The organism is Pseudolysinimonas yzui (assembly GCF_014653215.1).
Lineage (GTDB): Bacteria > Actinomycetota > Actinomycetes > Actinomycetales > Microbacteriaceae > Pseudolysinimonas_A > Pseudolysinimonas_A yzui.
This window is the reverse complement of record NZ_BNAI01000004.1, coordinates 1-217658: the sequence shown is the minus strand read 5'-3', so window position 1 is coordinate 217658 and position 217658 is coordinate 1. Positions and strand designations below refer to the sequence as shown.

Annotated in this window: 218 protein-coding genes, 1 tRNA gene, 3 pseudogenes and 1 riboswitch; of the genes and pseudogenes, 159 read left to right on the top strand and 63 right to left on the bottom strand. The window is 69.3% G+C overall.

Features of this window, described 5'->3' with window-relative positions; genetic code table 11:
- Nucleotides 1–151 precede the first annotated feature (151 nt).
- Nucleotides 152–694 (top strand): NUDIX hydrolase family protein, encoded by a 543-nt coding sequence (locus tag IE173_RS11410; RefSeq protein WP_191283614.1) that lies wholly within the window; start codon nucleotides 152–154, stop codon nucleotides 692–694.
- A gap of 209 nt (nucleotides 695–903) precedes the next feature.
- The gene (locus IE173_RS11405) at nucleotides 904–9285 is read left to right on the top strand and encodes a DUF5979 domain-containing protein (RefSeq protein WP_191283613.1); all 8382 of its coding nucleotides are present in this window, start codon (nucleotides 904–906) and stop codon (nucleotides 9283–9285) included.
- A 61-nt stretch (nucleotides 9286–9346) separates the two neighbouring features.
- Here the strand turns inward: IE173_RS11405 and IE173_RS11400 are convergent, their stop codons facing one another.
- Nucleotides 9347–9832, bottom strand: a complete 486-nt coding sequence (locus IE173_RS11400; protein WP_191283612.1) for an SRPBCC family protein — start codon at nucleotides 9830–9832, stop codon at nucleotides 9347–9349.
- A 57-nt stretch (nucleotides 9833–9889) separates the two neighbouring features.
- Here IE173_RS11400 and IE173_RS11395 point away from each other — a divergent pair, with 57 nt between their 5' ends.
- Nucleotides 9890–10336, top strand: coding sequence for an EVE domain-containing protein (locus IE173_RS11395; RefSeq protein ID WP_191283611.1), 447 nt, complete (start codon nucleotides 9890–9892; stop codon nucleotides 10334–10336).
- A complete protein-coding gene (locus IE173_RS11390; protein WP_191283610.1) occupies nucleotides 10333–10782 on the top strand; it encodes a hypothetical protein in 450 nt (149 codons plus the stop codon). Before IE173_RS11395 ends, IE173_RS11390 begins: the two co-directional genes overlap by 4 nt.
- On the opposite strand, the gene IE173_RS11385 is transcribed toward IE173_RS11390, so the two are convergent.
- Genes IE173_RS11385 through IE173_RS11370 form a run of 4 tightly spaced genes read right to left on the bottom strand, consistent with a single transcriptional unit; the run spans nucleotide 10760 to nucleotide 13809 of the window.
- Nucleotides 10760–11329 carry a CGNR zinc finger domain-containing protein gene (locus IE173_RS11385; protein WP_229842060.1) on the bottom strand — a complete coding sequence of 190 codons (570 nt, stop codon included), beginning with the start codon at nucleotides 11327–11329 and terminating at the stop codon, nucleotides 10760–10762. The two genes, IE173_RS11390 and IE173_RS11385, sit on opposite strands and share 23 nt — an antisense overlap.
- On the bottom strand, nucleotides 11330–11830 hold the full coding sequence (locus tag IE173_RS11380; protein WP_191283609.1) for a SprT-like domain-containing protein: 501 nt from the start codon (nucleotides 11828–11830) through the stop codon (nucleotides 11330–11332).
- A 2-nt stretch (nucleotides 11831–11832) separates the two neighbouring features.
- Nucleotides 11833–12936 carry a PQQ-dependent sugar dehydrogenase gene (locus IE173_RS11375; protein WP_191283608.1) on the bottom strand — a complete coding sequence of 368 codons (1104 nt, stop codon included), beginning with the start codon at nucleotides 12934–12936 and terminating at the stop codon, nucleotides 11833–11835.
- A 9-nt stretch (nucleotides 12937–12945) separates the two neighbouring features.
- On the bottom strand, nucleotides 12946–13809 hold the full coding sequence (locus IE173_RS11370) for a spermidine synthase (RefSeq protein ID WP_229842064.1): 864 nt from the start codon (nucleotides 13807–13809) through the stop codon (nucleotides 12946–12948).
- Nucleotides 13810–14077: 268 nt separating this feature from the next.
- On the opposite strand from IE173_RS11370, the gene rpoB reads away from it, so the two are divergent.
- From rpoB to IE173_RS11135, 47 genes are all read left to right on the top strand, one after another.
- Nucleotides 14078–17566: a DNA-directed RNA polymerase subunit beta gene (rpoB, locus tag IE173_RS11365; RefSeq protein WP_191283606.1), complete on the top strand. Its 3489-nt coding sequence runs from the start codon at nucleotides 14078–14080 to the stop codon at nucleotides 17564–17566.
- Nucleotides 17567–17611: 45 nt separating this feature from the next.
- Nucleotides 17612–21493, top strand: a complete 3882-nt coding sequence (locus IE173_RS11360) for a DNA-directed RNA polymerase subunit beta' (protein ID WP_191283605.1) — start codon at nucleotides 17612–17614, stop codon at nucleotides 21491–21493.
- 95 nt (nucleotides 21494–21588) lie between these two features.
- Entirely contained in the window at nucleotides 21589–22299 is a 711-nt protein-coding gene (locus IE173_RS11355) for an MFS transporter (RefSeq protein ID WP_191283604.1), read from the top strand.
- Nucleotides 22274–22681, top strand: coding sequence for a hypothetical protein (locus tag IE173_RS11350; protein ID WP_191283603.1), 408 nt, complete (start codon nucleotides 22274–22276; stop codon nucleotides 22679–22681). The genes IE173_RS11355 and IE173_RS11350 overlap by 26 nt, the downstream gene beginning before the upstream one ends.
- Before the next feature lie 132 nt (nucleotides 22682–22813).
- Nucleotides 22814–24484, top strand: coding sequence for a GspE/PulE family protein (locus tag IE173_RS11345; protein ID WP_191283602.1), 1671 nt, complete (start codon nucleotides 22814–22816; stop codon nucleotides 24482–24484).
- Nucleotides 24485–24527: 43 nt separating this feature from the next.
- On the top strand, nucleotides 24528–26072 hold the full coding sequence (locus tag IE173_RS11340) for a type IV pilus twitching motility protein PilT (protein WP_308433098.1): 1545 nt from the start codon (nucleotides 24528–24530) through the stop codon (nucleotides 26070–26072).
- A complete protein-coding gene (locus IE173_RS11335; RefSeq protein ID WP_191283601.1) occupies nucleotides 26072–27301 on the top strand; it encodes a type II secretion system F family protein in 1230 nt (409 codons plus the stop codon). The genes IE173_RS11340 and IE173_RS11335 overlap by 1 nt, the downstream gene beginning before the upstream one ends.
- A gap of 149 nt (nucleotides 27302–27450) precedes the next feature.
- Nucleotides 27451–27876, top strand: coding sequence for a type IV pilin protein (locus tag IE173_RS15625; RefSeq protein WP_191283600.1), 426 nt, complete (start codon nucleotides 27451–27453; stop codon nucleotides 27874–27876).
- 85 nt (nucleotides 27877–27961) lie between these two features.
- Nucleotides 27962–28375, top strand: a complete 414-nt coding sequence (locus IE173_RS11325) for a type IV pilus modification PilV family protein (RefSeq protein WP_191283599.1) — start codon at nucleotides 27962–27964, stop codon at nucleotides 28373–28375.
- Between the two features lie 8 nt (nucleotides 28376–28383).
- On the top strand, nucleotides 28384–28962 hold the full coding sequence (locus tag IE173_RS11320; protein ID WP_191283598.1) for a prepilin-type N-terminal cleavage/methylation domain-containing protein: 579 nt from the start codon (nucleotides 28384–28386) through the stop codon (nucleotides 28960–28962).
- On the top strand, nucleotides 28953–30779 hold the full coding sequence (locus IE173_RS11315) for a bactofilin family protein (RefSeq protein WP_191283597.1): 1827 nt from the start codon (nucleotides 28953–28955) through the stop codon (nucleotides 30777–30779). Before IE173_RS11320 ends, IE173_RS11315 begins: the two co-directional genes overlap by 10 nt.
- Nucleotides 30779–31585: a prepilin peptidase gene (locus IE173_RS11310; protein WP_191283596.1), complete on the top strand. Its 807-nt coding sequence runs from the start codon at nucleotides 30779–30781 to the stop codon at nucleotides 31583–31585. The genes IE173_RS11315 and IE173_RS11310 overlap by 1 nt, the downstream gene beginning before the upstream one ends.
- A gap of 45 nt (nucleotides 31586–31630) precedes the next feature.
- Complete coding sequence (gene pilM / locus IE173_RS11305; RefSeq protein WP_191283595.1) at nucleotides 31631–32683, top strand: type IV pilus assembly protein PilM; 1053 nt, start codon at nucleotides 31631–31633, stop codon at nucleotides 32681–32683.
- Nucleotides 32680–33447, top strand: coding sequence for a hypothetical protein (locus tag IE173_RS11300; protein WP_191283594.1), 768 nt, complete (start codon nucleotides 32680–32682; stop codon nucleotides 33445–33447). The genes pilM and IE173_RS11300 overlap by 4 nt, the downstream gene beginning before the upstream one ends.
- On the top strand, nucleotides 33447–34247 hold the full coding sequence (locus IE173_RS11295) for a hypothetical protein (RefSeq protein WP_191283630.1): 801 nt from the start codon (nucleotides 33447–33449) through the stop codon (nucleotides 34245–34247). The genes IE173_RS11300 and IE173_RS11295 overlap by 1 nt, the downstream gene beginning before the upstream one ends.
- Before the next feature lie 223 nt (nucleotides 34248–34470).
- On the top strand, nucleotides 34471–34842 hold the full coding sequence (rpsL, locus tag IE173_RS11290; protein ID WP_191283593.1) for a 30S ribosomal protein S12: 372 nt from the start codon (nucleotides 34471–34473) through the stop codon (nucleotides 34840–34842).
- Nucleotides 34842–35312 (top strand): 30S ribosomal protein S7, encoded by a 471-nt coding sequence (rpsG, locus tag IE173_RS11285; RefSeq protein WP_191283592.1) that lies wholly within the window; start codon nucleotides 34842–34844, stop codon nucleotides 35310–35312. The genes rpsL and rpsG overlap by 1 nt, the downstream gene beginning before the upstream one ends.
- Nucleotides 35313–35383: 71 nt before the next feature.
- Entirely contained in the window at nucleotides 35384–37498 is a 2115-nt protein-coding gene (gene fusA / locus IE173_RS11280; RefSeq protein ID WP_191283591.1) for an elongation factor G, read from the top strand.
- Between the two features lie 125 nt (nucleotides 37499–37623).
- Nucleotides 37624–38817: an elongation factor Tu gene (gene tuf / locus IE173_RS11275; protein ID WP_191283590.1), complete on the top strand. Its 1194-nt coding sequence runs from the start codon at nucleotides 37624–37626 to the stop codon at nucleotides 38815–38817.
- A gap of 66 nt (nucleotides 38818–38883) precedes the next feature.
- Nucleotides 38884–39837 (top strand): 1-phosphofructokinase family hexose kinase, encoded by a 954-nt coding sequence (locus tag IE173_RS11270; RefSeq protein ID WP_191283589.1) that lies wholly within the window; start codon nucleotides 38884–38886, stop codon nucleotides 39835–39837.
- A 59-nt stretch (nucleotides 39838–39896) separates the two neighbouring features.
- Entirely contained in the window at nucleotides 39897–40322 is a 426-nt protein-coding gene (locus IE173_RS11265) for a hypothetical protein (RefSeq protein WP_191283588.1), read from the top strand.
- A gap of 26 nt (nucleotides 40323–40348) precedes the next feature.
- Nucleotides 40349–40621 carry a hypothetical protein gene (locus IE173_RS11260; protein WP_191283587.1) on the top strand — a complete coding sequence of 91 codons (273 nt, stop codon included), beginning with the start codon at nucleotides 40349–40351 and terminating at the stop codon, nucleotides 40619–40621.
- Nucleotides 40622–40663: 42 nt separating this feature from the next.
- Complete coding sequence (locus IE173_RS11255; protein WP_191283586.1) at nucleotides 40664–41113, top strand: hypothetical protein; 450 nt, start codon at nucleotides 40664–40666, stop codon at nucleotides 41111–41113.
- 191 nt (nucleotides 41114–41304) lie between these two features.
- Nucleotides 41305–42228, top strand: a complete 924-nt coding sequence (locus IE173_RS11250; RefSeq protein ID WP_191283585.1) for a hypothetical protein — start codon at nucleotides 41305–41307, stop codon at nucleotides 42226–42228.
- A 326-nt stretch (nucleotides 42229–42554) separates the two neighbouring features.
- Nucleotides 42555–42863 (top strand): 30S ribosomal protein S10, encoded by a 309-nt coding sequence (gene rpsJ, locus IE173_RS11245; RefSeq protein WP_191283584.1) that lies wholly within the window; start codon nucleotides 42555–42557, stop codon nucleotides 42861–42863.
- Between the two features lie 44 nt (nucleotides 42864–42907).
- Nucleotides 42908–43555 carry a 50S ribosomal protein L3 gene (gene rplC, locus IE173_RS11240; RefSeq protein ID WP_191283583.1) on the top strand — a complete coding sequence of 216 codons (648 nt, stop codon included), beginning with the start codon at nucleotides 42908–42910 and terminating at the stop codon, nucleotides 43553–43555.
- A 2-nt stretch (nucleotides 43556–43557) separates the two neighbouring features.
- Nucleotides 43558–44214 carry a 50S ribosomal protein L4 gene (rplD, locus tag IE173_RS11235; protein WP_191283582.1) on the top strand — a complete coding sequence of 219 codons (657 nt, stop codon included), beginning with the start codon at nucleotides 43558–43560 and terminating at the stop codon, nucleotides 44212–44214.
- Nucleotides 44211–44510 carry a 50S ribosomal protein L23 gene (gene rplW / locus IE173_RS11230; RefSeq protein ID WP_191283581.1) on the top strand — a complete coding sequence of 100 codons (300 nt, stop codon included), beginning with the start codon at nucleotides 44211–44213 and terminating at the stop codon, nucleotides 44508–44510. Before rplD ends, rplW begins: the two co-directional genes overlap by 4 nt.
- Nucleotides 44511–44527: 17 nt before the next feature.
- Complete coding sequence (gene rplB, locus IE173_RS11225) at nucleotides 44528–45370, top strand: 50S ribosomal protein L2 (RefSeq protein ID WP_191283580.1); 843 nt, start codon at nucleotides 44528–44530, stop codon at nucleotides 45368–45370.
- A 6-nt stretch (nucleotides 45371–45376) separates the two neighbouring features.
- Nucleotides 45377–45658, top strand: a complete 282-nt coding sequence (gene rpsS, locus IE173_RS11220) for a 30S ribosomal protein S19 (RefSeq protein WP_130283793.1) — start codon at nucleotides 45377–45379, stop codon at nucleotides 45656–45658.
- On the top strand, nucleotides 45658–46080 hold the full coding sequence (rplV, locus tag IE173_RS11215; protein ID WP_191283579.1) for a 50S ribosomal protein L22: 423 nt from the start codon (nucleotides 45658–45660) through the stop codon (nucleotides 46078–46080). The genes rpsS and rplV overlap by 1 nt, the downstream gene beginning before the upstream one ends.
- Complete coding sequence (rpsC, locus tag IE173_RS11210) at nucleotides 46080–46838, top strand: 30S ribosomal protein S3 (protein WP_191283578.1); 759 nt, start codon at nucleotides 46080–46082, stop codon at nucleotides 46836–46838. Before rplV ends, rpsC begins: the two co-directional genes overlap by 1 nt.
- A gap of 2 nt (nucleotides 46839–46840) precedes the next feature.
- Nucleotides 46841–47260 carry a 50S ribosomal protein L16 gene (rplP, locus tag IE173_RS11205; RefSeq protein WP_191283577.1) on the top strand — a complete coding sequence of 140 codons (420 nt, stop codon included), beginning with the start codon at nucleotides 46841–46843 and terminating at the stop codon, nucleotides 47258–47260.
- The gene (rpmC, locus tag IE173_RS11200; RefSeq protein WP_191283576.1) at nucleotides 47260–47586 is read left to right on the top strand and encodes a 50S ribosomal protein L29; all 327 of its coding nucleotides are present in this window, start codon (nucleotides 47260–47262) and stop codon (nucleotides 47584–47586) included. Before rplP ends, rpmC begins: the two co-directional genes overlap by 1 nt.
- Nucleotides 47586–47945 (top strand): 30S ribosomal protein S17, encoded by a 360-nt coding sequence (gene rpsQ / locus IE173_RS11195; RefSeq protein ID WP_191283575.1) that lies wholly within the window; start codon nucleotides 47586–47588, stop codon nucleotides 47943–47945. Before rpmC ends, rpsQ begins: the two co-directional genes overlap by 1 nt.
- 3 nt (nucleotides 47946–47948) lie before the next feature.
- On the top strand, nucleotides 47949–48317 hold the full coding sequence (gene rplN / locus IE173_RS11190; RefSeq protein ID WP_191283574.1) for a 50S ribosomal protein L14: 369 nt from the start codon (nucleotides 47949–47951) through the stop codon (nucleotides 48315–48317).
- A gap of 3 nt (nucleotides 48318–48320) precedes the next feature.
- On the top strand, nucleotides 48321–48662 hold the full coding sequence (gene rplX / locus IE173_RS11185; RefSeq protein WP_191283573.1) for a 50S ribosomal protein L24: 342 nt from the start codon (nucleotides 48321–48323) through the stop codon (nucleotides 48660–48662).
- Nucleotides 48662–49252: a 50S ribosomal protein L5 gene (gene rplE / locus IE173_RS11180; protein ID WP_191283572.1), complete on the top strand. Its 591-nt coding sequence runs from the start codon at nucleotides 48662–48664 to the stop codon at nucleotides 49250–49252. Before rplX ends, rplE begins: the two co-directional genes overlap by 1 nt.
- A gap of 73 nt (nucleotides 49253–49325) precedes the next feature.
- Nucleotides 49326–49727, top strand: coding sequence for a 30S ribosomal protein S8 (gene rpsH, locus IE173_RS11175; RefSeq protein ID WP_191283571.1), 402 nt, complete (start codon nucleotides 49326–49328; stop codon nucleotides 49725–49727).
- A gap of 7 nt (nucleotides 49728–49734) precedes the next feature.
- Nucleotides 49735–50271: a 50S ribosomal protein L6 gene (gene rplF, locus IE173_RS11170; RefSeq protein WP_191283570.1), complete on the top strand. Its 537-nt coding sequence runs from the start codon at nucleotides 49735–49737 to the stop codon at nucleotides 50269–50271.
- A complete protein-coding gene (rplR, locus tag IE173_RS11165) occupies nucleotides 50271–50630 on the top strand; it encodes a 50S ribosomal protein L18 (RefSeq protein WP_191283569.1) in 360 nt (119 codons plus the stop codon). The genes rplF and rplR overlap by 1 nt, the downstream gene beginning before the upstream one ends.
- Entirely contained in the window at nucleotides 50627–51400 is a 774-nt protein-coding gene (gene rpsE / locus IE173_RS11160; protein ID WP_191283568.1) for a 30S ribosomal protein S5, read from the top strand. Before rplR ends, rpsE begins: the two co-directional genes overlap by 4 nt.
- Nucleotides 51400–51585, top strand: coding sequence for a 50S ribosomal protein L30 (rpmD, locus tag IE173_RS11155; RefSeq protein WP_191283567.1), 186 nt, complete (start codon nucleotides 51400–51402; stop codon nucleotides 51583–51585). Before rpsE ends, rpmD begins: the two co-directional genes overlap by 1 nt.
- A complete protein-coding gene (rplO, locus tag IE173_RS11150; protein ID WP_191283566.1) occupies nucleotides 51585–52310 on the top strand; it encodes a 50S ribosomal protein L15 in 726 nt (241 codons plus the stop codon). Before rpmD ends, rplO begins: the two co-directional genes overlap by 1 nt.
- 99 nt (nucleotides 52311–52409) lie before the next feature.
- On the top strand, nucleotides 52410–53735 hold the full coding sequence (gene secY, locus IE173_RS11145) for a preprotein translocase subunit SecY (protein ID WP_191283565.1): 1326 nt from the start codon (nucleotides 52410–52412) through the stop codon (nucleotides 53733–53735).
- Nucleotides 53732–54319 carry an adenylate kinase gene (locus IE173_RS11140; protein ID WP_191283564.1) on the top strand — a complete coding sequence of 196 codons (588 nt, stop codon included), beginning with the start codon at nucleotides 53732–53734 and terminating at the stop codon, nucleotides 54317–54319. Before secY ends, IE173_RS11140 begins: the two co-directional genes overlap by 4 nt.
- Before the next feature lie 132 nt (nucleotides 54320–54451).
- Nucleotides 54452–54880 (top strand): hypothetical protein, encoded by a 429-nt coding sequence (locus IE173_RS11135; RefSeq protein ID WP_191283563.1) that lies wholly within the window; start codon nucleotides 54452–54454, stop codon nucleotides 54878–54880.
- Between the two features lie 95 nt (nucleotides 54881–54975).
- Here the strand turns inward: IE173_RS11135 and IE173_RS11130 are convergent, their stop codons facing one another.
- Nucleotides 54976–56856 carry a BglG family transcription antiterminator gene (locus IE173_RS11130; RefSeq protein ID WP_191283562.1) on the bottom strand — a complete coding sequence of 627 codons (1881 nt, stop codon included), beginning with the start codon at nucleotides 56854–56856 and terminating at the stop codon, nucleotides 54976–54978.
- Between the two features lie 145 nt (nucleotides 56857–57001).
- Here IE173_RS11130 and IE173_RS11125 point away from each other — a divergent pair, with 145 nt between their 5' ends.
- The 14 genes and pseudogenes from IE173_RS11125 (at nucleotide 57002) to IE173_RS11065 (ending at nucleotide 66834) form a co-directional block, all read left to right on the top strand.
- Nucleotides 57002–57331, top strand: coding sequence for a PTS sugar transporter subunit IIB (locus tag IE173_RS11125; protein ID WP_191283561.1), 330 nt, complete (start codon nucleotides 57002–57004; stop codon nucleotides 57329–57331).
- The gene (locus tag IE173_RS11120) at nucleotides 57324–57587 is read left to right on the top strand and encodes an HPr family phosphocarrier protein (RefSeq protein ID WP_191283560.1); all 264 of its coding nucleotides are present in this window, start codon (nucleotides 57324–57326) and stop codon (nucleotides 57585–57587) included. Before IE173_RS11125 ends, IE173_RS11120 begins: the two co-directional genes overlap by 8 nt.
- A gap of 56 nt (nucleotides 57588–57643) precedes the next feature.
- Nucleotides 57644–57775: pseudogene (locus IE173_RS15705) on the top strand (hypothetical protein); the annotation flags it as partial.
- 53 nt (nucleotides 57776–57828) lie between these two features.
- Nucleotides 57829–59367 (top strand): annotated as a pseudogene (ptsP, locus tag IE173_RS11110) (phosphoenolpyruvate--protein phosphotransferase); the annotation flags it as partial.
- A gap of 50 nt (nucleotides 59368–59417) precedes the next feature.
- Nucleotides 59418–60881, top strand: coding sequence for a PTS mannitol transporter subunit IICB (locus IE173_RS11105; protein ID WP_229842059.1), 1464 nt, complete (start codon nucleotides 59418–59420; stop codon nucleotides 60879–60881).
- Nucleotides 60882–60971: 90 nt separating this feature from the next.
- The gene (locus IE173_RS15500; RefSeq protein ID WP_229842058.1) at nucleotides 60972–61403 is read left to right on the top strand and encodes a PTS sugar transporter subunit IIA; all 432 of its coding nucleotides are present in this window, start codon (nucleotides 60972–60974) and stop codon (nucleotides 61401–61403) included.
- Entirely contained in the window at nucleotides 61400–62542 is a 1143-nt protein-coding gene (locus tag IE173_RS11100; RefSeq protein WP_191283559.1) for a mannitol-1-phosphate 5-dehydrogenase, read from the top strand. The genes IE173_RS15500 and IE173_RS11100 overlap by 4 nt, the downstream gene beginning before the upstream one ends.
- Nucleotides 62543–62739: 197 nt before the next feature.
- Nucleotides 62740–62961, top strand: coding sequence for a translation initiation factor IF-1 (gene infA / locus IE173_RS11095; RefSeq protein ID WP_191283558.1), 222 nt, complete (start codon nucleotides 62740–62742; stop codon nucleotides 62959–62961).
- Between the two features lie 65 nt (nucleotides 62962–63026).
- Nucleotides 63027–63143 (top strand): 50S ribosomal protein L36, encoded by a 117-nt coding sequence (rpmJ, locus tag IE173_RS11090; protein WP_055821300.1) that lies wholly within the window; start codon nucleotides 63027–63029, stop codon nucleotides 63141–63143.
- Between the two features lie 149 nt (nucleotides 63144–63292).
- Nucleotides 63293–63673 carry a 30S ribosomal protein S13 gene (gene rpsM / locus IE173_RS11085; protein ID WP_191283557.1) on the top strand — a complete coding sequence of 127 codons (381 nt, stop codon included), beginning with the start codon at nucleotides 63293–63295 and terminating at the stop codon, nucleotides 63671–63673.
- Nucleotides 63673–64074, top strand: a complete 402-nt coding sequence (gene rpsK / locus IE173_RS11080; RefSeq protein ID WP_191283556.1) for a 30S ribosomal protein S11 — start codon at nucleotides 63673–63675, stop codon at nucleotides 64072–64074. Before rpsM ends, rpsK begins: the two co-directional genes overlap by 1 nt.
- 107 nt (nucleotides 64075–64181) lie before the next feature.
- Entirely contained in the window at nucleotides 64182–65174 is a 993-nt protein-coding gene (locus tag IE173_RS11075; protein ID WP_191283555.1) for a DNA-directed RNA polymerase subunit alpha, read from the top strand.
- Nucleotides 65175–65216: 42 nt separating this feature from the next.
- Nucleotides 65217–65810 (top strand): 50S ribosomal protein L17, encoded by a 594-nt coding sequence (gene rplQ, locus IE173_RS11070; RefSeq protein WP_191283554.1) that lies wholly within the window; start codon nucleotides 65217–65219, stop codon nucleotides 65808–65810.
- Nucleotides 65811–65817: 7 nt separating this feature from the next.
- On the top strand, nucleotides 65818–66834 hold the full coding sequence (locus IE173_RS11065; RefSeq protein ID WP_191283553.1) for a GNAT family N-acetyltransferase: 1017 nt from the start codon (nucleotides 65818–65820) through the stop codon (nucleotides 66832–66834).
- Between the two features lie 10 nt (nucleotides 66835–66844).
- Here IE173_RS11065 and IE173_RS11060 read toward each other — a convergent pair whose 3' ends face one another.
- A complete protein-coding gene (locus tag IE173_RS11060; protein ID WP_191283552.1) occupies nucleotides 66845–68734 on the bottom strand; it encodes an acyltransferase family protein in 1890 nt (629 codons plus the stop codon).
- A 65-nt stretch (nucleotides 68735–68799) separates the two neighbouring features.
- Between IE173_RS11060 and truA the strand changes: the two genes are divergently transcribed.
- The 7 genes from truA (at nucleotide 68800) to IE173_RS11025 (ending at nucleotide 74081) form a co-directional block, all read left to right on the top strand.
- A complete protein-coding gene (gene truA / locus IE173_RS11055; protein WP_229842057.1) occupies nucleotides 68800–69687 on the top strand; it encodes a tRNA pseudouridine(38-40) synthase TruA in 888 nt (295 codons plus the stop codon).
- Between the two features lie 126 nt (nucleotides 69688–69813).
- Nucleotides 69814–70260 carry a 50S ribosomal protein L13 gene (gene rplM / locus IE173_RS11050; RefSeq protein ID WP_191283550.1) on the top strand — a complete coding sequence of 149 codons (447 nt, stop codon included), beginning with the start codon at nucleotides 69814–69816 and terminating at the stop codon, nucleotides 70258–70260.
- Nucleotides 70261–70271: 11 nt separating this feature from the next.
- Nucleotides 70272–70763 (top strand): 30S ribosomal protein S9, encoded by a 492-nt coding sequence (gene rpsI, locus IE173_RS11045; protein ID WP_191283549.1) that lies wholly within the window; start codon nucleotides 70272–70274, stop codon nucleotides 70761–70763.
- Between the two features lie 19 nt (nucleotides 70764–70782).
- Nucleotides 70783–72150 carry a phosphoglucosamine mutase gene (gene glmM, locus IE173_RS11040; protein ID WP_191283548.1) on the top strand — a complete coding sequence of 456 codons (1368 nt, stop codon included), beginning with the start codon at nucleotides 70783–70785 and terminating at the stop codon, nucleotides 72148–72150.
- A gap of 26 nt (nucleotides 72151–72176) precedes the next feature.
- Nucleotides 72177–72704 (top strand): hypothetical protein, encoded by a 528-nt coding sequence (locus IE173_RS11035; RefSeq protein WP_191283547.1) that lies wholly within the window; start codon nucleotides 72177–72179, stop codon nucleotides 72702–72704.
- Between the two features lie 7 nt (nucleotides 72705–72711).
- Entirely contained in the window at nucleotides 72712–73638 is a 927-nt protein-coding gene (locus IE173_RS11030; protein ID WP_191283546.1) for a hypothetical protein, read from the top strand.
- Between the two features lie 2 nt (nucleotides 73639–73640).
- On the top strand, nucleotides 73641–74081 hold the full coding sequence (locus IE173_RS11025; RefSeq protein ID WP_191283545.1) for a nitroreductase family deazaflavin-dependent oxidoreductase: 441 nt from the start codon (nucleotides 73641–73643) through the stop codon (nucleotides 74079–74081).
- On the opposite strand, the gene coaA is transcribed toward IE173_RS11025, so the two are convergent.
- Entirely contained in the window at nucleotides 74078–75022 is a 945-nt protein-coding gene (gene coaA, locus IE173_RS11020) for a type I pantothenate kinase (protein WP_191283544.1), read from the bottom strand. The genes IE173_RS11025 and coaA overlap by 4 nt on opposite strands.
- 30 nt (nucleotides 75023–75052) lie before the next feature.
- Between coaA and glmS the strand changes: the two genes are divergently transcribed.
- Genes glmS through IE173_RS10980 form a run of 8 tightly spaced genes read left to right on the top strand, consistent with a single transcriptional unit; the run spans nucleotide 75053 to nucleotide 81402 of the window.
- Nucleotides 75053–76903, top strand: a complete 1851-nt coding sequence (glmS, locus tag IE173_RS11015; protein WP_191283543.1) for a glutamine--fructose-6-phosphate transaminase (isomerizing) — start codon at nucleotides 75053–75055, stop codon at nucleotides 76901–76903.
- A gap of 19 nt (nucleotides 76904–76922) precedes the next feature.
- Nucleotides 76923–77306: a holo-ACP synthase gene (locus IE173_RS11010; RefSeq protein ID WP_191283542.1), complete on the top strand. Its 384-nt coding sequence runs from the start codon at nucleotides 76923–76925 to the stop codon at nucleotides 77304–77306.
- On the top strand, nucleotides 77306–78409 hold the full coding sequence (gene alr / locus IE173_RS11005; RefSeq protein WP_191283627.1) for an alanine racemase: 1104 nt from the start codon (nucleotides 77306–77308) through the stop codon (nucleotides 78407–78409). The genes IE173_RS11010 and alr overlap by 1 nt, the downstream gene beginning before the upstream one ends.
- Entirely contained in the window at nucleotides 78406–78870 is a 465-nt protein-coding gene (gene tsaE / locus IE173_RS11000) for a tRNA (adenosine(37)-N6)-threonylcarbamoyltransferase complex ATPase subunit type 1 TsaE (protein WP_191283541.1), read from the top strand. Before alr ends, tsaE begins: the two co-directional genes overlap by 4 nt.
- Nucleotides 78871–78880: 10 nt before the next feature.
- On the top strand, nucleotides 78881–79471 hold the full coding sequence (tsaB, locus tag IE173_RS10995) for a tRNA (adenosine(37)-N6)-threonylcarbamoyltransferase complex dimerization subunit type 1 TsaB (protein WP_191283540.1): 591 nt from the start codon (nucleotides 78881–78883) through the stop codon (nucleotides 79469–79471).
- Nucleotides 79468–79944: a ribosomal protein S18-alanine N-acetyltransferase gene (rimI, locus tag IE173_RS10990; RefSeq protein ID WP_191283539.1), complete on the top strand. Its 477-nt coding sequence runs from the start codon at nucleotides 79468–79470 to the stop codon at nucleotides 79942–79944. Before tsaB ends, rimI begins: the two co-directional genes overlap by 4 nt.
- A complete protein-coding gene (gene tsaD / locus IE173_RS10985; RefSeq protein ID WP_191283538.1) occupies nucleotides 79941–80990 on the top strand; it encodes a tRNA (adenosine(37)-N6)-threonylcarbamoyltransferase complex transferase subunit TsaD in 1050 nt (349 codons plus the stop codon). The genes rimI and tsaD overlap by 4 nt, the downstream gene beginning before the upstream one ends.
- A 4-nt stretch (nucleotides 80991–80994) precedes the next feature.
- Nucleotides 80995–81402 (top strand): DUF4190 domain-containing protein, encoded by a 408-nt coding sequence (locus IE173_RS10980; RefSeq protein WP_191283537.1) that lies wholly within the window; start codon nucleotides 80995–80997, stop codon nucleotides 81400–81402.
- 15 nt (nucleotides 81403–81417) lie between these two features.
- On the opposite strand, the gene IE173_RS10975 is transcribed toward IE173_RS10980, so the two are convergent.
- The gene (locus tag IE173_RS10975; protein WP_191283536.1) at nucleotides 81418–82593 is read right to left on the bottom strand and encodes a THUMP-like domain-containing protein; all 1176 of its coding nucleotides are present in this window, start codon (nucleotides 82591–82593) and stop codon (nucleotides 81418–81420) included.
- A 143-nt stretch (nucleotides 82594–82736) separates the two neighbouring features.
- Between IE173_RS10975 and groES the strand changes: the two genes are divergently transcribed.
- The 5 genes from groES (at nucleotide 82737) to IE173_RS10950 (ending at nucleotide 87531) form a co-directional block, all read left to right on the top strand.
- Nucleotides 82737–83030 (top strand): co-chaperone GroES, encoded by a 294-nt coding sequence (groES, locus tag IE173_RS10970; RefSeq protein WP_191283535.1) that lies wholly within the window; start codon nucleotides 82737–82739, stop codon nucleotides 83028–83030.
- Between the two features lie 76 nt (nucleotides 83031–83106).
- A complete protein-coding gene (gene rarD / locus IE173_RS10965) occupies nucleotides 83107–84033 on the top strand; it encodes an EamA family transporter RarD (RefSeq protein WP_191283534.1) in 927 nt (308 codons plus the stop codon).
- A 45-nt stretch (nucleotides 84034–84078) separates the two neighbouring features.
- Nucleotides 84079–84741: a hypothetical protein gene (locus IE173_RS10960; RefSeq protein WP_191283533.1), complete on the top strand. Its 663-nt coding sequence runs from the start codon at nucleotides 84079–84081 to the stop codon at nucleotides 84739–84741.
- Nucleotides 84742–84838: 97 nt separating this feature from the next.
- Entirely contained in the window at nucleotides 84839–86095 is a 1257-nt protein-coding gene (locus IE173_RS10955) for an ABC transporter substrate-binding protein (RefSeq protein WP_191283532.1), read from the top strand.
- Nucleotides 86096–86253: 158 nt separating this feature from the next.
- Nucleotides 86254–87531, top strand: coding sequence for an ABC transporter substrate-binding protein (locus IE173_RS10950; protein WP_191283531.1), 1278 nt, complete (start codon nucleotides 86254–86256; stop codon nucleotides 87529–87531).
- A gap of 70 nt (nucleotides 87532–87601) precedes the next feature.
- Here the strand turns inward: IE173_RS10950 and IE173_RS10945 are convergent, their stop codons facing one another.
- Genes IE173_RS10945 through IE173_RS10930 form a run of 4 tightly spaced genes read right to left on the bottom strand, consistent with a single transcriptional unit; the run spans nucleotide 87602 to nucleotide 91619 of the window.
- Nucleotides 87602–88339 (bottom strand): ABC transporter ATP-binding protein, encoded by a 738-nt coding sequence (locus IE173_RS10945; RefSeq protein WP_191283530.1) that lies wholly within the window; start codon nucleotides 88337–88339, stop codon nucleotides 87602–87604.
- Nucleotides 88336–89313 carry an ABC transporter ATP-binding protein gene (locus IE173_RS10940; RefSeq protein WP_191283529.1) on the bottom strand — a complete coding sequence of 326 codons (978 nt, stop codon included), beginning with the start codon at nucleotides 89311–89313 and terminating at the stop codon, nucleotides 88336–88338. Before IE173_RS10940 ends, IE173_RS10945 begins: the two co-directional genes overlap by 4 nt.
- Nucleotides 89303–90283, bottom strand: coding sequence for a branched-chain amino acid ABC transporter permease (locus tag IE173_RS10935; RefSeq protein ID WP_191283528.1), 981 nt, complete (start codon nucleotides 90281–90283; stop codon nucleotides 89303–89305). Before IE173_RS10935 ends, IE173_RS10940 begins: the two co-directional genes overlap by 11 nt.
- 4 nt (nucleotides 90284–90287) lie before the next feature.
- Nucleotides 90288–91619: a branched-chain amino acid ABC transporter permease gene (locus tag IE173_RS10930; protein WP_373298472.1), complete on the bottom strand. Its 1332-nt coding sequence runs from the start codon at nucleotides 91617–91619 to the stop codon at nucleotides 90288–90290.
- Nucleotides 91620–91841: 222 nt separating this feature from the next.
- On the opposite strand from IE173_RS10930, the gene guaB reads away from it, so the two are divergent.
- From guaB to guaA, 10 genes are all read left to right on the top strand, one after another.
- Entirely contained in the window at nucleotides 91842–93344 is a 1503-nt protein-coding gene (gene guaB / locus IE173_RS10925; RefSeq protein WP_191283527.1) for an IMP dehydrogenase, read from the top strand.
- A gap of 103 nt (nucleotides 93345–93447) precedes the next feature.
- Nucleotides 93448–93849, top strand: a complete 402-nt coding sequence (locus tag IE173_RS10920) for a DUF805 domain-containing protein (RefSeq protein WP_229842055.1) — start codon at nucleotides 93448–93450, stop codon at nucleotides 93847–93849.
- Nucleotides 93849–94052 (top strand): hypothetical protein, encoded by a 204-nt coding sequence (locus tag IE173_RS10915; RefSeq protein WP_191283526.1) that lies wholly within the window; start codon nucleotides 93849–93851, stop codon nucleotides 94050–94052. The genes IE173_RS10920 and IE173_RS10915 overlap by 1 nt, the downstream gene beginning before the upstream one ends.
- A gap of 49 nt (nucleotides 94053–94101) precedes the next feature.
- The gene (locus IE173_RS10910; protein WP_191283525.1) at nucleotides 94102–95223 is read left to right on the top strand and encodes a GuaB3 family IMP dehydrogenase-related protein; all 1122 of its coding nucleotides are present in this window, start codon (nucleotides 94102–94104) and stop codon (nucleotides 95221–95223) included.
- A gap of 2 nt (nucleotides 95224–95225) precedes the next feature.
- A complete protein-coding gene (locus IE173_RS10905) occupies nucleotides 95226–96947 on the top strand; it encodes a glycerol-3-phosphate dehydrogenase/oxidase (RefSeq protein WP_191283524.1) in 1722 nt (573 codons plus the stop codon).
- A gap of 23 nt (nucleotides 96948–96970) precedes the next feature.
- Nucleotides 96971–97501, top strand: a complete 531-nt coding sequence (locus IE173_RS10900; protein ID WP_191283523.1) for a cation:proton antiporter regulatory subunit — start codon at nucleotides 96971–96973, stop codon at nucleotides 97499–97501.
- Between the two features lies 1 nt (nucleotide 97502).
- A complete protein-coding gene (locus IE173_RS10895; protein WP_191283522.1) occupies nucleotides 97503–98870 on the top strand; it encodes a cation:proton antiporter in 1368 nt (455 codons plus the stop codon).
- A complete protein-coding gene (locus IE173_RS10890) occupies nucleotides 98867–99616 on the top strand; it encodes an SURF1 family cytochrome oxidase biogenesis protein (RefSeq protein WP_229842054.1) in 750 nt (249 codons plus the stop codon). Before IE173_RS10895 ends, IE173_RS10890 begins: the two co-directional genes overlap by 4 nt.
- Before the next feature lie 9 nt (nucleotides 99617–99625).
- On the top strand, nucleotides 99626–100057 hold the full coding sequence (locus IE173_RS10885) for a DUF3817 domain-containing protein (protein WP_191283521.1): 432 nt from the start codon (nucleotides 99626–99628) through the stop codon (nucleotides 100055–100057).
- Entirely contained in the window at nucleotides 100054–101631 is a 1578-nt protein-coding gene (gene guaA / locus IE173_RS10880; RefSeq protein WP_191283520.1) for a glutamine-hydrolyzing GMP synthase, read from the top strand. Before IE173_RS10885 ends, guaA begins: the two co-directional genes overlap by 4 nt.
- A gap of 6 nt (nucleotides 101632–101637) precedes the next feature.
- Here the strand turns inward: guaA and IE173_RS10875 are convergent, their stop codons facing one another.
- The 4 genes from IE173_RS10875 to IE173_RS10860 form a co-directional block, all read right to left on the bottom strand.
- A complete protein-coding gene (locus tag IE173_RS10875) occupies nucleotides 101638–103185 on the bottom strand; it encodes an MSCRAMM family protein (RefSeq protein ID WP_191283519.1) in 1548 nt (515 codons plus the stop codon).
- 263 nt (nucleotides 103186–103448) lie between these two features.
- Nucleotides 103449–104270, bottom strand: coding sequence for a Bax inhibitor-1/YccA family protein (locus IE173_RS10870; protein ID WP_191283518.1), 822 nt, complete (start codon nucleotides 104268–104270; stop codon nucleotides 103449–103451).
- Between the two features lie 9 nt (nucleotides 104271–104279).
- The gene (locus IE173_RS10865; RefSeq protein WP_191283517.1) at nucleotides 104280–104876 is read right to left on the bottom strand and encodes a hypothetical protein; all 597 of its coding nucleotides are present in this window, start codon (nucleotides 104874–104876) and stop codon (nucleotides 104280–104282) included.
- Complete coding sequence (locus tag IE173_RS10860) at nucleotides 104869–105213, bottom strand: DUF4190 domain-containing protein (protein WP_191283516.1); 345 nt, start codon at nucleotides 105211–105213, stop codon at nucleotides 104869–104871. The genes IE173_RS10865 and IE173_RS10860 overlap by 8 nt, the downstream gene beginning before the upstream one ends.
- A gap of 25 nt (nucleotides 105214–105238) precedes the next feature.
- Between IE173_RS10860 and IE173_RS10855 the strand changes: the two genes are divergently transcribed.
- Together IE173_RS10855 and IE173_RS10850 are read left to right on the top strand one after the other, a co-directional pair.
- Entirely contained in the window at nucleotides 105239–106234 is a 996-nt protein-coding gene (locus IE173_RS10855; protein ID WP_191283515.1) for a glycerophosphodiester phosphodiesterase family protein, read from the top strand.
- Between the two features lie 12 nt (nucleotides 106235–106246).
- Nucleotides 106247–108595: an ATP-dependent helicase gene (locus IE173_RS10850; protein WP_191283514.1), complete on the top strand. Its 2349-nt coding sequence runs from the start codon at nucleotides 106247–106249 to the stop codon at nucleotides 108593–108595.
- A gap of 64 nt (nucleotides 108596–108659) precedes the next feature.
- Here IE173_RS10850 and IE173_RS10845 read toward each other — a convergent pair whose 3' ends face one another.
- The 3 genes from IE173_RS10845 to IE173_RS10835 are packed head-to-tail and all read right to left on the bottom strand — an operon-like array spanning nucleotide 108660 to nucleotide 111851.
- Complete coding sequence (locus tag IE173_RS10845; RefSeq protein WP_191283513.1) at nucleotides 108660–109886, bottom strand: MFS transporter; 1227 nt, start codon at nucleotides 109884–109886, stop codon at nucleotides 108660–108662.
- A complete protein-coding gene (locus IE173_RS10840; RefSeq protein ID WP_191283512.1) occupies nucleotides 109883–110776 on the bottom strand; it encodes an NAD(+)/NADH kinase in 894 nt (297 codons plus the stop codon). Before IE173_RS10840 ends, IE173_RS10845 begins: the two co-directional genes overlap by 4 nt.
- Nucleotides 110777–110789: 13 nt before the next feature.
- Nucleotides 110790–111851 carry an SPFH domain-containing protein gene (locus tag IE173_RS10835; protein WP_191283511.1) on the bottom strand — a complete coding sequence of 354 codons (1062 nt, stop codon included), beginning with the start codon at nucleotides 111849–111851 and terminating at the stop codon, nucleotides 110790–110792.
- A 105-nt stretch (nucleotides 111852–111956) separates the two neighbouring features.
- On the opposite strand from IE173_RS10835, the gene IE173_RS10830 reads away from it, so the two are divergent.
- A complete protein-coding gene (locus tag IE173_RS10830) occupies nucleotides 111957–112487 on the top strand; it encodes a hypothetical protein (protein WP_191283510.1) in 531 nt (176 codons plus the stop codon).
- A gap of 58 nt (nucleotides 112488–112545) precedes the next feature.
- Here IE173_RS10830 and IE173_RS10825 read toward each other — a convergent pair whose 3' ends face one another.
- Nucleotides 112546–113535 carry an aldo/keto reductase gene (locus IE173_RS10825; protein ID WP_191283509.1) on the bottom strand — a complete coding sequence of 330 codons (990 nt, stop codon included), beginning with the start codon at nucleotides 113533–113535 and terminating at the stop codon, nucleotides 112546–112548.
- Nucleotides 113536–113714: 179 nt separating this feature from the next.
- Here IE173_RS10825 and IE173_RS10820 point away from each other — a divergent pair, with 179 nt between their 5' ends.
- The 3 genes from IE173_RS10820 to IE173_RS10810 are packed head-to-tail and all read left to right on the top strand — an operon-like array spanning nucleotide 113715 to nucleotide 115583.
- Nucleotides 113715–114839 carry a PP2C family protein-serine/threonine phosphatase gene (locus tag IE173_RS10820; RefSeq protein WP_191283508.1) on the top strand — a complete coding sequence of 375 codons (1125 nt, stop codon included), beginning with the start codon at nucleotides 113715–113717 and terminating at the stop codon, nucleotides 114837–114839.
- Nucleotides 114839–115174, top strand: coding sequence for an STAS domain-containing protein (locus IE173_RS10815; RefSeq protein ID WP_229842053.1), 336 nt, complete (start codon nucleotides 114839–114841; stop codon nucleotides 115172–115174). Before IE173_RS10820 ends, IE173_RS10815 begins: the two co-directional genes overlap by 1 nt.
- Before the next feature lie 22 nt (nucleotides 115175–115196).
- Nucleotides 115197–115583 carry an ATP-binding protein gene (locus IE173_RS10810; protein WP_191283507.1) on the top strand — a complete coding sequence of 129 codons (387 nt, stop codon included), beginning with the start codon at nucleotides 115197–115199 and terminating at the stop codon, nucleotides 115581–115583.
- Here the strand turns inward: IE173_RS10810 and IE173_RS10805 are convergent.
- Entirely contained in the window at nucleotides 115561–116313 is a 753-nt protein-coding gene (locus tag IE173_RS10805; RefSeq protein ID WP_191283506.1) for an oxygenase MpaB family protein, read from the bottom strand. The two genes, IE173_RS10810 and IE173_RS10805, sit on opposite strands and share 23 nt — an antisense overlap.
- A 128-nt stretch (nucleotides 116314–116441) precedes the next feature.
- On the opposite strand from IE173_RS10805, the gene sucC reads away from it, so the two are divergent.
- Both sucC and sucD read left to right on the top strand, forming a co-directional pair.
- Nucleotides 116442–117608, top strand: a complete 1167-nt coding sequence (sucC, locus tag IE173_RS10800) for an ADP-forming succinate--CoA ligase subunit beta (RefSeq protein WP_191283505.1) — start codon at nucleotides 116442–116444, stop codon at nucleotides 117606–117608.
- A 10-nt stretch (nucleotides 117609–117618) separates the two neighbouring features.
- The gene (gene sucD, locus IE173_RS10795; protein ID WP_191283504.1) at nucleotides 117619–118506 is read left to right on the top strand and encodes a succinate--CoA ligase subunit alpha; all 888 of its coding nucleotides are present in this window, start codon (nucleotides 117619–117621) and stop codon (nucleotides 118504–118506) included.
- Nucleotides 118507–118511: 5 nt separating this feature from the next.
- On the opposite strand, the gene IE173_RS10790 is transcribed toward sucD, so the two are convergent.
- Nucleotides 118512–119291, bottom strand: a complete 780-nt coding sequence (locus tag IE173_RS10790) for an IclR family transcriptional regulator (RefSeq protein ID WP_191283503.1) — start codon at nucleotides 119289–119291, stop codon at nucleotides 118512–118514.
- Nucleotides 119292–119475: 184 nt separating this feature from the next.
- On the opposite strand from IE173_RS10790, the gene IE173_RS10785 reads away from it, so the two are divergent.
- The 12 genes and pseudogenes from IE173_RS10785 (at nucleotide 119476) to IE173_RS10735 (ending at nucleotide 133523) form a co-directional block, all read left to right on the top strand.
- Nucleotides 119476–120219, top strand: a complete 744-nt coding sequence (locus IE173_RS10785) for an MIP/aquaporin family protein (RefSeq protein ID WP_191283502.1) — start codon at nucleotides 119476–119478, stop codon at nucleotides 120217–120219.
- Nucleotides 120216–121214: a dihydroxyacetone kinase subunit DhaK gene (gene dhaK, locus IE173_RS10780; protein WP_191283500.1), complete on the top strand. Its 999-nt coding sequence runs from the start codon at nucleotides 120216–120218 to the stop codon at nucleotides 121212–121214. Before IE173_RS10785 ends, dhaK begins: the two co-directional genes overlap by 4 nt.
- 32 nt (nucleotides 121215–121246) lie before the next feature.
- Complete coding sequence (dhaL, locus tag IE173_RS10775) at nucleotides 121247–121888, top strand: dihydroxyacetone kinase subunit DhaL (RefSeq protein ID WP_191283498.1); 642 nt, start codon at nucleotides 121247–121249, stop codon at nucleotides 121886–121888.
- Nucleotides 121785–122573 (top strand): annotated as a pseudogene (locus IE173_RS15685) (PTS sugar transporter subunit IIA domain-containing protein); the annotation flags it as partial. The gene dhaL and the pseudogene IE173_RS15685, both read left to right, overlap by 104 nt.
- Before the next feature lie 87 nt (nucleotides 122574–122660).
- On the top strand, nucleotides 122661–124313 hold the full coding sequence (gene ptsP / locus IE173_RS10770; protein WP_373298471.1) for a phosphoenolpyruvate--protein phosphotransferase: 1653 nt from the start codon (nucleotides 122661–122663) through the stop codon (nucleotides 124311–124313).
- A 26-nt stretch (nucleotides 124314–124339) separates the two neighbouring features.
- Complete coding sequence (locus IE173_RS10765; protein WP_191283495.1) at nucleotides 124340–125893, top strand: alpha/beta hydrolase; 1554 nt, start codon at nucleotides 124340–124342, stop codon at nucleotides 125891–125893.
- Nucleotides 125894–125916: 23 nt separating this feature from the next.
- A complete protein-coding gene (locus tag IE173_RS10760; RefSeq protein ID WP_191283494.1) occupies nucleotides 125917–127134 on the top strand; it encodes a cell division protein PerM in 1218 nt (405 codons plus the stop codon).
- Nucleotides 127135–127143: 9 nt separating this feature from the next.
- On the top strand, nucleotides 127144–127728 hold the full coding sequence (purN, locus tag IE173_RS10755) for a phosphoribosylglycinamide formyltransferase (RefSeq protein ID WP_191283493.1): 585 nt from the start codon (nucleotides 127144–127146) through the stop codon (nucleotides 127726–127728).
- Nucleotides 127725–129311, top strand: coding sequence for a bifunctional phosphoribosylaminoimidazolecarboxamide formyltransferase/IMP cyclohydrolase (gene purH / locus IE173_RS10750; protein ID WP_191283492.1), 1587 nt, complete (start codon nucleotides 127725–127727; stop codon nucleotides 129309–129311). Before purN ends, purH begins: the two co-directional genes overlap by 4 nt.
- A 91-nt stretch (nucleotides 129312–129402) precedes the next feature.
- On the top strand, nucleotides 129403–131217 hold the full coding sequence (locus IE173_RS10745) for an ABC transporter ATP-binding protein (RefSeq protein ID WP_191283491.1): 1815 nt from the start codon (nucleotides 129403–129405) through the stop codon (nucleotides 131215–131217).
- Nucleotides 131214–133019 (top strand): ABC transporter ATP-binding protein, encoded by a 1806-nt coding sequence (locus tag IE173_RS10740; RefSeq protein ID WP_191283490.1) that lies wholly within the window; start codon nucleotides 131214–131216, stop codon nucleotides 133017–133019. Before IE173_RS10745 ends, IE173_RS10740 begins: the two co-directional genes overlap by 4 nt.
- Before the next feature lie 27 nt (nucleotides 133020–133046).
- Complete coding sequence (locus tag IE173_RS10735; RefSeq protein ID WP_191283489.1) at nucleotides 133047–133523, top strand: VOC family protein; 477 nt, start codon at nucleotides 133047–133049, stop codon at nucleotides 133521–133523.
- 16 nt (nucleotides 133524–133539) lie between these two features.
- Here the strand turns inward: IE173_RS10735 and IE173_RS10730 are convergent, their stop codons facing one another.
- Entirely contained in the window at nucleotides 133540–133854 is a 315-nt protein-coding gene (locus IE173_RS10730) for an MGMT family protein (protein ID WP_191283488.1), read from the bottom strand.
- Complete coding sequence (locus tag IE173_RS10725) at nucleotides 133851–134303, bottom strand: GNAT family N-acetyltransferase (RefSeq protein ID WP_191283487.1); 453 nt, start codon at nucleotides 134301–134303, stop codon at nucleotides 133851–133853. The genes IE173_RS10730 and IE173_RS10725 overlap by 4 nt, the downstream gene beginning before the upstream one ends.
- A 63-nt stretch (nucleotides 134304–134366) precedes the next feature.
- Here IE173_RS10725 and IE173_RS10720 point away from each other — a divergent pair, with 63 nt between their 5' ends.
- Nucleotides 134367–135641, top strand: a complete 1275-nt coding sequence (locus IE173_RS10720; protein ID WP_191283486.1) for an NADP-dependent isocitrate dehydrogenase — start codon at nucleotides 134367–134369, stop codon at nucleotides 135639–135641.
- Here the strand turns inward: IE173_RS10720 and sufU are convergent.
- The 8 genes from sufU to IE173_RS10680 all read right to left on the bottom strand — a co-directional run bounded on the left by sufU (nucleotide 135638) and on the right by IE173_RS10680 (nucleotide 142080).
- Nucleotides 135638–136075, bottom strand: coding sequence for a Fe-S cluster assembly sulfur transfer protein SufU (sufU, locus tag IE173_RS10715; RefSeq protein ID WP_191283485.1), 438 nt, complete (start codon nucleotides 136073–136075; stop codon nucleotides 135638–135640). The genes IE173_RS10720 and sufU overlap by 4 nt on opposite strands.
- A complete protein-coding gene (locus tag IE173_RS10710; RefSeq protein WP_191283484.1) occupies nucleotides 136072–137373 on the bottom strand; it encodes an aminotransferase class V-fold PLP-dependent enzyme in 1302 nt (433 codons plus the stop codon). The genes sufU and IE173_RS10710 overlap by 4 nt, the downstream gene beginning before the upstream one ends.
- A gap of 1 nt (nucleotide 137374) precedes the next feature.
- Complete coding sequence (locus IE173_RS10705; RefSeq protein ID WP_191283483.1) at nucleotides 137375–138055, bottom strand: NUDIX domain-containing protein; 681 nt, start codon at nucleotides 138053–138055, stop codon at nucleotides 137375–137377.
- Between the two features lie 80 nt (nucleotides 138056–138135).
- Nucleotides 138136–138567 (bottom strand): Hsp20/alpha crystallin family protein, encoded by a 432-nt coding sequence (locus tag IE173_RS10700; RefSeq protein ID WP_191283482.1) that lies wholly within the window; start codon nucleotides 138565–138567, stop codon nucleotides 138136–138138.
- 129 nt (nucleotides 138568–138696) lie between these two features.
- A complete protein-coding gene (locus IE173_RS10695; RefSeq protein WP_191283481.1) occupies nucleotides 138697–140217 on the bottom strand; it encodes an FAD-dependent oxidoreductase in 1521 nt (506 codons plus the stop codon).
- A complete protein-coding gene (locus tag IE173_RS10690; protein WP_191283480.1) occupies nucleotides 140214–141086 on the bottom strand; it encodes an FAD:protein FMN transferase in 873 nt (290 codons plus the stop codon). Before IE173_RS10690 ends, IE173_RS10695 begins: the two co-directional genes overlap by 4 nt.
- A 21-nt stretch (nucleotides 141087–141107) precedes the next feature.
- Nucleotides 141108–141548, bottom strand: a complete 441-nt coding sequence (locus tag IE173_RS10685) for a hypothetical protein (protein ID WP_191283479.1) — start codon at nucleotides 141546–141548, stop codon at nucleotides 141108–141110.
- Between the two features lie 4 nt (nucleotides 141549–141552).
- Nucleotides 141553–142080 carry a DUF2867 domain-containing protein gene (locus IE173_RS10680; RefSeq protein ID WP_229842052.1) on the bottom strand — a complete coding sequence of 176 codons (528 nt, stop codon included), beginning with the start codon at nucleotides 142078–142080 and terminating at the stop codon, nucleotides 141553–141555.
- A gap of 53 nt (nucleotides 142081–142133) precedes the next feature.
- On the opposite strand from IE173_RS10680, the gene IE173_RS10675 reads away from it, so the two are divergent.
- The 8 genes from IE173_RS10675 (at nucleotide 142134) to IE173_RS10640 (ending at nucleotide 150180) form a co-directional block, all read left to right on the top strand.
- Nucleotides 142134–142682, top strand: coding sequence for a TetR/AcrR family transcriptional regulator (locus tag IE173_RS10675; RefSeq protein WP_191283477.1), 549 nt, complete (start codon nucleotides 142134–142136; stop codon nucleotides 142680–142682).
- 85 nt (nucleotides 142683–142767) lie between these two features.
- On the top strand, nucleotides 142768–143889 hold the full coding sequence (locus IE173_RS10670; RefSeq protein ID WP_191283476.1) for an ROK family transcriptional regulator: 1122 nt from the start codon (nucleotides 142768–142770) through the stop codon (nucleotides 143887–143889).
- 64 nt (nucleotides 143890–143953) lie between these two features.
- Complete coding sequence (locus tag IE173_RS10665; protein ID WP_191283475.1) at nucleotides 143954–145207, top strand: extracellular solute-binding protein; 1254 nt, start codon at nucleotides 143954–143956, stop codon at nucleotides 145205–145207.
- A 103-nt stretch (nucleotides 145208–145310) separates the two neighbouring features.
- Entirely contained in the window at nucleotides 145311–146222 is a 912-nt protein-coding gene (locus tag IE173_RS10660; protein ID WP_191283474.1) for a carbohydrate ABC transporter permease, read from the top strand.
- Nucleotides 146219–147088, top strand: a complete 870-nt coding sequence (locus tag IE173_RS10655; protein ID WP_229842051.1) for a carbohydrate ABC transporter permease — start codon at nucleotides 146219–146221, stop codon at nucleotides 147086–147088. The genes IE173_RS10660 and IE173_RS10655 overlap by 4 nt, the downstream gene beginning before the upstream one ends.
- Nucleotides 147085–148503, top strand: a complete 1419-nt coding sequence (locus IE173_RS10650) for a glycoside hydrolase family 3 protein (protein ID WP_191283473.1) — start codon at nucleotides 147085–147087, stop codon at nucleotides 148501–148503. The genes IE173_RS10655 and IE173_RS10650 overlap by 4 nt, the downstream gene beginning before the upstream one ends.
- Nucleotides 148500–149408: an ROK family protein gene (locus IE173_RS10645; protein WP_191283472.1), complete on the top strand. Its 909-nt coding sequence runs from the start codon at nucleotides 148500–148502 to the stop codon at nucleotides 149406–149408. Before IE173_RS10650 ends, IE173_RS10645 begins: the two co-directional genes overlap by 4 nt.
- A gap of 1 nt (nucleotide 149409) precedes the next feature.
- Nucleotides 149410–150180 carry a glucosamine-6-phosphate deaminase gene (locus tag IE173_RS10640; protein ID WP_191283471.1) on the top strand — a complete coding sequence of 257 codons (771 nt, stop codon included), beginning with the start codon at nucleotides 149410–149412 and terminating at the stop codon, nucleotides 150178–150180.
- On the opposite strand, the gene nagA is transcribed toward IE173_RS10640, so the two are convergent.
- Nucleotides 150177–151304: an N-acetylglucosamine-6-phosphate deacetylase gene (gene nagA, locus IE173_RS10635; RefSeq protein WP_191283470.1), complete on the bottom strand. Its 1128-nt coding sequence runs from the start codon at nucleotides 151302–151304 to the stop codon at nucleotides 150177–150179. The two genes, IE173_RS10640 and nagA, sit on opposite strands and share 4 nt — an antisense overlap.
- Before the next feature lie 115 nt (nucleotides 151305–151419).
- Here nagA and IE173_RS10630 point away from each other — a divergent pair, with 115 nt between their 5' ends.
- The 3 genes from IE173_RS10630 to IE173_RS10620 all read left to right on the top strand — a co-directional run bounded on the left by IE173_RS10630 (nucleotide 151420) and on the right by IE173_RS10620 (nucleotide 154915).
- Entirely contained in the window at nucleotides 151420–152640 is a 1221-nt protein-coding gene (locus tag IE173_RS10630; RefSeq protein WP_191283469.1) for an MFS transporter, read from the top strand.
- A riboswitch (ZMP/ZTP riboswitch) is annotated at nucleotides 152638–152724 on the top strand. Its footprint overlaps the gene before it by 3 nt.
- A 26-nt stretch (nucleotides 152725–152750) precedes the next feature.
- Nucleotides 152751–154037 carry a serine hydroxymethyltransferase gene (gene glyA, locus IE173_RS10625; RefSeq protein ID WP_191283468.1) on the top strand — a complete coding sequence of 429 codons (1287 nt, stop codon included), beginning with the start codon at nucleotides 152751–152753 and terminating at the stop codon, nucleotides 154035–154037.
- A complete protein-coding gene (locus IE173_RS10620; protein ID WP_191283467.1) occupies nucleotides 154034–154915 on the top strand; it encodes a bifunctional methylenetetrahydrofolate dehydrogenase/methenyltetrahydrofolate cyclohydrolase in 882 nt (293 codons plus the stop codon). Before glyA ends, IE173_RS10620 begins: the two co-directional genes overlap by 4 nt.
- A gap of 102 nt (nucleotides 154916–155017) precedes the next feature.
- On the opposite strand, the gene galK is transcribed toward IE173_RS10620, so the two are convergent.
- Nucleotides 155018–156181: a galactokinase gene (galK, locus tag IE173_RS10615; RefSeq protein ID WP_191283466.1), complete on the bottom strand. Its 1164-nt coding sequence runs from the start codon at nucleotides 156179–156181 to the stop codon at nucleotides 155018–155020.
- Nucleotides 156178–157302, bottom strand: a complete 1125-nt coding sequence (gene galT / locus IE173_RS10610; RefSeq protein WP_191283465.1) for a galactose-1-phosphate uridylyltransferase — start codon at nucleotides 157300–157302, stop codon at nucleotides 156178–156180. Before galT ends, galK begins: the two co-directional genes overlap by 4 nt.
- Nucleotides 157303–157352: 50 nt before the next feature.
- On the opposite strand from galT, the gene IE173_RS10605 reads away from it, so the two are divergent.
- The 3 genes from IE173_RS10605 to IE173_RS10595 are packed head-to-tail and all read left to right on the top strand — an operon-like array spanning nucleotide 157353 to nucleotide 160148.
- Complete coding sequence (locus IE173_RS10605; protein ID WP_191283464.1) at nucleotides 157353–158123, top strand: DeoR/GlpR family DNA-binding transcription regulator; 771 nt, start codon at nucleotides 157353–157355, stop codon at nucleotides 158121–158123.
- 10 nt (nucleotides 158124–158133) lie between these two features.
- Nucleotides 158134–159075: an aldose 1-epimerase family protein gene (locus IE173_RS10600; protein ID WP_229842050.1), complete on the top strand. Its 942-nt coding sequence runs from the start codon at nucleotides 158134–158136 to the stop codon at nucleotides 159073–159075.
- A complete protein-coding gene (locus tag IE173_RS10595; RefSeq protein WP_191283462.1) occupies nucleotides 159075–160148 on the top strand; it encodes a VIT1/CCC1 transporter family protein in 1074 nt (357 codons plus the stop codon). The genes IE173_RS10600 and IE173_RS10595 overlap by 1 nt, the downstream gene beginning before the upstream one ends.
- A 234-nt stretch (nucleotides 160149–160382) precedes the next feature.
- Here the strand turns inward: IE173_RS10595 and IE173_RS10590 are convergent.
- Both IE173_RS10590 and IE173_RS10585 read right to left on the bottom strand, forming a co-directional pair.
- Nucleotides 160383–160455, bottom strand: a tRNA-Lys gene (locus IE173_RS10590).
- Nucleotides 160446–160775, bottom strand: a complete 330-nt coding sequence (locus IE173_RS10585) for a DUF6907 domain-containing protein (RefSeq protein WP_373298468.1) — start codon at nucleotides 160773–160775, stop codon at nucleotides 160446–160448. The genes IE173_RS10590 and IE173_RS10585 overlap by 10 nt, the downstream gene beginning before the upstream one ends.
- A 48-nt stretch (nucleotides 160776–160823) precedes the next feature.
- Here IE173_RS10585 and IE173_RS10580 point away from each other — a divergent pair, with 48 nt between their 5' ends.
- Nucleotides 160824–161471 (top strand): DNA-directed RNA polymerase subunit beta, encoded by a 648-nt coding sequence (locus tag IE173_RS10580; RefSeq protein ID WP_191283460.1) that lies wholly within the window; start codon nucleotides 160824–160826, stop codon nucleotides 161469–161471.
- Between the two features lie 107 nt (nucleotides 161472–161578).
- Here the strand turns inward: IE173_RS10580 and IE173_RS10575 are convergent, their stop codons facing one another.
- A complete protein-coding gene (locus IE173_RS10575) occupies nucleotides 161579–162088 on the bottom strand; it encodes a hypothetical protein (RefSeq protein WP_191283459.1) in 510 nt (169 codons plus the stop codon).
- A 58-nt stretch (nucleotides 162089–162146) separates the two neighbouring features.
- On the bottom strand, nucleotides 162147–162779 hold the full coding sequence (locus IE173_RS10570; RefSeq protein WP_308433099.1) for a fasciclin domain-containing protein: 633 nt from the start codon (nucleotides 162777–162779) through the stop codon (nucleotides 162147–162149).
- Nucleotides 162780–162923: 144 nt separating this feature from the next.
- Here IE173_RS10570 and IE173_RS10565 point away from each other — a divergent pair, with 144 nt between their 5' ends.
- From IE173_RS10565 to IE173_RS10555, 3 genes are all read left to right on the top strand, one after another.
- On the top strand, nucleotides 162924–164648 hold the full coding sequence (locus tag IE173_RS10565) for a cytochrome c biogenesis protein DipZ (RefSeq protein ID WP_191283458.1): 1725 nt from the start codon (nucleotides 162924–162926) through the stop codon (nucleotides 164646–164648).
- A gap of 209 nt (nucleotides 164649–164857) precedes the next feature.
- Nucleotides 164858–165442, top strand: a complete 585-nt coding sequence (sigK, locus tag IE173_RS10560; RefSeq protein WP_191283620.1) for an ECF RNA polymerase sigma factor SigK — start codon at nucleotides 164858–164860, stop codon at nucleotides 165440–165442.
- A complete protein-coding gene (locus IE173_RS10555; protein ID WP_191283457.1) occupies nucleotides 165439–166140 on the top strand; it encodes an anti-sigma factor in 702 nt (233 codons plus the stop codon). The genes sigK and IE173_RS10555 overlap by 4 nt, the downstream gene beginning before the upstream one ends.
- 91 nt (nucleotides 166141–166231) lie before the next feature.
- Here IE173_RS10555 and pstB read toward each other — a convergent pair whose 3' ends face one another.
- The 7 genes from pstB to IE173_RS10520 all read right to left on the bottom strand — a co-directional run bounded on the left by pstB (nucleotide 166232) and on the right by IE173_RS10520 (nucleotide 174305).
- Nucleotides 166232–167011, bottom strand: coding sequence for a phosphate ABC transporter ATP-binding protein PstB (gene pstB / locus IE173_RS10550; protein ID WP_191283456.1), 780 nt, complete (start codon nucleotides 167009–167011; stop codon nucleotides 166232–166234).
- A gap of 28 nt (nucleotides 167012–167039) precedes the next feature.
- The gene (gene pstA / locus IE173_RS10545) at nucleotides 167040–168122 is read right to left on the bottom strand and encodes a phosphate ABC transporter permease PstA (protein WP_191283455.1); all 1083 of its coding nucleotides are present in this window, start codon (nucleotides 168120–168122) and stop codon (nucleotides 167040–167042) included.
- Nucleotides 168122–169057, bottom strand: coding sequence for a phosphate ABC transporter permease subunit PstC (gene pstC, locus IE173_RS10540; protein ID WP_191283454.1), 936 nt, complete (start codon nucleotides 169055–169057; stop codon nucleotides 168122–168124). Before pstC ends, pstA begins: the two co-directional genes overlap by 1 nt.
- A gap of 121 nt (nucleotides 169058–169178) precedes the next feature.
- Nucleotides 169179–170261, bottom strand: a complete 1083-nt coding sequence (locus IE173_RS10535) for a phosphate ABC transporter substrate-binding protein PstS (RefSeq protein WP_191283453.1) — start codon at nucleotides 170259–170261, stop codon at nucleotides 169179–169181.
- A gap of 159 nt (nucleotides 170262–170420) precedes the next feature.
- Nucleotides 170421–171383, bottom strand: coding sequence for an NUDIX hydrolase (locus IE173_RS10530; RefSeq protein ID WP_229842049.1), 963 nt, complete (start codon nucleotides 171381–171383; stop codon nucleotides 170421–170423).
- A complete protein-coding gene (locus IE173_RS10525; protein ID WP_191283452.1) occupies nucleotides 171380–173548 on the bottom strand; it encodes an RNA degradosome polyphosphate kinase in 2169 nt (722 codons plus the stop codon). Before IE173_RS10525 ends, IE173_RS10530 begins: the two co-directional genes overlap by 4 nt.
- Before the next feature lie 73 nt (nucleotides 173549–173621).
- The gene (locus IE173_RS10520) at nucleotides 173622–174305 is read right to left on the bottom strand and encodes a winged helix-turn-helix domain-containing protein (RefSeq protein ID WP_191283451.1); all 684 of its coding nucleotides are present in this window, start codon (nucleotides 174303–174305) and stop codon (nucleotides 173622–173624) included.
- A 55-nt stretch (nucleotides 174306–174360) separates the two neighbouring features.
- Between IE173_RS10520 and IE173_RS10515 the strand changes: the two genes are divergently transcribed.
- The 4 genes from IE173_RS10515 (at nucleotide 174361) to IE173_RS10500 (ending at nucleotide 177522) form a co-directional block, all read left to right on the top strand.
- The gene (locus IE173_RS10515) at nucleotides 174361–174642 is read left to right on the top strand and encodes a hypothetical protein (RefSeq protein ID WP_191283450.1); all 282 of its coding nucleotides are present in this window, start codon (nucleotides 174361–174363) and stop codon (nucleotides 174640–174642) included.
- A 123-nt stretch (nucleotides 174643–174765) separates the two neighbouring features.
- A complete protein-coding gene (locus IE173_RS10510; protein WP_191283449.1) occupies nucleotides 174766–175371 on the top strand; it encodes a nitrobindin family protein in 606 nt (201 codons plus the stop codon).
- The gene (ygfZ, locus tag IE173_RS10505; protein WP_191283448.1) at nucleotides 175361–176416 is read left to right on the top strand and encodes a CAF17-like 4Fe-4S cluster assembly/insertion protein YgfZ; all 1056 of its coding nucleotides are present in this window, start codon (nucleotides 175361–175363) and stop codon (nucleotides 176414–176416) included. Before IE173_RS10510 ends, ygfZ begins: the two co-directional genes overlap by 11 nt.
- Complete coding sequence (locus IE173_RS10500) at nucleotides 176413–177522, top strand: FUSC family protein (RefSeq protein WP_191283447.1); 1110 nt, start codon at nucleotides 176413–176415, stop codon at nucleotides 177520–177522. Before ygfZ ends, IE173_RS10500 begins: the two co-directional genes overlap by 4 nt.
- On the opposite strand, the gene IE173_RS10495 is transcribed toward IE173_RS10500, so the two are convergent.
- Nucleotides 177519–178313 (bottom strand): class I SAM-dependent methyltransferase, encoded by a 795-nt coding sequence (locus IE173_RS10495; protein WP_191283446.1) that lies wholly within the window; start codon nucleotides 178311–178313, stop codon nucleotides 177519–177521. The two genes, IE173_RS10500 and IE173_RS10495, sit on opposite strands and share 4 nt — an antisense overlap.
- Nucleotides 178314–178345: 32 nt before the next feature.
- Here IE173_RS10495 and IE173_RS10490 point away from each other — a divergent pair, with 32 nt between their 5' ends.
- Nucleotides 178346–179089 carry a phosphoglyceromutase gene (locus IE173_RS10490; protein WP_191283445.1) on the top strand — a complete coding sequence of 248 codons (744 nt, stop codon included), beginning with the start codon at nucleotides 178346–178348 and terminating at the stop codon, nucleotides 179087–179089.
- Nucleotides 179090–179102: 13 nt separating this feature from the next.
- Here IE173_RS10490 and phoU read toward each other — a convergent pair whose 3' ends face one another.
- On the bottom strand, nucleotides 179103–179756 hold the full coding sequence (phoU, locus tag IE173_RS10485) for a phosphate signaling complex protein PhoU (RefSeq protein ID WP_191283444.1): 654 nt from the start codon (nucleotides 179754–179756) through the stop codon (nucleotides 179103–179105).
- Nucleotides 179757–179925: 169 nt separating this feature from the next.
- Between phoU and IE173_RS10480 the strand changes: the two genes are divergently transcribed.
- Nucleotides 179926–181086, top strand: a complete 1161-nt coding sequence (locus IE173_RS10480) for a sensor histidine kinase (RefSeq protein WP_191283443.1) — start codon at nucleotides 179926–179928, stop codon at nucleotides 181084–181086.
- Nucleotides 181083–181763 carry a response regulator transcription factor gene (locus tag IE173_RS10475; protein ID WP_191283442.1) on the top strand — a complete coding sequence of 227 codons (681 nt, stop codon included), beginning with the start codon at nucleotides 181083–181085 and terminating at the stop codon, nucleotides 181761–181763. The genes IE173_RS10480 and IE173_RS10475 overlap by 4 nt, the downstream gene beginning before the upstream one ends.
- Before the next feature lie 9 nt (nucleotides 181764–181772).
- Here IE173_RS10475 and IE173_RS10470 read toward each other — a convergent pair whose 3' ends face one another.
- The gene (locus IE173_RS10470) at nucleotides 181773–182300 is read right to left on the bottom strand and encodes a DNA modification methylase (protein WP_191283441.1); all 528 of its coding nucleotides are present in this window, start codon (nucleotides 182298–182300) and stop codon (nucleotides 181773–181775) included.
- Between the two features lie 131 nt (nucleotides 182301–182431).
- On the opposite strand from IE173_RS10470, the gene IE173_RS10465 reads away from it, so the two are divergent.
- Together IE173_RS10465 and ispD are read left to right on the top strand one after the other, a co-directional pair.
- On the top strand, nucleotides 182432–182914 hold the full coding sequence (locus IE173_RS10465; protein WP_191283440.1) for a CarD family transcriptional regulator: 483 nt from the start codon (nucleotides 182432–182434) through the stop codon (nucleotides 182912–182914).
- A 13-nt stretch (nucleotides 182915–182927) separates the two neighbouring features.
- The gene (ispD, locus tag IE173_RS10460) at nucleotides 182928–184091 is read left to right on the top strand and encodes a 2-C-methyl-D-erythritol 4-phosphate cytidylyltransferase (RefSeq protein ID WP_191283439.1); all 1164 of its coding nucleotides are present in this window, start codon (nucleotides 182928–182930) and stop codon (nucleotides 184089–184091) included.
- A gap of 23 nt (nucleotides 184092–184114) precedes the next feature.
- On the opposite strand, the gene IE173_RS10455 is transcribed toward ispD, so the two are convergent.
- Nucleotides 184115–184591 (bottom strand): GNAT family N-acetyltransferase, encoded by a 477-nt coding sequence (locus IE173_RS10455; RefSeq protein WP_373298467.1) that lies wholly within the window; start codon nucleotides 184589–184591, stop codon nucleotides 184115–184117.
- A 36-nt stretch (nucleotides 184592–184627) separates the two neighbouring features.
- Here IE173_RS10455 and cysS point away from each other — a divergent pair, with 36 nt between their 5' ends.
- The gene (gene cysS, locus IE173_RS10450) at nucleotides 184628–186040 is read left to right on the top strand and encodes a cysteine--tRNA ligase (protein ID WP_191283438.1); all 1413 of its coding nucleotides are present in this window, start codon (nucleotides 184628–184630) and stop codon (nucleotides 186038–186040) included.
- A complete protein-coding gene (rlmB, locus tag IE173_RS10445; protein WP_191283437.1) occupies nucleotides 186040–187035 on the top strand; it encodes a 23S rRNA (guanosine(2251)-2'-O)-methyltransferase RlmB in 996 nt (331 codons plus the stop codon). Before cysS ends, rlmB begins: the two co-directional genes overlap by 1 nt.
- Here the strand turns inward: rlmB and IE173_RS10440 are convergent.
- Nucleotides 187032–188060: a ketopantoate reductase family protein gene (locus tag IE173_RS10440; RefSeq protein ID WP_191283436.1), complete on the bottom strand. Its 1029-nt coding sequence runs from the start codon at nucleotides 188058–188060 to the stop codon at nucleotides 187032–187034. The genes rlmB and IE173_RS10440 overlap by 4 nt on opposite strands.
- Nucleotides 188061–188105: 45 nt before the next feature.
- Nucleotides 188106–189155, bottom strand: coding sequence for a ketopantoate reductase family protein (locus IE173_RS10435; RefSeq protein WP_191283435.1), 1050 nt, complete (start codon nucleotides 189153–189155; stop codon nucleotides 188106–188108).
- Nucleotides 189156–189287: 132 nt separating this feature from the next.
- Here IE173_RS10435 and IE173_RS10430 point away from each other — a divergent pair, with 132 nt between their 5' ends.
- The 8 genes from IE173_RS10430 to IE173_RS10395 all read left to right on the top strand — a co-directional run bounded on the left by IE173_RS10430 (nucleotide 189288) and on the right by IE173_RS10395 (nucleotide 199851).
- Nucleotides 189288–190754: an amidohydrolase family protein gene (locus IE173_RS10430; RefSeq protein ID WP_191283434.1), complete on the top strand. Its 1467-nt coding sequence runs from the start codon at nucleotides 189288–189290 to the stop codon at nucleotides 190752–190754.
- Nucleotides 190751–191062: a Dabb family protein gene (locus tag IE173_RS10425; RefSeq protein ID WP_191283433.1), complete on the top strand. Its 312-nt coding sequence runs from the start codon at nucleotides 190751–190753 to the stop codon at nucleotides 191060–191062. Before IE173_RS10430 ends, IE173_RS10425 begins: the two co-directional genes overlap by 4 nt.
- A complete protein-coding gene (locus IE173_RS10420; protein WP_191283432.1) occupies nucleotides 191059–192126 on the top strand; it encodes a zinc-dependent alcohol dehydrogenase in 1068 nt (355 codons plus the stop codon). The genes IE173_RS10425 and IE173_RS10420 overlap by 4 nt, the downstream gene beginning before the upstream one ends.
- Entirely contained in the window at nucleotides 192123–193556 is a 1434-nt protein-coding gene (locus tag IE173_RS10415; protein WP_191283431.1) for an amidohydrolase family protein, read from the top strand. The genes IE173_RS10420 and IE173_RS10415 overlap by 4 nt, the downstream gene beginning before the upstream one ends.
- A gap of 145 nt (nucleotides 193557–193701) precedes the next feature.
- A complete protein-coding gene (locus IE173_RS10410) occupies nucleotides 193702–195084 on the top strand; it encodes an amidohydrolase family protein (RefSeq protein ID WP_191283430.1) in 1383 nt (460 codons plus the stop codon).
- Nucleotides 195057–196145, top strand: a complete 1089-nt coding sequence (locus IE173_RS10405; RefSeq protein ID WP_191283429.1) for an ABC transporter permease — start codon at nucleotides 195057–195059, stop codon at nucleotides 196143–196145. Before IE173_RS10410 ends, IE173_RS10405 begins: the two co-directional genes overlap by 28 nt.
- The gene (locus IE173_RS10400; protein ID WP_191283427.1) at nucleotides 196142–197323 is read left to right on the top strand and encodes a substrate-binding domain-containing protein; all 1182 of its coding nucleotides are present in this window, start codon (nucleotides 196142–196144) and stop codon (nucleotides 197321–197323) included. Before IE173_RS10405 ends, IE173_RS10400 begins: the two co-directional genes overlap by 4 nt.
- A gap of 47 nt (nucleotides 197324–197370) precedes the next feature.
- Nucleotides 197371–199851 carry an ATP-binding cassette domain-containing protein gene (locus IE173_RS10395; protein WP_191283426.1) on the top strand — a complete coding sequence of 827 codons (2481 nt, stop codon included), beginning with the start codon at nucleotides 197371–197373 and terminating at the stop codon, nucleotides 199849–199851.
- 14 nt (nucleotides 199852–199865) lie between these two features.
- Here IE173_RS10395 and IE173_RS10390 read toward each other — a convergent pair whose 3' ends face one another.
- Nucleotides 199866–200579, bottom strand: coding sequence for a helix-turn-helix domain-containing protein (locus tag IE173_RS10390; protein ID WP_191283425.1), 714 nt, complete (start codon nucleotides 200577–200579; stop codon nucleotides 199866–199868).
- Between the two features lie 140 nt (nucleotides 200580–200719).
- Between IE173_RS10390 and IE173_RS10385 the strand changes: the two genes are divergently transcribed.
- Together IE173_RS10385 and IE173_RS10380 are read left to right on the top strand one after the other, a co-directional pair.
- A complete protein-coding gene (locus tag IE173_RS10385) occupies nucleotides 200720–202108 on the top strand; it encodes a M24 family metallopeptidase (RefSeq protein WP_191283424.1) in 1389 nt (462 codons plus the stop codon).
- Between the two features lie 35 nt (nucleotides 202109–202143).
- Complete coding sequence (locus IE173_RS10380) at nucleotides 202144–202851, top strand: SDR family NAD(P)-dependent oxidoreductase (protein WP_191283423.1); 708 nt, start codon at nucleotides 202144–202146, stop codon at nucleotides 202849–202851.
- Nucleotides 202852–202866: 15 nt separating this feature from the next.
- Here the strand turns inward: IE173_RS10380 and IE173_RS10375 are convergent, their stop codons facing one another.
- Genes IE173_RS10375 through IE173_RS10360 form a run of 4 tightly spaced genes read right to left on the bottom strand, consistent with a single transcriptional unit; the run spans nucleotide 202867 to nucleotide 206333 of the window.
- Complete coding sequence (locus IE173_RS10375) at nucleotides 202867–203763, bottom strand: NAD(P)-dependent oxidoreductase (protein WP_229842048.1); 897 nt, start codon at nucleotides 203761–203763, stop codon at nucleotides 202867–202869.
- Complete coding sequence (locus tag IE173_RS10370; protein WP_191283422.1) at nucleotides 203760–205136, bottom strand: NADP-dependent succinic semialdehyde dehydrogenase; 1377 nt, start codon at nucleotides 205134–205136, stop codon at nucleotides 203760–203762. The genes IE173_RS10375 and IE173_RS10370 overlap by 4 nt, the downstream gene beginning before the upstream one ends.
- Nucleotides 205102–205809, bottom strand: a complete 708-nt coding sequence (locus IE173_RS10365; RefSeq protein ID WP_191283421.1) for a GntR family transcriptional regulator — start codon at nucleotides 205807–205809, stop codon at nucleotides 205102–205104. Before IE173_RS10365 ends, IE173_RS10370 begins: the two co-directional genes overlap by 35 nt.
- A complete protein-coding gene (locus IE173_RS10360; RefSeq protein ID WP_191283420.1) occupies nucleotides 205806–206333 on the bottom strand; it encodes a VOC family protein in 528 nt (175 codons plus the stop codon). Before IE173_RS10360 ends, IE173_RS10365 begins: the two co-directional genes overlap by 4 nt.
- 93 nt (nucleotides 206334–206426) lie before the next feature.
- On the opposite strand from IE173_RS10360, the gene IE173_RS10355 reads away from it, so the two are divergent.
- Nucleotides 206427–208643: an alpha-ketoacid dehydrogenase subunit alpha/beta gene (locus IE173_RS10355; RefSeq protein WP_191283419.1), complete on the top strand. Its 2217-nt coding sequence runs from the start codon at nucleotides 206427–206429 to the stop codon at nucleotides 208641–208643.
- Nucleotides 208643–209935: a dihydrolipoamide acetyltransferase family protein gene (locus IE173_RS10350; protein ID WP_191283418.1), complete on the top strand. Its 1293-nt coding sequence runs from the start codon at nucleotides 208643–208645 to the stop codon at nucleotides 209933–209935. Before IE173_RS10355 ends, IE173_RS10350 begins: the two co-directional genes overlap by 1 nt.
- 9 nt (nucleotides 209936–209944) lie before the next feature.
- Here IE173_RS10350 and IE173_RS10345 read toward each other — a convergent pair whose 3' ends face one another.
- A complete protein-coding gene (locus IE173_RS10345; protein WP_191283417.1) occupies nucleotides 209945–212173 on the bottom strand; it encodes an MMPL family transporter in 2229 nt (742 codons plus the stop codon).
- 231 nt (nucleotides 212174–212404) lie between these two features.
- On the opposite strand from IE173_RS10345, the gene IE173_RS10340 reads away from it, so the two are divergent.
- Nucleotides 212405–213064 (top strand): class I SAM-dependent methyltransferase, encoded by a 660-nt coding sequence (locus IE173_RS10340; protein ID WP_191283416.1) that lies wholly within the window; start codon nucleotides 212405–212407, stop codon nucleotides 213062–213064.
- A gap of 9 nt (nucleotides 213065–213073) precedes the next feature.
- On the opposite strand, the gene IE173_RS10335 is transcribed toward IE173_RS10340, so the two are convergent.
- The 4 genes from IE173_RS10335 to IE173_RS10320 form a co-directional block, all read right to left on the bottom strand.
- Nucleotides 213074–213877 carry a phosphotransferase family protein gene (locus IE173_RS10335; RefSeq protein ID WP_191283415.1) on the bottom strand — a complete coding sequence of 268 codons (804 nt, stop codon included), beginning with the start codon at nucleotides 213875–213877 and terminating at the stop codon, nucleotides 213074–213076.
- Nucleotides 213877–214506: a class I SAM-dependent methyltransferase gene (locus tag IE173_RS10330; protein WP_191283414.1), complete on the bottom strand. Its 630-nt coding sequence runs from the start codon at nucleotides 214504–214506 to the stop codon at nucleotides 213877–213879. The genes IE173_RS10335 and IE173_RS10330 overlap by 1 nt, the downstream gene beginning before the upstream one ends.
- Before the next feature lie 31 nt (nucleotides 214507–214537).
- On the bottom strand, nucleotides 214538–215155 hold the full coding sequence (locus tag IE173_RS10325; protein WP_229842046.1) for a TetR/AcrR family transcriptional regulator: 618 nt from the start codon (nucleotides 215153–215155) through the stop codon (nucleotides 214538–214540).
- Nucleotides 215156–215216: 61 nt separating this feature from the next.
- Entirely contained in the window at nucleotides 215217–216503 is a 1287-nt protein-coding gene (locus tag IE173_RS10320) for a DUF4032 domain-containing protein (protein WP_191283413.1), read from the bottom strand.
- A gap of 31 nt (nucleotides 216504–216534) precedes the next feature.
- On the opposite strand from IE173_RS10320, the gene IE173_RS10315 reads away from it, so the two are divergent.
- On the top strand, nucleotides 216535–217476 hold the full coding sequence (locus tag IE173_RS10315; RefSeq protein ID WP_229842045.1) for an acyl-CoA thioesterase: 942 nt from the start codon (nucleotides 216535–216537) through the stop codon (nucleotides 217474–217476).
- Nucleotides 217477–217658 lie beyond the last annotated feature (182 nt).

Genomic DNA, 217658 nt, shown 5'->3' with positions numbered 1-217658 from the left:
TCCATCACACCGGGCGTCGGCAAAACGCATGCTCGCCAGCCCGAAGGCGGCACCCACGCTAAGAGCCAGACACCCAGTGATCAGGAGCCAACCACCGCAACGCGGCAATGTCACCCTGACACTGACCCCACGGTAGGTGACAATGGGGAGCATGAGCTCCGTGGGCACTCCCGACCCGAACTCCTCCTGGCTGTCCGACGAGGAGTTGGCCGAGGCGCGGCGCCGCATTCCGCTGTTGTACGTGGAGGCGGTTCCGGTGCGGGTCGACGGGATGGGGGTGGTCACCAGCGTCGGGCTGCTGCTGCGCGCCAACCCGCAGGGCGCGATCACGCGCACCGTCGTCTCGGGCCGGGTCATGTTCGGCGAGACGATTCGGGATGCGCTCTTCCGTCACCTCGAGAAGGACCTCGGGCCGATCGCGTTCCCGCAGCTGCCGGCGAGCCCGCTGCCGTTCCAGGTCGCGGAGTACTTCCCGATCCCGGGGCTCAGCCCGTTCCACGACGAGCGGCAGCACGCCGTGTCGCTCGCCTACGTCGTGCCGGTCACCGGCACCTGCGAGCCGCGGCAGGATGCCCTCGAACTGTCGTGGATGACCCCGACCGAGGCATCCTCTCCGCAGATCCACGCCGAGATGGAGGGGGGCCGCGGCACCCTGCTGCGGGCCGCCCTCGCCTCGGTGGGCGTGCTCGCCTGATCCCCGGCGCCACCCCCGGGGTACACCTGAGCGGGTTGCGACCCCGGACGGCCACCCAACGGGGGACAGGGCTCACCCCCGTCCGAGTCGCGCCCCAACTGGGCCGATGACACCCCCGCGCGCGCCCCCTAGCGTGGCCCCGCGGCGACCCGAAGCCGCGGACGTAGGGACACGTCCGCCCGGGCTCCGCTGAGTCGGGGGGATTCAACGTGACGTCATGGGGTCAGAGTGCGCGACGTGCCGCGTCGCGGGTCGCGCTGGTCGCGGCACTCGGCGGGCTGTTCGGCGGAGTGTTCGCCGCCGCCCCTGCGTTCGCCGCCGAGGACTCCGGAGAACTGCTCATCACCAAGACCGTGGCGGATGACACGCTCGGCCCGGGCGACACCCTCGTCTACACGATCACCGTCAACTGCCTCAGCTTCGACTGCGCCGACGCGCAACTCGTCGACGCATTGCCCGCGCAGTTCGACGACCTGACGCTCAACCCGAGCGTCATCGTCACCTCACCTCCCGGCGGCACGGCGACCCACGCCTGGTCGGGACGCACCCTCACCGTCGACTTCGCGCACACCGGCGGGCCGGGCATCGCGGCCGGTGACGGCTACTCCGTGCAGGTGCGCCTCGGCGTGCCCGCGTCGCTGTCGCCCGACTGGGAGTGGAACGGCGTCTCGGTCGAGAACACCGCCACCGTGTCGGCGTCCAACGCGGCGACCGTGTCGGCCTCCGACTCCGCGACGGTCACCATCCCGTATGTCGTCGCGACGACCACCGGCGCGGCCTGGTCTCCGCCGTCCACCCAGTTCAAGGTCGGCGAAGCCTCGACCCTGACGCTGCGCACCCGCAACACGTCCAACGCGCTCGCCGAGACGCTGACGCTCGCCCTGCCGACCGACCCGTCGGCCGCGAGCAACCTGTTCCAGCGCGTCGACTTCGTGAGCTTCGGCACCGTCGTGTTCCCGCAGGGGGCCGACGAGGTGCGCGTCGACGCCTACGACGGCACGGTCTGGATCGACGGCGCCTTCGCGGCCACCCCCGCTCTGCCCGGCGGGATCGCCGCGGCCGACGTGCGCGGGCTGCGGATCACCTTCCGCTCCTCGCTCGGAGCGCAACTCGTCGCCGGTGGAACGCAGGGCACGATCGTCGTCAACCTGGCTCAGCGCGGCACCGTGCGCGACGGCGGAGCATCGCTCGTCGCCGGCGCGACCGTCACCGCCGCACTCAGCGGCACCGTGGCGGTGCCCGGTCACGGCACGAGCACCGCGACGGGATCGGCGACCTACACGGTCGCGGGGCTCGACTCGATCGTCTACGGCACCCTCTCGTTCACCAGCTCGCGCGTCGCGGCCGGCACCTCGACCGCCGCCGTCATCACCGGGCGCAACGACTCCAACGGGCCGCTGCAGAGTTTCACGATCACCCAGCCGGAGGGGTTCCTCAGCGAGCACCTCACCTTCGCCGGATTCCGGTCGAGCGGATCGGCGTGGCCGACCGGTGCGACCCAGGCCGTCATCACCTGGTTCGCGGTGGATGACGACGGCGACCCGGCTCCCGCGCCGGTGACCCTGTCGACCCCGGGTTCGGCGTTCCCGAACCCGGCGCTCGCCGCAGGCCAGCGCATCACCGGATTCTCGATCGAGTTCACCGGGTCGATCCCGACGTCGGCGACCGCAGGGGCCGCCTTCGACATCGATGTGGCCGAGGATGCCGTGGCCGTCTCGCCCGGTTCCGCCGACTTCGTCAACACGGCGCGGATCGACGGCAGCAACGACGCCGGTGCCGCGACGCCGCGCACCCCGAGTGCGACGCTCACGGTGCTCTACCCGCAGGTCGGCGTCTCCCTCACCAAGACGATCACCCCGTCGGCGGCGGTTCCGGCCGGCGGCCGTTCGGTGGTGCAGCTCCGTGGCACCACCTCGAGCGACTCGGGATACGTCAGCCCGTCGGAGATCGTGCTCACCGACGTGGCTGTCGGCGGCGCCACCGACTACTGGAGCGCCTTCGACGTCGTCGCCATCGCGCCGACCCAGGTGCCGGCCGGCTCCACCCTGGAGGTCTACTCGACCGCCGACGGCACGACGTGGAGCCTCGTCGACTCCGTCACCGCATCCGGCGCGGCGCAGTACTTCCAGGTGGCGCTCGCCGACCCGACGACGATCGTCGGCATCCGTTTCGTCTTCACCGACGCCGACGGCGGGTTCTCGCAGGGCACGACGGTGCAGGGCAACATCGCCTTCGTCGCCCGCGGGGTGCTGCGTGGCACGAGCGACCCGACCGCGTCGGGCGTCGTCGTCTCGGAGTACCTCAACACGGCGACCGTGGTCGCCACCGGTGACGTCACGCTGCCGGGCACGAGCGACCGGGTCACCGCCGACGCCTCGGCGACCGCCGTCGGGCGGGTCAAAGACCTCGCCGGCTCGGGCGGTACGGGTCTGATGTTCGACAAGACGTGGGTCGAGGTCGCGGGAGGCGCGACCGTCTCGACCCAGTCGCGGCTGCAACGCACGGTGCGCCTGCAATGGGGCACCGAGGTGAGCGGCTACGACGAGGCGGTACTCGCCGATCCGGCTGACCCCAGCCGGCCGGTCGGGGAGACCGTCTTCCAGGCTTTCGATCTGGTGCGCATCCCGGCCATCAGCTCGACGATCGACCCGCTCATCGCGTATGACCGCATCGCGGACATCGAGATCTATACCGCGGCCGACGGCTGGGTGTCGATCTACAGCTCCGCGTGTGCGCCCGTCTCGCGCTGTGAGGGCGGCTTCCTCGGCTACACCCTCACCACCCAGCAGCGGCAGGATGCCCTCGGCGTCCGCGTGACCTTCGCGGAGTACGCCGCCGCGCGCACCGGCGACCCGCTCGCCCCGCCCGTCGGGTCGGGCGTCGCGAGCGGACCCGACACCCGGCGCTTCGACCTGATCTTCGAGCTGCGCAACCGCGTGCGGGACGCGAGCGCGATGACCGACCCGACCGACCCGTGGGTGACGGCCGATCGCACCTACAACACCGTCGAACTCGGCGAGGTGCACAACACCGCGACGCTGCACCTGGATGCCGTGAGCGGCTCGAGCGGCGACACCATCCTGTTGCTCGACCCGACCCCCGATCTCGGGCTCAGCAAGACCGTGAAGACCACGAGCGGGTCGGTCATCTCCACGCCGATCGCGATCCCGTACCCGGGCGACGTGGCCGCGTCGGGCTATCCGAACGTGCGCTTCGAGATGGTCGCGAGCAACGACTCCGTCTCGCGCGCCTGGCACCTGCGGGTCACCGACCAGATGCCGTGCACGACCGCGACGGTCGGCGACTGCGTGCACGCGACGACCGGCGGTACCGACGGCTGGACGGTCAACCCGTACACCGGCGCGACCTACGACCCGGCGACCAACCCGTTCGAGTACTTCACGATCCGCGACATCGACGTGGTGCTGAGCGCCAACTCCGGCATCGACCCCGCCGTCTCGACCGTCATCCTCTGGAAGGCCGACGGCACGACCCAGTCGATGTCGCTGACCGCCGCGCTCGCCCTCACCTCGACGGCGCTCGCCGACGTGGTCGGGGTGAGCGCCCTCTACTCCGGCACGTCGACGGCCGACGGCGGATCGATCGTGAGCGGCGCCACCGCGACGCTGCGACTCGACACCCGGTTGCGGCAGTACCTGCGCTCGCAGCCGACGACCCTGGTCGGGCCGGCGACGGTCGTGAACTCGGCCTTCGCGCAGGTCTGGGACGGCGTGCTCGACGACTCCGGCGCCGCGGCCTACGACTCGCGCAGCGCATCGGTCAGCCTCGTCGACGCGAGCCTGTCGATCGACGTCGGCAAGTCGTACTCGCAGTCGAGCATCCTCGAGAAGGATCGCGCGACCGACGTCACGGTGACGCTGACGGCCAACCAGGCGACCTCGACCGCGTCGACCACAGAAGTCGTCGTCGAAGACCTCGACGCCGACTTCTGGGACACCTTCGAGCTGCGCTCCTTCACGAGCGCGACCCTGCCCTCGGGTGCCAACCGGGTGCGCGTCGACGTGCAGCTCGGCGGCTCCAGCACCTGGACGCTCGGCACCGCCGTCGCCGGCAGCCCCGCCCTGCCTGCGGGCATCACCACCTCGCAGGTGACGGCGCTGCGCGTCGTGTTCGTCAAGGCCGACGGCTCGCTGTTCTCGACCACCGCTCCGGCTGCGGGCTGGAGCACGACCATCCGCTTCGTGGTGCGCCTGCGCGCCGCACATCTCGATGACGGGGCGGCGATCGCCTTCCCCAGCACCGTCACGAACACCGCTACCGCCTCGGCGACGCACCCGTGGCTCGGGGTGCGCACCGACAGCTATGACCGCTCGATCACCCTCGACCCGGGAACCTTCCGCGTCGATGTCGAGAAGCGCACGCCCGAGAAGGAGACGCCCGCCGGCATCACGCTCGACTGGTCGCTCGTCGTCACCAACACCGGCACCGGCTACCTCGACAACCCGACGGTGCTCGACCAGTTGCCGGTCGACGCGAGCCTGCCCACCGGCGGCCCGCTCTTGTTCGACCCGACGAGTGAGATCACCTACTCGACGAGCGCGGGCGGCATCCTGCCGACCACGGGCGTGACGGTCGTCTACGACGACGTCGCCCGCACCCTGTCGTTCGCCTGGCCCGACGGTTCGCGCCTCGCGCCGAACGAGGAGTACACGATCGTCGTGCCCCTGCAGGTCGCGCCGGGCCTGGCCGCCACCTACGGCGATGTCGTCAACCGGATGACCTTCTCGAGCGACCGCGTGCTGTCGGCGTGCACCAACACCTCGGGCAACGGCGAGGGCGTCACCTCGGTCGGAGCTTCGGGCTGCCGCACGAGCAACGACCTGCGCACCATCGCCGCCTCGGCGATCAGCTCGTTCAAGGGCGTCAAGGGGGATGTCGACGAACTCGGCGTCTCGACGACCGGCGCGGTCAACGTGACCAACGCCGCGACCGCGTGCGTGGCCGACAGCCAGGGCTTCTACCGCAACCCGTGCGCCGCCCACAGCGTGATCGGCGGCACCGACCTGTGGAAGCTGCAGTTCACCAACGGCGGCAACGTCGTGGCGACCGACGCCACCATCGTCGACGTGCTGCCCCGCACCGGCGACACCTACCTCGGCACCGGATCGTCACGCGGCTCCACCTTCCGTCCGGCGTTCGCCGGTGAGGTGAACCTGCTCACCGACACCACGGGCGGCAGCACCTTCACGTGGGAAGTCACCACGACCGCCAACCCGTGCCCGAGCTACCTCACCGACTCGACCTGCAGCACCGCCACCTGGCAGTCGGGCCCGTCGTTCCCGACGGCGTCCTACCCGTCGGTCACGGCCATCCGGGTGAACTTCGCGTTCCCCGACGGCGGGATGGATCCGGCGACGACCCTCGCGATCACCTACGAGACGGTCAACCTGCCGACGACGTCGCTCGGCGACGGCCGCGCGCCGGTCACGGCCCCGCTCGGCACGCCGCGTGCGTGGAACAGTTTCGGCGTCTACGCGGAGTTCGGCGCGGGCTACGAAGACCGCCGGGTCGAACCGGTGCGCGCGGGCGTGCAGCTCGCCAGCGGCCCGATCCAGGTCGTCAAGCAGATCACCGGAACCTCCGCCGCCTACGCCCCGACCTCGTTCGCCGCGACCGCCAGCTGCGAGGTCGAGGGGGTCGCCGTCGTGCTGCCCGCGTCGGGTGCCCTCACGCTGTCGGCGGGCTCCGCCACCCCGTACACGGCCCGCATCGACGGCATCCCGGTCGGCTCCGTCTGCGAGATCGTCGAGACGACGACGGGCGCGAGCGCCACCAGCTACTCGCCGGCCGGCGCGTCGGGGGCGACGCTCGCGGTCGCGCAGGCCGCCTCGTCGGCAGTCGCCGTGCCGTCGGCGCAGATCGCCACGATCACCAACTCCTACGGCGAGACCTCGCTCACGGTCACCAAGGCCGTCTCGACGACCGCGACCGTCGGCGCGTTCGGCCCGTTCGACTTCACGCTCGCCTGCACCGTCGACACCGGCACGACGACGCTCACCGTGCCGCTCGCCGCGGACGACGCATCCTTCACCCTGGCCGACACCGACTCGCACACCGTCACCGGCATCCCGGTCACCGCGCGCTGCGTGGTGCGCGAAGCCGACTCCGACGGCGCGACCACGATCGGGATGCGGGTCGGCAGCGGGTCCACGACGACCGTCGCCGAGAACGCCCCGTACACCGTCACCCTCGGCACCGACGCGGAGTACGTCGTCACCGCGACCAACACGTACGCGAGCGGCCGCCTCTCGGTCACGAAGGAGGTCACCGGCGCCACCGAGTACGGCGACGGCGAATTCGACGTCGCGGTGGAATGCAGCTACGACGGGCAGACCCTGTTCGACGGCACCTTCACGCTCCAGGACGGCGACACCGAGCTGCTGACCCCGCACTTCCCGGTCGGCACCTCGTGCGCCATCAGCGAGACGCAGGCCGGCGGGGCGACCGTCGCCGCGGCCGACCGGTCGGTGACGATCACCACCGGCACGACGAACACCGTGCTCACCAACCGCTTCGATGTCGGAACGCTGCGCATCGACAAGGAGCGCACCGGCGCCTGGGAGCTCTACGGCACGGGGCCCTTCGAGGCCCAGGTCGTCTGCACCTGGGACCGTCCGGGTGAGACCGACCTCGTCATCCCGCTGCCCGACGCAGGGCTCGTGGCGCTGACCGCGGGCAACGGCTACACCGCGACCGTCACCGGCCTCATCGCCGGAGCCGACTGCACCGTCACCGAGACCCAGGCCGGCGCCGCGACGCATCACGCGGTATCCGCTCCGTCGCCGAGCACGATCCCGGCCGACGGCGAAAGCGTCGTGCAGATCGAGAACTACTTCGCGACCGGGTCGCTGCGCATCGACAAGGTGCGCGACATCGCCGAAGGTGCTGAAGACTTCGCGGTCGGGCCCTTCGAGGTCGAGGTCGCCTGCGGCATCGACCGTGACGGCACCTGGTACGAGCTCGACCTCGGCGGCGACGCGACGCAGACCCTCGCGGCGCCCGACTACACCGTGACGGTGGACGACATCCTGCAGGGCGCCTCGTGCACGGTGACCGAGACGGATGCCGGCCTCGCGATCACCAGCGAGGTCTCCACCGACAGCGGTGCGGTCGTCATCCCGGCCGCCGCCGACGGGCCGGCCGTCGTCACCGTCACCAACCACTTCCTCACCGGCGAGCTCGACGTCGAGAAGACCGTCGACGAGACCCTCGTGCAGGGCGGGGAGCTGCTGCACTACGAGATCTCGGTCGCGAACGTCGGCGATGTCGAAGCCGGGGGAGTCACCATCACCGACGACCTCGACGCCGACCTCGACGTCGACGCGTCGAGCATCGACGCCACCGACTGGACCTGTGACGTGACCGGCCGCGACGGAGACGGCTACGGCGGAACCCTGGAGTGCGTGCTCGACACGACGCTACCGGTGGGGGCGACCGCTCCGCTGATCGGCTACACCGCGACCCTGCACCCGGAGGTCGCCCAGGACGCGATCGCCAACACCGCCGTCGTCACCTCGACGACCTACGTGGTGGCGGGCGACGACGACACCGTGTCGACCCCGGTGAAGTGGCTGGCGGTCGACGCCTTCACCGAATGCGTGCAGGATGCGCCGTGGCTGGACTACACCGTCGACGCCCACAACCTCGACGTGTCGGGTCGCACCATGAACGTCATCTGGCGCGGCTCGGGCGGCGACATCGTGCAGACCGACGAGATCGAGATCGCCACCGATGGCACGGTGGCCGGGCGCCTGCTCTTCCCGGGTGCCGCGATCGACGCGAACGGCGACGGCATCGCCTGGCCCGGCTGGCGCCCCGCCCTCGCGGGGGAGACCCCCGAGTGGGAGAACCTCGTGCTCGACCCCACTCTGCCCAGCTACGGGCTGCGGTCGGGGGCATCGGTGGAGTTCGTGATCAACCCGACCACGACGGTCGCGATCGACTACCCGCCGGCCAGCCCCGACTGCGCCGAGACGCCCGACGATCTGCCGTCGGAGCTGTGGATGTCGAAGACCGCGTCGACGAACCACCTCGCGGCCGGTGACACCTTCGGCTACACGATGCAGGTCGGCAACTCGGGTCGAGGAGGCGTGACCGACGTCACGCTCATCGACGAGGTCCCCGAGGTGTTGCGGCTCCTCTCCGTCACCGCCGACGCCCCCGCGCACGCGGGCGACCCGGCGTGGGTGGACTGCGTCGTCACCGATCGACTGCCGAACGGCTACGGCGGCACGATCACCTGCGAACTCGACCGCGACCTCGGTGCCGGAGAGCAGGCGCCGGATGTCGTGCTCGAGGTTCAGTTGAGTCCGTCGGCACCCGGGGGCGCCGTCGTGAACACGGCCCGGTTGACCGCGTACGAGCTGCCGACCCGCGGCATCTTCACCGGCGGCACCGGCACGCTCACCACCCTCGCGCTGCAAGACAGTGCGGTCGTGATGACGACGCTGGCGCTGACCGGCGCTTCGCCGATGCTGGGCTCGGTGATCGCGATGACGCTCCTCGGAGCGGGAGGGCTTCTCGTCGCCTCCCGGCGTCGACCGGCGATCGCCGGCCGCAGAAACCCCTAGGCGCTTCGCCTGGGGTGAGCCCGCCCCGTGACCTCCGTCCCAGGTCACGGGGCGGTGCGGCTCACCCGCGCTGCGTGCGCCCCGCGATCACCCGACGGATGCCGATCGCCCGGTACTGCCACAACACCCAGGCCGCGATCCAGGCCAGCGGGGTGAGCACACCGGCCGAGATGTCGAGCCGGTCGCGGTAGAGGGTGCGCCCGCCCGGCAGCGGTGACACCGCCATCCGGTGCCGCCAGTGCTTCGTGAGCCCGAGCACCCCCGAGACCGGCCCACCCGAGTCCTCGAGGATGCGTGCGTCGCCGCGCCGCGACGTCGACAACCGGATGCGCTGGTCACCGATCGGGACGAGGCCGAACACCCGCAGCCGCACCAGGTGGTCGCCCGGGGCGCGGGTGGTCTTCCAGGTCGGAGGGAACCGGCGGTGGCCGACCGGCTCGAGCTCGATCAGCGGCGCGACGACCTCGCCGAGGGCGATCGGGTCGTGCAGGATTGCCCACACCTCGTCGGGGTAGGCGTCGAGTTCGAATTTCAGAACGACCCGCATCTCCCCAGTCTGCGTCGCCCGCCGCGCCGTGTCACCGGTCGGGAGCAGACTTTCCGGATGAGGTACTGGCTCGCAGTGGTGCATCGCGACCACGTGCGTCGCGGAGTGGAGCAGGGCATCGCGCAGGTGAAGCACGGCGCCCGCGCGGGGATCGCCCGCATGAGTCCCGGTGACGGCCTCGTCTACTACTCGCCGCTCGACGTCTATCCGTCGGGTGCGGCTCTGCGCTCGTTCACCGCGATCGGCGTCGTGGCCGACGGTGATCCCTGGCAGGGTGCCGCGATGATGATGGGCGACAAGGGTGACGTGCGCCCCTGGCGTCGCCGGGTCGAGTACCTCGAGGGCATCGCCGAGGTGCCCATCGCCCCGCTGTTGCCCGTGCTCGAACTCACCCGAGACACGCCCAACTGGGGCTGGCTCATGCGCCGCGGTCTACTCGAGCTCACCCCTCACGACTTCGGCGTCATCGCGCACGAGATGGGCGCCGATACGCTCGTTCCGTGACCGACGCCGTACCCGTTCCCCGCAGTCAGACCAGCTACCAGGTGCGCTTCGAGTGGGGTGCCGCCGGCGCGGCGGCCGTCTCCGTCGACGCGGATGTCGTGGCGTGGATCGACGAGATCGGCGCCGAACCCGTGCCCGAGGGCGCGCGGGTGACGTCCCTCGCCGAGGCGCCGGAGTTCGCCCGGTGGTGTCTCGCGCGGCAGGAGGAGCTGGGCGGACGGTTCCGCATCGCCGTGGTCGCGGCGGGCGCGACCCAACCCGATGGGTCGCTGCGCTTTGCCGTCGAAGACCTGCTCGGCGCCGGTGCGGTCATCGACGCGATCGCCGAGGTCGGGATCGACCACCAGTCACCCGAGGCCGCCGCAGCTGCTGCCGCCTACACGGGCCTCCGCAACGCGACGAAGCACCTCGTCAACGCCTCGGTCAGTGCTCGGGAGTCGCGCTAGCCGCCTGCCGAGCGCGGTGCGCCCGCACCTTCGCGCGGTTGCCGCAGCGCTGCATCGAGCACCAGCGCCGGTTGGCGGTGCGCGACTCGTCGCGGAACACCCGGCGGCAGTCGTCGGCGTCGCAGCGGCGGATGCGTTCCGGCTCGACCGAGAGGATCGCGATCGCGTCGCGGGCGAGCGTCGACAGCACCTGCCCGATCCGCAGCCTCCCGGCCCCGGCCTGTCGGCGACCGCCGGCAAGAGCGGGAGGGATGTCGGGCGTCGCGCCGAACAGGTTGATCGTGTCGACGTCGTCGGGGTCGAGCGACTGCCGGTCGGCGGCGGCGGTCGCCAGCCGGTCGATCGCCGCGCGGAGGGCGAGGGCGTCGGCGAGGTCGCGGTCGGATGCCTCACCGGCATCCAGCCGGTCGTAGCGCTGGGCGAGCCACTCGCCCAGGTCGCGGGCGTGCACCGGCTCGGGGGCCGCGGCGAAGTCGAGGCAGTCGGCGCCGGCGTCGAAGAACCAGCTGATGCCTTCGGGGGCGATCAGCCACTGCCCGGTGCTCACTCAGCCGCCTTGCAGCTCGGATTCATGTAACTCAGTTTGCGGGTTACCGGCGTCGTCGCGGTGGAGCCACGCGATCTGGAATCTCGTGTCGAACGTGCGCGAGCATTTCGCACACGACAGCGCCCGGGCCGGTTTGCGGTAACGGTAGTGGGTGTGCCCGTTCGGGCAGGTGCCGATCCAGGTGGCGAGATCGTCGGCGATCGCGCCCCCGTGCAGCCGTTTGCCCTCGTAGCCGAGTTCCGCGGCGACCTTCTTCCACCGCGGCCCATGACCCGCGCCCGGGCCGGCCAGGGCGTGCGCGACCTCGTGCAGCAGCACCTGGTGGATCTCGTCGTCCTCATAGCGAGCCGCCAGGTGACGCGACACCGTGATGCGCTTCGCGCGGTAGTCGCACAGCCCGGCCCGCGTGCGTGCGTGGTCGAACCCGAACGTCCACGTCGCGTCGAGGTGCAGGGCGATGAGGGCATCCGCCCAGCGCCGAACCCGGTCGAGCTCCGCCATGGTCAGCCCTCCACGAGCGGCACGAGCCGCACCTGCATCAGGCGGTCGTCGCCGTCGCGCGGGTCGCCCCGTCCGTCGGTGTTGTTGGTGAGGAACCAGAGGCTGCCGTCGGGGCCGGCCGCGACGTCCCGGATGCGCCCGAACTCGCCGACGAACCACGGGGTCGCGCCCGCGGTGCCGTCGTCGGCGACGTAGATCGCCCACACCCGCTCACCCTTGAGCGCGGCCAGGAAGAAGGTGCCGTCGACGTAGGCGAGCCCGCTCGGGCTCGCGTCGGAGGTCGCCCACTGCAGCACCGGGTCGACGAATCGCGGGTCGCCGGTCTGGCCTTCGACGACCGGCCAGCCGTAGTTGGCTCCGGGTTCGATGCGGTTGAACTCGTCCCAGGTGTTCTGGCCGAACTCGGCGGCCCACAGCTGCCCGTCGGCGTCCCAGGCGAGCCCCTGCGGGTTGCGGTGCCCGAGGGAGTAGACGAACGAGCCGGGCGTCGGGTTGTCGTCGGGCACGTCGCCCTCGGGCGTCATCCGCAGGATCTTGCCGTTGAGCGATGCCGGGTCTTGCGCGAGGCCGGGCGCCGCGGCGTCGCCCACCGTCGCGTAGAGCATGCCGTCGGGGCCGAACGCGATGCGTCCGCCGTTGTGGTTGCCGGCCTTCGCGAGCCCGGTGAGCACCACCTCGGTTTCGCCGAACTCGCCGTCGTCGTACGGCATCCGCACGATGCGGTTGTCGGTCGCCGAGGTGAGGTAGGCGTAGACCCACGCCCCATCACCGTCGGCGAGATACGCCAGCCCGAGCAGCCCGCCCTCGCCGCCGAACGCGACGTCCGGTACGACGCCCACCTCGGTCGTCGAGCCGTCGGAGGCGACCCGGAGGATGCGGCCGTCGTCACGTTGCGAGATGAGCGTCTCGTCGGAGATACGCAGGATCGACCACGGCGCCGTGAGCCCCGTCGCGACGTCGAACGGGTGGCCCGCGGGTTGCACCTGCCCGACCGATTCCGACGGCGTCGGCGCGGGGGTTCCCGGCGAGGTGACCGGGTTCGCGACCCCGCAGCCGGTGAGCGCGAGCGTCGCGGTGAGACCGACGACGAGGAGGAGGCGGCGCATGCCCCGACCCTACGTCGGGCCGGTGTCGCCGCGACCGGGGCGCACCTGGAAGATGCTGCGTGCCGGCGGGGGCGACGGTGTGGAGGACGCGTCGGTCACGATCGCCGCTCCCGCGATCCAGTCCCGCAGTTCGCGCCCGCGCACCACGCTCGCCGGATGCGGTCCGGATGCCAGCAGCCGCGGCATCCACTCGATCGGCAGGTCGCCGAGAGACGCGACGAACACGAAGTTGCCGTAGCGCCGGCCCTTGAGCACCGCGGACTCGGCGAGCAGCGCGGTGTCGGCGAAGACGTAGCCGAGCGTCGAGCCCTGGCCGCGGGCGAAGGCGAGCGCCCCGCCGTCGGCGACGTTGACCAGCAGCACCCCGCGAGGTGCGAGGAACTCCGCGACCTCGGCATAGAACTCGACGCTCGTCACGTGCGCAGGAATGCGCGCCCCGCCGAACACGTCGACGACGATGAGGTCGGCGCTGCCGCGGAGGGCGGTCGGCAGCTTGGCCAGCGTCTCGCGCGCGTCGCCGTAGCGGATGCGGATGCTCGCCGCCTTCGACCACGGCAGGTGTTCGCGCACCAGGTCGACGAGGCCGCGCTCGAGCTCGAGCACCTGCTGCCGCGAGCCCGGGCGGGTCGCCTCGATGTAGCGCGGAAGGGTCAACGCGCCGGCACCGAGGTGCAGCGCCGTGATCGGCCCCGCGGGCAACTGGTCGATGACATGGCCCATGCGGTTCACGTACTCGAAGAACAGCTCCTCGGGCCGGTCGGGGTGCACGTGCGACTGCGGCGTTCCGTCGACCACGAGGAGGTAGCTGCCCGGGGTGAACGGGTCTTCCCGAATGACGGCGTGCAGCCCGCTCTCGAGCGTCGTCTCCGCGATATCACCCACCCACCGAGTCTCGCATCGTGGGCTCTCGACGCGCGCCGCAGGTGCTCCTCGACGACCGAGGAGGGTGACTTATAGACCCATCGAGGATCGAAGTCAAGGAATAGCTGGACGTGTTGCCGAGTTGAGCCCTATAGTTGATCCTTGCGCCCACCACCACTCTCGCCGTCATATTGCGGTCGGCTTGAAGAGGGTTCTGGCGCACACATCCCACCGACCGACCCTGAACTGAAAGCCTGAGCTTTCACGGAGGTTGTTTCCCTTGGCTGCTGCCCGCACGTCGAAGAAGTCCCGCATCACCGGCCGCACCGCATCGCGGCTCTCGTTCGCCAAGATCGCCGACACCCTCACGGTGCCGGACCTTCTGGCCCTGCAGACCGAGAGCTTCGACTGGCTGGTCGGCAACGACGCGTGGAAGGCCCGGGTGACCGCCGCGAAGGCATCGGGTGACGCGGGTGTTCCCGAGACCACCGGTCTCGACGAGATCTTCGAAGAGATCTCGCCCATCGAAGACCTCGGCGAGACGATGCAGCTGTCGTTCTCGGCTCCGGAACTCGAAGAGCCGAAGTACACGATCGACGAGTGCAAGGAGCGCGGCAAGACGTTCGCCGCTCCGCTCTACGTCAACGCCGAGTTCATGAACCACATGACGGGCGAGATCAAGACCCAGACGGTCTTCATGGGCGACTTCCCGCTCATGACCGCGAAGGGCACCTTCATCATCAACGGCACCGAGCGTGTCGTCGTCTCCCAGCTCGTGCGCAGCCCGGGCGTCTACTTCGAGCGCGTGAACGACAAGACGTCCGACAAGGACATCTACTCCGCCCGCATCATCCCGAGCCGCGGCGCCTGGCTCGAGTTCGAGATCGACAAGCGCGACCAGGTGGGCGTGCGCATCGACCGCAAGCGCAAGCAGTCGGTCACCGTGTTCCTCAAGGCGCTCGGCATGACGAGCGAAGAGATCCTCGCGGCCTTCCCCGGCTACGAGTCGATCGCCGGCACCCTCGAGAAGGACGCCATCCTCACCAAGGAAGAGGCGCTCAAGGACATCTACCGCAAGCTGCGTCCGGGCGAGCAGGTCGCCGCCGAGGCCGCGCGTGCGCTGCTCGACAACTTCTACTTCAACCCGAAGCGCTACGACCTGGCGAAGGTGGGTCGCTACAAGATCAACCGCAAGCTCGGCATCGACGCGGGCCTGAAGGATTCGGTGCTGACGCTCGAGGACATCCTCGCGACGATCAAGTACCTGGTCGCCCTGCACGCCGAGCAGTCCACCCTTCCGGGTGTGCGCGACGGCAAGAAGGTCGACATCCGCCTCGACGTCGACGACATCGACCACTTCGGCAACCGTCGCATCCGCGCGGTCGGCGAGCTCATCCAGAACCAGGTGCGCACCGGTCTCTCCCGGATGGAGCGGGTGGTGCGCGAGCGCATGACCACGCAGGACATCGAAGCGATCACCCCGCAGACCCTGATCAACGTGCGCCCCGTCGTCGCCGCGATCAAGGAGTTCTTCGGAACCTCGCAGCTCAGCCAGTTCATGGACCAGAACAACCCGCTCGCGGGTCTCACCCACAAGCGCCGCCTCTCGGCGCTCGGCCCGGGTGGTCTGTCCCGTGAACGCGCCGGTGTCGAGGTGCGTGACGTCCACCCGTCGCACTACGGCCGCATGTGCCCGATCGAGACGCCGGAAGGCCCGAACATCGGCCTCATCGGGTCGCTCGCGTCGTTCGCGCGCATCAACTCGTTCGGCTTCATCGAGACCCCGTACCGTCGCGTCAGCAACGGCAAGGTGTCGACGACGATCGACTACCTGACCGCGTCGGAGGAAGACGAGTACGTGGTGGCCCAGGCCAACGCGCCGCTCGGCACCGACGGCAAGTTCACCGAGCCCAAGGTCCTGGTGCGCAAGAAGGGCGGCGAGGTCGAGCTGGTGGATGCCACCGAGGTCGACTACATGGATGTCTCGCCCCGCCAGATGGTGTCGGTCGCGACGTCGCTCATCCCGTTCCTCGAGCACGACGACGCGAACCGCGCCCTCATGGGTGCCAACATGCAGCGTCAGGCCGTGCCGCTGCTGCGCTCCGAGTCGCCCGTCATCGGCACCGGCATGGAGGGCTACGCGGCCATCGACGCCGGCGACGTCATCACCGCGCTTCAGGCCGGTGTCGTCTCCGAGGTCTCGGCCGACTCCATCACCGTCATGCTCGACGAGGGTGGCACGCAGGACTACTACCTGCGCAAGTTCGACCGCAGCAACCAGGGCACGTCGTACAACCACCGTGTCGTCGTCGACGCCGGTGACCGGGTCGAGGTCGGGCAGGTTCTCGCCGACGGTCCCGCCACCGAGAACGGCGAGCTCGCGCTCGGCAAGAACCTCCTCGTGGCGTTCATGCCGTGGGAGGGTCACAACTTCGAAGACGCGATCATCCTCAGCCAGAACCTGGTGAAGGACGACGTGCTCTCGAGCATCCACATCGAGGAATACGAGGTGGATGCCCGCGACACGAAGCTCGGCAAGGAAGAGATCACGCGCGACCTGCCGAACGTGAGCCCCGACCTGCTCGCCGACCTCGACGAGCGCGGCATCATCCGCATCGGTGCCGAGGTGCGCCCCGGCGACATCCTCGTCGGCAAGGTCACGCCGAAGGGCGAGACCGAGCTGAGCGCCGAGGAGCGTCTGCTGCGCGCGATCTTCAACGAGAAGAGCCGTGAGGTGCGCGACACCTCGCTCAAGGTTCCCCACGGTGAAGAGGGCACGATCATCGGTGTCAAGGTCTTCGACTCGCAGGACGGCGACGACGAGCTCGGCTCGGGCGTCAACCAGCGCGTCGTGGTCTTCATCGCCCAGAAGCGCAAGATCACCGAGGGCGACAAGCTCGCGGGCCGTCACGGCAACAAGGGCGTCATCGCGAAGATCCTTCCGGTCGAGGACATGCCCTTCATGGAAGACGGCACCCCCGTCGACGTCGTGCTCAACCCGCTCGGCATCCCCGGTCGCATGAACTTCGGCCAGGTGCTGGAGACCCACCTCGGGTGGGTCGCCAAGCAGGGCTGGGAAGTTCAGGGCAGCCCGAAGTGGGCCGCGAACCTGCCGAAGGAAGCCCACTCGGCCGCCCCCGGCACCAAGCTCGCGACCCCGGTGTTCGACGGCGCGCTCGAGGACGAGATCGAGGGTCTGCTCGACAGCACCCTGCTCAACCGCGACGGCCAGCGACTCATCGACAGCACGGGCAAGACGCGCCTGTTCGACGGTCGTTCGGGTGAGCCGTTCCCGGATCCGGTCTCGGTCGGGTACATGTACATCCTGAAGCTGCACCACCTCGTGGACGACAAGATCCACGCGCGCAGCACGGGCCCGTACTCGATGATCACGCAGCAGCCGCTCGGCGGTAAGGCGCAGTTCGGTGGCCAGCGCTTCGGCGAGATGGAGGTATGGGCCCTCGAGGCCTACGGTGCCGCCTACGCGCTGCAGGAGCTGCTGACCATCAAGAGTGACGACATCCTCGGCCGCGTGAAGGTGTACGAGGCGATCGTCAAGGGCGAGAACATCCAGGAGCCCGGCATCCCCGAGAGCTTCAAGGTGCTGATCAAGGAGATGCAGTCGCTGTGCCTGAACGTCGAGGTGCTCGGCGCCGACGGCAGCGTGCTGAGCCTCAAGGACACGGATGACGAGATCTTCCGTGCCGCTGAGGAACTCGGCATCAACATCTCCTCCCGGTTCGAGTCGTCGTCCATCGACGAAATCTGACCCGGCCTCGTCAAGAGTTCAAGAATTAGGTAGAGAGAGACATACGTGATCAACGCGACGAGTTTCGATCAGTTGAAGATCGGTCTGGCGACCAGCACCGACATCCGGGCATGGTCGTACGGCGAGGTCAAGAAGCCCGAGACCATCAACTACCGCACCCTCAAGCCCGAGAAGGACGGTCTGTTCGGCGAGCAGATCTTCGGCCCTTCCCGCGACTGGGAGTGCTCCTGCGGCAAGTACAAGCGGGTGCGATTCAAGGGCATCGTCTGTGAGCGCTGCGGCGTCGAGGTGACGAAGTCGTCGGTGCGCCGTGAGCGCATGGGCCACATCGAGCTCGCCGCCCCGGTGACGCACATCTGGTACTTCAAGGGCGTGCCCTCGCGCCTCGGCTACCTGCTCGACATGGCGCCGAAGGACCTCGAGAAGGTCATCTACTTCGCCGCGTACATGGTGATCTCGGTCGACGAGGAGGGTCGTCACAACGACCTCCCGGGTCTCGAGAGCGAGATCCGTCTCGAGATCAAGACGCTCGAGCAGCAGCGCGACGCCCAGATCAACGCGCGCCTCGCCACGCTCGAGACCGAGATGGCCGCGCTCGAAGAGGAGGGCGCGAAGAGCGACCAGAAGCGCAAGGTCCGCGACGCGGGCGAGAAGGAGATGGGGCAGGTCCGCAAGTCGTTCGACGAGCAGATCGCCCAGCTCGAGCGCGTCTGGGATGACTTCCGCTCGCTGAAGGTCGGCGACCTCAAGCCCGAGGACTCCGTGTTCCACGAACTGCAGGACCGCTTCGGCCTGTACTTCGAGGCGCACATGGGCGCCGAGGCCATCCAGAAGCGCCTTCAGGCATTCGACCTCCAGGCCGAGTCCGACGCGCTGCACGACGAGATCGCCAACGGTCGCGGCGGGCAGAAGAAGATCCGCGCGATCAAGCGCCTCCGCGTCGTCAACTCGTTCCTGCAGACCGGCAACTCGCCGGCCGCGATGGTGCTCGATGTCGTCCCGGTCATCCCGCCGGAGCTGCGCCCGATGGTGCAGCTCGACGGTGGCCGCTTCGCGACTTCTGACCTGAACGACCTGTACCGCCGCGTGATCAACCGCAACAACCGTCTGCGTCGTCTGCTCGACCTGGGCGCGCCGGAGATCATCGTCAACAACGAGAAGCGGATGCTGCAGGAGGCCGTCGACGCACTGTTCGACAACGGCCGCCGCGGCCGTCCGGTCACCGGCACCGGTAACCGCGCGCTCAAGTCGCTCTCCGACATGCTCAAGGGCAAGCAGGGCCGGTTCCGCCAGAACCTGCTCGGCAAGCGCGTCGACTACTCGGGCCGTTCGGTCATCATCGTCGGCCCGCAGCTCAAGCTGCACCAGTGCGGTCTGCCCAAGCAGATGGCGCTGGAGCTGTTCAAGCCGTTCGTGATCAAGCGCCTCATCGACCTGTCGCACGCGCAGAACATCAAGAGCGCCAAGCGCATGGTCGAGCGGTCGCGCCCGCAGGTGTGGGATGTGCTCGAGGAGATCATCCGCGAGCGCCCCGTTCTGCTCAACCGCGCGCCCACGCTGCACCGTCTCGGCATCCAGGCCTTCGAGCCGCAGCTCGTGGAGGGCAAGGCCATCCAGCTGCACCCGCTCGTCTGCGCGGCGTTCAACGCCGACTTCGACGGTGACCAGATGGCCGTGCACCTGCCGCTGTCGGTCGAGGCTCAGGCCGAGGCCCGCATCCTGATGCTCGCGTCGAACAACATCCTGAAGCCGTCGGATGGCCGCCCGGTCACCCTGCCGTCGCAGGACATGATCATCGGACTCCACCACCTGACCACGGTCAAGGAGGGGGCGACCGGTGAGGGCCGCGCGTTCTCGAGTGTCGCCGAGGCGATCCTCGCGATGGACCAGCACTCGCTCGACCTCAACGCGGTCGTGCGCATCCGGGTCGAGGGCGTCTACTACCCCGAGGGCGAGATCCCCGAGGGCCACGTGCAGGGTTCGCAGGTGCTGCTCACGACCACGCTCGGTCGCGCGCTGTTCAACGAGACGCTGCCCGAGGACTACCCCTACGTCGAGGCCGTCGCCGACAAGGGCAAGATCTCGGCGATCGTCAACGACCTCGCCGAGCGCTACCCCAAGGTCGAGGTCGCCGCGGCGCTCGACCGCATCAAGGACGCCGGCTTCCACTGGGCGACCCGGTCGGGTGTCACCGTCGCGCTCAGCGACATCGTCACCCCGAAGGACAAGCCCGAGATCATCGCGAAGCACGAGAAGCGTGCCTCGAAGGTGCAGGGTGAGTACGACAAGGGTCTGATCGACGACGGTTCGCGCCGTCGGGAGCTCATCGAGATCTGGACCGAGGCCACCAACGAGGTCGCCGCGTCCATGCAGGCGGCCTACACGGAAGGCAACAACATCTTCCGGATGGTGTCGTCGGGTGCCCGTGGTAACTGGCTGCAGGTTCGTAACATCTCGGGCATCCGCGGCCTGGTCGCGAACCCGAAGGGTGAGACGATCCCGCGTCCGATCATCTCGTCGTACCGCGAGGGCCTGTCGGTGGCCGAGTACTTCATCGCCACCCACGGTGCCCGCAAGGGTCTCGCCGACACCGCTCTGCGTACCGCCGACTCCGGCTACCTGACGCGTCGACTCGTCGACGTCGCCCAGGATGTCATCATCCGCGAAGACGACTGCGGCACGACGAAGGGCCTCGAGCTCACGATCGCCGCGCACGTCGACGGCGAGCTGGTGCGTGACGCGAACGTCGAGAACGCGGTGTACGCGCGTTCGCTCGCCGACGACGCGGTGGATGCCAAGGGCAAGGTCGTCGCGGAAGGCGGCTCCGACGTCGGCGACGTGCTGATCGAGAAGCTCATCGCGGCCGGCGTCGAGACCATCAAGGTGCGCTCGGTGCTCACCTGCGAGAGCGCCGTCGGCGTGTGCGCGGCCTGCTACGGCCGTTCGCTCGCGACCGGCAAGCTCGTCGACATCGGCGAAGCGGTGGGCATCATCGCCGCGCAGTCGATCGGTGAGCCCGGAACGCAGCTCACGATGCGTACCTTCCACCAGGGCGGCTCGGCCGGCGCGGACGACATCACGCAGGGTCTGCCGCGTGTCACCGAGCTGTTCGAGGCGCGCACCCCGAAGGGCGCTTCGCCCATCGCGGAGGCGGCCGGTCGCATCGAGATCGAAGACACCGAGAAGCAGCGCCGCATCATCCTCACGCCCGACAACGGCGACGAGGTGAAGGCCTACCCGGTGCTCAAGCGTTCGACGCTCCTCGTCGAGGACGGTCAGCACGTCGAGCTCGGCCAGCAGTTCGTGGTCGGCAACCTCGACCCGAAGGAAGTTCTCCGGGTGCAGGGTGTTCGCGCGGTGCAGAAGCACCTCGTCGACGGCGTGCAGGGCGTCTACCGCTCGCAGGGTGTTCCGATCCACGACAAGCACATCGAGGTCATCGTGCGGCAGATGCTGCGCAAGGTGACCGTCGTCGATCACGCCGACACCGATCTGCTGCCGGGTGAGCTCGTCGACCGTTCGAAGTACAACGAGATCAACCGCGCGGCGCTGCTCGACGGCAAGAAGACCGCGTCGGGTCGTGAAGAGGTCATGGGTATCACCAAGGCCTCGCTCGCGACGGAGTCGTGGCTGTCGGCCGCGTCCTTCCAGGAGACGACCCGCGTGCTCACGCAGGCCGCCATGGAGGGCAAGTCCGACCCGCTGCTGGGCTTGAAGGAGAACGTCATCATCGGCCAGCTCATCCCGGCCGGTACGGGTCTTCCGCGGTACCGCAACGTCACCGTCGAGGCCACCGAGGAGGCGAAGGCGGAGCGTTACCCGAACCGCATCTTCACCGACGACTCGGTGTTCAGCGAAGGCGACCTGTCGTTCGTCGACTTCGACTCGTTCTCGTCCGACGACTTCTCGCCGGGCACGTACAACTAGTCGAGACCTCGCAGGCACACCCGAAGGGCCCCACTCCGGTGGGGCCCTTCGGCGTCGCGGAAGCTAGGCTGACCACAGACGAGAGGACCCTGAAGATGGCCCAGGCGAAGGATGATTCCGCGCAGCCCACCCCGGCAGACGAGGTTCCCGAAGAGATCGTGGTCGAAGAGGACGAGATCGTCGTCGAGGAGGCCCCGACCACTGAGTCGGCGACCGCGACCGCGACGCTGACCGACGAGAAGGTCGAGTCGCCGCTCGCCGGCGAGCGCGTCGTCTACGTGAGCACCCCGACCCCGCCGAAGCCGCACAGCAACCGCATCGTCGGATCGCTGCTGGCCCTCGCCGGCACCCTCGTCTTCGCCGTCGGGTACGGACTGGTCGGCGCCGCGTACATCGCCCTCACCGGCTCGACGCTCGGCTTCGGAGACTTCATCACCGACGCGATCTTCTGGATCCCGGTGCTGTTCTTCACCATCGGATTCGTGCTCGTCGCGGTGCTGGTCAACCGCGCGGCGTGGTGGGTGCACGTTCTGAGCAGCCTGCTGGTCGCGTTCATCACCTACTTCGGCTCGATCGGGATGCTGCTGCTGGTGCATCAGATCGCCGGCTCGAGCGTCGGATTCATCGCGACCGCGTTCAGCCCGTTCGTGATCGCCGCGACGATCGTGGCGCGTGAGGTCTCGATCTGGGTGGGGCTTCTCATCTCGCGCCGCGGCACCCGACTGACGGCGCGCAACCGGGCCGAGCGGGAGGCGTTCGACGCCGAGCAGAAGGCATCCGATGGAGCAACCGCCCCGGCGGCGTAGCTTCTTCGTCGCCCTCTTCGTCGCGATCTCCTGGATGGCGATCTCGTTCGGGTTCGCCGGTGTGCTCGCGGTGGCGCTCGACCGGGATCCCGTCGAGACCCCGGTGCCTCCGTACGCCGGGCTGATCGGGCTCGCCCTCGCCGGGGTGGTGGTCTGGCTCGGCGTCGGGTTGACCGCCCGGGCGCGCGCCCCGTGGATCGGCGCGGTCGCCACGGCGGCGGCGGTGTACCTGATGATCATCGGGGCGGCGCTGCTCGGATCGTTCCTGCTGTTCACCGAACAGGCGACCAGCCCATTCGTCATCGTCGCGGTCATGCTCGCGGCGGTCGCGGTCGCCGCCACCTGGTTCGGGCTGCGCGGCCCCCGGGCGCCTGCGAGCTAGCCCCCCCAACGCGGGACTGTCGCGCTCGTCGCGTCGCTCGTAGCCTCAGACCAACGAGGGACGATTCCGCAGCCCCTCGGCACACACCGCTTCGGGGGGAACGGTGAGTGTGACGGTCGTCAGGGGGTGACGATGACCTCCCTGTCAGAGATTCTCATCATTCGCGGCTTGATGCCGATCACGAGCCTCGACGCCGCGACGGGCGACCCGCAGGCCGACGAGGAGCACGTCCGCGAGCTGCTCGAAGACGGGGTCGTCACCGAGAGCCAGGTCGCGTCGGCTCGCGCCGCGCAACTCGGGCTGCCGTTCGTCGACCTCACCGAATACCCGGTCGACCGCTCGGCCGTCGCCTTGGTGCCGATGCAGCTGCTGAAGCGCTACGAGGTGCTGCCGATCGGCCGCGACGGCGACCGGCTCATGCTGGCGATGTCCGACCCGCGCGACGTGCTCGCGATCGACGATGTGCGCGCCGCGGTGCGGATGCAAGTGCGTCCGGTCGTCGCCGAACGCAACGACCTTCTCGCCGCGATCGCGCGCCTGGTGCGCTCGGACGGCGAGCTCAGCGAACTGACGACGGCGATCGTCGAAGAGAACGGGCAGACGGGGAGCGACCTCGTTCCCTTCGCCTCCGAGCCCAGCGAAGACGACGCGCCCATCGTGCGGTTCGTCAACCTGCTCATCAGCCAGGCGATCTCCGACCAGGCGTCCGACATCCACATCGAGCCCGCCGAACGCGACATGCACGTGCGCTACCGCATCGACGGCGTGCTGCACGAGATGCAGCGGGCGCCCAAGAACATCCAGAACGGCGTCATCTCGCGGCTCAAGATCATGAGCGACATCGACATCGCCGAGCGCCGCAAGCCGCAAGACGGTCGCATGTCGGTCATCCACGGTGGCAAGCAGATCGACCTGCGCGTCGCGACCCTGCCGACGGTCTTCGGCGAGAAGGTCGTCATGCGTATCCTCGACAACTCGATGACCGGTCTCGGCATGGATCAGTTGCGGTTGCTCGACCGCAACGCGGCGGTCTTCAAGGCGTCATACTCCAAGCCCTACGGCATGATCCTCGTCACCGGCCCGACCGGCTCGGGTAAGTCGACCACCCTCTACACCACGCTGCACGAGGTCGCGCGACCCGAGATCAACGTCATCACCGTCGAAGACCCGGTCGAATACCGCATCCCGGGCATCAACCAGGTGCAGGTGAACCCGAAGGCGGGGCTCACGTTCGCGAGTGCGCTGCGCAGCATCCTGCGCTCCGACCCGGATGTCGTGCTGATCGGTGAGATCCGCGACCATGAGACGGCGCAGATCGCGATCGAGGCCTCGCTCACCGGCCACCTCGTGCTCTCGACCCTGCACACCAACGACGCGCCGAGTGCGGTCACCCGCCTCATCGAGATGGAGATCGAGCCCTTCCTCGTCGGATCGGCGCTCGACTGCATCGTCGCCCAGCGTCTCGCTCGCCGGCTCTGCGACAAGTGCAAGGCCCCGTACCAGCCGGAGTTCGACGACCTGCAGGCGATGCGGTTCGCGCAGCCGGGCGACCCGCAGCCGACGCTCTTCAAGCCGACCGGCTGCACGTCCTGCTCGAACACCGGGTATCGCGGCCGGATCGCCCTGCATGAGGTGATGCCGGTCACCGAAGACATCGAGCGGCTTGCCGTCGCCCGCGCGTCGAGCGCCGAGATCGGTCGGCTCGCAATCGAACAGGGGATGTCGACCCTGCGTCAGGACGGCTGGGCGAAGGCCCTTATGGGCTTGACCAGCGTCGAAGAGATTCTGCGGGTCGTCGCGTGAGCGCCGGCGTCCGCGGGGGTTCACGAGGGAAGGGGTACCGCACGTGAACAAGCCGTTGTATGAGATTCCGGTCACCGATCCGGCGAATCCGCCGCTCGGCGTTCCCGGGGCTGCCGGGGCGATGCCGCCCCCTCGTGGCGTGCAGCCGCCCATGCCGCCGGGGTCGACGACCGTCGATCTCTCGCAATTGCCGCCCCCCGCGGTCGCGACCGTCGACGCTGCGGCGTCGGCCCCGGCTCACCCCGTCGCCGACGCCATCCCGGGCTACACGCCCGCACCCGGCGAGGTGCCGATCCCTGGCTACACCCCGGCTCCGGGGGAGGGGGCGATTCCGGGCTTCACCCCCGCTCCGACTGCCAGCGTGCTGCCCATTCCCGACTTCACGATCATCCCGCCGATCAGCCAGCGCCTTGAGAAGCCGAAACGGCCCGCGTTCGTGCCCGACGAATTCACGATGGCGGCCCGCGCACGGGTGGATGGCGAACTGCTGGCAGCGCTGGAGAGTGTCGTCACCGAAGGCGCCTCCGACCTGCACATCTCGATCGGGGCGCCCCCGATGATCCGCATCGACGGCGGACTGCGGCCGATCGAGGGCATGCATCCCTGGGATCGCGAACGGGTCGCGGCCGCGTTGTACAGCCTTCTCAACGACGAACAGCGTGCCCAGTTCGACGACGTGCTCGAACTCGACTTCGCCTTCACCCTGTCGGAAGAGTCGCGCTTCCGCGTCAACTTCTATCTGCAGCGGGGCGCGATCGGGGGGGCGTTCCGTCTCATCCCGACCGAGATCAAGACCCTGGTGCAGCTCGGCATCCCGGATGTCGTCGGCGAGTTCGCCAAATTGCCACGCGGTCTCGTGCTGGTCACCGGCCCGACGGGCTCGGGTAAGTCGACGACGCTTGCGGCCCTCATCGATCTGGTCAACACGACGCGGTCGGACCACATCGTGACGGTCGAGGACCCGATCGAGTTCATGCATCCGAACAAGCGGTCGCTCGTCAATCAACGTGAGGTCGGAGCCGATACGCAGAGCTTCAACAACGCGCTCAAGCACGTGCTGCGGCAAGACCCCGACGTCATCCTGATCGGCGAGTTGCGCGACCTGGAGACCATCTCGGTCGCGCTGACGGCGGCAGAGACCGGCCACCTCGTCTTCGCCACTCTGCACACGCAGGACGCGGGCCAGACCATCGATCGTGTCATCGACGTGTTTCCGCCACACCAGCAAGGTCAGGTGCGTACCCAACTCGCGGCCACGTTGCAGGGCGTCGTGTGTCAGACCCTCGTCAAGAAGGCGGGCGGTGGCCGCGCGGTCGCGACCGAGATCCTCGTCACCACGCCGGCGATCGCGAACCTCATCCGCGAAGGCAAGACGTATCAGATCCGGTCGGCGCTCCAGGCCGGGCGGGCACAGGGGATGAACACGATGGACCAGCACCTTGCCGATCTCGTCAACGCCGGCGTCGTCAGCTATGGCGCCGCGAGCGAGAAGGTGCACGACCACGAGGACTTCAAGCGCCTCGTGCATCGCAAGGGCGACGCTGATCCGTCGGCAGCCATGTTCGCCAACGATTTCGAGGTGCGCTGATGAGTACGGTTCTGACCTACGCATATCGCGGGCGAGACGCTGCCGGGAAGGTCGTCAAAGGCAAGGTCGAGGCTCCGAGCGAGGGGGCGGCACTTGCGCGCCTCCGCACGATGGGGGTCTCGCCGATCGAGGTGAATCAGTCCGCGACCGGTACCGGTCTTCAGGCCGAGATCAACATCGGCTTCCTCGAGAAGAAGGTGGGGCTCAAAGACCTTGCCGTCATGTCGCGTCAGATGGCGACCATGGTGGCGTCTGGCCTCGCGCTCCTGCGCACGCTGAGCATCCTCGCCGAACAGACCGAGCACAAGAAGCTGCGCGCCGCGCTCACCCAGGTTCGCAACCAGGTGGAAGCGGGAACATCGCTCTCTGAGGCGCTCGCCCGCCAGCCCGACATCTTCCCGCCACTTATGGTGCATCTGGTGCGCGCGGGCGAGATCGGCGGCTTCCTCGATCAGGCACTCAGCTCGGTCGCCGACACGTTCGAGAAGGATGTGAAGCTGCGGCAGACCATCACCTCGGCGATGACCTACCCGCTCGTCGTGCTGATCATGGCGATCATCGGAATGATCGCGATGCTCGTCTTCGTCGTGCCGGTGTTCGAGAACATGTTCGCCGACATGGGCAGCGAGCTGCCGATCCCGACGCAGATCCTCGTCGTGCTGTCGAAGAACATGGTCTGGATCGTTCCCCTTCTGGTCGTCGGGCTCATCGTGTTCGCCTGGTGGTGGAACAAGCACAAGAACGACGACAAGGTGCGCAAGTTCGTCGACACCTGGCGGTTGCGGGCTCCGGTCTTCGGGCTGCTCTGGAGGAAGATCTCGATCGCTCGGTTCGCTCGCAACCTGGCGACCATGACGCGCTCCGGCGTGCCGATCCTGCAATCGCTCGCGATCGTCGGCGATACCTCGGGCAGCTGGAATCTCGAGCAGGCGATGCATCACGTGCAGGAGTCGGTGCGCACCGGGCGGTCGATTGCCGCCCCGCTCGCCGAAGAGCCGATGTTCCCTCCGATGGTCACCCAGATGATCGCTGTCGGAGAAGACGCCGGCTCGCTCGACACCATGCTGGCGAAGATCGCCGACTTCTACGACGACGAGGTGCATGCGACGACCGAGTCGCTCACCTCGCTTATCGAACCTCTTCTGATCGCCTTCATCGGCATCGTCATCGGCGGCATGATCGTCGCCCTGTACCTGCCGATGTTCAGCATCTTCCAGGAGATCAGCTAGCCCCCGGACTGGGGGCGCGAAAATGCCACCTTCCCCCCCTTTGCGGGATTACGGGGAAGACCGGAGACAACTGAATATTGCACCGGGGGGTCATTCATTGGGGGGCCGCCTGTCCACACTTCATCGAATTGAACAGGATGGGAAACAACATGCTTGCTGCATTCCGCAACTCGCTCGTCGCCAAGCGTGACGAAATCAAGAACGACGACAAGGGCTTCACGCTCATCGAGCTGCTCGTGGTCGTGCTCATCATCGGCGTTCTCGCCGCGATCGCCGTTCCGGTCTACCTGGGCGTCCAGAGCACCTCGCTCGACGGTGCGATCAAGGCCGACCTGACGAGCCTGAAGACGGCTGTCGTCGCCTTCCAGACCGAGAACAACGGCGAACTGCCGACGGCACTCAGCGACATCGAGGACACCGTCACGATCGACACGGACAACTACACGACGGCGCCGGTGCTGACGGTCACGGGTAGCGGCGCTACGGCATCGTTCTGCATCGACGCAACGGGTACCAACGGGAACGACTGGTTCGTCACTGACTCGGACGCTCCGGACGAGGGTTCCTGCGCCTAAGCGGAAGCTTTTCTCCAGCCCGGGGTGGTCGGCAGCAGCCGCCCACCCCGGGCATCCTTCGATCCGAGAGGGGGGCTCGATCGACATGTTCCACCACCGATTCACCGAGCGGCTCCGCTCGGACGACGCCGGACTCGGCCTCGTCGAGATCGTGGTCGCGATGTTTCTCATCGCGATCCTCGCGCTCTCGCTCGCGCCGCTCTTGATCCAGGGGATGAAGGCCACCGTCCGCAACGCCACGCTCGTCGCCGCGACTCAGCTCGCGAATGAGAGCATCGCGCTCGCGCAGGCCGAGAGCCCGGTGTGCGCCGACGTGACGGCGACCGCCGGCGTTCGTGATCTGACCGACGCCCGCGGCGTCCAGCTCCAGGCCACGACCGTCGCCGGGGCTTGCCCCGCGGGCGGCACCGGCACCGTCGCGATCAGCGTTGACGTCGTCCGCCTCGACACCGGCGAGACCGTGGCTGAAGCCGCGACTCTCGTCTTCGTGACGCCATGAACCGCCGGATGCGGCAGCTCGCCGACGAAGCCGGCTTCACGATCATCGAGATGATCGTGGCCACCGCGCTCGCCGGACTCGTGTTGGCGGCCCTCGGCGGCGTGTACATCAGCACCATTCAGACTCAGCGCCTCGTGTCCACCGACACGTCGGCGGCCAACAACGCCCAGCTCGCCGCGCGCGGCATCGACGACGCGATGCAAAACGGCAGCAGTTTCCACCTGGCCGACGGCTCCGACGGCGGGCAAATGCTGGTGGTGCGTACGGCCGGGTCGGGGTCGACCATCGACTGGACCTGCGCCATCTGGTACTACAGCCCGCTGGACGGTGGCCAGATCCGCAGTCATGTCGAACCGGACGGCTCCGCGGTCGGCCTGCCCGGCACCGACGAGCTCGCATCCTGGACGCTTCTCGCCTCGGGAATCGCGGTCACCGGCACCGCGCCGTTCGCTATCGACTCCACCAACGACAATGTGCTCTTCGTGGACTTCACCACGGTTGCCGACGACGGCGACGCCACCACCACCATTTCGTTCTCGGCAGCACTCTCGCCGGTCGAAGCAGAGGAGTCGGACACGTGTTCATGACCCGCATCGCCCGCCGTTGGGCAATGATGTCCGCGCGCGCCAAGGACGAACAGGGCATGGCGCTCGCGGCTGTGCTGACCTTCATGTCGGCGGGCGTGCTGCTCTCGGCGATCGTCGCCTCGTCGGTCGTGTATGCGTTGCAGTTCTCCACGACGACGCGCGCCGGCGTGCAGTCGCAGGCGGCAGCCGAAGCCGGCATCGCCGCGGCACGGGCGGGCCTGATCAACGGCACCTGCGTGGCGAGTGGCAACGAATACACGAGCGCGACGGCTCCGATCTACGAGGCGACGATCTGGATCCCTGCCGGCACCGGGTGGGCACGTGGCTGCCCGGCTGACATCTCGAGCCAGGTGCGGGTCATCTCAACGGGCTGGGCCGAGGCTCCCGGCGCCGCGCACAGCGACTCGGGCGATGTGACGCACATCGAGGCGATCCTGTCGGCCGCGTCCTCGCCGACGTCGCTGATCCCCTCCGGGCCGGCGATCTACGCCTACACCGGTGCCGGGTTCGGCGGCTCGGGCACCCTCGTCTCGGTCGATGGGTCGATTCCCGATGTGTTGCTCCAGCAGGGAAACGTGAACTGCAACGGCAACATGTCGGGCGTCGCGAACTTCGTCGTCAAGACGGGCAACCTCAGCTCGACGGGTAGCTGCACCATCGGTGGCAACGTGTGGGTGTCGGGCAACGTCGAGATCCAGGGCGGTGCAGTCGTCGGAGGCAACATCACCGGGAGTTCGGCATCGATCTCGTCGACTGTCGGCGGAAACGTATGGGTCGATGGGGCGCTGCAGGTGAAGGGCGGTTCCGTCGGCGGAACCGTTCGGGCTGGGCAGGTCACGATCACCAACGGCTCGATCACAGGACAGACGTGGTCGTCGACGGGCGCGGCTGTGATGAGCGGCGGGTCGATCGAGGGCTACCTCAATGCCGCAGGGCTTGATGTGAGCAACGGCACGCTGTCGTCGGGCTTCGGCGTTTGGGGCGCACTGTGCGTGAAGAACCCGGGAGCCGTGAACATCGGGGCCGCGAGCATCGCGAAGTCGTTGACGACGAGCGGAACCTGCACGTCCAAGTCGAAAGATCCCTGGTGGTCAGGCTGGTCGAAGATACAGGTCAAGTCGACCTACACCGGCCCTATCACCGAGGCACCGCAGAAGCCGGCCTCGATCACGGTGCCGCAGTGGGTCGACTTCGGTAGCAAAGCGGCTGACTACACCGCAGCCACATGGTCGGGCTTCACCGTGGTCAAGATGGGCACTGTCTGCGGCGCAGCCGAGTTCTATGCAGCACTTCAGACGTTTGGCGCAAATCCCGGGGTCGTCGATGCCCGCACCTGCACGAAGGGCATCTCCTTCAACGGTGGCGACATCCAGTACTCCACCGACCCGAACGCGAACCACAACGGGTTCACCTTCCAGAACGACGTGGCCATCATCGCCAACAAGATCGACATTCAAGGTTCGACGTCGTTCGTCGGATCGACCGGCTATCACAACCTGTGGCTCATCAACCCGGACACCGTCGCCAACAACACCCCCGACTGCAACGGGGAGAGCTTCAGCCTGGGCGGCAATTTCACGACACCGAACCTCAACGTCATGATGTACAGCCCGTGCGAAATCAAGCTCGCGTCGGGTCTGAACATCCGCGGCCAGATCTTCGCTGCCGCCTCCGACATCGCGGGCAACGCGACGATCAGTTACATCGCGACCGGGCTCCCGGGTTACGACCTCGGCACAGGGCTGCCGACGACGACGAACTACACCGAAGCCGACCGCTGGGTGGTCTCTCAGCGCAATATCACGGAGGTGCCGTGATGGTGGCGGTTGCGGTGTGGGCGGTCTTCGGCTCGGCCGTCGGCTCGTTCCTCAATGTCGTCATCCACCGGGTGCCTGCCGGTCGATCGGTCGTGCGCCCGTCGAGTGCCTGCGGTGCGTGCGGCCATGAGATCCGTTGGTACGACAACATCCCGATTCTGTCGTGGCTCGCTCTGCGCGGCCGCTGCCGCGACTGCTCCGCGCCGATCTCGGCCCGGTACCCGCTGATCGAGCTCGCGGGTGCCGCCGGTTTCGGCATCGTCGCCTGGGCCTTCTTCCCTGGCACGGGTTCGACAACGCAGGTCGTCGCCGACTGGATCGTGCTCGGGGCGTTTCAGGTCCTGGCGGCGGCGAGCATCGCGCTCGCGGCGATCGACCTCGAGACCAGGCGGCTGCCCAACGTGATCGTGGCGCCGCTTGCCGCCGTCGGCGCCGTGGCGTTCCTGGCCGCCGCAGTCCTGGCCGGGAACTGGTCGGCGCTCCTGGGAGCGCTGGTCGGCGGCCTCGTGCTCGGCGGTTTCTACGCCTTGCCGGCGCTCGTGCGGCCCGGTTCGATGGGCATGGGCGACGTCAAGCTCGCCGGCGTGCTCGGACTCTATTTGGGGTGGCTCGGTCTCGAGACCTGGCTCGTCGGGGTTGTCGGCGGCTTCCTGATCGCCGGAATCGTCGGCGTGGCCCTGATCGCCGCAGGTCGTCGTGGCACGACGGTAGCCCTCGGCCCGTGGCTGCTGGCCGGGGCATGGCTCGGCATCCTCGCGGGCCACATTATCGCTGCCGCGTATCTCGGCATCTTCGGGCTTCACTGACACGCACTACCCACACACACACACAAGATTCGGGGGGAATCTGAAATGGCAACATCGGTCGTAGGTGTCGACATCGGCGCCACCACCGCGCGAGCGGTGGAAGTACACGGCTTCGAAGGGTCGAAGCCGGTGATCACCAGGCTCCATCAGGTGCCGCTGCCGGAGAACGCGGCACGCCGAGGCGAGGTCGTCGAGCTGTCGACGGTGACTTCGGCGCTCAAGCGCCTCTGGTCAGCAGGGGGCTTCAAAGCCAAGAATGTCGTGCTTGGGATGGGCGGATCGCGGGTGTTCGCGCGCGACTTCACAGTCCCGCGTCAACCCCTCAACCTGATCCGGGAGTCGTTGCCGTTCCAGGTGCAGGATCTGCTTCCCGTTCCGGTTTCGGACGTTCTCCTCGACTTCTATCCCATTCAAGAAGAGGAGGGCGAGCAGGGCCCCGTCGTCAAGGGACTCCTCGTCGCCGGGGTGAAGGAGGCAATCACGGCGAACGTGACGGCTGCGATGAGTGCCGGGCTCCGCCCGCTGCACGTCGACCTGATCCCATTCGCGCTGTCCCGGGCGATCGCGCCGATCCGGGCGGGTCGCGGCCCCGAAGTGATCGTCGCGATCGGAGCGAACACGACGAATGTCGTCGTCGTCGATCACGGGGTGCCGCAGTTCGTGCGGATCATTCCCAACGGCGGAGAGGACATCACTCGAGCGATCGCCAGCCGACTGCAGTGGGCACCCGAGCAAGCTGAGAACGCCAAGCGAGCCGTCGGGATGGGCGGCCCGATGCTGCGCGCCGAGGATCGCCCCGTCCTGGAGATCATCTACGAGGTCACCGGCGAGCTGCTCGGCAGTATTCGCAGCACCTTGAGCTACTACACCGGTACGACCCCCCTCCAACCCGTGCAGCGCATTCTGCTCACAGGTGGGGGTGCGCAGCTCAGTGGGCTCGCCAACGCGCTGGGGGAACTCACCGGTCTTCCGGTGACGGTCGCCGAGCCGCTGAGCAACATCGCCCTTCCTCGCACGAAGGCGGATCAGCGACTCAGCCGCGAACAGCTCGACGGGTTCACGACCGCATTCGGTCTCGCTTTGGGGAGCCACGCATGAGCACCATGACAACCGACCGGCCTGCGACCGTCACCCGGCGTTTCGATGCCGAGCCGCGGGTGCAGATGCTTCCGCCTTTCGTTGCGCAGCGTGCAAAGTCACGATCCGCTGCACGACTCGGCGTGCTCTTCGTCATCCTCGGCTCGGTGGTCGCAGGTGGCATGTTCGTGCTCGGCGTCTTCCGCACGACGGCCGCCGATCTCGCGCTGGCGGACGCCAGTGCGACGACGCAAAGCATTCTGCAGCAGCAGAGCGAGTACCGAATCGCCACCGACACGGCGCAGATGGTGCAGCAGACGACCGAAACCCAGCTCGTCGTGACCTCGTACGAGATCGACTGGGCTGAGCTGCTGCTCACCGTGCAGGGGTTCCTACCTGCCGGCGGGCTCATCCAGAACGTCACCGCGACGAACCAGGCACCTTGGGCGGCCAGTCTCGAGATCGAGGACCCGTTGCGTACGCCGCGGATCGCGTCGATCGAGCTCGTGGTCAACACGGCGTCCATTCCGGAGGCCGTGGCGCTCGTCGAGCGGCTCCGTGAGCTCGACGGTTTCGCCGACGCGGTCGTGAAGACCTCGGCGGTCGGCGTCGATGGGCGAGCGACAACCACGATCGTGCTCACGCTGTCGACGGATGCCGTCTCGGGGCGATTCCTCGAGACGGACGAGGACGAGGATGCCGCAAGCGGTGAATCGACCGAGCCCGAAGACGACACGAGCACCGATTCTGTCGAACAACCGACGAGCGAAGGGGGAGAGGGCTGATGTCGAGGTCAGGCAAGATCTGGATGATCGGGGGCGCGTTCATCGCGGTGGTCATCATGGCCATCGGCTGGTTCGCTCTCGCGGCTCCTCAGCTCGATCAGGCGGCAGACGCCGATGCCGCACGCGCGGAGATTGAGGCTCAGAACGAGGTCGAGCGCGCCATCCTCGAGGAGATGAAGCAGCAGTACGAGAGCCTCGACGAATTGCTCGACGACCTCGAGGAGCTTCAGCTCAGCGTGCCCGGCACCCGGGATCTCGAAGATTTCTATGACGAGATCGCCGCCGCGGCGAACCTCGCGGGAGTGGTGCTCAACGGTGTGACCGTTGAGCCCGCCCTCCCCTACGCCGCTGCGGTAGCGGAGGGCGGGGGCGCGGAGCCGGCACCGGCCGCCGACGAGGCGGCCGACGAGGCGACCGGAAGCGTCGTGGCGTCGTTGAACGGAATGGACGGCATCGCGGCTCCGGTGCTGCCATCGCCCGGCCTGCAGTCGAACCTGTACGTTCTCCCGATCTCGCTGAAGATCACTGCCGACCTCAACCAGGCATCCACGTTCCTCGCGCTGCTGCAACGCTCGGAGCACGGCCGGCTGATCCTTGTCAACGGTGTCTCGATGACGATCGGTTCCACTCTCTCGGGGGAGCTGACGGGCTTCATCTTCGTCGTGCACGACCCATCCACCGGCAGCGTCGGCAGTCTGCCTGAGCCCGAGCCGGAGGAGACTCCGGTTCCCGAGGTGACGGCGACACCCTCGCCTACTCCCACGGTGGGCTTCACTCCGACACCCACCCCGACGCCGTAACCGGCCGTCACATTGCAGGCACACACCCGGTCGACTACACTCGACCGGGTGTGTGCTTTCGCACACGTCTCCCCGCACTGAACGACTCCGGTCAGCCGTGCGCGCGAAGACCCACGGCATATCCGTTCGCAGTCCCGCTCGTGTTCACGAAGCGGGGTTCGGATCCCGATGGAACGACAACATCCATCACTGTCACCGTGCAGTAAATAAGGAGCAATCCGCTTTGCCTACTATCCAGCAGCTGGTCCGCAAGGGCCGCACGCCGAAGGTCGTCAAGACCAAGGCACCGGCCCTCAAGGCCAACCCGCAGCAGCGGGGCGTGTGCACGCGTGTGTACACCACCACCCCGAAGAAGCCGAACTCCGCCCTCCGCAAGGTCGCGCGCGTCAAGCTCTCCAACGGCACCGAGGTCACCGCCTACATTCCCGGCGAGGGCCACAACCTGCAGGAGCACTCGATGGTGCTCGTGCGCGGCGGTCGTGTGAAGGACCTGCCCGGCGTTCGCTACAAGATCGTGCGTGGCGCCCTCGACACCCAGGCGGTCAAGAACCGCAAGCAGGCGCGTAGCCGTTACGGTGCGAAGGCGGCCAAGTAATGCCTCGTAAAGGACCCGCGGCCAAGCGCCCCGTTGTCGCCGACCCGGTATACAGCGCCCAGATCGTCAGCCAGCTCGTCAACAAGATCCTGCTCGACGGCAAGAAGGACCTCGCCCAGCGCATCGTTTACGGCGCGCTCGAAGGTGTCGGCACCAAGTCCGGTCAGGATGCCGTCGTCGTTCTGAAGAAGGCGCTCGACAACGTGCGCCCCACCCTCGAGGTCAAGAGCCGCCGCGTCGGTGGCTCGACCTACCAGGTTCCGGTCGAGGTCAAGCCGCACCGCGCGAACACCCTCGCGCTGCGCTGGCTCGTCTCGTACGCCAAGTCGCGTCGCGAGAAGACGATGACCGACCGCCTGCAGAACGAGATCCTCGACGCCAGCAACGGCCTCGGTGCCGCCGTGAAGCGTCGTGAAGACACTCACAAGATGGCCGAGTCGAACAAGGCCTTCGCGCACTACCGCTGGTAAGCAGCGTTTTTTTGACGGCCGGGCCGACACCGGCCCGGCCGTCGTCCAGCTCCCGACAGTAAGGAAACCCCGTGGCACAGGACGTGCTCACCGACCTCAAGAAGGTCCGCAACTTCGGCATCATGGCGCACATCGACGCCGGCAAGACCACGACGACCGAGCGCATCCTGTTCTACACGGGCATCACGCACAAGATCGGCGAGGTGCACGACGGCGCCGCGACGATGGACTGGATGGCGCAGGAGCAGGAGCGCGGCATCACGATCACGTCGGCCGCGACGACCTGTTTCTGGAACGGCATCCAGCTCAACATCATCGACACCCCCGGTCACGTCGACTTCACCGTCGAGGTGGAGCGCAACCTCCGCGTGCTCGACGGCGCGGTCGCCGTGTTCGACGGCAAGGAGGGCGTCGAGCCCCAGTCCGAGACGGTCTGGCGTCAGGCCGACAAGTACGACGTGCCGCGCATCTGCTTCGTCAACAAGATGGACAAGCTCGGCGCCGACTTCTACTTCACCGTCGACACGATCATCAAGCGCCTCGGCGCGAAGCCGCTCGTGATCCAGCTTCCGATCGGTGCGGAGTCTTCCTTCGAGGGCGTCGTCGACCTGGTCGAGATGCGCGCGCTCACCTGGCGCGGAGACGCCAAGGGTGACGTCAAGATGGGCGCCGAGTACGCGATCGAAGAGATCCCGGCCGACCTGATCGACAAGGCCAACGAGTACCGCGAGGTGCTGCTCGAGACCGTCGCCGAGACCGACGAGGTGCTTCTCGAGAAGCACTTCGGCGGCGAAGAGCTGACCGTCGCCGAGATCAAGGCGGCCATCCGCAAGCTGACCATCGCGAGCGAGATCTACCCCGTGCTCTGCGGTTCGGCGTTCAAGAACCGCGGCGTGCAGCCGATGCTCGACGCGGTCGTCGACTACCTCCCGTCGCCGCTCGACATGCCGGCGATCGAAGGCCACGACGTGCGCGACGAAGAGAAGGTCATCGAGCGGCACGCCGACTCGACCGAACCGTTCTCGGCGCTCGCGTTCAAGATCATGACCCACCCGTTCTTCGGGCGGCTCACCTACATCCGCGTCTACTCGGGCAAGCTCGACTCCGGCGCCCAGGTCATCAACTCGACCAAGGGCAAGAAGGAGCGCATCGGCAAGATCTTCCAGATGCACGCCAACAAGGAGAACCCGGTCGACGGCGTCACCGCCGGTCACATCTACGCGGTCATCGGCCTGAAGGACACCACCACCGGTGACACCCTGTCCGACCCGACCAACCAGGTCATCCTGGAGTCGATGACGTTCCCCGAGCCCGTCATCGAGGTCGCGATCGAGCCGAAGACCAAGGCCGACCAGGAGAAGCTGGGCACCGCGATCCAGAAGCTCGCCGAAGAAGACCCGACGTTCCGCACCGAGCAGAACCAGGAGACCGGTCAGACCATCATCAAGGGGATGGGCGAGCTGCACCTCGACATCCTGGTCGACCGCATGAAGCGCGAGTTCAACGTCGAGGCCAACGTCGGCAAGCCGCAGGTCGCCTACCGCGAGACGATCCGCAAGACGGTCGAGAAGTACGACTACACCCACAAGAAGCAGACCGGTGGATCCGGTCAGTTCGCGAAGGTGCAGATCACGCTCGAGCCGCTCGAGGTCACGCCCGACACGAACTACGAGTTCGTGAACGCCGTCACCGGCGGTCGCGTGCCGCGCGAGTACATCGGCTCGGTCGACCACGGCATCCAGGACGCCATGCAGGTCGGCGTGCTCGCCGGCTACCCGACGGTGGGCGTCAAGGCGATCCTCGTCGATGGCGCCTCGCACGACGTCGACTCCTCGGAGATGGCGTTCAAGATCGCCGGCTCGATGGCCTACAAAGAGGCCGCGCGCAAGGCATCCCCCGTTCTGCTCGAGCCGCTCATGGCTGTCGAGGTCCGTACGCCCGAGGAGTACATGGGCGACGTCATCGGCGACCTGAACTCGCGTCGTGGGCAGATCCAGTCGATGACGGATGCCACGGGCGTCAAGGTCGTCTCGGCGAAGGTTCCGCTGTCCGAGATGTTCGGATACGTCGGCGACCTGCGTTCGAAGACGTCGGGCCGTGCCGTGTACTCCATGACCTTCGACTCCTACTCCGAAGTCCCGAAGAACGTGGCCGACGAGATCGTCCAGAAGGCTAAGGGAGACTGAGCGCACAGGCGCTCAATCTCCGGGCAGTCGCGTAGCGGCTACCCGGCGCCGGAAGGCGACCAAAGACCCAACGTCAGAATCACCTACAGTAAGTACCGAAAATCCCGTCCTGAGGAGGACCCAAAGTGGCTAAGGCCAAGTTCGAGCGGACCAAGCCGCACGTCAACATCGGAACGATCGGTCACGTCGACCACGGCAAGACCACCCTCACCGCCGCGATCTCGAAGGTCCTGGCCGACAAGTACCCGTCCGCGGTGAACGTCGTCCGTGACTTCGCGTCGATCGACTCGGCTCCCGAGGAGCGTCAGCGCGGCATCACGATCAACATCTCGCACGTCGAGTACGAGACCCCGAAGCGCCACTACGCGCACGTCGACGCCCCTGGCCACGCCGACTACATCAAGAACATGATCACCGGTGCCGCCCAGATGGACGGCGCGATCCTGGTGGTCGCGGCGACCGACGGCCCGATGGCCCAGACGCGTGAGCACGTGCTGCTCGCCAAGCAGGTCGGCGTGCCGTACCTGCTGGTCGCGCTCAACAAGGCCGACATGGTCGACGACGAGGAGATCCTCGAGCTCGTCGAGCTGGAGGTGCGCGAGCTCCTCAGCAGCCAGGGCTTCGACGGCGACAACGCCCCCGTGGTGCGCGTCTCGGGCCTCAAGGCTCTCGAGGGCGACCCCACGTGGACGCAGTCGGTGCTCGACCTCATGGAGGCCGTCGACAACAGCGTGCCCGACCCGGTGCGCGACAAGGACAAGCCGTTCCTGATGCCGATCGAGGACGTCTTCACGATCACCGGTCGTGGAACCGTCGTCACGGGTCGCGCCGAGCGCGGCACCCTCGGCATCAACTCCGAGGTCGAGATCGTCGGCATCCGCCCGACGCAGAAGACCACGGTCACGGGTATCGAGATGTTCCACAAGCAGCTCGACGAGGCCTGGGCCGGCGAGAACTGTGGTCTGCTGCTCCGCGGCACCAAGCGTGAGGATGTCGAGCGCGGTCAGGTCGTCGTCAAGCCGGGTTCGGTCACGCCGCACACCCAGTTCGAGGGCACCGCGTACATCCTCTCCAAGGACGAGGGTGGGCGTCACAACCCGTTCTACGGCAACTACCGCCCGCAGTTCTACTTCCGCACCACCGACGTCACCGGCGTCATCACGCTGCCTGACGGCACCGAGATGGTCATGCCCGGCGACACCACCGACATGACGGTCGAGCTGATCCAGCCGATCGCCATGGAGGAGGGCCTCGGCTTCGCCATCCGTGAGGGTGGCCGCACCGTGGGCGCCGGCAAGGTGACGAAGATCCTCAAGTAGCACCTTCGCGAAGGGGCCGGGCCGAAAGGCCCGGCCCCTTCGTCGTTCGCCGGGTACCGTGAGCCCATGTCGACCGAAGCCGTCGGGGTGGCCGGGCACGAACCCATCCTGACTCTGACGTTCAATCCGGCCCTTGACCTGTCGACCCGCACCGCCCGTCTCGAGCCCGACCGCAAGCTGCGCTGCTCCCAGAGCCGCCGCGACCCGGGCGGCGGAGGGGTGAACGTGTCACGGGTGCTGCGGCTGCTCGGCGTCGAGGCGCCCGCCGTCTTCCTCGTCGGAGGCCCGACCGGCGACCTCTACCGCGACCTGCTCGACGCCGAGGGGGTCGCGTCGCTGCCCGTCCCGATCGCGGGGGAGACGCGCCAGAACCTCGCCGTCAGCGTCGAGGAGACGGGTGAGCAGTACCGGTTCGTGCTCGAGGGTCCGACGGTCTCCGCGGCGGAGGTCGACGCCGCCCTCGATGCGGTGGCGAGCGTCGCGGTACCCGGGATGTGGGTCGTCGCGAGCGGAAGCCTGCCGCCCGGCGCGGGGGAGGACAGTTACGCCCGCCTGGCCCGCATCGTCCGCGCCGCAGGTGCCCGCTGCGTGGTCGACACTTCGGGAGAGGCGCTGTCGCTGGCGTTGGATGAGGGGGTCGACCTCATCAAGCCGAGTCGGCGCGAACTGACGCAGCTGGTCGGGATGCCACTCGATGACGACGACGCGGTGATCGCGGCCGCGCGGGATCTGGTCGACTCCGCCCGTTCCGCGGCCGTGCTCGTCTCGCTGGGCGCGGACGGCGCCATCCTGGTGACCGCCGACGAGACGATTCGCGCCGCCGCCCCGAAGGTGGAGGTGGTGTCGACCGTCGGTGCCGGCGACAGCCTGCTCGCTGCGGTGGTTCTCGCCCGGGCCCAAGGCCGGAGCTGGACGGAGGCGGTTCGCTCCGGTGTCGCAGCCGGCGCCGCGGCGACGCGATCCGACGGTACCGGCCTGGCGAGCGCGGCCGAGATCGCGGGCATCACCGAAGCGAGCTGACCCCACCGGGTGGGGACTTCGCGCGACGGTCGGGGCCGGTCGTCCGCTACCGTGTGGCCATGGCTCGCACGATCGTCGCCCTCATCGTCGAGGTGCTGCTCGTCATCCTCGTCGCGCTCCTGCTGGGCGCATTGTGGCAGTGGTTCCTCACCGGAGACCTCGCGGCGGGTGTCGCCGAAGGCGCCCGGCTGCTGTTCCTGTTCATGGATGTCGGGCTGGCGATCTGGCTCATCGTGCTGATCGTGCTGGCGGCACGCCGGCGGGCGCTGCCCGGCGTCGGGGTGACCCTTCTCGTGGCACTCGTCGCCGTCGTGCTCAACGCGATCGTCGTGCTCATCGTCGGCTTCGTGCAGGGAGGCTGGGGCCCGCTGCTCGTACTCTTCGCGATCGAAGCCGGGATCGCGTTCCTGATCGCCGTCCTCATCGTCGCCCCCATCATCCGCCGTCTGTTCCGGCCCGCGCCCGCAGTCGAAACCGGAAGTTAACACGCAGGAGCCCCGTACCCGACAGAATGGCAATGCCAGGCGGGATGGGCTCGCCGGCCCTGGAGGACAGCATGGGCATCGACGACATCGTGGACAAGGCCAAAGAGGTCGCCGGCGACGCGGTCGAGAACACGAAGGAGTTCGTGGGCGACGCGGTCGACAACACGAAGGAGTTCGTGGGTGACGTCGCCGACAAGGTGAAGGACACGACGCACAACCTCGCCGAGAAGGTCGCCGACGCGACCGCCGATGACGAGGAGCCCCCGGCCGCGGGCACCACGCCGCCGGCGGCGATGTAACACCACCGACTTCACCACCACGACGAGCGAGGGGAGCAGGGCATGCGGCCATTGGCCAAGACTCTGGTCACGATCCTGCTCACCCTCGCGATCGCCTACGTGCTCGCGACGGTGATCCTCGCGATCCTCAACGGTCGCAACCTGATCAGCACGGCGATCGAGGATGCCTGGCTCGCCCTCTTCACCGGGGGCGCCGTCTCGATCGGCCTGTTCCTGCTGTTCCTGCTGTTCGCCAACGTCGCAGGTCGGCGCCGCGGCAGCGGCTCCCAGTTCTGGATCAACGTCGGCGCCCTCATCGTCGCCATCGTCATCGGAACCCTCACCACTCTCGCCGCCGGCGTTCTCGTCGGGGCGCTCACCGTCGGGCTCGCCTGGCTGTCGGGACTCGGGTCGCTGCTCGCCGCCGGTGAACTCTTCGTGGGTGGCGTGATCGCACTCGCCCTCACCCACTTCGCGATCTTCAAACCCCGCGCCACCGAGTTCGAGCCGTAACCCTAGGGCGCTCTCCGTTCCGCGCGAATCCGCGTTTTGCGTCCGCGTCCGCCTTCTGTTTCGTGGGCAGGGACGCAAAACGCGGATCGAGGATGCGACGACGTCTCCCTCACAAGTGGCGGATCGCGGACGATTCCCCTCTCGAATCCCGAGACGGGCCCCTCGGCCCCCGGCTGGCCGACCATGTCGGGATGCACGAATCGCTGATCCTGACCCGCTCGCTACGCGCCGCCGGCGAGACCACCCTCGGGGTCGAGCGCGGGGCCCGATCCGGACGATTCGTTCGGGTGCGGCCCGGGGCGTACATCCCGACTGTGGAATGGCAGCGGATGAGCGCCGAATTACGTCATCGCGTCGCGATGGATGCGCTCGCCGCGACGTCGCGACGCCCTGTGGTCTTCGCGGTGGAGTCCGCGGCCGCCCTGCTCGGCATCCCTCTCGTCGGGGGCTGGCCGACGCTCCCGCGCGTTGCTGTCGGTCTTCGGCCGCCCCGCAGGTCCCGCGTCGACGTGTCGATGCGATGGCGCCCCGTGCCGACGGGCGACGTGGTCTCGGTATCGGAGATGCTCGCCACCTGTCCCGCCCGGACGGCGATCGATCTCGCGGCGGAACGGGACCTCGCGTCAGGTGTTGCCGCGTTCGACCACGTGATGCGAGTGCACGGTCAGACTCGCGATGCCATCCGATCGCGGATCGATGCCGACCGCCCGTTTCGCGGTGCCCGGAAGGCGGATGCGGCGCTCGCGCTGGCGACGGGGCGAGCTGAAGGGCCGTTCGAGTCGCTCAGCCTCACCCGCATCCACCAGCTCGGTTTCGAGGCGCCGGAGCAGCAGGTGGAGTTCGTGATCGACGGCATCCGCTATCGCTGCGACTTCTACTGGCCGCGCTTGCGGCTCATCGGTGAAGCCGACGGCCGCAGCAAGTACGGGGACTTTCCCGGCGAGGCGCTGTGGCTGGAGAAGCAACGCGAGGACGCGCTGCGGTCGGTCGTCGACGGTCTCGTACGGTGGGGCTGGGCGGATGCGTGGGCCGGGCACCCGCTCGCGCTCAGGCTCGAGCGGGCTGGCTTGCACGCCGATCCGCGAATTGCGTCGAAGTACGCGTTCAGCTCGTAGGGAGTCGACGCAAAACGCGGATCGACACCCCGAAAACAGGCGCGACACGCCCGGGTTGCACGACATCCCGGGGTGTGGCAGACTCATGTGGTTCAACATCCTGCGTGCGCGTCAGCGCTGCGGGTCACCGTTCTGGCAGTGCACAGTCTTCGACTGGGCCGCGAGCGGCAGAACAACACAAGCTTCAACTCGAATTCTTCTCTTTCTGCGCGCGTGCGCGCCGAAGGGGGCGGATTGACAGAAGAACAGCGGTGCGCGAACCACACAGTTCGCGGGTGCGGAATCCGAAGAGGATGCCGCATGTACTCAGGAGAGAAGAGAAACCCATGGCGGCCCAGAAGATCCGCATCCGGCTGAAGTCCTACGACCACGCCGGTCTCGACGCCTCGGCGCGCAAGATCGTCGATGCGGTGCAGCGCGCAGGCGCCACCGTCGTCGGCCCGGTTCCGCTCCCCACGGAGAAGAACGTGGTCGTCGTGATCCGTTCCCCCCACAAGTACAAGGACTCCCGCGAGCAGTTCGAGAAGCGCACCCACAAGCGTCTCATCGACATCATCGACCCGACTCCGAAGGTCGTCGACTCGCTCATGCGACTCGACCTCCCCGCCGACGTCAACCTCGAGATCAAGGCCTGAGCCGGGCCCCGCCCGCTCGAGAAGCCGCGAAGGAACACACAGCCATGTCTGCAACCACGACGACCAAGGGACTGCTGGGCACCAAGCTCGGCATGACCCAGGTCTGGGACGAGAACAACAAGCTCGTACCCGTCACCGTCGTTTCGATCTCTCCGAACGTCGTGACGCAGGTGCGTAACGTCGAGAAGGACGGCTACGCGGCCGTGCAGATCGCCTACGGCCAGATCGACCCGCGCAAGGTGAACAAGCCGGCGACCGGTCACTTCGAGAAGGCCGGCGTGACGCCGCGCCGCCACCTCACCGAGGTGCGCACCGCCGACGCCGACTCGTACGAGCTCGGCCAGGAGCTCACCGTCGAGATCTTCGAGCCCGGCCAGTTGGTGGATGTCGTCGGCACCTCCAAGGGCAAGGGCTTCGCCGGTGTCATGAAGCGCCACAACTTCAAGGGCGTCAGCGCGAGCCACGGTTCGCACCGCAACCACCGCAAGCCCGGCTCGATCGGCGCGTCGTCGACCCCGAGCCGCGTGTTCAAGGGCATGCGGATGGCGGGGCGCATGGGTGGCGAGCGTGTCACCGTGCAGGGCCTCAAGGTGCACTCGGTGGATGCCGAAAAGGGTCTCCTGCTGGTCAAGGGCGCCGTTCCCGGCGCTCGCGGCCGCATCGTTTTCGTCCGCAACGCGGTGAAGGGCTGATCATGACTTCTCTCGACGTTCTCGACGCCAAGGGCAAGAAGGCCGGCACGGTCGAGCTCCCCGCGAGCGTCTTCGACGTGCAGACCAACGTGCCGCTCATCCACCAGGTGGTGACCGCGCAGCTCGCGGCCGCTCGCCAGGGCACGCACAAGACCAAGGGTCGCGGCGAGGTCTCCGGTTCGGGCAGCAAGCCGTTCAAGCAGAAGGGCACCGGCCGCGCCCGTCAGGGCTCGATCCGCATGCCGCAGCACCGTGGCGGCGGCATCGTGCACGGACCGGTTCCGCGCAGCTACGCCCAGCGCACCCCCAAGAAGATGATCGCCGCGGCTCTGCTCGGCGTGATCTCCGACCGGGCCCGCGGTGAGCGCCTGCACATCGTCGACGGCTTCGGCACGGTCAACGGTGCGCCGTCGACCAAGGCCGCTGCCGAGCTGCTCGCCAGCCTCAACGGTGGTCACGGCGTGACCCGCAACGTGCTCGTCGTGCTCGAGCGCGGCGACGAGGCGGCCGAGAAGAGCGTGCGCAACCTCAAGGACCTGCACGTGCTCTACGCCGACCAGCTCAACGCCTACGACGTGGTCGTCTCCGACGACATCGTCTTCACGAAGGCCGCGTACGAGTCGTTCGTGGCGAGCAAGACCAAGGAGGCCGGCGAATGAGCGGCTACAACAAGGACCCGCGCGACATCATCCTGTCGCCGGTCGTCAGCGAGAAGTCGTACGGGCTGATCGACAACGGCAAGTACACGTTCGTCGTCGACCCGCGATCGAACAAGACCGAGATCAAGCTCGCGGTCGAGAAGATCTTCGGCGTCAAGGTGCAGAGCGTGAACACGCTCAACCGCACCGGCAAGCACCGCCGCACCCGGTTCGGCATCGGTAAGCGCAAGGACACCAAGCGCGCGATCGTCACCCTCAAGTCCGGTTCGATCGACATCTTCACGGCCGTCGGCTAAGGGCGAAGGAGAACATCATGGCTATTCGCAAATACAAGCCGACGACCCCGGGTCGCCGTGGCTCGAGCGTCGCCGACTTCGCCGAGATCACCCGATCGACGCCCGAGAAGTCGCTGCTCAAGCCGCTGCCGAAGACCGGTGGCCGCAACAACCAGGGCCGCATCACGACCCGCCACATCGGTGGTGGACACAAGCGCCAGTACCGCATCATCGACTTCAAGCGCAACGACAAGGACGGCGTCGACGCCAAGGTCGCGCACATCGAGTACGACCCGAACCGCACGGCGCGCATCGCGCTGCTGCACTACGTGGACGGCACGAAGCGCTACATCCTCGCGCCGGCGAAGCTCAACCAGGGCGACGTCGTCGAGTCGGGTCCCAGTGCCGACATCAAGCCCGGCAACAACCTGCCGCTGAAGAACATCCCCGTGGGTACCGTCATCCACGCGATCGAACTCCGTCCCGGGGGTGGCGCCAAGATGGCCCGCTCGGCCGGCTCGTCGGTTCGTCTCGTCGCCAAGGACGGCCCCTACGCGCAGCTGCGTCTGCCGTCCGGCGAGATCCGCAACGTCGACGTGCGCTGCCGCGCCACGATCGGCGAGGTCGGCAACGCCGAGCAGTCGAACATCAACTGGGGCAAGGCCGGCCGCATGCGCTGGAAGGGCGTCCGCCCGACCGTGCGTGGTGTCGCCATGAACCCGATCGACCACCCGCACGGTGGTGGCGAGGGCAAGACGTCCGGTGGACGTCACCCCGTCAGCCCCTGGGGCCAGAAGGAAGGTCGCACGCGTAAGCGCGACCTCCCCAGCGACAAGCTCATCGTCCGCCGTCGTACCGTCGGCAAGAAGCGCAAGGGATAAACCAGGATGCCGCGCAGCCTTAAGAAGGGCCCCTTCGTCGATGACCACCTGCTCCGCAAGGTCGTCACGCAGAACGAGGCCAACAGCAAGAACGTGATCAAGACCTGGTCGCGCCGCTCGATGATCATCCCCGCGATGCTGGGTCACACCATCGCGGTGCACGACGGTCGCAAGCACATCCCCGTCTTCGTGACGGAGACCATGGTCGGGCACAAGCTCGGCGAGTTCGCGCCCACCCGCACCTTCCGTGGGCACGAGAAGGACGACAAGAAAGGACGGCGTCGCTGATGGTTACCGCTATCGCTCGCGTGAAGCACATCCGCGTCACGCCGCAGAAGGCCCGCCGCATCGTGGACATCGTCCGCGGCAAGCAGGCCGCCGAAGCTCTCGCGATCCTGAAGTTCGCCCCGCAGTCGGCGAGCGAGCCGGTGTACAAGCTGGTCGCCTCGGCGATGGCCAACGCCCGGGTCAAGGCCGACGCGTCGAACTCGTTCCTCGATGAGCAGGATCTGGTCATCGTGCGCGCCTACGTCGACGAGGGCACGACGCTCAAGCGTTTCCGCCCCCGCGCCCAGGGCCGTGCGTTCAAGATCCTCAAGCGCACGAGCCACATCACGATCGAGGTGGCGACCCCCGACGAGCTCGTCGCGGCCGCACCCTCGAAGTCCAAGAGCGCCACCAGCGCCGCGAAGAAGGAAGGGGCGAAGTAATGGGCCAGAAGGTCAACCCCTACGGCTTCCGCCTGGGCATCACCACCGACCACGTGTCGCGGTGGTTCGCCGACTCGACCAAGCCGGGTCAGCGTTACTCCGACTACGTGACGGAAGACGTCAAGATCCGTCAGCTGCTGAAGACGAGCCTCGACCGCGCCGGTGTGGCGAAGATCGAGATCGAGCGCACCCGTGACCGCGTCCGCGTGGACATCCACACGGCGCGCCCCGGTATCGTCATCGGTCGCCGTGGCGCCGAGGCCGAGCGCATCCGCTCGGACCTCGAGAAGCTCACGAAGAAGCAGATCCAGCTCAACATCCTCGAGGTGAAGAACCCCGAGGCTGAAGCCCAGCTCGTCGCGCAGGGCATCGCCGAGCAGCTCTCCGCCCGTGTCGCGTTCCGTCGCGCCATGCGCAAGGGCCTGCAGGGCGCGCAGCGTGCCGGCGCCAAGGGTGTGCGCATCCAGGTCTCCGGCCGTCTCGGCGGCGCGGAGATGAGCCGCTCCGAGTTCTACCGCGAGGGTCGCGTGCCCCTGCACACGCTCCGCGCGAACATCGACTACGGCTTCTACGAGGCCCGCACGACGTTCGGCCGCATCGGCGTGAAGGTGTGGATCTACAAGGGCGACATCACCAACAAGGAACTCGCTCGCGAGCAGGCGTCGCAGAAGTCGACCCGCCCCGAGCGTCGTGACAGTGGCCCGCGCGGCCGCGGCCCCCGGGCCGACGCGCCCGCCGCCGCAGGAGTTGAGGCGTAACCATGCTGATTCCCCGTAAGGTCAAGCACCGCAAGCAGCACCACCCCGGACGTTCGGGCGCTGCCACCGGTGGCACGAAGGTCAGCTTCGGCGAGTTCGGCATCCAGGCCATCACGCCGGCGTATGTGACCAACCGCCAGATCGAGTCGGCGCGTATCGCGATGACCCGCCACATCAAGCGTGGTGGAAAGGTGTGGATCAACGTCTACCCCGACCGCCCGCTGACGAAGAAGCCCGCCGAAACCCGCATGGGTTCCGGTAAGGGTTCGCCGGAGTGGTGGATCGCCAACATCAAGCCGGGCCGCGTGCTCTTCGAGGTCGCCGGCGTTCCCGAGGAACTCGCTCGGGAGGCGCTCATCCGCGCGATCCACAAGCTGCCGTTGAAGGCCCGCATCATCAAGCGTGAGGAGGGGGACGCCTGATGTCCGTCGGATCCAAGGAACTCGCCCCGACCGAGCTCGACACGTTCGAGAACGAGCGGCTGATCGACGAGCTGAAGAAGGCCAAGGAAGAGCTGTTCAACCTGCGCTTCCAGTCGGCCACCGGTCAGCTCGAGAGCCACGGCCGCCTGCGCGCCGTGAAGCGCGACATCGCCCGCATCTACACCGTCATCCGCGAGCGCGAGCTCGGCATCCGTGCCACGCCCGCCCCGCTCGAGGTTCCGGCCAAGGGCGCGAAGAAGACCACGACGAAGAAGGATGCGGCGGAAGCTGCACCTGCTGAGGTCGCCGAAGAGGAGAAGAACTGATGGCTGAGGTCAAGGCCGCGGCGCCCAAGAAGGCGTCCGCGAAGACCGCCGCCCCGAAGGCGGATGCCGGACACGAGTCCGCCGCGCACGACGTGCGCGACGAGAACGCCCGTGGCTACCGCAAGCTGCGTCGCGGCTACGTGACGAGCGACAAGATGGACAAGACGATCACCGTCGAGGTCGAAGACCGGGTCAAGCACCCGCTCTACGGCAAGGTCATCCGTCGCACCTCCAAGGTCAAGGCGCACGACGAGCAGAACACCGCCGGCATCGGCGACCTGGTCGTCATCGCCGAGACCCGCCCGCTCTCGGCAACGAAGCGCTGGCGTCTCGTCGAGATCGCAGAGAAGGCGAAGTAACCCATGCTTCAGCAGGAATCCCGCGTCAAGGTCGCGGACAACACAGGCGCCAAGGAGCTGCTCGTCATCCGTGTGCTCGGGGGCTCCGGCCGCCGCTACGCGGGTCTCGGCGACACGGTCGTGGCGACCGTGAAGGACGCGATCCCGGGCGGCAACGTCAAGAAGGGCGACGTCGTCAAGGCGGTCGTCGTTCGCACGATCAAGCAGACCCGGCGTCCCGACGGCTCGTACATCAAGTTCGACGAGAACGCCGCTGTCATCCTCAAGAACGACGGTGACCCGCGCGGCACCCGCATCTTCGGCCCCGTGGGCCGCGAGCTGCGTGACAAGAAGTTCATGAAGATCATCTCGCTGGCACCGGAGGTGCTGTAACCCATGGCCAACATCAAGAAGGGTGACCTCGTGCAGGTCATCTCGGGGCCGAGCCACGGCAAGCAGGGCAAGGTCATCGAGGTGCTCGTCGAGAAGAACAAGGTCATCGTCGAAGGCATCAACTTCGTCACGAAGCACGTGAAGGTCGGTCAGACCCAGCGCGGCACCAAGACCGGTGGCATCGAGACCCATGAGGCCCCGATCCACATTTCGAACGTCGCCGTCGTCGACCCCAAGAGCAAGAAGCCGACCCGCGTGGGCTTCCGCGAAGAGGTCGTCGAGAAGGATGGCGTCAAGAAGAAGGTTCGCGTCCGTTACGCGAAGAAGTCCGGAGAGAAGCTCTAATGGCTACTGCCACTGCTGCGACGGCTGACAAAGCCCAGCCTCGCCTGAAGCAGCGCTACCGTGCCGAGATCACCAAGGCGCTCACCGAAGAGTTCGGGTTCACCAACCCGCACCAGGTGCCGCGCCTGGTGAAGGTCGTCGTCAACACCGGTGTCGGTGAGGCGGCGCGTGACTCGAAGGTCATCGACGGTGCCATCAAGGACCTCACCCTGATCACCGGCCAGAAACCGCAGGTCACGAAGGCCCGCAAGTCGATCGCCCAGTTCAAGCTGCGCGAAGGCATGCCCATCGGTGCGCACGTCACCCTGCGGGGCGACCGCGCGTGGGAGTTCGTCGACCGTCTGGTCACGCTCGCCCTGCCGCGTATCCGCGACTTCCGCGGTCTGTCGGACAAGCAGTTCGACGGCAACGGCAACTACACGTTCGGTGTCGCGGAGCAGAGCATCTTCCACGAGATCAACCAGGACAACATCGACCGCGTCCGCGGATTCGACATCACCGTGGTGACGACGGCCAAGAACGACGACGAGGGACGCGCCCTGTTGCGCCAGCTCGGCTTCCCGTTCCGCTCCGCCGACACCCAGGCCTGACGGCCACCGATCAAGCAAGGTCGGCTCCGGGTGGACCCGGACCGAAACCGATTGAGATAAGGAACGATTACCCATGACCATGACGGACCCTGTGGCCGACATGCTGACCCGTCTGCGTAACGCCAACCGCGCGTACCACGACGAGGTCTCGCTGCCGAGCAGCAAACTCAAGACCCACATCGCCGAGATCCTCCAGAAGGAGGGCTACATCGCCGGCTGGAAGGTCGAGAAGAACGAACGTGTCGGGCAGACCCTCACGATCGACCTGAAGTACGGGCCGAACCGTGAGCGCTCCATCGCGGGCATCAAGCGCGTCTCGAAGCCCGGCCTGCGCGTCTACGCGAAGTCGACCGAGATCCCGCACGTTCTCGGCGGGCTCGGCGTCGCCATCCTGTCCACCTCCTCCGGTCTCCTGACCGACCGCGAGGCGACCAAGAAGGGCGTAGGTGGGGAAGTCCTCGCCTACGTTTGGTGATCTTCAGATGTCGCGAATCGGACGCCTTCCCATCACCGTTCCCGCGGGAGTCACCGTGACCATCGACGGCCGTGCCGTTCAGGTCAAGGGCCCCAAGGGCGAGCTGAGCCTGAACGTCGCCGCGCCGATCGAGGTCGCCCTCGAAGACGGCCAGGTCGTCGTGACCCGTCCCGACGACGAGCGCGCCTCGCGCTCGCTGCACGGGCTGACGCGCACGCTCATCTCCAACCAGATCACCGGCGTCACCGAGGGCTACGCCAAGGGCCTCGAGGTCGTCGGAACCGGTTACCGGGTGCAGGCCAAGGGCAACTCGCTCGAGTTCGCCCTGGGCTTCTCGCACTCGATCACCGTCGACCCGCCCGCCGGCATCTCGTTCGAGGTCGAGGGCAACAACAAAGTGACCGTCCGCGGCATCGACAAGCAGGCCGTCGGCGAGGTCGCCGCGAACATCCGCAAGCTGCGTAAGCCGGAGCCCTACAAGGGCAAGGGCGTTCGTTACGCCGGCGAGGTCGTTCGCCGCAAGGCCGGAAAGAGTGGGAAGTAATGGCTACCGTGAGCAAGTCCGCGCAGCGTACGCGTCGGCACACCCGACTGCGCAAGCGCATCGTCGGTTCGCCCGAGCGCCCGCGTCTGGTCGTGAACCGTTCGGCCCGCCACGTCTTCGTGCAGCTTGTCGACGACAGCACCGGCCACACGCTGGCGTACGCGTCGACTCTGGAAGCAGACCTGCGCTCCTTCAGCGGTGACAAGACCGCGAAGGCCAAGAAGGTCGGCGAATTGCTCGCCGAGCGCGCCAAGAAGGCCGGGGTGGACGCCGTCGTGTTCGACCGCGGCGGAAACCGCTTCGCCGGTCGTGTCGCCGCGATCGCCGAGGGTGCCCGTGAAGGAGGGCTGAACCTGTGAGCGACGCAACGAACAACCAGGATGCGACCGAGGCCGTCGAGGTCGAGGCTGCCGAAGTCGAGACCACTGAGGTCGAGACCCCCGAGGTCGCCGCGGCTCCGGTCGTCGAGGAGGTTCCGGAAGGAACCGTCGTCGAGACCGCTGCCGGCACTGCGCCCAGCACCAACGAGCGTGAGGCCCGTCGCGGGTCGCGCGAGCGTCAGCCGCGCAACGACCGCAACTCGCGGGATCGTGGCGACAGCCAGTTCCTCGAGCGGGTCGTGACGATCAACCGCGTCTCGAAGGTCGTCAAGGGCGGTCGTCGCTTCAGCTTCACCGCGCTCGTCGTCGTCGGTGACGGCAACGGCATGGTCGGCGTCGGCTACGGCAAGGCGCGCGAAGTGCCGCTCGCGATCAGCAAGGGCGTCGAGGAGGCGAAGAAGAACTTCTTCCGCGTCCCGCGCTCGCAGAAGACGATCCCGCACCCCGTGCAGGGCGAGGCCGCAGCCGGTGTCGTGCTGCTGCGTCCGGCCGCTGCCGGTACCGGTGTTATCGCCGGTGGCCCGGTGCGTGCCGTGCTCGAATGCGCCGGCATCCACGACGTTCTGAGCAAGTCGCTCGGCTCGTCGAACACGATCAACATCGTGCACGCGACGGTCGCGGCGCTGAAGCAGCTCGAAGAGCCGCGCGCCGTCGCCGCCCGTCGCGGGCTGCCCTTCGAGGACGTCGCCCCGGAGCGTCTCGTGCGCGCCGAGGCCGAGGACCTCGCGAACGCGAAGGCAGGTGCCTGATGGCCGCCCGGCTCAAGGTGACCCAGATCAAGTCCAAGATCTCCGAGAAGCAGAACCAGCGTGACACGCTGCGCAGCCTCGGACTGAAGCGCATCGGCGACGTCGTCGTGCGCCCGGACGACAAGCAGAACCGCGGCTACGTGAAGACGGTCGCGCACCTCGTGAAGGTCGAGGAGATCGACTAATGGCTGAAGAGACCACCCCGAAGAAGGCGCCCGCGAAGGCCGCCGCTCCGAAGGCTGCTGCCGAGAAGAAGGACGTCGCCGAGAAGGCTGCGCCGAAGGCTGCCGCTGCGAAGACGGCTGCTCCGAAGGCGGCTGCCGAGAAGAAGCCGGCTGCCGAGAAGGCTGCTGCCCCGAAGGCCGCTGCCGCGAAGGACGACACCGCCGCTGAGAAGCCGGCTGCGAAGTCCACCGCGTCGAAGGCGTCGGCTGCGAAGGCTGCGCCCAAGAAGGATGCGGCCCCGTCGCGTCCGCAGGTGCTCAAGGCTCACCACCTCCGCCCCGCCGTCGGTGCCAAGAAGGACCGCATGCGCGTGGGACGCGGTGAGGGCTCGAAGGGCAAGACCGCCGGTCGTGGCACCAAGGGCACCAAGGCCCGCTACCAGGTGCGCGTCGGCCTCGAAGGCGGCAACCTGAACTCCATCATGCGCGCGCCCAAGCTGCGCGGCTTCAAGAACCCGTTCCGGGTGGAGTACCAGGTCGTCAACCTCGAGCGTCTCGCCGAGCTCTACCCCAAGGGCGGAGACGTCACGATCGGCGATCTCGTCGCCAAGGGTGCGGTTCGCAAGAACGAAAAGGTGAAGGTGCTCGGCACCGGCGACATTGCGGTTAAGCTGAACGTCGCTGTCGACAAGGTCTCCAGCTCGGCTGAGCAGAAGATCGTCGCGGCAGGCGGCTCCGTCAAGTAGCACGCCTTTCAACCGACCCGGTGCGGGTGGCCGTCGACAGCGGCTGCCCGCCGGGCCGGTTAGGCTCAAGTTTTCCGTTACTGCTATCCAGGAGGCGTCGTGTTCAGTGCCGTCGCACGGATCTTCCGCACGCCAGACCTGCGGAAGAAGATCGGCTTCTCGCTCGCGATCGTCGCCCTGTTCCGGCTCGGGTCGTTCATCCCTGCGCCGTTCGTCGACTTCGAGGTCGTGCAGAACTGCCTCACGCCGATCGAAAGCGGCTCCGGCGACGGTGCGGCGGGCCTCTATGCGCTCGTCAACCTGTTCAGCGGTGGTGCCCTGCTGCAGCTGTCGATCTTCGCGCTCGGCATCATGCCGTACATCACGGCGTCGATCATCGTGCAGCTGCTGCGCGTCGTCATCCCTCACTTCGAGACCCTCTACAAGGAGGGCCAGTCGGGCCAGGCGCGCCTGACGCAGTACACGCGCTACCTGACGATCGCGCTCGGCGTTCTGCAGTCGACGACCCTCATCACCGTCGCCCGCAGCGGCCAGCTGATCCCCTGCGACCTGCCGCTCATCACCTCCGACGGCGAGACCATCTGGGGCATGCTGCTCATGGTCATCACGATGACCGCCGGCACCGGCCTCATCATGTGGATGGGTGAGCTCATCACCGAGCGCGGCGTCGGCAACGGCATGTCGCTCCTCATCTTCACCTCGATCGCCGCGACCTTCCCCGGTTCGCTCATGCAGATCGCGCAGCAGCAGGGCGTCGAGATCCTGCTCGTGGTGATCGCGATCGGGTTGGCCATCATCGCGGCCGTCATCTTCGTCGAGCAATCGCAGCGTCGCATCCCGGTGCAATATGCCAAACGCATGGTGGGCCGTCGCACCTATGGCGGCAACAACACCTACATCCCGATCAAGGTCAACATGGCGGGCGTCGTGCCGGTCATCTTCGCCTCGTCGCTGCTGTACCTGCCGTCGCTCATCGCCCAGTTCAACCAGGGCAGTGACGGCGTCAACCCGTGGTGGGTCGACTGGATCAACAACAACCTCACCAACGGCGGACACCCGCTGTACATGGCGTTGTACTTCCTGCTCATCGTCGGCTTCACGTACTTCTACGTCGCGATCACCTTCAACCCCGAAGAGGTCGCCGACAACATGAAGAAGTACGGCGGCTTCATCCCGGGCATCCGGGCCGGCCGGCCGACCGCCGAGTACCTCGACTACGTGCTCACCCGCGTGACGCTGCCCGGGTCGCTCTACCTCGGTCTCGTCGCCCTGATTCCGCTGATCGCCCTCGTCGCCATCAACGCGAACCAGAACTTCCCGTTCGGCGGCACCAGCATCCTGATCATGGTCGGCGTCGGCCTCGAAACGGTGAAACAGATCGACTCGCAGCTGCAGCAGCGGCATTACGAAGGCCTCCTGCGGTGACCCGCCTCCTGATCGTGGGCCCGCCGGGTGCGGGCAAGGGAACGCAGGCGGCCCGCATCGCCGAACACTTCGCGATTCCGACCATCTCGACCGGCGACATCTTCCGCAAGAACATCGCCGACGACACCGAACTCGGCCGCCAAGTGAAGGCGATCGTGGATGCCGGCGACTACGTCCCCGACTCGCTCACGAATGCGCTGGTCACCGACCGCCTCAACGAAGCGGATGCCGCGGGCGGCTTCCTGCTCGACGGGTACCCCCGCACGACCGACCAGGTGCGCTACCTCACTGAGCTGTTGTCGTCGCACGGGCACGCCCTCGACGCCGTCATCCGGCTCGTCGCCGACCAGGAGGAGATCGTGCGACGCCTGCGTCAGCGCGCGCTCGAGATCGGTCGGGTCGACGACTCCGAGGAGGCGATCCGGCACCGCCAGGAGGTCTACATCCGTGAGACCGCGCCGCTGATCGAGATGTTCCGCGAGCAGGGTCTGCTCGTCGAGATCGACGGCCTCGGCGCCATCGACGACGTCACGGAGCGCATCTTCGAAGCCCTCGCCGCCCGCGGCCTCGAAGTCGCCGCCTGACCCGCCCGGGCCGGTTTCGACCGGCTTGCTCCGCCATTTGCGAGTTACTCCGCGCGAAACGCGCGGCGCAACACGCAAAACGCGGAGCAACGGCACCCGGTAGCGTGAGTGCGCTCCGGAAGGGATGGCGTGGTGACGAACGAGCGGGAGCGGCGGTTCTACCCGCCGTGGGGTGACACCGCGGCGAACGCAGACGCTCTCAACGCGCTGACCGAGGCTGCCCGGGATCCGGATCTCGAGGAGAAACTGCTTGCGGCGGGGATGCGCAAGTACCGCGTCCGTGGAGTCGTAACGTACGCGCCGAGCAACCCGTACCTCTGGTTTCTCTTCACGGTCGCGTGCGTTCCGCTGGGCTTCCTAGCCTTTTGGGTAGGAGTTCCTCGTGGCATGTCACCCGAGATGGCGCTCGTCTTCGCGATCGGCACGTGGGTCTTCGGGGCGGCGATGGCCACCCTCCCGGCGCTTTCGTTGCGCAAGTGGCACCGGCTTCGCCGCATCGCGCTCGATCACGTCGCTGTGACAGGCGGAAAGCTGCCCCACGAGTTGAACTGGCTGATCTGACCCACTTCGACAGGTTGCTCCGCCATTCGCGTGCTACTCCGCGGGAAACGCGCGGCGTAACACGCAATACGCGGAGTAACGGAACCCGCTGGGGCTCACTCGTCGATCAAGCGCACCAGTTCGTCGATGTAGGCGGGGAAGTCGGTGGATGCCCGCAGTAGTCGTTGCACGTCGGTGCGGTCGCTGAACACCTCGACGAACTGCTCGAACACCGTCTGGAACGAGGCGCGGTCCTTGGCGCTGAAGGCGACGAGCGCGACGACCTGCACGGTGGCTTCGCCCCACGGGATGGGGTTCTCGTAGAGGGCGATCGCGATGGCGGTGCGCTTCGCCGACATCGTGAGGGCGTGCGGCACGGCGAGCCACTCGGTGAACGCGGTCGACGAGATGCGCTCCCGTTCGAGCACCCCGTCGAGGTAGTCGTCGTCGATGATGCCGCGCTCGCGCATCCGCTCGCCCAGCACCCGGATGACGGCCTCGGCGTCGCGCTCTGTCAGGTCGCGGAAGAACAGCGCGTCGTCGAAGTAGAGCAGCAGCTGGTCGGCGATCGCCCGGCGGCGGCGCTGGCGGCGGATGCGCGAGATCGCGCCGCGCACGGCATCCAGGTCGGCGTCGGTCGGGATCGGCTGCACGATCACGACGTTGGCCGGCCGCACCTCCCACGGCACCGTGGAGATGATGAGGTCGGTGTGCAACGCCGCCGGGTCGACGTCGGTGCGGGTGAGGACGCGATCGATGACGACGTCGTCGCCGAGGGCGGGGAGGATGCGTCGCTCGAGCAGCTCCGCGATGTCGTGGTACCCGGGGCTCACCAGCACGCAGGTGAGTCGCTCGCCGTGGGTCGAGCGCCGCTCGAGGTGAGAGCCGATGTGGAGCGCGATGTACGCGATCTCGTCCTCGCCGATGGTGATCGTGAACTCGCGCTGGATCTCGGCGGCGACGAAGACGGCGAGTTCATAGGTGAGCGGGTAGGAGGACTTGATGGTGCGGGCGAGCGGGTTCGGGTTTCCCACACCCTCCCGGGCGCGCACCAGGAGGTTGCCGACGTGCGCGCTGAGTCGGGTGAGGAACGCGTCGTCGTCGAGGTCGACGAGGAACTCCTCCTGAGCACGACCGACGATCCGGCGCAGCACGTCGACGTGCTCGCCGACCTCGCCACGCTCGACGACCCGGGTTCCGGCACGCGTGGTGAGGAGCGCCGTCAGTGCCACGAGTTCGCCCTCGGGCAGCCGGGTGTCGAAGCGCTCCGCGATGAGTCGGTCGAGGTCTTTCGCGACGGCGTCGCCGGGCTCGGGCGCTTCGGCGGCGAGTGCCGAGCCCCGCGAGCGCTCGACGGCGATGGCGGTGTGCAGCAGCACCCGGTCGAGCCCGAACTCGTTGATCGTGTAGCCCTGACCTTCGAGAACCGCCATGACGTCGGTCTTGAAGCCGGAGAGGTCGTCGATGCCGAAGGAGTCCTGCACCCGCTGCAGGTCGATGAGGCCGTGGGCCTGCTCGTCGGAGAAGAGACGGCTGACGATGCGGCGGTGGCCGGCATCCGGTCCGTCGAGACGCACGTGGTCGCCCTCGCGGATCAGCTCGAGCCCGGCCTCACGCGCGAGCGCACGCACCTGACGCAGGTCGGCTTCGATCGTCGACTCGCTGACGAACAGCGACGCGGCGAGCTCGTGCACGTCGAGTTCCACACCGGAATGGGTGAGCCGGGTGACGAGAAACGTCACCCGCTCCCGTGGGGTGCCGATGCGATCGGCGGCACGGTCGCGTTGCGCGTACTCGGCGTGCGCATCGCGGTTGAGCCGGTAACCGTCTGGTGAGGAGAGGATGACGTCGAGCGGCGCCGCGGCGACCTTGACGGCCGTCACATAGCTGCGCACCGTGCGGGTCGAAACGCCGAGGTGCTCGGCGAGTTCGCTCGCGGTCGTCCACCCCTCCGAGCGGGAGAGGTAGGCCAGCAGCATCGGTGACTTGTCGGCCATCTCGCGTGCCACTCAACCACGTATCCCACCGCCGTGCGTAGAAGCCTTCGCTTCCGCGGGTGCGGAAGCGAATCTGGTGGAACGCCCGGGCGCGACTTCGGGACACTGACGGGAGTAGTCCGAACCGGCATCGCAAGGAGGCGACATGGCGACCATCGTGCTCGTCTGCGCGGCCGGGGTCTCGGGCACCTTCCTCGCCCGCCGCATCGCGCCGTCCCTTCCCGGCGTCGACTTCGTCGTCACGACCGAGCACGCCCTCGAAGACGCGCTCACCGGCGCCGACGCCGTGCTCATCGCCGCTCAGCTGGCGTCCGCCGAGGAGTCGATCCGACTGCGCGCCGCGCCGCGCCCGGTCGCCGTGCTTCCCGCCGACGCGATGACCCCGGCCGGCAGCATCCTCGCGGTCGACGCGGTCGACGCCCTCGTGCAATCCCTGACCGAACCGCCGCACCAAAGGAGCACCGACCATGTCTGAGCGCACCGTCGTCGTCGCGTCGAGCCACGGGCTGCACGCCCGTCCCGCCGCCCTGTTCACGCAAACCGCCGCGAAGGCCGGTGTGCCGGTCAAGATCACCAAAGGGGAACGCACCGTCGACGCCTCGAGCATCCTCGGGGTCATCTCGCTCGGCATCGACTTCGGCGACGAGGTGCTTCTCGCCGCCGAAGGCGAGGGGGCCGACGAGGCGCTCGACGCGCTCGAGGCGATGCTGCTCGAGGACCACGACGCGTGACCGAGCTGCGAGGGATCGGCGTCGGTCGCGGAATCGCGGTCGGCCCGGTGCTGCGCATGCCCGATCCGCTGCCCGACCCCCCGACGACGCCGAGCACCCTCGGCCCTGACGCCGAGAAGGAGCGGGTCACGCACGCCCTCGCGGCGACCGCGGACGACATCCGGGCTCGCGCCGCGAAGGCGGGCGGCAAAGCCGGCGAGGTGCTCGAGGCGCAGGCGCTCATGCTCGACGACCCGATGCTGCCNAGAAGGAGCGGGTCACGCACGCCCTCGCGGCGACCGCGGACGACATCCGGGCTCGCGCCGCGAAGGCGGGCGGCAAAGCCGGCGAGGTGCTCGAGGCGCAGGCGCTCATGCTCGACGACCCGATGCTGAAGACCGACGTGGACTCCCGCATCGACACCGGCACGACAGCCGAGCGCGCGGTGCACGAGGCGTTCGGCGTCTTCCGCGACATGCTCGCCGCGATGGGCGAGTACATGGCCGCCCGGGTCGCCGACCTCGACGACCTCTCGCGCCGCGCAGTCGCCCGCCTCTCCGGCGTGCCCGCCCCCGGCATCCCGCAGAGCGACACCCCGTTCGTGCTCGTCGCCCGCGACCTCGCCCCCGCCGACACCGCGCTGCTCGACCCCGCCCTGGTGCTCGCGATCGTGACGAGCGACGGCGGCAAGACGTCGCACACCGCGATCCTGGCCGGCGAAAAGGGGCTGCCCGCCGTGGTCGGCACAACCGGTGCGCTCGAGATCGCCGAGGGCGCGATGGTGATCGTGGATGCCGGGGCCGGGTTGGTCGAGGTCGACCCGTCACCGGATGCCCTGGCCGCCGCCGAGCAGAAGGTCGCCGATCGCGCGGCACGCGTGCACGTCACGGGGCCCGGGGCGCTCGCCGACGGCACGGCGATCCCGTTGCTCGCGAACCTCGGATCCGCCGACGGTGTCGAGGCCGCGGTCGCCGCGGGTGCCGAAGGCGTCGGGTTGTTCCGCACCGAGTTCCTGTTCCTCGACGCCACGAGCGCCCCGGCGGTCGACGCCCAGCAGGCCGCGTACTCCGCGGTGCTGCGGGGCTTCCCCGGCAAGAAGGTCGTCGTGCGGGTTCTCGACGCGGGAGCCGACAAGCCCCTGCAGTTCCTCAACGCCGCCAAGGAAGAGAATCCCGCTCTCGGCCTCCGCGGCATCCGGGCGCTGCGGGTGAGTGAGCCGATCCTGCGCGACCAGCTCACCGCACTGGCTCGCGCGGACGCCGAGACCGACGCGGAGGTCTGGGTGATGGCCCCGATGGTCGCGACGGTCGACGAGACCCGCTACTTCACCGCTCTCTCGAAGGAGCTCGGTCTGAAGACCGCGGGGGTGATGGTCGAGGTTCCGGCTGCGGCGCTGCTCGCCGACCGCATCCTCAACGTCACCGATTTCGCGAGTATCGGCACCAACGACCTCACCCAGTACACGATGGCGGCCGATCGGATGCTCGGCTCGGTGTCCGACTTCCAGGACCCGTGGCATCCGGCCGTTCTGCGCCTCGTCGGCGAGATCGGCGCCGCCGGCACCTCGCTCGGCAAGCCGGTCGGGGTGTGCGGCGAAGCCGCAGCCGACCCGAAACTCGCCGTCGTGCTCGTCGGCCTCGGCGTGACGAGCCTCTCGATGTCCGCCCCGGCGATCGCCGAGGTGCGCGACGAACTGGCCCGCTGGTCTCCACAAGGGACCCGCGACGCCGCAGACCTCGCCCTCGACGCGGAGGACGCTGCAAGCGCCCGCGCCGCGGTCGAGGCGCTTACCCCTTACTGATTTACCCCCGCTTGATCGACGTACCACCCCTCACACAAAGGAGAAACAACATGACAACGACGTCAGATACGTCCGGGGCAAGTCGCCTCGGGCAGACGCGAGTCGGCGTGCAGAGATTCGGTTCGTTCCTGTCGAACATGATCCTGCCCAACATCGCGGTCTTCATCGCCTGGGGCATCATCACGGCGTTCTTCATCCCCACGGGGTGGACGCCGAACGAGACGCTCGCGGCGCTGGTCGGCCCGATCCTTCTGACGCTCATCCCCGTTCTGATCGCCTACACCGGCGGCCGCATGGTCTACGGCGTGCGCGGCGGTGCGGTGGGCGCACTGGTGGCCATGGGTGTCATCGTCGCCGAACCGGATCGCGTCATGATCCTCGGTGCGATGATCGCCGGCCCGCTGGCTGCCTGGCTGCTCAAGCAGATCGAGAAGCTGTGGGCGGGCAAGGTGCGCCATGGCTTCGAGATGCTCGTCGACAACTTCTCGGCCGGCATCATCGGGTTCGGCATGGCGATCGCGGCCTTCTTCGGGCTGAGCAAGGTCGTCGTCTGGATCAGCGATGTGTTCGGGGGCGCGGTCGGCTTCCTCGTCGACAACGGTCTCCTGCCGCTGGCGAGCATCATCGTCGAGCCCGCGAAGGTGCTGTTCCTCAACAACGCGATCAACCACGGCGTCTTCACGCCGCTGGGCGCCGAGCAGGCGGCAGAAACCGGCAAGAGCATCTTCTTCCTCATCGAGGCCAACCCCGGCCCCGGTGCGGGTCTGCTGATCGCGATCATGGTGTTCGGCGTGGGCGCGGCCCGTGCGACCGCCCCCGGAGCGTTCATCATCCACTTCTTCGGCGGCATCCACGAGCTGTACTTCCCGTACGTCATCGCCAAGCCGATGCTGATCCTGGCGATGATCGCCGGTGGCGCGACGGGCGTTCTGACCAACGTGATCTTCGGGTCGGGTCTGCGTGCTCCGGCGTCGCCGGGGTCGATCTTCGCCGTGTTGTTCCAGACGGCGCAGGACAGCTACGTCGGCGTGATTCTGTCGGTGGTCCTCTCGGCCTCCGTGACCTTCCTGGTCGCCGCGGTGATCCTGCGGGCGAGCCGCAAGCGCGACCTCGCCGAAGCGGACGCGGCGTTCTCCGACGCGATCGCGCAGACCGAGGCGAACAAGGGCAAGTCGAGTGCTGCCCTCGCAGGTCTTGCCGCTGCGGCGGCGGGCGGAGCGATCTCGAACATCGTTTTCGCGTGCGACGCGGGCATGGGTTCGAGCGCGATGGGCGCCACGGTGCTGCGCAAGAAGCTGAAGGATGCCGGCGTCACGGGGGTGACGGTCACCAACAAGGCGATCGCCAACCTCGACGGCACTGCGGATCTCGTGATCTCGCAGCGACAGCTCACGGACCGCGCGAAGAAGGCCGAACCGAACGCAGTACACGTCTCGGTGGACAACTTCATGAACAGCCCGGCGTACGACGAAGTCGTCACGACCGTCGCCGAGAGCCAGAAGGCCACGAAGTAGCCCGACGAGTACAAGGATGAGTGCGGGGCGGTGGGTACCTCTCCCGCCCCGCACTCTCATCCCGCATCGCCACCCGGGAAGGACCCCGCTATGACCAACGTGCTCGACCTCGACCGCATCAAGCTGTCGGGGGAGTCCCGCACCCGCGACGACGCGATCCGCGAGGTCGGCGCCATGCTCGTGAATGCCGGTGCCGTCACGCAGGCCTACGCCGACGCGATGTTCGATCGGGAGGCGTCGGTCTCGACCTACATGGGCAACCTCCTCGCGATCCCGCACGGCACCAACGAAGCCAAGGACGGCATCCTCTCCTCGGCGCTCGCCGTGATCCGCTATGACGAGCCGCTCGACTGGGACGGCAACCCGGTGCGCTTCGTCGTCGGCATCGCCGGCAAGGGCGACGACCACCTCGGCATCCTCTCGGGCATCGCGATCGCGTTCAGCGACGAGGCGACGGTCGAGAAGCTGCAGGTCGCCGCGACGCCGCAAGAGCTGGCTGACCTCATCGATATCGACGCATGACCTCACCACAGGCCGTCCATTTCGGCGCCGGCAACATCGGTCGGGGCTTCATCGGGCTGCTGCTGCACGAGGCGGGCTACGAGGTCGTCTTCGCCGACGTCAACGCCGACCTCATCGGCACCCTGCAGTCGACACCGTCGTACCGCGTGATCGAGGCGGGGGCAGGCGGGGTCGAGAAAGTCGTGACGGGCTACCGTGCGATCGACTCCAACGCCGACCCCGACGGGTTGGTCGCGGCGATCGCATCGGCGGATGTCGTCACGACCGCCGTCGGCCCCAACATCCTTCGGTTCGTCGCGCCCGCGATCGCGGCCGGCATCCTCGCCCGACCCGTCTCGGCTCGGCCGCTTGCGGTCATGGCGTGCGAGAACGCCCTCGGCGCGACCGCCCTGCTGCGCGCCGAAGTCGAGAAGCACGCCGCAGCGGATGCCGTCGGCTTGCGCGCGATCTTCGCGAACACCGCCGTCGACCGCATCGTGCCCGAGCAGTCGGGCGCCGGGCTGGATGTGCTCGTCGAGCCGTACTGCGAGTGGGCGGTCGAGTCGACGCCGTTCGGGTCGGGGACACCCGACATCCCTGGAGCGCACTTCGTGCCCGACCTCGCGCCCTACATCGAGCGCAAACTGTTCACCGTCAACACCGGCCACGCGACGACGGCCTACTACGGGCGCCTCGCGGGTCACGCGACGATCGCCGCCGCCCTCGCGGATGCCGCGGTGCGGGCGGCGGTGGAAGCCGTACTCGCCGAGACGGCGGCCTTCTTGGTCGCGAAGCACGACTTCCCGGCGGCGGAGCAACGGGCGTACCTCGAGAAGACGCTCGAGCGGTTCTCGAACCCCGCGATCGACGACTCCGTGGAACGCGTCGGGCGCCAGCCCATCCGCAAACTGTCGCGCCACGAGCGCTTCGTGGGGCCGGCATCCGAGATCGCCGAGAGCGGCGGGTCGGCGGAAGCGCTGCTCGGCGCGATGGGGGCGGCTCTGCGGTTCGACGCCCCCGGCGACGAGGAAGCCGTGAAACTGCAGGGGATGCTGCGCGACGGCACCGACATCGTCGCCACCGTGATGGGTCTCGCTCCGTCCGACGCCCTCTACTCCGGCGCGACTGCCACCGTGGAGTCGGTGCGCGCGTCGCTCTGAACGTTGGTCCGCGTATTGCGCCTACGTCCGCGTTCAGCCCGCGGACGCGGACGCAAAACGCGGACCAACGGGACGTGGGAGCGCTGGCTGGCGCGACACGGGCGGATGGCGTAAGGTTGACCCTTGGTGCCTTGTGGCGGCTTCGGCCTGCCCGTGCACCAATCCACCCCGCAGATCAGCAAAGTACTAGTAGAGGTATGGCGAAAAAAGACGGCGTCATCGAGCTTGAGGGCTCGGTGCTGGAGGCTCTGCCGAACGCGATGTTCCGCGTAGAGCTCACGAACGGGCACAAGGTGCTCGCTCACATTTCCGGCAAGATGCGCCAGAACTACATCCGGATCCTTCCGGAAGACCGCGTGGTCGTCGAGCTCAGCCCGTACGACCTCACCCGCGGCCGCATCGTCTACCGCTACAAGTAGCCCCTGCTGAGAAGTAACGACCTCCGGGCGACCGGAGGAACGATGACAGCGAGAGAAGAAACATCATGAAGGTCAACCCGAGCGTCAAGCCGATCTGCGATCACTGCAAGGTGATCCGCCGCAACGGCCGCGTCATGGTCATCTGCAAGTCCAACCCGCGTCACAAGCAGCGTCAGGGATAGGTCTCGACACGCGGCTGCGCCGCTACTCGACCACCGAATAACTCAATACACACAAGCGTCACCAAGAACCTCGCGAGAGGGGACACCTCGGGTCGGAGGCCCGGGCACCGGAGACGCACAGACCTCCGACAACTCTCAGGAGTAACGCAATGGCACGTCTTGCCGGCGTCGACATCCCGCGCGACAAGCGCGTGGAAGTGGCGCTCACCTACATCTACGGGGTCGGCCGCACTCGCGCGCTGTTCACCCTCAAGGAGACCGGGATCTCCGGTGACATCCGCGTCAAGGATCTGACCGACGACCAGCTCGTCGCGCTCCGCGACTTCATCGAAGGCACCTACAAGGTGGAGGGTGACCTCCGTCGCGAGGTGCAGGCCGACATCCGCCGCAAGGTCGAGATCGGCTCCTACGAGGGAATCCGCCACCGTCGCGGCCTCCCGGTGCGCGGTCAGCGCACGAAGACCAACGCGCGCACCCGCAAGGGACCGAAGCGCACCGTCGCCGGCAAGAAGAAGGCAGGCAAGAAGTAATGGCCGCTCCCAAGGCAGCCGCGGGCCGCAAGCCGCGCCGCAAGGAAAAGAAGAACATCGCCGTGGGCCAGGCTCACATCAAGTCGACGTTCAACAACACCATCGTCTCGATCACCGACCCCTCGGGTGCGGTCATCGCCTGGGCCTCCGGCGGCGACGTCGGCTTCAAGGGCTCGCGCAAGTCGACCCCCTACGCGGCGGGCATGGCGGCCGAGGCCGCCGCGCGCAAGGCGCAGGAGAACGGCATGAAGAAGGTGGATGTCTTCGTGAAGGGCCCCGGTTCGGGGCGCGAGACCGCGATCCGTTCGCTCACCGCGGCGGGCCTCGAGGTCGGCACGATCAACGACGTCACCCCGCAGGCGCACAACGGCGTTCGTCCGCCGAAGCGTCGGCGCGTGTAACGACACCGGACAGCATTCTCACCATCAACTGAACACCCGGCGGCCCAGCCACCCGCCGTTCTTCCGTGGGCGTCATATGGCGGACGCCCTCGCTGAAAGGAATACACGTGCTTATTGCACAGCGTCCCACCCTGTCCGAGGAGAGCCTCTCCGAATTCCGTTCGCAGTTCGTGATCGAGCCGTTGGAGCCCGGATTCGGGTACACCCTCGGCAACTCGCTGCGCCGCACCCTGCTGTCGTCCATCCCCGGCGCAGCGGTCACCAGCATCCGCATCGACGGAATCCAGCACGAGTTCTCGACGGTTCCGGGCGTGAAGGAAGACGTCGTCGAGATCGTCCTCAACATCAAGAACCTCGTGGTGTCGAGCGAGCACGACGAGCCGATCACCGCCTACCTGCGCAAGCAGGGCGCGGGCCAGGTCACGGCCGCCGACATCTCGGCACCGACCGGCGTGGAGATCCACAACCCCGAGCTGGTCATCGCGACGCTCAACGAGAAGGCGAAGTTCGAGCTCGAACTCACCATCGAGCGTGGCCGCGGCTACGTGTCGGCGACGCAGAACCGCAGCGAGTTCAGCGAGGCCGGTCAGATCCCGATCGACTCGATCTACTCGCCGGTGCTGAAGGTCACCTACCGTGTCGAGGCGACGCGTGCCGGTGAGCGCACCGACTTCGACCGCCTGGTCGTGGATGTCGAGACGAAGCCCGCGATCACCCCGCGTGACGCGATCGCATCGGCCGGCCGCACCCTCGTGGAGCTGTTCGGTCTCGCCCGCGAGCTGAACTCCGCCGCCGAGGGCATCGAGATCGGTCCCGCACCGGTCGACGCCGTGCTCTCGAGCGAGCTGAGCATGCCGATCGAGGATCTCGACCTGAGCGTGCGCAGCTACAACTGCCTGAAGCGCGAAGGCATCAACACGGTCGCCGAACTGGTCGCCCTGTCGGAGACGCAGCTGATGAACATCCGCAACTTCGGCCAGAAGTCGGTCGACGAGGTGCGCGACAAGCTCACCGAGATGGGCCTGTCACTCAAGGACAGCGTCCCCGGATTCGACGGCGCGCACTTCTACGGCGGCTACGACGACGAGGAGCAGAGCTGAGCCTCGCGGCTCACGCTCTGACGGAACTGAGAGAGAAGCACCATGCCTAAGCCCACCAAGGGTCCCCGCCTCGGAGGCGGCCCGGCTCACGAGCGTCTGCTGCTCGCGAACCTCGCCGCCGCACTGTTCACGCACGAGAGCATTCAGACGACCGAGACGAAGGCCAAGCGCCTGCGTCCGCTCGCCGAGCGTCTCATCACCTTCGCGAAGCGCGGTGACCTCCACGCCCGTCGCCGGGTGCTCGGGATCATCTCGGACAAGGGTGTCGTGCACAAGCTGTTCACCGAGATCGCGCCGCAGGTCGAAGACCGTGAGGGCGGCTACACCCGCATCACGAAGACCGGCTACCGTAAGGGCGACAACGCCCCGATGGCGGTCATCGAGCTCGTGCTCGAGCCGGTCGTGAAGAAGCCGTCCGCCAAGAAGGCCGCCGCCGCGAAGGCTGCTGCCGACAAGCCGGCGAAGGCCGCCAAGGCCGAGACGCCCGTCGCCGACGAGGCCGCCGAGGTCGAAGAGACTCCGGCCGAGGTCGTCGAAGAGACCGCCGTCGAAGAGGCTCCCGCCGAGGAGACCCCCGCCGAGGAGGCCCCCGAGGCCGCCGCGGATGAGGCTCCCGCCGAGGACGACGCGAAGTAGCAATCCCGTGACGGGCCCGTTGAGTGCTCGAGTCGCCGCTCCGGCGGGACTCGAACTCCCGACGGGCCCGTCCGGCGTTTCCTGGCGCCGGGCGACCTTCGACGACGTCGATGCGATCGTCGAGTTGTACGCCGCCATCGCGGCCGCCGACCACCCCGAGTGGACGGAGACGCGCGAGGAGGTCGACGACGAACTCCGCCACTCCTGGATCGACCTCGCCGCCGACAGCGTCATCGCGGAAGCGGACGGCCAGGTCGTGGCCACCGGTCTGCAGATCGCGCCACCGGATCCCGAGACGATCGTGCGCTCGATCGCGTTCGGTGGCGTGCGCCCGTCGCACCGCGGACGCGGCATCGGGCGGGTGCTCATGGAGTGGCATCGCACGCGGGGGCGACAGCACCTCGCGGCCTCCGAGCTCGACCTGCCCGGCTGGGTCATGTTCTACGTCGAGGAGCGCAACGCCAGCCAGCTCCGGCTCGCCGAACGCCTCGGCCTGCCGCTCGCGCGGTACTTCACGAAGATGAAGCGCGACCTCTCCATCGACATCCCCGACCTCCCCCTCGCGGATGGCCTGAGGCTCGCCATCCCGACGGCCGCCGACAGCGCGCGCATCATGGAGGCGAAGAACGACGCCTTCCGCGACCACTGGGGCAGTCAGCCGAGCACCGAGGAGGGCTGGACCTCGATGATGGAGCAGCCGACCTCCCGGTTCGACCTCTCGGTGATCGCGCTCGACGGCGACGAGGTGGCCGGGTTCGTGCTGACCCAGGTCTACCCCGACGACTTCGCCTCGCAGGGCTACGTGGGCGGATACATCCCGCTCGTCGGCGTCACCCGCGCATGGCGGCGCAAGGGTGTCGCCCCGGCCCTTCTCGCCGCGGCCTTCCGCCGGTACCGCGAGGAGGGGCACGAGAAGGTGGCGCTGGATGTCGACAGCGAGAACCCGTCGGGGGCGCTGAGCCTCTACACCGGGATGGGATTCGTTCCCGAGACCCGCAGCGTCGCCTTCGTCGAAGAGTTCTGACCCTCCCGGGTCAGAAGGGCGTCGGCAGCGAGAGGTCGGCGGATTCGTCGCGCAACGGCGGGAGGGCGGCGAGCCGGTCGACGGCGTCGGTCACCGCCGCCGCGAAGATGCCCGCGCCGATCGGCCCGAAGTGCACCTGGTCGCGGGCCATCTCGTGGAGGTAGGGCTGGATGGCGTCGTGCCAGTTGGCCAGCTCGACGTTGCGGTAGACGAGCGCGAACGACGACAGCTCGGCGTTCACCCCCGGGATCCAGCCGCGCGGCGCCTGCGCGTTGACGACGATGAGTTCGCGAGACGGGCCGATGATGCTCCGCACCTCCTCGAGGGTGCTCCGCTCGATCGGGCCGTTGGTGCCGAGCGCGATCACGACGACGGGCCGGAGCGTGCCGGCAGCCGCGTGCGCCTGCAGGATCCCCGGGGCGGCATACATCGAGCGTGACACCGACGCGTCGATCGCGATCCCCGGATAGGCGGTCTGCATGGCCGGTGCCGCCGCGAGCAGCACCGAGTCGCCGATCGCCGTGATCTCGTCGCCGGTCGTGATGGCATCCGCCGCGGCACTCGCGATGGCGTCGTCCTCGACGGGCGCCACGGGGGCGGCCTCGTCGATCGCTTCCTGGCCCGCTTCGATGTAGGCCTGGGCCTCGCCGCGACCCGGGTCGGCGATGAGGGCCGCGATGCTCGTTCCGGCGAGTCCGGTGGCGAGCACCATCGCGAACGCGGCCCCGAGGGCGCGGCGGCTGCGTGGCGCGGAGTCGAGCACGGCACGCGCCGTCGCCCGGAACCCGTGACGGCGGATCGGCTGCTCGATGAAGCGGTAGGAGAGTGCCGCCGCGACCACGGTGACGGCGAGCGCGATCCCGCCGAGCGCGGCGGCCTCCCAGCCTTCGCGCGGCCAGGTGGGCAGGGCCGACCCGACGAGCACGAACACCGGCCAGTGCCACAGGTAGAGGCCGTAGCTGCGCACCCCGACCCATCGGATGGGCGCCAGGTCGAGGGTACGGGCGAGCAGCGAGCCGGGCACCGTCAGGGCGGCGATCGCGACGGCGCTGAGCACGGCGACCAGCGCGAGTCCACCGCGATAGGTCAGGTCGGAGTCGCCGCTCATCAGCACCGCGAGGGCGATGAGCGCCCCGACCGCGAGGGGGCCGGCCAGTCCGAGCGTCCAACGGGTGACACGCGCGGTCATCCCACCGGGCGCCTCGCCGAGGGGCGCGACGCCCCGTCCGAGCAACAGCACCGCGAGGAACGCCCCGATGGCGAGCCCGAACGCGTGCGTGTCGGTGCCGTAGTAGACGCGAGTGGGATCGACCGCCGAGTACGACACCCCCATCCAGGCGGCGGACGCGACGGCGATCGCGGCGATCGCGGTGAGTTTCGCCCAACGCGGGATCCGCACGAGCACGAGCACCACGAGCAGGGGCCAGACGACGTAGAACTGCTCTTCGACGGCGAGCGACCACAGGTTGCGGAACAGCTGCGGCACGGTCTCGTCGAAGTACGAGGCCCCCTGCGCGATGAACAGCCAGTTGCTCGAGAAGGTGACCGCCCCGACGACCTGGGTGCCGAGCGCGACGAGCACGTCGCCGCCGACGAACAGGGCAGCGGTGCAGCAGGCCAGGAGGAGGAGGGCGAGCGCGGGGAGCAGGCGCCGGGCGCGCCGGGTCCAGAAGCCGCGGAGCGAGATGCGTCCCGTCGTCACGCGCTCGCGCAGCAACAGGGTGGTGATGAGAAAGCCGCTGACGACGAAGAAGATGTCGACCCCGAGGTAACCGCCGATGAGGGTTCCTGGGACGAGGTGGAAGACGATGACGGTCGTCACGGCGAGTGCCCGGATGCCGTCGAGACCCGGCACGCGGAAGCGGTCGGATGGGACGGTCGGGCTCGGCAGTGAGGTCATGTCGCAGTCGTCAACGGGGTAGGGATGACGTGAACCAGGGTAACCCGGTGCGGCAGACTCGTCGGGTGGCACGCATCCGGCTCGACCTCGCTTACGACGGCGGTGACTTCACCGGCTGGGCGAAACAGCCGGGTCTTCGCACGGTGCAGGGCGAACTCGAATCCGCACTCGGCACCATTTTCCGCACGGTCGGGGCGGCCCCGACGGTCACCGTCGCCGGGCGCACCGACGTCGGGGTGCACGCCACCGGGCAGGTCGCCCACGTCGACCTCGACGACACCCAGATCGCCGACCTCGACCGTCCGCGCCGAGGCGGGCCGGCACCGAAGGGGCTCAACGCCCTCGTGCGCCGGCTCAACGGCATCGCGGGAGCATCCGGCGACGTGCAGGTGCAGCGCGCGACGTTCGCGCCCCCCGGATTCGACGCCCGGTTCTCGGCCGCGTGGCGTCGCTACGAGTACCGCATCGCCGATGCCGCCGCCCTGCGCGACCCTCGTCGCCGCGGCTACGAGGTGTGGCATCCGACCGGTCTCGACGTCGACGCGATGGATGCGGCCGCCCGCAGTCTGCTCGGGCTGCACGACTTCGCCTCGTTCTGCCGGCCGCGGGAGGGGGCGACGACGATCCGCACCCTCCAGGAGTTCGCCTGGAAGCGGGATGTCGACGGGGTGCTGGTCGCGACCGTGCGCGCCGACGCGTTCTGCCACTCGATGGTGCGCGCCCTCGTCGGGGCGTGTGTCGCCGCCGGCGACGGACGGCTCGCGATCGACCGAGCGGCGCAACTGCGGGATGCCGCCACCCGCTCGAGCGAGTTCGTGGTCGCGCCGGCGAAGGGTCTGACGCTCGCCGAGGTGGGCTACCCGCCCGACGAGGAACTCGCCGCGCGCGCCGAGCAGACCCGGGCGCGACGGGATGCCGCGACCGCGTTTGACCCGGACGGAAGCACGGACTAGTCTTACGAGGTTGCCTCCACCCCGGAGGCGACGATCCGAGCCCTCCACCGCAGGGTTGACCGCGATCCGTGGTCAACGCTCACCGGAGTGGGATTCACGATCTCCTCGAAGAAAGCAGTTCACACTGTGACGCGTACGTTCAGCCCCAAGCCGGCGGACATCAAGCGCGACTGGGTCGTCATCGACGCGACCGACGTCGTGCTGGGTCGTCTCGCCAGCCACGCCGCCGCCCTCCTGCGCGGCAAGCACAAGCCCACCTTCGCCCCGCACATGGACATGGGTGACTTCGTCATCGTCATCAATGCCGAGAAGGTCGCCCTCACCGGTCAGAAGCTCGAGAAGAAGCTCGCCTACCGCCACTCGGGTTACCCGGGCGGTCTGTCGGCTCAGACCTACGTGGAGATGCTCGAGAAGCACCCGACGCGTGCGGTCGAGAAGGCCATCCGCGGGATGCTGCCCAAGAACTCGCTGGGCCGTGCCCAGATCAAGAAGCTCAAGGTCTATGCGGGCGCCGAGCACCCGCATGCTGCCCAGCAGCCGAAGGCCTACACCCTGACTCAGGTCGCCCAGTAAGGACTATGACCATGGCGAAGATCGAAGACATCGTGTCCGACGAGGTGCTGACCTCGTTCAGCACCGAGACCCCGAGCGAGCAGGCCGCTGAGCCCCGCACGCCGCGCATCCTCAACGTTCCCGGCGCCGCCGTGGGCCGTCGCAAGGAGGCCATCGCCCGCGTGCGCATCAACCCGGGCTCCGGCACCTTCAAGGTGAACGGCCGCACGCTCGAGGAGTACTTCCCGAACAAGCTGCACCAGCAGCTCATCACCGACCCGTTCAAGGTGCTCGACCTCGTCGGCAGCTACGACGTGATCGCGAAGATCACCGGCGGTGGCCCCTCGGGCCAGGCCGGCGCGCTGCGCCTCGCGATCGCCCGCTCGCTCAACGAGATCGACCGTGAGAACAACCGTCCGGCGCTCAAGAAGGCGGGATTCCTCACGCGGGATGCCCGCGTGATCGAGCGTAAGAAGGCGGGCTTGAAGAAGGCACGCAAGGCCTCGCAGTTCTCGAAGCGCTAGTCTTCGGGCGCTCGCGCTCATGGCTCGACTCTTCGGTACCGACGGAGTCCGAGGGCTGGCGAACGGTGAGATCATCACCGGCGACTTCGCCCTCGGCCTCGCGCAGGCTGCCGCGACGGTTCTGACCAAGGGTCGGCACGCGGAGCGACGGCGGGCCGAGGGTCGCCGTCCGCGGGCGGTGCTCGCGCGCGATCCGCGCATCTCCGGCGAGTTCATCTCGGCGGCGGTCGCGGCAGGCCTCGCGAGCTCGGGAATCGACGTGCTCGATGCGGGCGTCATCCCGACCCCGGCCGTCGCGTTCCTGGTGCACGACATCCAGGCCGACTTCGGCGTCGTCGTCTCGGCCTCGCACAACCCGGCACCCGACAACGGCATCAAGTTCTTCGCCTACGGCGGCACGAAGCTGCCCGATGAGGTCGAGGATCGCATCGAAGCCGCCCTCGCGGCACCGGAGCTGCTGCCGACCGGTGCCGACGTGGGCCGCATCCGTCGGTTCGCCGACGCCGAGGATCGCTACCTGGTGCATCTGCTCGGAACCCTCGAGGGTCTGCGGCTCGACGGGCTGCACGTCGTCATCGACTGCGCCAACGGGGCCGCGGCGGGAATCTCGCCGCAACTGTTCACCGACGCGGGAGCCACCGTCACGGTCATCGGGAACGACCCCGACGGTCTCAACATCAACGACGGTGTCGGCTCGACCCACCTCGAGCCGTTGCGGGCGAAGGTGCTCGAGCTCGGCGCCGACTTCGGCATCGCCCACGACGGTGACGCCGACCGGTGCCTCGCGATCGACCACACCGGCGAGGTCATCGACGGCGACCGCATCATGGCGATCCTGGCGATCTCGATGCGCGATCGGGGGATGCTGACCGACGACACCCTGGTCGCCACCGTGATGAGCAATCTCGGGCTGCGGCTGGCGATGGCCCAGCACGGCATCCGCCTGCTCGAGACCGCCGTGGGCGACCGCTACGTGCTGGAGGCCCTGGCCGAACACGGGCTCGCGCTGGGCGGCGAGCAGTCGGGCCACATCGTCTTCCGTCGCTACTCCACGACCGGCGACGGGCTGCTCACCGGTCTCCAGCTCGCCGCCGAGGTGGTGCGCTCCGGGCGGACGCTCGCCGATCTGGCCACGGCGATGACCGTCTACCCGCAGGTGCTCGTCAACGTGCCCGACGTCGATCTGGCCCGGCTCGACTCCGACGCCGAGGTGGCGGATGCCGTCCGCCGCGTCGAGCAGCGGCTCGGCGACACCGGGCGGGTGCTGCTGCGCCCGTCGGGTACCGAACCGCTCGTGCGGGTCATGGTCGAAGCGGCCGACGTCGCCGCCGCGCAATCGCTCGCCGCGGAGCTCGCCGAGGTGGTTCGCGCGCGGCTCGCGCTCTGACTTCCGGGGTCAATAGACTCGCCGCCATGCGGCTCAGGCTCGGTCTCTTCGCGCTCGTCTCGGCGGTCGTCGCCCTCGCGGCGATCGGCATCTCGTCCTTCGTCGTCGACCCCGAGAACATCGGGGTGCGGCTCGCCCTCTACGCCCTCGCCTTGCTGGCGATCATCGCGACCATCCTGTTCGTCGTCTTCGCGATCGTGTCGCCGATGTTCGGCCGCACCGGGGTCTCGCCGACGCAGCTGGCCGACGCGGTCGCGGCCGGACGGCAGGCGTACGCCCGGGTCACGAGCGCCGTGCCGACAGGGGCCCAGCTCAACGGGGCGTACGCCTATGACGCCCGCCTCGTGGTGGCGGCGACCGACGTGCCCGCCTACGAGGTCTCGGATCGGGTGCGCGTCCACCGTTCCGACGGCGCGGTCGCCGGGAGAGGTGAGATCGTGACCGTCGTGCGCCTGGCCGCCGACGCGCCGCAGGTCGCCGTGACGGCGGGGCCGGCATCCACTCCTCAAGACGTCTCCGTTCCCCAGCAGGCGCCCGCCTGGCCGGCGCGGTGACCTCCTGATGAGCGTCGGCAGTGTGATCCTGCGCGTCGCGCTCCTGCTCGGGATCGGGGCGGGGCTCGGAAGCATCCTCGGGTCGATCTTCACGGGCGACTGGATCTACACGATCGTCTGGGCCGTCGGCATTCCCGTCGTGCTCACGGTCGCGGGCGTCCTCGGCAGTCGTCGCCGTCGGCAGGGGGTGCTCACCGCACCGGGGCGCGTCCCCGGGATCATCGGGTCGACCCGGGTGCAACCGGTGCCCACCGAGGCGGTGCTCAACCCCGAGCCGACGGCTGTGCCGGCGACCGGGGCGACGCTCAACGGCGAGCCGCTCGACCCGGCGGTGCTGGCGAAGATGCCCGAGCCGCGTCCCCGGGGCACCGTTCCCCTGTGGAGCCGGGCGCTCGCGATCATCCTGGTGCTCGTGGGCGGGGCGCTCGTTCTCATCCCGGCGTATCGCACGATCGGGTGGACGGTCACGAACATCGCCCAGGGCCGCTGGGACGGCAACGACATGCGCACCGGACTGCACCAGCAGGAGGCGATCGACGATCTCGCGGCGGTCATCGGCTCCTACGACTTCGTCGCAGTCAACTTCTACGACAGTTACGTGCTTGTCGAAGCCCCGACATCGGTGGGGGCCACGACGACCGACACCTACCAGTGGCGGTATGGCCGCGCCGGGCGGGAAGGTCCGTACAGCGGGGTCGTCAACGGCCTCTTCGACGCGTCGCGCATCGACTTCTCGATCGTCGCCGACCTGGTCGCCCGGTCGAAGGCCGACACCGGCTGGAGCGACTTCACCGGCTTCTACCCCTCCGTGCGCGCGAACGACGAGGGCGAGCCCGAGATCCTGGTCTCGCTGAGCAACGACTACTACTCGGCCAGCTACACGTACACGATTCAGGGAGACTTGATCGAGAAGTACGGAACGGGATTGGACTGAGGATGCCGCTGCAGGGGGAATACGCGCCGAGCACGAGCGGGTGGGCCCGGGCCCAGGCCGAACGCTACGAGGCGTCGGGCGGTACCGAAGCCGACACGCTCCGCGACACCGGGCTGCCGATCATCGTGCTGACGACCGTCGGGGCGAAGAGCGGGAAGCTGCGCAAGACCGCGCTCATGCGGGTCGAGCATGACGGGGTGTACGCGGTCGTGGCATCCCGCGGCGGCGCGCCGCAGCATCCGCAGTGGTATTTCAACCTCATCGCGAATCCGCTGGTCGAACTGCAGGACGGCGCCGAGAAGCGCGACTACCGCGCGCGCGAGGTGCACGGCGACGAGAAGGCGATCTGGTGGGAACGGTCAGTGGCGGCGTACCCGCCCTACGCGGACTACCAGGAGCGAACCGACCGGCAGATCCCGGTGTTCGTGCTCGAGGGCGTCTAGACCTTACGCAGAAGCACGGTCGAGACCGTGTGATCGGGCCCCTTCCGCAGCACGAGCGACGCCCGCGCGCGCGTCGGCAGGATGTTCTGCGCGAGGTTGGGACCGTTGATCCCGTTCCAGATCGCGCGAGCCCGGGCGACGGCTTCCTCCTCGCTCAGGGCGGCGTAGCGGTGGAAGAACGATGACGGGTCGGCGAACGCTCCGCGCTGCAGCCGCAGGAACCGCTCGACGTACCACCGCTCGATATCGGCCGTGCGGGCATCCACGTAGATCGTGAAATCGAAGAGGTCGCTCACCGCGAGCCGGCCCGAGGCGGGCGGCTGCAGCACGTTGAGGCCCTCGACGATCAGCACGTCGGGGCGCCGCACCACGATGTGCTCGTCGGGCACGACGTCGTAGACCAGGTGCGAATAGACCGGCGCACGCACCTCGGCGGCACCGCTCTTCACCTCCGACACGAAACGCAGCAGAGCCCGGCGGTCGTAACTCTCGGGGAACCCCTTGCGTTCCATCAGTCCGCGGCGTTCGAGCTCGGCATTCGGCAGCAGGAACCCGTCGGTCGTCACCAGTTCGACCGTCGGGGTGTCGGGCCAGCGGGAGAGCAGCTCCCGCAGCAGGCGGGCGATCGTCGACTTGCCGACCGCGACGGAGCCGGCGACACCGATCACGAACGGGGTCGGGCGCGCCGGCTGCCCGAGGAACTCACGCACCGCCGAGCCCGTGGCGAGCGCCCCCGCGACGTAGAGGTTGAGCAGACGGCTGAGGGGCACATAGACCTCGGCGACCTCGGTGAGGTCGAGGGTGTCGCCGAGCCCGCGCAGCCGCTCGACCTCGCCGGCGCCCAAGGGGAGCGGGGTCGACGGGGCGAGCGCCGCCCACTCCGCCCGATCGATCTCGAGGAACGGAGTGGACCCGCTGTGCGCAGAGGAAGGGTCGGACATCTGACCCAGGAAAACATAGAATCGGTTCTCATGTGTGGCATCGTCGGGTACGTCGGGCCGGGCAGCAGTCTCGAAGTGCTCATGGGCGGCCTCAAGCGGCTCGAGTATCGGGGCTACGACTCGGCTGGTGTCGCGGTGCTCGACAACGGCGGACACCTCGGCACCCGCAAGAAAGCCGGCAAGCTCGGGATGCTCTCCGAGGAGCTCGCGGAGACGCCGATCGCCGACGGCCACACCGGCATCGGCCACACGCGCTGGGCCACTCACGGCGGTCCGACCGACGGGAACGCGCACCCGCATCTGGGCGACGACGGCAAGCTCGCCCTCATCCACAACGGCATCATCGAGAACTTCGCCGAACTCAAGCGGGAACTGACGGATGCCGGGGCCGAGTTCTCGAGCGAGACCGACACCGAGGTCGCGGCGCTTCTCGTCGGCCGCCTCTACCGCGAGACCGGCGACCTCACGATCGCCCTGCGTCGTGCGGTCGCCCGACTCGAGGGGGCATTCACTCTGCTCGTGGTGCACCAGGACCAGCCCGGCGTCGTCGTCGGTGCCCGGCGCAACTCGCCGCTCGTGGTCGGTCTCGGCGATGGCGAGAACTTCCTCGGCTCCGACGTCGCGGCGTTCGTCGATCACACCCGACGCGCGATGGAGATCGGGCAAGACCAGATCGTCACCATCCGGCCCGGCTCCGTCGAGGTCACCGACTTCGCGGGCAACCCCGTGGCGGCGCGCGAATTCGAGATCGCCTGGGATGCCTCTGCCGCCGAGAAGGGCGGCTGGCCGACCTTCATGAAGAAGGAGATCAGCGAAGAGCCCGAGGCGGTCGGCAAGACCCTCATCGGCCGCATCGTCGACGGTGCGGTGCACCTGCCGGAACTCGAATCCTTCGACGGTCTGCTCACCGACATCGACCGCATCGTCGTGCTCGCCTGCGGAACGGCGGCCTATGCGAGCCTCGTCGGCAAGTACGCGATCGAGTCGTGGGCGCGCATCCCGGTCGACGTCGAGCTCTCCCACGAGTTCCACTACCGGGATCCGGTCATCGGTGAACGCACGCTCGTGGTCTCGGTGAGCCAATCCGGCGAGACGATGGACACTCTGTTGGCCGTGCAGTACGCCAAGAAGCACGGGGCTCGTACGCTCTCGATCTGCAACACCCAGGGGGCGACGATCCCGCGGGAGTCGGATGCCGTGCTCTACACGCACGCCGGCCCCGAAGTGGCGGTCGCGTCGACGAAGGCCTTCGTGGCGCAGATCACCGCTTTGTATCTGCTCGGGTTGCATCTCGCGACGATCCGCGGAACCCTCGACGCGCCCGCGGTCTCGGCGCTCGTCGAAGAGCTGCAGAACCTGCCCGCGAAACTGGACCAGGTCGTCGAGACGTCGGGGGAGCGCATCGCGGACTTCGCCCGGTGGATGGGTGACGTGCAGTCGGTGCTCTTCCTCGGCCGTCACGCGGGATACCCGATCGCCCTCGAGGGCGCGCTGAAGCTGAAGGAACTCGCCTACATCCACGCGGAGGGCTTCGCGGCCGGCGAGCTCAAGCACGGCCCGATCGCGCTGATCGAACCGGGGCAGCTGGTGATCGTCATCGTTCCGTCGCCGCGCGACCCGAACTCGCTGCACCCGAAGGTGATCTCGAACATCCAGGAGATCCGCGCGCGGGGCGCTCGCGTCATCGCGGTGGCCGAGATCGGCGACGTCGAGGTGCTGCCGTTCGCCGACGAGGTGATCCGCATCCCGCTCGCCGGCCCCTTGTTCGAGCCGCTGCTCGCCGTCGTTCCTCTGCACGTCTTCGCGATGGAGCTGGCGACCGCGAAGGGCCTCGATGTCGATCAGCCGCGCAACCTCGCCAAGTCCGTCACGGTCGAGTAGCCGGCGACGAGGTGGTCTGATGGCGATCGCGGGGATCGGGATCGACATCGTCGACCTCGCGCGGTTCGAGCGTGCCGTGGGTCGCACCCCGCGCCTGCGCGAGCGCTTGTTCGCCGTGAGCGAACGCGAGCTGCCGCTCCGCTCGCTCGCCGGGCGGTTCGCCGCGAAGGAGGCGCTCATGAAAGCCCTCGGCGATGCCACCGGAGTCACCTGGCACGACATGGAGGTCGTGTCGGATGCCGAAGGCAACCCATCGATGCGCCTGACCGGAGCGGCCGCCGCGATCGCCGAGAAGCGGGGGATCACCGACATCCATCTCTCGATGTCGCACGACGCCGGAGTCGCGATCGCCCAGGTCATCACCGAAACCTCCGATTCGCCGACGCGTCGGGACCCGACGTGATGCTGCGCGAGGCCCGCATCGACCTCGGAGCCCTGCGCGCCAACCTTCGGGTGCTGCGCGCCGCCGTCGCCCCCGCGCAGGTGATGGGAGTCGTCAAGGCGCAGGCGTACGGCCACGGCGCGGTCGGGGTGGCGCGAGCCCTCGCCGAAGAAGGCGTCGACTGGCTGGGAGTCGCCGACCTCGCCGAGGCTCTCGAACTGCGGGCCGCCGGCATCGGCACCCCCGTGCTGGCCTGGCTGCACGGCCCCGACCTCGACGCGCCCACGGCGGTGGAGCACGACATCGACCTCGGGGTGAGCACGATCGACCAGCTGGAACGCGCGGCCGCGGCCGGCGCCACCGTGCACCTCAAAGTCGACACCGGGCTCAGTCGCAACGGCTTCGCCCCGACCGACGCCTTCGCGGCGTTCGCCCGCGCGGCCGACCACGTGCGCAGCGGGCGGCTCCGCGTGCGGGGCATCTTCTCCCACCTGTCGAACACCTCCCCCGCCGACGACGACCGGCAACTCGACCTGTTCGCCGAACTCGTCGACGCGGCCCACGACGCCGGGCTCGACCCGGAGGTGCGCCACATCGCCTCGACCCAGGCCGCCCTCACCCGTCCCGACGCCCGGTTCGACCTCGTGCGCCTCGGCATCGGGCTGTACGGCGTCGAGTACGGCGACGGCGTCGACCCCGCAGCGCTCGGCCTCACGCCCGTGATGGAACTCGCCGGCACGGTGGCGGCCGTGCGGCGGGTGCCCGCCGATACCGGGATGTCGTACGGCTTCATCGAACGCACCGCCCACGAGACCACCCTCGCCCTCGTCGCGCTCGGGTACGCCGACGGTGTACCGCGGTCGGCGTCGGGGCGGGGCACCGTCGCGATCGGCGGGACGGCCTACCCGCAGGTCGGACGCATCGCGATGGACCAGTTCCTCGTCGACGTCGGCGACGACCCTGTCGCGGTCGGCGACCGCGTCGTGCTGTGGGGCGACCCGGCGACCGGCGCGCCGAGCGCGAGCGACTGGGCACGGGCGGCCGACACCATCGGTTACGAGATCGTCACCCGTGTCGGCTCCCGCGTGCCACGGGTGTTCGTCGACGGCGCCGCCTCCGGATGACGACGCGGCTCAGCATCCCCGACGCCGACGCGATGGAGGAGCTCGGGGCCCGACTCGCCGCCCTCCTCGCGGCGGGAGATCTCGTCGTGCTCGACGGGCCCCTCGGCGCGGGAAAGACCACCCTGACGCGCGGTCTGGGCGCCGCGTTGGGGGCTCGGGGCGCGGTCACCAGCCCCACCTTCGTGCTCGCGCGCGAGCATCCGACCGCATCCGGCGTGCCGCTGGTGCACGTCGACGCGTACCGCCTCGCGACCGCCCGGGAACTCGACGACCTCGACCTCGACTACGACGGCGCGATCGTCGTCGTCGAGTGGGGGGCGGGAAAACTCGACGGTGTCGCCGACTCCTGGATCGACATCGCGATCGCCCGCGACTCCCTCGACGACACCCGCGACGTCACGATCACCGGCCACGGCCCCCGCTGGGCCCACCTGGATGCTCGCCTCGCGGGGAGTGCATAGGCTTCAGATCGTGCTGCTCGCGATCGACACCTCGGCGGGGACGAGCGTCGCCGTCGTCGACGGCGGGCGCGTGCTCGCCGAAGCCGCCGAGCCCGGCACCCGTCGGCACGCCGAGGCGATCGGCACCCTGCTGCGTGCCGCGCTCGACGACGCCGGCATCGAGCCGCGCGAGGTCGAGGCGGTCGTCGCGGGGATGGGCCCCGGGCCGTTCACCGGGCTGCGAGTCGGCATCGCCGCCGCACGCGCCTTCGCCTTCGGGGTCGGGGTTCCCGTGCATCCGATCGTGTCGCACGACGCGATCGCCTACGGCCACGAGGAGCGGGTGCTCGTCGTCACCGACGCCCGCCGCCGCGAGGTCGCCTGGTCGCTCTACGACGCCGGCGTGATGCGCCTCGAGGGCCCGGAGCTGTGCGTGCGCGACGGCTTCGACGCGATCACCAGCCGCCACCCCGGCGTGCCGGTGCTCGACCCGCCCACGATGAGTGCCGCATCCCTCGCCCTCGTCGCCGAGCTGCTGCTCGCGTCCGGCCGCCCGCTCGGGCCCGCCGAACCCCTCTACCTGCGTGCGCCGGATGTCACGATGCCGGGGGTTCCGCGATGAGCTGGACGCTGCGGCGCGCGACCGACGCCGACCTCGAGGCGATCATGGCGATCGAGACGGCGATGTTCGAGACCGACGCGTGGTCGCCCGCGACGATGGCGGCCGAGATCGGCGGCCCCCACGGCTACTACCTCGTCGCGGAGGCACCCGACGGCGGCGTCGACGGCTACGCCGGGTTGCTCGCCCCCGAGGGGAGCGGGCAGGCCGACATCCAGACGATCGCCGTCGTCGAGCAGGCCCGCCGTCGCGGCCTCGGCCGCACCCTGATGCTCGCTCTGCTCGACGAGGCGCGCCGCCGGGGCGCGACCGAGGTCTTCCTCGAGGTGCGGGCCGACAACCCGGGAGCGCAGGCCCTGTACCGACAGCTCGGCTTCGCCGAGATCGCGGTGCGGCCGAACTACTACCAGCCCGACGGAGTGGATGCCGTGATCATGCGCCTCGCGGTGCCCGAGCACCAGGCGACGCTCGCATGACGGCTCACGCGGCCGCCCCGCTGGTGCTCGGCATCGAGACCTCGTGCGACGAGACCGGTGTCGGCATCGTACGCGGACGGGAGCTGCTCGCCAACGTCATCGCGTCGAGCATGGACGAGCACGCCCGCTACGGCGGCGTCGTGCCCGAAGTCGCCGCGCGCGCCCACCTCGAGGCGCTGCGGCCGACGCTCGAGGCGGCGCTCGCCGAAGCCGGCGTGGGGGTGCACGATCTCGACGCGATCGCGGTGACGGCCGGGCCGGGCCTCGCGGGCGCGCTCATGGTCGGGGTGGGCGCCGCGAAGGCGCTCGCGATCGCGCTCGACCTGCCGCTCTACGGCGTCAACCATCTCGTCGGACACGTCGGGGCCGACCTGTTGCGGGCCGACGGGGGCGACCTCGAGCTGCCGACCGTCGCCCTGCTGGTGAGCGGCGGGCACACCTCTCTGCTTCTCGTACGCGACCTCACGAGCGATGTCGAGCTGCTCGGCGAGACGATCGACGACGCCGCGGGGGAGGCCTTCGACAAGGTCGCTCGGCTGCTCGGACTGCCGTATCCCGGGGGCCCGCGCATCGACGCGGCGGCGGCCGACGGCGACCCCGAGGCGATCCGGTTCCCGCGCGGGCTGACGCACGCGAAGGACCTCGCGAAGCACCGCTACGACTTCTCGTTCTCGGGGCTCAAGACCGCGGTCGCCCGTCACGTCGAGCAGGCGGGCGAGACCCTCGACGTCGCGGATGTCGCGGCGGGGTTCCGCGAGTCCGTCGCCGATGTGCTCACGGCGAAGGCGATCGCCGCCTGTCGTGACTTCGGGGTGCCGCGCCTGCTGCTCGGCGGCGGAGTCGTCGCGAACGCCCGGGTGCGCGAGCTCGCGACGCAGCGCGCCGAGGCGGCGGGCATCGCGTTGCGCATCCCTCCGCTCGCGCTGTGCACCGACAACGGGGCGATGATCGCCGCCCTCGGTGCGCGGCTGGTTGCCGAGGGTCACCCGCCCTCTGCGGAGTTCGGCGCGGACTCCACGCTTCCCGTCACGATCGTGCAGACTTAGGGCCATGACCGATCCTCAGCCTCCGGTTCCGCCCGTTCCTTCGCCCGACGGCGCGACGCCGCCGCCGGCCCCGCCCGCCCCGCCTGCCGCCCCCGCTGCGCCGGCCGCTCAGCCGACCTACCCGGCCTATGGCCAGCCCCCGGCGGCCGGCTACTACGCCCCGCCGACCAACACCCTCGCGATCCTCGCCCTCGTGCTGGCCTTCGTCATCGCGCCCGGTGGCATCATCTGCGGCCATATCGCGCTCAGCCAGATCAAGCGCACGGGAGAGGGCGGTCGCGGCCTCGCCGTCGCGGGCCTCATCATCGGCTACGTCTTCACCGGCATCTTCGTGCTGTACATCATCGGCGTCATCATCTTCGCCGTGTGGATGGCCAGCATGGGCGCCGCGTACTCGACCTACCCGTACTGAGCCGCCCGGATCGGATCAGATCCGCTCGACCAGGATCGCGGTGCGCGTGCCCGCGATCCTGGTCAGCACGAGCGTCGCGCCGGCCTCGCCCGAGAGCGCGAGCTTGGTGCGGAACTGCGCGGGGTCGATGTCGACACCGCGCTTCTTGATCTCCAGCGTGCCGATTCCCCGCACCCCGAGTTCACGCTTCAGGGTCTTCACGTCGAGCGGGAACCGCTCCACCACCCGGAACACCTGACCGAACGGGGTCGCGGGGAGCTCGTCCGAGGTGATCCAGGCGATCGTCGGGTCGAGCATCCGGCCGTCCAGGCTGCGGGCGAGATCTCCGATCAGCCGGGCACGGATGACGGCGCCGTCGGGTTCGACGAGATACTCGGCCAGGTCGCCGGTCTCCGCGTCGGGGGAGTCACCCGCGGCGGAGAGTTCGGCGATCCCGCCGGCGCTCAGCACCAGGGCGGCACGACGGATGCCGGGGCGGGCGAGAGCTCCCGACCAGAGCACCAACTCGACCACCTCGCGGTCGACCGAGACCCACTGCGCCTCGAAGTCGTCGGGGATGAGGTCGCGGTCGATGCCAGGGCCGAGCTTGATCCCGACGGGCAGTCGGCGGGCGAGGTCGAACGCCCACTCCAGGGAGGGCGACCAGTCGTCGGGGTTCTTGAGACGCGTCGCGCCGTCGCGCCGGGCGGGGTCGAGCCACACCGCCCCGATGCCGGCGAGGTCGGCGTCTTCGGCGTTCCCGAGCTCGACGCGCGCCGACGGGAAAGGGGCCAGGTTGAACGCGGCGACGGCTGCGGTGAGTTCATCGCGCTCGACGGCGACGACACCGAGATCGAGCGCGGCCAGCGCCATCGCATCCGCGCCGATCCCGCAGCCGAGGTCGGCGACGACATCGATTCCGGCTTCGGCGAACCGCCCGGCGTGCAGGGCGGCCACCCGCAGCCGCGTCGACTGTTCGAGCCCGGCAGGGGTGAACAGCATCCGATCGGCGAAGTCGCCGAACTTCGCGCGCGCCCTCGACCGCAGCCGGGCCTGTTCGAGCACCGCCGCGACGAGACCGCCGTCGTGCCCGGCGGCGCGCAAGCGGGAGACCGTGCGCACGACATCGGCGCTCCGCTCCAGCTCGCCCACCTCATCGAGCAGCCGCAGGCCTTCGGCGGAGAGCAGCCGGCGCAGGTCGTCGACGTCCATCCGGCCATTCTCGTCCCTTGCCGACATTGGCACTCGCGTTGAACGACTGCTAACGAAACGCTATGGTGGTCTCTGGCACTCTCAGTCGGACTGTGCCAACCCAAACTTCGTATCAGCAGGGTCTTTCAGAAAGAGGTCATCCAGTGTCGGTCTCCATCAAGCCGCTCGAGGATCGCATCGTCATCAAGCAGGTCGACGCCGAGCAGGTCACCGCGTCGGGTCTCGTGATTCCCGACACCGCGAAGGAGAAGCCCCAGGAGGGCGAGGTCGTCGCGGTCGGACCCGGTCGCATCGACGACAACGGCAACCGCGTCCCGCTCGACGTCAAGGTCGGCGACAAGGTCATCTACTCCAAGTACGGCGGCACCGAGGTGAAGTTCGGCGGAGACGACCTGCTCGTGCTCTCCGCACGTGACGTGCTCGCGGTCATCGGCTAAGACTTCCGCTGAAGGCCCCGCCCTCCCCGAAACCGGGATGGCGGGGCCTTCTGCATGCCCGGAGTAGGTTGAGAACGTGCCGCCCGCCCCGCCTCTGCAGAGCCGCACCGGGTACCTCTACGCGATCGGCGCGTACGGACTGTGGGGGATCCTCCCCCTGTACTTCCTGCTTCTGGTGCCGGCCGGCGCCTTCGAGGTCGTCGCGTTCCGCATCCTCATGTCGCTGCTGTTCTGCGCGCTCTTGCTGACGATCATCCGAGCGTGGGGCCGTGTCGGCGCATTGCTTCGCGACCGGCGCACGATGCTGCTCATGGCGCTCGCCGCCGGCGCGATCTACATCAACTGGCAGGTCTACGTGTTCGCCGCACTGGGCGGGCACGTGATCGAAGCCTCGCTGGGCTACTTCATCAACCCCATCGTGACGGTGCTGCTCGGCGTACTCGTGCTGCGCGAGAAGGTGCGGCCGGCACAGTGGGCGGCGCTCTCGATCGCGTTCGTCGCCATCCTCGTGATCGTCGTCGGGTACGGCGCGTTCCCCTGGATCGCGCTCGCGCTCGCGTTCAGTTTCGGCGCTTACGGGCTCATCAAGCGCGTCGTCGGGCCCACCGTCGACGCGGTCGGCGGATTGACCCTCGAGACCGCCTGGCTCGCACCCCTGGCGCTCGGGCAACTGGTGCTCGTCAGCACGATCGGCGGCGGGCTCGACTTCGGGCAGAACGGGCTCGCGCATTCGGCTCTCATGGTCGGTGCGGGTGTCGTCACCACCGTTCCGCTGCTGCTGTTCGCCGCGGGGGCGCGACGCATCCCGTTGGTCGCGCTCGGGATGACGCAGTTCCTCGCACCGCTCGCGCAGCTCCTGATCGGCTGGCTCGTGCTGCACGAGGCGATGCCCCTCGAACGCTGGATCGGTTTCGCCCTGGTCTGGGTCGCACTCATCGTGCTGATGGCCGACATGGTGGCCGCGTCCCGGTCGTCGCGTCGCGTCGCGGACGAGTCGATCTGAGAGACATCCTCGACGGCGAGGGCGGCCGGGCGGCAGGATGTGCGCATGACCCCTCCCCAGATCGGCGCCCGCGCGCTCGTGGCCGTCCTGATCGTCGTCGGCCTCGCCGCGTGCACCCCGAGCAGCCCGAGCGGCCCGGACGCCCCGCCGGCGGACGTGAAGATCGACCCGTGGCTCGCCGATGACCTCGACGTCGACTCCGCCATCATCACGGGAGGCTTCATGGGGGTCGCCCTCACCGGGTTCACCTGCGATGTCTCTGCGTCCTTCGCCGCCAACGGCGACGGCGACGTGCGGCCGACCGCAGGGGTGACCGTCACCGTCGCCGGTTCGAGCATCAGCTACACCGAGGAGACCCTTTCGGCGGTCGCCCAGGGACCTGATGTACCGCCCACCGGGGGGATTCCGGCGACCGTCACCGTCACCACGACCCACGGAGGCTGGGACATCGGCGACGGCGGAGCGAACACCGATTGGACCCCGACGACCGTGCTCACGCTCACCGAGATCCCCATCCCCGAGGACGGCTGTGCGGCCGCCGACATGTGGTACCTCGACCTGACGGACGTCGGCACCGACACGGCCGAGATCGTCCGGGCCTTCAGCGAAGACGGCCTGCGGAATGTCGCGAGCGAGTGCCCCGAGGCCTGGTTCACGTGGGTGCCGCCGAACCTGAGCTGCGAAGAGTTCGAGGCCCGCTTCGGGTAAGTCATGGGCTCGCATCGTGAGGACTCCACGACGCGCCTTCCGTGAGCACGTGCGGCCGATGGGTAAGGTGGCGGCGTCCCTGCAGAAGGAGCCCCGGATGCCGCGCCCGTTCGTCCGAGTCGCTGCGACCGCGGTCGCCGCCGCCGCGCTCATCGCCCTCGCCGGGTGCGGAGGGACCCCGACCCCGACCCCGACGCCAACCCCGACGCAGACCCCGACGGGCGATGGCGAACTGAAGATCGGCACCCTCTTCCCGTCGAGTGGCGGCGTCGCCTTCATCGGCCCCGCGCAGGTCGCCGGCGTCAACGCGGCGGTGCGGGAGATCAACGCGGCGGGCGGCGTGAACGGCAAGCCCGTCGTCGTCGTCAACCGCGACTCGGGCGACGCGTCGACGCAGAAGGCGGAGGAGTCGTTCACCGACCTCGTCGCGCAGGGTGCGGATGTCGTCATCGGCCCGTCGTCATCGGTGTTGTCGCAACGGCTGCTGGCACCCGCCGCAGAGGCCGACATCCCACTGATCTCACCTGCCGCGACGTATCCGCAACTGACGGCGCTCGACACCGAGAACATCTTCTTCCGCACGATCCCCGCGTATCCGCATCAGGCGATCGTGCTCGCCGACCTGTTCCTCGATCGTGAGATCGCTTCGGTGGCGATCGTGTACCGGGACGACGACCTCGGCTCATCGCTGTCGGCAGCCCTCGCGGCCGCGTTGGAGGGAACCGAAGTGGCGCTCGAGTCGGTCGAGGTCGCGCCCGACGCCAACGCGGAAGCGCTCGCCGCAGCCGTGGCGACGGTCAAGGACGCCGCCCCGGACGCCGTCGTGCTCGCCACCCCCGACAACGGTGACCAGACGAAGGCGCTCATCACTCAGCTCTCCGCGGCCGGATTCGGCGGCGCGAAGCTGTGGCTCACCAGCCAGAACCTCGCCGACTACTCGCAGGCGCTCCCCGCCGGGCTGCTCAACGGCGTGAACGGCCTGATCGAGGGCGCCGAGGCGGATGCCGCGTTCCAGGCGAAGATCAAGCAAGAAGACCCCGGGGTGCTCGACTTCCGCTACGCCGCGGAAGCGTATGACGCGACCGTGCTGGCGGCGCTCGCCGCCGTGCTCGCCGGAGACGACGGCGGTGCGTCGATCGCACGGATGCTCGGCGCGGCCTCCGTCGACGGCATCAAGTGCACCAGCTTCGGGGAGTGCATCGACGTGCTGCGCACGCAGACCGACATCGATTACGACGGGCTCAGCGGATCGACCAACCTCGACGCGCAGGGTGATCCGCAGCGCGGCACCTACGCCGTCGTCGCCTATAACGCCGAGAACAAGTACGGTCGCAAGGCCCTCGTCGTCGGCTGAGCACTTCGGCACTCGCCGTGATGCAAAAGTAACGATTCCGCACTGTTACACGGCTGTAACAGTGCGGAAGCGCCGTAGGCGTTTTGCCGGACTACGGTGGCAACAACTGGCCGGACGTTGTCCGGTCCTTGTCCTGTCTAAAACACTCAAGGAGTGACATGAGCATCACGACCAAGGCGTCCGCCTTCCGGTCGCGCGGCCTCAAGAGCACACTGGGCATCGCGTTCATCGCGACCGGCGCCCTCGTGCTCGCGGGTTGTGCCCCGGCCGCCGAGCCCGAAGCCGAGCCGACCGCCATCGCCGACTACACGCTGACTCTCGGCACCCTGCTTCCGCAGACCGGTAACCTCGCCTTCCTCGGCCCGCCGGAAGAAGCCGGTGTCGGTTTCGCTGTCAGCGAGGTCAACGCCGCCGCCGAGTCGACCGGTCTGACCATCGAGGTCGAGTACGGTGACTCGGGCAACACCGACAACAAGGCCTACGAGACCGAGGCCCCGCGCATCCTGGCCTTCGACCCGACCGCCATCATCGGCGCCGCGTCGTCGGGCACGTCGCTGCAGTTCATCGACCAGGTCACGGGTGCCGGCGTCATCCAGTTCTCGCCGGCCAACACCTCCGACGCCTTCACCACCTACGACGACAACGGGCTGTACTTCCGCACCGCGCCGTCGGACGTGCTGCAGGGTGAGGTGCTCGGCAACCTGATCGCCGAAGACGGCCACCAGACGCTCGGCATGATCGTGCTGAACGACTCGTACGGCACCGGTCTCGCGAAGTACGTCACCGAGGCCTTCGAGGCCGCCGGCGGCGAGGTCGTCGCGGCCCCGACCTACAACACGGGTGACACCGTGTTCGACACGCAGATCAGCGAGGTGCTGGCGGCTGACCCCGACGCCATCGCGCTCATCACGTTCGAAGAGGTCAAGACGATCCTCCCGAGCCTGTTCGGTCAGTTCCCGTCGGAGAACCTGTACTTCGTCGACGGCAACCTGTCGAACTTCGGCGACCAGTTCCCGGCCGGCTCCCTCACGGGTGCCAAGGGCACGCTGCCCGGTCTCACGATCGACTCGATCGGTGAGTTCACCGCGGCGCTCGACGCGTGGGTCGCCGAAGACGGTGGCGAGCCGCTGACCGAGTACTCCTACGCGGCCGAGTCGTACGACGCCGTCATCCTGCTCGCCCTGGCCTCGCTGGCCGCGGGTGGAGCGACCGAGGGTGTCGACGTTGCAGCGAAGCTCCAGGAAGTCTCCGGTGGTTCGGGTGACGGTGAGAAGTGCACGACATACGCGGAGTGCGCCGACATCATCCTGAGCGGTGGAGTCGCCGACTACGACGGCATCTCGGGCCCGATCACCTTCGACGAGGTGGGCGACCCGACCGAGGCCTCGATCGGCATCTACGTGTACGGCGAAGACAACACCTACGGTGCGATCTAAGTCACAGCACTCATGAGGAAGCCCCTCGGCCTTCGGGCCGGGGGGCTTTCCCTTTGTTGCGTGAAGTCGGCTAGGCGCCGAGCGTGCCCAAGTAGAGCTCAGTGACCTTCGGGTCGCTCAGCAGCTCGCGACCGGTGCCGGTGTAGGCATCCCGGCCCTGGTCGAGTACGTAGCCGCGGTCGCAGATCTGCAGGCACCGCCGAGCGTTCTGCTCGACCATGATCGTCGTCACGCCGGCCTTGTTGATCTCGGAGACCCGGATGAACGCCTCGTCCTGGCGCACCGGTGAGAGGCCCGCTGAGGGCTCGTCGAGCAGCAGCACCTTGGGATCCATCATCAGCGCGCGCGACATCGCCACCATCTGGCGTTCGCCGCCGGAGAGCGACCCGGCGCGCTGCTTGAGCCGGCTGCTGAGCTCCCCGAAGATCCCGGTGACGAACTCGAGCCGCTCGGCGTAGGCCTTGGGGCGCTGATAGAGCCCCATCTGGAGGTTCTCTTCGATCGTGAGCGCCGGGAAGACGTTGTTGGTCTGCGGCACGAAGCCGACGCCGCGCGAGACCAGCTTGTTGGCTTTGAGCCCCGTGATGTCCTCGCCCTCGAGCTTGACGGTGCCGCTGCGCACGTTGACCTGACCGAAGATCGCCCGCAGCAGCGTCGACTTGCCGGCACCGTTGGGGCCGATGATGCCGATCAGCTCGCCCTGAGCGGCCACGAGGGAACATCCGTTGAGGATGTTGACGCCGGGCAGGTAACCCGCGACGACGTCGATCACCTCGACGACGGTGGCGGTGGTCGTGGTGACGCTCACGGGGCGCCCTCCTCTTCTGCTCCGGCGGCGGCGATCGCCTCGGCATCGGCCGAGACCGAAGCCTTCGCGTCGGTCGTGGGGTCGGCCTCGTCGGGGTGGTACCGCCCTGTGACGACGCCGAGGTCGAGTTCCTGGTGGGCACCGAGGTAGGCGTCGACGACCGCCGGGTTCTTCATGACCGTCGTCGGGTCACCCTCGGCGACGATCTTGCCTTCCGCCATCACGACGACCCAGTCGGCGATGTGACGGACGACGTGCATGTCGTGCTCGACGAACAGCACCGTCATCCCCAGGTCTTTCAGGTCGAGGATGTGCTCGAGCAGCGACTGCGTGAGGGCCGGGTTGACGCCGGCCATCGGCTCGTCGAGCATGACGAGTGACGGCTGGCTCATCAGGGCCCGCGCCATCTCGAGCAGCTTCCGCTGGCCGCCGGAGAGGCTCGCGGCGTAGTCGTCCTTCTTGGTGTCGAGCTTGAACTTCTCGAGCAGCACGAGCGCGCGTTCCTCGATCTCGGTGTCCTGCTTGCGCCAGAGCGCGGGGAACAGGGCCGAGAAGAAGCCTTCGCCGCGTTGGCCCTTCGCGCCGAGCTTCATGTTGTCGAGCACGGTGAGCAGACCGAGGGCCTTTGTGAGCTGGAAGGTGCGCACCTGCCCGAGCCGGGCGACTTTGAACGCGGGGACGCCCGAGATCGACGTGCCGGAGAAGGTCCACGTGCCCTGGTCGGGCTTGTCGAACCCCGTGAGCAGGTTGAAGAGCGTCGTCTTGCCTGCACCGTTCGGCCCGATGAGCGCGGTGATGGCGCCCTTCGGGATCTCGAGGTGGTCGACATCCACGGCGGTCAGACCGCCGAACGTGCGCCGCACGCCGTCGGCGATCAGGATCGGATCGGTCTTCGCGACCCCGGGCACGGCGTCGCCGATGTGGAGTCCCGTCGACTTCGCGCGCGCGACGAGGGGCGAGGAGTCACTTGACAAAGGTCAGCTCCTTCTTGTTGCCGAGGATGCCCTGTGGTCGGAAGATCACGAGCAGCATGAGGGCGATGCCGGTGAGGATGAACCGCACCGTCGAGGCCTGGATGGTCGTCATGAACGGCAGCACGCCCGACGAGACGAGTGCCGGCAGCAGGTTGCTGAGGAAGGCCTGCAGCACCCAGAAGATCACCGAGCCGAGCAGGGGACCGAACACGGTCGCCGCGCCACCGAGCAGCAGAGCGGTGTAGACGAAGAAGGTGAGCGACGTGACGTACACCCCGGAGTTCACGTTGCGATCCATCGCGTAGATGATGCCGCCGAGCGCCGCGATGCCACCGCCGAGCATGAGGGCCTGCAGCTTGTAGCCGAAGACGTTCTTGCCGAGCGACCGCACGGCATCCTCGTCTTCGCGGATGCCCTTGAGCACGCGGCCCCAGGGGCTGTTGACCAGGCGGTAGACGACGAGAGCGGCGAGCACCAGGGCGATGAAGCCGAGGATGCGCACCCACCAGCCGATCTCGTTGTAGACCCACGGACCGAAGCCGTAGGACCCGGCCGGGATCGGGTTCGCCGCACGGAACTCGGTGTGGTACCCGCTCAGCCCGTCGGCCGATCCGGTGACCTCGTCGAAGGCCGACGTGAGGAAGAGCAGCCGCAGCACCTCGGCGGCCGCGATCGTGACGATCGCGAGGTAGTCCCCGCGCAGCCGCAGCGTCGGGATGCCGAGGATGAGCGCGAAGATCAGCGCCGCGACGATGCCGACCAGCACCCCGACATACCAGGGCAGCCCGAAGGTCAGGATCGTGATCGCGTAGCCGTAGGCGCCGAGCGCCATGAAGCCCGCGATACCCATGTTGAGCAGGCCGGCGTAGCCGAAGTGCACCGCGAGCCCGAGGGCCGCCAGCGCGTAGGCGATCGTCGCCGGCGCGATGATCGTCGACGCCGAATTCTGAAGGATCTGTAGCCAGTCCATGGAGTTATCCGATCCTCTCGCGGCGGCCGAGGATGCCCTGGGGCCGGAACAGCAGGATGATGATGAGCACGACGAGCGGTGCTGCGAATCGCAGGTCGGCCGGAATCCACAGGGTCGACACCTCGACGACGAGACCGATCACGATCGCGCCGACGGCGGCGCCGAAGGCCGTTCCGAGGCCACCGAGGGTGACCGCGGCGAACAGCAGCAGCAGGAACTCGCTTCCCATGTCCCACTTCAGGCCCGGCCGGTAGTAGGCGGCCAGCACCCCGGAGAGACCGGCGAGACCGCCCGCGATGATCCAGACGATGCGCACGACCCCGTCGACGTCGATGCCGGATGCGGCGGCGAGCGACGGGTTGTCGGAGATCGCCCGGGTGGCCTTGCCGATGCGGGTGAAGAGCAACCAGGCCGCGAAGCCGAGCAGCGCGACGATGCTGATGACGATGCTGACCATGTCGATCACCGTCATCGAGACGCTTCCGAACAGGTCGATCGGAAGTTCCGTCGCGCCGGGGAGCTGCTGGGTGTTGCCGCCGATGAAGAACTGGAACAGGTAGCGCAACGCGAGCGAGAGGCCGATGCTGACGATCATCAGCTGCACGACTCCGACTCGGCGTCGCCGCAGAGGCCGCCAGACGGTCACGTCGAGCCCGAACCCGAGTGCCGCGCTCAGCGCCACCGCGACCGGGATCGCGACCCAGATGGGCCACCCGACGAGGTTGGCGAAGAAGTAGGCGGTGATCGCACCGAAGGTCACCATCTCGGCGTGGGCGAAGTTCGAGATCCCCGTCGTGCCGAAGACGAGCGAGAGGCCGATCGCGGCGAGCGCGAGCATCAGCCCGAAACTCAGCCCGTTGACGATGCGCTCGATGACGACGTCGAAGAAGCTGGTGACGTTGCGGGTTCCCTCGCCGATGAAGTAGTTCGCGGTGACCCGGCCACCCGGGCCCACCGTGACCTCCTTGATGTTGGGGGTCTCGTTGCCCTCCTCGACGACCGCGATGCCTTCCGGCAGCGTGTCCTCGTTGAGCGTCACCGTGTAGTCGGCGTTCTTCTCGGGCACGCCGACCGCCCACTGGCCGTTCTCGTCGGTTTCGACGTCGGTGTCGATGCCGTTGCCCTTGACGTTCAGTTCGACATCCGCCAGCGGCACGTTGTCGAGTTGCACGTTGCCGCTGACGCGGTACGGGTACTTGTCGGTGTCGACTTCGTCGGCATGGGCGGCGAACGGCACGAGCAGTTGGAGGCCGATGAGGCCGGCCAACACCGCGACGAAGGCACCCGCGAGGCGACGGCGGCGCGGATGATGCGCCGGAGTCGCCGATCGGACCAGGGACACGTGACCTCCAAGATCGGCAGCGCTGCCCGTGGCCGGACGCGCGTCGGCATTGACGCTAGCCCCGGATTGTTGCCTCCGTGTTTCGGCGACACATTCGGGTTCGCCCAGTATGCGGCGGAATTCCCAGGGCTCCAAGCCGTTAACATCGAGTACCGGGCTTCATCGCGGCAGCCGGGTGCGCATCCTGCCTTATATCTCCGGTTCTGCGAGGACACTATGGACCAGCCCGATCCCTTCGGTTTCGTCGGACTCACCTACGACGACGTGATGCTGCTGCCCGGCCACACGGACGTGATCCCCAGCGAAGCCGAGACGGCATCCCGGCTCACCAAGCGCATCAACGTGTACGCGCCGCTGCTGTCGAGCGCGATGGACACGGTGACGGAATCGCGGATGGCGATCGCGATGGCGCGGCAGGGCGGCCTCGGCGTGCTGCACCGCAACCTCTCGATCGAAGACCAGGCGACGCAGGTCGACAACGTCAAGCGCAGCGAGTCGGGGATGATCTCCCACCCGGTCACGACGACGCCCGATGCCACGGTGGCCGAAGTCGATGCGCTGTGCGGGCAGTTCCGGGTTTCGGGGCTTCCGGTCGTCGAAGGCGACGGGCGGCTCGTCGGCATCATCACCAACCGCGACATGCGGTTCGTTTCGCCGTTCGAGAAGGCTTCCACCCTGGTGCGCGACGTCATGACGAAGATGCCGCTCATCACGGCGCCGGTCGGCATCGACCCCGACGACGCGGTCGCGATCTTCGCGCAGCACAAGATCGAGAAGCTGCCCCTGGTCGACGACGCCGGCATTCTTCGCGGCCTCATCACCGTCAAAGACTTCGACAAGAGCGAGAAATACCCCAACGCCACCAAAGACGATGCGGGTCGCCTGCGGGTCGGCGCCGCGATCGGGTTCTTCGGCGACGCCTGGGACCGCGCCGGGGCGCTTCGGGATGCCGGGGTCGACGTCATCGTCGTCGACACCGCGAACGGCGACTCGGCGGGCGTGCTGGAGATCATCGGCCGCCTGAAGCGCGACTCGGCCTTCGCATCCATCGACATCATCGGCGGCAACGTCGCGACCCGCAGCGGCGCGCAGTCGCTCATCGACGCGGGAGCCGACGCGATCAAGGTCGGCGTCGGACCGGGCTCGATCTGCACGACGCGGGTCGTCGCGGGGGTCGGAGTGCCGCAGGTGACCGCCGTCTACGAGGCATCCCTCGCGGCGCGCGAGACCGGCATCCCGGTGATCGCCGACGGCGGGCTGCAGTACTCGGGCGACATCGCGAAGGCACTCGTCGCCGGCGCCGACACCGTGATGCTCGGCTCACTGCTCGCCGGCACCGACGAGAGCCCGGGCGATCTGGTCTATGTCAACGGCAAGCAGTTCAAGAACTACCGGGGCATGGGTTCGATCGGCGCGATGAGCGACCGCGGCAAGAAGACCTCGTACTCGCGTGACCGCTACTTCCAGGCCGACGTTCCGTCGGACGCCCAGCTCATCGCCGAAGGCATCGAGGGCCGGGTCTCCTACCGGGGGTCGTTGGCGGCGACCGTGTACCAGCTGATGGGCGGCCTGCGACAGAGCATGTTCTACGTCGGAGCCCGCACCATCCCCGAGCTGAAGGCCCGCGGCAAGTTCGTGCGCATCACCCCGGCTGGGCTCAAGGAGTCGCACCCGCACGACATCCAGATGACCGTCGAGGCGCCCAACTACACGGGCTGACCGTCCTCCGGTCTCGGGGAGGGACTTTCGACCCGGGCACGCGGCCGAGGGGCGGGGTTGACTGTGGGCGTTCCGCCCGATGCGGAACGGAGAGGGTCAGATGATGTCAGTTTCCACACCTTCCACGTCGGCTTCCACCGGGATGTCGTTCGGCGACGCCATCGTCACGGTGTTCCGCAAGTACGCGGACTTCTCGGGACGGGCGACCCGGCCCGAGTTCTGGTGGTTCGCGTTGTTCTCGACGATCGTCAGCTCGGCGCTCGGAGCCTTCAACCTGGTGACTCCCGAGGGGGTCATCGCGGTGGGCTCGAGTCTCGCCGGAGTCTGGTCGATCGCCGTGCTCGTCCCGTCGCTCGCGGTCGCCGTGCGTCGGCTTCGCGACACCGGCCGGTCGTGGACCAACCTGTTCTGGTTGCTCCTGCCGCTCGCGGGCCTCATCGTGCTGATCGTGTTCTGGGCCGAGCCGACTCGCCCCGAGCCCACGACGACGCCGGCGGTGGCGTGATGGCGGGCGCAGACGGCCGGGTGCGCGTCGTCGAACGCGCGGGGCCGTGGGGTGTCGTGTTCCTGATGGCGTACATCGGGGCCGCGATCTACTTCATCTCGGAGTCGGACGGCGGCTTCTGGTCGGTGATCCTCGGCCTGCTTCAGGCCGCGGTCTGGCCGGTCTACGTGCTCTACCACGTGCTGCTTCTGCTCGGCGCCTGACCGCAGCGCCCGACCCCGGCATCGGCGCCCCCGCCGGTAGGCTCGACGGGTGAGCGACATCGAGATCGGGCGGGCCAAGCGAGCCAGGCGGGCCTACGCGTTCGACGACATCGCGGTGGTGCCGAGTCGGCGCACCCGCGACCCGCACGACGTGAGCGTCTCGTGGACGATCGACGCGTTCACCTTCGACATCCCGGTGCTCGCGGCGCCGATGGACTCCGTGGTGAGCCCGGCGACCGCGATCGCGATCGGCAAGCTCGGCGGCTTGGGCGTGCTCGACCTCGAGGGCGTCTGGACGCGGTATGAGGATGCCGACAAGGTTCTGAAGGAGATCTGCGGCCTGAAGGCGGAGGGCGCGACGAAGCGCCTGCAGGAGATCTACGCCGAGCCCATCAAGCCCGAGTTGCTGAAGTCGCGGATCGCCGAGATCCGGGCGGCGGGGGTTCCGGTCGCCGGGGCGCTCAGCCCGCAGCTCACGCAGGAGCACTACAAGACCGTCATCGACGCGGGCGTCGACCTGTTCGTGATCCGCGGCACCACCGTGTCCGCCGAGCACGTGAGCAAGGGCGTCGAGCCGCTGAACCTGAAGAAGTTCATCTACGAGTTGGACGTGCCGGTCATCGTGGGCGGCGCCAGCACGTACACGGCGGCGCTGCACCTCATGCGCACCGGCGCCGCGGGGGTACTCGTCGGGTTCGGCGGAGGTGCCGCGAGCACCACCCGCACCAGCCTCGGCATCCACGCGCCCATGGCGACGGCGGTGGCGGATGTCGCGGGCGCGCGCCGCGACTACCTCGACGAATCCGGGGGACGCTACGTGCACGTCATCGCGGATGGTGGGCTCGGCACGAGCGGCGACATCGTGAAGGCGATCTCGGTCGGAGCCGATGCCGTCATGCTCGGTTCGACTCTCGCCCGTGCCGAGGAAGCACCCGGCGGCGGCTGGCACTGGGGGTCGGAAGCCCGGCATCCGGAGCTGCCTCGGGGGCACCGCGTCGAGGTCGGAACGGTCGCGCCGCTCGAGAAGCTGCTTTTCGGCCCCGCAGACACCGCCGACGGACGCGTGAACCTGATCGGTGCGCTCCGGCGGTCGATGGCCACGACCGGCTACTCCGACCTCAAGGAGTTCCAGCGGGTCGAGGTCGTCATCGCCCCCTACCACCGAGGCTGAGGATGATCCCCCGGAAGACCGTCACCCGCTCGAACCGCCTCGGCCCCGACGAGCGTGCCTCCGCGATCGCGAACATGCGCGCGAAGGAGCTCGACATCCTGGTGATCGGCGGGGGGATCGTCGGCACGGGGGCGGCACTCGACGCGGTGACGCGCGGCCTGCGCACCGGCTTGCTCGAGGCCCGAGACTGGGCTTCCGGCACGAGCAGCCGCAGCAGCAAACTGGTGCACGGCGGCATCCGCTATCTGGAGCAGCTCGACTTCCGGCTCGTGCGCGAGGCGCTGATGGAGCGCGGGTTGCTGCTGCAGCGGCTCGCCCCGCACCTGGTGAAGCCGGTGCGGTTCCTGTACCCGCTCACAAAGGGTCCGTTCGAGCGCGCCTACGTCGGGGCCGGGATGCTGCTGTACGACGCGTTCTCGTACACCGGGCTGCGGCCGCCGGGGGTTCCGCATCACCGGCACCTGACCCGGCGGCAGCTGTTGCGTGCGGCGCCGAGTCTGCATCCCGACGCCTTCACCGGCGGGCTCACCTACTACGACGCCCAGGTCGACGACGCGCGGTACGTCGCGACCCTCGCCCGCACCGCTTCCTTCTACGGAGCCCACGTCGCGAGCCGCGTCGAGGTGATCGGGTTCCTCAAGGTCGGGCAGCGGGTCACCGGCGTGCGGGCGCTCGACAAGGAGACCGGCGAGGAGTTCGAGATCCTCGCGAAGCAGGTCGTCAACGCGACCGGCGTCTGGACCGACGACACCCAGGCCATGGTCGGTGAGCGCGGCCAGTTCAAGGTGCGTGCGAGCAAAGGCGTGCACCTCGTGGTGCCGCGCGACCGATTCCAGAGCAAGCTCGGGCTGCTGCTGCGCACCGAGAAGAGCGTGCTGTTCGTCATCCCGTGGGGCCGGCACTGGCTGATCGGCACGACCGACACCACCTGGGACCTCGACAAGGCGCACCCGGCGGCGACGGCGGCCGACATCGACTACCTGCTCGAACACGTCAACTCGGTGCTCGCCACGAAACTCACCCGCGACGACGTGGAGGGGGTGTACGCGGGCCTGCGACCGCTGCTCGCCGGCGAGAGCGAGGAGACCAGCAAGCTCAGCCGCGAGCACATCGTCGCGCACAGCGTTCCCGGCCTCGTCGTGGTGGCCGGCGGCAAATGGACCACCTACCGCGTGATGGCGAAGGATGCCGTCGACGAAGCGGTGCGCGCGCTCGACGGCGTGATCTCCGAGAGCGTGACCGAGAACATCGGCCTGCTCGGCGCGGAGGGCTACCAGGCGGCGTGGAACAAGCGCCACAAGATCGCGACGGCGTACGGCGTGCACCGGGTGCGCGTCGAGCACCTGCTGAACCGTTACGGCGTGATGACCGACGAGCTGCTCGACCTCATCCGCTCCCGCCCCGATCTGGCCGACCCGCTGCCCGGAGCCGACGACTACATCGGTGCGGAGGTCGTCTACGCGGCGACCCACGAGGGTGCGCTGCACCTGGATGACGTACTCGCCCGCCGCACGCGCATCTCGATCGAGGCATGGGACCGCGGCGTCGCGGCGGCGCCCGTCGCGGCAGCCCTCATGGGCGGTGCGCTCGGCTGGGATGCCGCCCGCATCGATCGCGAGGTCGCCCTCTACGAGAAGCGGGTCGAAGCCGAGCGAGCCAGCCAGGAACAACCCGACGATGTGTCGGCCGACCGCGTGCGGCTCGGCGCCCCCGACATCGTCTGACCGTGCGCTCGTAGACTCGACCCATGGTCGATGTCAGGCGGGTCAAGCTCCCCGGGGTCGGGGTGCTGCACACCTTCGTCACGGATGACGGCGGCAAGGTCGGGGTGATCACGCACCGGTCGGGGCACAGCGACCTCATCACGTTCGCAGATGCCGAAGACGGCGACAGCCGTAAGGTGTCGTTGCGGCTCGACGAAGACGAGGCCCACACGCTCGCGGAACTGCTCGGCGGCACCCGCATCACCGAGTCGTTGTCGGGCATGGACCAGATCCCGGGGCTGAGCATCGACTGGTTCCCGGTCGACTACGACCACCACATCGCCGGGCAGCAGCTCGGCTCGCTCACCACGAAGGGCCTTCCCGGGGTGACGGTCGTCGCCGTCGTGCGCGGGGAGTCGGCGAACCCGGCCCCCGACGGTGACTTCAAGGTCTTCCCGGGCGACACCCTCGTCGTGGCCGGTGCCCCCGAGAAGGTGGCGAAGGCGTTCCAGTTCTTCCGCACGGGGGAGTTCACCAAGGCCCCGGCGGAGCACTCCGCGCCGCCCGGAGGCTGAGATGCACCTGGCCGTGCACTCCGACGGGCTGGGCGTCGAACTCATCACGCTCGGCGTTCTTTTCGTTCTCGCCTACGGCCTCGGACGTCTCGGCAAACGCATCGGCCTGCCGGCGATCCCGATCTACATGATCGTCGGACTCATCGCGAGCCCGAACTTCGAGTGGATCCCGTTCCTCAACTTCCAGCCGGGCGATGTCGAGCTCATCGCGGTCTTCGGGCTGATCTTCCTGCTGTTCTCGCTCGGGTTGGAGTTCGACACCGAGGAGTTCTTCGGCAACGCGAAGCGCCTGCTCATCTCGGGTGGCACCCGCATCGCGATCAACATGGGCACCGGCTTCGTGTTCGGCTGGCTCGTCGGCTGGGGGGCCCGCGAGGCGCTCATCATCGCCGGGATGACGGCGATGTCGTCGAGTGCGATCATCACGAAGCTGCTCATCGAACTGCGGCGCCTGGCGAACCAGGAGACCCCGACGATTCTCGGCATCGCCGTCGTCGAGGATGTCTTCATCGCGGTGTACCTCGCGATCGTGTCGGTCGTGCTGAGCGGCGAGACCGAGGTGTGGCCGATCGTGGTGCAACTCGCCACGGCGTTCGCCTTCCTGATCGCGATGTTCGTGATCGCCCGCTTCGGGGGCCGCCTCATCTCGCGGCTGGTCGGCACCCGCGACGACGAGCTGTTCACGATCGCGTTCTTCGGCCTGGCGCTCGGCTTCGGCGGCCTGGGTGAGGTGCTCGGGGTGTCCGACGCGATCGGGGCGTTCCTCATCGGCCTGGTGCTCGGCGCCACGCGGCACAAGGCCCGCATCGAGGCGCTCACGCTGCCACTGCGTGACGTCTTCGCTGCCTTCTTCTTCCTCAACTTCGGTCTCGCGCTCGACCCGTCGACGTTCGGCGAGGTCGTCGCGCCGGTCGCGGTCGCGGTCGTCATGACGCTCGTCGTCAACACCGCCGGTGGTCAGCTCATCGCCTGGTTGAACGGTCTCACGGCGGCGCAGGGGCTCAACGTGTCGACGATGCTGCACAACCGCGGCGAGTTCACGCTCATCCTCGCGACGCTCGCCGCCGCGGCCGGGCTCGATCCACGGCTCACCCCGTTCGCCGGGCTGTACGTGCTCTCGATGGCGATCATCGGTCCGGTGCTCGCCGTCAACTCCGAGCGGCTCGGTTCGCTCGGGCCGACGGCGCGCCGGGCGCGCCGGGTCGACGCGGAGCGTGACCGCGAGTTCGCCCTCGCCGAGCTGGCGATGGCCGGCGGGGTGGACGACGACGAACCCGCGATGGAGATCGCCGCCGGCGAGTTCCCGACACCTCAGCCGACGACCGACGACGAGACCACGCCGCAGCGCGAGAGGGACCCGGAGTATTGAGCACCACGTCGACATCCCTGTCCTCGCGCTTCTGGGCGACGGCGCGCACGCCCCGGTGGATCGCGGCCCTCGTGCTGGCCCTCGCGATCGCGGCGGCGTTCGCGGCGCTCGGGCAATGGCAACTCGACCGCAGTCTCGAGAACGCGCAGGTCGTCGAGATCGACACCGAGACGGTGGTGCCCCTCGATCAGATCGCCGAGCCGGGCAGCGGGGTGACGGATGCCCAGCAGGGCCGTACGGTCACCGTGTCGGGTGGCTTCGTGCCCGGTGACTTCGTCGTGCTGACCGGCCGCGACAACGGTCGGGGAGAACGCGGAACCTGGTTGGTCGGGCATCTCGTCACCGACCAGGGGGTGTCCCTCGCCGTGGCACTGGGCTGGTCGGCGGACCGCGAGCCGACGGCATCCGATCTCGACCGGGCCGAGTGGATCGGCCGCTACCTGCCGAGCGAGGAGCCGCAGTCGTCGAACTTCGAGGAGGGTGAGCGCAGCGCGCTCGCGGTCGCCGAACTGGTCAACCTCTGGGCCGAGCCCGGGCCGGTGTACGGCGGGTACCTGGTGCTCGCCGAGCCGCTCCCCGGCCTCGACCCGATCCGCGCCGACGCGCCCGAACGCGAGGTCACGCTCAACCTGCTCAACGCGTTCTACGCGATCGAGTGGGCGCTGTTCGCGGGTTTCGCGATCTACCTCTGGTACCGCCTGGTTCGGGATGCCGTGGAGCGAGCCGAGCAGCTGGCGGCTCCGTAGACTGGGGTCATGCCCCTCGGACTCGCCGCAGACGACGTCCCCCGCATCCGCCTCGTTCTGAGGCTGTTCCGCGTCTCGGCGATCGTCACCGGTGTCTTCCTGCTGTTGCTCGTCGTCATGATGGTGGCGCGTTACGGCTTCGGAGTCGACATCGAGTACTCGGATGCCTACGGCTTCGGGCTCACCCCGCGTGAGCTGATCGAGGAGCGGGGCTCGCTCAACGTGTCGCTGATCATCCTCACGACGCACGGCTGGCTCTATGTCGTCTACCTCGCCCTCGACTTCCTGCTGTGGCGGTTCACCCGCTGGTCGTTCGCGCGGTTCCTGTTCATCGCGCTCGGCGGCATCATCCCGCTGCTGTCGTTCTTCTTCGAGTTCTCGGTGCCCCGGTGGGTGCGCGAGGAGATCGCCAAAGCCCAGCCCGTGGAGGCCACCGCGTGAGTTCCGAAACCGCCGCCAAACCCGTCCTCGTGGTCGACTTCGGCGCCCAGTACGCCCAACTGATCGCCCGGCGGGTGCGCGAGGCGAACGTCTACAGCGAGATCGTGCCGCACACCATCACGGCGGATGAGGTGCGCGCGATGGACCCGGCGGGCATCGTGCTCTCGGGCGGCCCGTCGAGTGTGTACGAGACCGGGTCGCCGACCCTCGACCCGGGGATCCTCGAACTCGGGGTGCCCACTCTGGGCATCTGTTACGGCTTCCAGGTGATGGCGCAGCAGCTCGGCGGCGAGGTCGCGAAGACCGGCAACCGCGAGTACGGCTCGACCGCCGTGCACCTGGCCGGTGACGGCGGCGTCTTCCTCGGCGGGCAACCCGCTGAGCAGATCGCCTGGATGTCGCACGGCGACTCCGTCGTGCGGGCACCGGAAGGATTCGACGTGCTGGCGTCGAGCGAAGGCACCCCGGTCGCGGCGTTCGCGAACGACCGGCTGAAGCTCTACGGGGTGCAGTGGCATCCCGAGGTGAAGCACTCGGTGCACGGGCAGGCGGTGCTCGAGAACTTCCTGCACCGCGCCGCCGGCATCCCCGGCGACTGGAATAGCGGCAACGTCATCGCCGAGCAGGTGGCCCGCATCCGCGCGCAGGTGGGCTCGGGTCGGGTGCTCGCGGCGCTCTCCGGCGGCGTCGACTCGGCGGTCGCCGCGGCGATCGTGCACGAAGCCGTCGGCGACCAGCTGGTGTGCGTCTTCGTCGACCACGGGCTGCTGCGGGCGGGGGAGCGCGAGCAGGTCGAGACCGACTACGTCGCGGCGACCGGCATCCGCCTGGTCACCGTGGATGCCCGCGAGCAGTTCCTCACGGCGCTCGCCGGGGTGAGCGACCCCGAATCCAAGCGCAAGATCATCGGGCGCGAGTTCATCCGCACCTTCGAGGCCGCCGAACGCGAGCTGGTCGCGGAAGCTGCCGCCGACGGCGAGCCGATCAGATTCCTCGTGCAGGGCACCCTCTACCCGGATGTCGTCGAATCGGGTGGTGGCTCGGGCACCGCCAACATCAAGAGCCACCACAACGTCGGCGGGTTGCCCGACGACCTCCAGTTCGAGCTCGTCGAACCGCTGCGCACCCTGTTCAAAGACGAGGTGCGCGCGATCGGCCGGGAGCTCGGGCTGCCGGAGGCGATCGTGGCGCGCCAGCCGTTTCCGGGGCCAGGACTCGGGATCCGCATCGTCGGGGAGGTTACCGGTGAGCGCCTCGATCTGCTCCGCGAGGCAGATGCGATCGTCCGTGCCGAACTGACCGCCGCCGGGCTCGACGCCGAGATCTGGCAGTGCCCAGTCGTGCTGCTCGCCGACGTGCGCTCCGTGGGCGTCATGGGCGACGGCCGCACCTACGGACACCCGATCGTGCTGCGGCCGGTGTCATCCGAGGATGCGATGACCGCCGACTGGACGCGGCTGCCCTACGACGTGCTCGCGAAGATCTCCAACCGCATCACCAACGAGGTCGCCGGGGTCAACCGGGTGGTTCTCGACGTGACGTCGAAACCACCCGGCACCATTGAGTGGGAGTGACGCGGGTCACCTGACCCGCTGCAGCACCCGCAGGTCGGTCCAGCCGATGACGGCGTCGTCGGCATCCTGAACCACCAGCTCGTGGATGCCGAGCGGGTGGTTCGTCGGGACGGTGACCTCGATCGTGCCCTCCGGCGAAACCTGGTGCCACTCGCCCAACTGCGTCGGGTGCGAGTGCAGCCAGGCCGACACCCACTGGCCGGCGTACTCCGTGCCGACGACGACCTCGGCGGTCTCATCGCGGCGAATCGCGGAGGGCGCCTCGATCAGGTCCTCGTCGGCCGCATCGAGGTCGTGCCTGAGCACCGGCGTTGCGTCGTGCTCGGGCTCCGGGGCGGCCGTCTGCCGGTCGATGAAGGTGTAGTCGAGCCAGACATCCGCCTGTGAGTCGACCGTGACAATCGTCGCGCCAGCGATCGTCGCAGAACCGCCGAGGTAGGTGGTCGCGTAGTGCGGGATGCGGGCCGCGTCGCAGTCTTCGAAGAGCACCGAGTAGTCGCCCGGAGCGATCGAGTCGAAGAAGAAGTAGCCATCGGGTGTCGTCGTGAACGCCGCGCCGACAACAGCGCCGTCAGCCTCGACGACCTGCACGCAAATGTCGGCGAGCCCCGCCCACTCGGGGGTCTGGTCGCTGCCCGCCACCAGACCGCTGATGCTGCCGGTCGTGCGTGGGACCGCAACGAGATCGGGCGCGGTCAGCGTCTCGCCCGAGTCGAGCTCAACCTCCACCGAGGTGTAGTTCCACGGCCACCCCGAGCCTCCGAGGCCGAGTGACCAGGTTCCGATACCCAGCGCTGTGATCGTGTAGTAGCCGTCGGCATCCGTCGTTGCGGCGTCGGCGTTGGTTCCGGATTGTGCCGACACGATGACGCCTTCGACGCCCGAGCCCTCGCCATCGACGACGCGGCCGGTGATCGCGGCGTCGCGCGCGATGAGCGAGATCGGGACGACGGCGGCTTCCCCATCGGCGAGTTCGACGGTTTGCGTCATGACGGTGAAGTATCCCGGGAGGTAGGCGGACAGCAAAAAGGTGCCGGCCGGCAGATCCCCATACGCGAACGTGCCATCGGCCGGGGTGTACTGGGCCGGGAACGAGCGGCCGTTCGGGATGATGACCTGATTCATGCTGATCGTCACGCCTTCGAGCGCGGCGCCCGTCGCCGCATCGATGGCGGTGCCGGCGATGCTCCCTGTGCCCGACGGCCACGGGAAGATCTCGACCTCGCCGAAGTATGCGGGTTCCGCATCGGTCAAGGTAAAGGAGACGGGAGCCGGCTGGTCCTCAAATCCGCCGCCGACCGTGCCCGAGTACGTACCGAGCGCAAGGTCGGTGAGCGCGATAACACCCGCCGCGTCAGCGAAGCCGAATGTGGGACCCTCGGGGCCGAACACGATCAGGCTGGTGTACGGGACCGGCTCACCACCGCGCGTCAGGGTGAGCGTCGCAGTGCCGGGGCCGACGGCCTGGGCGGGCAACGCCGGGAGGAGAGCCAGCGCGAGAGCAGCAACCAGCGCTGCGACGATGGCGCGCGGAGGGCGCAGGAGAACGGTCATGTGAGGTCCCTGATGCTCAACGGCCGATCGCCCTGATCTGCCGACGCCTCTCGACGTTGACTCATGATTGCGGACGCCGCCCACGCTCGCAAGGTGGGATGGGTGAGGAATGACGCGCGCTCAGCACCGTTCCGGGCGAGGCGCGGCGTGTCCTGGCAACTCTGCGGCGTGTCATCGCTGCGCGGTGCTGAGCGGTCGCAACCACCCCGGAAACGCCGTTGGGGACCCCGCAACGGGAGTCCCCAACGATTGGTTGCGATGCGTCAGTTACGCGGCAGGAAGTACGACAGCAGTCGCAGGATCTCGAGGTAGAGCCAGACGACGGTGACGATGATGCCGAAGGCGCCCGTCCAGCCGTAGATGCGGGGCTGCCCGGTCTGCACGCCCTTCTGGATGTAGTCGAAATCCATCACGAGCGAGTAGGCAGCGAGCAGCACGACGAGGATGCCGAGCGGGATTCCGATCGGAATGTCGGTACCGGGGATCGGCATCCCGCGCACCCCACCGAAGCTGGTGACGACGCCGGTCATCATGAGTACGAGGTTGACGAGCGAGAACGCCATGTAGCCGACGATCGCGACGAGGAAGATCTTGGTCGCGCGCTTCGAGACGCGCACCTTGCCGTTGGCGAAGAGGGCGAGGGTCACGCCGACAACGGCGAGCGTGCCGAACAGAGCCATCGGAACGATGCCGTCGGAGAACGACGAAAACAGCATCGACACCCCACCGACGAGCAGACCTTGCGCGAACGCGTACGCGAGGATCAGCGGCGGTGACGGCTTCTTCTTGAAGATGTTGACGAGCGCGAGCACAAGGCCGGCGATGGCGCCGACGATCGCGAGCGCCGGGAACACCCAGCCGATCGCGGCACCGACGAGCAGCACCGCGAAGCCCGCGAGGGTCTTGAAGATGGTGTCCTGGTAGGTCATCCGCTCCATCTGATCCGGAGTGGCCTCCGGCAGCGCGTAGTGCTCCTGAAGCTGTCCGGGCGTCGGAACGGGAGGGACGCCGTTCTGGCGGGCAGCGAGCTTCTGGGCTGCGACAGCCGAGAACGCGGGGGAGTTGCTGAAAGCGGGGTTGGCCATGAGGAGAGCTTAGGGAGTAGATGCCGAGGAATTCCTGGGGTTTCGCCTCCGGCGCAAACGCCGCAGCCGGCGAATCCGCCGCGCTCGAGCCTGCGCGATGTGCACGGCCCGAGCGGCGAGCGCCGAGAGCACCATGAACGCCCCCATCGTGCCGAGGGCGGGCAGCATCATTCCGTACGACGGGAACAGCGGCGCGACCAGCACGGCTCCCGCGATCACGAAGATGAGCGTCGGGTAAGCCGCGAACGGCCGGTGCCGCACGAGCAGCCAGCCGATGTAGGGGAACACCAGAATCCACAGCCAGCCCGGCCCGGCCAGCAGTGCCCACATCACGAGCGTCGACGGGATGAGCGCCCATACCCGCCGCCACCCGGCGGCGGGCAGCACCGACCATCCGGTGATGTGGGCGACCGACCCGGCGTACAGCAAGGCGTTCGCGAACGGGCTCGTCACCCCGCCGCCGGCGACCGCGAGCCCGCCGCCGACGATGAGCAGCATTCCCCCGAGCAGTCGGGTGCGGTAGCCGCCCCACCGCAACGGCAGGGCGGTGGTGGGCTCCCGCCAGCGGAACGGCGCGGCCGTCTCCGACATCGAGACGTCAGGCATTCGTCGTGACGAACGCGATCACGAGCACCGCGAGGGTGACCAGCCAGATGTAGCCGAGTGTCACGGCGATCCAGGCGGCCACGATGCCGCGCTCGCCGGTGACCTTGATCTGCGACACCGCGATGTGACCGAACAGTGCCGCGAGCGGGCTCAGCAGACAGCCGAGGATGAGGGCGAGCACGGCGAGCACGTTGACCCGGCGCACCTCGGGCTCGGGGTCGGCGCTCAGCGGCGACGGCAGCGCGCCGGCGAGCGGCACCGACGTGCGGGTACCGCAGGTGATGCAGTACTTCCACATCGGTTGCAGCTCGCGACCGCAGTTCGCGCAGGTTGCCATGAGGCGTTCAGATTATCGTGAACGAATGCGCGCACCCGGTCCTCTGGTCATCGGGCACCGCGGCGCGAGCGGCTACCGGCCCGAGCACACCCGCTCGGCGTACGAGCTGGCGATCACCCTCGGGGTCGACGCGATCGAGCCCGACATCGTCGCCACTCGCGACGGCGTGCTGGTGTTGCGCCACGAGAACGAGATCTCGGGAACGACGGATGTCGCGGCGCGCCCCGAGTTCGCCGACCGCCGCGCCACGAAACGGGTCGACGGGGTGAGCCTGACCGGCTGGTTCACCGAAGACTTCACCTGGGCCGAACTCTCGACCCTGCGGGCAACTGAGCGTCTGCCCCAGGTGCGGCAGGCGTCGGCGACCTTCAACGGCGCCGAGCCGATCCTGCGGCTGCGCGATCTGCTCGAGATCCTGGATGCCGGAGCCGAGCGCACGGGACGCGCGATCTCCGTCGTGGCGGAGGTGAAGCATCCGACCTATTTCGCCTCGATCGGCATCCCGCTCGACGAGCTGATCGCCGACGAGCTGAAGGCGTGGGATGACGGCGACCGCATCATCGTCGAATGCTTCGAGCAGACGGTGCTCGGTGAGATCCGCGAGCGCGGGGTGCGCGGGCGGTTCATCTACCTGATCGAGTCGCGCGGCTCCGCCCCCGACCTGGTCGCAAAGTTCGGAGCCAAGGCGCTGCCCTATTCGGCGCAACTGACGGATGCCGGGCTCGCCCGCCTGGCGAAGCAGGTCGACGGGGTGAGCGTCGACAAGTCGCTGCTGCTGCGCCCGACGGGACCGGCGCTCGTCACCCGCGCCCACGCGGTGGGACTCGAGGTCTACACCTGGACTCTGCGGCCCGAGAACCGGTTTCTCGCCCCTGGGCATCGGGTGGGCAAGATTCCCAGCGAATGGGGCGACTGGCGCACCGAGTTCGGGATGATTCTCGGCACCGGCGTCGACGGCATCTTCGTCGACCATCCGGACCTCGGAGTCGCGGCCCGGGCCGAGGTCACCGGCGAAAAGTAGAATCGAGTCACCATGAGCCAGCCCGCGATCGACGAGAGGCTGCTCGAAGGGCTCAACCCGCGGCAGCGTGAAGCTGTGCTCTACCGCGGGCCGTCGCTGCTCATCGTCGCCGGTGCCGGCTCGGGCAAGACGAGCGTGCTCACTCGCCGCATCGCGAGCCTCCTCGCGAGCGGTGAAGCGAGCCCGCTGCAGATCCTCGCGATCACGTTCACCAACAAGGCCGCCAACGAGATGCGCGAACGCGTGCAGCACCTTGTGGGTCGGGCGACCGACGGCATGTGGATCTCGACGTTCCACTCGGCGTGCGTGCGCATCCTGCGGCGGCAGGCCGAGGTGATGGGCATGAAGGCGGGCTTCACGATCTACGACTCGGCCGACAGCCGGGCGCTCATCAAGCGCATCGTGAAAGAGCTGGATGCCGACACCCTCAACCTCACCCCGGGAATCGTCGCCGGCAAGATCTCGAAGCAGAAGAACGAACTCGTCGACGTCGAGACCTACGCCCGCAACCTCAACACCGACGACCCGGCCGAGGTCGCGTTCCTCGAGATCTACCGGCGGTACACGGCCGGGCTGCGGCGGGCGAACGCGCTCGACTTCGACGACCTCATCGCCGAGACCGTGCACCTGTTCCGCGCATTCCCCGAGGTCGCGGCGCTCTACCAGCGGCGGTTCCGGCACGTGCTCGTCGACGAGTATCAGGACACCAACCACGCGCAGTACGCGCTCATCCGCGAGCTGACCCGGCCGATCAAGCCGCAGCATGTGCCGGACGACACGCGCACGCTGACCGCCCCCGACGGCAGCCTGCCCGGGGCGTCGCTCACCGTCGTCGGCGACTCGGACCAGTCGATCTACGCGTTCCGCGGCGCCGACATCCGCAACATCGTCGAGTTCGAGCGCGACTACCCGAACACCAAGACCGTGCTGCTCGAGCAGAACTACCGGTCGACGCAGAACATCCTGGATGCGGCGAACGCCGTCATCTCGAACAACTTCGATCGGCTCGAGAAGAACCTGTTCACGACCGTCGGGGCGGGGCATCCGATCATCGGCTACACCGGGTATTCGGGGCACGACGAGGCGCAGTTCGTGGCCGACGAGATCTCGGCGCTGCATTCGGCGGGCACCCCGTACCGCGAGATCGCCGTGTTCTACCGCACCAACTCGCAGACCCGTCCGCTGGAAGACGTGTTCATCCGCTCGGGCCTGCCGTACAAGATCATCGGCGGCACCAAGTTCTACGAACGTGCCGAGATCAAAGACGTGATGGCCTACCTCATCCAGGTCGCCAACCCCGCCGACGACCTCGCGCTGCGCCGCATCCTCAACACCCCCAAGCGCGGCATCGGCCCGGCGACGGAAGCGGCACTGCAGGCGCACGCCGACAAGATGGGCGTCGCCCTGCGTGACGCGCTCGGCGACGCCGCGCAGCTCGAACTCGGCCCGAAGGTCACCCGGGCGATCCTCGACCTCGGCGAACTGCTCGACGAGGCGGAGGCCCAGCACCTCGCCGGGGGGAAGGCCGCCGACATCCTGCTCACCCTGCTGAGCGGCTCGGGGTACCTCGAAGCGCTGCGGGCGACCCGCGACCCGCAAGACGAGGCGCGCATCGAGAACGTCGAAGAGTTGCTGTCGGTCACGAAGGAGTTCGCGAAGAACAATCCCGACGCCGGGCTGCTCGAGTTCCTCACCGAGGTCGCGCTCGTCGCGGCGGCCGACGAGATCGACGACGACTCCGGGTCGATCTCGCTCATGACGCTGCACACCGCGAAAGGCCTGGAGTACGACGCCGTCTTCCTCACCGGGGTGGAAGAAGACCTGCTGCCGCACCGCATCTCGTCGGGCGAGCCCGGCGGCCTCGCCGAGGAACGCCGGCTGTTCTACGTCGGCATCACCCGGGCGAAGAAGCGGCTGTTCCTCTCGCTGTCCATGCAGCGGTCGTCGTTCGGCGACACGAGCGTCGCGATGCCGAGCCGGTACCTGCAAGAGATCCCGGCCGGGCTCATCGACTGGCGCCAGTCTCCCGGAGACGCGACCTCACGCGGGGGCACCCGCCCGCGGGCGCTCAACGCGCGGGGCTACGCGGGCGGCCCGGCGCGCGGCTTCTCGTACTCGACCGAACTGCCGCCCGCGCCGCCGCGCGTGAAACGCGAGTGGGCATCCGAGATCACCGGCAAGGTGCGCGACAACGGCGACCTGACGCTGGCCGAGGGCGATCGCATCCGGCACACCGACTTCGGCGACGGTCGCGTCGTCGCGGTGACGGGCGTCGGCACGAAGTCGATCGCCGAAGTGCAGTTCGACACCGCGGGCAAGAAGCGTCTGCTCATCAAGATCGCCCCGATCGAGAAGCTCTGACGGCTATTTGCCCAACTTCGTGCCTTCGGGGCCCCGAATCGGCACGAAGTTGGGCAAATAGCCATCACACCGGGGGGTGTGCGGCCCGCAGGCGGGCGGCGACGGCGGCGAGGGCGATGCACACGAGCACCAGGGTTCCGGCGGCGAGAGCGACAGCGGTCGGGATGCCGACCAGGCCGCCGAGGATCGCGAGCAGCACCCCGCTGCCGACCCGAAACCCCATGTTCGTGGTGTTGAACGCTCCGACGAAACGGCCTCGCTGCTCCGGCGGCGCCTCGAGCTGCACCACCGTCTGCGAGGTCGACAGCGAGAGGATCGACGCGGCGCCCGCGACGACGAGCAGCGCGAGGCTCAGCGGGAACACCCGCGAGAGCGCGAAGCCGAGGACGCACGCGGCGAACACCAGCTCGCTCAGCGCCGACACGAGCGGAGTCGCCCGCAGCCGCCCGACGCTCTCCAGCAGCAGGCCGCCGCTCACGGCGCCGACGCTCATCGCGACGAGCAGCAGCCCGTAGCCGAGGCCCGACTCGACCTGCCCGAGCAGTTCGCCGAACTCCGGCAGCAGCGGCATGAGGGCGACCCCGATGAGCAGCCCGACGGCGCCTTGCAGAACGATGACGAGCAGGATGTTGGGGAACCTCGGCAGGTCGCGGATGGTCGCGAGCAGCTCCCGAAGCCGAACCCGGGGGATGACCCCGGCGGCGCGTCGCTGATGCCCATCGAAGGGCGACAGCGTGAGGTGGATGAGGAACGGCACGTAGAACAGGGTGTTGACGAACATCCCCCACGCCGGTCCGATCGTGAACAGCAGCGCGGCGCCGGCGGCGGGGCCGACGAGCATTCCGAGGCTCAGGCCGGTCGCCATGAGGCGCACCGCGCTCGGCAGGTCCTTCTCGCCGACCATGTCGTAGAGCATCACCTGATTGGCGGGATGCCAGAGTGCGCTCGCGAAGCCGTGGACGACGAGCAGCACGACGCAATGCCACGGCTGCAACGCCTCGTTGAGCAGCAGCACGCCCCAGGTGAGGGAGGCGACGACGAACAGGCCGAGGGAGATCTGGATGATGCGCCGGCAGTCGAACCGGTCGGCGAGCGTGCCGAACGGGATCGAGAACAGCAGGTGCGGCAGCCAGTGGCTGACGACCGCGAACCCGGCGAGCAGCGGCGACTCGAACAGCTGCCACATCACGAGGTAGGTGATCGCGTGCTCGGCGTTGTCGCCCGCCATGAGCAGTGACCCGCCGGTGAGGTAACTCTTGTACCAGCGTGCCCGAAAGGCCCCGAACTTCATGCGGTCACGAGGGCGAGACGGTGGGTGCTCGTGCCCACGGCGAGGTGCTGACCCCAGGCGATCGACAGGCGGTCGTGTTCGATGCCGTCACCGAATGCCACCAGCAGTTCCGACTCGGCGACGAGTTCGAGTCGCTGTGAGGCCTGCAGAGCTCCGAACTCGAGAACGCGGCCGGTGGCGGGCGACGGCCACGCTTCGCGCACGAACCAGGCGAGGTCGTCGGATGCGGGAGCCGGCAGCCAGTCGAGCAGCTCGCGATCGTTCGCGATGGATGACGACCAGCCGGTGCTGCCGGTGCCGGTGCCGACGATGATGCCCGACGACGACTGGCGTTCGGTGCCGCGCTCCGGAACGGTCAGGGTGTACCGCGACGACTGGTGCCCGGGGTCGCCCAGGTAGAGGTCGTTGAGCGCGGTGAGGGTCTGCCCGTCGTCAAGGGTGGCCTGCACCATGGCGCGCTGCTCGATCGTCGCGTGGCCGTGCCGCACCCGGTCGACGATGGTCGCCCCGGCCGCCGGGTCGTGGCGCACCAGCACCCCGGCGTTGCGCCCCGGTTCGGGGTTCACGCCGATCACCGGCTGCCCCGACAGGTACTTCGCGACGTTGGCGACGAGCCCGTCCTGCCCGACCGCGACGACGATGTCTTCGGGGGCGAACAGGTAGCGGTCGAGATCGGTGCGCTCCACCCGGGCCTGCCGCACGTCGGCGGGCAGGCTCGTCGACACCAGGTGCAGGGCGGCCTCGATCGCCTCGTGCCGGGCGACGACATCCTCGATCGACCGCCCGCGAGAGCGCAGGAAGAACTCGGCCTGCCCGAACGTCGCGTGCCGGTCGAGCAGTTCGTCGTACTCCGAACGGCGGTGCACGAACACCACGCGGACGGGCAGCACTGTCGGCTCCGGGTCAGCGCTGGTCGGGAGCGGCGTCGCTCACGGGAGCGGATGCCGGAGCCGGTGAGGCGGGCGAGGCGGGTTCCGCAGCGAGGCGCGTCAGCGCCTGGGTGAGCACGTCGGGCGTCAGGTTGAGCGTTCCGATCTCGGGGAGGTTCTTCGCGAGCTCCTGGAACGCCAGAGCCGTGAGCACGGCGGGCTGCACCCCCGCGTAGGCGGCGAGCCGGGCGGCCTCCGTCTCGGCGTGCGCCGCCCCGACGACGCGGGTGCTGTCGGCCCGGGCCGCGGCCTCGAGCTTCGCCCGCTCGGAGCTGGCCTTCGCCGCGATGAGGGCCGTCGCGGCCTCCTCGGTCGCGCGGCGCTGCGCATTGGCGCCCTCCTGCTGCACCAGCTGCTGCTCGCGGGTCGCGAGTTCGATCTTGCTCTGCAGCTCGTTCTCGGCGATCGTGCGCTCGCGTTCGACCGCCTGCGCGCGCCGCTCGTAGGTGGCGGCGTCGGCATCCTGCTGCACCCGCTCGCGCACCGGCGTCTCGAGCGCGCGTTCCAGGTCGGCCTGCGGGCGGATCGACACGATGCGCACCGCGACGACGATGACCGAGGTCTCGGCGAGTCGCTCGTCGCCGGCGAGGCCCGAGGCCGTGACGGCGCGCACCTTCGGGATGCCGGCGCCGAGAACATCCACCAGATTCAGCGACGAGATGTGCTCGACCGCGTACTGCTGCGCGAGTTCGGTGATGCGGGTGCCGACCTGCTCCAGCGGCTTGCCGATCCAACGGCCGTGGTACGGGTCGATCGAGAAGTCGATCCGGCCCGCCGCGATGACGGGGTCGGCGAACCGGTAGGTGACGGTGGCCTGCACCGACACTTCCTGGAAGTCGAGGGTGCGCGCGCCGAACAGCATCGAGAGCTCGTTCTCGGCGATCGGCACCTCGCTGATCGCGGCGTTGAGCGCGCGGAAGTAGAAGGCGATGCCGGGCCCGTTGTGCACGATCCTGCCGCGACGCGCGTGGACGATGTGGCTGGTGGGGGTGGAGCGCAAATGGCGGGCGAAGGCGTAGCGGCGGATGTCGGCCATGCCGCACAGCCTAGGGCGCGCGGCACTCTCGCTCGAAGCCCGGTTACCCCTAGGCTGGGGCCGCCCAGCTCCGCTGGGACCATTCAGTTCAAAGGAGAACACCGTATGGCTGCTGTATCCACCTCCCGTCGCTCCGCCGCGGGCATCGCGTTCGTCGTCGCGGGCGCGCTGCTGCTTCTTCACGTCATCCTCGGGCTCGCCGCCGTCACGGCGACCGGTTCGTGGCTCCTGGTGCTCGCGTACCTCGCGATCGCTGTCGCGTTCCTCGTGCTCGCCGTCGCGTCGTTCCGGAGCACGATCGCCCGGATCGCGTTGATCGTCGGAGCGGTCGGCTGGCTGCTGCTCGCTCTGCAGTCGGTTGTCGCCCTTCCGGCGGTCCTGGTGACCATCGCCGCGATCGCGGCTGCGCTCGGCGGTGTCGTCGCAGCGATCGTGCTCTACGTCGGCAAGGAGATCAGCAACCAGTCGGCGCTCGCGTTCATCGTGACCACGATTGTCGCGGCCATCATCCTGCTCGCCGGCGTCGCCGGCGCCGCGCTCGGCACGATCGGAACGGTTCTCTGGATCGTGTTCGGCATCGGCCTGGTCATCACGGGCGTGCTGTTCGCCCGTACTCAGGGCTCGCGCGGTCGCTGACCCGTTTCACGTCAACCGCTGGTGGCTCGGCTCACGCCGGGTCACCAGCGGTTCTTCGTCACCAGCGGTCGTGCACGGCCGCCCGGATGCGGCGGTCGTAGAGATCGCGCACGGCGGCGGTGAACTCGGGCCCGAGCGGAGCGACCGATCCGGCCGCGGCGTTGGCCTCGGCCTGTGCGACATTGCGGGCACCCGGGATGACGGTGCTCACCCCGGGCAGCTGCGCCACCCAGGCGAGTGCCGCGGTTGCGGGTTCGAGACCGTGCGCGCGGGCCAACGCCGAGAACTCGCGGGCCGCCTCGACGCCCTCGTCGAAGTCGACGCCCGAGAAGGTCTCGCCGACGTCGAATGATGAGCCGTCGCGGTTGTAGCTGCGGTGGTCGTCGGCCGCGAACGTCGTGTCGTGGTCGTAGCGCCCGGAGAGCAGCCCGCTCGCGAGCGGCACTCGCGCGATGATGCCGACTCCGGCATCCATCGCCGCGGGCAGCACGGCATCGAGCGGCTTCAGTCGGAACGCGTTGAGGATGATCTGCACCGTCGCGACCCCCGGTCGCGCGATCGCGGAGAGGGCCTGGGCGGTCGTCTCGACGCTCACCCCGTATGCGGCGATCGCGTGCTCGGCGACGAGGGTGTCGAGCCCGTCGAACACCGCGTCGGAGGCGTACACCTCATCGGGCGGGCAGTGCAGTTGCACGAGGTCGAGGGTGTCGGTGCCGAGATTGGTGCGCGACCGGTCGATCCACGCGCGGAAGTTCGCCATCGAGTAGTTCTCGGCCAGCTGCGGCACCCGCCGACCGATCTTGGTCGCCACGAACACCTGACCGCGCAGCCCGCGGGCGTCCAGCCAGGATGCGATGCGCTGTTCGCTGCGCCCGTCGCCATAGGCGTCGGCGGTGTCGTACATCGTGACACCGGCGGCGTGCGACGCGTCGAGTACGGCGCGGGCGGCATCGTCGTCTACGGCGCCCCAGTCGGCGCCGAGCTGCCACGTGCCGAGGCCGATGACCGAGACGGTGCGGCCGGTGCGGCCGAGGGTTCGCGTTTCCACCTTCTGAGCCTATGCATCGTGAGTCGGCGGCAGTACCCGGACGAGGGACTGTCGGGAACCGACCGCGTCGATAGGCTGGGGTGTATCCGCGACGTCGCGGAGGAGAGTTCGCGGGGGTGGACATGGGGAAGGCGACGGGGGCACCTGAGATCGCCCCGATCCGGAAGTCTGATCCGGAGATGCTGGCCGCGCTTCACGGGCCGACCTTCGTGAACATGGGCAAGAACACGTCGGAGTTGTTGGGCGCGCCCTACGTGGCGCTCGTTCTCGTCGACCAGACGGAAGTCCTCTTCGGCGAGCGGCACGGTTTCACTACCGAAACCACGCCTCGCGACTCGGCCCTGTGGGATCGCGTGCTGACGACCGACGAGGTGGTCGTCATCGAGGATGCCGACGCCGATCCCGACTTCGCCGACGAGGGGCTCACGGTCGGCGGACTGCGCGTGCGATTCTTCGCGGCACGCGTCATCCACTCGGCGAGCGGCGATCGCATCGGCGCGTACTGCATCGCCGGCCCCGATCCCCGAGTGCCCGACGCATCCGTCGTGAGCACCGTCGCCGAACTCTCCCGCTTCATCGAAGACGAACTCGGCAAGCAGCATGACCTCCTCAGGGTCGCCGAAGTGCAGCGGGCGCTCCTGCCGAAGACCGTCCCGCCGCTCCCCGGCTACCAGGTAGCGGGTCTGTGCCTGCCGGCCCAGGCGGCAGGCGGCGACTTCTACGACTGGTATGCGATCGAGTCGGGGCTCGCATTCACGCTCGCCGATGTCATGGGCAAGGGGGTCGCGGCCGCGATCCTCGCAGCGACCGTGCGGGCGACGGTGCGCAGCGCCTCCCGGAAGAAGAATGTGCTGGCCGGAGTGGAGCGTGCCGCGGATGCGCTCGCTCACGACCTCGACGAGACCCAGTCGTTCGTGACCTTGTTCCATGCTCGGCTCGAAGCCGAGACCGGCCGATTCTCGTACGTCGACGCGGGGCATGGCCTGACGCTCCTGGTGTCTGCCGACGGCAGCCATCGGCGGCTCAAGGGCGGCGACCTCCCACTCGGGATCGCATTGAGCGGCCATCGCCGCAGTCGCCACCGGGCGGTGCTCGAGGAAGGCTGCACGCTGGTGACGTTCAGCGACGGCGTGCTCGACCTCTACGACGGTTCTCTGGCGTCGGTCGACTCCGTCGCGGACATCGTGCGTGCGGCGTCGAGCGCTCAGAAGATCGTCGAGGAGATCGCGCGGTTGGCACTGGAGGGCGACGCCGCCGACGACATCACGGTGCTCGCGATCCGACGTTCCGGAGGTCCCATCTGATGGAGATGACGATTACCGAGAGCGGACCGGGGACGGCCGTCCTCAAGCCGGTCGGACGCCTCAACATGGCGAGTGCACCGCACTTCAAAGAGGGGATCAGGGTCGCGCTCGGACGCGGGTTCACCCGCATCGTGGTCGACCTGAGCGAAATCGACTTCATGGATTCGTCGGGGCTGGGGGCCATCATCAACGGACTCAAGAGTGCGCGTGAACAGGGCGGTGAGCTGCGATTGGCGGCCGTGAGCTGGCAGGCGGGTCTGGTGCTGAAACTCACCAACATGGACCAGGTGTTGTCGGTGCACGAGGACGCGCGGACGGCGTTCGCCGATGTCTAGGCCGGTGCGGCACACGCTCCGAATGGCGACCCCGCCCGGCGATGTCAACACCGTTCACGACATGCTCGAACAGGTGTGGAACGATGTGCCCGAAATCGGGCCTGAGGATCGCCTCAAGTTCGAGATCGCCGTGATCGAACTCGCCTCGAACGTCATGCGTCACGCCGACACCGGCACCGGCGTCGTCTGCGCCCTCGTCGTCCAGACCTACCCGGACCGGATCACGGCGACGCTGAGCGACTCCGGCGAGCCGGGGGATGTGACGCTGGCGGGACGCACCCTTCCGGAGGATGCACTCGCCGAGTCCGGCCGGGGCATCCCGCTCATCCAGGCCCTCGTCGACGAGTTGCGCTACGACAGCGACGACGGGTTCAATCACTGGCACATCACTCGGACGCTCGGCGGCTGAGCGGCGCGAGCAGCCGTCGTGACGGCAGTTCACGCAGCCGTCGTGGCGTGACTCGGGTGAGCAGCCGAACAACTGCCACGACGGCCCGCCCGCGCCGCGGATGGTCGGGCAGGCCGTAGGCGGAACGCAGGGCGGGCGGCAGCAGCGTGGCGGTGAACTCGCGCGCGGCGGGAAGCAGCGCGCGCAGCCACCAGGGCGCTGCCCGTGCGGCGAGCAACTCCGCCGCGACGGATCGGGCGTCGTCGCCCACCTCGAGGGAGAGAAGGGTGGCGTTCCAGTAGCGGTCGAAGGCCGCCCGGTCGGCCGGCCAGACGTCGGCAGGTAGCTGCAGCGACGTGCCGAGGTCGCGGCCGGCGGCGTGGATCTCGGCGGCGAGATCGTCGGCGAGGCGGCCGTGGAGCAGCTCATGCACCTGCATCCCGGTGTGGGTCAGGGTCGCCGTGACCCAGAGTTGCGCGTCCGGATCGCGGGCGCCGATCACCCGGGCGTGCGCCGAGTCGACGCGTCGCGCGGCCTGGGCGTGCTGATGCGGGGACCCGAGATGAACGGCGTACACGTAGGCGAGGGTGTGGTGTAACCGCTTGAGCGGGTCACTGGCGAAGGAACTGCTCTCGGCGACGCCGCGGGCGACGACCGGATGGGCGAGCTGGAGCAGGATCGCGGCCAGGCCGCCGAGCACGAGCGAGGAGTCGGCGGCGTAGTGCCGGAAGGCTGCGCTGCGCTCGAACATGCGCCCATGCTCGCAGGGGTAGGCTGTGCGAGGCTGAAAAGTATCTTGACATCGAGTTATCTCGACATCGAGAGAAGACAGCCCCGCCACCAAACATCCACTCCCCTCAACGGAAGAAGAAGTCCAGCGTGGATCTGTACGAGTACCAGGCCCGTGATCTATTCGAGAAGCACGGCGTGCCCGTGCTCGCCGGCATCGTCGCCGAAACCCCCGCGGAGGTGCGCGCGGCAGCCGAGAAGCTGGGCGGAGTCACCGTCGTCAAAGCGCAGGTGAAGACCGGCGGTCGGGGCAAGGCGGGCGGCGTGAAGGTGGCGAAGACCCCCGCGGATGCCGAAGAGGCCGCGAAGGCGATCCTCGGCCTCGACATCAAGGGCCACATCGTCAAGAAGGTCATGGTCGCGGCCGGCGCCGACATCAAGGAGGAGTACTACTTCTCCGTGCTGCTCGACCGGGCCAACCGCTCCTACCTGTCGCTGGCCTCGTACGAGGGCGGCATGGAGATCGAGGTTCTCGCCGAAGAGCGGCCCGAGGCCCTCGCCCGCATCGAGGTCGACCCGGTCGCCGGAATCGACCTGGCGAAGGCCACCGAGATCGCGACGGCCGCGAAGTTCCCGGCCGAGATCATCGAAAAGGTCGCCCCGGTGATCGTGAAGCTGTACGGCGTGTTCGCTGCCGAAGACGCCACGCTCGTCGAGGTGAACCCGCTCGTGCTCACCGGCGCCGGCGACATCGTCGCCCTCGACGGCAAGGTCACCCTCGACGAGAACGCCGGATTCCGGCACCCCGAGCACGAGGCGCTGGAAGACAAGGACGCCGCCGACCCGCTCGAGGCCAAGGCCAAGGCGCACGACCTCAACTACGTGAAGCTCGACGGCGAGGTCGGCATCATCGGCAACGGCGCGGGCCTCGTGATGAGCACCCTGGACGTCGTCGCCTACGCGGGCGAGCGGCACGGCGGCGTGAAGCCGGCCAACTTCCTCGACATCGGCGGCGGGGCCTCGGCCGAGGTCATGGCGGCGGGTCTCGACGTCATCCTCGGCGACCCGCAGGTCAAGAGCGTGTTCGTCAACGTCTTCGGCGGCATCACCGCGTGCGACGCGGTCGCCGACGGCATCGTCAAGGCGCTCGAGATCCTCGGCGACAGCGCCACCAAGCCGCTCGTGGTGCGCCTCGACGGCAACCGGGTCGACGAGGGCCACGCGATCCTGCGCGGCGCACGCCACCCCCTGGTCACCCTCGCCGAAACCATGGACGACGGCGCCGACAAGGCCGCCGCGCTGGCTCACACCGCTTAAGGACTAGAGAATGTCGATCTTCCTCACCAAGGACTCCAAGGTCATCGTCCAGGGCATCACCGGCGGCGAAGGCACCAAGCACACCGCCCTGATGCTCAAGGCCGGAACCCAGGTCGTCGGCGGCGTCAACGCCCGCAAGGCCGGCACGACCGTCGAGCACGACGGGGGCATCTCGCTTCCCGTCTTCGGAACCGTCGCCGAGGCGATCGAGAAGACCGGCGCCGACGTGTCGATCATCTTCGTGCCGCCGCCGTTCGCCAAGGACGCGATGATCGAAGCGGTGGATGCCGGCATCCCGCTGCTCGTCGTCATCACCGAGGGCATCCCGGTGCAGGACACCGCCGAAGCCTGGGCCTACGCGAAGAGCAAGGGCACGACCCGCATCATCGGCCCGAACTGCCCCGGCATCATCACGCCGGGCGAGTCGCTCGTGGGCATCACCCCGAACAACATCACCGGCAAGGGCCCGATCGGCCTGGTGTCGAAGTCGGGCACCCTGACCTACCAGATGATGTACGAACTGCGTGACCTCGGGTTCTCGACCGCGATCGGCATCGGCGGCGACCCGATCGTCGGCACGACCCACATCGACGCGCTCGCCGCGTTCGAGGCCGACCCCGAGACGAAGGCGATCGTCATGATCGGCGAGATCGGCGGCGACGCCGAGGAGCGGGCGGCCGACTACATCAAGGCGCACGTCACCAAGCCCGTCGTCGGCTACGTCGCGGGCTTCACGGCCCCCGAAGGCAAGACGATGGGCCACGCCGGCGCGATCGTCTCCGCCGGGGCGGGCAACGCCGAGGGCAAGAAGGTCGCGCTCGAAGCCGCCGGGGTCAAGGTCGGCAAGACGCCGTCGGAGACCGCCGCGCTCATGCGCGAGATCATCCAGACCCTCTGAGCCGACTAGGCGTCGTCGTCGGGTTGCCGCTCAGGCGGTTGCGGCGGCCACGACGACGAGCCGAGTTCGCGTGAGATGGTGCGCGCGGTCTCGCGGAGGTCGTTGAGCACCGGGTCTTCCGGGGGCCATTCGCTCGTCGGCAGCACGACTGCGACGGCCGCGATCACGTTGCCACTGGCATCCGAGACCGGTGCCGCCACCGACGACTCGCCGAGCACCGCTTCGTCTTGCTCGGTGGCGAGCCCGCGGGCCGCGATCTGGGCCAGCGTCAGCGATAGCTTGGCGGGGTCGGTGACGGTGTCGCCGGTGAGACTGCGCAGCTCCTTGCCGAACACCTCGGCGGCGTAATCGGCGTCGTAGGCGAGCAGCACCTTGCCCATGGCGGAGGCGTGGGCGGGGATGGTGAGCCCGGTCTCGAGCATCTGCTGACTGCCGTCGGGCCGGCGGTTGTGATGGATGATGATGACCTCATCGAACAGCTCGGCGCCGAGTCGCACGGCCAGTCCGGTGCGTCGGGCCAGCTCGCGGGTCCAGCGCATCGCGCGGGCGCGCACGTCGAGGGTGTCGAGGTAGACGTTGCTGAGCTTCAGCAGCGCCGGGCCGAGCATGTAGCGGTCGGAGCCGCGTTCCTTCGCGACCAGCCCGTGCTCGCGCAGCGACTTGACGATTCCGTGCACCGTGGACGGAGGCAGTTCGAGCGCGGCGGCGAGTTCGCTGATGCGCAGGTGGCGGGCGCCCTGAAGGAGCTTCAGCACGTTGGCCGCCCGATCGATCGCCTGGATCACCGCTGCCCCTTCCTTGGGTGTGTTCCATTATGCGTGCGACGACGACGTCACTCGTTCGAAATCGACTCTTGACGTCGCGATCTTTCTGCAGCATATTCGACATTGTCGAATGGCGTTCCGAAGACGGGACGTCGGCGGGAGACCGCATCGACGTCCCTAACCCCGCATGTCCAAAGGAGTACATATGGATGAGAACCGCATGTGGCAGAAGCTCGCAGCGGAGTTCCTCGGCACGGCTTTCCTGGTCTTCGTCGGAGTCGGCTCCGTGCCGGCGCTCGCGCTCGCGCGCGGCGGAGAACCGTTCACCGGTGCCGAACTCGGTGTGATCTCACTCGCCTTCGGCACCATCGTCGTCGCCACCGTCTACACGTTCGGCTACATCTCCGGCAACCACATCAACCCCGCCGTGACCCTCGGTCTCGCCGTCTCGGGCAAGTTCCCGTGGCGCGAGGTTCCGGGCTACCTGATCGCTCAGGTGCTCGGTGCGACCGTCGGCGCTCTCGCGATCGTCGGAGTGCTCGGGATGCCGGCGAGCGAAGCCGGTCTCGGCGTCGCGGCCTACGGCGACATCCCGTGGTACCAGGCGTTCACGGCCGAGTTCGTCGGCACGTTCATCCTGGTGTTCACGGTGTTCGGCGTGATCCACCGCAAGGCGGCCTCCGGATTCGCCGGCATCGTCATCGGGCTCGTGGTGTTCGCCGCGATCATCCCCGTCGCCCCCGCGACCGGAGCGTCGATCAACCCCGCCCGCACCACCGGCCCCATGTTGATCCAGCAGATCCTCGGTGGTGAGGTTCACTGGGAGCAGTACCCGGTCTACATCGCCGCGGAACTGCTCGCCGGCATCGCCGCCGCGCTGCTCTTCGGGCTGATCTCGAAGACCGCCGCCGACAAGGCCGCTGAGAAGAAGGAGAGCGTCTCCGCATGAAGAAGCTGATCAACGCCCCCGAGGCGGTGCTCGCCGACGCCCTCGCCGGCGTCGCCGCGGCCCACAGCGACCTGCGGGTCGACTTCGCGAACCGCATCATCTACCGGGCGACGCCCAAGGCCGATGGCAAGGTGGCGCTCATCTCGGGCGGCGGGTCGGGTCACGAACCGCTGCACGGCGGCTTCGTCGGCACCGGGATGCTCGACGCCGCGTGCGCCGGGGAGGTCTTCACCTCGCCGACGCCCGACCAGATGCAGGAGGCGACGAAGGTCGTCGACCGCGGAGCCGGCGTGCTGCACATCGTGAAGAACTACACCGGCGACGTCATGAACTTCGAGATGGCGGGCGAACTCGCCGCCGCGGAGTCGGGCGTCGAGGTCGCGACGATCGTCACCAACGACGACGTCGCCGTGCAGGACTCCACCTGGACGGCGGGCCGTCGCGGCGTGGGTGTCACCGTGCTGCTGGAGAAGATCGTCGGCGCGGCGGCGGAGGAAGGGCGCGACCTGAAAGCCGTGCTCGCCCTCGCCGAGAAGGTCAACGGCTCCGGCCGCTCGATGGGCATGGCGCTCACCAGCTGCACGGTGCCCGCGGCCGGCAAGCCGACCTTCGACCTGCCCGACGACATGATGGAGATCGGCGTGGGCATCCACGGCGAACCGGGGCGCCACCGCGTTCCGCTCGCCGGCGCGCACGAGATCGCCGCGCAGCTCGTCGAGCCGATCCTCGCCGACCTCGACTTCACGTCGGGCCCGTCGATCGTCATGCTCAACGGCATGGGCGGCTCGCCGCTCATCGAGCTCTACCTGATGTACGGCGAAGTGGCGAAGCTGCTCGAGAAGGCGGGCGTGAAGGTCGCCCGCACGCTCGTGGGCAACTACATCACCTCGCTCGACATGGCGGGCTGCTCGGTGACGGTGCTGAAGGCCGACGACGAGATCCTGAAGCTGTGGGATGCTCCCGTCGTCACCGGCGGACTGCGCTGGGGCGCCTGACCGGCACCGTGGAACACTCGAAGGACGAAGCAATGAACGGCACGATTGGTCTCGACTCTCTGGTGACCTGGCTCGACGCGTTCCGCACTGCGGTGACGGAGCAGCGGGCGTACCTCACCGAACTCGACTCCGCGATCGGCGACGCCGACCACGGGGCGAACATGGCGCGCGGCATGGCCGCCGTCATGGAGAAGCTCGAGACGTCGACGCCGTCCACCGCAGACGAGCTGTTCAAGTCGGTCGGGATGACGCTGGTCACCTCGGTCGGCGGAGCGAGCGGGCCGCTGTACGGAACCTTCTTCCTTCGCATGGGCATGACCGCGGGCGCCGTCGCCGAGTTCGACGGCGCGGCGCTCGCGGCGGCCCTCCGGGCCGGGCTCGACGGAATCGTCGCGCGCGGCAAAGCCGAGGCGGGCGACAAGACGATGTTCGATGCTCTCGCCCCGGCCCTCGATGCATTCGACGCCGCCCTCGCCGGCGGGACCCCCATCCCGGCGGCCGCCGGTGTCGCGGCGGATGCCGCCGAGGCCGGTCGCGATGCGACCGAACCTCTCGTCGCCCGCAAGGGCCGTGCCAGCTATCTCGGCGAGCGGAGCGCGGGTCACCTCGACCCGGGCTCGGCCTCGAGCGCGCTCCTCATGCGCACGCTCGCCGACGTTCTCGGGAGTTCGTGACGTGATCGGCATCGTCGCCGTCTCGCACAGCCTGCAGCTGGCCGAGGCGGCCGTCAGCCTCGCCTTGCAGATGGTGCCGACCGCGGCGCCGCGGGTACTCGTCGCCGCGGGGGCGGGCGTCGAGAAGGACGGCTCGCCGATCGTCGGCACCGACGCCACCCGGGTCGCCGCAGCGATCGACGCGCTCGCCGACACCGACGGCGTGTTGGTGCTGATGGACCTCGGCTCGGCGGTGCTGAGCGCCGAGCTCGCCCTCGAGCTGACGACCTCGTCGGTCGAGGTGCGGCTGTCGTCGGCTCCGTTCGTCGAGGGGCTTCTCGCGGCGGTCGTGCGCGCGTCGGGCGGCGCGGCCCTCGCCGAGGTCGCCGCCGAGGCGGAGTCGGCGCTGTTGTCCAAGAGCGGGCAGCTCGGCGAACAGGCCGCCGCAGCGCCGGAAGCATCGGTGAGCGGTGCCGAACGACTCGTCGCCGTCGCGGTTCTGACCAACCCGCTGGGGCTCCACGTGCGCCCCGCGGCCCTCGTCGCGACCGCCGTCCGCACGGCAGACGTCACGATCCGCGCGACCCGCACCGGCGCCGTGGCGAACGCCGCGAGCCCCACCGCCCTTCTCGCCCTGGGCGCGCGCCGGGGCGACCAGATCGAGATCTCGGCCGCCCCCGCCGCTCGATCAGAGCTCGATCGCATCCTGGCCCTCGTGGCCGACGGGTTCGGCGAGCTGGACGCCGCTCAGCCGGAGCCGGCGCCGTCGCCCACCGCGGCGCCCGCGCGCCCGGTGGGGGTGAGCCCGGGACGAGCCGTCGGGCCGGTGGTGCACCTCGGCTCCACCGTCGAGGAACCCGCCCGAGGGCGAGCCCTGGCGGAAGGCGCCCGAGTCGCCGAAGTCGCCCGGCTTCGCGCGGCAGCGACCCGCGTGGCCGGCGAGCTCGAGACCCGCGCCGCCGCAGCGCGGGGCGAGGCGCGCAGCATCCTCATGGCGACCGCGCTCATGGCGCGCGACCCTGCGCTGCTCGATCCGGCCGTGGCGGCGATCGCCGACCGCGGCACCGCGGCACCGCGCGCCGTCTGGGATGCCGCTGCCGAGGTGGCGCAGACCCTCGAAGCCCTGGGGGGACGCATCGCCGAGCGCACCGCCGACGTGCGGGATGTGCGCGACCGCATCGTCGCCGTCCTGACCGGCCAGGTGCTCGGCGGCGTGCCCGAGCGCGCGGACCCGTTCGTGCTGGTCGCGCGCGACCTCGCCCCGGCCGACACGGCGACGCTCGACCCGGCGACGGTCGTCGCGCTCGTAACGGAGGAGGGCGGACCGACCTCGCACACGGCGATCATCGCCCGATCGCTCGGCATCCCCGCCGTCGTCGCCGCGACGGGAGCGCTGGGCATCCCCGAGGGCACGGTCGTCCTCGTCGACGGCGCCACCGGCGAGGTGCGACGCGATCCCGATGCGGCCACGGTCGCGGCGGTCGCCGCCGAGGCCGCCGCCGCCCGTCCGGCGCGGCTCGCCGCCCCGGGCGCCACCCGGGACGGGCATCCCGTCGCCCTGCTCGCCAACATCGGCGACGCACGGGGGGCGACCGCCGCCGCCGAAGCCGGCGCCGAGGGTGTTGGGCTGTTCCGCAGCGAGTTCCTCTTCCTCGATCGCACCGACGCGCCGGGACGCGCCGAGCAGGTCGAGGCCTACCGTGCCGTGTTCGCCGCCTTCCCGGAGCGCAAGGTCGTCGTGCGCACCCTCGACGCGGGGGCCGACAAGCCCCTGCCGTTCCTGACGGCGGACGCCGAAGAGAACCCCGCCCTCGGGGTGCGGGGGCTGCGCACGGCGCGTCGCCGCCCCGAGGTGCTCGACGAGCAGCTCGCGGCGATCGCAGAAGCCGCCGCCGCCGAGACGGCCCAGGTGCAGGTGATGGCGCCGATGGTCGCCACCCTCGAGGAAGCCCGGGAGGTCGTCGCCCGCTGCCGGGCCGTCGGCCTGGAGTCGGCCGGGATCATGATCGAGACCCCGGCTGCCGCGATCCGCGCCGACGACCTTCTGGCAGCCGTCGACTTCGTGAGCATCGGCACCAACGACCTCACCCAGTACACGATGGCGGCCGACCGGATGATCGGCGAACTCGCCGATCTCAACGATCCCTGGCAGCCCGCGGTGCTCCAGTTGATCGCCGACGTCGGTGCGGCGAGCCAGCGCACCGGAACGCCCGTCGGGGTGTGCGGCGAGGCCGCCGCCGACCCGCTGCTCGCGGTCGTTTTCGTCGGGCTCGGTGTCGGCTCGCTGTCGATGACTCCGCGCGCGCTCTCCGCCGTCGGCGAGGTGCTCGCCTCGGTCAGCCGCGCCGACTGCGTGCGGATCGCGGCAGCGGCGCTCGCCGCTTCGACCGCCGCCGACGCACGCGCCGCGACGGCATCCGCACTCGGGGCCATCTCGCTAGGCTGACCCCAGTCGTCCCGAGGGGGTCTCACATGTCCACGCGTCGCATCCTGCCGCTCGCCGCCCTGCTCACCGCGAGCGCGCTGCTGCTCTCCGGCTGTTTCCCCTTCACCTTCCCCAGCGGCGGCGGGGGCAGCCAGACCGTCGACACCTCGACCGACGAAGAGGTCGAGCCGGGTCTCGAGGCGTTCTACCAGCAGGAGCTCACCTGGTACGACCTGGGCAACCGCGTCGATGAGACGACCGTGACCGTGCCGCTCGACTGGGATGACCCGGCCGGCGAGACGATCGAGATCGCCATCGCCCGCCACAACGCGACCGGGGAGCCGATGGGGTCGATGCTGATGAACCCCGGCGGGCCCGGCGGTTCCGGCTACGACTTCGTCGCCTACTCGGCGGCGTACATCGTCACCGAGGATGTGCTCGCAGGCTACGACATCATCGGGTTCGACCCGCGCGGGGTCGGGCAGTCGTCGCCCATCGTCTGCACGGACGGCGCAGAGAAGGACGAGCTGTTGTACGGCACCTTCGACGCCGACTACGGCACGCAGGCCTGGATCGACGAACTCACGGTGCGCGAGACCGACTGGATCGACGCGTGCGTGGAGAACACCGGCGACCTGCTCGGCAACCTCGACGCCGCGAGCGTCGCGCGCGACATGGATGTCATCCGCGCCGTGCTCGGCGACGAGAAGCTCACCTTCCTCGGCTACTCCTACGGCACCTACCTCGGGGCCGTGTACGCCGAGCTGTTCCCGGAGAAGGTCGGCCGGATGGTGCTCGACGGCGCCGTCGACCCGCTCGTCGGCGACCTCGACGCCCTCGCCACCCAGATGGCCGGATTCGAGAGCGCCTACCGCTCGTTCCTGGAGTACTGCTTCGACTCCAGTGACTGCCCGTTCAGCGGCAGCGTCGAGTCGGCGATGCAGCAGACCGAGAACCTGATCCTCGACGTCGGCGACGACGGGCTCACCTCGAACGACGGTCGCGTGCTCGATGTCGCGACGATCGGCACCGGTCTCATCAACAACCTGTATGCCGAGTTCCTGTGGTCGGGTCTCGTGCAGATGCTCGCCGACCTCGACGCCGGGGACGCGCAGTCGACCTTCGACAGCGCCGACGAGTACAACAGCCGGGTCGCCTCCGGCATCTACGACGGCAACGGTTACGAGATCTACACCGCGGTGACCTGCAACGAGGGAACCCTCGGCACCGACGGCGTGACCCCGCTCGAGGGCCTCGCCGTCATCGACCAGCGCGCGCCCTATCTCGGTTTCGCGACGGCGCTCGACGACTACGTCGCGCTCGACGTGACCTGTTCGAACTGGCCCTTCCCGGTCGCCGAGATGCCGGCGCAGTACGACGCCGAGGGCGCTCCGCCGATCCTCGTCGTCGGCACCACGAACGACCCGGCGACGCCGTACGCACAGGCGGTGTCGCTCGCGCAGCAGCTCTCGAGCGGTGTGCTCATCACCTACGACGGCGAGGGGCACACGATCTACGCGCAGGGCGTCTCGTGCGTCGACGACGCGGTGGATGCCTACTTCCTGCGTGGAGACGTGCCGAGCGCCGACCCGATGTGCTGACGCCTGCGGGATAGGGTCGGGCCGTGACCCGGCGGCTGACGATCCTCTTCGCGGGGCTCGAGTCGCTGCTCGTGCTCGCGATCGGCGTCGCGATCCCGCTCGTGCCGCTCACGATCGTCTGGGCGGCGCACTTCGGCTTCGCCCCGGAATGGCTGGTCTTCTGGCGGGCCGCGGTCGACATCTGGCTGCTCGGCCACGGGGTCGACGTCATCTTCACGCTCGATCCGTTGCTCGCGACCGCACTCGGGCTGCCCGCCGCGGGCGACCCCGTTAAGGTCACGATCGCGCTGCTCGGCTTCGCGCTGCTCACCGTGCTGCTGGGCGTGCGCGCCGGCGGTCGCGTCGCCGAGACAGGGCATCGGATGCTGGGGGGCCTCACCGCGGTCGTCGTGTTCGCGGCGGCATCCCTCGGGGTGACCGCGACCGCGCTGCACGCCTCCGCCCGGCCGTCGCTCGTGCAGGGGCTCATCCTGCCGGCCGTGGTCTTCGGGGTGGGCGTCGCCCTCGGGGTGCTGCGGGCGCGCCGCGCCGGAGGGCGCGATCCGCTGGGGGAGTGGCTCGACGACCGCTCGCCCGAGCTTCGCGCCGCGGCCGGGGCAGCCTTCCGGGCAGGGGCGGGAGCCGTCGCGTTGACCGTCGCCGTCGCGGCGGTCGTCGTCGCCCTGCTCTTCGTGGTGCGGTTCTCCGACATGATCGAGCTCTACGAGGCCCTGCACACCGAGGTGGTGGGCGGCATCGCCCTCACCGCCGGGCAGCTGGCGGTGCTGCCCAATCTCGTGCTGTGGGCGGTCGCCTGGCTGGTCGGGCCGGGCTTCGCGATCGGTGCGGGGTCGCATGTCTCACCGGTGGGCACCGCGCTGGGGCCGATCCCCGCGCTTCCCGTCTTCGGCGCCCTGCCGACCGGGGATTCGCCGTTCGGATTCCTCGGCGTGATCGTGCCCGTCGTCGCCGGCTTCCTCGCCGGGGTCGCGGTGCGTCCCGCTCTGCTGCGCGCGCTCGAGCACGTCACACCGCTCACCGTGCTCGGGGTCGCGGCGGGGGGCGGGATCGCGGGCGGGCTGGTCCTCGGGCTTCTCGCCGCGGCGTCGGGCGGCGCGGCCGGTCCGGGGCGCCTCATCGAGGTCGGACCCGACCCGATCGCGGTCGGCCTGGTCGCCGCGGCCGAGTTCGCCGTCGCGATCGGGATCGGGCTGGCTGCGGCAGCCCGGCTGCCGGCCCGCGACTCCAGCGCGCGCCGGTAGGCTGGGCGGGTGCTCCGGCTCGTCGTCCTCATCTCCGGGGGCGGGAGCAACCTCCGTGCCCTCCTCGAAGCGAGCGAAGACGCCGAGTTCCCCGCCCGGGTCGTCGCGATCGGTGCCGACCGCGACGCCGACGGCCTCGCGCACGGCGAGGAGTACGGCATCCCCACATTCGTGGTGCCGTTCGGCGCGTTCCCGACCCGGGAGCAGTGGGGCGCCGAGCTGCTCGCGCAAGTGCGGCAGTGGGATGCCGACCTCGTCATCCTCTCCGGGTTCATGCGGCTGCTGCCGCCCGCGGTGGTGTCGGCCCTCGCCCCGAACCTGCTCAACACCCATCCGGCGTACCTGCCCGAGTTCCCCGGCGCCCACGGCGTGCGGGATGCCCTCGCCGCCGGGGTCTCCGAGACCGGGGCGAGCGTCATCGTCGTCGATGACGGCATCGACAGCGGCCCGATCGTCGCCCAGCGTCGCGTGCCCGTGCTGCCCGGTGACACCGAGTCGCGGCTGCACGACCGCATCAAGCTCGTCGAACGCGAACTGCTCGTGCAGGTCGTGCTCGACATCGCCAACTCCCACATCGATCTGAAGGACCTATGAGCGGCGCATCCATCGACCCGTCCCTGTACCGCGAACGCGACCTCGTGCCGATCAAGCGCGCGATCGTCGCCGTGAGCGACAAGACGGGGCTGATCGAGCTAGCTCAGGCGCTCGCCGACGCGGGCGTCGAGATCGTCTCGACCGGCGGAACGTCGGCGGCGATCGCGGCGGCCGGCATCCCCGTCACCCAGATCGGCGACCTCACCGGGTTCCCCGAGCACCTCGACGGGCGGGTGCGCACCCTGCACCCGAAGGTGCACTCGGGCCTGCTCGCCGACCTGCGTCTCGAGTCGCACGAGACCGAGCTGGCGACCTTCGAGATCGAGCCGTTCGAGCTGGCCGTCATCAACCTGTACCCGTTCGCGGCGACCGTCGCGTCGGGAGCCGAACCGGATGCGGTGGTCGAGCAGATCGACATCGGCGGCCCCGCGATGGTGCGGGCGAGCGCGAAGAACCACGCCAACGTCGCCGTCGTCACCGACCCGGCGCGCTACGGCGATATCGTCGACGCGCTCGCCGCGGGCGGGACGAGCCTGCTGCAGCGCCGCGAACTGGCCCGCGAGGCGTTCCGGCACACGGCGACCTACGACATCGGCGTCGCCTCCTGGATCGGCAGCGTGCTCGCGCCCGACGACGAAGGCAGCGGGTTCCCCGGCTGGATGGGTGCCTCGTGGGAGCGTGCCGACGTGTTGCGCTACGGCGAGAACTCCCACCAGCGGGCCGCGCTGTACACCAGCCCGAACGGCGTCGGCATCGCCCAGGCCCGCCAGCTGCAGGGCAAGGAGATGTCGTACAACAACTACGTCGACGGGGATGCCGCGGTGCGCGCCGCGTACGACCACGAGACCCCGACGGTCGCGATCATCAAGCACGCCAACCCGTGCGGCATCGCCACCGCGGCGACCGTCGCCGAGGCCCACGCCCTCGCCCACGCCTGCGATCCGGTGTCGGCGTTCGGCGGGGTCATCGCGGCGAACCGGCCGATCACGCGCGAGGCCGCCGAGTCGATCGCGCCGATCTTCACCGAGGTGATCATCGCCCCGGGATTCGAGCCCGGCGCCCTCGAGGTGCTCGCGGGCAAGACCAACCTCCGGCTGCTCGAGCTGCCGTCCGGGTTCGCCGACGGGCGCACCGAGTTCCGGCGCATCTCGGGCGGCCTTCTCGTGCAGACGATCGACCGGCAGTTCACCCCGGCGCTGCAGTGGAAGCTCGCTGCCGGACCCGCCGCCGACGAGGCCACGCTCGCCGACCTCGAGTTCGCCTGGCGCGCCTGCCGCGCGGTGAAGTCGAACGCGATCCTGCTCGCCTCGGGCGGAGCCTCCGTGGGCGTCGGCATGGGCCAGGTCAACCGGGTCGACTCGTGCAAGCTCGCGGTCGAGCGGGCCGGCGACCGCGCGCGCGGAAGCGTGGCGGCATCCGATGCCTTCTTCCCGTTCGAAGACGGCCCGCAGATCCTGATCGACGCCGGGGTGAAGGCGATCGTGCAACCCGGCGGGTCGGTGCGGGATGCCGAGACGATCGCCGCGGCCGAGCGGGCCGGTATCACGATGTACTTCACGGGCGAGCGGCACTTCTTCCACTGAGCAGCTTTCTTCGCTCATCCGGTGGCGGTCGCCGGCCTGGCGGCCTAGTCTGGAAGGCTGCCCTGCCACCAGGGCGGCACCTCTCCTTCTGATGCCAGATACCTCTTCCGTTCCCACGCCCACGCGCGCCGGGACCACGCGCACCTTGTTGCGCCTGCTTCCCTTCGTGCGCCCCGCCCTGCCGCGCATCATCCTCGGGATGGTCGCCGCGCTGCTCGCCGGACTCGTCGCGCTCGGCATCCCGCTCGTGCTGCAGGCTCTCGTCGACGGCCCGCTCGCCAGCGGCGACTCGGCGCAGGTCTGGCCGGCGGCGATCATCGTGCTCGTGCTCGGCGTCCTCGAGGCGGCGTTCATCATGGCGCGGCGGTTCTTCGTGCTCACCCCGGGCACGCACGTCGAGGCGCACCTGCGCACGACGCTGTACACGAAACTTCAGGACCTGCCGGTGGCGTTCCACGACCGGTGGCAGAGCGGGCAGCTGCTGTCGCGGGCGATGAGCGACCTCGGGCTGATCCGGCGGTGGCTGTCGTTCGGCGTCGTGCTGCTCATCGTCAACCTCGTCACGATCGTCGTCGGCGCCGTCGTGCTGTTCTTCTGGAACTGGATCCTCGCGCTCGTCTTCCTCGTCTGCTCCATCCCGCTGTGGATCTACGGCTACGTGTTCGAGCAGAAGTACTCGGTCGTCGCGCGGCGCTCGCAAGACCAGCAGGGCGACCTCGCGACCGCCGTCGAAGAGAGCGTGCACGGCATCCGCGTGCTCAAGGCGTTCGGGCGCGGCAAGCACTCGCTCGAGAAGTTCACCCGGCAGGCCGACCAGCTGCGCGGCACCGAGCTCGACAAGGCGCGGGCGATCGCGAACATCTGGCTCTGGCTGCTGCTCGTGCCCGACGTCGCGTTCGCGCTGTGCCTCGGGGGCGGCGTCTGGCTGGTGGCGAACGACCAGATGACGGGCGGCGCCCTCGTCGCGTTCTTCGCCACCGCGACGGTGCTGCGTTTCCCGATCGAGTCGATCGGGTTCCTGTTGTCGATGACCTTCGACACCCGCACCGCGGTCGACCGGCTCTTCGAGGTGCTCGACTCGCCCAACCCGATCACCGACCCGACCGACCCGGCCACCGTCACCGAGCCCCGCGGACGCCTCACCTTCGAAGGGGTGCACTTCCGCTATCAGGATGCCGGCCCCGACGTTCCCGACCTCGTCGACGGGGTCGACCTCGAACTGGAGCCCGGCGAGACGATGGCGCTCGTCGGACTCACCGGCTCGGGGAAGACCACCCTCACCGCGCTCACCACCCGGCTCTACGACGTGACGGGCGGGGCGATCAAACTCGACGGCGTCGACATCCGGGATCTCACCCGCGAAGAGCTGCGCCGCCGCGTCGCGATGGCGTTCGAGGACGCGACGCTGTTCTCGGCGTCGGTGCGCGACAACGTGCTGCTCGGACGGCCCGAGCTGACCCCCGGCAGCCAGGAAGCGGATGCCGTGCTCGCCGAAGCCCTCGAGATCGCGCAGGCGGAGTTCGTGGCCGAGCTGCCCGACGGTGAGAACACGACGGTCGGCGAGGAGGGGCTCTCGCTCTCGGGTGGACAGCGTCAGCGGCTCGCGCTCGCGCGTGCGGTCGCCGCCGCCCCGTCGGTGCTCGTGCTCGACGACCCGCTGTCGGCGCTCGACGTCGACACCGAGGCGCGGGTCGAGGCGGCTCTGCGTCGCGTGCTCGCCACGACGACCGCGCTCATCGTCGCCCACCGCCCCTCGACCGTGCAGCTCGCCGACCGGGTCGCCCTGCTGCAAGACGGCAAGGTCACGGCGGTCGGCACCCATTCGCAGCTTCTGGCGACCAACGACCACTACCGCTACGTGATCTCGTCGCTCGAACCCGACAACACCCGGGAGGTGGAGAAGTGAGCGTCACCGGCGTCGAAGGCGAAGAGCGCGGCGATTACACCCGCGACGAGAGCCGGCAGATCCGGGCGCGGTCGCGCCGCCTGCTCGGCTCGCTGCTGCGGCCCGTGCGCGGCCGCGTCATCCTCACCCTGTTCGTCGTCGTCGTGAGCACCGCCGCCCAGGTGGCGGGCCCCGCCCTCATCGCCCTCGGCATCAACGAGGGGCTGCCCGCCGCCCTCGAGGGCCGGTTCGTGCCGCTCGGGCTCGCGGTCGGCGCCTACCTGGTGACCGGGGTGCTGGGCGCGGTGCTGATCGCCTGGTACACGATGCTGTCGGCGCGGGTGAGTCAGGCGATCCTGTTCGACCTGCGCCGTCGGGTGTTCCTGCATGCGCAGCGCCTGAGCCTCGAATTCCACGAGAGCTACACCTCGGGCCGCATCATCGCCCGCCAGACCAGCGATCTCGAGTCGATCCGCGAACTGCTCGACTCGGGGCTCAACGGACTCGTGCGCGGCGTGCTCTACATGGCCTTCATCGGCGTCGCCCTCGTGGTGTTCGATCCGGTCAGCGCCCTGGTGATCGCGGCATCCCTCGTGCCCCTCGCCTTCCTCACCCGCTGGTTCCAGACCCGTTCGCAGCGCGGCTTCCGGGCGACGCGCGTCGCGTCGGCGCGGCTCATCGTGAAGTTCGTCGAGACGATGACCGGCATCCGCGCGGTCAAGGCGTTCCGCACCGAGAAGCGCAACGACGCCGAGTTCGGTGACCTGGTGGAGGACTACCGCGACTCGAACGCCAAGGTGATCAAGCTGTTCGGCATCTTCGATCCGGGGCTCATCCTGATCGGCAACACGGCGGTCGCCGTCGTGCTGCTCGTCGGCGGCTTCCGGGTCATCGACGGCGGGCTCGCGATCGGATCGCTGCTGGCCGTGCTGCTCTACACCCGCCGCTTCTTCGACCCGATGGAGGAGATGGCGATGTTCTACAACTCCTACCAGTCGGCGGCCGCGGCGCTCGAGAAGATCTCGGGCGTGCTCGAAGAGGAGCCGAGCGTGCCCGATCCGGTCGACCCGGTCGACCTCTGGACGGCCCGCGGTGCCCTCGACTTCCGTGACGTGCGTTTCGCCTACGGCGGCGACCGCACGGTGCTGCCCGACTTCTCGCTCTCGATCCCCGCGGGGCAGACGGTGGCGCTCGTGGGCTCGACCGGTGCCGGCAAGTCGACACTGGCCAAACTGCTCGCCCGGTTCTACGACCCCACCGCGGGCACCGTCGAACTGGATGGCATCGACCTGCGTCGCCTCCATCCGAAAGACCTGCGCCGCGCGATCGTCATGGTCACGCAGGAGGCCTACCTGTTCAGCGGATCCGTGGCCGAGAACATCGCCCTCGGCAAACCGGATGCCACGATCGACGAGATCGTCGCCGCCGCCCGGGCGGTGGGGGCCGACACGTTCATCGACAAGCTGCCCGACGGCTACGACACCGACGTGAACAAGCGCGGCGGGCGCGTCTCGGCCGGTCAGCGACAGTTGTTGTCGTTCGCGCGGGCGTTCCTCGCCGACCCGGCCGTGCTCATCCTCGACGAAGCCACCGCATCCCTCGACATCCCGAGCGAACGGCTCGTGCAGGAGGGTCTCACGACGCTGCTCGCCGACCGCACGGCCATCATCATCGCCCACCGGCTGTCGACGGTCTCGATCGCCGACCGGGTGCTCGTAATGGAGCACGGCACGATCGTCGAAGACGGCACCCCGGCCGACCTGATCGCCGGCACCGGGCGGTTCTCGCGCCTGCACGCCGCCTGGAAAGACAGTCTGGTCTAGCCGTCGGCCCGGGAGCAGACTGGGCGCATGACGACGATCACCCCGTTCCTGTGGTTCGACGACGGCCTCGAGCAGGCGATCGAGCGCTACCGCACGGTGTTCGACGACGTCGAGGTGCACCACGAGCAGCGGCTGCCCGACGGCGACGGGACGTTCGGCGGCTCGATCCTCGTCGCCGAGTTCTCGATCTGCGGTCAGCGGGTGATGGGGATGAACGCGGGGCCGCAGTTTCCGCACACCGAGGCCTTCTCGTTCTACGTGCGCTGTGCGGACCAGGCCGAAGTGGATCGGTACTGGGACGGCCTCATCGCCGATGGCGGCGAGGAGTCGCAGTGCGGCTGGCTCCGCGACCCGTGGGGGGTCTCGTGGCAGATCATCCCGGAGGCGCTGGAGCGACTGCAGGCCGACCCCGACCGGGACGCGGCGAATCGTGTGACGCAGGCGATGCTCGGGATGCGCAAGATCATCGTCGCCGAGCTCGAGGACGCCTTCGCCGCCGAGTAGGACGAGGCCGAGCGGACTAACCGGGGGAGTGCCGGGCCAGGCGCAGGTTCACCCGGTACCCGTCATCGGTGGTGAGCAGCGGGGTGCCTTCCGCGCGGAAGTGCTCGAGCGCACGGTCTTCGTGACCCGCGGCCGCGTGACCCGACGCCCGGATGACGCGCCACCAGGGCACATCCGATCCGTACCAGGCCATGACGTTGCCGACCGCGCGAGCCGCACGCGACCCGAGGACCGCCGCGACATCCCCGTACGTCATCACCCGCCCCGGCGGGATCGCGGCGACGACCTCGAGCACCGCCTCCGCGAAGTCGGCGGCCGGAGCAGGCCTCACAGGTCGAGTGCGCCGAGGTTCTCGCCGAACGGCGTCTGCCCGATGACGCGGAAGCCGACCGACTCGAAGAAGGCACCAGGCCCGGCGTCGCCCGGGGCCCACACCACGGTCGCCCGCGAGTAGCCGCGCTTGCGTGCCTCGTCGGCGAACGCCGCGACCGCGAAACGCCCGACGCCGCGACCCTGTGCCTTGGCGGAGACGTTGACGCGCCAGAGTGCGGCGCGCAGGAACTCTTCGGGGGCGTCCTCGTCGAAGGCGCCCATGATGTAGCCGACGACCTCGTCGTCGTCGAGGATGACGCGGGGCCACGATCCGGCGGGGTCGAGTTGCTGTTCGGCGTGGGTGTAGGTCTCCGGTTCGAGGAAGTCCTCTTGCCCGGGCTTCAGCGTCAGACGGTTCGCCGCCGAGATCGTCTCGGCGTTCAGCTCGTTCAGTCGCAGCTCACCCATGCGGTCCAGGCTAACCCGCTCGTGGCGCGACGGTCAGGGTATCTCGATATCGAGATATATCGGATGCGCGGTAGGCTGGTCGGCGGCCTCCCCGAGGGGTCGTCCGTCGAGAGGAAAACAGTGGTCGAGAAGATCAAGGTCGAAGGTGTCGTCGTCGAACTCGACGGCGACGAGATGACGCGCATCATCTGGCAGTTCATCAAGGACCGCCTGATCCACCCCTACCTCGACGTCACCCTCGAGTACTACGACCTCGGCATCGAGCACCGTGACGCGACCGACGACCAGGTCACGATCGACGCGGCCCACGCCATCCAGAAGCACGGCGTCGGCGTGAAGTGCGCCACGATCACCCCCGACGAGGCGCGCGTCACCGAGTTCGGGCTCAAGAAGATGTGGAAGTCGCCGAACGGCACGATCCGCAACATCCTCGGCGGCGTCATCTTCCGCGAGCCGATCATCATCTCCAACATCCCGCGCCTCGTGCCCGGCTGGAACAAGCCGATCATCGTCGGCCGCCACGCGTTCGGCGACCAGTACCGCGCGACCGACTTCCGCTTCGAGGGCAAGGGCACGCTCACCATGTCGTTCCAGCCCGAAGACGGCAGCGAGGCGCAGAGCTTCGAGGTCTTCCAGGCGCCCGGCTCGGGCGTCGCGATGGCGATGTACAACCTGGATGCCTCGATCACCGACTTCGCGCGGGCGTCGTTCAACTACGGCCTGGCTCGCAAGTACCCGGTCTACCTGTCGACGAAGAACACGATCCTCAAGGCCTACGACGGCCGGTTCAAGGACATCTTCCAGGAGATCTTCGACGCCGAGTTCAAGGCGCAGTACGACGCCGCCGGCCTCACCTACGAGCACCGCCTCATCGACGACATGGTCGCCTCGGCGCTCAAGTGGGAGGGCGGCTACATCTGGGCCACCAAGAACTACGACGGCGACGTGCAGAGCGACACCGTCGCGCAGGGTTACGGCTCGCTCGGCCTGATGACCTCGGTGCTCACCACCCCCGACGGCAAGATCGTCGAGGCCGAAGCCGCCCACGGCACGGTCACCCGGCACTACCGTCTGCACCAGCAGGGCAAGCCGACCTCGACCAACCCGATCGCGTCGATCTACGCCTGGACCCGCGGGCTCATGCACCGCGGCAAGCTGGACGGCAACCAGGCCCTCATCGACTTCGCGCAGAAGCTCGAGGATGTCGTCATCGCCACCGTCGAGAGCGGCAAGATGACCAAGGACCTCGCGACCCTCGTCAGCGACGACCAGCCGTACCTGACGACCGAGGACTTCCTCGCCGCGATCGACGAGAACCTCAAGGCCAAACTGAGCTAGCTCGTCGCCAGGGCGTTCTCGAGGACGACCCAGGCGAGCATCGCGCATTTGACCCGTGCGACATAGCGGGATACCCCGCCGAGGGCGACCGCGTCGCCGAAGTGCTCCTCGTCGAGTTCGATCTCGCCGCGGGAGCGCAATGCGGTGCGGAACCGCTCCACGCGGTCGCGCGCGTCGCTGACGGTCGCGCCCTCGAGCAGCCCGGTGAGCAGGGATGCCGAAGCCTGCGAGATCGCGCATCCGTGGCCTTCCCAGGTGATCGACCGGATGACGTCGCCCTCGACGGTCACGGCGAGGTCGATCTCGTCACCGCACAGCGGGTTCACCTCGCGCGCGCGACCCGTCCAGCCGTCGACGATGCCGCGACCGTCGGGCTCGCGGGAGTGGGTCAGGATGACCTCCTGGTAGAGCGCCCGCAGGTCGTCGGTGCTCACGGCCGCACCCCGAAGAACCCGGCGGCGTCGGCGACCGCGATGAGGAACCGCTCCACCTCGTCGTCGGTCGTGTAGAGCGCGGTACTCGCCCGCGAGCTCGCCGTGAGGCCCAGGCGCCGGTGCAGGGGCTGGGCGCAATGGTGGCCGACCCGGATGGCGATGCCCCGGTCGTCGAGGAACTGGCCGAGGTCGTGCGGGTGCACGCCAGCGAGGTCGAACCCGGCGAGCCCGACCCGTTCGGCGGTCGCCGACCCGAGCACCCGCACTCCGCTGACCGCGGCGAGGCCCTCGACGAGCCGCCTGCCCAGCCGGCGATCGTGCGCGGCGATGCGCGGCATCCCGATCGCGTCGAGGTAGCGCACCGCGGCGGCGAGCCCGATGGCCTGGGAAACGCGCTGCGTCCCCGCCTCGAAGCGTTGCGGGGGAGGGAGGAACTCGGCGCGTTCGAGCGTCACCGTCGTGATCATCGACCCGCCGGTGAGGAACGGCGGCAGTCGCTCGAGCAGCGCGCGCTTTCCGTAGAGCACACCGACTCCGGTCGGGCCGAGCATCTTGTGGCCCGAGAACACGGCGATGTCGACATCGAGCGCGCGCACGTCGAGGGGGATGTGCGGGGCGCTCTGGCACGCGTCGAGCACGACGATCGCGCCGACAGCATGGGCCGCCGCGACGAGTTCGGCGATCGGGTTGACGATGCCGATCACGTTGGAGACGTGCGAGACCGCCACCACCCGCGTGCGATCGGTGATGACGTCGCCGATGAGGTCGAGGCGCAGCGCCCCCTCGTCGTCGACCGGCAGATGCCGCAGCACGGCCCCGGTGCGCCTCGCGAGCTGCTGCCACGGGATGAGGTTGGCGTGATGCTCGAGCTCGGTCACGACGAGCTCGTCGCCCGGCGCGATCGCGAGGGCGGGATCGCCGTCGCCGTACGCCGCGTTGGAGAGGGCGTAGGCGACGAGGTTGATGCCCTCGGTCGCGTTGGAGGTCCACACGATTTCGCCCGGGTCGGCGCCCACGAACGCCGCGACCGTCGCTCGGGCTTCCTCGAACTCCTCGGTGGCCTCCGCAGCGAGGGTGTGCGCCCCGCGATGCACCGCCGAGTTGCGTCGCTCGAGGAAGTCACGCTCGGCGTCGAGCACGGCGCGCGGCTTCTGCGACGTCGCCGCCGAATCGAGATAGGCGAGAGGGTGACCGCCCACCGTCTCGCCGAGGATCGGGAAGTCGCGCCGGAAGGTCAGCACCTCGGCCTCGGTGAGCCCCGGGGCGATCAGGTGCGTCGTCAGGTCGGGCGTGCTCACATCATCGAGTCTGACGCGTCGCGTCGGGTTTCGCTGAGGCGAAGGGACCGCGGAGGGCGGCCCACTGCAGCAGCATGATCGTCTTCGCGTCGACGATGCCGGTGCCGATCTGGGCGAGGGCGTCGTCGAAGCCCAGTTCGATGACGTCGATGTGCTCGCCCTCGTCGGCGAGCCCGCCGCCGGCGTGCCGGGCCGTCTCGGGCGAGTAGCGCGCGGCATAGAAGTGGATGCGTTCGGTCACCGAGCCGGGGCTCATGTAGACGTCGAAGACGTGCTCGAGGTCGGCGATCTCGTGGCCCGTCTCCTCGACCGCCTCGCGCCGGATGGCGGTCTCCGGATCGTCGTCGTCGAGCAGTCCGGCGGCGGTCTCCAGCAGCATCCCGTCGGGGTGGTCGTTGACGTACACCGGGTAGCGGAACTGGCGGGTGAGCAGCACGGTGCGACGGTCCGGGTCGTAGAGCAGGATGGTGGCGCCGTTGCCGCGGTCGTAGGTCTCGGCGACCTTCGCGATCCAGCTGCCGACGGCATCCCGTTCCCGGAATCGGGTGCGGCGCAGCACGTGCCACCCCGCGGCGAGCAGCTCGACCTCGTCGACGATCACGCCGGGATTGCGGTCGAGGCCGAGCCCGGTGAGGTGCAGGCCGGTGCGGCCGCGGTGGTCGGGTTCGTCGGCGCCGAGCATTCTCCCAGCGTACGTTCACGCCGGAGTACCGAAGAGCCCCGGGTGCGCGGGGCATCCGGGGCTCGTCGCGTTTCGTCGGGTCAGGTCTCGACGGCGACGTCGGTCGCGGCGGGGCTGCCCGCCTGCACCTCGATCTTGCGCGGCTTGGCCTGCTCGCTCACCGGGATGACGACGCTGAGCACGCCGTTCTCGTACGAGGCCGAGATCGCGGCGGTGTCGATGCCGGCACCGAGGTTGAGCTGGCGCAGGAACGTGCCGCCGTTGCGCTCGCGGGCGAGCCACTTGACGCCCTCCTGGCTGCGCGGGGTGCGCTCGGCGCGGATGGTGAGCAGCTGACCGTCAACGTCGATGTCGACGCTGCCCGGGTCGATGCCCGGAAGGTCGGCGTTCAGCACGTAGTGGTCGCCGTCCCGGTAGAGGTCCATCGGCATCAGCCGCGGGCCCTGACGGGAGTCGAGAAGCTGCCCCGCGACGCGGTCCATCTCGCGGAACGGGTCGAAGAACATGGCCATCAGATCCTCCTGGAATCGATAACTTGAGTCCCCATGACTCAACTATCAGGAGGTTAGCACTCGGGTATTGCGAGTGCCAGATCTTCCCGATCGCCCTCGGCGAACGCCCGCGATGGGTGCCGGGCGGGATCAGTACCCGACGAAGACGTCGGTGTGGATGCGCCGCACCCCCGCCGCGCGCAGGGCCTTCCTGAGGTTCGCGACCATCGCCGGCGGGCCGGAGAGGAAGACGTCGCGCCGCACGGCATCCGGAACCGCCGCGAGCAGCGCCTCGCCCGAGAGCCGGTCGGGTCCGATCCAGGTCCACCCGGCGGGGAGGTTCGCGGGCTTGTCGGGCGACGCGATCGCGACACGGCATCCAGCTCGTTCGAGCTGCTCGGCGTAGGCGAGGTCGTCGAGCGACGAGATCGCGTAGACCACCGCGATGTCGCGCTCGCCCGACTCGGCGGCGGCGTGTTCGAGGTGCCCGATGAACGGGGTGATGCCGATTCCGCCCGCGACGAGCAGCAGCGGACGCGCGGGATCGTTCGGCAACAGGAAGTCACCGCCGACGCTCGTCGCCGACACCTTCGTTCCGGGTTCGAGGGCGAGCAGGGCGCGCTTGAACGAACTCGACTTCTCGGGAAGCCGGATGCCGAACCGCAGCACCTCGCCGGGAGCCGACGCGATGCTGAACACCCGCCGCCACCCCCGGGAGTCGGTCTTGTCGTGCGGCAGCGTCAGCTCCATGAACTGCCCCGGCCGGAAGGCGACCGGCCGCCGGGAGCGGAAGTCGAACTCCCACGACGACGGGCTCAACTGGCGGCGACCGATGAACTCCAGGTGGATGCCGCGGCGCTGACCGACGAGGAACGCGAGGAGGTTCGCGACCAGCAGGGCGAACTCGGGGGCGTTGGCGAGGATCGCGACGCCCGACGTCGTCCACATCAGCAGGCCGACGACGCCCGCGTAGACCAGTTGCTGCCAGCGGCGCGGGGGAAGCGTCAGGGGCTCGCTGAGCATGAACCCGGCGAGGAAGAACGTGGGGGCGCTGATCAGCGCGAAACTCGCGGCCGATCGCAGGTCGCTGCCGATCAGCAGGTAGAAGGCGATGCCGGCGATGGCCGCCACCGCGATGAACACCGCGCCCATCGGCAGCCGACGGGTGCGGAACAGGATGAGGAATGCGGCGACGACCACGAACGGCAGCAGCCAGGCGGTTCCGACCCACCAGATCGGCTTCCAGAACTGACCGGCCGCGACGCCGATCAGGCTCGCGACGAATCCGCCGAACGCCGCGGGGTTGAAGAGGTGGCGACCGCGGACCGCGATGAGGTACTTGCTGGCGACGGCCACCGCGCCGGCGACGGCGAGACCGACGAGACCGGGCAACTCGAGGGTCGGGAACATCAGGAAGAACAACAACTGGGCGGTGATGACCGTCGAGGTGGTGTGCGACCGCACGCGGAAGATCGCGGCGAGCACGAGATTCACCCCGATGGTCACGACCAGCAGCACCGCGAAACTGACGACCATCGCGAGCGGCGTCGCGACCGGGACGACGCCCAGGAAGCTGAAGACGACCGCAAACACCTGAAGCACACCCAGGCAGTAGGCGATGAGGCGGTACATCGTCACGCGCCCGAGGAGCGCATCGAGCCAAGCGGTCATTCGAAGATCTCCCCTGGGAAGTGGTCGGACGCGTCGACGCGCCCATCACCCCACATTCTGGCGAAAGCGGCGCCGTGGCGGGCGACCAGTTGCGGATCCGGGTCGAGGAACAGCGCGGTGGCGATGCCGTCGGCGACGAGCGCGGTCGGCGCGATCACCCAGGTCGCGATGACGTCGCGGGTGGGGAGGCCGGTGGCGGCGTCGAGCACGTGGTGGAGCCCGTCGCCCCACGCCCGGCGATTGGATGCGCTCGCGCAGAACGCCCCGTCGCGGAGGTCGGCGACGCCCACGGCCTTGCGGGGATCGAGGGGATGCTCGAGCGCGATCCGCATCGGCACGTCGCGGGTGCGCAGATCGCCGCTCGCGTCGACGATGTGCTCGCGGATGCCCGCGGCCGCGAGCACGTCGCTCACGAGGTCGACGAGGTACCCCTTGCCGGCGGCGCCGACATCCAGCAGCACCGGCCGCACCGTCTCGAGCGCCTCGCCGTCCCAGGCGACCGCGTCGTCCCACGACGGAACCGTGGGGATGTCGGCGGCGGCGCGCAGCCGGTACGCGGCGTCGTAGCCGAGGGCCTCGAGGGTGCGCCCGACGAGCGGGGACACCCGGCCGGAGGTCGCGTCGTAGAGTTCGCGGTAGAAGCCGAGAAGGGCGACCGCGTCGGCCGGCAGCACGTGGCGGCCCGGTTGCGCCGCGATCCGTGAGACGAGCGAGTCGGCCCGAAAGCGTGACCAGTCGCGGTCGAAGCGTTCCACCCGTTCGCTGACCGCGCGCGCGACGTCAGGCGGGAGCGGCTCCCGGGTGTCGATGCGCCAGTGCGTGCCGATCGCCTCGAATCGCCAGGCGACCGGAAGCGGGTCGACGATCACGGGAGTCGCCGGCCGGGTCGATCAGGCGAGGGCGTCGGCCTTGATGGCCTCGAGGGCCTGGTTGAACCCGCCGCTCGTGAGCGACGACCCGCCGACGCGCGACACGTTGAGGGTGTCGATGTCCTTGCCCTTCACCTCCGCGGCGATCCCCGAGGCGAACTGCCCCTGGAACTGCGCCTGGTTGCCCTCGGTGGCGTGCGGGGTGACGACGACATCCGTCACGACGTCGTCGACGAGGGTGATCTCGACCGTGATCGACTCTTCGCCCGACGGGGCGTTGTACGAGCCGTCGGCGGTGTAGGTGCCGTCGGCGTACTCGGCGGAGGTGTCGACCTCGCCGCCGCCGTTGCCGACGTCGCTGCCGCCGTCTGCGGTGGCGGCGCTGCAGCCGGCGAGTGCGGTGGCGACGCCGAGTCCGGCGAATCCGAGGGCGAGGAGGCGAGGAGTCTGTGAGGAGGCCATGAGTTCAGCCTTCCAGAGTTCGGTGCGCCGAAGTCTTTCTTCTCCCCGTGAATTTGCTGGACGTGTCACCCACCGGCGCTGCGCGGGCGAACGAGCGCCGTGCTCCGCGGATCATCGCGCGCACCACGATCGGATGCGCGAGGCGCACCGGCACGAAGTACACCCGTCCCCGCCAGCCGTTGAACCGCACGGTCGTCGTCACCCGCAGCAGTCGCATCCGCTCGTCGATCGCGACGCCGCATCGGAAGTCGAGGTGCGTGTCGTCGGCCGCGATGAGCACCTCGTCGCCGACGCGTTCCCTGACCTGGAACACGTCGCGGGGAGCGGGCGGGATGCCGATGAGCCGCACGGCGAGCTGGCGCACGTGCAGCGCCGCGACGACCCAGCGCGGCATCGACTCCAGGCCGAACAGGGTGCGCGCCCACACCGCCGGATCGACGGGGTCGTCGGGTCCGATGGGGGCGATGCTGGCGTCGGCGTAGTCGGGGTGCGGGATGTCGCGCAGCGCGATCGACCAGGCTGTGAGGCTCATCCGGCGTCCTTCCATACGGTGGCGTATGTCGCTCCGTACGCTAGCGTATGGTCATGGCATCCGCAACTCGCCTCAGCGCGGACGACTGGATCGCCGCCGGCTACGCGCGCTTTCACGACGGCGGACTCGGCGGGGTGCGGGTCGAGGCGATCGCACGCGACCTCGGCACGACGAAGGGCTCGTTCTACCACCACTTCGCCGACCGGGCCGCCCTCGTCGCCGCGGTCATGGACCGGTGGTCGCGCGAAGAGACCGACCGGTTCACGGTGGAAGCCGATGCCGCCGCCGACCCGCGCGAACGGCTCGCGGTGCTGTTCCGAGCGATCAGCCAGCGCCGGATGCCCGGCGAGGCCAGCCTCTACCTCGACGCGGAACGGGAGGGCGTCACCGACTGGGTGCGCACCGTGACCGCACGCCGGGTCGACTACGTCGCCTCGGCGCTCGTCGAGCTCGGCATCGAGACGGACGAGGCGCGGCGTCGAGCGTTCGCGGCGGTCGGGACGGCCCTCGGACTCGAGCTGCTCGCTCGTGGCGGTGCCGGACCCCTGATGGTCGACCGGGGCGACATGGTGGGCAGCCTGCTCCGGGCGCTGACGGCCTGAGCGGAGTCAGCCCGGAAGATCACAAGTTTGTTAACCATCCTCTCAAAAGTTGCGTTCGGTTTGTTCGTAGGGTTTACTAACCCGCATGCCCTCCCGCTCGTCACTGCGAACGACCGCCAAGTCGCTCCCTGAGCACGCCCGGGGACACAACCGGTCGCTCGTCCTTCAGACCCTGTACTCGGCGGGCGCGATGAGTCGTGCCGATCTCGCCCGGGCGACCGGCCTGACCCGCGTGACGATCTCCGACCTGATCTCGGAGCTGATCGCCGACGCCCTCGTCGTCGAACAGGGCACGCGTGACGAGGCCCGTCCGGGCAAGCCGGCGACGCTGGTCGACATCGATCGCGCCGGCTTCCGCATCCTCGGCATCGACCTCTCCGCGCACGACGCGTTCCGCGGGGCGCTGCTCGACCTCGATGGCGGAGTCCACGACCGCGTCACTGTGGCACTCGACGGCGCGACCGGCGAAGCCGCGGTCGCCAAGGTCATCGATCTCGCACGCGATCTCGCGGCGCGCGCGACGGTGCCGATCCTCGGGGTCGGGATCGGGTCGCCCGGTGTCGTCGACCTCGCCGGCATCGTGTTGACCGCGCCGAACCTCGGCTGGCACGATCTCCCGCTTCAGGAGCGCCTCACCGCCGAACTCGGCCTTCCCACCCTCGTCGCGAACGACGCGAACGTCGCCGCGCTCGCCGAGCACTCGTTCGGGGATGCCTTGAGCGACACGATGGTCGTCAAGATCGGCAACGGTGTCGGTGCAGGGCTCCTCGTCGGCGGCACCCTGCTTTCGGGGGCCCGCTTCTCGGCGGGCGAGATCGGCCACGTCGTCGTCGGCACCGACGGCGGCGAGGAGTGCGCGTGCGGCAAGCGCGGCTGCCTGGAGACCTGGCTTGCCACGCCCCGGCTCGAAGCCCGCATCGCGGCCGCCCCCGGCGACCGCGACGAGATCCTCGCCCGCGCCGGCGAGCGTCTCGGCATCGCCCTCGCCCCGATCGTCGGGGCCCTGGATCTCGCCGAGGTCATCCTCAGCGGTCCCAGCCACCTGCTCGACGGCCCGCTCGCATCGGCGGCCCTCACCACCCTTCGCGCGCGCACGATGGCCGAGTTCCACGGCGATCTGAGCCTGCGGGGAAGCGCGCTCGGAGAGGACATCGTCATGCGCGGCGCCGCCGCCATGGTGCTCTCCGGTCGGCTCGGGGTCAGTTGACCCCATGCACCACGGGGTGTCCGCAGCCCTGCGGCACCGTCGCCCTAGGAAAGGAAACACGACAATGAGGAAACTCGCTCTCGCCGCGGCTGTGGCCGCGAGCGCGATCGTCCTCGCCGGGTGCTCGACGCCCTCCGGCGGAGACGGGGAACCCGCCGAGATCCGCGTCTGGCTCGTCGGTGCGGACACCCCGCAGGACGCGCGCGACTACCTGATCGAGACCTTCGAAGAGGAGAACCCCGGCTCCACCCTCGTCATCGAGGAGCAGCAGTGGACCGGTCTCGTCGACACGCTCACCACGGCGCTCTCGTCGAGCGACAGCCCCGACATCGTCGAGGTCGGCAACACGCAGGCCCCGGCCTTCACGTCGGTCGGCGCGTTCCGTGACCTGAGCGGCATCTACGAGGACCTCGGCGGGGATGACCTCCTCCCGGGCTTCGTCGAAGCCGGCAGCTACGAGGGCACCCTCTACGCGGCGCCCTACTACTCGGGTGCGCGGGTGGTCTTCTACAACACGGCGCAGTACGCGCAGGCCGGCGTCGAGGTTCCCGCGACGCTCGACGAGTACGTCGCCAACGCCGGCACGATCGCGGAGGCGCTGCCCGGTGTCTCGGGGGTCTACTGGCCCGGCCAGGACTGGTACAACGCCCTGCCGTTCATCTGGGAGAACGGCGGCGAGGTCGCGGTGTTCGACGGCGGCGAGTGGGACGCGCAGTTCTCCAGCCCCGAGTCGCTCGCCGGCCTCGAGCAGGTCGCCGAGGTGGCGGCCTCCTCCACCGCCCCGAAGGACGGCGACGAGACGGATGTCTGGGTGCCGTTCCGTGAGCAGCAGGGCGCGACCCTGTCGGCTCCGAGCTGGGCGTACTGGTCGATCATCGCGGACGCCGACCAGGCCCCGACGGCGCTGACCGACACGCTCGGCTACTACGCCCTCCCGGGCAAGGACGGCGGCGCGGCCCAGGTGTTCGCCGGCGGCTCGAACATCGCCATCTCGGCGAAGTCGGCTCATCCCGAGCTGGCCGAGAGCGCGCTGAAGATCATCTTCAGCGACGAGTACCAGGGCATCCTCGCGGCGAACGGGCTCGTTCCGGCGAAGACCTCCCTCGGCGGCGACGTCGCGGCGGCCACGCCGGAGCTCGCGGCGATCATCGCCGACGCGGCGGCCAACGCGAAGCTCACCCCGGCCTCGCCGAAGTGGGCGGATGTCGAGGCGGCCCGACTGCTGCAGGACTTCTTCGTGAAGATCGCCACCGGCGGTGACATCGAGGAGCTGGCCACGCAGCTGGACCTCGACATCGAGGACATCCTCAACGGGTGAGTAGTACGGCGGCGCGGCACGATTCGACCGTGCCGCGCCGCCGGCGCCCGTCGCCCTAGGAAGACTCCGGGGCACGCCAGAAACCTATCCGAAAGGCCCCGCCATGTCTCAGACCGCACGTGTGCGGCGACGGCGCGACCTCACCCCCCTGTTCCTGCTGATTCCGGCCGGGGTGGTGCTGCTCGCCCTCACCGCCTGGCCGCTCATCCAGCTGGTCGTCACCTCCTTCCTCGAGTTCGGCCGCGCCCAGATCTTCGGCGCCCCGCCGGTGTTCGTCGGCCTCGACAACTACGCCGACGTGCTCACCGACGCCGAGTTCTGGCAGGTGCTCGGCCGTAGCGTCGCCTTCTGCCTCGTGAACGTGCTGCTGACGATGCTGCTCGGCATCGCGATCGGCGTGCTCATGACCAAGCTCGGCGGCGGCTTCAAGCTGCTCGTCTCGGTCGGCCTGCTGCTGGCCTGGGCGATGCCGCCGGTGACGGCGAGTGTCGTCTGGGGGTGGATCTTCGACACCGATCGCGGCGTCGTGAACTACCTGCTCACCCAGATCACCGGCGCCGACTTCTCCGGGCACTCCTGGCTCATCGACCCGCTCTCGTTCTTCTTCGTCGCGACGATCATCGTCACCTGGCAGGCGATCCCGTTCGTCGCGTTCACCGTCTTCGCCGGGCTGACCCAGGTGCCGAACGAAGTGCTCGAGGCCGCCGAGATCGACGGCGCGACCGGCTGGCAGCGCTTTCGCTTGATCGTGCTGCCCTACCTGCGCGGCGTGCTCGTCATCCTGCTGATCCTGCAGATCATCTGGGACATGCGCGTGTTCTCGCAGATCTACGCGCTGCAGACCGTCGGCGGCATCGCGGCGGAGACCAACACGATCGGCGTCTACATCTTCAAGGTCTCGATCGGGGCCGGCGACCTCGGGGCGGGCGGCGCGATCTCGGTGCTGCTCGTCATCCTCATGCTCGCCCTCTCCGGCTACTACATCCGCTCGCTGCTCAAGCAGGAGGAATCGTGAGGCGCGAACTGACCCCGACGCAGCCGCGGTCGCGCCCGGTGCGCGTGCTGCTCAACGTCATCGCGGTCGTCGTCTTCGTCGCCTCCGCGTTCCCGGTGTACTGGATGATCAACTCGGCGTTCCTGCCGAACAGCGCGATCCGCGAGCAGACCCCGCACTTCTTCCCCGACCAGTTCACCGTCGACAACTTCGTGAAGGTCGTGACGCAGCCGTCGGGAACCATCGAGTTCCTCCCCGCGCTCGGCACCTCGCTGTTGGTGACCCTCAGCACGGTCGTGCTCGCGGCGGTGTTCGCCTTCTTCGCGGCGCTCGCCCTCTCCCGGTTCCGCTTCCGCTCCAAGAAGACGCTCATCGTCGGGTTGCTCGTCGCGCAGATGATCCCCGCCGAGGCGATGATCGTGTCGATCTTCCGCGTGCTGGACGGCTGGCAGCTGCTCAACTCGATCGTCGGTCTGACGCTCGTCTACCTCGCCGTGGTGCTGCCGTTCACGATCTGGACGCTCCGCGGCTTCGTCGCCGGCATCCCGGTCGAGCTCGAGGAGGCGGCGATGGTCGACGGCTGTTCGCGGTTCGGCGCGTTCTTCCGGGTGACCCTGCCGCTGCTGTGGCCGGGGCTCACCGCGACCGGGGTGTTCGCATTCATCCAGGCGTGGAACGAGTTCCTGTTCGCCCTCGTCATCATGCAGAAACCCGAGGTGCGCACCCTCCCGGTGTGGTTGCGGGCCTTCGTGCAGGCGACGCAGGCGACCGACTGGGCGGCGATCATGGCCGGTTCGACGCTCATCGCCGTGCCCGTCATCGTGTTCTTCCTGCTCGTGCAGGGCCGCATGGTGGGCGGCATGGCGGCCGGGGCGGTGAAGGGATGACTCCGTCCACGAAGAGAGCGGTGGATGCCGTGCTGCTGCCCGGTTTCGTCGGCACGACCCTGCCCGGCTGGGTCGCCGATCGGCTGCGTGGCGGACTCGCGGGGGTGTGCCTCTACGGCGAGAACGTCGTGTCGGCCGCGCAGCTTGCGGCCCTGGTCGCGGAGATCCGTGCCGTGAAGCCCGATGCCCTCGTCGCGATCGATGAGGAGGGCGGGGATGTCACGCGCGTGCACTACCTTGACGGGTCGCCCTACCCGGGTGCGGCCCTGCTCGGGCGTCTCGACGATGTCGGGCTGACGGCAGCCGTCGGGGCGGCGGTCGCGGGGGAGCTGCGCGGCATCGGCGTCGACCTCAACCTCGCACCCGTCGCCGACGTCAATTCCGACCCGCGCAATCCGGTGATCGGCGTGCGCAGTTTCGGGGCCGACCCGGCGCTCGCCGCCCGCCACGTCGCCGCCTTCACCACCGCTCACGAGCACGCCGGCGTCGCCACGAGCGTCAAGCACTTTCCGGGGCACGGCGACACCGCGGCCGACTCGCACCTCGCGCTGCCGGTGGTCGACGTCGGGCTCGACGTGTTACGCGCCCGCGACCTCCCGCCGTTCCGCGCGGCGATCGACGCCGGGGCGCGCACCGTCATGACGTCGCACATCCTGCTCCCGCAGATCGATCCCTCGGGGCCGGCGACGTTCTCGTCGCGGATCCTCGGTGACCTGCTGCGTCGTGAGCTCGGCTTCGAGGGCGTGATCATCTCGGATGCCCTCGACATGGCTGGGGCCGCCGAGTTCCCGAGTCCCGACGGGGCGACCGGCATCCCGGCGGCCGCGGCGCGTGCCCTCGCGGCGGGGTGCGACCTGCTCTGCCTCGGCACCGGCGGGTCGCCCGCCCAGCTCGACGCGATCGCCGAAGCGGTGGCCGATGTCGATCCCGCCCGCCTGGCGGATGCGTCGTCCCGCGTGGCGTCGCTCGTCGCATCGCTGCGGAGCGCTCCCGTCGATGTCGAAGCTCTCGACCTCGACGCCGCCCGTCTCGTGGCGGGCTTCGCGGTCGCCGAGGGCGCCACGCCCGCCCCCGACGCGACGCTCGTCGCCGTCGAGACGACCGCCAACATCGCCGTCGGCGTCGCCCCGTGGGGTCCCGCGGCGGCCGGTGCCGACGTGCGCACGATCCGCGCCGGCGAACCGCTTCCCGCCGATCTCGCCCCCGAGGCGACGGTCATCCTCGTCGCGAAAGACGTGCACCGGCATCCGGAGGTCGCCGCGCTCGCCGACGTCGTGCGCGCGACGCGTCCGGGCAGCCTCGTCATCGACATGGGCTGGCCGTCGGGGCCCGTCGACGTCGCGACCTACGGCGGCTCGCGCGGGGTCGGGGCCGCGCTCCTGCACTGGCTGCGCACCGGGGGGTGGCGAGGATGACGCTGCGGATCGGAATCGACATCGGCGGCACCAAGACCGAGGCCGTGGCGCTCGCCGCCGACGGCACGGTCGTGGCCGAGCATCGGCTCGCGACCGGCTTCGGTGCTGCTGCTGTACTCGACACGGCCGAAAACGCCGTCCGAGCATTGGCTGCGGCTCTCGGTTCAACCCCCGAGGAGTTCACGACGGTCGGGGTGGGCATTCCGGGAGCCGTCGATCGGGCGACCGGGCGGGTCGCGCACGCCGTCAACCTCGGGCTGGAAGACCTCGACCTCGGCGGCGATCTCGCCGCGCGGCTGGGACGCCCGGTGCGCGTCGAGAACGACGTCAACGCGGCCGCACTCGGCGCCTGGCAGGCACTCGGCGGCGGCGATTCCGACTCGATGGCCTACCTCAACCTCGGCACCGGCCTCGCGGCGGGGCTCGTGCTCGGCGGTCGGCTGTGGCGCGGCTCCCGCGGGGTCGCGGGCGAGATCGGGCACATCCCGGTCGATCCCGCTGGCCCGGTCTGCCCCTGCGGCCAGCGCGGTTGTCTCGAACTCGCGGCGTCCGGGTCGGGCCTCGCCCGCTCCTGGGCGGGCGGCGACTCGGTGCGCGAGCTGTTCACCACGGCCGCAACAGGGGACGCCGATGCCGTGGCCGTGCGCGACCGGCTCGTCGAACACGTCGCGGCGGCGGTTCGCCTGCTCGTGCTCACCGTCGATCCCGACCGTGTCGTCATCGGTGGCGGACTCAGTTCGCTCGGCGACGAGCTGCTCGGCGCCGTGCGGGCGGTGCTCGAGACGTGGGCCGCCGAGAGCGGGTTGCTCGCGATGCTCGACCTCGCCAGCCGAGTCGAGGTGCTGCCCCGCGACTTTCCGGCGGCCGCGGTGGGCGCGGCCCTTGTCGGCGCCTCCGGAGACTGAAATGGCCGAAGTCGTCATCGTGGGCTCGGCCGTCGAGGCCGGCGCGATCGCCGCCGACCGGATCGCGGCGCTGGTCGCCCGCAAGCCCGACGCCGTGCTCGGCCTGGCCACGGGATCCACCCCGCTCCCGGTGTGGGCGGCCCTTCGGGAGCGGGGGGTCGACCTGTCGCGCGTCCGCGGGTTCGCCCTCGACGAGTACCTCGGCCTGCCGCCGGGGGACCCCGAGAGCTACGCCTCCGTGATCGCTCGGGACGTCGTCGAGCCGCTCGGCCTCGACCCCGCGCTCGTGCGGGTGCCCGGCGACGACGGCGGGCCGGTCGAGACCGCGGGCGCACGATACGAGGCGGCGATCCGTGCCGCTGGGGGCGTCGACCTGCAGATCCTCGGAATCGGTCGCACCGGCCACATCGGCTTCAACGAACCCGGATCGTCGCTCGCGTCGCGTACCCGGGTCAAGACGCTGACCGATGCGACCCGCGCCGACAACGCACGGTTCTTCGACACGATCGACGACGTGCCGAGACATTGCCTCACCCAAGGCCTCGGCACGATCCTCGACGCCCGCGAACTGGTGCTGCTCGCGTTCGGGGAGGCGAAGGCCGAGGCCGTCGCCGGAGCCGTCGAAGGCCCCGTGTCGGCGTCGCTCCCGGGGTCGGTGATCCAACTGCACCCCGAAGTGACCGTGCTCGTCGACGAGGCCGCGGCCGGCCGGCTGCGATACGCCGACTACTACCGTGCCGCCTGGGAGCACCGCCCGGCCTGGCTGCGCTAGACGCGCAGACCCGCCGCCCAGACCGTCTGCACCGCGAACGTGTCATCGAGCACCACGACATCGGCGGCGAAGCCCGAGGCGAGCAAACCCAGACGGTGGTCGAGACGCAGGATGCGGGCGGGCGTCGCCGTCAGTGCGGCGACCGCCTCGGAACGAGGAAGCCGCAGCCGCTCGACCGCCAACCCGAGCGCAACATCCTGCGTGAGAGTCGAGCCCGCGATCGTCTCCGTGCCGGCGATGGTCGCGACGCCCGCGCGCACCGAGACGTCGAGACTGCCCAAGCGGTAGGGCCCGTCGCCTGCGGCGGCGGCGGCCATCGCGTCGGTGACGAGGGCGACGCGGCCGGGTGCCGCGGCGAAGGCGATGGCGGCGACGCTGGGGTCGACGTGCCGTCCGTCGAGCACGAGTTCGAGGCTCACCCGCTCGTCCTCGATGGCGGCGGCGACCGGGCCGGGGGCGCGGTGGTGGATGCCCGGCATCGCGTTGAACGCGTGGGTGAGCAGCGTCGCCCCCGCGTCGAACGCCGCGTGCGCGGTGGCGGCGTCGGCGTCGGTGTGGCCGATCGCGACGATCACCCCCGCGGACGCGAAACGGCGGATGGCCGCCACGGCCCCCGGGAGTTCGGGTGCGATCGTGACCTGGCGGAGGGTGCCGGCGGCTGCGGCGAGCAGCCGGTCGACCGTGGCGTCATCGGGGGAGCGCAGCATCTCGGCGGAGTGGGCTCCGCGACGCGACTCGGCGAGGAACGGCCCTTCGAGATGGCTGCCGAGCACGCGGGGATCGTCGGCGACGGCTCGTGCCACCCGGGCCAGTTGCTGCTCGAGGACCTCCACCGGTTCCGCGACGAGGCTCACGACCGAGCGAGTCGTGCCGTGCGCCCGGTGAGCCGCCAACGCCACCGCGCGGTCGCCCGTCGCGTAGTCCTCACCCCCGCCTCCGTGTCCGTGGAGGTCGATGAATCCCGGAGTGATCCACCGCCCCGACAGGTCGACGGTCTCATCGGCTGCCGGTCGATCCGCGCCGGAGCCCGTGGCCGCGATCGTGTCGCCGTCGAACAGGAGCCACGCATCCGGCCTCTCGCCGCGGGCATCCACGGCGGTCGCCGAATGCAGCAGCGTGGTCACGACTCCAGGCTATCGGCGCCGCGTCGGGGGTGACGGTATCGTGAAAGGCGAGAGCGGCATCCATCGTTCTCCCGCGGCCGGCGTCACGAGCCCATCCCGTCGAAAGCCACGCTTCATGTCTGCGTCCCACGACGACCGCTTCCCGCTGTTCCGCCTCCTGGTTCTCGCCGGCGCGATCTTCGTCTCCGTCTCGAGCGAGTTCCTGCCGACCGGGCTGCTGCCCGACATCGCCGCCGACCTCGACGTGTCGGAGTCGCGCGTCGGCCTGCTCATCACGGTGTTCGCGTTCACCGTCGTGGTGAGTGCCGCCCCGCTCACCGTTCTCACCCGGCGCTTCTCGCGCAAGAGGCTGCTCGTGCTGCTGCTCGGGGTCTTCGCGCTCTCGAACGTGCTCGCCGCGATCGCCCCGAACTACGAGACCCTCGCCGCATCGCGGGTGCTCGGCGGGCTCGCCCACGGTCTGTTCTGGGCCGTCGCCGGGCCCTACGTCTCGCTGCTGGTGCGCCCGACCCAGCTCGCGCGTGCCGTCTCGGTGACGACGGCAGGCGGAGCCCTCGCCTTCATCCTGGGGGTGCCGTTCACCGCGGCCATCGGTCACGCCGTGGGCTGGCGCTGGGCCTTCGTGGCGATGGCCGCGCTCGTCGTGATCTTCGCGATTCTCACGGTCGTGTCGTTGCCCGCCCTCGACCATCGTGTGCCGAAGCGGAAGGTGGTGACGACCGACACCGGGTCGATCATCGCGGTGAAGCGCGACCGGTCGATCATCGCCGTCGGGATCGTGGCGGTCACCGTGCTGCTCGTCGCGACCGGGCACAACCTCTTCTACACCTACATCGCGCCGTGGGTGATCCAGGTGGCCGGGGTCGCCGACGACAACGTGAGCCTGCTGCTGCTGTTCTTCGGGCTCGCCGGGGCACTCGGGTTGCTCGCGGCCGGGGTGTTCGGCGACCGCCACCCTCGTCGCACCCTCAACCTGATGCTCGTCGCGCTCGTCGTCTCCATCGTGCTGACGGGCTTGTTCGCGCGCGGCCTGGTGCCCGCGATCCTCGTGATGATGCTGTGGAGCGCTTCCTTCGGAGGCCTGCCCGCCCTGTTCCAGACCCGGGCGCTGCACGCCGCGGCGCCCCGCAGCCGCGACCTCACCGGGGCGATCGTGACGACCGCGTTCAACAGCGCGATCGGCCTCGGGGCGCTGCTCGGCGGGATCGTGCTCGACGAACTGGGGCTCGCCGTCGTCCCGTATGTCGCGGCCGCCGTGGTCGCGGGCGGGGCCGTGTGGGTGCTGGTCACCGACCGGATGCGCCTCGCCGCGCACGCGACCGAGGCGATACACTGAGGCGGTCGCAACTGGCGTTCGGATGGGTCACCATCGGGGAGCGACGCAGCTTGAGGAGCGCGGCCGTACGCCTGGGCCGCCGCAGACCCGCTGCGTCGTAAGGAGCCAGGATGTCGTCAACTTTCACCGCGCCACTGAGCGAGGTCGACCCCGAGGTCGCCGCCGCCCTTGAAGCCGAGCTGAACCGTCAGCGCTCGACCCTCGAGATGATCGCGAGCGAGAACTTCGTGCCCCGCGCGGTGCTCGAGGCTCAGGGCTCGGTGCTCACCAACAAGTACGCGGAGGGCTATCCCGGCAAGCGCTACTACGGCGGCTGCGAGTTCGTCGACGTCGTCGAGACGCTCGCGATCGAGCGCGCGAAGAAGCTGTTCGGTGCGGCGTACGCCAACGTGCAGCCGCACTCCGGCGCGTCGGCCAACGTCGCGGTGCTGTCGACGATCGCCGAACCCGGCGACCGCATCCTCGGTCTGGAGCTCGCGCAGGGCGGCCACCTCACCCACGGCATGCGACTCAACTTCTCGGGCAAGTTGTACGAGGCGCACGCCTACGGCCTCGACCTCGACACGATGCGCATCGATATGGATGTCGTGCGCCAGCGGGCGCTCGAGGTGCAGCCGAAGGTCATCATCGCCGGGTGGTCGGCGTATCCGCGTCAGCTCGACTTCGCGGCGTTCCGCGCGATCGCCGACGAGGTCGGGGCGAAACTGTGGGTCGACATGGCGCACTTCGCCGGGCTCGTCGCCGCGGGGCTGCATCCGAGCCCGGTGCCCCACGCCCACATCGTGTCGTCGACGGTGCACAAGACGATCGGCGGGCCCCGCTCGGGCTTCATCCTCACCAACGACCCCGACATCGCGAAGAAGATGAACACCAACGTCTTCCCGGGTCAGCAGGGCGGCCCGCTCATGCACGTCATCGCGGCGAAGGCGACGGCGTTCAAGCTCGCGATGGAGCCCGAATTCGTCGAGCGGCAGAAGGCCACCATCAGCGGCGCCCAGCTCCTCGCCGAGCGGTTGACGCGGGCCGATGTGGCCGAGCGCGGCATCTCGGTGCTCTCCGGCGGAACCGACGTGCACCTGGTGCTCGTCGACCTGCGCAACTCGCAGCTCACCGGTCAGGATGCCGAGAACCTGCTGCACGAGGTGGGCATCACGGTGAACAAGAACTCGGTGCCGAACGACCCCCGCCCGCCGATGGTGACGTCCGGCATCCGCATCGGAACGCCGGCCCTGGCCACCCGCGGTTTCCAGGACACGGAATTCGCCGAGGTCGCCGAGATCATCGCGGCTACCCTGAAAGCCGACCCTGACCTGCCGGCTCTGCGCGCGCGTGTCGAAGCCCTCGCCTCGGCCTTCCCGCTCTACCCCGGCCTGACGAGCCCCGGGAGCTGGCGATGACAGCCATCACACTCGACGGCGTCGCCACGGCGACCGCCATCAAGAACGAACTGCGGGAACGCATCGAGGCCCTCGCCGCCCGGGGGATCGTCCCCGGCCTCGGCACCCTGCTGGTCGGGGAAGACCCCGGCTCGATCTCGTACGTGTCGAGCAAACACCGCGACTGCGCCGAGGTCGGCATCCGCTCGATCCCCGTCGAACTGCCGGCCACGGCTTCCGAGGCCGAGGTGCGTTCGGCGGTCGCCGGGCTCAACGCCGACCCGTCGGTGACCGGCTACATCGTGCAGCTGCCGCTGCCGAAGGGCATCGACGAGAACGCGATCCTCGAACTCATCGACCCCGCGAAAGACGCCGACGGCCTGCACCCGACCAACCTCGGGCGCCTCGTGCTCGGCGTCGAAGGCGACCTGCACTCGCCGCTGCCCTGCACCCCCGCGGGGGTCGTCGAGCTGCTGCGTCGCCATGACGTTCCGATCGCCGGCAAGCACGTCGTGATCGTCGGCCGCGGGCTCACCGTCGGCCGCCCGCTCGGGCTCGTCTTCACCCGCAAGGGCATCGACGCGACCGTGACCCTCACCCATTCCCGCACCGTCGACCTGCCGACCGAGGTGCGCCGCGCCGACATCGTCGTCGCCGCGATCGGGGTGCCGCACTTCGTGAAGGCCGAGTGGATCAAACCCGGCGCCGCAGTGCTGGATGTCGGGGTCACCCGGGTGGGCATGACCGACTCCGGCAAGGCGCGCCTACACGGCGACGTCGACCCGGCGGCGAAGGAGGTCGCGGGCTGGCTCTCGCCCAACCCCGGCGGCGTCGGCCCGATGACCCGCGCCCTGCTGCTCTCCAACGTCGTCGACGCCGCCGAGCGCCAGTCCGCCTGAGCGCACCCTCGGTGGTCGAGTAGCGACCCGGCGGGTCGCGTGTCGAGACCGGGCGCGGGGTCTCGACACGCCGCCTCCGGCGGCTACTCGACCAGCGATGGGTCAGGCGTCGCGGGCGGCCCCGGCGGAGGGGCGCACGGGGTAGACCTCGGGGGCGGCGAAGCCGTGTTCGGCGAAGGCGCCGTCGACGGCGACCTGGATGCGCGACACCGCGTCGAGCGGGGCGAGGGCGATCGCGGCCCCGCCGAACCCGCCGCCGGTCATCCGGGCGCCGAGTGCGCCGTGCTCGCGGGCGGTCTCGACGGCGAGGTCGAGTTCGGGCACCGAGATCTCGAAGTCGTCGCGCATCGACACGTGCGAGGCGTCGAGCAGCTCCCCGATCCCCGCCGCGCCCTCCGTGCGCAGGGTGCGCACGACATCCAGCACCCGCTGATTCTCGGTGACGACGTGCCGCACGCGGCGGAAGGTGACGTCGTCGAGCAGGTCGCGGGCGCGCGCGAGGTCGTCGACCGTGAGGTCGCGCAGCGCGGGCACGCCGAGTGCGGCCGCCCCGGCCTCGCACGACGCGCGGCGTTCGCCGTAGCCGCCGGTGGCGTGCGAGTGCGAGACGCCCGTGTCCATGACGAGCAACGTGAGCCCCGCCGCGGCGAAGCCGAGCGGAACGATCTCGGCGTCGAGGGTGCGGCAGTCGAGGAACACGGCGGCGTCGGCCTGGCCGAGCAGCGACGCCGACTGGTCCATGATGCCGGTCGGAGCGCCGACGAACTCGTTCTCGGCGAGCTGCCCGGCGCGGGCGAGGGCGGGTCGCGCGAGGCCGAGACGCCACAGGTCGTCGAGCGCGAGGGCGACGGCGCACTCGATGGCCGCCGACGATGACAGGCCCGCACCGACCGGAACGTTGGAGTCGATCACGAGGTCGACCCCCGGAACCGCGGCCAGGTCGGCGCCCGAGCGGCCGAGGGCCCAGGCGACGCCGAGCGGATAGTCGGCCCAGCCGGCGCGGCCGCGCGCTCCCTCGAGGTCGCCGAGGGGGATCTCGACGGCGTCGTCGGAGAAGGTGCTCGCGACCCGCAGCACGGCATCCTCGCGAGCTCCCGCCGCGACGATCGTGCGCCGGTCGATCGCGAACGGCAGCACGAAGCCGTCGTTGTAGTCGGTGTGCTCGCCGATCAGGTTGACGCGGCCAGGCGCCGACCACAGACCGTCCGGTGCGCGTCCGGTGATCTGGGTGAACAGGGTGCGCACGTCGTCACGCAGGTCGCTCATACCGATTCGATGGCCTTTCGGATGTTCGCTGCCGCCGTCTCGGGCGGGATGTCGCCGACCCAGGCTCCCATGGCCGCCTCCGACCCGGCGAGGTATTTGAGCCGGTCGACGGCGCGCCTCGGCGAGGTCAACTGCAGATGCAGGCGCACCGCCTGGCGCCCCACGTTCACCGGGGCCTGGTGCCAGGCGGCGATGTACGGGGTGGGGGAGTCGTAGAGGGCGTCGATGCCGCGCAGCAGCCGCAGGTACAGCGGTGCGAGTTCGGCGCGCTGCTCCTCGTCGGTGGCGGCGAAGTCGGGCACGTGGCGGTGCGGCACGAGGTGCACCTCGATCGGCCAGCGGGCCGCGAAGGGCACGTACGCGGTCCAGTGCTCCCCGGTCAGCACGACGCGCTCCGACGCCCGCTCGAACTGCAGGATGTCCTCGAACATCCCCGACCCGAGCCGGTCGGCGGCGTCGAGCATCCGCGTGGTCCGCGGCGTGACGTACGGGTAGGCGTAGATCTGGCCGTGCGGATGCGGAAGCGTCACCCCGATCGCCTCGCCGCGGTTCTCGAACGGGAACACCTGCTCGATGCCCGGCATCGCCGAGAGCGCCGCGGTGCGGTCGGCCCAGGCCTCGATGACGGTGCGGGCACGACTCTCGGTCTGCGTGCCGAACGACCCTTCGTGTTCGGGGCTGAAGCACACCACCTCGCAGCGTCCGACGGAGGTGCGGGTGCGGCCGAGGCCGAGGTCGGCGAGATCGTCGAGCCCGCGGGGCGGGTCGTCGGCGTCGGATGCCAGGGCCGGGCCGAAGGAGGGCGAGCGGTTCTCGAAGACGGCGACGTCGTAGACATCCGGGATCTCGGAGGGGTTCGCGGGGGTCTGCGGCGCGAGCGGGTCCTGGTCGGCGGGGGGTAGGAAGACGCGGTTCTGGCGTGCGGCGGCCACGGTGATCCAGTCGCCGGTGAGCACGTCCTGGCGCATCGTCGCGGTGACCGGGCGCGGGTCGAGAACGCGCGCGTCGACGCGGCGTTCCGGGCCGAGGGCGGTGTCGGCATCGTCGAAGTAGAACAAGTCGCGACCGTCGGCGAGCTGCGCGGTGTGTTTCACGACTCCGTGATTCGGGACTCCGGGCATGCGATTACGATAGCGAAAGTAACCCTTTCGCATCCGAAAGGAATCGAAGCATGGAACTGCTCGACGCCGAGGCCCGGCGGGCCGCCCTCGGCCGCCTGCTCGCCGAACAGGGGTTCGTCGCCGTGGCCGAGGCGAGCGCCCGGCTCGGCGTCAGCGAGGTGACCGTGCGCAGCGACCTCGGCGTGCTCGCCGCGCGCGGAATCGCCCGGAGGGTGCACGGCGGAGCCGTCGCGGCGGAGTCGGTGCGCGAGGCCCCCGTCGAAGCGACGGCCGAGCGGGATGCCGGACTCAAGCGGGCGATCGGAGTCGCGGCCGCGCGACTCGTCACGAGCGGATCGAGCGTCATGCTCGACGTCGGGTCGACCACCCACGCGGTCGCGACGGCGCTGGTCGCCCGCACCGACCTGAGCGACGTCGTCGTCATCACCAACGGCCTCTCGATCGCGCACACCCTCGAGGCGGCGATCCCGCGGTTCACCGTCATCGTCACCGGGGGCATCCTGCGCCCGCTGCAGCACTCGCTCGTCGACACGATCGCGGCCGACACCCTGCGGGGGTTGCACGCCGACCTCGCCATCCTCGGCTGCACGGGCGTCGCCGAGGGCCGGGTCACCAACGTGAACCTGCCGGAGGCCGCCGTGAAGCGCGCGATGATCGCTGCGTCGTCGTCGAGCGTGCTCGTCGCCGACACCTCGAAGTTCGGTCGACGCGACCTGAGCGCCGTGGCTCCCCTCGCCGACTTCGGCACGGTGGTCACCGCGGGGCCGGAAGCGGATGCCGTCGTCGTGCCGCCCGCGACACGTCTCGTCGTCGCGGCCTAGGCTGGCCGTCGTGAATCACGTCGACGCCGCCGGCCGCCACCTTGTCATCGAGTCGGACGGCGCCCGCGCCGAGATCGGCACCGTCGCGGCGGTGCTGCGGTCGCTCACCGTCGGAGGTGTCGCGATCACGGAGACCACCGACGGCACCGGAGCGCCGCCCTTCGGCAATGGGATCGTGCTCGCGCCGTGGCCGAACCGGGTGCGCGACGGGGTGTGGAGTCTCGACGGCGAGGCGCAGCAGCTCGACCTCACCGAGCGCGATCGCGGAAACGCGCTGCACGGGCTGCTGCGGTACGCCGACTACGAGGTACGCGAGCAGACGAGCGACGCGGTCACCTTGGGCGCCCTCATCGCTCCGCAGCACGGCTGGCCGTTCCTGCTCGACACCTGGGTGCGGTACGAGGCGCGCGGCGACGGGCTCACCGTCACCCACGGCGTCACCAACCTCGGCGACCGGCGCGCGCCGTACGCGGTGGGAACGCATCCGTTCCTGCGGGTCGGCGACCACCCGGTGGACGACCTCGTGCTGACGATCGCCGCGGCGACCTACTTCGACGTCGACGATCGACTCAACCCCATCGCCGAGCGACCGGTCGACGGCACCCGCTTCGACGCCCGTGGCGGCCTTCGCGTCGGCGATCTCGACTACGACACCGCCTTCGGGGGTGTCACCCACCGGGATGGCGCGAGTGCCTGGCTCTCCGCCCCCGACGGGTCGACGGTCGAGCTGGTGCAAGACGTCGACTGGGGGTACCTCCAGGTCTTCACGACCCCGAAGTTCCCGCGCAAGGGCGTGCCCGGCCTGGCGGTCGCGGTCGAGCCGATGACCGCTCCGCCCGACGCCCTCAACTCGGGGCAGGGTCTCATCTGGCTCGAGCCGGGGGAGTCGTCGGAAGGATCGTGGGGGCTGCGGTACACGCCCGGTGCGGTGGGATCCGTCGGGACGGTCTGATGGCCGGCGGTCACGAGCGCGCCCGCACGCGCCGGTGGCGCCGCTACCTCGCCGACGAACGGGCGGAGGCGGCCCTCTACCGTGAACTCGCCGACCGCTACACCGGCGAGGAACGCGACATCCTGCTCGGACTCGCCGACGCCGAGCAGCGGCACGAGGCCCACTGGGTGGGATTGCTCGGCGACGACGCCCGAGACCCGGGCGGGCCGAGCCTCGGAAGCCGGCTGCTCATCCAGTTCGCCCGCCGCTTCGGGTCGTTGTTCGTGCTCGCCCTCGCGCAGCGCGCCGAAGGCCGCTCGCCGTACGACGCCGACGCCGACGCGACGGATGCGATGGCGGCCGACGAGCGGATCCACGGCGAGGTGCTGCGCGGCCTCGCAGCCCGGGGCCGTCGTCGGCTCGCCGGAAGCCTCCGGGCCGCCGTCTTCGGCATCAACGACGGTCTCGTCTCGAACCTCGCCCTCGTGCTCGGGGTCGGCGCGACCGGGCTCCCGCCGCAGACGGTGCTCGTGACGGGCATCGCCGGTCTGCTCGCGGGCTCCCTCTCGATGGGCGCGGGCGAGTTCATCTCGGTGCGGTCGCAGCGCGAGCTGCTCGAGGCATCCCGACCCGACCCGGAATCGCATCGCGCGCTGCCCGACCTCGATGTCGACGCCAACGAGCTCACCCTGGTCTACCGCGCGCGCGGGATGGACCCCGACGAGGCCGCGCGGCACGCCGAGCAGGTGTTCGCCACCCTCCACCTCGACGACGCCGGAAGCCACGAGGCGGTGCCCGTCGATGACCACGACGGGATCGGCTCGGCGTGGGCGGCGGCTCTGTCGAGTTTCCTGTTCTTCGCCGCGGGCGCCGTCATCCCGGTCATCCCGTACCTCGTCGGGGCGGAGGGCTTCGTCGCGGTCGTGGTCGCGTCGGCCTCGGTGGGGGTCGCGCTGCTCGCGACCGGAGCGATCGTCGGGCTGCTCTCCGGGGGGTCGCTGCTGCGCCGTGCGCTGCGGCAACTCGCGATCGGCCTCGGCGCCGCCGCCGTCACCTACCTGCTCGGCCTGCTGTTCGGAACGGTGCTCGGCTGATCCGAAACGAGGCGGGACCTTGTACCTAACCGAGCGGTACTCGCGATTGCCACACTGATCACGTTGGGGATCTCCCAACCAGGCGGGTCAGAGTCGCTCCGGGGGCTGGGCGACAACGCTGACGTCCGCTCCTGAGTCGGGGGGCTCAGCAGAGGAAATCGACGGGCCGTCGCACGCGGGAGACCGGGTGCGGCGGCCCATCGCTGTTCTGATCTCGCCGGCCGGAATCGCGAGTGGGCCCGGTGGGGCTCGAACCCACGACCCGCGGATTAAAAGTCCGATGCTCTGCCAACTGAGCTACAGGCCCGTACTCTCAAGCGTACCGGCGGCGCGGAGCGCCGAGGTCACGGCGGCGCTGAGCCGGGTCGCCGACTCGAGCGACAGCGAGAACCCGGTCCACCCGTCGCCCAGGTAGATCCACACCGCGACTTCCTCGTGCAGGCGCGAGACCTCGACGAGCAGTTCGGCCCGCCGCGGCCCGCCCGTGCCGCGTCCCTCGAGGACGACAGCGACCTCGTGGGTCACACCGCGATGCACGCGGGCACCCACGAGGTCCTGGGCGTGGTCGGCAACGCACCACGTCGGGCACTGGATCATCGGTTCTCGCCTCTCGATCGGGGTTCGCACGGTAGAGCAGATGACCGACACGCGCCCGACCCCGCGTAGCGTGGTGGGGTGCCAGACGACTTCAGCAAGCGGGGCGAGTTCCACAAGCCGACGTTGTTCAGCGGCGCGAAGTTCGACGGGCTCGAAGGCGGCGACGACCCGGCACGTGTGCTGCGGGTCGCCCACGAGTCGGCCCGGGCGCTGCTCTCCCGCGCGCGCGACGCGGGCGATCCCGAGGTCGTCGACCGGCTGGTGCGGTACACCGACGAGCACGGGCTGGATGCGCTCGCCGAACTGTGGGCGCGCTCCGGGCCGCACACCCTGCCCGGCGCGCTGTGGCGGCTCTACCTGGTGCGGCTGCTCATCCACCAGGATCCGGCGGGCGTGAGCCTGCTCTTCCAGCGCGGCACCGAGGTGCTGCCCACGATCGATCCCGTGGTGGCCGGGGCGCCCATCCCCGCGGGACCCGACGAGGTCACCGACCTGGCCGACCGCATCCTGCGGGGCGTCTTCGAGGGCGACTTCCCGCTCGCGCTCGACCGGGCGGCGGCGTTCTGCCGGGTGACCGCGGCGGGCGCGTCGAGCGTCGCCGACGACCAGGATGCCGCCAGCCCCGATCGGGCGTCGGAGCTCACGACCCGCGCTCTGCGGCTCACGACGACGGCCGACGAGCTCTCGGCGTGCGCCCGGCTGGCGCGCGACGGCGCCCTCGAATAGCCCGAGCTAGACTGTCCCGGCCGGGCCGCAGTAAACCCCGGGCTCCAATATTCGCCGCTTCGAGCGGCCTTGCGCCGAGAGGCGTTTCTGCGGCCTGGCACCCGCCGCTAGGGGATCGTCGGTGGGCTCAGGAGGGCGTCGAGGTCGATGCCCAGGGCTTTGAGCTTCTCGCGCTGCGCGGGCGTGATCTGCGAGACGTCGCCGACGACCTTCACCGTCGACCCCGGCCCGTACGGCATCGGGGTGCCCGGTGCGGGGGTCTCCCCGCGCTTGACGGCGGCGAGTGCTTCGGCCTGCGCCTTCGCGACATCCCCCGTCTTCGGCAACTCGTCCCAGAGGATCTGCACCTCGCGCGGGTTCGCCCGCTCGATCAGCGCCGGAAGCACCTGCCCCGGCTGCGGCCAGGTGTCTCGACTCACTACGGCGTTCACGGTCGCGGCCGTCGCCGGGATGCCGGGGGCCTCCACGACGACCTCGAGCTGACAGTTCTGGTAGAGCGCGTGACCGTAGTAGCCGGATGCGGCCACCACCTGCGCCGTGCCGCGCACGCCGTCCTCGATCTTCGCGTCGAAGATGAGCCCGCTGATCCCGTCGGCCAGATCGTCGAAGAACCCCATGCGGCGAGTCTGCCGCATGGGGTCCTTCGGGGCCATGCCCGTTCAGAGGCATGACGTCTTACGGCATCAGCACCGTGTCGATCAGGTAGACGGTCGCGTTGGCGGTCGCGACGCCGCCGCAGATCACGGTCGCGCCGTTCACCTGCAGGTCGTCGCCCGATCCGGTCACCTCGACGGTGCCGCCCTGCACGGTCGTCTGCATGCCGACGATGTTCGACGGCAGGATCTGGCCGGGCACCACGTGGTACGTCAGGATGCTCGCCAGCAGCGCGGCGTTCTCGGGCAGCTTGAGCGCTTCTACGGTGGCCGGGTCGAGCTTGGCGAAGGCCTCGTCGACCGGCGCGAAGACCGTGAACTCGGAGCCGTTGAGCGTGTCGACGAGGTCGACGTCGGCGTTGAGCTGGCCCGACACCGCCGCGACGAGGGTGGTCAGCAGCGGGTTGTTGGATGCGGCCACCGCCACGGGGTCCTGCGACATGCCGACGATCGAGCCGCCGCCGTCCGGAACGGCCTCGGCGTAGGCGGCGCACCCGTCGCCGACGAGGTTGTCGAACGCCGGATCCATCGTCTCTTCGGTCGGTGCCGCCGAGGTGTCCTCCTCGGGAGCGGCCGTCATCGGCGAACAGGCTGCGAGGCCGAGGCCGAGCGCCGCAACCATCGCGATGCCGGCCACACGGGTTGTGATGTGCATGATCTTCCCTTCGTCGAAGGGGCCCAGATCCCCCGCGGCCACCCCCGTGGCGGCCGCTTCACCGGTGGTTCGGAGCACCTCGCCAAGGGGATGGGTCGGGATTCGCGTCCCGTCCGAACCGGGCGCGGTTCCGAACACCGGATCATGGACATCACGCTCATCCTCATCGGGCTGCTCGGCGGGCTCATCACCGGCATCTCGCCGTGCATCCTCCCGGTACTGCCCGTCATCTTCCTGTCGGGCGGGGCCGCGAGCGCCCGCAATGGGGAGAGCGGCGAGGTCAGGCGCCCATCGCGGTGGCGCCCGTTCCTGGTGATCGCGGGGCTCGCGCTGAGCTTCAGCGTGGTGACCCTCGTGGGGTCGCTGCTGCTCGCCCTGCTCGGGCTGCCCCAGGACGTCTTGCGCTGGGCCGGCATCGTCGTGCTCACCCTCATCGGGATCGGGCTCATCGTGCCGAGGTTCCAGCACCTGCTCGAGCTGCCGTTCTCGAAGATCCCGCAGAAGTACGTCAGCCCCGACCGCAACGGCTTCCTGCTCGGGCTCGCGCTGGGAGCCGTCTTCGTGCCCTGCGCGGGCCCGGTGCTCGCCGCGATCACCGTCGCCGGGTCGACGGGCCGGATCGGGGTCGACACGGTGGCGTTGACGGCGTCGTTCGCGATCGGCACCTCCGTGCCGTTGCTCGTCTTCGCGCTCGCCGGGCGCGGCGTCGCGGAGCGCATCAAGGCGTTCCGCCGCCGACAGGGGGTCATCCGCGTCATCGGGGGCGTGACGATGCTGGCGCTCGCCATCGGCCTCGTCTTCAACCTGCCCGCCCTGCTCCAGCGACTCATCCCCGACTACACGGGCGGCATCCAGGAGCAGCTCGCGGAATCCGATCAGGTGCAGGATGCCCTCGACCTGGGGGGCCTCGTCAACGAGCAGAACAAGGATCTCGACCAGTGCAGCAACGGCGGCACCGAGCTCGAGAGCTGCGGCACGGCACCCGACATCCGAGGCATCACCGCGTGGCTCAACACCCCGGGCGGCGCCGGCGTCGACCTCGACGACCTGCGCGGACAGGTGGTGCTCATCGACTTCTGGACCTACGCCTGCATCAACTGCCAGCGCTCGCTGCCGCACGTCACCGCGTGGGACGAGGCCTACCGGGATGCGGGCCTGCAGGTCATCGGCATCCACTCGCCCGAGTACGCGTTCGAGAAGGAGCAGCGCAACGTCGAGCAGGGGATCGCGAACTTCGGCATCGAGTACCCCGTCGCGATGGACAACAACCTGTCGACCTGGACGAACTACCGCAATCGCTACTGGCCCGCGACCTACCTGATCGACGCCCAGGGTGTCGTGCGGCACATCAAGTTCGGCGAAGGCGGCTACGACGACACCGAGCGGCTCATCCGCGAACTGCTGCGGGATGCCGACCCGGATGTCGTTCTTCCCGGCGCGACGGATCTGACCGACGAGACCCCGGAGGTCGGCGCGACCACACCGGAGACCTACCTGAGCGCCGGCAAGGTGGTGAACTTCGGCGGCGACGAGCGTTACACGACCGGGCCGGGGTCCTACGAGTACCCGACGAGCCTCGACCGCGACACCTTCGCCCTCGACGGCGACTGGACCATCGACTTCCAGGGGGCGACCCCGACCGCCGGCGAGGCGCGAGTGCGCCTCGCCTACACCGCGACCCAGGAGGTGCGCGTGGTGCTCGGCGGAACGGGCACGGTGATCGCCCTCGTCGACGGCGAGCGGGTCGAGGTCGATGTCGCCGGGTCGCCCGACTCGTATCGGCTGCTCGACGTCACCGGGTCGCAGACCGGACAGGTCGATCTCACGGTGCCGGCGGGCGTCACCGTGTACTCCTTCACCTTCGGATGATCGAGTCCAATCCGCTCGGGAGGTGGTACCGAATCACTGCTGACCGGGGTGCGGTGGGTTTCGCGACCGTCCCAGACACCGCTCCCCGGCGCCCGATCTCCGCTCCGATCCGAAGGGAATCCGCCGTGGGTGCTGTGCTCTCGATCGCCGACGCCGCGGACGACCGACGCCGTGCCCGGGCTGTCACGCGGTCGAATCGCCCCGAAACCATGAGACTGGGCGGCGTGCCCGTCGCCGATGCCGCCCAGGACCTCTCGATCGAGAGCCTCCTCCGTGCGGTCGCGGACGGTGATCGCGCGGCCTTCGCCGAACTCTACGACCGCATCTCCCCCCGGGTGATGGGTCTCGTCACCCGGCTGCTCCGAGATCGCGCCCAGTCGGAGGAGGTCACTCAGGAGGTCTTCCTCGAGATCTGGCAGCAGGCGACCCGGTTCGACGCCAACCGCGGGAGCGGGATGGCGTGGGTGCTCACGATGACGCACCGGCGGGCGGTCGACCGCATCCGGGCCTCCCAGAAGAGCCACGAGCGCGACCTCAGGATCGGCATCCGCGACATGGAGCTCGACTTCGACGGGGTCGTGGAGACCGTGGAGATCCGTGTCGAGAACGAGCGCGTCAAACGCGCGATGAGCCGCCTCACGCCCGTTCAGCGCGAAGCCGTGATCCTCGCCTACTACGGCGGATACAGTCACAGCGAGATGGCCGAGATCCTCGCCATTCCGCTGGGAACCGTGAAGACCCGACTGCGTGACGGCATGATCCGCCTGCGCGACGAACTGGGGGTGACCTCATGACCGACCGTCGAGACGACGCCAGCACTCGTGCCGCGTCCTACGCGGCGGGCGCGCTCACCGCAGCCGAACGCCGCGATCTCGAGCAGGAGCTGCCGCGCTCCCCGCGGCTTGCGGCCGAGGTGCGCGAGTTCTCCGAGACGACGGCGATGCTCGGCCTCGCCGTCGAACCGGTGGAACCCGCCGCGTCGTTGCGAGCCCGGCTCCTGAGCGCGGTCGAGCAGACTCCGCAGGCGTCGAACGTGACGCGGGGGCCGTGGTTCGCCCGCCCCGTCGCGGTGCTGTTCGGGGCCGCTGCGGCCGTGGTCATCGCGGTGGGTGGCGCTACGGTCGCGATCAACCTCACCCGAGAGCCGACGGCGGTCGAGCAGATCACCGCGGCGGCGGACTACGAGCGCGTCGTCTACGAGATGGAGGGCGGGGCGAGCGTCACCGCGGTCTGGTCGGCGTCGCTCGAGCGCGCCGCGCTGATCATCGACGGCATGGAGGCCGCGCCCGCGGGCCACACCTACCAGGCGTGGCTCATCGACGAGACCGGCCGGGCCGAACCGGACGCCACGTTCCAGCCCAACGGAGGCGCGCTCAGCGTCGCCCTCGCCGGAGCGATGGATGCCGGCGACACGATCGGGATCACGATCGAACCGGCAGGCGGATCCGAGACTCCGACGACCACCCCGATCGTGGTCATCCCCACCGCTTGACACAGGCCCCCGGCGTCCCTGATCCCGCCGGGTAAGAGCGAAGGCCCGCCCGGCTGGTTACCGGAGCGGGCCTTCGTCACGTCGGCGGGGATCAGCCGAACTTGCCCGAGACGTAGTCTTCCGTCGCCTGCACGCTCGGCTTGCTGAAGATCGTCGTGGTGTCGTCGTACTCGATGAGCTTGCCCGGCTTGCCGGTTCCGGCGATGTTGAAGAACGCGGTGCGGTCGCTCACCCGCGAGGCCTGCTGCATGTTGTGGGTCACGATCACGATCGTGTACTCCTGCTTGAGCTCCTCGATGAGGTCTTCGATCGCAAGCGTCGAGATCGGGTCGAGGGCCGAGCACGGCTCGTCCATGAGGATGACGTCGGGCTTCACCGCGATCGCCCGCGCGATGCAGAGTCGCTGCTGCTGGCCGCCGGAGAGGCTCGACCCGGGCTTGTCGAGGCGATCCTTGACCTCGTTCCACAGGTTGGCGCCCTGCAGCGAGCCCTCGACGAGGGCGTCGGCGTCGCCCTTCGAGATCGACCGGTTGTTGAGTTTCACGCCGGCGAGCACGTTGTCGCGGATCGACATCGTCGGGAAGGGGTTCGGCCGCTGGAACACCATCCCCACCTGGCGGCGCACGAGCACCGGGTCGACGCCCGGCCCGTACAGGTTGTCGCCGTCGATCAGCACCTCGCCCTCGACGTAGGCACCCGGGATGACCTCGTGCATGCGGTTGAGGGTGCGCAGGAAGGTCGACTTGCCGCACCCGGACGGGCCGATGAACGCGGTCACGGTGCGGGGTTCGATCGTCAGCGACACGTCTTCGACGGCCTTGAACTTGCCGTAGTAGACGTTGAGGTCGCGGACTTCGATGCGCTTGGACACGGTGCTCCTTGGTTCTTCGGGTCGGGGTTCAGCGACCGAGCTTGGGCGAGAAGATCTTCGCGACGAGACGCGCGATGAGGTTGAGGGCCATCACGATGAGGATGAGGGTGAGCGCTCCGGTCCACGCGCGGTCGAGATAGACCTGCACGTCGGTGCCCGGGTTGGCGTACTGGTTGTAGACGAACACCGGCAGCGTCATCATCCGCCCGGCGAACAGGTCGTAGTTCATGCTCGTCGTGAAGCCCGCGACGATCAGCAGCGGTGCGGTCTCGCCGATGACGCGCGAGATCGAGAGCGTGACGCCGGTGGCGATCCCGGCGATCGCGGTCGGGATGACGACCTTCACGATCGTCAGCCATTTCGGCACGCCGAGCGCGTACGAGGCCTCGCGCAGCTCGTTGGGAACGATCTTCAGCATCTCTTCGCTGGAGCGCACGACGACCGGGATCATCAGCAACGACAGGGCGACGGAGCCGCCGAAACCGAACCGGATGCCGGGGTCGTCGAAGAGGAGGGCGAACAGGGCGAAGGCGAACAGGCCGGCGACGATCGAGGGGATGCCGGTCATGACGTCGACGAAGAACGTGATCGCCGCGGCGAGGCGTCCCCGGCCGTACTCGACGAGGTAGATCGCGGTCAGCAGGCCGACCGGGATCGAGATGATCGCCGCCATGCCGGTGATCAACAGCGTTCCCATGATGGCGTGCAACCCGCCGCCGCCCTCGCCGACGACGTTGCGCATCGAACTGCTGAAGAACTCCAGGTCGAACCGGGCCAGGCCGTTCACGACGACGGTGAAGAGCAGCGAGACCAGCGGAAGCAGAGCGACGACGAAGGCCGTGACGACGAGCGAGGTGACGAGCCGGTCGCGGGCCTGGCGCGACCCTTCGATGAGGGCCGAGAGCACGACGATCGCGATGTCGAACAGGATCGTGCCGAAGAAGATCGCGGCGACGATGTTGAAGTCCGCCGGCTCGCCGGCGGCCTGCGTGAGCGCGACGATGACAGCGGCGACAGCCCAGCTTCCGGCGAGCAGGCCCCACGGCGCCCACTTGGGAAGCCGGCCCGTGGTGAGCGAGTTCGCGATGCCGGTCGTGGCGGACGTGGTCATCAGTTCGCTCCCGAGAACGCCTTGCGGCGGTTGACGACGATGCGGGCGACCGAGTTGATCACGAGGGTGATCACGAAGAGCACGAGGCCGCTGGCGATGAGGGCGTTGACCTGGACGCCGTAGGCGTCAGGGAAGTTGAGGGCGATGTTGCCGGCGATCGTCGCCGGGTTGCTCGACCCGGTCAGCACGAACGAGATGACGACGGCGGGGGAGAGCACCATCGCCACGACCATGGTCTCGCCGAGGGCCCGGCCCAGGCCGAGCATGGCGGCGGAGATGATGCCGGGGCGGGCGAACGGGATGACCGCCATGCTGATCATCTCCCAGCGGGTCGCGCCGAGGGCGAGCGCCGCCTCCTCGTGGAGCACCGGGGTCTGCAGGAAGATCTCGCGCGAGATGGCGGTGATGATCGGGATGATCATCACCGCGAGCACGATGCCGACCGTCAGGACGGTGCGGCCCGTGCCGGAGGCCGGCGGCGAGAACAGCGGGATCCACCCGAGATTGGTGGTGAGTTCCTGGTAGAAGGGCGTGACCAGCGGGGCGAGCACCTTGATGCCCCAGAGCCCGAAGACGACGGAGGGAACGGCGGCCAGCAGGTCGACGATGTAGCCGAGCCCCTGGGCGATCCGGCGGGGCGCGTAGTGCGAGATGAAGAGCGCGATGCCGATCGAGATGGGGAAGGCGATCACGAGGGCGATCAGGGCCGCCCAGAGGGTGCCGAAGGCGAGCGGTGCGACGTAGGCCCAGAAGGTGTCGGCACCGTCGCGGAGCTCATCGGGGCCGGAGACGACGGCCGGGACGCTCTCCGCGAGGAGGAAGACGGCGACGGCGGCCAAGGCGGCCAGGATGATGCATCCGGCAATCGTCGTGCTGGCCGAGAAGACCCGGTCACCGGGGCGCTGCTTCGCCTTGATCGTGCGGACTGTCGTCATGTGGGGAGGAGGACCGTTCTCATGAGGAGGCTGGAACGAAGGGCGCTGGGCCCAAGTCTGACGGGCTGCGCCGTGGAGCGCCAGCAGGCGCTCACGACGCAGCCCGTCAGGGTGAAGCGACTTAGCCGATGACCTCGATCGCGGCGGTCACGCGCTCGAAGAGCGCGTCCGAGATCGGGGCCGAACCGGCGCCCTCACTGGCCGCGGCCTGGCCCTCGGGGCTGGCCATGTAGGTGAAGTACGCCTTCACCAGTTCGGCCTGAGCGGCGTCCAGGTAGGTCTCGCAGCCGACGAGGTACGCGACCAGGACGATCGGGTAGGCCTCGCTGTCGGGGGTACGGTCGAGCTCGAGCGACAGGTCGAATTCGGGGCGACCCTCGACGAACGGCGACGCGTCCACGACGGCGGCAGCGGCCTCGGCCGAGTACGGCACGTAGTCCTCGCCGATGAGCACCGCGACGGTACCCAGGCCACCGGCGCGCGAGGCGTCGGCGTAGCCGATGGTGCCCGTGCCGTTGGTGACCGCGTCGACGACACCCGAGGTGCCCTGAGCGGCCTCACCGGAGCTGATCGGCCAGACGCCGTCGGCCTCGTAGGTCCACACCTCAGGCGCGGCCTGAGCGAGGTAGTCGGTGAAGTTCTCGGTCGTGCCCGAGTCGTCGGAGCGGTGAACCGGCGTGATCGCCAGGTCGGGCAGCTCGACACCCTCGTTCTGCGAGGTGATCGCCTCGTCGGTCCAGTTGGTGATCGTGCCGGCGAAGATGCCCGCGATGGTGTCCGCGTCGAGGTTGAGCGTGTCGACGCCCTCGACGTTGAAGATCACGGCGATCGGCGAGATGTACAGCGGAAGCTGCACGATGCCCGAGTCGGCGGCGCAGGAGGCGAAGCCGCCCGCGGCGAGCTCCTCGTCCTTGAACGCACGGTCGGTGCCCGCGAAGTCGCTGCCGCCGGCGAGGAAGGTCTCGCGGCCGGCGCCGGAGCCGGCGGGGTCGTAGGTGATGGTGACCTCGGGGTTCGCGGTCTGGAACTCGGCGATCCAGGTCTCCTGGGCCGCGCCGACGGCCGACGAACCGGCGCCGACGAGGGTGCCGCTGAGGTCGCTGGGGGCCTCGGTCCCACCGCCTTCGTTCGCGGCGCAGGAAGCCAGGGCGATGGCCCCGACCAGGGCGATGGCGGCGATGCCGCCAGAGCGCTTGATGTTCACTGTGTTCCCTTCGGGAATGGATGTCTTTTCAGGACGGGCCCAGGCGGGCCCGAGGATGAAGGTAGGAACGCCTCGTGTCCACCCTTCGGGCGGATGGTGAACGGGAGGTTAACGACTCGCGAACGACCGTCGCGCTCGTGCGAGCGATCGGGTGAGACCTTAGACCGCCGGGCCGTGAATCTCGACAGCGACCAGTCCGCTCTCGGGAGCGTCGACGGGAACGTGCAGCACCGCGTACTCGCCGGTCGAGAGCGCGGCGGCGCGCTGCAGCCGCGCGCTGTCGGGCGTGCGGGTCGCCCGGGCCACCGCGTCGATGATCTGCGGCAGCACGGGGCCGTGGCTGCACAGCACCGTCGTCACCCGCTTCTCGAGACGCGTCGCGACGACCCCCCGCACCGCCTCGCCGCGCGAGGTGTGGGCATCCTGGCTGATCTCGTCTTTCTGGGCGACCGGCAGCCCGGTGATGCGGGCGGTCGGAGCGATCGTGGTGGTGCAGCGCACCGCCGTCGACGAGATGAGCTTCACCGGGCGGAATGCGGCGATGCCGGGCGCGACGCTGAGCGACTGCACCTCGCCCCGGGGCAGCAGCGGCCGGGTCGCGTCGGGCCCGGGCCAGTCCTGCGGCGGAGTGGCCTTGCCATGGCGCAGGGCGATGATCGCAAAAGTGCGAGCCCGCCCCTGCGCGTGGAGCTCGGCGAAGCGTTCGACGATGTCGAGGTCGGCCGGGAAGCTGAGGCGCTTGCGGGCCTTCTTCAGGCTCATCCAGGTGAGCTCTTCGATTTCGTCGTTCGAGACGAACGTCGAGTTGGCGATCGCGAGCGGCTCGACCTCGGCCGCCCAGTAGTAGACCTTCTTCTCGCGCCCGTTGGGCATCAGGTACTCGACGATGCCGAGCGGCGCGCCGAGCCCGACGATGAGGCCGGTCTCCTCGGCGATCTCGCGCACCGCCGTCTCGGGCAGCGTCTCACCCGGGTCGAGCTTGCCTTTCGGCAGCGAGGTGTCCTTGTGCTGGGTGCGGTGCACGACGAGGATGCGCAGCTTCCCCTTCGGGGTCACCTTCCAGCACACCGCTCCCGCGGCCAGCACCGGCTCGACGCCGCGCTGAGCCTCGCGCAGCGTCACCGCCCGGCACCGCGCTTGCGTGCCCCGATCTGTCTCATGAGTTCATTCTGGAGGTCGACGAGCGGCTCGCCCGCGTCATCCCGATCGTGGCGGCGCCACTCGCCGTCGGACCCGAGCCACCACGCCGAGGTCCCGTCGGACATCGCGAGGTCGAACAACTGCTGCAACTCGTCGAGGTGCTCGGGCCGGGTGAGCCGGATGAGTGCCTCGACGCGCCGGTCGAGGTTGCGGTGCATCATGTCGGCGCTGCCGATGAACACCTGCGGGTCGCCGTCGTTCTCGAACCGGAAGATGCGGGAGTGCTCGAGGTAGCGACCGAGGATGCTGCGCACCCGGATGTTCTCGCTGAGCCCCTCGACGCCGGGGGTGAGCGAACAGATGCCGCGCACCCAGATGTCCACCGGAACACCGGCCTGACTCGCCCGGTACAGGCCGTCGATCACGGCCTCGTCGACCATCGAGTTGACCTTGATGCGGATGCCGCTCGAGCGGCCCGCGTGCGCGTTCTCGGCTTCGCGGGCGATCTGCTTGAGCAGCCCCTTGCGCAGGTAGCGCGGCGCGACGAGCAGTCGCTTGAACTTCTTCTCGATCGCGTAGCCGGAGAGCTCGTTGAACAGCCGGGTGAGATCCTTGCCGACGATGTCGTCGGCGGTCAGCAGCCCGAGGTCTTCGTAGATGCGGCTCGTCTTCGGGTTGTAGTTGCCGGTTCCGATGTGGCTGTAGTGCCGCAGCCGGCCGCCCTCCTGGCGGATGACGAGCGCGAGTTTGCTGTGGGTCTTGAGCCCGACCAGGCCGTAGACGACGTGCACGCCGGCCTTCTCGAGCTTGCGGGCCCAGCCGATGTTGGCCTGCTCGTCGAACCGTGCCTTGATCTCGACGAGGGCGAGCACCGCCTTGCCGGCCTCGGCCGCGTCGATGAGGGCCTCGACGATCGGGCTGTCACCGCTCGTGCGGTACAGGGTCTGCTTGATGGCGAGCACCTGCGGGTCGGCGGCGGCCTGCTCGATGAACGCCTGCACGCTCGTCGCGAACGACTCGTAGGGGTGGTGGAGCAGGATGTCTCCGCGGGCGATCGAGGCGAAGACATCCGGTCGCTCGTTGGGTTCCGTGGGCAGCAGGTTGACACTCGTCGTCGGCACGTGCCGGGGGTACTTGAGCGCCGGCTTGTCGATGCGCGTGACCTCGAACAGGCCGGAGAGGTCGAGCGGCGCGGGAAGCCGGTAGGCCTCCTGCTCGGTGATCTGCAGCTCCGACATCAGCAGGCCGAGGGTGACGTCATCCATGTCGTCGGTGATCTCGAGGCGGATCGGCGGGCCGAACCGGCGGCGCTGCAGCTCCTTCTCGAGGGCGTTGATGAGGTTCTCGGCGTCGTCCTCTTCGACCTCGACGTCTTCGTTGCGGGTCACCCGGAACTCGTGGTGCTCGAGCACCTCCATGCCGGGGAACAGCTCCTCGAGGTGGTTGGAGATGAGGTCTTCGAGCGGGATGAAGCGCAGCACGCCCGAGCCGTGGTCGGGCAGCTTCACGAACCGCGGCAGATTCGTCGGCACCTTGAGGCGTGCGAACTCCTCCTTGCCGGTCTTGGGGTTGCGCACCCGGATCGAGAGATTGAGCGACAGACCGGAGATGTAGGGGAACGGGTGCGCCGGGTCGACCGCGAGCGGCATCAGCACCGGGAAGATCTGCCCCGAGAAGACCTCGTCGAGGGCGACGCGATCCCGTTCGTCGAGATCGGTCCAGTGCTCGATGTGGATGCCGGCCTCATCGAGCGCCGGCTTCAACCCCTGGAAGGCATGCGCGTGGCGCTCCTGCAGCTCGTGGGCTCGCGCACTGATGTCGGCGAGCACGTCGAGCGGCGCGCGCCCGATATTGGTCGGCACCGCGATCCCGGTCGCGATGCGGCGCTTGAGACCCGCGACGCGCACCATGAAGAACTCGTCGAGGTTGCTGGCGAAGATGGCGAGGAAGTTCGCACGTTCCAGCAGCGGCAGCGTGTCGTCCTCGGCGAGCTCGAGCACCCGCAGATTGAAGGCGAGCCAGGACAGTTCCCGATCGAGGAACCGGTCGCCGGGAAGTTCGCTGTCGTCGATGAAGACCGGCTCGGCGTCGTAGTCGTCGAGCAGGTCGGCGGCGATCGTGGCATCGCCGAGGGGGCTGTCCTCCATCCGCCCATCATTCCAGGCCCCGTGTGAACGGCGGATGAACCCTTCGTCGGGCTCAGGACGAGCGGGTGTCCGATCAGGAGACGGGGGCGAGCCGGTCTTCGTCTTCGTAGACGTTGAAGCGGTAGCCGACGTTGCGCACCGTGCCGATGAGCGACTCGAGGTCTCCGAGCTTCGCGCGCAAGCGCCGCACGTGCACATCGACAGTGCGGGTGCCACCGAAGTAGTCGTAGCCCCAGACCTCGCTCAGCAGCTGCTCGCGGGTGAAGACGCGCGACGGGTGCGTCGCGAAGAAGCGCAGCAGCTCGAACTCCTTGAAGGTGAGGTCGAGCGGGCGACCGTGCACCTTCGCCGAGTAGGACGCCTCGTCGATGACGACACCCGACGCCTGGATCTTCGAGCCGGTCTTCTCCATCGCGAGCCGTCCGATGACGAGCCGCACGCGGGCATCCACTTCGGCCGGTCCCGCGGATTCCAGGATGACGTCGTCGACGCCCCAGTCGGCGGAGACGGCGGTCAGCCCGCCTTCGGTCAGCACGAGCACGAGCGGCACCGTGACCCCCGTGGTGTTGAGGATCTTGCACAGCGACTTCGCGCTCGCCAGGTCTTGCCGGGCGTCGACGAAGATGAGGTCGGCGGTGGGCGCGTTGATGAGCGAAGCCGGCTCGGCGGGGATCGAACGGGTGCGGTGAGAGAGCAGTCCGAGGGCGGGCAGAACCTCACCGTCGACCGCTGAGGTCAAGATGAGCAACTGGGCCACGCGCGAGTCCTCCAAAACGCCTACCCGACAGTGTACGGACACCTACGATTGACTCGTGTCCGCCTACTCGCGCAGCGTCCCGCCGGTATGGCTCGTCGCGCTCGCCGGTGGCGTGGCCGTGGGGATGTTCGCGGGCCAGCAGTTCCTCACCTGGATTCCCGTCGTCGCGGCCGGAACCGTGCTGCTGACGTTCGTCATCCAGCTGTCGCTGCAGCGCAAAGAGGGTCTCGTCAACCGCATCATCGCGAGCGTCGGCGGGGTGCTCGTCATCCTCGCGCTCACGACGGTGGTACTCATCCTGCTCCACCCCGCATCCCTCGATAGGCTTGTCGCATGATGCTCGCCCTGGAACTGTTCTTCATCGGGCTTCTCGGGCTCGCGGTGCTCGCGATCGGCTTCGTGTCGCTGGTGGTCGTCTACAACCTCTTCCGCGGCCAGCGCTAGACCGACGGGAGCTGCGATGTTCGACATCGACGCTTCCCTGCCGGCGGAGATCATGCCGCTGTCCTGGCTGCTCGGCGTCTGGGAGGGCACGGGCGTGATCGCCTATCGGGTCGGCGACGGCCTGCGCGAGCACGAGTTCGGTCAGCGGGTCGCCTTCACCCAGGAGGGCGGGTCGCACGTGCAATACGCCTGCACGACCTGGCTGCTCGGGGGCGACGCCGACGACCACCGCGTGCTGTTCTCGGAACTGGGGTACTGGCGGCTGAGTCGTCCGCTCGGCGCTGCCGACCCGGGCCCCGGGATGCTCCCCGGCGTCGGCGAGCCGGTCTTCACTTCCGCCGACGCCGTCGAGACGCTCCGCAACCCGGCGGGGTCGTTCGACATCGAGGTCGCGATCCTGCAGCCCGGAGGCGTGAGCGAGTTGTATCTCGGCACGGTCGCCGGCCCGCGCATCGATCTCGGCACCGATGCCGTCGTGCGGTCCGCATCGGCGAAGGAATACGCGGCCGCGACCCGGCTGTACGGCCTCGTCGACGAGCACCTGCTCTGGGCGTGGGACATCGCCGCGCTCGGACAAGACCTGCGTACCCACGCCTCAGGGAGGCTCGCTCGTGTCGACTGATCCCTTCTCTCAGCGGCCGGAAGCCGTCGGCGACCCGCCGCAGCACTACGGGTCGCCGCTCGCCGAGCAGCGCGAACTCGCCGCCGGCGCGGCGATCGTCGACCTCTCCGACCGGGATGTCGTCACCGTCACCGGCCCCGACCGCCTCACCTGGCTCGACTCGCTGCTGTCGCAGAGCCTCGCCCGCCTCGCCCCCGGGGAGTCGGCCGAGGCGCTCTTGCTCGACCCGAGCGGGCGCATCGAGTACGCCGTGCGCGTCGTCGACGACGGTGAGACCACCTGGTTGCTGATGGATGCCGGCACCGGGGCGGGGATGGCCTCGTTCCTCGACCGGATGCGGTTCATGCTGCGCGTCGAGGTGGCCGACCGGTCGGCGGAGTTCGCGACGATCGGCAGCCTCGGGGCACCCGTCGAGGGGGTGACCTGGCACGACCCGTGGGCCGCGGTCGTCGCCGGCGGTCACCAGTACGCGACCGTCGCCGAGCATCCCGGAGTGGGCTGGACGTACTCCGAGACGCTCGTGCCCCGAGCCGGTCTCGCTGCGCTCGCCGACCGGCCGGCCGCCGGCATCCTCGCCCTCGAAGCGCTGCGCATCGCCGCGTGGCGCCCGCGTGCCGCCACCGAACTCGACGCCACCGCGATTCCGCACGAGTTCGACTGGATGCGCTCGGCCGTGCATCTCGAGAAGGGCTGCTACCGGGGCCAGGAGACGGTCGCCAAGGTGCACAACCTGGGGCACCCCCCGCGTCGCCTGGTGCTGCTCCACCTCGACGGGTCGGACAACATCGCGATCTCCGCCGGAGACGAGGTGCGGTCGGGTGAGACGGTCGTCGGCCGGGTCACCGCCGCCGCCACCCATTACGAGCTCGGCCCGATCGCGCTCGCCGTCGTGCGGCGGGCAACCGATCCGGCGGCGACGCTGACGGTCGTCGGCTCGGAGGGCGCGGTCGCCGCGACTCAGGAGGTCATCGTGCCGACCGACGCGGGCGCCGAAGCCGACGTGCCGCGCATCCCGCGGCTCGGGGCGGTGCGGCGGAACGGATGACCGCGTCCGACGACGGCGGCCTCCGCCGGCTGGAGCGCCGCATCGCGATGCGGACCCGCCTGCGCGATGGCGGCGACCGGGTCTGGAGCTCGCTGCCCGCGATCATCCAGATCACCGTCGCCGTCGTGATCGCGTACTCGATCACCCACTGGCTGCTCGGCCACCAGTACCCGATGCTGGCCGTGACGGTGACCATCACGTCACTCGGACTCACCCGCGACGCCCGTCCCCGCCGGGTCGCGGAGAGCCTGATCGGGATCGCCGTCGGGGTCGCGGTGAGCGAGGCGATCGCGCTGCTGGTCGGTCGCGGCGTCTGGCAGCTCGCGGTCGTCCTGCTCGTCGTCTTCGTCGTCGGGCGGTTCGTCTCACCGAACCCGCAGTTCGCCGTCGCGTCGGCGATTCCGTCGGCGATCGTGATGCTGTTGCCCGCCGGGGATGGCTCGTTCGAACGCACTCTCGACGCCGTCATCGCGGGCGTCGTCGCGTTGCTGGTCACCGCCCTGATCCCCCGCGATCCCGGCCGCACCGCGGCACGCGACCGCCAGGCGATCTTCGCGGTGATCACCGAGTCGACCGAGGCGATCGCCCGGTCGTTGCGCGACGCCGACGAGGCGGCGGGCGAACTCGCGCTCTCCCGCCTGCGTCGGGCCGCGCCGCTGTTCGACGCGTGGAAGCAGTCGCTCGACACGGCGATCGCCGTGGCGCGCATCTCTCCGTTCCTGCGTGGCCGACTCCCCGAGCTGCGACGGAACGCCCGAGCGGTCGACGCCGTCGACTTCGCCACGCGGCATCTGCGCATGATCGCCCGTCGGTGCACCTATCTGGTGCGTGACGGCATCCCGCGCGCGGGACTCGCCGACGCCCTCGCGACGGTCGCGACCGGGGTGCGGATGCTCGGCGAGGAGTTACGGGATCCGCAAGCCGCGGGCGCCTCACGATCGGTGCTGACCGACCTCGCCCGGCGCCTCGACCCGGCGACGCTGATGCCCGACGCCGGCCTCGCCGACGCGTCGGCCCTGCTGCTGCTGCGTCCCCTCGTCGTCGACCTGCTCGTCGGGACGGGCATGCCGCACGACGAGGCCCGCGATCTGCTGCCGCCGATCTAGCGGCCTCCGGTCCCGCCCGGCGCGACGGCATCCCAGTCGACGGTGACCTCGCCGAGACGCCACCGCGCTCGCGTGCCGAGCACCGGCCAGCCTGCCTGCCGCAAGGAAGCCACCACCGCCATCCAGCGTTGCCGCGCACCGTAGACGCCGAGCGGCGCGTGGGTCGCCCACAACCGGTCGAGGGTGGCGAGCAGATCGTGGATGCGTTCGCCCGTGACGTTGCGGTGGATGAGGGCCTTCGGCAGCCGCTCGGCGACGATCGACGGGGCCTCGAGGCCGGCGAGCCGCAGCGAGATCGTGAAGGTGCGCGGGCCTTCGGGTGCGAGCCCCACCCAGGACGCGACGCGGCCGATCTCGTCGCAGGTGCCCTCCACGAGCAGTCCGCCGGGCTGCAGCCGCGCGCACATCGTCGCCCAGGCCGCGTCGACCTCGGAGGCGTCGTACTGGCGCAACACGTTGAGGGCGCGGATGATGGCGGGCCGCCGCCCTTCCGGCAGCGGCACCTCGAATCCGCCGAGCCGGAACTCGACGCCGTCGCGCGTCGCGGCCGACGCCACCCGCACCCGTTCCGGGTCGATCTCGATGCCGATCACCTTCACGTCGGGGCGCACCGCGGCGAGCCGGTCGCGCAGCTCGAGGGTCGTCGTCGCGCTCGCGCCGTAGCCGAGGTCGACCACGAGCGGGTCGTCGGCGCGGCGGAGCTGCGGCTGCGCCGCGATCCACCTGTCGATGCGACGCAGCCGGTTGACGTTCGTCGTGCCGCGGGTGATGCGGCCGACGGGACGATCCATGCCTCGATTCTGCCGTCGATAGGCTGGAGCCCATGTCGACCCTCATCCTGCTCCGCCACGGCAACTCCGATTGGAACCAGAAGAACCTGTTCACCGGATGGGTGGATGTGCGCCTCTCGGAGCAGGGCGTCACCGAGGCCAAGCGCGCGGGCGAACTGCTCGCCGAGTCGGGCCTCGCGCCCCAGATCCTCTACACGAGTGTTCTCACCCGGGCGATCCAGACGGCGAACCTCGCGCTCGAGGTCGCCGACCGGCTGTGGATCCCGGTGAAGCGGTCGTGGCGTCTCAACGAGCGCCACTACGGCTCGCTGCAGGGCCTCGACAAGGCCAAGACCCTCGCGACCTACGGCGAGGAGCAGTTCAAGACCTGGCGCCGCTCATTCGACGTGCCGCCCCCGCCGCTCGCCGACGACGCCGAATGGTCGCAGTTCGGCGACGAGCGGTACGCCGACATCCCGGATGCCGAGTTCCCGCGCACCGAGAGCCTGAAGCTCGTGATCGACCGGATGCTGCCCTACTGGGAGTCCGACATCACGAAGGACCTCGCGGCCGGCAAGACGGTGCTCGTCACCGCCCACGGCAACTCGCTGCGCGCCCTCGTGAAGCACCTGGACGGCATCCCCGACGACGAGATCGCGGAACTCAACATCCCCACCGGCATCCCGCTCGTGTATGAGCTGGATGACGCCTTCCGCCCCACCGCGCCGTCGCGCTACCTCGACCCCGAAGCCGCCGCCGCCGGAGCCGCCGCCGTCGCCGCGCAGGGCAAGAAGTAGTGGCCCGAACTCACTAGCTGTCGCTGGGGATCCAGTCGCCTGTCGCGAGGTACTGCACCTTCTTGGCGATCGAGACGGCGTGGTCGGCGAAGCGCTCGTGGTAGCGCGAGGCGAGGGTCGAGTCGACGGTGTCGACCGCCTCGCCCTTCCAGCTCTCGCCGAGCACCGTGTCGAACACCGAGAGGTGCAGGGCGTCGACCTTGTCGTCTTCGTTGCGGATCGCCTCGGCGATCGCGGTGTCCTGCGTGCGCAGCAGCTCGGTGAGCATGCGGGCGATCTCGACGTCGAGCCGGCCCATCTCGACGAACGTCGGACGCAGCTTCTTCGGCACGACCTTCTCGGGGAAGCGGTAGCGCGCGAGCTGCGAGATGTGGGTCGACATGTCGCCCATCCGCTCCAGCGACGCGCTGATGCGCAGCGCGCTCACCACGATGCGCAGGTCGCGGGCGACCGGCTGCTGGCGGGCGAGGATCTGGATCGCGAGCTCGTCGAGCTCGTAGGCGGCGGCGTCGATCTTGTCGTCGTCGGCGATGACCGTCTCTGCCAAGGTGACGTTCGACTCGTTAAACGCCTGCGTCGCCTTCTCGATCGACTCGGTCACGAGGGACGCGATCTCGACCAGCCGGTCCTGCACCTCTCGCAGCTCCTGCTGGAACACCTCGCGCATCCTGCACGTCCTCTCGTTTCGCGGGCAGCATCGAACCGCCCGAACGCAGGCCACGCTGCCCGCATCAGGTTAACGTCCGGTGTCGGACGCCTGAACTTTCCGCGGCCGGGGCCCGGATCACCGGGGATCCACCCGATGGCGGGTTCCCGGTGCGCCCTAATCTAGTCGCATGGACCAGGCCTGGCTCGTGCCGGTCGCGATCGCGTTCGGATTCCTCCTGGGGGCCGGCTCGGCTGCCGCGATCGTGGCGGCACATCGACGCGGTCAGCGAGCGGTCGCCGTCGTGACGCCGACGGTGCCGGAAGGCGCGGACGAGGTCATCGATTCGCTCGAATCGGCCGGCATCGTGCTCGACGCCTCGAACAACGTGCTCAAGGCCTCGACGGGTGCGCTCGCCTTCGGCCTGGTCTGGAACCAGGCGCTCATGCATCCCGAACTCGTCGCGCTCGTGGATCAGGTGCGCCGCGACGGCGAGCCGATCGGCAAAGAGCTGCACCTCTCGCGCGGGCCGTTCGGCGAGGCATCCATCTATGTCTTCGTGCGCGTGGCCCGACTCGGCACCCGCTTCGTGCTCGTGCTCGCCGAAGACCGCACCGAGTCGTATCGCCTCGAAGAGGTGCGCCGCGACTTCGTGGCGAACGTGAGTCACGAACTGAAGACACCGATCGGCGCGGTGAGCCTGCTCGCCGAGGCGCTGGAGCAGGCGTCGAACGAACCGGATGAGGTCAAGCGGTTCGCGAAGCGGCTCTCGATCGAAGCGGAGCGGCTGGCCCGCACGACCCACGAGATCATCGAGTTGAGCCGTCTCCAGGCATCCGATGTGCTGCAGGAGGCCGCGGTGGTCGACATCGACGCCGTCATCGCGCAGGCCGTCGACCGCAACCGGGTCGCCGCCGAGAAGCACGGCATCGCGTTGGTCTCCGGGGGCGACGCCGGCACCGAGGTGTTCGGGGATGCCGGCATGCTCGTCACCGCCGTGCACAACCTCGTCGCCAACGCCATCCAGTACTCGCCCGACAACTCGCGGGTCGGCATCGGCGTCAGCCACGCCGACGGGGTCGTCGAGATCGCCGTCACCGATCAGGGGGTCGGCATTCCCGAAGCCGAACGCGAGCGGGTGTTCGAGCGCTTCTTCCGCGTCGATTCCGCCCGCAGCCGCAACACCGGCGGCACCGGCCTGGGCCTCGCGATCGTCAAGCACGTCGTGCAGAACCACGGTGGTGACGTGCGGGTCTGGTCGCACGCCGGCAGCGGGTCGACCTTCACCATCCGCCTGCCCGAGGCCGTCAACACGCCGGCCGTCGCCACCACCCTCGGAGCCACCACGTGACGCGCATCCTCATCGTCGAAGACGAGCCCTCCCTCTCGGAGCCGCTCTCGTTCCTGCTGCGGCGGGAGGGCTACGACACCGAGATCGCCGACGACGGCCGGGTCGCGTTGGCCGCGTTCGACCGGGCGGGCGCCGACCTGGTGCTTCTCGACCTCATGCTGCCGGGCCTCTCCGGAACCGAGGTGTGTCGCGAGCTGCGGTCGCGATCCTCGGTGCCGATCATCATGCTCACCGCGAAGGACAGCGAAGTGGATATCGTCGTCGGGCTCGAACTCGGCGCCGACGACTACATGACCAAGCCCTACTCGTCGCGGGAGCTGCTCGCCCGTATCCGGGCCGTGCTCCGCCGGCACACGGAGGTCGCCGACGACCAGCACGGGGTGGTGGAGGTCGGCACCGTGCGGATGGACACCGAGCGCCACTCGGTCTCGGTGCGCGGCAACGAGGTGGCGATGCCGCTCAAGGAGTTCGAGCTGCTCGAGCTGCTCATGCGCAACGCCGGGCGGGTGCTCACCCGCGGGCAGCTCATCGACCGCATCTGGGGGTCGGACTACTTCGGCGACACCAAGACCCTCGACGTGCACATCAAGCGCATCCGCTCGAAGATCGAGGACGAGCCGTCGGAGCCCAAGCTGCTGCTCACCGTGCGCGGCCTCGGCTACCGCTTCGAGGGGTAGCCGAAACGGTTACGGGGTCGGGCTCGGCGTCGGTTCCGGGGTCGCGGTGACCGTCGGGGTCGGCGTGGGAGTCGGGGTCGGCAGCAGGCCGTCGTACTCGCCGAGCGCGACGTCGAGAACCGGCACGTCGATCTGCTTGCCCGGACGGTCGCCGTATTGCACGTAGATCGTCAGCAGCGACCCGGCGTTCGTGTCGATGCCGGGCAGGAAGACCTGGTCGCCCTCGCTGCCGAACCGCACCGTCTCGCCGGCGGGGACCTCGAGCTCGACGTTGACCTTCTCGCCGCCCGACACGTACTGGAGGGTCAGGTCGATGTCGCTGTCGCCGGAGTTGGCGGCGGTTGCCGAGAAGTTGCCGTCTTCGCCGTCTTCGGTGAACACGATCGCGTTGAGCACCTTGACGTCGCCGACCGTCACACTCACGCCGTCGCTGGCGTCGTAGGGCTTCTGCGTCTGCGGGAAGGCGAAGCTGCAGGCACTCAGGCCCACCACGAGGGCGATGGCGGTGGCGATCGAAGCCCCGGTACGAACTCTCACTGCGACCCTTCCGGTCTCTATCTTCACGAGCTTCCCCAGCCTAGCGGCGACAGAGCGCGAGGTCGGAGTTAGGCCAGGCTTACCCCCGGTTCCCCGTGGTAGACTGGCCAGTCTGCGGAAGGAACAACTCCATGCTTTTTGAGGTCGGCGAAACCGTCGTTTACCCCCACCATGGCGCCGCGACGATCATCGAGGTCAAGAACCGCGTCATCCGTGGCGAGGAGAAGCTGTACCTGAAGCTCAACGTCACCCAGGGCGATCTGACCATCGAGGTCCCCGCCGACAACGTCGACCTCGTCGGCGTGCGTGACGTGATCGGCAAGGAGGGGCTCGACCGAGTGTTCGAGGTGCTCCGCGCCCCGTTCACCGAAGAGCCCACCAACTGGAGCCGTCGCTACAAGGCCAACCTCGAGAAGCTCGCGTCGGGTGACGTCATCAAGGTGTCCGAGGTCGTGCGCGACCTCTGGCGTCGTGACCAGGACCGCGGTCTGTCGGCGGGTGAGAAGCGGATGCTCGCGAAGGCCCGCCAGATCCTGATCTCCGAACTGGCGCTCGCCGAGAAGACCGACGAAGAGAAGGCCTCGACGGTTCTCGACGAGGTCCTCGCCTCCTAGCGGTCGCTTCGGCATGACCCCGACGCTCGGGATCGTCGTCGTCGCCGCCGGCAGCGGTGCGCGCCTCGGCGGCGCCGAGCCGAAGGCGTTCGTGGCGCTCCGCGGTGTGCCGATCCTCGAGCGCGCGCTTCGGGGGGTGTTCGACTCCGTCGAACCCGCCCAGGTCGTCGTCGTGGCGCCCGAGTCGCACGTCAAGGCCGCGCGCACCATCGCGGAGCGCGTCGCGGGTGGGGCATCCGGCGCGATCACGGTCGTCGCCGGGGGATCGACGCGCCAGGCCTCCGTGGCGGCGGGGCTCGCGGCCCTGTCGGCGGAGGTCGACACGGTGCTCGTGCACGACGCCGCGCGCGCTCTCACCCCGTCGGCGCTCATCGACCGCGTCGCCCGGGCGGTGCGCACGACGGGGGCCGGCGTCATCCCGGCGCTGCCGGTCACCGACACCGTCAAGCGGGTGGGGCCGGATGCCGTGGTGCAGGGCACCGTCGACCGCAGCGACCTCGTGCACGTGCAGACCCCGCAGGGCTTCCCGCGTGCGGACCTCGAGGCGGCCTACGCGAGCGCGACCGACGAACACACCGACGACGCCGCGCTGTTCGCGGCGCACGGCGGGCGGGTGAGCGTCGTCGAGGGCGAGGCCCGTGCGTTCAAGATCACCACGGCGTGGGATCTGCGTCGCGCCGAGAACGTGCTGGGCGCGCAGACGGCGGGGCTGCGCACCGGCGTCGGAATCGACGTCCACGCCTACGACGAGACGGCGCCGCTCTGGCTGGGCGGCCTGTACTGGACCGACGAACCCGGTCTCGCTGGACACAGCGACGGGGATGCGGTGCTGCACGCGATCTGCGACGCCCTGCTCTCGGCGGCGGGGCTCGGCGACCTCGGAAGCCGCTTCGGCACGAACGATCCGCGATTCGCCGGCGCCGCAAGTGAGGTGTTCGTACGCGAGACGCTCGCCCTCGTCTCGGGCGCAGGGTTCGCCGTCGTCAACGTGGTCGTGCAGGTCGTCGCCGTTCGGCCGAAGATCGCGCCGCGACGTTCCGAGTTGGAGGCGCGGCTCAGCGCGCTCGTGGGTGCGCCCGTCACGATCGGGGCGACCACGACCGACGGCCTCGGGTTCACCGGGCGAGGCGAGGGGATCGCGGCGATCGCGACCGCGCTGCTGTCGGCATCCGCCTGAGGTCTCGACACGCGCCTCCGGCGCTACTCGACCACCGAGAGGGGAAGGGTCATGAAGACCGAGAAGGGGTTCTCCGGGTAGTCGCCGAACGGGCCGCACTCGACGAAGCCTTCGCTCGCGTAGAGCCGGAGTGCGGGCTGGAAGTCGTCGGTGCTGCCGGTTTCGAGCCACAGCGTGCGCATCCCGCGGCGGCGGGCCTCGGCGATCAGGTGTTGCAGCATCGCGCGACCGGCGCCGGTTCCGAGGTGGGTGTCGGCGACCCGCATCGACTTGAGCTCGCCCGACGTCTCGTCGAGTTGCTTCAACGCGCCGATCGCGACGAGGTGCTCGCCCCGCCATCCCGACCAGAACGTCACGTCCGGATGCCGCAGCCCGTCGACGTCGAGGGCGAAGACGCTCTCGGCGGGACTGGAGGCGTGCATCCCGACGAGGTGGTGGGCGACGAGTTCGCGGGTCGGGCCCCCGCTCAGGTCATCGATGCGGAAGACGAGGTGGGACACGGGTAACAGCGTAGAGGCGCGCCCTAAGCTCAACGGGTGACCATCCGGCTGTACGACACGAAGGCGAGAGGCCTCGTCGACTTCGCTCCGCTCGAAGCGGGCAAGGTCGGGATGTACGTCTGCGGGCCTACCGTGCAGTCGAGCCCGCACATCGGGCACCTGCGCAGCGCCCTCGCCTACGACCTGTGGCGCCGCTGGTTCACCTACCGCGGACTCGACGTCACCTTCGTGCGCAACGTCACCGACATCGACGACAAGGTGCTCGTGAACGCGAGCGACCGCGAGCCGTGGTGGGCGGTCGCCTACCGCGTCGAATTGGAGTTCACGCGCGGGTACAACGCGCTCGGCATCCTGCCGCCGACGTACGAGCCGCGCGCGACCGCGAGCATTCCCGGGATGCAGGAGCTGATCGCCGACCTCATCGACAAGGGGCACGCCTACGTCGCCGACGACGGCACGGGCGACGTGTTCTTCGCCGTCACGACCTGGCCGGAGTACGGAGCGCTCACCAACCAGCGCCCCGACGACATGGAGGCGAGCGCCGACGCCGAGACGCGCGGCAAGCGCGACCCCCGCGACTTCGCCCTCTGGAAGGGCACCAAGGCCGGGGAACCCGACTCTGCGTCGTGGAACTCGCCCTGGGGTCCGGGGCGCCCGGGATGGCACATCGAGTGCTCAGCGATGTCGCGGCGTTACCTCGGCGCGGCGTTCGACATCCACGGGGGCGGGCTCGACCTGCGCTTCCCGCACCACGAGAACGAGCTCGCGCAGTCCACGGCCGCGGGGGATGCGTTCGCGACCCACTGGGTGCACAACGGGCTCGTCGTGGTCGAGGGCCAGAAGATGTCGAAGTCGCTCGGCAACTCGATCTACGCCGCCGAGTTCCTCAGCCTCGCCCGGCCGATCGTCGTGCGCTACTACCTGGGCAGTGCGCACTACCGGTCGACGATCGACTACCACGAGGGGTCGCTCGTCGAGGCCGAGGCGGCGTTCACCCGCATCGAGGGCTTCCTCGACCGGGTCGCCCGGGCCGTCGAGGCGACGCCCGAGGTCGAGCAGACCGGCGTGCTGCCGGTGCCCGACGCTTTCGCCACCGCGATGGATGACGACCTCGGCGTTCCGCAGGCGCTCGGCGTGCTGCATGAGGCGGTGCGGCAGGGCAACGCCGCCCTCGACGCGAAGGATGTCGCGCTCGCCGCCCGCCTGCGGGCCGAGGTGGTCGCGATGCTCGGCGTGCTGGGCCTCGACCCCGCAGCGCCGGAGTGGGCGTCCGAGAACGGCGGGGGAGCGGATGCCACGCTCGGCGCGCTCGTCGAGCACCTGATCGGGCAGCGCGAAGCCGCCCGGTCAGCCAAAGATTTCGCCGCGGCCGACTCGGTTCGCGACACCCTGGCCGCTGCGGGGATCACCCTCGAAGACGGCCCCGACGGAACTAGGTGGAGCACCTGATGGCTAAGCCCGGGCGCCCCGGCGCACGCAAGAACAAGAAGGGCCCCCAGGTCGGCACCGGCGGTCACAGCCGCAAGGCGCTCGAAGGCAAGGGTCCGACCCCGAAGGCGACCGATCGCTCCTGGCACGTCGCCGGCAAGCGGAAGGCCGCCCAGGAACGCCTCGACGCCGCACGCGCGAAGCACGGCAAGTCTCCCACCGACGCCCGCCCCGCACCCCAGCGCCGCGCGCCGAAGAAGGAGGGCGAGGCCGAGGTCGTCACCGGTCGCAACTCGGTCGTCGAAGCGTTGCGCGCGAAGGTGCCCGCGACGACCCTGTACATCGCGTCCCGGCTCGAGATGGATGACCGCGTCAAGGAGGCCATCTCGCTGGCCGGCAAGCGCCACATCCCGGTGCTCGAGGTGATGCGGCAAGAGATCGACCGCATGTCGGGGCCCGACTCGGTGCACCAGGGCATCGCGCTCAAGGTGCCCGCCTACGAGTACGCGCACCCCCTGGAACTGCTCGACGCGATCGAGAAGCGCGGCCAAGTTCCGCTGCTCGTCGCCCTCGACGGCATCACCGACCCGCGCAACCTCGGTGCGATCGTGCGCTCGGTCGCGGCGTTCGGCGGTCAGGGGGCGATCGTGCCGCAGCGCCGCAGTGTCGGGATGACGGCATCGGCCTGGAAGACGTCGGCCGGGGCCGCCGCGCGGGTGCCGGTCGCGATGGCGTCCAACCTCACCCAGACGCTGAAAGACCTGAAGAGCCGCGGCGTGTTCGTGCTCGGCCTCGACGGCGGGGGCGACGTGTCGTTGCCCGGCTTGGCGCTCGCGAGGGAACCCGTCGTGATCGTCGTCGGCAGCGAGGGCAAGGGGCTGTCGCGGCTCGTCACCGAGACCTGCGACGCGGTCGTCAGCATCCCGATCGATTCCGCCACCGAGTCGCTCAACGCCGGAATCGCGGTGAGCGTCGCGCTCTACGAGATCTCGAAACTGCGCGCCGCGAAGGGCTAGACGGGCGCCGGGACCGCGAGCAGCAGCTCGAGGTTGTGCGGGCCGCGGGTCAGCTCGCCGGCCTCGATCCGTTGTGCGACCTCGATGACGTGGGTGTTGTAGGGCGCGGGCTGCCCCGCCCGGGTCAGCACGTCGACGACGAGTCCATTGACTTCGCGGTACTCGGAGTGCCGCCCCTTCATCCAGTCGTGCAGCACCGTCGTTCGGGTGTCCGGCAGAGAGTACTTGTCGAGCACCTCGCCGAGCAGGTCGGCGGCATACTGGTCGGGCCCGGTGACCTGCTCGGCGGTGAGACCGAAGATGGGGACGAGTCGGCAGCCGTCGGCGATCGCCGCGCGCGCGGCCTCCTTGCCGCACTCGATCATGAACTCGTGGACGCCCGGCATGCGGACGGCGTCGTAGAGGGCGACGTCGAGGATGGCGGACGGCACGAGCTCACCGGCGTTGGCGACCAGCTTCATCCACTTCGACGACCGGATGTCGGCGGCGATGTCGACGGTGCCGGCGTGGCTGAGGGCGGCTTGCACCGCAGGCTCGCGATCTCGGGCCGCGTCGTCATAGGCGCCGACCGCGAACCAGGAGTCGGCGCGCCGGGTCTGCCGGGTGACGATCCCGGGCTCGAACATGTTCGAGGCCATCTCGATGACCGCGCCGATCGTGCGGCCCGGACCGACGACGTCGGCCATGTCGTCGAGTGACATGCCGTTCTGCAGGCCGACGACGACGCTGCGGTCATGCAGGAGCGGCCGGATGAGCTCGCACGCCCAGCGGGTGTCGTAGGCCTTGACCAGGACGAAGACGATGTCGAACGGTTCGCGCAGTTCGGCGACCTGGCAGAGGTGGTAGGCCGTGACGGCCGTGACCTCGGGGCCGTCGGGCATCCGTACCTCGATGCCGCGTTCGCGCATCGCCTCGACGTGGGCCGGCCACTGCTCGATGAAGGTCACGTCGAGCCCGGCCCGGACCAGGTCTGCCCCGATGCCGGCGCCTTGAGCTCCCGTGCCGAGGACGGCGATGCGCGTCATGATGGCCTCCTTGCCTACTCAGTCCGTCGTGACTTTACACAATGTTCAGTCTGACGCAACACTCGAGGTCACGGCATCGAGGATGCGGCCCAGGTTCGCGGGGTCGGGGGAGAGCTCCCCGCGTTCGATCCGGTGCGCGATCGTGACGACGGCATCGTTCACGGGTGTCGGGACACCGACGCGACGTCCCTCGCGAGCGACGGTCCCGTTGAGATCGTCGACCTCGCTGTGCCGGCCCTTGGTCCAGTCCTGGAGCACCGTTGTGGTTGCCCCGGGCCGGACGAAACCGTCATAGAGGGTGTCGAGCAGGGTCTCCACCACCGTCTCGGGCGTGGCGAGGTCGCTCTCGCGGAGGCCGAAGATCGGCAACACCGGGTGTCCCAGAGCCGCTCCGACATCGAGGGCCTCCTGGCCCGAGCGCAGCATCAGCTCGCGCATTCCGGGAACCCCGAGCGCATCGAGCATGGGGAGGCCGAGGCTCGCGGTCGGCACCAGGACGGTCGCGTTGCTGACCAGCTTCATCCACTTCGTCGCCTCGATGTCCTCGACGATCGCGACGGATCCGGAGTGCCGAAGCAGCGCCGCGACCTGCTCTTCGCGACCACGTGCGGCCGATCCGGGCAGACCGCCGACGGCGAACCACGAGCGGTCGGGGCCGGAGTGGCGGTCGACGATCCCCGGGTCGTACAGCGTGGACGAGATCTCGATGACGGTTCCCATCGTGCGGTCGGCACCGACGATCTCGGCGACATCGCGCGTCGACATGCCGTTCTGAACAGCGGCGAGCAGACCGTCGTCCGCCAGGTAGGGGCGGATGAGTTCCGCGGCCCAGCGGGAGTCGTACGCCTTGACGAGCATGAGCACGATGTCGAACCGGTGCCGCAGGGTGGCGACCTCGCAGAGGTGCATCACGCGCGGCGTGACGTGCAGCTCGCGCTCCGGCATCCGGATGCTCAGTCCGTGCTGGCGGATCGCCTCGACGTGGGCCGGCCACTGCTCGATGAGCGTGACGTCGACACCGCCGGCGTGCAGGTCGGCACCGATCGACGAGCCGTTGGCTCCGGAACCCAGAACGGCGACGCGTTGCCCCGACATGGGACCTCCTTCACTCCCGGTGGACGCCAATCTACAGTCCAGTTGAACGCTCCGACAGTAATACTTGCGAAATGCGCCCATTCTGAGCCAGAGTGTAAAGCGCTGCTGAATGCTCTCGATGAGGAGACACCTGTGCCCCAGCCCCCCACGGCCCCCCGCGCCGAAGAATTCGCCCCCGACCGCCCGTTCGTCTTCCGCAACGCGACCGTCATCACCGTCGACAGCGCGGGAGTGCTCGAGAACGCCGACGTGCTCGTCAGCGGCGACACGATCGCGGCCGTCGGCCCCCGACTCGCCGTCCCGGAGGGAACGCTCGAAATCGACGCGAGTGGCGGCATCCTCACGCCCGGGTTCATCGACACGCACCGCCACATGTGGCAGACAGCCCTGCGCGGCTATGGCGGTGACTGGGCCCTGAGTCAGTACTTCGTCTTCTACTACCTCACCTATGGCAACATCTTCCGGCCGGAAGACATCTACGCCGGCAATCTGCTCTCGGCTCTGGAGTCGGTCGACACGGGTGTCACCACCACGCTCGACTGGTCGCACGGACTGCGCACCGTCGATCACGGTGAGGCGGCACTTCAGTCGTTCCGGGAGATCCCCGGCCGGTTCGTGCTCGGCTACGGCAACTACATGGGCAGCCCCGGCGAGTGGGCGAACACCCCCGAGTTCCGCGAGTTCGTGAGCCGCAACTTCTCGTCGCCGAGCGACATGCTCACCCTCCAGCTCGCGTTCGACGTCACCGGCTCCCCCGACTTCCCCGAGAAGGGGGCGTTCGAGGCCGCTCGCGAACTCGGACTCCGGGTCACGACCCACGCCGGCGTATGGGGGGCGACGACCGACACCTCGATCTCGCAGATGTACGACGCCGGGTTCATGACGCCCGAGGTCACCTACGTGCACGCGACGACTCTCGGCGCCGAGAGCTACCAGAAGATCGCCGCCACCGGGGGAACCGTCTCGGTCGCGACCGAGAGCGAGCAGAGCGCCGGTCAGGGCTACCCGTCGACCTGGGCCATCCGCAAGTACGGCATCCCGGCGTCGCTCTCGATGGACACCAGCGTGTGGTGGAGCGCCGACTTCTTCTCGGCGATGCGCGCCACGCTCAGCGCGGACCGGTCGCGCGACCACCTCGAAGCACACGCGCGCAACGAGACGATCGTCACCAACCGCCTGCGCGCCGAAGACGTGCTCTGGATGGCGACGATGGGCGGCGCGACCTCCATCGGCATGGCCGACAAGCTCGGCTCGATCACCGTCGGCAAGAAGGCCGACCTGGTGCTGCTCAAGAACGACGAGTCGCCGGCGATGACACCGATCCTCAACCCGGCGGTGCACGTCGTGTACCAGGCCGGCACCGCCGACGTGCACACCGTCGTCGTCGACGGCAAGGTCGTGAAGTACGAGGGAACCCGCCTCGGCCTGCCGCTCGCGCCGATCCGCGACAAGGTCGCCGCGTCGGTCGAGTACGTGCGGTCGCAGATCGGTGACGCGTGGGAAGAGGGCATGCACCCGGAGATCCCCGCCGACGAGGCGATCCCGAACCCGTACGCCTACACCGACTCTGGCGACGCGCAGGTCAAGGCCTCGTCGTGATCCTGCACCTCGCGGCGTTCACCTGGGCCGATGACGTCACCGCGGACGACGTCGCCGAGCTCACGGCGGCGCTCGAGGAGATGGCCGCGGGTATCCCGGCCCTGCGTTCCTACCGCTGCGGCGAGAGCCTCCGGCTCCGGCCGGGGGGCGCCGACTACGGCGTCGCGGCGGTCGTCGACGACGAGGCGGGGCTCTCGGCCTACCTCGACTCGGCGGCGCACGCCGCGGTCTACGAACGGCTGCTGGGCCGGATGATCGCGACCCGCGCCGCCGTGCAGCTACCGGTGCCGGACGGGACGCGGGTATGAGCGAGTCCTCGGCCGCCGTCTTCTACGGGCCCGGGGACGTGCGGATCGAGGCCCGCGTCGTTCCCGAGCCCCGCGAGGGCGAGGTGCTCGTGCGCGTCGCGGTCTGCGGCGTCTGCGGCAGTGACGCCACCGAGTATGCGCGAGGGCCCGTGCTGAGCCGACCGCCGGTCGTGCTCGGGCACGAGTTCGCCGGAACGGTCGAGCGGATCGGTCCCGGCGTCGTCGGCCTCGCGGTCGGCGCGCGCGTCGTGTGCGGAGCCGGGGTGGCGTGCGGGACATGCCGCATGTGCCGACGCGGACGCACCAACCTGTGCACGTCGTACGAGACGCTCGGACTCCACCATGACGGCGGGCTCGCCGGGTATGCGCTGGCGCCGGTATCGACGCTCTACGACGCGACGGCGTCAGGCCTCTCCCTCGACACCCTCGGGCTCGCCCAGCCGATGGCGGTCGCGGTGCATACGGTACGGCGCAGCGGACTCGACGCCGACTCCGACGCCGTCATCGTCGGGGTCGGGGGGATCGGCAGTTTCATCACCGTCGCGGCCGCCGCGACCGGGGCCCGCGTGCTCGTCGTCGATCGCGATCCGGGGCGTCTCGACCTGGCGCGGCAGCTGGGCGCGCACGAGACGCTGCTCGCCGGCGAGGCGACCCTCTCCGATCGGCTGAGCGAACTCGGGATGTCGCCCGACGTGCTGTTCGAGGTCAGCGGCAGCGCGCCCGGCCTCGCGTCCGTGCTCGACGCCGCGCGGCCGGGCAGCGTGATCGTGCCGGTCGGGATCCAGAAGGAAGCCCTCTCGGTCGAGCTCGCGGCCTGGACGTTGCGGGAGTACACGATCGTCGGCACGGTCGCGCACGTGCTGGCCACCGACATCCCGGAGGCGGTCCGGCTGCTGGGCACCCGAGCCGACTGGAGCGACGTCGCCGCGGAGGTCATCCCGCTCGACGCGGTCGTGTCCGCCGGACTGGACCCGCTCATCGCCGGCGACGCCCGGCAGATCAAGACCCTCATCGATCCGTGGACCGACGCTCCGCGGACAGCCCGACACGGGAGGACACCATGAGCCGCACCCTGATCCGTGGCGCCGCCGTCGTCACGATGGATCCCGCCATCGGCGACTTCGAGCGCGCCGACATCCTGATCATCGACGGAGCCATCGCCGAGGTGCGGCCCGGGATCGAGGCCGACGCCGAGGTGATCGACGCCTCGACGATGATCGCGATGCCGGGCATGGTCGACACCCACCGCCACACCTGGCAGACCGCGCTGCGCGGCATCCTCGCCGACGGCAACATCCCCGACTACCTCCGCGGCATCCGTCTGCAGATGGCCCCGCGCTATCGGGCCGAGGACATGTACGTCGGCAACTACCTCGGGGCACTCGACGCCCTCAACTACGGCGTGACGAGCATCGTCGACTACTGCCACAACATCCTCGACCCCGACGGTGCGCACGCCGCCGTGACGGGCCTGCTGGATGCCGGCATCCGCGGGCTCTACGGACACGGCATGACGCCGATCCTCGAGAACAAGTGGAGCGAGAGCAAAGGGGGCACGGCCGGCTCCGCGGAATCCGAGAGCTATGGCCGCCGATCGGCACTCGCCCTCGAGATCAAGTCGCGGTACTTCTCCTCCGATGCCCAGCCGCTGCGGTTCGGCCTCGTGCCGCAAGAGCTCGCGATCACCCCGGTGGCCGAAGTCGTGCGCGAGTTCGGGTTCGCCCGCGAGCTCGGTGCGCGCATGTCACAGCACGCCAATCAGGTGATGGTGCGCCAGCTGTTCAAAGACGTCGAGGTCATGCACGAGCACGGCCTGCTCGGCGACGATCTGCTGCTCGTGCACTGCACCTTCAACACGCCCGAGGAGTGGACGATGCTGGAGGGCACCGGCACCATGGTCTCGGTCTGCGCCGAAACCGAGATGCAGATGGGGATGGGGTACCCGGCGATCGCGGAGGTCACGGCGCACACCCCGGGCCCGAGCCTGGGCATCGACTGCGTGAGCGGCGATTCGGGCGACATGATCTCCCATGCCCGCCTGGTCCTCCAGGCGAGCCGCTACCGCGCCGACGAACCCGGGTACCGGGAGTGGAGGGCGCCTCAGGAGATGAGCTGGACCACCCGGGATGCGCTGCGTTGGCTGACCGTGAACGGTGCGAAGGCGGCGGGGGTCGATGACGTCGTCGGCTCGCTGACTCCGGGAAAGCGCGCGGATGTCGTGCTGCTGGAGATGGGCGGCGTCAGCCAGGCGGGCTGGAACCGCCGCGATCCCGCGGGGGCGATCATCGCCCAGGCCCATGCGGGTCTCGTCGACACGGTGCTCGTCGACGGTCGCGTCGTGAAGCGCGGCGGGCGTCTCGTGCACGTCGACGTGGCGGCCGCGATGCGCCGCATGGAGGGCTCGCAGAGCTACCTCTACGAGCAGATGGATGCCCACGGCGGCTTCATCCCGCAGCCTCCCATCGACATCCCGCTCTACCGCGAACGCGCCTGAGCTGCGACCGTTGTTCAGCTTCACTGGACAAAACGGTAACCTCTACTTGACAGTGTGCAGTCAGGCTTCTAGAGTCGTGCGCACACACCCACGACGGCGCGGAACGTGACAGTGCCGTCACCCGAACCAGGAGTCAACTCTCGACATGAGCAAGCGCACACTGCTTCGTGGCGGCATCATCATCACCTCCGCCACCCCCGGCGAATCCCTCGAGGGAGCCGACCTGCTGATCGACGACGGGAAGGTCGCCGCGATCGGCCATGATCTCGCCGTCGCGGACGCCGAGATCATCGACGTCACCGGACGCATCGTGCTCCCGGGCTTCGTCGACACCCACCGGCACACCTGGCAGTCCGTCGTGCGCAACGTCGCCTCCGACTGGTCGCTCACCGAGTACCTCGCGGGGCTGCACACCGGGCTGAGCAAGTACTACCGCCCCGAAGACACCTACGCCGGCAACTACCTCGGCGCACTCGAGGCCCTCGACTCCGGCATCACGACCCTCGTCGACTGGTCGCACAACCTCGCGACTCCGGAGCACGCCGACGCCGCCGTTCAGGCGCTCACCGACACCGGCATGCGTGCCGTCTTCGCCCACGGAGGCGGGTCGAAGCAGTGGGGGGCGCCGCTGCCGTCGCCGAACAACCACCCCGCCGAAGACGCCCGACGGGTGCGCGACCGCTACTTCAGCGACAACACCGGTCTCGTGACGATGGCGCTCGCGCTCCGCGGACCGCAGTTCACGACGCCTGAGGTCAACGCCCACGACTTCCGTCTCGCCGACGAACTCGACCTGCGCGTCACGATCCACGTCGGAGACGGGTACTGGGGCAAGTCGGGCCCGATCCGCAAGATGAAGGCCGACGGGCAGCTCTCCGATCGCATCACCTACGTGCACTGCTGCACACTCGGCGACGACGAACTGCAGCTGATCGCCGACTCCGGCGGCACCGCCTCGGTGTCGCCCGACGTCGAGATGCAGATGGGACACGGCTACCCCGCGACGGGACGGCTGCTGAAGCACGGCATCCGCCCGACCTTCTCGATCGACGTCTGCAGCAGCAACGGCGGCCACATGTTCGGCACGATGCGCACCGCCCTGGGCATGCAGCGCGCGCTCGACAACGCACCCGCCGTCGAGACGGGCGAGGTCATCGAGCGCATCGGCCTCACCTGCGCCGAGGTGCTGCAGTTCGCGACGCTCGACGGCGCGAACGCTGCCGGGCTCGGCGACGTGACCGGATCCCTCGAGGTGGGCAAGGCGGCCGACATCGTCGTGCTCGACGACCAGTCGCTCGCGATGACGCCGATGAACAACCCGTTCGGTGCCGTCGTCTACAACGCCCACCCGGGGCTGGTGCGCGACGTCTGGGTCGCCGGCACGCAGGTGAAGAAGGACGGCCGCCTCGTCGGGGTCGACTACGCCAAGCTCCGTGCGATGGCGACGGCCTCGCGCGACTACATCGTCGGCGAGATGCCCGAAGCCGAACTCGGCGGCGGATGGCATCCCGTGCTGGCCGCGGGCTGATGAACGGCGTGCCCCCGCAGGCATCCACCGTGCTGGATCGCCGACCGCTGCCCGCGCTCGTGCTCTCGTGGCCGAGCACGCGCGCCCTCATCGCCGTGCTGGCACTGTTCCTGGTGAGCCCGCTCATCGCGATCGGAAGCGTGGGCCCGACGGCGATCGTGTCGATGCTCCCCTTCGCCGCGCTCACCGCGATCATCGCGGTCGGGCAGACCCTGGTGATCCAGCAGGGCGGTCTCGACCTGTCGATCCCGGGCGCCGTGACTCTTGCGGCGTTCATCGCGGCGAAGTTCGGATCCGACCCGGCCATCGGGTTGCCGCTCGCGGTCGTGATCGCCGTCCTCGGCACCACGCTGTTCGGCGTGCTCAGCGGTGTCGTCATCGCCGTCTTCGGCCTTCCACCGCTCGTGGTCACCATCGCGAGCAACGCGCTCCTGGTCGGTGCGGTGTACGCGGTCTCGGGCGGCTTCGCGGCGCAGGCACCCGAAGCCCTCTCCGACTTCGCGCTCGATCGGGTCGGCGGCGTCCCCGTGCTCGCCGTGATCGCGGTCGTGCTGGTCATCGTCGTGCAGGCCGTGCTGAAGCTGACCCGGCTCGGGCGTCGGTTCGAACTCGTGGGCGAGAACCCGCGCAGCGCCGAGGTGATCGGCATCCCGGTCAAGGCCTACGTGATCTCGGCCTACGGCCTCGCAACCTTCCTCGCGGCGATCGGCGGCGTGCTCCTCGCGGGCTTGCTGCGCCAGCCGATCCTCACCGCGGGCAACGTCTATCTGCTCCCCTCGATCGCGGCCGTCGTACTCGGCGGAACCGCGCTCACCGGGGGTCGCGGAAGCCTCGTCGGTACGGCTCTCGGTGCGCTGTTCCTCGCGCAACTCAGCCAGCTCGTGCAGACCTTCACGCAGGCGACCGCCGTGCAGAACATCGTCCAGGCGCTCATCATCGGCGTCGGGATCGTCGCCCAGCTTCAGCTGGGCGGCTCCTCGGCGAGGCTTCGCGGCCTCGTGCAGAGGCGTGCAACACAACCCAACTCATCACCCGATGACTCAACGAGGAGTGTGCAGTGAATCACATCAGCAAGCATCATTCGATCCGGGCGGCGGTGATCGGAGCCGTCACCCTGGGCGCGCTCGTGCTCGCCGGCTGTTCGTCCACCAACTCCAGCAGCGGCGACGGTACGGGCAACAACCTCGAGGCCGACATCGCGGCCGGCTCGGTCGGCACGGTCGACCAGTTCGCCGACATCGCCGACATCTGCCCCGAGGAGGGCGAGATCTCGGTCGGCGTCGTCGACGGCTACGGCACCAACTCCTGGTCGAAGACCGTCCTCGCCGAGATCGAGAGCGAAGCGGCGAAGTGCCCGGCGATCACCGGTGTCGAGTTCGTCGCCGGTCGCGGTGACCTCGAGGCGACGACCTCCGGCATCACCAGCCTGGCCTCGAAGGGCACCGACATCATCCTGGTGATCCCGGATGCCGGTCCCGGTGAGGCGCACCTGCCCGCGATCCGGCAGGCCACGCAGGCCGGCTCGATCGTCGTCAACTTCGCCTCCGACCCGCAGGGCGAGCGCGGCGTCGACTACCTCGACTACACCGACCAGGATGCCGCGGCATCCGGAGCGGCGTGGGCGGAGTGGGTCGTCGAGCTGCTCGGCGACGAGGGCGGCAACGTCGTGTTCCTCGGCGGGCCGGCCGGCGCCCTCGTGTCGGTGCAGGAGTTCGAAGGCATCACCGAGGTGTTCGCGGACAACCCGCAGATCACCCTGCTCACCCCCGAGCCGGTCGTCACCAACTGGGACCCGGCGCAGGCGCAGCAGGCGATGGCGGGGCTGCTCTCGCAGTACCCCGACATCGATGCGGTGATCGCCGACTACGGCGCCGTGGCGTCGGGTGTCATCCGGGCGTACGAGGCCGCCGGCCTTCCGCTCCCGCCGATCACCTCGACCGACGACAACTCGCTGTCCTGCGGGTTCGCCGCTCTCAAGGAGACCAACCCGAGCTACGAGCTCGCCACGGTCACCTCGCGCACCTGGAACGGTCGCGTCGCGCTCCGCAAGGCGCTGGCCGCGTTCACCGGAGGCTCCGACCCGGAGCCGTCGATCTTCCAGTTCTCGCTCTACGAGGACTCGACGGGAGCCACGGATGGATCCGTGCATCCCGACGAGGCCTGCCTGCCCGACGCCCCGGCTGACGCGACGCCCTCGTCGCTGCTGACGGCTGACGAGATCGCCGCCCTCTTCGGGTGATCGCGGTCGGCTGACCACACCCAGCTGAAATGAAAGGAACTCCGACGATGACCCAACCGGCTCTCGTTCTCTCCGGGATCACCAAGACCTATCCGGGTGTGCGTGCCCTGAGCGATGTGACCGTCGCCGTGGCGCGTGGAAAGGTTCACGCGATCCTGGGCGAGAACGGCGCGGGGAAGTCGACACTCGTCGGAATCGCGGCGGGGTCGGTCGTGCCTGATTCGGGCACGATCGGCCTCGCCGGCGAAGAATTCACCCGCATCCAACCGCGGGTGGCTCGCGAGCGCGGGCTCGCGATCGTCTATCAGGTTCCCGCGCTCGCACCCTCGCTGAGCGTCGTCGACGCGGTGCTGTTGCTGCTCCCCGAGTCGAAGCGCCCGGCCCGTCGGGGTGCGGCGGCCTGGCTGACGGCGCACTTCGAGCGGCTCGGTCTCGAGATCGACCCGAACGCGACCGTCGGGGCGCTGACCCTGCGCGAGGCGCACCTCATCGAGATCGCCGCCGCGCTCGCGTCGCACCCCGACGTGCTCGTCCTCGACGAACCGACCGAGGCGCTCGGCCCGGAAGAGACGCGCTGGCTGTTCGCGCGCATCCAGGAGCTGCTCGCCCGCGACGTCGCGATCGTCTACATCACCCACCGCATCCCCGAGGTCGTCGAGATCGCCGAGGAGCTGACGGTGCTCCGCGACGGCAAGGTCGTCGGTCGCGGCAAGGTGTCCGACTTCGATGAGGACAAGATCGTCGAACTCATCGTCGGACGTTCTCTCGAGACGACCTTCCCCGAGAAGGCATCCGTCGCTGCGGGCGCCGAGCCGGTGCTCGAGGTGCTCGAACTGTCGGGGGCCGGGTTCTCGAATCTGTCGTTCTCGGTTCTTCCCGGGCAGATCATCGGCTTCGCGGGCGTCGAAGGAAACGGTCAACGCGAGGCACTGCGCGCCATCGGAGGCCGGGGAGCCACCTCAGGGCGGGTCCTGGTCGGCGGGCGTGAGAGCTCCGTGCGGTCCTACCGTGCGGCGACGCGTGCCGGGGTGGCGTTCCTGCCGGGCGACCGGCTCGGTGAAGCGATGTTCGGCAAGATGTCGGTGCGCGAGAACGCCGTCTCGCCTTCGCTCGACAACGTGATGCCGACCGGCTTCGTCGATCGACCACGCGAGTACCGCAAGACGCGGGAGGCGATCGCCGGCCTGTCGGTCAAGACCCCGACCCTCGAGACGCCCGTCGCCTCCCTCTCCGGCGGCAACCAGCAGAAGGTGCTGCTCGCCCGCGCACGCTTGAGCGAGCCGAAGGTGCTGCTCGTCGAAGACCCGACCCAGGGCGTCGATGCCGGAGCGCGGGTCGAGATCTACGCCTTCCTGCGCGGACTGGCCGAGTCCGGAGTCGCCGTCGTCGTGCTCAGCACCGACGCGGTCGAACTCGAGGGGCTGTGCGATCGGGTTCTCGTCTTCTCCCGCGGCGAAGTGATGGGCAACCTCAGCGGCGACGAGGTCAACGAGCGGTCCATCACGGGCACGGCGGTGCGCTCGACGGCGACCGGGTCGGTGACGGCGGTCAGCGCGGTGCCGCGGCGCCGCCGCTCGGGAGGGATGCTGCGCGGCGAACTTCAGGCGGGAGTACTCGTCGCCCTGACCATCGTGCTCGCCACGGCGACCACATTCGTGTCGTCGGCGTTCCTCACGCCGCTCAATCTCAGCCAGCTGCTCGCGGCCGCAGCCGTCATCATCCTGGTCGGCCTGGCCCAGCTGCTCGTCGTGATGACCGGGGGCATCGATCTCAGCGTCGGATCCGTGGTCGCCCTCTCGGCCGTGGTGCTGTCCTTCTTCGGGCAGGGCGGGCCGGCCTACTTCGCGCTCGGGGTGCTGCTCGCGCTGACGGCCGGACTCGTCGTCGGCCTCGTCAACGGCCTCCTGGTGACCCGACTGTCGATTCCCCCCGTCATCGCGACGCTCGTGACGTCGATCGCGGTCGTCGGCACCGCGCAGGTGCTGCGGCCCATGCCCGGCGGGTCGGCGAGTGCCGACATCATGACCGCGATCGGCACGACGATCGGCGGCGTCCCCCTCGTGCTGGCCGTCGCCCTCGGCATCGCGGTGCTGACCTGGTTCGTCGTGCAGCGCACGCGCCTCGGCCGGGGGTTGCGGGCCGCGGGGTCCGACCCGGTGAAGGCGAACCGGATGGGGGTCGACGTCTCACGCATGCGGCTGTTCGCGACGATCGCCGCGGGTGTGCTCGCCGCAGTCGCCGGACTCGTGCTCTACAGCCGCACCGGCATCGGGGATGCGAACACCGCTCAGGCGCTCACGCTGACCTCGGTGACGGCCATTGTGATCGCCGGCGCCAGCATCTTCGGCGGCTCGGGATCGGCACTCGCCGTCGCGGCCGCGGGGCTATTGCTGCAGGTCATCACGAACTCCCTCAGCTACCTCGGGCTGAGCCTGTCGTGGCAGTACTGGTTGCAGGGCGCCTTCGTCTTGTTCGCCGCCGTGCTGCCCCTCATCGCCCGGCGACGTCGACCCGCGGCGGAGCACTGATGCGCGGGGGATGGTCAGCTACGCAGGCGGTCCATGGCCTGGAGCACGTCGACCGCGGAGTTGAGCGGCGGCTCCTCCCGGCTCTCGGACGTGGCGCCGACGGGCGAGGGCATCGACTGATTCTGGTGGCGACGCCCGACGACGAACCACACGCCGCGGGCGGGCACGCTGCCGGTGTTGGAGTACAGGTGCGGGCGCACCGAGTCGAACTGCAGCGAGTCGCCCGGGTGCAGCACGTGAGTGTCGAAGTCGAGCTGGAGGGTCAGTTCACCCTCGAGGAGGTAGGCGTACTCGACTCCCGAGTGGCGCATGAGCTTCCCCTCGATCGAGCTCGTCGCCCCCGGGGCGTAGGTGACCAGAAGCGCGTCGGCCGGACCGCCTTCGCCGATCGCCAGGCGTTCCCAGCGCACCCCGTTCTCCATCTCGAGCACGGGGTTCTCTCCCGCCCGCTGAATCGCGGGCAGGATCTCGCCGGCGTGCCCGAACACGGGGCCGCCCGTGGCCTCGACCTGTTCAGCGGCCGGAACTCCGACGCCGAGCAGCTCGTCCATCGAGACGCCGAGGTGGTTGACGAGCGCGTACAACGTCGAGACCGAGGGCTGGGTCTTGCCCGTCTCGACCTGCGAGACGAGGGATGCCGACACGCCGAGCTCTTGCGCGACGCTGCGAAGGCTCAGGCCGCGCTGCAGCCGTGCATCGCGAAGTCGCGCTCCGATCTCCGTGGTCATCGAGCCCCTCCATCGTGGTCAGCCGATGCTACCCGCCGACCCGATCGGTCAGTGGGAACGACTGTTCACCTGCACTTTACACTCATCCGCCCGACCTACACATGCCATCGCGTCGCTCGAGACGCACAACGGAGGATTCGATGAAGGACACCGGAACCACCGGCACCAACGCCGTGGATTGGGAACAGCGGATCGATTTCGATCGACTGCGTCGCGAGCGGCTCGCGCGGTTGAAAGCGGAGCTGGATCGCAGCGACCTCGGGGCCGTGCTCGCGTTCGACTTCTCGAACATCCGCTACATGACCGCGACGCACATCGGCACCTGGGCGATGGACAAGCTCATCCGGTTCGCCCTGCTGACGCGTAACACCGACCCGATCTCCTGGGACTTCGGCTCGGCAGCCCGACACCACCAGCTCTACAACCCGTGGCTCGACGCGACGACCGCGGAGGCCGACGCCGACCCGCACGCCCCGCACCACGGGGCGACCCGTCCGCGCCTCGAGAGCGGGGCACGGGCGGGGATCTCGACGCTGCGCGGCGCGTTCCACCCCGATGCCGAGATCGCCGAGGGTGTCGCGGCGAAGATCAAGCGCGAGCTGGAGAAGTTCGGGCTGGCCGATCAGCCGCTCGGCGTGGATGTGATCGAGCTGCCCATCCTCTTCGCGTTGCAGAAGGTCGGCATCACCGTCGTCGACGCCCAGCAGGTGTTCATGGAAGCCCGCCGGGTGAAGACCGGCGACGAGATCCGGCTGCTCACGCAGGCGGCGTCGATGGTGGATGCGGCGTACGACGAGCTGTATCGGTTCCTCAAGCCGGGTGTGCGCGAGAACGAAGCCGTCGGACTGGTCGCGAAGACCCTCTACGACCTGGGTTCGGAATACGTCGAAGGCGTCAACGCGATCTCCGGCGAGCGCTGCTCGCCGCATCCGCACGTCTTCTCCGACCGGCTCATCCGGCCGGGCGACCCGGCGTTCTTCGACATCCTGCATTCCTTCAACGGCTACCGCACGTGCTACTACCGCACCTTCGCGGTCGGCTCCGCCTCGAACGCGCAGCGTGACGCGTACAAGCGGGCGCGGGAGTACATGGACTGGGCGATCGCACTGGTGAAGCCCGGAGCCACGACGGCCGACATCGTCAAGGTCTGGCCGACCGCTCAGGAGTTCGGCTTCGCCGACGAAGAGGCGGCATTCGCCCTGCAGTACGGGCACGGCATCGGGCTCTCGATCTGGGAGAAGCCGATCTTCAGCCGACTCGTGTCGCTGGATCACCCCGAAGTGCTCGAGGAAGGGATGGTGTTCGCCCTCGAGACCTACTGGCCGTCGGCGGATGGCTGGGGCGCCGCGCGGATCGAGGAGGAACTCGTCGTGACCGCCGACGGCTGCGAGGTCATCACCAAGTTCCCGGCCGAAGACCTCATCGTCGCCGGCAAGCGGTACTTCACGGTCAACGGCGAACTGCCGATGATCCGCGATGCGCAATCCCATCTCAACACGCCGGAAGGGCGCGGCGAGACCCACCCGTGACCGGCTCGTCCGACGACGAGCCCGAAGGAGACACCATGGCACCCCGCACGATCGTCGTCGCCGGCGGCACCTCGGGCATCGGCCTCGAGATCGCTCGCGCCGTCGTCGCCGACGGCGACCGCGTCGTCATCACCGGCCGCGACGCGACCCGCACGAAGGAGATCGCGGCGAGCCTCGGCCCGAACGCGGAGGGTGTCGCCCTCGACATCTCCGAGCCCGAGTCGATCGCCGGGCAATTGGCGGGCATCGGGGCGGTGCACGGCCTGGTGCTGGCGGCGATCGAACGCGACGCGAACACCATCCGCGACTACGACATCGCGAAAGCCCGCCGCCTCGTCACCCTCAAGATGGTCGGCTACACCGAGACCGTGCACACCCTGCTCGACCGGATGGAGGCCACGCGCGATACCGGCATCGTGCTCTTCGGTGGCCGGGCGAAAGACGCGCCCTACCCGGGGTCGACGACCGTGTCGTCGATCAACGGCGGCGTCGAGGGCATGACCCGCACGCTCGCCCTCGAACTCGCACCCATCCGGGTCAACGCCCTCCACCCGGGCATCATCGGCGACAGTCCGTTCTGGGCGAGCAAGCCGGCGGGCGTTCTCGATCAGTACACCGCGCGCACGCCGGGCGGCGAGCTGGCGACGATGGCCGACATCGTGGATGCCACCCTGTTCCTGCTGCGCAACCGGGGGATCTCCGGCGAGAGCCTGCACATCGACCGAGGATGGCGCCTGACCTGAGCCGGCGGGGATCGCTCAAGCTGCGGGGAACCTGCCCTGACGGGTGATCTCGGCGATGCCCGACCAGTCGACGTCGCCCAGGTCTTCGGAGGCCAGCGCGGCGTCGAAGACGCGGCGCAGCACGGGCGCGGTCGGCAGCCGGAGGCCCGCCTCGGCGGCGATCGCTTCGGCGAGACCCAGATCCTTCGATCCGAGTGCCATGGTGAATCCCGGTGGCCGGTAGCGGCGCTCGGCGATGATCGCGCCGTATCCGGAGTAGACCGGTCCGGGGAAGAGGGTCGAGGAGAGCAGCTCGGTGAAGAGGCCGGCATCGACGTCGTTGGCCTCGACCAGGGCGACCGACTCGCCGATCGCCTGCAGCGCGTGGATGATCGTGTAGTTGACGGCGGCCTTGACGACGTTGGCGATGCGCGGCTCGGTGCCGACCGTCCAGACCCGCTTGCCCAGGATCTCGAAGAACGGGGCGGCGCGTTCGAGGTCGGCGGCGGCTCCCGCCGCGATGATGTTGAGTTCGCCCGCGGCCGCGACGGTGAAGCGCCCGAGCACGGGGGCGGCGAGGTAGGCGACGCCCGCCTCGGCGTGCCGCTCCGCCAGCTGCTCGGCGGCAGCCGGGCTGAGCGAGGCCATCGCCACGTGCAGGCGCCCGGGTTCGCCCGCGAGGTGGGCCGCCGAGAGCACCTCGTCGGCCGCCGCGTCGTTGGCGAGCATCGAGAACGAGATCGGGGCGGCGAGGGCGTCCGCGGGGGAGTCCGCCGCGGACGCGCCCGCAGCCACGAGTTGCGCGACGGGTTCGGGGGATCGGTTCCAGATGACGACGTCGTGGCCGGCGGCGACGAGGCGCCCCGCCATCTCGCGCCCCATCGTGCCGAGGCCGAGGAACCCGATCTGCTCCCCCGCGCCGAGCGACATCATGCCTCCCACACGGTCTTCAGGTTGCAGAATTCGCGGATGCCGGCGGCCGCCAGTTCCCGGCCGAATCCGGAGTTCTTGATGCCGCCGAACGGCAGCTCCGGGTAGGAGATCGTCATCCCGTTGACGAAGACCGCCCCCGCCTCGATCTCGCGCTCGAACCGCTCACGCTCCGCAGCGTCGGTCGTCCACACGCTCGACGACAACCCGAAGTCGGTGACGTTCGCCAGCCGGATCGCCTCGTCGGCATCCTTCACGCGGTAGACGGTCGCGACCGGCCCGAAGGTCTCCTCCAGGTGCAGGCGCATGGCCGGGGTGACGCCGGCGACGACGGTCGGCGGGTAGAACCATCCCGGCCCGTCGGGAACGGTGCCTCCGGTGAGGATGTCGGCGCCCTTGGCTCGTGCGTCCTCGACGAGTTCAGCGAGTTCGTCGCGGCCCGACGAGGTCGCGATCGGACCCACCTGGGTGTCTTCGTCGAGCGGATTGCCGATGCGGAGGGCAGCCATCGCCGCGGTGAAGCCGGCGAGGAAGGTGTCGTAGACGGCGTCGTGGACGATGAACCGTTTCGCGGAGATGCAGGACTGCCCGTTGTTGATGGTGCGAGCGGTCACGGCGGTGGCGATCGCGGCGTCGAGGTCGGCACTGGGCATGACGATGAACGGGTCGGAACCGCCGAGTTCGAGCACCGACTTCTTCACCTGTGCGGCCGCGATCGACGCGACCGAGCGGCCCGCCGGCTCGGAACCGGTGAGGGTGACGGCGCGCACGCGCGGGTCCTCGATGACGGCGGCGACCTCGGTAGACCCGATCAGCAGGGTCGTGAAGGCGCCGGGCGGGAACCCGCCGCGTTCGTACAACGTGTCGAGGTAGAGCGCCGCCTGCGGAACATTGGATGCGTGCTTGAGCACGCCCGTGTTGCCGGCCATCAGGGCAGGGGCCGCGAAGCGGACGACCTGCCACAGCGGGTAGTTCCACGGCATGACAGCGAGGATCACCCCGAGCGGCTGGTAGCGGGCCACCGCGCGTGCGGCTCCGACGCTCGACGGGTCGGCGAGCGGCTCGTCGGCGAGGAAGGCCTCGGCATGCTCGGCGTAGAACCGCATGCCCTTCGCGCACTTCGCCACCTCGGCGCGTGCGGCGCCGATCGGCTTGCCCATCTCGCGGGTGAGGATCTCGGCGAGCGGCTCGAGGTCGGCATCGAGGAGGTCGGCGGCCGCCCGCATCCACTCCCCGCGCTGGGCGAACGTCGTGCCCTTCAGGGTTTCGAACGCCGCGGCCGCGAGCGTCAGGCGCCGCTCGACCTCCGCCGGGGTGTGCGGGTCGAACGTCTTCTCGGTCTCACCGGTGGCGGGGTTGAGGGTTGCGATGGCCATGAGGTTCCTCACTGAACAGTTCGGGATGCCGCGCGAGTTCCAGGCGGGTGCGGCGGATGTGGGCGGTGAGGATGCGTTCGGCTTCCTCGGTGTCGCCGCGCCGGAACGCCGCGACGAGCAACTGGTGATCGTGGTGCACGCTCCGGTCGCCCTCCGCTCGGAACACCCGGGTGAAGGCGCGCCGGTAGTGCTGGGTGCGGTTCCAGAGGGCGAGCACGAGATCTCCGAGCACCGCGGTCTCGGCGCCGGAGTAGCTGCCGAGATGGAATTCGCGGTCGAGACGCAGGAACTCCTCCACGTCGTCGGCGTTCTCCATGGCTTCGGCGAGCTCGGCGAAGCGGTCGATCTCGGCGGGCGAGAGGGCGGGCACGCTGTAGGTGAGAAGCAGCGGTTCGAGGCGTTCGCGGATGCGGTACAGCTCTTCGCAGTCGGCGAGCGTGAGGCGGGTGACCCAGGCGCCCGTGTTCGCGACGAGGGTCAGCAGCCCTTCGGATTCGAGGATCCGCAGCGCTTCGCGCACCGGAACGCGACTCGCGCCGGATCGCTCGGCGAGGTCCTCCTGACGGATGCGCGCGCCGGGGGCGTACTCACCGCTGAGGATCGCATCGCGCAGTTCGGTGGCGATTCGTGCCCCGGCGGCTCCGTGGGCGGAGAGCTCGGTCACACGCCTCATTCTGCCGGGTGCGCGGGATGCCACAACCGAACCTCCGCGGTCTCTTCGTAGGCCTTGCCGCCGGGAAAGCTGACGAGTTCGAACTGCATCCCCCACGGCGCGCGGAAGTACACCCAGCGTTGACCCTCGCTCGCACCCCGGCTCGCCGTCGGCTCGCCCATCGTCTCGACACCGTGTGCCCGCAGGTGCGCGACCGCGGCATCCAGGTCGTCGACGTAGAGGGCGAGGTGGTGGCCGCCGATGTCGCTGTTGCGGGGCTGCGGGTTCTGGCCGTCGGCGGCCTCGTACTGGAACACCTCGAGGTTCGGCCCGTGACCGAGGCGGAAGAAGCGCAGCTCGCGCATGACGGTGCGCGGGTGCACCCCCAGGTGCTCACGCATCCAGTCGTCGTCGCGCTCGAACGGGCCGAGCGAATAGACCTTCTCGGCCCCGAGCACGTCGACGAGGAAACGCTCCGCCTCGTCGAGGTCGGGCACGGTGAAGCCGATGTGTTCGGCCCCGCGCAGCCCCGGCATCCTCGGCATGTTGGATACAATAACACGCCCAAACCGCCATCGACACCCCATTTCAGTGGATCGAGGATTGCGATTGGATTCAATCCGGTCTAGCATCCCCTCATGCCGAAACGACGGAGTTTGCAGACCGGAACGCCCTGGGTCGAACTCTCCACCACGGCGGCCGACTGGAAGGCCGCTGATCCCGAACTGCTGGCGACGATGCTCGGCCAGCTCCACCTCATCCGCGCGTTCGAAGAGACGGTGCTCGAACTCGCTGCCGAGAGCCTCGTGCACGGGCCGGCTCACTCGAGCATCGGGCAGGAAGGGGGCGCGGTCGGGTCGATCGTCGGGCTGCGCTCGACGGATGCCGTCAACGGGTCGCACCGCGGGCATCACCAGTTCCTCGCCAAGGCCATCACGCACGTCAGCGGCGGCCGGCTCGACCTCGGAAACCTCGTCACCCCCGACATCCGCACGGTGCTGCGGCGCACGCTCGCCGAGATCCTCGGCCTGGCCGAGGGCTACTGCCGCGGTCGCGGCGGCTCGATGCACCTGCAGTGGTTCGAAGCCGGAGCACTCGGCACCAACGCGATCGTCGGAGGCGGCGCCGCGATGGCGGCGGGTAACGCATGGGCGCAGAAGCACAGCACGCCGGCCGGCGGTTCGAGCGACCTCACGATCAACTACTTCGGCGACGGGGCGAGTCAGATCGGCTCGGTGCTCGAGTCGATGAACCTCGCCGCGACCTGGAAGCTGCCGGTCGCGTTCTTCATCGAGAACAACCTGTACGGCGTCTCCACCCACGTGTCGGAGATCACCGCCGACACCCGGCTGTCGGTGCGCGGGCAGGGCTTCGGCATCCCGGGCTGGCGGGTCGACGGCATGGACCCGCTCGCCGTCCACCTGGCGATGGAGGAGGCGGCCGAACGGATGCGTGCCGGCGAGGGCCCGGCGGTCATCGAGGCCGAGGTCTACCGCTTCTTCCACCAGAACGGCCCGTACCCGGGCAGTGCCTTCGGTTACCGCACGAAAGAGGAGGAGGCGTCCTGGCGCGCGCGTGACCCGCTCGAGCGCGTCGCGACCGAGATGACGAAACTCGGCCTGCTCGACGAGGCGACCTCGCTCGCGCTCCGCGAATCCGTGCAGGCGGTCATGGCCGAGGTCACCGGCGAACTCGTCGAGGCCGACCCCGAGAACCCCGGCAAGCGTCGCATCCGCCCGGAGCTCTGGCCCGACCCGGGGTTCGTCGATGTCGGCATCCGCGGCGACGGCAGCGAGCTCGAGGCGCTGCGCGCGCTCGAACCCGCGCGATACATCGGCGCGTGGACCGACGTGAAGTTCGTTGATGCCGTCGCCGGAGTGATGGACCGACGCATGGAGCAGGATCCCCGCATCGTGGTCATGGGCGAGGATGTACACCGCTTGAACGGCGGCACGAACGGCGCGACGAAGGGTCTCGCGAAGAAGTACGGAGCCGACACCCCGGGGGAGGGGCGGGTGCTCGGCACCCCGATCAGCGAGAACGCGTTCACGGGCCTCGCCGGCGGTCTCGCGCTCGATGGGCGCTTCCGGCCGGTGGTGGAGTTCATGTATCCCGACTTCATGTGGGTCGCCGCGGATCAGGTGTTCAACCAGATCGGCAAGGCGCGGCACATGTTCGGCGGCGACAACCCCGTGCCGCTCGTGCTGCGCACGAAGGTCGCGATGGGCTCGGGCTACGGATCGCAGCACCTCATGGATCCGGCCGGCATCTTCGCCACGGCTCCGGGGTGGCGGATCGTCGCGCCGTCGTCGGCGGCCGACTACGTCGGGCTGATGAACGCGGCGCTCGCGCTTCAGGATCCGGTGCTGGTGATCGAGCACGTCGACCTCTACGGCGCCGCCGACACGATCCCCGAGGGCGACCTCGACTACATCATCCCGCCGGGCACTGCGGCGATCCGGCGGGAAGGGTCCGACGTCACGGTCATCTCCTACCTGTCGATGGTGGGACATTCGCTCGAGGCGATCGAGCAGACCGGCATCGACGCGGAACTCATCGACCTGCGCTGGCTCGACCGCGCGTCGCTGGACTGGGCGACGATCGAGGCGAGCGTCAAGAAGACCAACGCCGTGCTGATCGTCGAGCAGGGCGCGCAGGGCACCTCGTACGGCGGCTGGCTCGCCGACGAGATCCAGCGGCGGCTGTTCGACTGGCTCGACCAGCCCGTGCAGCGCGTCACCGGCAGCGAAGCGAGCCCGAGCATCTCGAGGGTGCTGGAGCGCGCCGCGATCGCCCGCACAGAGGAGGTCGTCGCCGGCCTCGAACGGGTGCGCACCGGGATGGGGAGTCGCTGATGGCGAGCGTCGTGCGGATGCCGGCCGCGCTCGCCGGAGTGACGGAAGCCGCCATCCAGACCTGGATCGCCAAGCCCGGGCAGCAGCTCGCCGTCGGTGACCTGCTCGCCGAGATCGAGACCGAGAAGGCCGTCGTCGAATACGCCACCGAGGTGGCGGGCACCGTCGGGCGGCTGCTCGTCGACGAAGGCGACAGCATCGAGGTCGGCGCGCCGATCGCGGTCATCCTCGCCGCCGGCGAAGGCGAGGATGCGATCGGCCCAGCGCTGACCGCCGCCGGCGCCGCCGCACCCGAACGGCTCGAGCCCGCCGAACCAGCCGCGGCCGAACCCGCCTCGGCCGAAGCCGTCGCGCCCGCGGTCGTGGCGACCCCCCCGACGGAGGTATCGGTGGCGTCGCCTCCGTCGGGGGCATCCGCCGCGCGTCTCGTCGCGAGCCCGATCGTGCGACGCCTCGCGCGGGAGCGCGGCATCGACCTCGCCGCCCTGACCGGCACCGGTCCGGGCGGTCGCATCGTGCGGCGCGACCTCGACGGCATCCCGGCTGCTGCCGCGACAGCGCCCGTGGCGACGGCGCCGAGCTCCGCGCCGCCGCCGACCCCCGCGACCGCGGCGGCCGGTACCCCCGAGAAGCTCACCGGGATGCGCAAGGCGATCGCCCGTCGCCTGACCGAGAGCAAGACGACGGTTCCGCACTTCTACGTCACCGCGCACTGCCGCGTCGATCGCCTGCTCGCCCTCCGGGCGCAGGTCAACGAGGCCGCCCCGCGCAAGGTGAGCGTCAACGACTTCGTGCTCAAGGCCGTCGCGGGAGCGCTCGTCGACGTACCCGCCGCCAACGCCATCTGGGGCGGCGACCACATCCTGCGCTTCACCGGAGCCGACATCGCGGTGGCGGTCGCGGTCGAGGGCGGGTTGCTGACCCCCGTGCTCCGCGGCGTCGACAGCCTGTCGCTCGTCGACGTGAGCGCGGCGGTCGCCGAACTCGCCGAACGTGCGCGCGCGGGCAGACTGCAGCAGCACGAACTCGAGGGCGGCAGCTTCTCGGTGTCCAACCTCGGCATGTACGGCGTCGACGACTTCTCGGCGATCCTCAACCCCCCGCAGTCCGGCATCCTCGCCGTGTCGGCCGCGAAGCAGCAGCCGGTCGTCGACGACGGGGTGCTGGCCGTCGGCACGGTGATGACGGTCACCCTCTCGGCCGACCACCGGGTGATCGACGGGGCCGTCGCGGCCGAGTGGATGACGGCGTTCGTGCGGCGGATCGAGAACCCCGTCTCGGCGTTGCTCTGACCCGCGAGGTCAGTCGCGCAGCCCGAACCGGGCGTGGAGGCGTTTCAGCGGGCGCGGCGCCCACCACATGATGCGGCGTTGCCAGGTCATGAATGCCGGAACGAGGATGCACCGCACGAGCGTCGCGTCGAGCAGCACCGCGAAGGCGAGAGCCACCCCGAGCTGCTTGATGATCATCAGGTCACCCGTCGCGAAGCCGGCGAACACGACGATGATGATGAGTGCTGCCGAGGTGATGATGCGTCCCGAGTGCTGCAAACCGAGCGCGATCGCCTCGGAGTCGGAAGCCCCGGCATTCTTCTGGTCGGTGATGCGGGACAGGATGAACATCTCGTAGTCCATCGCGAGGCCGAACCCGAAGACGAAGGTCAGCAGCACCACGAGGGTGTCGACGCCGTAGACCTGATCGGGATCGAACCCCATGAGCCCGGCGAACGCGCCCTCCTGGAACCCCCACACCAGCAGGCCGATCGACGCCCCGAGCGAGAGGGCGCTCGCCAGGAGCGCCTTGAGCGGGATGACGAGCGAGCCGGTCATCAGGAACAGCAGCAGCACGGTGCCGAACGCGATCACCAGGGCTGCCGCCGGGATGCCGCTCGCGAGCGAGTTGGAGAAGTCGACGGTGCGCGCATCCGCGCCGGTGACCCAGTGCGCGAAGTCGGGAGCATCGGCCCGAATCGCCCGCACGACGGAACCGCCGGTCTTGCTCTCGACGATGACCGGCGTCTGCCAGACGTCGTTGACGGCGACCGGGGTGCCGACCGACTCCACATGGTCGAGCCGTTCCACCTCCGCCGACCAGGTGAGTGCGTCGTCCTCCGATCGGGTGACGATCGACACCCGGGGGTCGGCGGCGTGCGGGAACTGCTCGGTCAGGGTGGTGACGAAGGGGTACTGCTCCGAGGATGCCGGGGTCGAGTCGACGGCGGTGTTGGCGAGCCGGAGGGAGAGCACGGGGGTCGCGAGGATCAGCAGCACCGCGAAGGCGCCCAGGGTCACGATCGCGGGATGCCGCTGCAGGCGCCGGGTGAGCTTCGAGAAGAAGCCCTCGTCGGGGGCGATGTCGCCGAATCGGGTGAGCAGACGCCCGACCCCCGGGATGCGGGTGAGCGCACCGGGCCGCACGAGCCGTTCCCCGCCGAGCTCGAGCAGCGCGGGGACGAGGGTGAGGGCCGAGGCGATGGAGATGACCGTGACGGCGATGGCGCCGAGCCCGATCGCTTTGACGATGGCGGGCTCGAAGAACAGCAGGCCGAGACCCGCGATCGCGAACGTCGTTCCGGAGTAGGCGACGGTGCGTCCGGCGCTGCCCGCGGTGCGAACGATCGCCGCGATGCGGTGCGCGCGGGTGCGCGCCCCGGCGTCGTCGGGGTGCCGGTACTCCTCGCGGAACCGCGAGACGATCAGCAGGCCGTAGTCGATCGAGAGCCCCAACCCCACGGCCGTCACGACGTTGACGACCGTCGTGTTGACATCCAGCAGGTAGGTGAACCCGAACAGCGCGCCGAGCCCGCCGACGATCGACACGATCGCTCCGATGAGCGGGATGCCGGCGGCGAGGAAGCCGCCGAACACGACGAGCATCACCAGCAGCGCGATGGGGAGCGCGACGGCCTCACCCCGTTGCAGGTCGCTCTCCGAGGTCTGGATGATCGACTCGACGAGCAGTTCCGAGCTGCCGACCTCGGCGATCGCACCCGGCACGGCGTCGCGGATCTCGGCGGCGGCGACGCGGAGCTCCTCGGTGACCAGATCGATCGTCGCGCCGAAGTCGCCCTCGTGCTGCGTCGTCGACACCGAGGCGACGAACAACGCACCGTCGCCGTCGTCGGCGAAGAGGGCCGCCACCCGCGGGTCGGGCTTGTCGTCGGGAAGCGTCGGCAGGAGCAGCGGGTTCAGCAGCGAGGCACCCGGGATCTCGGCGATCCGGTCGCCGAGGTCGGCGACCGGATCGGTCACGCCGGAGTCGGCGAGGTCGACGCCGTACACCAGCAGCGTGACCGACTCGGCATCGGTGCCTTCGAGCAGGAGGTCGGCCTCCTCGCTCTCGCCGTTCGACCAGGAGCCGCCGTCGCTGCCGAGGCGGTCGAAGAGTCCTTCTCCCGTGACGCCGACGAAGGCAAGAGCGATCGCGCTGCCGAGGATGACGACCCACGCCGTGAGCGTGCGGAACGGATGGCGGGCCGAGGCCTCGGCGATGCGCCCCAGGGCGCCGGCGGGCCGGTCGGTGCGGGTCATTGGTGGGCTCCGGGTGGACGCGAGTGAAGTCTGGAAGCGACACTACTTCGGGTCGCGGCTCTCCCCTGTCTCTCGGGGGATTCCGTCATGCATGAAATCGAGGTCCACGCCACCGTTTGCTCCTTTAGTTTACGAGCAAGTGTACAAACGAGAGTGTCCACAGGCAAGTACACATCTACTCGTCGGGTCCCTCCGACTCCTAGTCCCCGGGAGCTGCGAAATGATGGCGTCATGACTGATGAACGAGACGCCCAACACGAGCACTGGGAAAGCGTCTATCAGCGCAAGCCTCGCCTGTTCGGGGAAGAGTCATCGGCCACCGCGATCTACGCCGCGACCCGATTCTCCCGAGGCGGTGCTGGGCGGGTACTCGAACTTGGGTCGGGGCACGGTCGCGACACCCTGCACCTGGCCAGCGAAGGCTTCGACGTTCTGGCGCTGGACTACAGCCCGAGTGGGCTGCACGCCATCCGAACCGCGGCGGCGGACGCGGGATTGGGGTCGCGTATCACGACGATGGCGCATGACGTGCGAAGACCCCTTCCCTTTCCCGATGAGAGTTTCGACGCTGCCTACGCGCACCTGTTGTTGTGCATGGACCTCTCGACGGCCGCGATCCTCGCAATCGCCCAGGAGGTCCGCCGTGTGATCATCCCCGGCGGCGTGTTCGTGTACACAGTCCGCAACACCGGCGATGCGCATTTTGGTGTCGGTCTCGACCATGGCGACAACATCTACGAGACGGACGGCTACGCGGTGCACTTCTTCGACGACGCCCTGATTCGCGATGTTGCGGCCGGTTGGCATCTGGAAGAGATCGCGACTGACGAGGAAGGGGCACTCCCGCGACGCATTACCCGTGTCACTCAATCTCGCCCATTGTCGGACTGACTCGCGCTGTCACGCGCCCCGCCCCTCGCGACGCCGCGCTGCTTCGAGCAGGCTGAGCAGCTTGCGATGCTCAGCCTCGATGCCTTCGCTCATGCGGGCAGCGACGACGACGGTCAGCCACGAGGAGAGCTGCATCGCGGGTCGCGACTTGCCGTTCCGGTAGTAACCCGCGTAGGCGCGAGCGAAGGCCGACCGACCAGTGGCCATGAGACCACGCGCCAGAGGCGGCGTTCCCGGCAAGGGGTCGGCCCACCGCAGCAATAGCAACGTGCGCGCATGGTCGGCCTCCGGCGCGCCGCGAGTGGCGCCGACCCAGTCGATCACCGTGACCTCATCGCGGGCGACCAGCAGGTTCCCGGGGTGAAAGTCACCATGAGCGAGTCGGTCGCCTCGTGGCAACGTACTGAGCTCGCGCAGGGCGAACTCGCGCAGCTTCGAGGGCATCGGCGCCCGATGGATGCGCGTTGCCAAGACGTCGCGGAGGTCGGGAAGGTCTTCTGGTGCCTCGATTGCGTGGATGCGAAGGTGTGCCCGGGCAAGGTGTCTTGCGAGGTTCGGGAGGCGCCAAGGCTGTCGCTGGAGCAGGGTGAGCATGTTGGACCCGTCGAGGCGCTCGAGGACCAGACCGCGCCGTCGGTCGTGGTCCACAACCTGGATCAAGCTCGGAGCGACCCCGTGACCTTCAAGATGACGCAACGCGGCGGCTTCCGCCTCGTGGCCGCGGAATCCGGGTCGATAGAGTTTCACGACCGCGTCGCGGCCCCAGGCAAACACTTCGGCCTCGCGGCCCGCCCCGAGCTTGGGCCCGATCATCATGAGAGCTTGCGGGCGTGGACTCGCTCGATGGTGCCCGCCTTGAGTCGCTCGACTTCGACGATCTCGAACCCGGCAGACTCCACCAGCTTCAGCGGGCGTCGCGTGAAGTGTTCCCCGACGACGCGGACGGTGACCTGCTCCAACAGCCATTGCCAAGCAAAGATCGGGGGCCAGCTGCTTCCGATGTGATCGATGAGCAAGAGCCGTCCACCGGGGACCAGGACTCGTTTCATCTCGCCAATGGCTGCGACCTGGTCCGGGATGGTGCACAGCGAGAGGGCACACACCACTGTGTCGAACGAGTCGTCGCTAAATGGCAAGTGCTCGGCATCCCCGTGCGTCAGATCGACATCACGGCCAAGGTCGGCGGCGCGCTGCCGGGCGACACTCAGCATGGCGGGGCTCAGGTCGATTCCCGTCACCGTGGCACTCGGGGGGAAGTGTGGAAAGTTGCGGCCCGTGCCTGTCGCGACATCCAGGACTCGCCCGCTGGCCCGTTCCCCGATCCACTCCCGGCCACCGCGGAACGGCCCCTTCTCGAACGAGGTGATCTTTCGGTCATAGGTCGGGGCGCTCCGCTCCCAAGCCCGCAGAACCTTGGACGTCTGATCGCTGGCTCCGGTCACGAACTCCTCCGGCGGTGGTGGATGTGCGGGGTCAAGCGGTCGGTGGCAGGGAGTCGGCGTGCTCGGCGGCAGCAGAGGCAGCCGCGATGACTCCCGCGATGACGTGCCGCACGCGGTCGGGGGCAAGGTCCGGGTCTGGCTGTCCGACGTCGAGCCAGGCGACAATCGCCTCGATTGCCACCGTCGGGGCCAACTGTGCCGCCCAGCGCGCCCACGCCCGGTCGCTGATGACCTTTGAGATTTGCAGATGAGCCGTTCGGGTGATGTTGGAACGGAAACGCTGGGCAAGCGCTTCGAACTCGGGCTCCCGGGCGGCATGCACGAACAGCAGCCGGAAGCCGTCTGGCTCGGCGGCTGCAGCGCTCAGTAGCCCGTCGATGCTGGTGTCGGTGAAGCCGCCGACCGGCTTGGATACATGATCGCCGAGCACTGCGCAGAAGCGATCCAGAGCCGCCTGATACAGCTCGGTCTTCGAGTCGAAGTGCCGGTAGAGAATCACCCGGGTCACTCCAGCCTGCGAAGCGATCTCGTCCAGCCCGGTACCCGCGAACCCGGTGCGGGCAAATGCCGTCGTCGCCGCCGCGAGAATCTGCTCCCGCCGTTCCGCTCGAGGGAGGCGCGATGGACGCTCCGACGCGATCTGCGACACGATGGCTCCCTAGGTTAACTTGTGAGTGTACTTAGGGATTTGTCTATGAGCAAGTAAACAATCAGACCTTGTCGCGCCAATCCTCGACGACCTGATTCGGCCCGGTGATCGTGCCGATCGCGCCCGTCGGCGGCCCGACGACGGTCATCTCGTCGCGGCGGTGGCGCAGCACGGTCTCGATGTAGGAGGTGAGTGCTTCGGCGAGGGGGACGTTGCGCTTCTCGTCCTGCGAGCGATACCAGCGGTGTTCGAGCAGCTGGTGGAACACCTCGGCGGGCTCGAGCTTGCCGCGCAGTTCGCGCGGAATCGCCCGCACGACGGGCTCGAACACCCTCGCGAGCCACTCGTGCGCGACGGTCTCCTCGTCTCGCGTCGTGCGGTCGCCCGACATCCGGTACGCGTCGAGGTCGTTGAGCAGGCGCCGCGCCTGGTTCTCGCCGGCGTCGAGCCCGGTGAGCCGCAGCAGCCGGCGCGAGTGGTGGCCGGCATCCACCACCTTCGGCTGGATGAGCACCCGCGCGCCCGTCTCGTCGCGGCTGATGCTGAGCTCTTCGATGTCGAAACCGAGGTCGTTGAGCCGTTCGACGCGGCGGGCGATGCGCCAGCGCTCGCTCTCGGGGAACGACTCGGAGGCGGTGAGCTCGGTCCACAGTTCGCGGTACGACGCGACGATGCGATCGGCGACCGTCACCGGGTCGACATCCTCGTCGAGTTTGCCGCCGGCCTGGAGGTCGAGCAGTTCGCCGGCGATGTTGACGCGGCCGATCTCCAGGTCCTGGTCGCGCTGCCCGTCGCTCAGCGCCGAGTCGTAGAGCTTTCCCGTCTCGGCGTCGACGAGGTAGGCCGCGAACGATCCGGCATCGCGGCGGAACAGTGTGTTCGACAGTGACACGTCACCCCAGAAGAATCCGGCGACATGCAGACGGGCGAGCAGCACCGCGAGCGCATCGACGAGCCGCGTCGCCGTGTCGGGGCGCAGCGACTGCGAGTAGATCGCGCGGTAGGGGAGCGAGAACCGCAGGTGCCGGGTGACCAGCACGGGAGCGAGCACCTCGCCGTCGGCGGCCGAGCGGTTGGTGATGACCGCGATCGGTTCGACGCACGGCATGTCGAGACGGTTGAGGGTGCGCAGCAGGTCGTACTCCCGCTTCGCCATCTCCTCGGTCGTCTCCTTGATCGCCAGCACGTGCTCGCCGAACCGCACGAAACGCACCAGGTGGCGCGAGATGCCCTTCGGCAGCGCCGCGATCGTCTCGTCGGGCCAGAGCTCGAGCGGCAGGTCCCACGGCAGGTCGAGCAGGGCCGGGTCGGGAACGGCCGACGTGATCGACAGGGCGGAGGAGGGCACGCGACGAGCCTAGAGCTGCCATCCTGGGGGCGTGGACGATCGGATCACCCTGCGCTTTCTCGCCATGCCTCAGGATTCCAACGTCGGAGGCGAGATCGTCGCCGCGGGCAGCGTGCTGGAGTGGATCGATCAGGCGGGCTACGCCTGCGCGGTCGGCTGGTCGGCCGGCTATTGCGTCACCGCCTACGTCGGCAACGTGCACTTCACCCGGCCGATCGCGGTCGGCGACCTGATCCAGGCGCACGCGCGCGTCATCCACACCGGCCGATCGAGCATGCAGGTGCTCGTCGAGATCGAGGCGGCGGATGTGCAGACCCGGGTGTACACGCGGGCGACGCACTGCATCCTGGTCTTCGTCGCCGTGGATGGCGACGGCAGGCCGCGCGCGGTGCCGGCGTGGACGCCGCGCACCGACGAGGAACGGCTGCTGCACGAGAACGCCGCGGGGCGGCTCGAGGCCCGCCGCGAGATCCGGGACGCGATGCTCGCCCAGGAGTACACGGATGCCGGCACGACGCCGCGCACGACGTTCCGGTTTCTCGCGCAACCCGCCGTCACCAACTTCGGCGGCAACGCCCACGGCGGCACCGTCATGCGCTGGATCGAAGAGACGGCCTTCGCCTGCGCGGCGAGCTGGTCATCGGATCGGGCGGTCGCCGTCTACTCGGGCGGCATCCACTTTTTCCGGCCGATCCGCATCGGCCACCTCGTCGAACTCGACGCCCGGCTCATCCACACCGGGCCGCACAGCCTGCACGTCGCCGTGCACGTGCGGTCGGGCCCGGCGACCGACCCTCAGGGTCTCGCCGCGACCACCCAGTGCATGAGCATCTTCGTCGACCCCGGTGACGACGGCCGGGCGCTCCCGGTGCGCCCCCTCGAACTGGTGAGCGACGAAGATCGGCGGCTCGACGCGTATGCCGTCGACCTCATCGCGGCGCGCTCCCGGCTCTCCCCGCTCCCCGAATCCTGAGTCACGGCTCCAGCCGCGGCAGATCCCCGTACACGCGAAACGGCCCCGCCTCCTCTCGGCGGTTTCTAAGGGTCCTCGCAACACGTGATGGCCTATGTGGTTGTCAGTAGATCACGCAGACGCTCGGCTGGGGTATTCCAGCCGAGCGTTTTGCGTGGTCGGCCGTTGAGTTCCTGGGCGAC

What these genes read in the sequence shown, in the direction of transcription:
- IE173_RS10500 (WP_191283447.1), top strand. Translation starts at nt 176,413, where the DNA reads ATGACCGCGTCCGACGACGGCGGCCTCCGCCGGCTGGAGCGCCGCATC.
- IE173_RS10660 (WP_191283474.1), top strand. Translation starts at nt 145,311, where the DNA reads ATGTCTCAGACCGCACGTGTGCGGCGACGGCGCGACCTCACCCCCCTG.
- IE173_RS10375 (WP_229842048.1), bottom strand. Translation starts at nt 203,763, where the DNA reads ATGATGTCGCTCGGCGCGGGGGAGCAGATCGGGTTCCTCGGCCTCGGC.
- IE173_RS10675 (WP_191283477.1), top strand. Translation starts at nt 142,134, where the DNA reads ATGGCATCCGCAACTCGCCTCAGCGCGGACGACTGGATCGCCGCCGGC.
- IE173_RS10380 (WP_191283423.1), top strand. Translation starts at nt 202,144, where the DNA reads ATGGCACCCCGCACGATCGTCGTCGCCGGCGGCACCTCGGGCATCGGC.
- IE173_RS10680 (WP_229842052.1), bottom strand. Translation starts at nt 142,080, where the DNA reads ATGAGCCTCACAGCCTGGTCGATCGCGCTGCGCGACATCCCGCACCCC.
- rpsJ (WP_191283584.1), top strand. Translation starts at nt 42,555, where the DNA reads ATGGCGGCCCAGAAGATCCGCATCCGGCTGAAGTCCTACGACCACGCC.
- coaA (WP_191283544.1), bottom strand. Translation starts at nt 75,022, where the DNA reads ATGTCCGACCCTTCCTCTGCGCACAGCGGGTCCACTCCGTTCCTCGAG.
- IE173_RS10785 (WP_191283502.1), top strand. Translation starts at nt 119,476, where the DNA reads ATGGATGAGAACCGCATGTGGCAGAAGCTCGCAGCGGAGTTCCTCGGC.
- rpsH (WP_191283571.1), top strand. Translation starts at nt 49,326, where the DNA reads ATGACCATGACGGACCCTGTGGCCGACATGCTGACCCGTCTGCGTAAC.
- rplB (WP_191283580.1), top strand. Translation starts at nt 44,528, where the DNA reads ATGGCTATTCGCAAATACAAGCCGACGACCCCGGGTCGCCGTGGCTCG.
- tsaD (WP_191283538.1), top strand. Translation starts at nt 79,941, where the DNA reads ATGACGGCTCACGCGGCCGCCCCGCTGGTGCTCGGCATCGAGACCTCG.
- IE173_RS10845 (WP_191283513.1), bottom strand. Translation starts at nt 109,886, where the DNA reads ATGAAGTTCGGGGCCTTTCGGGCACGCTGGTACAAGAGTTACCTCACC.
- IE173_RS11105 (WP_229842059.1), top strand. Translation starts at nt 59,418, where the DNA reads ATGACAACGACGTCAGATACGTCCGGGGCAAGTCGCCTCGGGCAGACG.
- rpsQ (WP_191283575.1), top strand. Translation starts at nt 47,586, where the DNA reads ATGGCTGAGGTCAAGGCCGCGGCGCCCAAGAAGGCGTCCGCGAAGACC.
- IE173_RS10765 (WP_191283495.1), top strand. Translation starts at nt 124,340, where the DNA reads ATGTCCACGCGTCGCATCCTGCCGCTCGCCGCCCTGCTCACCGCGAGC.
- IE173_RS11345 (WP_191283602.1), top strand. Translation starts at nt 22,814, where the DNA reads ATGACCTCCCTGTCAGAGATTCTCATCATTCGCGGCTTGATGCCGATC.
- IE173_RS10855 (WP_191283515.1), top strand. Translation starts at nt 105,239, where the DNA reads ATGCGCGCACCCGGTCCTCTGGTCATCGGGCACCGCGGCGCGAGCGGC.
- IE173_RS11320 (WP_191283598.1), top strand. Translation starts at nt 28,384, where the DNA reads ATGCGGCAGCTCGCCGACGAAGCCGGCTTCACGATCATCGAGATGATC.
- sigK (WP_191283620.1), top strand. Translation starts at nt 164,858, where the DNA reads ATGAGACTGGGCGGCGTGCCCGTCGCCGATGCCGCCCAGGACCTCTCG.
- IE173_RS10365 (WP_191283421.1), bottom strand. Translation starts at nt 205,809, where the DNA reads ATGAGGCGTGTGACCGAGCTCTCCGCCCACGGAGCCGCCGGGGCACGA.
- pstA (WP_191283455.1), bottom strand. Translation starts at nt 168,122, where the DNA reads ATGACCACGTCCGCCACGACCGGCATCGCGAACTCGCTCACCACGGGC.
- galK (WP_191283466.1), bottom strand. Translation starts at nt 156,181, where the DNA reads ATGAGCGACCTGCGTGACGACGTGCGCACCCTGTTCACCCAGATCACC.
- IE173_RS10685 (WP_191283479.1), bottom strand. Translation starts at nt 141,548, where the DNA reads ATGGCCTCCTCACAGACTCCTCGCCTCCTCGCCCTCGGATTCGCCGGA.
- rpmJ (WP_055821300.1), top strand. Translation starts at nt 63,027, where the DNA reads ATGAAGGTCAACCCGAGCGTCAAGCCGATCTGCGATCACTGCAAGGTG.
- IE173_RS10670 (WP_191283476.1), top strand. Translation starts at nt 142,768, where the DNA reads ATGCCCTCCCGCTCGTCACTGCGAACGACCGCCAAGTCGCTCCCTGAG.
- IE173_RS10390 (WP_191283425.1), bottom strand. Translation starts at nt 200,579, where the DNA reads ATGACCACGGAGATCGGAGCGCGACTTCGCGATGCACGGCTGCAGCGC.
- IE173_RS10420 (WP_191283432.1), top strand. Translation starts at nt 191,059, where the DNA reads ATGAGCGAGTCCTCGGCCGCCGTCTTCTACGGGCCCGGGGACGTGCGG.
- IE173_RS10870 (WP_191283518.1), bottom strand. Translation starts at nt 104,270, where the DNA reads ATGGCCAACCCCGCTTTCAGCAACTCCCCCGCGTTCTCGGCTGTCGCA.
- pstC (WP_191283454.1), bottom strand. Translation starts at nt 169,057, where the DNA reads ATGACGACAGTCCGCACGATCAAGGCGAAGCAGCGCCCCGGTGACCGG.
- rplQ (WP_191283554.1), top strand. Translation starts at nt 65,217, where the DNA reads ATGCCTAAGCCCACCAAGGGTCCCCGCCTCGGAGGCGGCCCGGCTCAC.
- IE173_RS10350 (WP_191283418.1), top strand. Translation starts at nt 208,643, where the DNA reads ATGGCGAGCGTCGTGCGGATGCCGGCCGCGCTCGCCGGAGTGACGGAA.
- IE173_RS10370 (WP_191283422.1), bottom strand. Translation starts at nt 205,136, where the DNA reads ATGGCCATCGCAACCCTCAACCCCGCCACCGGTGAGACCGAGAAGACG.
- IE173_RS10395 (WP_191283426.1), top strand. Translation starts at nt 197,371, where the DNA reads ATGACCCAACCGGCTCTCGTTCTCTCCGGGATCACCAAGACCTATCCG.
- phoU (WP_191283444.1), bottom strand. Translation starts at nt 179,756, where the DNA reads ATGCGCGAGGTGTTCCAGCAGGAGCTGCGAGAGGTGCAGGACCGGCTG.
- alr (WP_191283627.1), top strand. Translation starts at nt 77,306, where the DNA reads ATGCTGCGCGAGGCCCGCATCGACCTCGGAGCCCTGCGCGCCAACCTT.
- IE173_RS10865 (WP_191283517.1), bottom strand. Translation starts at nt 104,876, where the DNA reads ATGCCTGACGTCTCGATGTCGGAGACGGCCGCGCCGTTCCGCTGGCGG.
- IE173_RS10895 (WP_191283522.1), top strand. Translation starts at nt 97,503, where the DNA reads ATGCACCTGGCCGTGCACTCCGACGGGCTGGGCGTCGAACTCATCACG.
- IE173_RS10405 (WP_191283429.1), top strand. Translation starts at nt 195,057, where the DNA reads ATGGCATCCCGTGCTGGCCGCGGGCTGATGAACGGCGTGCCCCCGCAG.
- IE173_RS11410 (WP_191283614.1), top strand. Translation starts at nt 152, where the DNA reads ATGAGCTCCGTGGGCACTCCCGACCCGAACTCCTCCTGGCTGTCCGAC.
- IE173_RS10340 (WP_191283416.1), top strand. Translation starts at nt 212,405, where the DNA reads ATGACTGATGAACGAGACGCCCAACACGAGCACTGGGAAAGCGTCTAT.
- IE173_RS10630 (WP_191283469.1), top strand. Translation starts at nt 151,420, where the DNA reads ATGTCTGCGTCCCACGACGACCGCTTCCCGCTGTTCCGCCTCCTGGTT.
- IE173_RS10620 (WP_191283467.1), top strand. Translation starts at nt 154,034, where the DNA reads ATGACAGCCATCACACTCGACGGCGTCGCCACGGCGACCGCCATCAAG.
- IE173_RS10605 (WP_191283464.1), top strand. Translation starts at nt 157,353, where the DNA reads ATGGAACTGCTCGACGCCGAGGCCCGGCGGGCCGCCCTCGGCCGCCTG.
- glmS (WP_191283543.1), top strand. Translation starts at nt 75,053, where the DNA reads ATGTGTGGCATCGTCGGGTACGTCGGGCCGGGCAGCAGTCTCGAAGTG.
- IE173_RS11270 (WP_191283589.1), top strand. Translation starts at nt 38,884, where the DNA reads ATGTCGACCGAAGCCGTCGGGGTGGCCGGGCACGAACCCATCCTGACT.
- IE173_RS10875 (WP_191283519.1), bottom strand. Translation starts at nt 103,185, where the DNA reads ATGACCGTTCTCCTGCGCCCTCCGCGCGCCATCGTCGCAGCGCTGGTT.
- IE173_RS10835 (WP_191283511.1), bottom strand. Translation starts at nt 111,851, where the DNA reads ATGGCCGACATCCGCCGCTACGCCTTCGCCCGCCATTTGCGCTCCACC.
- IE173_RS11130 (WP_191283562.1), bottom strand. Translation starts at nt 56,856, where the DNA reads ATGGCCGACAAGTCACCGATGCTGCTGGCCTACCTCTCCCGCTCGGAG.
- IE173_RS10885 (WP_191283521.1), top strand. Translation starts at nt 99,626, where the DNA reads ATGCCCCTCGGACTCGCCGCAGACGACGTCCCCCGCATCCGCCTCGTT.
- IE173_RS10705 (WP_191283483.1), bottom strand. Translation starts at nt 138,055, where the DNA reads ATGCTCGGCGCCGACGAACCCGACCACCGCGGCCGCACCGGCCTGCAC.
- IE173_RS10695 (WP_191283481.1), bottom strand. Translation starts at nt 140,217, where the DNA reads ATGACCGCTTGGCTCGATGCGCTCCTCGGGCGCGTGACGATGTACCGC.
- IE173_RS11295 (WP_191283630.1), top strand. Translation starts at nt 33,447, where the DNA reads ATGTCGAGGTCAGGCAAGATCTGGATGATCGGGGGCGCGTTCATCGCG.
- rpsC (WP_191283578.1), top strand. Translation starts at nt 46,080, where the DNA reads ATGGGCCAGAAGGTCAACCCCTACGGCTTCCGCCTGGGCATCACCACC.
- IE173_RS11350 (WP_191283603.1), top strand. Translation starts at nt 22,274, where the DNA reads ATGGAGCAACCGCCCCGGCGGCGTAGCTTCTTCGTCGCCCTCTTCGTC.
- IE173_RS10495 (WP_191283446.1), bottom strand. Translation starts at nt 178,313, where the DNA reads ATGGATCGTCCCGTCGGCCGCATCACCCGCGGCACGACGAACGTCAAC.
- IE173_RS15625 (WP_191283600.1), top strand. Translation starts at nt 27,451, where the DNA reads ATGCTTGCTGCATTCCGCAACTCGCTCGTCGCCAAGCGTGACGAAATC.
- IE173_RS11100 (WP_191283559.1), top strand. Translation starts at nt 61,400, where the DNA reads ATGACCTCACCACAGGCCGTCCATTTCGGCGCCGGCAACATCGGTCGG.
- rplR (WP_191283569.1), top strand. Translation starts at nt 50,271, where the DNA reads ATGGCTACCGTGAGCAAGTCCGCGCAGCGTACGCGTCGGCACACCCGA.
- IE173_RS10665 (WP_191283475.1), top strand. Translation starts at nt 143,954, where the DNA reads ATGAGGAAACTCGCTCTCGCCGCGGCTGTGGCCGCGAGCGCGATCGTC.
- rplW (WP_191283581.1), top strand. Translation starts at nt 44,211, where the DNA reads ATGAGCGGCTACAACAAGGACCCGCGCGACATCATCCTGTCGCCGGTC.
- rplN (WP_191283574.1), top strand. Translation starts at nt 47,949, where the DNA reads ATGCTTCAGCAGGAATCCCGCGTCAAGGTCGCGGACAACACAGGCGCC.
- rplF (WP_191283570.1), top strand. Translation starts at nt 49,735, where the DNA reads ATGTCGCGAATCGGACGCCTTCCCATCACCGTTCCCGCGGGAGTCACC.
- IE173_RS10810 (WP_191283507.1), top strand. Translation starts at nt 115,197, where the DNA reads ATGGCGACCCCGCCCGGCGATGTCAACACCGTTCACGACATGCTCGAA.
- IE173_RS10555 (WP_191283457.1), top strand. Translation starts at nt 165,439, where the DNA reads ATGACCGACCGTCGAGACGACGCCAGCACTCGTGCCGCGTCCTACGCG.
- IE173_RS10850 (WP_191283514.1), top strand. Translation starts at nt 106,247, where the DNA reads ATGAGCCAGCCCGCGATCGACGAGAGGCTGCTCGAAGGGCTCAACCCG.
- IE173_RS10950 (WP_191283531.1), top strand. Translation starts at nt 86,254, where the DNA reads ATGAGCATCACGACCAAGGCGTCCGCCTTCCGGTCGCGCGGCCTCAAG.
- IE173_RS10565 (WP_191283458.1), top strand. Translation starts at nt 162,924, where the DNA reads ATGGACATCACGCTCATCCTCATCGGGCTGCTCGGCGGGCTCATCACC.
- IE173_RS10525 (WP_191283452.1), bottom strand. Translation starts at nt 173,548, where the DNA reads ATGGAGGACAGCCCCCTCGGCGATGCCACGATCGCCGCCGACCTGCTC.
- IE173_RS11250 (WP_191283585.1), top strand. Translation starts at nt 41,305, where the DNA reads ATGCACGAATCGCTGATCCTGACCCGCTCGCTACGCGCCGCCGGCGAG.
- IE173_RS11335 (WP_191283601.1), top strand. Translation starts at nt 26,072, where the DNA reads ATGAGTACGGTTCTGACCTACGCATATCGCGGGCGAGACGCTGCCGGG.
- rpsG (WP_191283592.1), top strand. Translation starts at nt 34,842, where the DNA reads ATGCCTCGTAAAGGACCCGCGGCCAAGCGCCCCGTTGTCGCCGACCCG.
- IE173_RS11325 (WP_191283599.1), top strand. Translation starts at nt 27,962, where the DNA reads ATGTTCCACCACCGATTCACCGAGCGGCTCCGCTCGGACGACGCCGGA.
- IE173_RS11355 (WP_191283604.1), top strand. Translation starts at nt 21,589, where the DNA reads ATGGCCCAGGCGAAGGATGATTCCGCGCAGCCCACCCCGGCAGACGAG.
- IE173_RS11025 (WP_191283545.1), top strand. Translation starts at nt 73,641, where the DNA reads ATGCCGCTGCAGGGGGAATACGCGCCGAGCACGAGCGGGTGGGCCCGG.
- IE173_RS11400 (WP_191283612.1), bottom strand. Translation starts at nt 9,832, where the DNA reads ATGCGGGTCGTTCTGAAATTCGAACTCGACGCCTACCCCGACGAGGTG.
- rplE (WP_191283572.1), top strand. Translation starts at nt 48,662, where the DNA reads ATGGCTACTGCCACTGCTGCGACGGCTGACAAAGCCCAGCCTCGCCTG.
- glmM (WP_191283548.1), top strand. Translation starts at nt 70,783, where the DNA reads ATGGCTCGACTCTTCGGTACCGACGGAGTCCGAGGGCTGGCGAACGGT.
- IE173_RS10490 (WP_191283445.1), top strand. Translation starts at nt 178,346, where the DNA reads ATGTCGACCCTCATCCTGCTCCGCCACGGCAACTCCGATTGGAACCAG.
- IE173_RS11010 (WP_191283542.1), top strand. Translation starts at nt 76,923, where the DNA reads ATGGCGATCGCGGGGATCGGGATCGACATCGTCGACCTCGCGCGGTTC.
- IE173_RS10935 (WP_191283528.1), bottom strand. Translation starts at nt 90,283, where the DNA reads ATGGACTGGCTACAGATCCTTCAGAATTCGGCGTCGACGATCATCGCG.
- IE173_RS10975 (WP_191283536.1), bottom strand. Translation starts at nt 82,593, where the DNA reads ATGGACGTCGACGACCTGCGCCGGCTGCTCTCCGCCGAAGGCCTGCGG.
- dhaK (WP_191283500.1), top strand. Translation starts at nt 120,216, where the DNA reads ATGAAGAAGCTGATCAACGCCCCCGAGGCGGTGCTCGCCGACGCCCTC.
- IE173_RS10745 (WP_191283491.1), top strand. Translation starts at nt 129,403, where the DNA reads ATGCCAGATACCTCTTCCGTTCCCACGCCCACGCGCGCCGGGACCACG.
- IE173_RS10465 (WP_191283440.1), top strand. Translation starts at nt 182,432, where the DNA reads ATGCTTTTTGAGGTCGGCGAAACCGTCGTTTACCCCCACCATGGCGCC.
- rplC (WP_191283583.1), top strand. Translation starts at nt 42,908, where the DNA reads ATGTCTGCAACCACGACGACCAAGGGACTGCTGGGCACCAAGCTCGGC.
- rpmD (WP_191283567.1), top strand. Translation starts at nt 51,400, where the DNA reads ATGGCCGCCCGGCTCAAGGTGACCCAGATCAAGTCCAAGATCTCCGAG.
- galT (WP_191283465.1), bottom strand. Translation starts at nt 157,302, where the DNA reads ATGCCCGGAGTCCCGAATCACGGAGTCGTGAAACACACCGCGCAGCTC.
- rplO (WP_191283566.1), top strand. Translation starts at nt 51,585, where the DNA reads ATGGCTGAAGAGACCACCCCGAAGAAGGCGCCCGCGAAGGCCGCCGCT.
- rplP (WP_191283577.1), top strand. Translation starts at nt 46,841, where the DNA reads ATGCTGATTCCCCGTAAGGTCAAGCACCGCAAGCAGCACCACCCCGGA.
- IE173_RS11255 (WP_191283586.1), top strand. Translation starts at nt 40,664, where the DNA reads ATGCGGCCATTGGCCAAGACTCTGGTCACGATCCTGCTCACCCTCGCG.
- IE173_RS10640 (WP_191283471.1), top strand. Translation starts at nt 149,410, where the DNA reads ATGGCCGAAGTCGTCATCGTGGGCTCGGCCGTCGAGGCCGGCGCGATC.
- IE173_RS10355 (WP_191283419.1), top strand. Translation starts at nt 206,427, where the DNA reads ATGCCGAAACGACGGAGTTTGCAGACCGGAACGCCCTGGGTCGAACTC.
- guaB (WP_191283527.1), top strand. Translation starts at nt 91,842, where the DNA reads ATGGACCAGCCCGATCCCTTCGGTTTCGTCGGACTCACCTACGACGAC.
- IE173_RS11125 (WP_191283561.1), top strand. Translation starts at nt 57,002, where the DNA reads ATGGCGACCATCGTGCTCGTCTGCGCGGCCGGGGTCTCGGGCACCTTC.
- rpsK (WP_191283556.1), top strand. Translation starts at nt 63,673, where the DNA reads ATGGCCGCTCCCAAGGCAGCCGCGGGCCGCAAGCCGCGCCGCAAGGAA.
- glyA (WP_191283468.1), top strand. Translation starts at nt 152,751, where the DNA reads ATGTCGTCAACTTTCACCGCGCCACTGAGCGAGGTCGACCCCGAGGTC.
- rplD (WP_191283582.1), top strand. Translation starts at nt 43,558, where the DNA reads ATGACTTCTCTCGACGTTCTCGACGCCAAGGGCAAGAAGGCCGGCACG.
- IE173_RS10955 (WP_191283532.1), top strand. Translation starts at nt 84,839, where the DNA reads ATGCCGCGCCCGTTCGTCCGAGTCGCTGCGACCGCGGTCGCCGCCGCC.
- dhaL (WP_191283498.1), top strand. Translation starts at nt 121,247, where the DNA reads ATGAACGGCACGATTGGTCTCGACTCTCTGGTGACCTGGCTCGACGCG.
- IE173_RS10480 (WP_191283443.1), top strand. Translation starts at nt 179,926, where the DNA reads ATGGACCAGGCCTGGCTCGTGCCGGTCGCGATCGCGTTCGGATTCCTC.
- IE173_RS10900 (WP_191283523.1), top strand. Translation starts at nt 96,971, where the DNA reads ATGGTCGATGTCAGGCGGGTCAAGCTCCCCGGGGTCGGGGTGCTGCAC.
- infA (WP_191283558.1), top strand. Translation starts at nt 62,740, where the DNA reads ATGGCGAAAAAAGACGGCGTCATCGAGCTTGAGGGCTCGGTGCTGGAG.
- rpmC (WP_191283576.1), top strand. Translation starts at nt 47,260, where the DNA reads ATGTCCGTCGGATCCAAGGAACTCGCCCCGACCGAGCTCGACACGTTC.
- IE173_RS11120 (WP_191283560.1), top strand. Translation starts at nt 57,324, where the DNA reads ATGTCTGAGCGCACCGTCGTCGTCGCGTCGAGCCACGGGCTGCACGCC.
- rimI (WP_191283539.1), top strand. Translation starts at nt 79,468, where the DNA reads ATGAGCTGGACGCTGCGGCGCGCGACCGACGCCGACCTCGAGGCGATC.
- IE173_RS10435 (WP_191283435.1), bottom strand. Translation starts at nt 189,155, where the DNA reads ATGTCGGGGCAACGCGTCGCCGTTCTGGGTTCCGGAGCCAACGGCTCG.
- IE173_RS10440 (WP_191283436.1), bottom strand. Translation starts at nt 188,060, where the DNA reads ATGACGCGCATCGCCGTCCTCGGCACGGGAGCTCAAGGCGCCGGCATC.
- IE173_RS10860 (WP_191283516.1), bottom strand. Translation starts at nt 105,213, where the DNA reads ATGGCAACCTGCGCGAACTGCGGTCGCGAGCTGCAACCGATGTGGAAG.
- tsaE (WP_191283541.1), top strand. Translation starts at nt 78,406, where the DNA reads ATGACGACGCGGCTCAGCATCCCCGACGCCGACGCGATGGAGGAGCTC.
- IE173_RS10650 (WP_191283473.1), top strand. Translation starts at nt 147,085, where the DNA reads ATGACTCCGTCCACGAAGAGAGCGGTGGATGCCGTGCTGCTGCCCGGT.
- IE173_RS10415 (WP_191283431.1), top strand. Translation starts at nt 192,123, where the DNA reads ATGAGCCGCACCCTGATCCGTGGCGCCGCCGTCGTCACGATGGATCCC.
- sucD (WP_191283504.1), top strand. Translation starts at nt 117,619, where the DNA reads ATGTCGATCTTCCTCACCAAGGACTCCAAGGTCATCGTCCAGGGCATC.
- purH (WP_191283492.1), top strand. Translation starts at nt 127,725, where the DNA reads ATGAGCGGCGCATCCATCGACCCGTCCCTGTACCGCGAACGCGACCTC.
- IE173_RS11395 (WP_191283611.1), top strand. Translation starts at nt 9,890, where the DNA reads ATGAGGTACTGGCTCGCAGTGGTGCATCGCGACCACGTGCGTCGCGGA.
- rpsM (WP_191283557.1), top strand. Translation starts at nt 63,293, where the DNA reads ATGGCACGTCTTGCCGGCGTCGACATCCCGCGCGACAAGCGCGTGGAA.
- IE173_RS10570 (WP_308433099.1), bottom strand. Translation starts at nt 162,779, where the DNA reads ATGCACATCACAACCCGTGTGGCCGGCATCGCGATGGTTGCGGCGCTC.
- IE173_RS11030 (WP_191283546.1), top strand. Translation starts at nt 72,712, where the DNA reads ATGAGCGTCGGCAGTGTGATCCTGCGCGTCGCGCTCCTGCTCGGGATC.
- IE173_RS10815 (WP_229842053.1), top strand. Translation starts at nt 114,839, where the DNA reads ATGGAGATGACGATTACCGAGAGCGGACCGGGGACGGCCGTCCTCAAG.
- IE173_RS10920 (WP_229842055.1), top strand. Translation starts at nt 93,448, where the DNA reads ATGTCAGTTTCCACACCTTCCACGTCGGCTTCCACCGGGATGTCGTTC.
- IE173_RS10820 (WP_191283508.1), top strand. Translation starts at nt 113,715, where the DNA reads ATGCTGGCCGCGCTTCACGGGCCGACCTTCGTGAACATGGGCAAGAAC.
- rplX (WP_191283573.1), top strand. Translation starts at nt 48,321, where the DNA reads ATGGCCAACATCAAGAAGGGTGACCTCGTGCAGGTCATCTCGGGGCCG.
- pilM (WP_191283595.1), top strand. Translation starts at nt 31,631, where the DNA reads ATGGCAACATCGGTCGTAGGTGTCGACATCGGCGCCACCACCGCGCGA.
- rlmB (WP_191283437.1), top strand. Translation starts at nt 186,040, where the DNA reads ATGGCTAAGCCCGGGCGCCCCGGCGCACGCAAGAACAAGAAGGGCCCC.
- IE173_RS10645 (WP_191283472.1), top strand. Translation starts at nt 148,500, where the DNA reads ATGACGCTGCGGATCGGAATCGACATCGGCGGCACCAAGACCGAGGCC.
- IE173_RS10575 (WP_191283459.1), bottom strand. Translation starts at nt 162,088, where the DNA reads ATGGGGTTCTTCGACGATCTGGCCGACGGGATCAGCGGGCTCATCTTC.
- IE173_RS10725 (WP_191283487.1), bottom strand. Translation starts at nt 134,303, where the DNA reads ATGGGTGAGCTGCGACTGAACGAGCTGAACGCCGAGACGATCTCGGCG.
- IE173_RS10735 (WP_191283489.1), top strand. Translation starts at nt 133,047, where the DNA reads ATGACGACGATCACCCCGTTCCTGTGGTTCGACGACGGCCTCGAGCAG.
- IE173_RS11300 (WP_191283594.1), top strand. Translation starts at nt 32,680, where the DNA reads ATGAGCACCATGACAACCGACCGGCCTGCGACCGTCACCCGGCGTTTC.
- IE173_RS10720 (WP_191283486.1), top strand. Translation starts at nt 134,367, where the DNA reads ATGCGCGGTAGGCTGGTCGGCGGCCTCCCCGAGGGGTCGTCCGTCGAG.
- rpsS (WP_130283793.1), top strand. Translation starts at nt 45,377, where the DNA reads ATGCCGCGCAGCCTTAAGAAGGGCCCCTTCGTCGATGACCACCTGCTC.
- IE173_RS10345 (WP_191283417.1), bottom strand. Translation starts at nt 212,173, where the DNA reads ATGACCCGCACCGACCGGCCCGCCGGCGCCCTGGGGCGCATCGCCGAG.
- IE173_RS10385 (WP_191283424.1), top strand. Translation starts at nt 200,720, where the DNA reads ATGAAGGACACCGGAACCACCGGCACCAACGCCGTGGATTGGGAACAG.
- IE173_RS10360 (WP_191283420.1), bottom strand. Translation starts at nt 206,333, where the DNA reads ATGCCGAGGATGCCGGGGCTGCGCGGGGCCGAACACATCGGCTTCACC.
- IE173_RS10805 (WP_191283506.1), bottom strand. Translation starts at nt 116,313, where the DNA reads ATGTTCGAGCGCAGCGCAGCCTTCCGGCACTACGCCGCCGACTCCTCG.
- IE173_RS10915 (WP_191283526.1), top strand. Translation starts at nt 93,849, where the DNA reads ATGGCGGGCGCAGACGGCCGGGTGCGCGTCGTCGAACGCGCGGGGCCG.
- IE173_RS10510 (WP_191283449.1), top strand. Translation starts at nt 174,766, where the DNA reads ATGTTCGACATCGACGCTTCCCTGCCGGCGGAGATCATGCCGCTGTCC.
- IE173_RS10905 (WP_191283524.1), top strand. Translation starts at nt 95,226, where the DNA reads ATGATCCCCCGGAAGACCGTCACCCGCTCGAACCGCCTCGGCCCCGAC.
- rpsI (WP_191283549.1), top strand. Translation starts at nt 70,272, where the DNA reads ATGGCGAAGATCGAAGACATCGTGTCCGACGAGGTGCTGACCTCGTTC.
- IE173_RS11060 (WP_191283552.1), bottom strand. Translation starts at nt 68,734, where the DNA reads ATGACCTCACTGCCGAGCCCGACCGTCCCATCCGACCGCTTCCGCGTG.
- IE173_RS10410 (WP_191283430.1), top strand. Translation starts at nt 193,702, where the DNA reads ATGAGCAAGCGCACACTGCTTCGTGGCGGCATCATCATCACCTCCGCC.
- rplV (WP_191283579.1), top strand. Translation starts at nt 45,658, where the DNA reads ATGGTTACCGCTATCGCTCGCGTGAAGCACATCCGCGTCACGCCGCAG.
- IE173_RS10595 (WP_191283462.1), top strand. Translation starts at nt 159,075, where the DNA reads ATGGCCGGCGGTCACGAGCGCGCCCGCACGCGCCGGTGGCGCCGCTAC.
- IE173_RS11380 (WP_191283609.1), bottom strand. Translation starts at nt 11,830, where the DNA reads ATGGCGGAGCTCGACCGGGTTCGGCGCTGGGCGGATGCCCTCATCGCC.
- IE173_RS10960 (WP_191283533.1), top strand. Translation starts at nt 84,079, where the DNA reads ATGACCCCTCCCCAGATCGGCGCCCGCGCGCTCGTGGCCGTCCTGATC.
- IE173_RS10830 (WP_191283510.1), top strand. Translation starts at nt 111,957, where the DNA reads ATGGCTGCTGTATCCACCTCCCGTCGCTCCGCCGCGGGCATCGCGTTC.
- IE173_RS11310 (WP_191283596.1), top strand. Translation starts at nt 30,779, where the DNA reads ATGGTGGCGGTTGCGGTGTGGGCGGTCTTCGGCTCGGCCGTCGGCTCG.
- IE173_RS11375 (WP_191283608.1), bottom strand. Translation starts at nt 12,936, where the DNA reads ATGCGCCGCCTCCTCCTCGTCGTCGGTCTCACCGCGACGCTCGCGCTC.
- IE173_RS10700 (WP_191283482.1), bottom strand. Translation starts at nt 138,567, where the DNA reads ATGGCCATGTTCTTCGACCCGTTCCGCGAGATGGACCGCGTCGCGGGG.
- IE173_RS11265 (WP_191283588.1), top strand. Translation starts at nt 39,897, where the DNA reads ATGGCTCGCACGATCGTCGCCCTCATCGTCGAGGTGCTGCTCGTCATC.
- IE173_RS11035 (WP_191283547.1), top strand. Translation starts at nt 72,177, where the DNA reads ATGCGGCTCAGGCTCGGTCTCTTCGCGCTCGTCTCGGCGGTCGTCGCC.
- IE173_RS10335 (WP_191283415.1), bottom strand. Translation starts at nt 213,877, where the DNA reads ATGATCGGGCCCAAGCTCGGGGCGGGCCGCGAGGCCGAAGTGTTTGCC.
- ispD (WP_191283439.1), top strand. Translation starts at nt 182,928, where the DNA reads ATGACCCCGACGCTCGGGATCGTCGTCGTCGCCGCCGGCAGCGGTGCG.
- IE173_RS11260 (WP_191283587.1), top strand. Translation starts at nt 40,349, where the DNA reads ATGGCAATGCCAGGCGGGATGGGCTCGCCGGCCCTGGAGGACAGCATG.
- IE173_RS10980 (WP_191283537.1), top strand. Translation starts at nt 80,995, where the DNA reads ATGACCGATCCTCAGCCTCCGGTTCCGCCCGTTCCTTCGCCCGACGGC.
- IE173_RS15500 (WP_229842058.1), top strand. Translation starts at nt 60,972, where the DNA reads ATGACCAACGTGCTCGACCTCGACCGCATCAAGCTGTCGGGGGAGTCC.